This window comes from Chryseolinea soli (genome assembly GCF_003589925.1).
Classification (GTDB): Bacteria; Bacteroidota; Bacteroidia; order Cytophagales; family Cyclobacteriaceae; genus Chryseolinea; species Chryseolinea soli.
Window position 1 is genome coordinate 6,455,301 of record NZ_CP032382.1, and the last position, 230,686, is coordinate 6,685,986.

At 52.0% G+C, this 230,686-nt stretch carries 175 protein-coding genes and 2 tRNA genes (2 of these 177 only partly in view); 79 read left to right on the plus strand and 98 right to left on the minus strand.

What is annotated here, in order from left to right; translation table 11 throughout:
* The 7 genes in view from D4L85_RS26970 to D4L85_RS27000 are tightly spaced (at most 33 nt apart) and all read left to right on the plus strand, a layout consistent with a single transcriptional unit that may run on beyond the window.
* A protein-coding gene (locus D4L85_RS26970; RefSeq protein WP_119757223.1) for a hypothetical protein crosses the window boundary here: on the plus strand, positions 1-1,943 show its 3' portion. The gene continues 1,345 nt to the left of window position 1, outside the view; the window shows 1,943 of its 3,288 coding nt (coding positions 1,346-3,288); the start codon falls outside the window, past its left edge; it ends in the stop codon at positions 1,941-1,943.
* Positions 1,944-1,956: 13 nt separating this feature from the next.
* Positions 1,957-3,957 carry a hypothetical protein gene (locus D4L85_RS26975; RefSeq protein ID WP_119757224.1) on the plus strand — a complete coding sequence of 667 codons (2,001 nt, stop codon included), beginning with the start codon at positions 1,957-1,959 and terminating at the stop codon, positions 3,955-3,957.
* Positions 3,954-5,261, plus strand: a complete 1,308-nt coding sequence (locus D4L85_RS26980; protein WP_160144026.1) for a contractile injection system tape measure protein — start codon at positions 3,954-3,956, stop codon at positions 5,259-5,261. The genes D4L85_RS26975 and D4L85_RS26980 overlap by 4 nt, the downstream gene beginning before the upstream one ends.
* Positions 5,262-5,285: 24 nt before the next feature.
* Positions 5,286-9,818, plus strand: a complete 4,533-nt coding sequence (locus D4L85_RS26985) for an eCIS core domain-containing protein (protein ID WP_228450645.1) — start codon at positions 5,286-5,288, stop codon at positions 9,816-9,818.
* A 33-nt stretch (positions 9,819-9,851) separates the two neighbouring features.
* Positions 9,852-10,379 (plus strand): hypothetical protein, encoded by a 528-nt coding sequence (locus D4L85_RS26990; protein ID WP_160144027.1) that lies wholly within the window; start codon positions 9,852-9,854, stop codon positions 10,377-10,379.
* Positions 10,380-10,385: 6 nt separating this feature from the next.
* Complete coding sequence (locus tag D4L85_RS26995; RefSeq protein WP_119757227.1) at positions 10,386-11,681, plus strand: eCIS core domain-containing protein; 1,296 nt, start codon at positions 10,386-10,388, stop codon at positions 11,679-11,681.
* A 20-nt stretch (positions 11,682-11,701) separates the two neighbouring features.
* Positions 11,702-13,153 carry an ATP-binding protein gene (locus D4L85_RS27000; protein WP_119757228.1) on the plus strand — a complete coding sequence of 484 codons (1,452 nt, stop codon included), beginning with the start codon at positions 11,702-11,704 and terminating at the stop codon, positions 13,151-13,153.
* A gap of 224 nt (positions 13,154-13,377) precedes the next feature.
* Here D4L85_RS27000 and D4L85_RS27005 read toward each other — a convergent pair whose 3' ends face one another.
* The 4 genes from D4L85_RS27005 to D4L85_RS27020 all read right to left on the minus strand — a co-directional run bounded on the left by D4L85_RS27005 (position 13,378) and on the right by D4L85_RS27020 (position 18,132).
* Complete coding sequence (locus tag D4L85_RS27005; RefSeq protein WP_119757229.1) at positions 13,378-16,629, minus strand: TonB-dependent receptor; 3,252 nt, start codon at positions 16,627-16,629, stop codon at positions 13,378-13,380.
* A 79-nt stretch (positions 16,630-16,708) separates the two neighbouring features.
* On the minus strand, positions 16,709-16,990 hold the full coding sequence (locus D4L85_RS27010; RefSeq protein ID WP_119757230.1) for a hypothetical protein: 282 nt from the start codon (positions 16,988-16,990) through the stop codon (positions 16,709-16,711).
* Positions 16,991-17,182: 192 nt separating this feature from the next.
* Entirely contained in the window at positions 17,183-17,656 is a 474-nt protein-coding gene (locus D4L85_RS27015; RefSeq protein WP_119757231.1) for a Clp protease N-terminal domain-containing protein, read from the minus strand.
* 14 nt (positions 17,657-17,670) lie between these two features.
* The gene (locus D4L85_RS27020; RefSeq protein ID WP_119757232.1) at positions 17,671-18,132 is read right to left on the minus strand and encodes a hypothetical protein; all 462 of its coding nucleotides are present in this window, start codon (positions 18,130-18,132) and stop codon (positions 17,671-17,673) included.
* Positions 18,133-18,530: 398 nt separating this feature from the next.
* On the opposite strand from D4L85_RS27020, the gene D4L85_RS27025 reads away from it, so the two are divergent.
* The 3 genes from D4L85_RS27025 to D4L85_RS27035 are packed head-to-tail and all read left to right on the plus strand — an operon-like array spanning position 18,531 to position 24,345.
* Positions 18,531-19,811 (plus strand): Gfo/Idh/MocA family oxidoreductase, encoded by a 1,281-nt coding sequence (locus tag D4L85_RS27025; RefSeq protein WP_119757233.1) that lies wholly within the window; start codon positions 18,531-18,533, stop codon positions 19,809-19,811.
* Between the two features lie 27 nt (positions 19,812-19,838).
* Complete coding sequence (locus D4L85_RS27030; protein WP_119757234.1) at positions 19,839-23,222, plus strand: DUF1080 domain-containing protein; 3,384 nt, start codon at positions 19,839-19,841, stop codon at positions 23,220-23,222.
* Between the two features lie 13 nt (positions 23,223-23,235).
* Complete coding sequence (locus D4L85_RS27035) at positions 23,236-24,345, plus strand: acyltransferase family protein (protein ID WP_119757235.1); 1,110 nt, start codon at positions 23,236-23,238, stop codon at positions 24,343-24,345.
* A gap of 84 nt (positions 24,346-24,429) precedes the next feature.
* On the opposite strand, the gene D4L85_RS27040 is transcribed toward D4L85_RS27035, so the two are convergent.
* Both D4L85_RS27040 and D4L85_RS27045 read right to left on the minus strand, forming a co-directional pair.
* On the minus strand, positions 24,430-26,355 hold the full coding sequence (locus D4L85_RS27040) for an amidohydrolase family protein (protein ID WP_119757236.1): 1,926 nt from the start codon (positions 26,353-26,355) through the stop codon (positions 24,430-24,432).
* Positions 26,355-27,113 carry a DUF4365 domain-containing protein gene (locus D4L85_RS27045; RefSeq protein WP_119757237.1) on the minus strand — a complete coding sequence of 253 codons (759 nt, stop codon included), beginning with the start codon at positions 27,111-27,113 and terminating at the stop codon, positions 26,355-26,357. The genes D4L85_RS27040 and D4L85_RS27045 overlap by 1 nt, the downstream gene beginning before the upstream one ends.
* Positions 27,114-27,191: 78 nt before the next feature.
* Here D4L85_RS27045 and D4L85_RS27050 point away from each other — a divergent pair, with 78 nt between their 5' ends.
* From D4L85_RS27050 to D4L85_RS27060, 3 genes are all read left to right on the plus strand, one after another.
* Positions 27,192-30,062, plus strand: a complete 2,871-nt coding sequence (locus D4L85_RS27050; protein ID WP_119757238.1) for a carboxypeptidase-like regulatory domain-containing protein — start codon at positions 27,192-27,194, stop codon at positions 30,060-30,062.
* Between the two features lie 2 nt (positions 30,063-30,064).
* Complete coding sequence (locus tag D4L85_RS27055) at positions 30,065-34,681, plus strand: MG2 domain-containing protein (protein WP_119757239.1); 4,617 nt, start codon at positions 30,065-30,067, stop codon at positions 34,679-34,681.
* A 176-nt stretch (positions 34,682-34,857) separates the two neighbouring features.
* On the plus strand, positions 34,858-35,427 hold the full coding sequence (locus tag D4L85_RS27060) for a nucleoside monophosphate kinase (protein WP_119757240.1): 570 nt from the start codon (positions 34,858-34,860) through the stop codon (positions 35,425-35,427).
* A gap of 55 nt (positions 35,428-35,482) precedes the next feature.
* Here the strand turns inward: D4L85_RS27060 and D4L85_RS27065 are convergent, their stop codons facing one another.
* Positions 35,483-35,956, minus strand: coding sequence for a hypothetical protein (locus tag D4L85_RS27065; protein ID WP_119757241.1), 474 nt, complete (start codon positions 35,954-35,956; stop codon positions 35,483-35,485).
* Positions 35,957-36,070: 114 nt separating this feature from the next.
* Positions 36,071-36,142 (minus strand) — tRNA-Glu (locus D4L85_RS27070).
* A gap of 205 nt (positions 36,143-36,347) precedes the next feature.
* Between D4L85_RS27070 and gap the strand changes: the two genes are divergently transcribed.
* From gap to D4L85_RS27095, 6 genes are all read left to right on the plus strand, one after another.
* Positions 36,348-37,346: a type I glyceraldehyde-3-phosphate dehydrogenase gene (gene gap / locus D4L85_RS27075; protein ID WP_119757242.1), complete on the plus strand. Its 999-nt coding sequence runs from the start codon at positions 36,348-36,350 to the stop codon at positions 37,344-37,346.
* Positions 37,347-37,503: 157 nt separating this feature from the next.
* Positions 37,504-38,685 carry a DnaJ domain-containing protein gene (locus tag D4L85_RS27080; RefSeq protein ID WP_119757243.1) on the plus strand — a complete coding sequence of 394 codons (1,182 nt, stop codon included), beginning with the start codon at positions 37,504-37,506 and terminating at the stop codon, positions 38,683-38,685.
* 214 nt (positions 38,686-38,899) lie between these two features.
* Complete coding sequence (locus D4L85_RS27085) at positions 38,900-39,328, plus strand: hypothetical protein (protein ID WP_160144028.1); 429 nt, start codon at positions 38,900-38,902, stop codon at positions 39,326-39,328.
* A 90-nt stretch (positions 39,329-39,418) separates the two neighbouring features.
* Positions 39,419-39,895 (plus strand): nuclear transport factor 2 family protein, encoded by a 477-nt coding sequence (locus tag D4L85_RS27090; protein WP_119758964.1) that lies wholly within the window; start codon positions 39,419-39,421, stop codon positions 39,893-39,895.
* Positions 39,896-40,044: 149 nt separating this feature from the next.
* Entirely contained in the window at positions 40,045-40,167 is a 123-nt protein-coding gene (locus tag D4L85_RS34990; RefSeq protein ID WP_257791769.1) for a hypothetical protein, read from the plus strand.
* A gap of 227 nt (positions 40,168-40,394) precedes the next feature.
* A complete protein-coding gene (locus tag D4L85_RS27095; RefSeq protein ID WP_119757245.1) occupies positions 40,395-41,588 on the plus strand; it encodes an aspartate aminotransferase family protein in 1,194 nt (397 codons plus the stop codon).
* 400 nt (positions 41,589-41,988) lie between these two features.
* On the opposite strand, the gene D4L85_RS27100 is transcribed toward D4L85_RS27095, so the two are convergent.
* The 6 genes from D4L85_RS27100 to D4L85_RS27125 form a co-directional block, all read right to left on the minus strand.
* On the minus strand, positions 41,989-42,348 hold the full coding sequence (locus tag D4L85_RS27100) for a VOC family protein (protein ID WP_119757246.1): 360 nt from the start codon (positions 42,346-42,348) through the stop codon (positions 41,989-41,991).
* A 62-nt stretch (positions 42,349-42,410) separates the two neighbouring features.
* Positions 42,411-42,947: an ATP-dependent protease subunit HslV gene (gene hslV / locus D4L85_RS27105; protein WP_073131151.1), complete on the minus strand. Its 537-nt coding sequence runs from the start codon at positions 42,945-42,947 to the stop codon at positions 42,411-42,413.
* A gap of 66 nt (positions 42,948-43,013) precedes the next feature.
* Positions 43,014-44,654, minus strand: coding sequence for a pyruvate dehydrogenase complex dihydrolipoamide acetyltransferase (locus tag D4L85_RS27110; RefSeq protein ID WP_119757247.1), 1,641 nt, complete (start codon positions 44,652-44,654; stop codon positions 43,014-43,016).
* A 92-nt stretch (positions 44,655-44,746) separates the two neighbouring features.
* Positions 44,747-47,731: a PD40 domain-containing protein gene (locus D4L85_RS27115; protein ID WP_119757248.1), complete on the minus strand. Its 2,985-nt coding sequence runs from the start codon at positions 47,729-47,731 to the stop codon at positions 44,747-44,749.
* Between the two features lie 187 nt (positions 47,732-47,918).
* On the minus strand, positions 47,919-48,752 hold the full coding sequence (locus tag D4L85_RS27120) for a DUF4249 family protein (protein ID WP_119757249.1): 834 nt from the start codon (positions 48,750-48,752) through the stop codon (positions 47,919-47,921).
* A 12-nt stretch (positions 48,753-48,764) separates the two neighbouring features.
* Complete coding sequence (locus tag D4L85_RS27125) at positions 48,765-51,122, minus strand: TonB-dependent receptor (RefSeq protein WP_119757250.1); 2,358 nt, start codon at positions 51,120-51,122, stop codon at positions 48,765-48,767.
* Positions 51,123-51,298: 176 nt separating this feature from the next.
* On the opposite strand from D4L85_RS27125, the gene D4L85_RS34995 reads away from it, so the two are divergent.
* Positions 51,299-51,424 carry a hypothetical protein gene (locus D4L85_RS34995; protein ID WP_257791770.1) on the plus strand — a complete coding sequence of 42 codons (126 nt, stop codon included), beginning with the start codon at positions 51,299-51,301 and terminating at the stop codon, positions 51,422-51,424.
* Positions 51,425-51,482: 58 nt separating this feature from the next.
* On the opposite strand, the gene D4L85_RS27130 is transcribed toward D4L85_RS34995, so the two are convergent.
* The 4 genes from D4L85_RS27130 to D4L85_RS34535 all read right to left on the minus strand — a co-directional run bounded on the left by D4L85_RS27130 (position 51,483) and on the right by D4L85_RS34535 (position 53,726).
* On the minus strand, positions 51,483-52,121 hold the full coding sequence (locus D4L85_RS27130; protein ID WP_119757251.1) for an outer membrane beta-barrel protein: 639 nt from the start codon (positions 52,119-52,121) through the stop codon (positions 51,483-51,485).
* Between the two features lie 673 nt (positions 52,122-52,794).
* Complete coding sequence (locus D4L85_RS34530; RefSeq protein WP_160144029.1) at positions 52,795-52,965, minus strand: hypothetical protein; 171 nt, start codon at positions 52,963-52,965, stop codon at positions 52,795-52,797.
* Positions 52,966-52,998: 33 nt separating this feature from the next.
* On the minus strand, positions 52,999-53,292 hold the full coding sequence (locus tag D4L85_RS27135; RefSeq protein WP_228450646.1) for a YtxH domain-containing protein: 294 nt from the start codon (positions 53,290-53,292) through the stop codon (positions 52,999-53,001).
* A 296-nt stretch (positions 53,293-53,588) separates the two neighbouring features.
* Positions 53,589-53,726 carry a hypothetical protein gene (locus tag D4L85_RS34535; protein ID WP_160144030.1) on the minus strand — a complete coding sequence of 46 codons (138 nt, stop codon included), beginning with the start codon at positions 53,724-53,726 and terminating at the stop codon, positions 53,589-53,591.
* A 401-nt stretch (positions 53,727-54,127) separates the two neighbouring features.
* On the opposite strand from D4L85_RS34535, the gene D4L85_RS27140 reads away from it, so the two are divergent.
* The 8 genes from D4L85_RS27140 (at position 54,128) to D4L85_RS27180 (ending at position 63,335) form a co-directional block, all read left to right on the plus strand.
* The gene (locus tag D4L85_RS27140; protein ID WP_119757252.1) at positions 54,128-55,135 is read left to right on the plus strand and encodes an amidohydrolase family protein; all 1,008 of its coding nucleotides are present in this window, start codon (positions 54,128-54,130) and stop codon (positions 55,133-55,135) included.
* The gene (locus D4L85_RS27145) at positions 55,135-55,752 is read left to right on the plus strand and encodes a hypothetical protein (RefSeq protein ID WP_119757253.1); all 618 of its coding nucleotides are present in this window, start codon (positions 55,135-55,137) and stop codon (positions 55,750-55,752) included. Before D4L85_RS27140 ends, D4L85_RS27145 begins: the two co-directional genes overlap by 1 nt.
* A 67-nt stretch (positions 55,753-55,819) precedes the next feature.
* Positions 55,820-56,851, plus strand: a complete 1,032-nt coding sequence (trhO, locus tag D4L85_RS27150; RefSeq protein WP_119757254.1) for an oxygen-dependent tRNA uridine(34) hydroxylase TrhO — start codon at positions 55,820-55,822, stop codon at positions 56,849-56,851.
* 230 nt (positions 56,852-57,081) lie between these two features.
* Positions 57,082-57,618, plus strand: coding sequence for a molybdopterin adenylyltransferase (gene mog, locus D4L85_RS27160; RefSeq protein WP_119757256.1), 537 nt, complete (start codon positions 57,082-57,084; stop codon positions 57,616-57,618).
* A 15-nt stretch (positions 57,619-57,633) separates the two neighbouring features.
* Entirely contained in the window at positions 57,634-58,614 is a 981-nt protein-coding gene (locus D4L85_RS27165; RefSeq protein ID WP_119757257.1) for a M23 family metallopeptidase, read from the plus strand.
* Positions 58,615-58,711: 97 nt separating this feature from the next.
* Positions 58,712-59,662, plus strand: a complete 951-nt coding sequence (locus D4L85_RS27170) for a hypothetical protein (protein ID WP_119757258.1) — start codon at positions 58,712-58,714, stop codon at positions 59,660-59,662.
* A 5-nt stretch (positions 59,663-59,667) separates the two neighbouring features.
* Positions 59,668-62,349, plus strand: coding sequence for a CHAT domain-containing tetratricopeptide repeat protein (locus D4L85_RS27175; protein WP_119757259.1), 2,682 nt, complete (start codon positions 59,668-59,670; stop codon positions 62,347-62,349).
* Between the two features lie 332 nt (positions 62,350-62,681).
* On the plus strand, positions 62,682-63,335 hold the full coding sequence (locus D4L85_RS27180) for a protein-L-isoaspartate(D-aspartate) O-methyltransferase (RefSeq protein WP_119757260.1): 654 nt from the start codon (positions 62,682-62,684) through the stop codon (positions 63,333-63,335).
* A gap of 291 nt (positions 63,336-63,626) precedes the next feature.
* On the opposite strand, the gene thrC is transcribed toward D4L85_RS27180, so the two are convergent.
* The 3 genes from thrC to thrA are packed head-to-tail and all read right to left on the minus strand — an operon-like array spanning position 63,627 to position 68,409.
* Positions 63,627-64,931 carry a threonine synthase gene (gene thrC / locus D4L85_RS27185; protein ID WP_119757261.1) on the minus strand — a complete coding sequence of 435 codons (1,305 nt, stop codon included), beginning with the start codon at positions 64,929-64,931 and terminating at the stop codon, positions 63,627-63,629.
* A gap of 53 nt (positions 64,932-64,984) precedes the next feature.
* The gene (locus D4L85_RS27190; RefSeq protein WP_119757262.1) at positions 64,985-65,914 is read right to left on the minus strand and encodes a homoserine kinase; all 930 of its coding nucleotides are present in this window, start codon (positions 65,912-65,914) and stop codon (positions 64,985-64,987) included.
* Positions 65,915-65,961: 47 nt separating this feature from the next.
* On the minus strand, positions 65,962-68,409 hold the full coding sequence (gene thrA / locus D4L85_RS27195) for a bifunctional aspartate kinase/homoserine dehydrogenase I (RefSeq protein WP_119757263.1): 2,448 nt from the start codon (positions 68,407-68,409) through the stop codon (positions 65,962-65,964).
* A 423-nt stretch (positions 68,410-68,832) separates the two neighbouring features.
* Between thrA and D4L85_RS27205 the strand changes: the two genes are divergently transcribed.
* From D4L85_RS27205 to truB, 10 genes are all read left to right on the plus strand, one after another.
* Positions 68,833-69,360: an acyl-CoA thioesterase gene (locus D4L85_RS27205; RefSeq protein WP_073131180.1), complete on the plus strand. Its 528-nt coding sequence runs from the start codon at positions 68,833-68,835 to the stop codon at positions 69,358-69,360.
* Positions 69,357-69,743 (plus strand): hypothetical protein, encoded by a 387-nt coding sequence (locus D4L85_RS27210; protein ID WP_119757265.1) that lies wholly within the window; start codon positions 69,357-69,359, stop codon positions 69,741-69,743. The genes D4L85_RS27205 and D4L85_RS27210 overlap by 4 nt, the downstream gene beginning before the upstream one ends.
* Positions 69,744-69,898: 155 nt before the next feature.
* Positions 69,899-72,070 carry a sodium-translocating pyrophosphatase gene (locus tag D4L85_RS27215; RefSeq protein ID WP_119757266.1) on the plus strand — a complete coding sequence of 724 codons (2,172 nt, stop codon included), beginning with the start codon at positions 69,899-69,901 and terminating at the stop codon, positions 72,068-72,070.
* A gap of 139 nt (positions 72,071-72,209) precedes the next feature.
* The gene (locus D4L85_RS27220) at positions 72,210-72,623 is read left to right on the plus strand and encodes a DUF2147 domain-containing protein (RefSeq protein WP_119758966.1); all 414 of its coding nucleotides are present in this window, start codon (positions 72,210-72,212) and stop codon (positions 72,621-72,623) included.
* A gap of 64 nt (positions 72,624-72,687) precedes the next feature.
* Positions 72,688-73,251: an RNA polymerase sigma factor gene (locus D4L85_RS27225; protein ID WP_335621952.1), complete on the plus strand. Its 564-nt coding sequence runs from the start codon at positions 72,688-72,690 to the stop codon at positions 73,249-73,251.
* A gap of 5 nt (positions 73,252-73,256) precedes the next feature.
* Positions 73,257-74,105, plus strand: a complete 849-nt coding sequence (locus D4L85_RS27230) for a prolipoprotein diacylglyceryl transferase (RefSeq protein WP_119757268.1) — start codon at positions 73,257-73,259, stop codon at positions 74,103-74,105.
* Positions 74,106-74,261: 156 nt separating this feature from the next.
* Positions 74,262-75,146: a cell division protein FtsX gene (locus D4L85_RS27235; RefSeq protein ID WP_119757269.1), complete on the plus strand. Its 885-nt coding sequence runs from the start codon at positions 74,262-74,264 to the stop codon at positions 75,144-75,146.
* Between the two features lie 16 nt (positions 75,147-75,162).
* On the plus strand, positions 75,163-75,366 hold the full coding sequence (locus D4L85_RS27240) for a DUF3098 domain-containing protein (RefSeq protein WP_119757270.1): 204 nt from the start codon (positions 75,163-75,165) through the stop codon (positions 75,364-75,366).
* A gap of 60 nt (positions 75,367-75,426) precedes the next feature.
* The gene (locus D4L85_RS27245; protein ID WP_119757271.1) at positions 75,427-76,242 is read left to right on the plus strand and encodes an undecaprenyl-diphosphate phosphatase; all 816 of its coding nucleotides are present in this window, start codon (positions 75,427-75,429) and stop codon (positions 76,240-76,242) included.
* Positions 76,243-76,244: 2 nt separating this feature from the next.
* The gene (truB, locus tag D4L85_RS27250) at positions 76,245-76,958 is read left to right on the plus strand and encodes a tRNA pseudouridine(55) synthase TruB (protein ID WP_119757272.1); all 714 of its coding nucleotides are present in this window, start codon (positions 76,245-76,247) and stop codon (positions 76,956-76,958) included.
* 15 nt (positions 76,959-76,973) lie between these two features.
* On the opposite strand, the gene D4L85_RS27255 is transcribed toward truB, so the two are convergent.
* From D4L85_RS27255 to D4L85_RS27265, 3 genes are read right to left on the minus strand one after another with little or no spacing between them, the layout of a single operon-like run.
* Positions 76,974-78,116 (minus strand): DegT/DnrJ/EryC1/StrS family aminotransferase, encoded by a 1,143-nt coding sequence (locus D4L85_RS27255; protein WP_119757273.1) that lies wholly within the window; start codon positions 78,114-78,116, stop codon positions 76,974-76,976.
* A 53-nt stretch (positions 78,117-78,169) separates the two neighbouring features.
* Positions 78,170-79,177 carry a PorP/SprF family type IX secretion system membrane protein gene (locus D4L85_RS27260; protein ID WP_119757274.1) on the minus strand — a complete coding sequence of 336 codons (1,008 nt, stop codon included), beginning with the start codon at positions 79,175-79,177 and terminating at the stop codon, positions 78,170-78,172.
* A gap of 6 nt (positions 79,178-79,183) precedes the next feature.
* The gene (locus tag D4L85_RS27265; RefSeq protein WP_119757275.1) at positions 79,184-85,594 is read right to left on the minus strand and encodes a tandem-95 repeat protein; all 6,411 of its coding nucleotides are present in this window, start codon (positions 85,592-85,594) and stop codon (positions 79,184-79,186) included.
* A gap of 377 nt (positions 85,595-85,971) precedes the next feature.
* Between D4L85_RS27265 and D4L85_RS27270 the strand changes: the two genes are divergently transcribed.
* Positions 85,972-86,679, plus strand: coding sequence for a YebC/PmpR family DNA-binding transcriptional regulator (locus D4L85_RS27270; protein WP_119757276.1), 708 nt, complete (start codon positions 85,972-85,974; stop codon positions 86,677-86,679).
* Positions 86,680-86,700: 21 nt separating this feature from the next.
* Here D4L85_RS27270 and D4L85_RS27275 read toward each other — a convergent pair whose 3' ends face one another.
* Positions 86,701-88,680 (minus strand): LTA synthase family protein, encoded by a 1,980-nt coding sequence (locus D4L85_RS27275; protein WP_119757277.1) that lies wholly within the window; start codon positions 88,678-88,680, stop codon positions 86,701-86,703.
* A 160-nt stretch (positions 88,681-88,840) separates the two neighbouring features.
* Here D4L85_RS27275 and D4L85_RS27280 point away from each other — a divergent pair, with 160 nt between their 5' ends.
* Positions 88,841-89,728 carry an outer membrane beta-barrel protein gene (locus D4L85_RS27280; protein ID WP_160144031.1) on the plus strand — a complete coding sequence of 296 codons (888 nt, stop codon included), beginning with the start codon at positions 88,841-88,843 and terminating at the stop codon, positions 89,726-89,728.
* Positions 89,729-90,029: 301 nt separating this feature from the next.
* Here the strand turns inward: D4L85_RS27280 and D4L85_RS27285 are convergent, their stop codons facing one another.
* From D4L85_RS27285 to D4L85_RS27345, 10 genes are all read right to left on the minus strand, one after another.
* Positions 90,030-90,761: a hypothetical protein gene (locus D4L85_RS27285; protein ID WP_119757279.1), complete on the minus strand. Its 732-nt coding sequence runs from the start codon at positions 90,759-90,761 to the stop codon at positions 90,030-90,032.
* 26 nt (positions 90,762-90,787) lie between these two features.
* Positions 90,788-91,246 (minus strand): hypothetical protein, encoded by a 459-nt coding sequence (locus D4L85_RS27290; protein ID WP_119757280.1) that lies wholly within the window; start codon positions 91,244-91,246, stop codon positions 90,788-90,790.
* Positions 91,247-91,316: 70 nt separating this feature from the next.
* A complete protein-coding gene (locus tag D4L85_RS34540) occupies positions 91,317-91,922 on the minus strand; it encodes a hypothetical protein (protein ID WP_160144032.1) in 606 nt (201 codons plus the stop codon).
* A gap of 375 nt (positions 91,923-92,297) precedes the next feature.
* Positions 92,298-92,879: a hypothetical protein gene (locus tag D4L85_RS27305; RefSeq protein ID WP_160144033.1), complete on the minus strand. Its 582-nt coding sequence runs from the start codon at positions 92,877-92,879 to the stop codon at positions 92,298-92,300.
* 23 nt (positions 92,880-92,902) lie between these two features.
* Positions 92,903-93,337 carry an SRPBCC family protein gene (locus D4L85_RS27310; RefSeq protein WP_119757284.1) on the minus strand — a complete coding sequence of 145 codons (435 nt, stop codon included), beginning with the start codon at positions 93,335-93,337 and terminating at the stop codon, positions 92,903-92,905.
* A 10-nt stretch (positions 93,338-93,347) separates the two neighbouring features.
* Positions 93,348-94,004 carry a suppressor of fused domain protein gene (locus tag D4L85_RS27315; RefSeq protein WP_119757285.1) on the minus strand — a complete coding sequence of 219 codons (657 nt, stop codon included), beginning with the start codon at positions 94,002-94,004 and terminating at the stop codon, positions 93,348-93,350.
* A gap of 143 nt (positions 94,005-94,147) precedes the next feature.
* Positions 94,148-94,909: a hypothetical protein gene (locus D4L85_RS27320; protein WP_119757286.1), complete on the minus strand. Its 762-nt coding sequence runs from the start codon at positions 94,907-94,909 to the stop codon at positions 94,148-94,150.
* 55 nt (positions 94,910-94,964) lie between these two features.
* Positions 94,965-95,366 (minus strand): hypothetical protein, encoded by a 402-nt coding sequence (locus tag D4L85_RS27325; protein ID WP_119757287.1) that lies wholly within the window; start codon positions 95,364-95,366, stop codon positions 94,965-94,967.
* A gap of 427 nt (positions 95,367-95,793) precedes the next feature.
* On the minus strand, positions 95,794-97,347 hold the full coding sequence (locus D4L85_RS27335) for a sensor histidine kinase (RefSeq protein ID WP_119757289.1): 1,554 nt from the start codon (positions 97,345-97,347) through the stop codon (positions 95,794-95,796).
* A gap of 482 nt (positions 97,348-97,829) precedes the next feature.
* Positions 97,830-98,336: a hypothetical protein gene (locus tag D4L85_RS27345; RefSeq protein ID WP_119757291.1), complete on the minus strand. Its 507-nt coding sequence runs from the start codon at positions 98,334-98,336 to the stop codon at positions 97,830-97,832.
* A gap of 282 nt (positions 98,337-98,618) precedes the next feature.
* Between D4L85_RS27345 and D4L85_RS27350 the strand changes: the two genes are divergently transcribed.
* The gene (locus D4L85_RS27350) at positions 98,619-99,314 is read left to right on the plus strand and encodes a DNA-binding domain-containing protein (RefSeq protein WP_119757292.1); all 696 of its coding nucleotides are present in this window, start codon (positions 98,619-98,621) and stop codon (positions 99,312-99,314) included.
* 482 nt (positions 99,315-99,796) lie between these two features.
* On the opposite strand, the gene D4L85_RS27355 is transcribed toward D4L85_RS27350, so the two are convergent.
* Positions 99,797-100,225: a hypothetical protein gene (locus D4L85_RS27355; protein WP_119757293.1), complete on the minus strand. Its 429-nt coding sequence runs from the start codon at positions 100,223-100,225 to the stop codon at positions 99,797-99,799.
* Between the two features lie 593 nt (positions 100,226-100,818).
* Here D4L85_RS27355 and D4L85_RS27360 point away from each other — a divergent pair.
* Together D4L85_RS27360 and D4L85_RS27365 are read left to right on the plus strand one after the other, a co-directional pair.
* On the plus strand, positions 100,819-101,229 hold the full coding sequence (locus D4L85_RS27360; RefSeq protein WP_119757294.1) for a hypothetical protein: 411 nt from the start codon (positions 100,819-100,821) through the stop codon (positions 101,227-101,229).
* 147 nt (positions 101,230-101,376) lie between these two features.
* A complete protein-coding gene (locus D4L85_RS27365; RefSeq protein ID WP_119757295.1) occupies positions 101,377-101,988 on the plus strand; it encodes a PAS domain-containing protein in 612 nt (203 codons plus the stop codon).
* A 58-nt stretch (positions 101,989-102,046) separates the two neighbouring features.
* On the opposite strand, the gene D4L85_RS27370 is transcribed toward D4L85_RS27365, so the two are convergent.
* Positions 102,047-106,144, minus strand: a complete 4,098-nt coding sequence (locus tag D4L85_RS27370) for a YCF48-related protein (protein WP_160144034.1) — start codon at positions 106,142-106,144, stop codon at positions 102,047-102,049.
* Positions 106,145-106,291: 147 nt separating this feature from the next.
* On the opposite strand from D4L85_RS27370, the gene D4L85_RS27375 reads away from it, so the two are divergent.
* Positions 106,292-106,651 (plus strand): VOC family protein, encoded by a 360-nt coding sequence (locus tag D4L85_RS27375; protein ID WP_119757297.1) that lies wholly within the window; start codon positions 106,292-106,294, stop codon positions 106,649-106,651.
* 7 nt (positions 106,652-106,658) lie between these two features.
* On the opposite strand, the gene D4L85_RS27380 is transcribed toward D4L85_RS27375, so the two are convergent.
* On the minus strand, positions 106,659-107,267 hold the full coding sequence (locus D4L85_RS27380) for a hypothetical protein (protein WP_119757298.1): 609 nt from the start codon (positions 107,265-107,267) through the stop codon (positions 106,659-106,661).
* A gap of 220 nt (positions 107,268-107,487) precedes the next feature.
* Here D4L85_RS27380 and leuS point away from each other — a divergent pair, with 220 nt between their 5' ends.
* The gene (gene leuS / locus D4L85_RS27385; protein ID WP_119757299.1) at positions 107,488-110,280 is read left to right on the plus strand and encodes a leucine--tRNA ligase; all 2,793 of its coding nucleotides are present in this window, start codon (positions 107,488-107,490) and stop codon (positions 110,278-110,280) included.
* 44 nt (positions 110,281-110,324) lie between these two features.
* On the opposite strand, the gene D4L85_RS34545 is transcribed toward leuS, so the two are convergent.
* The 5 genes from D4L85_RS34545 to D4L85_RS27410 all read right to left on the minus strand — a co-directional run bounded on the left by D4L85_RS34545 (position 110,325) and on the right by D4L85_RS27410 (position 113,576).
* Complete coding sequence (locus D4L85_RS34545; RefSeq protein WP_160144035.1) at positions 110,325-110,465, minus strand: hypothetical protein; 141 nt, start codon at positions 110,463-110,465, stop codon at positions 110,325-110,327.
* Between the two features lie 329 nt (positions 110,466-110,794).
* Positions 110,795-111,229 (minus strand): carboxymuconolactone decarboxylase family protein, encoded by a 435-nt coding sequence (locus tag D4L85_RS27395; protein WP_119757301.1) that lies wholly within the window; start codon positions 111,227-111,229, stop codon positions 110,795-110,797.
* Between the two features lie 246 nt (positions 111,230-111,475).
* On the minus strand, positions 111,476-112,063 hold the full coding sequence (locus D4L85_RS27400) for a Crp/Fnr family transcriptional regulator (RefSeq protein WP_119757302.1): 588 nt from the start codon (positions 112,061-112,063) through the stop codon (positions 111,476-111,478).
* 196 nt (positions 112,064-112,259) lie between these two features.
* Positions 112,260-112,706, minus strand: coding sequence for a VOC family protein (locus D4L85_RS27405; RefSeq protein WP_119757303.1), 447 nt, complete (start codon positions 112,704-112,706; stop codon positions 112,260-112,262).
* Between the two features lie 87 nt (positions 112,707-112,793).
* Positions 112,794-113,576, minus strand: coding sequence for a helix-turn-helix transcriptional regulator (locus D4L85_RS27410; RefSeq protein WP_119757304.1), 783 nt, complete (start codon positions 113,574-113,576; stop codon positions 112,794-112,796).
* A gap of 103 nt (positions 113,577-113,679) precedes the next feature.
* Between D4L85_RS27410 and D4L85_RS27415 the strand changes: the two genes are divergently transcribed.
* Positions 113,680-115,668: an amidohydrolase family protein gene (locus tag D4L85_RS27415; RefSeq protein WP_119757305.1), complete on the plus strand. Its 1,989-nt coding sequence runs from the start codon at positions 113,680-113,682 to the stop codon at positions 115,666-115,668.
* A gap of 80 nt (positions 115,669-115,748) precedes the next feature.
* Complete coding sequence (locus tag D4L85_RS27420; RefSeq protein WP_119757306.1) at positions 115,749-116,450, plus strand: hypothetical protein; 702 nt, start codon at positions 115,749-115,751, stop codon at positions 116,448-116,450.
* A 31-nt stretch (positions 116,451-116,481) separates the two neighbouring features.
* On the opposite strand, the gene D4L85_RS27425 is transcribed toward D4L85_RS27420, so the two are convergent.
* The 3 genes from D4L85_RS27425 to D4L85_RS27435 form a co-directional block, all read right to left on the minus strand.
* Complete coding sequence (locus D4L85_RS27425) at positions 116,482-116,856, minus strand: VOC family protein (RefSeq protein WP_119757307.1); 375 nt, start codon at positions 116,854-116,856, stop codon at positions 116,482-116,484.
* A 118-nt stretch (positions 116,857-116,974) separates the two neighbouring features.
* Positions 116,975-117,700, minus strand: coding sequence for a hypothetical protein (locus D4L85_RS27430; RefSeq protein ID WP_160144036.1), 726 nt, complete (start codon positions 117,698-117,700; stop codon positions 116,975-116,977).
* Entirely contained in the window at positions 117,655-119,187 is a 1,533-nt protein-coding gene (locus D4L85_RS27435) for a hypothetical protein (RefSeq protein WP_160144037.1), read from the minus strand. The genes D4L85_RS27430 and D4L85_RS27435 overlap by 46 nt, the downstream gene beginning before the upstream one ends.
* A 467-nt stretch (positions 119,188-119,654) precedes the next feature.
* Between D4L85_RS27435 and D4L85_RS27440 the strand changes: the two genes are divergently transcribed.
* The gene (locus tag D4L85_RS27440) at positions 119,655-122,159 is read left to right on the plus strand and encodes an ABC transporter permease (protein ID WP_119757310.1); all 2,505 of its coding nucleotides are present in this window, start codon (positions 119,655-119,657) and stop codon (positions 122,157-122,159) included.
* Between the two features lie 50 nt (positions 122,160-122,209).
* On the opposite strand, the gene D4L85_RS27445 is transcribed toward D4L85_RS27440, so the two are convergent.
* From D4L85_RS27445 to D4L85_RS27460, 4 genes are all read right to left on the minus strand, one after another.
* Positions 122,210-124,837 carry an ABC transporter permease gene (locus D4L85_RS27445; RefSeq protein ID WP_228450647.1) on the minus strand — a complete coding sequence of 876 codons (2,628 nt, stop codon included), beginning with the start codon at positions 124,835-124,837 and terminating at the stop codon, positions 122,210-122,212.
* A complete protein-coding gene (locus D4L85_RS27450) occupies positions 124,834-125,166 on the minus strand; it encodes a PadR family transcriptional regulator (protein WP_119757311.1) in 333 nt (110 codons plus the stop codon). The genes D4L85_RS27445 and D4L85_RS27450 overlap by 4 nt, the downstream gene beginning before the upstream one ends.
* Positions 125,167-125,451: 285 nt before the next feature.
* On the minus strand, positions 125,452-127,938 hold the full coding sequence (locus D4L85_RS27455; protein WP_119757312.1) for a phosphocholine-specific phospholipase C: 2,487 nt from the start codon (positions 127,936-127,938) through the stop codon (positions 125,452-125,454).
* Between the two features lie 207 nt (positions 127,939-128,145).
* Entirely contained in the window at positions 128,146-130,617 is a 2,472-nt protein-coding gene (locus D4L85_RS27460) for a zinc-dependent metalloprotease (protein WP_119757313.1), read from the minus strand.
* Positions 130,618-130,951: 334 nt separating this feature from the next.
* Here D4L85_RS27460 and D4L85_RS27465 point away from each other — a divergent pair, with 334 nt between their 5' ends.
* Positions 130,952-131,410, plus strand: coding sequence for a ferritin-like domain-containing protein (locus D4L85_RS27465; protein ID WP_119757314.1), 459 nt, complete (start codon positions 130,952-130,954; stop codon positions 131,408-131,410).
* A 38-nt stretch (positions 131,411-131,448) separates the two neighbouring features.
* The gene (locus tag D4L85_RS27470; protein ID WP_119757315.1) at positions 131,449-132,018 is read left to right on the plus strand and encodes a DUF4142 domain-containing protein; all 570 of its coding nucleotides are present in this window, start codon (positions 131,449-131,451) and stop codon (positions 132,016-132,018) included.
* Positions 132,019-132,161: 143 nt separating this feature from the next.
* Here the strand turns inward: D4L85_RS27470 and D4L85_RS27475 are convergent, their stop codons facing one another.
* The 4 genes from D4L85_RS27475 to D4L85_RS27490 form a co-directional block, all read right to left on the minus strand.
* A complete protein-coding gene (locus tag D4L85_RS27475) occupies positions 132,162-132,611 on the minus strand; it encodes a DUF1801 domain-containing protein (protein WP_119757316.1) in 450 nt (149 codons plus the stop codon).
* Between the two features lie 147 nt (positions 132,612-132,758).
* A complete protein-coding gene (locus tag D4L85_RS27480; RefSeq protein WP_119757317.1) occupies positions 132,759-133,679 on the minus strand; it encodes a sugar phosphate isomerase/epimerase family protein in 921 nt (306 codons plus the stop codon).
* Between the two features lie 596 nt (positions 133,680-134,275).
* Positions 134,276-135,118, minus strand: coding sequence for an IS3 family transposase (locus D4L85_RS27485; RefSeq protein WP_119754285.1), 843 nt, complete (start codon positions 135,116-135,118; stop codon positions 134,276-134,278).
* A gap of 8 nt (positions 135,119-135,126) precedes the next feature.
* The gene (locus tag D4L85_RS27490; RefSeq protein WP_119754284.1) at positions 135,127-135,516 is read right to left on the minus strand and encodes a hypothetical protein; all 390 of its coding nucleotides are present in this window, start codon (positions 135,514-135,516) and stop codon (positions 135,127-135,129) included.
* A 187-nt stretch (positions 135,517-135,703) separates the two neighbouring features.
* Here D4L85_RS27490 and D4L85_RS27495 point away from each other — a divergent pair, with 187 nt between their 5' ends.
* Positions 135,704-135,898 carry a YwbE family protein gene (locus tag D4L85_RS27495; protein WP_119757318.1) on the plus strand — a complete coding sequence of 65 codons (195 nt, stop codon included), beginning with the start codon at positions 135,704-135,706 and terminating at the stop codon, positions 135,896-135,898.
* Positions 135,899-135,917: 19 nt separating this feature from the next.
* Here the strand turns inward: D4L85_RS27495 and D4L85_RS27500 are convergent, their stop codons facing one another.
* Positions 135,918-138,281 carry an ABC transporter permease gene (locus tag D4L85_RS27500; RefSeq protein ID WP_119757319.1) on the minus strand — a complete coding sequence of 788 codons (2,364 nt, stop codon included), beginning with the start codon at positions 138,279-138,281 and terminating at the stop codon, positions 135,918-135,920.
* 283 nt (positions 138,282-138,564) lie between these two features.
* Between D4L85_RS27500 and D4L85_RS27505 the strand changes: the two genes are divergently transcribed.
* Positions 138,565-139,605, plus strand: a complete 1,041-nt coding sequence (locus D4L85_RS27505) for an MBL fold metallo-hydrolase (RefSeq protein WP_119757320.1) — start codon at positions 138,565-138,567, stop codon at positions 139,603-139,605.
* Positions 139,606-139,641: 36 nt separating this feature from the next.
* On the opposite strand, the gene D4L85_RS27510 is transcribed toward D4L85_RS27505, so the two are convergent.
* The 3 genes from D4L85_RS27510 to D4L85_RS27520 form a co-directional block, all read right to left on the minus strand.
* Positions 139,642-140,169, minus strand: a complete 528-nt coding sequence (locus D4L85_RS27510) for a hypothetical protein (protein ID WP_119757321.1) — start codon at positions 140,167-140,169, stop codon at positions 139,642-139,644.
* 5 nt (positions 140,170-140,174) lie between these two features.
* Positions 140,175-140,960, minus strand: coding sequence for a carboxylesterase family protein (locus tag D4L85_RS27515; RefSeq protein ID WP_228450648.1), 786 nt, complete (start codon positions 140,958-140,960; stop codon positions 140,175-140,177).
* 89 nt (positions 140,961-141,049) lie between these two features.
* Positions 141,050-141,247 carry a cold-shock protein gene (locus tag D4L85_RS27520; RefSeq protein ID WP_073131293.1) on the minus strand — a complete coding sequence of 66 codons (198 nt, stop codon included), beginning with the start codon at positions 141,245-141,247 and terminating at the stop codon, positions 141,050-141,052.
* A 187-nt stretch (positions 141,248-141,434) separates the two neighbouring features.
* Here D4L85_RS27520 and D4L85_RS27525 point away from each other — a divergent pair, with 187 nt between their 5' ends.
* On the plus strand, positions 141,435-141,851 hold the full coding sequence (locus D4L85_RS27525) for a hypothetical protein (protein ID WP_119757322.1): 417 nt from the start codon (positions 141,435-141,437) through the stop codon (positions 141,849-141,851).
* A gap of 62 nt (positions 141,852-141,913) precedes the next feature.
* Here D4L85_RS27525 and D4L85_RS27530 read toward each other — a convergent pair whose 3' ends face one another.
* The 3 genes from D4L85_RS27530 to D4L85_RS27540 form a co-directional block, all read right to left on the minus strand.
* A complete protein-coding gene (locus tag D4L85_RS27530) occupies positions 141,914-142,570 on the minus strand; it encodes an alpha/beta hydrolase family protein (RefSeq protein WP_119757323.1) in 657 nt (218 codons plus the stop codon).
* A gap of 162 nt (positions 142,571-142,732) precedes the next feature.
* Positions 142,733-143,188 (minus strand): PRC-barrel domain-containing protein, encoded by a 456-nt coding sequence (locus D4L85_RS27535; protein ID WP_160144038.1) that lies wholly within the window; start codon positions 143,186-143,188, stop codon positions 142,733-142,735.
* A 134-nt stretch (positions 143,189-143,322) separates the two neighbouring features.
* Positions 143,323-145,617, minus strand: a complete 2,295-nt coding sequence (locus D4L85_RS27540; protein ID WP_119757325.1) for a transglycosylase domain-containing protein — start codon at positions 145,615-145,617, stop codon at positions 143,323-143,325.
* Positions 145,618-145,857: 240 nt separating this feature from the next.
* On the opposite strand from D4L85_RS27540, the gene D4L85_RS27545 reads away from it, so the two are divergent.
* On the plus strand, positions 145,858-146,292 hold the full coding sequence (locus D4L85_RS27545; RefSeq protein ID WP_119757326.1) for a hypothetical protein: 435 nt from the start codon (positions 145,858-145,860) through the stop codon (positions 146,290-146,292).
* 40 nt (positions 146,293-146,332) lie between these two features.
* Here D4L85_RS27545 and D4L85_RS27550 read toward each other — a convergent pair whose 3' ends face one another.
* Both D4L85_RS27550 and D4L85_RS27555 read right to left on the minus strand, forming a co-directional pair.
* Positions 146,333-149,014 (minus strand): ABC transporter permease, encoded by a 2,682-nt coding sequence (locus D4L85_RS27550; protein ID WP_228450649.1) that lies wholly within the window; start codon positions 149,012-149,014, stop codon positions 146,333-146,335.
* Positions 149,011-149,343 carry a PadR family transcriptional regulator gene (locus D4L85_RS27555; protein WP_119757327.1) on the minus strand — a complete coding sequence of 111 codons (333 nt, stop codon included), beginning with the start codon at positions 149,341-149,343 and terminating at the stop codon, positions 149,011-149,013. Before D4L85_RS27555 ends, D4L85_RS27550 begins: the two co-directional genes overlap by 4 nt.
* Positions 149,344-149,529: 186 nt before the next feature.
* On the opposite strand from D4L85_RS27555, the gene D4L85_RS27560 reads away from it, so the two are divergent.
* Positions 149,530-150,045: a VOC family protein gene (locus D4L85_RS27560; protein ID WP_119757328.1), complete on the plus strand. Its 516-nt coding sequence runs from the start codon at positions 149,530-149,532 to the stop codon at positions 150,043-150,045.
* Between the two features lie 42 nt (positions 150,046-150,087).
* Here D4L85_RS27560 and D4L85_RS27565 read toward each other — a convergent pair whose 3' ends face one another.
* The gene (locus D4L85_RS27565) at positions 150,088-151,083 is read right to left on the minus strand and encodes an ABC transporter ATP-binding protein (protein ID WP_119757329.1); all 996 of its coding nucleotides are present in this window, start codon (positions 151,081-151,083) and stop codon (positions 150,088-150,090) included.
* Between the two features lie 57 nt (positions 151,084-151,140).
* Positions 151,141-152,004 carry a zinc-dependent peptidase gene (locus D4L85_RS27570; protein ID WP_119757330.1) on the minus strand — a complete coding sequence of 288 codons (864 nt, stop codon included), beginning with the start codon at positions 152,002-152,004 and terminating at the stop codon, positions 151,141-151,143.
* A 65-nt stretch (positions 152,005-152,069) separates the two neighbouring features.
* On the opposite strand from D4L85_RS27570, the gene D4L85_RS27575 reads away from it, so the two are divergent.
* Positions 152,070-153,710, plus strand: a complete 1,641-nt coding sequence (locus D4L85_RS27575) for an ABC-F family ATP-binding cassette domain-containing protein (protein WP_119758970.1) — start codon at positions 152,070-152,072, stop codon at positions 153,708-153,710.
* A 336-nt stretch (positions 153,711-154,046) separates the two neighbouring features.
* Here the strand turns inward: D4L85_RS27575 and D4L85_RS27580 are convergent, their stop codons facing one another.
* Both D4L85_RS27580 and D4L85_RS27585 read right to left on the minus strand, forming a co-directional pair.
* The gene (locus tag D4L85_RS27580; RefSeq protein ID WP_119757331.1) at positions 154,047-154,775 is read right to left on the minus strand and encodes a DUF4262 domain-containing protein; all 729 of its coding nucleotides are present in this window, start codon (positions 154,773-154,775) and stop codon (positions 154,047-154,049) included.
* Between the two features lie 69 nt (positions 154,776-154,844).
* On the minus strand, positions 154,845-155,546 hold the full coding sequence (locus D4L85_RS27585) for a suppressor of fused domain protein (protein ID WP_119757332.1): 702 nt from the start codon (positions 155,544-155,546) through the stop codon (positions 154,845-154,847).
* A 441-nt stretch (positions 155,547-155,987) separates the two neighbouring features.
* Between D4L85_RS27585 and D4L85_RS27590 the strand changes: the two genes are divergently transcribed.
* Positions 155,988-157,061: a sensor histidine kinase gene (locus tag D4L85_RS27590; protein WP_119757333.1), complete on the plus strand. Its 1,074-nt coding sequence runs from the start codon at positions 155,988-155,990 to the stop codon at positions 157,059-157,061.
* A complete protein-coding gene (locus D4L85_RS27595; protein ID WP_119757334.1) occupies positions 157,018-157,794 on the plus strand; it encodes a LytR/AlgR family response regulator transcription factor in 777 nt (258 codons plus the stop codon). The genes D4L85_RS27590 and D4L85_RS27595 overlap by 44 nt, the downstream gene beginning before the upstream one ends.
* A 65-nt stretch (positions 157,795-157,859) precedes the next feature.
* On the opposite strand, the gene D4L85_RS27600 is transcribed toward D4L85_RS27595, so the two are convergent.
* Positions 157,860-158,276: an OsmC family protein gene (locus D4L85_RS27600; protein WP_119757335.1), complete on the minus strand. Its 417-nt coding sequence runs from the start codon at positions 158,274-158,276 to the stop codon at positions 157,860-157,862.
* A gap of 118 nt (positions 158,277-158,394) precedes the next feature.
* Here D4L85_RS27600 and D4L85_RS27605 point away from each other — a divergent pair, with 118 nt between their 5' ends.
* Positions 158,395-159,360 (plus strand): LysR family transcriptional regulator, encoded by a 966-nt coding sequence (locus D4L85_RS27605; protein ID WP_119757336.1) that lies wholly within the window; start codon positions 158,395-158,397, stop codon positions 159,358-159,360.
* 117 nt (positions 159,361-159,477) lie between these two features.
* On the plus strand, positions 159,478-160,248 hold the full coding sequence (locus tag D4L85_RS27610; RefSeq protein WP_119758971.1) for a carbonic anhydrase family protein: 771 nt from the start codon (positions 159,478-159,480) through the stop codon (positions 160,246-160,248).
* A 140-nt stretch (positions 160,249-160,388) separates the two neighbouring features.
* Here D4L85_RS27610 and D4L85_RS27615 read toward each other — a convergent pair whose 3' ends face one another.
* Entirely contained in the window at positions 160,389-160,979 is a 591-nt protein-coding gene (locus tag D4L85_RS27615; RefSeq protein WP_119757337.1) for a porin family protein, read from the minus strand.
* A 618-nt stretch (positions 160,980-161,597) separates the two neighbouring features.
* Between D4L85_RS27615 and D4L85_RS27625 the strand changes: the two genes are divergently transcribed.
* Positions 161,598-162,335 (plus strand): SDR family NAD(P)-dependent oxidoreductase, encoded by a 738-nt coding sequence (locus tag D4L85_RS27625; RefSeq protein ID WP_119757339.1) that lies wholly within the window; start codon positions 161,598-161,600, stop codon positions 162,333-162,335.
* A 28-nt stretch (positions 162,336-162,363) separates the two neighbouring features.
* Here the strand turns inward: D4L85_RS27625 and D4L85_RS27630 are convergent, their stop codons facing one another.
* On the minus strand, positions 162,364-163,131 hold the full coding sequence (locus D4L85_RS27630) for a DUF2490 domain-containing protein (RefSeq protein WP_160144039.1): 768 nt from the start codon (positions 163,129-163,131) through the stop codon (positions 162,364-162,366).
* Between the two features lie 242 nt (positions 163,132-163,373).
* Positions 163,374-164,321 carry a Kelch repeat-containing protein gene (locus D4L85_RS27635; protein ID WP_119757341.1) on the minus strand — a complete coding sequence of 316 codons (948 nt, stop codon included), beginning with the start codon at positions 164,319-164,321 and terminating at the stop codon, positions 163,374-163,376.
* 339 nt (positions 164,322-164,660) lie between these two features.
* On the opposite strand from D4L85_RS27635, the gene D4L85_RS27640 reads away from it, so the two are divergent.
* The 7 genes from D4L85_RS27640 (at position 164,661) to D4L85_RS27670 (ending at position 178,610) form a co-directional block, all read left to right on the plus strand.
* Entirely contained in the window at positions 164,661-165,665 is a 1,005-nt protein-coding gene (locus D4L85_RS27640) for a hypothetical protein (protein WP_119757342.1), read from the plus strand.
* The gene (locus D4L85_RS27645; RefSeq protein WP_119757343.1) at positions 165,665-166,675 is read left to right on the plus strand and encodes a hypothetical protein; all 1,011 of its coding nucleotides are present in this window, start codon (positions 165,665-165,667) and stop codon (positions 166,673-166,675) included. The genes D4L85_RS27640 and D4L85_RS27645 overlap by 1 nt, the downstream gene beginning before the upstream one ends.
* 221 nt (positions 166,676-166,896) lie before the next feature.
* Positions 166,897-168,540, plus strand: coding sequence for a tetratricopeptide repeat protein (locus D4L85_RS27650; RefSeq protein ID WP_119757344.1), 1,644 nt, complete (start codon positions 166,897-166,899; stop codon positions 168,538-168,540).
* Between the two features lie 161 nt (positions 168,541-168,701).
* Positions 168,702-168,872, plus strand: coding sequence for a hypothetical protein (locus D4L85_RS34550; protein ID WP_160144040.1), 171 nt, complete (start codon positions 168,702-168,704; stop codon positions 168,870-168,872).
* 69 nt (positions 168,873-168,941) lie between these two features.
* Positions 168,942-176,408 carry a S8 family serine peptidase gene (locus tag D4L85_RS27655; RefSeq protein WP_160144041.1) on the plus strand — a complete coding sequence of 2,489 codons (7,467 nt, stop codon included), beginning with the start codon at positions 168,942-168,944 and terminating at the stop codon, positions 176,406-176,408.
* Between the two features lie 89 nt (positions 176,409-176,497).
* Positions 176,498-176,938 carry a hypothetical protein gene (locus D4L85_RS27660; protein ID WP_160144042.1) on the plus strand — a complete coding sequence of 147 codons (441 nt, stop codon included), beginning with the start codon at positions 176,498-176,500 and terminating at the stop codon, positions 176,936-176,938.
* Positions 176,939-177,155: 217 nt separating this feature from the next.
* Positions 177,156-178,610 carry a sensor histidine kinase gene (locus D4L85_RS27670; protein WP_119757348.1) on the plus strand — a complete coding sequence of 485 codons (1,455 nt, stop codon included), beginning with the start codon at positions 177,156-177,158 and terminating at the stop codon, positions 178,608-178,610.
* Between the two features lie 14 nt (positions 178,611-178,624).
* Here D4L85_RS27670 and D4L85_RS27675 read toward each other — a convergent pair whose 3' ends face one another.
* Together D4L85_RS27675 and D4L85_RS27680 are read right to left on the minus strand one after the other, a co-directional pair.
* The gene (locus D4L85_RS27675; protein ID WP_119757349.1) at positions 178,625-179,581 is read right to left on the minus strand and encodes a nitrilase family protein; all 957 of its coding nucleotides are present in this window, start codon (positions 179,579-179,581) and stop codon (positions 178,625-178,627) included.
* A 125-nt stretch (positions 179,582-179,706) separates the two neighbouring features.
* On the minus strand, positions 179,707-181,551 hold the full coding sequence (locus D4L85_RS27680) for a glycoside hydrolase family 9 protein (protein ID WP_119757350.1): 1,845 nt from the start codon (positions 181,549-181,551) through the stop codon (positions 179,707-179,709).
* A gap of 484 nt (positions 181,552-182,035) precedes the next feature.
* On the opposite strand from D4L85_RS27680, the gene D4L85_RS27685 reads away from it, so the two are divergent.
* Genes D4L85_RS27685 through D4L85_RS27705 form a run of 5 tightly spaced genes read left to right on the plus strand, consistent with a single transcriptional unit; the run spans position 182,036 to position 187,606 of the window.
* Positions 182,036-183,265, plus strand: a complete 1,230-nt coding sequence (locus D4L85_RS27685) for an aminotransferase class V-fold PLP-dependent enzyme (protein ID WP_119757351.1) — start codon at positions 182,036-182,038, stop codon at positions 183,263-183,265.
* Between the two features lie 16 nt (positions 183,266-183,281).
* Complete coding sequence (locus D4L85_RS27690) at positions 183,282-184,019, plus strand: carbohydrate-binding family 9-like protein (RefSeq protein WP_119757352.1); 738 nt, start codon at positions 183,282-183,284, stop codon at positions 184,017-184,019.
* Between the two features lie 29 nt (positions 184,020-184,048).
* Positions 184,049-185,794 (plus strand): PQQ-dependent sugar dehydrogenase, encoded by a 1,746-nt coding sequence (locus D4L85_RS27695; RefSeq protein ID WP_119757353.1) that lies wholly within the window; start codon positions 184,049-184,051, stop codon positions 185,792-185,794.
* Positions 185,795-185,841: 47 nt separating this feature from the next.
* Positions 185,842-186,300, plus strand: coding sequence for a RidA family protein (locus D4L85_RS27700; protein WP_119757354.1), 459 nt, complete (start codon positions 185,842-185,844; stop codon positions 186,298-186,300).
* A gap of 55 nt (positions 186,301-186,355) precedes the next feature.
* Complete coding sequence (locus D4L85_RS27705; protein ID WP_119757355.1) at positions 186,356-187,606, plus strand: amidohydrolase/deacetylase family metallohydrolase; 1,251 nt, start codon at positions 186,356-186,358, stop codon at positions 187,604-187,606.
* Positions 187,607-187,773: 167 nt separating this feature from the next.
* On the opposite strand, the gene D4L85_RS27710 is transcribed toward D4L85_RS27705, so the two are convergent.
* Positions 187,774-188,439, minus strand: a complete 666-nt coding sequence (locus D4L85_RS27710) for an NAD-dependent epimerase/dehydratase family protein (RefSeq protein WP_119757356.1) — start codon at positions 188,437-188,439, stop codon at positions 187,774-187,776.
* Between the two features lie 145 nt (positions 188,440-188,584).
* On the opposite strand from D4L85_RS27710, the gene D4L85_RS27715 reads away from it, so the two are divergent.
* Entirely contained in the window at positions 188,585-189,748 is a 1,164-nt protein-coding gene (locus tag D4L85_RS27715; protein ID WP_119757357.1) for an FG-GAP repeat domain-containing protein, read from the plus strand.
* A 71-nt stretch (positions 189,749-189,819) separates the two neighbouring features.
* Here D4L85_RS27715 and D4L85_RS27720 read toward each other — a convergent pair whose 3' ends face one another.
* From D4L85_RS27720 to D4L85_RS27735, 4 genes are all read right to left on the minus strand, one after another.
* The gene (locus D4L85_RS27720; protein ID WP_119757358.1) at positions 189,820-191,607 is read right to left on the minus strand and encodes a DUF885 domain-containing protein; all 1,788 of its coding nucleotides are present in this window, start codon (positions 191,605-191,607) and stop codon (positions 189,820-189,822) included.
* Between the two features lie 183 nt (positions 191,608-191,790).
* Positions 191,791-193,968: a molybdopterin cofactor-binding domain-containing protein gene (locus D4L85_RS27725; protein ID WP_119757359.1), complete on the minus strand. Its 2,178-nt coding sequence runs from the start codon at positions 193,966-193,968 to the stop codon at positions 191,791-191,793.
* An 8-nt stretch (positions 193,969-193,976) separates the two neighbouring features.
* The gene (locus D4L85_RS27730; RefSeq protein ID WP_119757360.1) at positions 193,977-194,438 is read right to left on the minus strand and encodes a (2Fe-2S)-binding protein; all 462 of its coding nucleotides are present in this window, start codon (positions 194,436-194,438) and stop codon (positions 193,977-193,979) included.
* Between the two features lie 361 nt (positions 194,439-194,799).
* Complete coding sequence (locus tag D4L85_RS27735) at positions 194,800-196,548, minus strand: cellulase family glycosylhydrolase (protein WP_119757361.1); 1,749 nt, start codon at positions 196,546-196,548, stop codon at positions 194,800-194,802.
* Positions 196,549-197,095: 547 nt separating this feature from the next.
* On the opposite strand from D4L85_RS27735, the gene D4L85_RS27740 reads away from it, so the two are divergent.
* Together D4L85_RS27740 and D4L85_RS27745 are read left to right on the plus strand one after the other, a co-directional pair.
* A complete protein-coding gene (locus D4L85_RS27740) occupies positions 197,096-198,178 on the plus strand; it encodes a nickel-binding protein (protein ID WP_160144043.1) in 1,083 nt (360 codons plus the stop codon).
* Between the two features lie 123 nt (positions 198,179-198,301).
* Complete coding sequence (locus D4L85_RS27745; protein WP_119757363.1) at positions 198,302-199,705, plus strand: FAD-binding oxidoreductase; 1,404 nt, start codon at positions 198,302-198,304, stop codon at positions 199,703-199,705.
* Positions 199,706-199,762: 57 nt separating this feature from the next.
* Here D4L85_RS27745 and D4L85_RS27750 read toward each other — a convergent pair whose 3' ends face one another.
* From D4L85_RS27750 to D4L85_RS27790, 8 genes are all read right to left on the minus strand, one after another.
* Positions 199,763-200,170, minus strand: coding sequence for an exosortase F system-associated membrane protein (locus D4L85_RS27750; RefSeq protein ID WP_119757364.1), 408 nt, complete (start codon positions 200,168-200,170; stop codon positions 199,763-199,765).
* A complete protein-coding gene (gene xrtF, locus D4L85_RS27755; RefSeq protein WP_119757365.1) occupies positions 200,167-200,709 on the minus strand; it encodes an exosortase family protein XrtF in 543 nt (180 codons plus the stop codon). Before xrtF ends, D4L85_RS27750 begins: the two co-directional genes overlap by 4 nt.
* A 22-nt stretch (positions 200,710-200,731) precedes the next feature.
* On the minus strand, positions 200,732-201,379 hold the full coding sequence (locus D4L85_RS27760) for an acetyltransferase (protein WP_119757366.1): 648 nt from the start codon (positions 201,377-201,379) through the stop codon (positions 200,732-200,734).
* Positions 201,376-201,996 carry an acetyltransferase gene (locus D4L85_RS27765; RefSeq protein WP_119757367.1) on the minus strand — a complete coding sequence of 207 codons (621 nt, stop codon included), beginning with the start codon at positions 201,994-201,996 and terminating at the stop codon, positions 201,376-201,378. Before D4L85_RS27765 ends, D4L85_RS27760 begins: the two co-directional genes overlap by 4 nt.
* Positions 201,983-202,588: a sugar transferase gene (locus D4L85_RS27770; RefSeq protein ID WP_228450650.1), complete on the minus strand. Its 606-nt coding sequence runs from the start codon at positions 202,586-202,588 to the stop codon at positions 201,983-201,985. Before D4L85_RS27770 ends, D4L85_RS27765 begins: the two co-directional genes overlap by 14 nt.
* A 184-nt stretch (positions 202,589-202,772) precedes the next feature.
* Positions 202,773-203,354, minus strand: a complete 582-nt coding sequence (locus tag D4L85_RS27775; RefSeq protein ID WP_119757369.1) for a TetR/AcrR family transcriptional regulator — start codon at positions 203,352-203,354, stop codon at positions 202,773-202,775.
* Between the two features lie 78 nt (positions 203,355-203,432).
* On the minus strand, positions 203,433-204,182 hold the full coding sequence (locus D4L85_RS27780) for a glucose 1-dehydrogenase (RefSeq protein WP_119757370.1): 750 nt from the start codon (positions 204,180-204,182) through the stop codon (positions 203,433-203,435).
* A 344-nt stretch (positions 204,183-204,526) separates the two neighbouring features.
* Complete coding sequence (locus D4L85_RS27790; protein ID WP_119757372.1) at positions 204,527-205,255, minus strand: LytR/AlgR family response regulator transcription factor; 729 nt, start codon at positions 205,253-205,255, stop codon at positions 204,527-204,529.
* A gap of 306 nt (positions 205,256-205,561) precedes the next feature.
* Here D4L85_RS27790 and D4L85_RS27795 point away from each other — a divergent pair, with 306 nt between their 5' ends.
* A complete protein-coding gene (locus tag D4L85_RS27795) occupies positions 205,562-206,884 on the plus strand; it encodes a vanadium-dependent haloperoxidase (protein ID WP_119757373.1) in 1,323 nt (440 codons plus the stop codon).
* 116 nt (positions 206,885-207,000) lie between these two features.
* Here the strand turns inward: D4L85_RS27795 and D4L85_RS27800 are convergent, their stop codons facing one another.
* From D4L85_RS27800 to D4L85_RS27830, 7 genes are all read right to left on the minus strand, one after another.
* On the minus strand, positions 207,001-208,869 hold the full coding sequence (locus tag D4L85_RS27800) for a glycoside hydrolase family 13 protein (RefSeq protein WP_228450651.1): 1,869 nt from the start codon (positions 208,867-208,869) through the stop codon (positions 207,001-207,003).
* A 23-nt stretch (positions 208,870-208,892) separates the two neighbouring features.
* A complete protein-coding gene (locus D4L85_RS27805) occupies positions 208,893-211,721 on the minus strand; it encodes an alpha-amylase family glycosyl hydrolase (RefSeq protein WP_160144044.1) in 2,829 nt (942 codons plus the stop codon).
* 186 nt (positions 211,722-211,907) lie between these two features.
* Positions 211,908-213,527 carry a cadherin repeat domain-containing protein gene (locus D4L85_RS27810; protein WP_160144045.1) on the minus strand — a complete coding sequence of 540 codons (1,620 nt, stop codon included), beginning with the start codon at positions 213,525-213,527 and terminating at the stop codon, positions 211,908-211,910.
* 13 nt (positions 213,528-213,540) lie between these two features.
* Positions 213,541-215,145, minus strand: coding sequence for a RagB/SusD family nutrient uptake outer membrane protein (locus tag D4L85_RS27815; protein ID WP_119757377.1), 1,605 nt, complete (start codon positions 215,143-215,145; stop codon positions 213,541-213,543).
* Between the two features lie 31 nt (positions 215,146-215,176).
* Positions 215,177-218,233 (minus strand): SusC/RagA family TonB-linked outer membrane protein, encoded by a 3,057-nt coding sequence (locus tag D4L85_RS27820; protein WP_119757378.1) that lies wholly within the window; start codon positions 218,231-218,233, stop codon positions 215,177-215,179.
* Positions 218,234-218,595: 362 nt separating this feature from the next.
* Positions 218,596-219,246 (minus strand): hypothetical protein, encoded by a 651-nt coding sequence (locus D4L85_RS27825; RefSeq protein ID WP_119757379.1) that lies wholly within the window; start codon positions 219,244-219,246, stop codon positions 218,596-218,598.
* An 89-nt stretch (positions 219,247-219,335) separates the two neighbouring features.
* Positions 219,336-221,270: a helix-turn-helix domain-containing protein gene (locus D4L85_RS27830; protein ID WP_119757380.1), complete on the minus strand. Its 1,935-nt coding sequence runs from the start codon at positions 221,268-221,270 to the stop codon at positions 219,336-219,338.
* 149 nt (positions 221,271-221,419) lie between these two features.
* Between D4L85_RS27830 and D4L85_RS27835 the strand changes: the two genes are divergently transcribed.
* Entirely contained in the window at positions 221,420-223,792 is a 2,373-nt protein-coding gene (locus tag D4L85_RS27835) for an ABC transporter permease (RefSeq protein WP_119757381.1), read from the plus strand.
* Positions 223,793-224,678: 886 nt separating this feature from the next.
* Here D4L85_RS27835 and D4L85_RS27840 read toward each other — a convergent pair.
* Positions 224,679-224,768, minus strand: a tRNA-Ser gene (locus D4L85_RS27840).
* 94 nt (positions 224,769-224,862) lie between these two features.
* Positions 224,863-226,098: an ABC transporter permease gene (locus D4L85_RS27845; RefSeq protein WP_119757382.1), complete on the minus strand. Its 1,236-nt coding sequence runs from the start codon at positions 226,096-226,098 to the stop codon at positions 224,863-224,865.
* A gap of 161 nt (positions 226,099-226,259) precedes the next feature.
* Between D4L85_RS27845 and D4L85_RS27850 the strand changes: the two genes are divergently transcribed.
* A complete protein-coding gene (locus D4L85_RS27850; protein ID WP_119757383.1) occupies positions 226,260-227,519 on the plus strand; it encodes an asparagine synthetase B in 1,260 nt (419 codons plus the stop codon).
* Positions 227,520-227,785: 266 nt separating this feature from the next.
* Here D4L85_RS27850 and D4L85_RS27855 read toward each other — a convergent pair whose 3' ends face one another.
* The 3 genes from D4L85_RS27855 to lpxK form a co-directional block, all read right to left on the minus strand.
* On the minus strand, positions 227,786-228,388 hold the full coding sequence (locus D4L85_RS27855) for a MiaE family protein (RefSeq protein ID WP_119757384.1): 603 nt from the start codon (positions 228,386-228,388) through the stop codon (positions 227,786-227,788).
* A gap of 30 nt (positions 228,389-228,418) precedes the next feature.
* The gene (locus tag D4L85_RS27860) at positions 228,419-230,290 is read right to left on the minus strand and encodes a putative porin (protein ID WP_160144046.1); all 1,872 of its coding nucleotides are present in this window, start codon (positions 230,288-230,290) and stop codon (positions 228,419-228,421) included.
* Between the two features lie 91 nt (positions 230,291-230,381).
* Positions 230,382-230,686 carry the 3' portion of a tetraacyldisaccharide 4'-kinase gene (gene lpxK / locus D4L85_RS27865; RefSeq protein WP_119757386.1) on the minus strand. Its footprint extends 730 nt past the window's final position, so only the last 305 of its 1,035 coding nucleotides appear in the window; the start codon falls outside the window, past its right edge; it ends in the stop codon at positions 230,382-230,384.

A 230,686-nucleotide genomic window follows, 5' to 3' on the forward strand; every position in this document is an offset into this window, starting at 1 on the left:
GCGACACCAACCTGAAAAAAGAACTGGCGAAGGTTTGGGATGAGACCGCCCTGGAAGATTATTACGACGATGTATTCCTGGCCGCCGAAAAACAATACGACGCCGATCCCGTCTATAACGGACCGCTGTTGAAGCATGGGTTTATAGAAGAAAAGGAACTGCTCCTCGCCCAACCGCGTCAAACGGTTTATCGCTCGGATCTCTACCAGGTAGTGGCCGCCGTGGAAGGCGTGCTCCAGATCGACCGGCTTGAGATCTACAAATGCGGCATGGACAAACCGGAAAAACCCGACTGGTGTCTTTCGTTCGAATGCCGGTGTCTTCCTCAGTTGAAACTGGAATGCTCCGAACTTACGGTCAGCTCGCACGGCGTGGAGATCCCGCTCAAGGCCGAAAAACTCATTGAGTATATCGAATCGCACCCCGAAAGCACCACCAAGTTGAACCGGAAAGGTACCCTCGACCTGCCTGTTCCGCAAGGCCGCATCATTTCCGATCTCACCGACTACACCAGTGTGCAGGAGGATCTTCCCCGCACCTATAAAGTGGGCAACACCGGCATTTCGCGAAAGGAAAGCGAGTTGCGCCAGGGCGAAGTGAAACAACTCAAAGGCTACCTGCTGTTTTATGATCAATTGCTGGCGAATGCGCTCTCGCACCTGGCCAGTGTGAAAAACCTGTTGTCGGTGACCCCGACCAAAACCGACCCTTATCAACCGTTGTTCACCATTCCGTTCATACGGGAAGTTTTGTTGGATTATGCGGTGGATATGTCGTGGGATAATTTTGTGCCGGGCGCCGACGATCCGTATATCAAGATCCTGCAGCAACTGTCGGAAGGAAATCCGACGGCGCGAAACATGTTCCAGGATCAATTGCTGGATCACCTGCTGGCCCGTTTTGGCGAACAGTTCACGGACTATGCGCTCCAGCTTTTCCGCATCGAGCGGCCCCTCGACAACACCAGCGATTGGGAAGCCAATGCCGGTTTGGAGGAAAGCATCAAAGACAAGCAACGTTTCCTTTCGCTCATGCCCTCGCTGGCCGCGTCACGTGCAGAAGGTTTCAATTATCGTTTCAACGCCAAGGAACCGCCGCGCTATTGGAACACCGATGCCGTGGAAGGCGTGAAGAAGCTGGTGTGTGTGAAACTGGGCATCGACGACTTTACGCGCCACACGCTCACCTGCGAACCGGGCTTCGTGGTGGAAGTAGGCCCCCGGACAACGCCCGGCAGCCACACCACCGGGCGCACACGCTACGAGTTCTACATCCGCAAAGACGACCAAAGCACTTCCCGGCTGCTGGTGAGCACCATGGCCTTCAGTTCTTCGCAGGGCGCAGAGAATGCCAGCGCAGACTTTTTGAATATGGCTGTGGACAAAAACAACTACGGCCACGTCGACGGACGGGTGGGCTTCTGGGTTGGCGTGGAGCCCACAGCCCGCACGACCGACAACGCCCTGATGCTGGAGCCAAAGGCCGATCCGGAAGAAATTGAAAAACGCCTGCAATACATCCAGGACCTCGCTTCGCGCAATTGCGAAGAAGATGGCTTCCACCTGTTGGAGCACATCCTGTTGCGCCCCCGCAACGATGCCTATACGCAATTGTTAAAACCGATGCTCTGCTGTCTGGAAAATTTGGAATGGTTGGACCCGTATTCGTTCTGGGTCACGGTGGTCATTCCCGGCTGGAGCGGGCGCTTCAGCGATGAAGCGCGGAGGCAGGCTTTTGTTCAAACCGTGCTGCGTGAAATGCCGGCGCAGTTGGAAGTGCGCTTCTGCAGTGTGACGCGGGAAGGTATGTTCCAGTTTGAAAAAGTGTATCACGAATGGCTCCGCTGTTTGTGTTCCGAGAAACAGGATGGCCTGGCGCAGGCCACCAACGACCTGGTGCAATTGATGAACGGCTGGCAAGAAGATCAAATTATTCAGGGTTAAACTATAACAGACCATGACACAAGAAACCGACACCTGCCTTTCCGGCTACGGCGTAGTTTGTGGTGCCGAAGTTCACGTGGCACCCGACTGTTCTATCGAAGTGGATGAAGGAACGCTCATTTTTACCGGGGGCGCGCTGTATCATTCCCCCAAACAGCACTTCCGCTACTATGTGAAGCCGGCCAACATGAACGCCCAGGTGAAGGCCTACATGATCGCCTACCTGCAACTGAAAGAAACGGCCGACGACACCCTGGAGTTCTGGCAGCTGGCCGATGACACAGCCGATCAGCAAACCATCGACTCGCTCAAGCAACAACACCCGGGCGATGTTCCCAAACACAACCTGATGTGGAACAACGTGCTGGTGGTGCTGGCCTTCAAAGACAATGAAAAACAAACGACCGCCTACTATTGGGTGCTGGTGTCGCGCAATGCGTTGGCCGAGGCCTTCAAGATCGGCGGCGCCTCCCCTGCCGACGGCCAAGGATTGTTCACCCGGCCGCTGACCCGCAAAGAAGTGGACGTGGTCACCGTGGACGAGTTTCTCCGCCCATTGTTGAAACTTCCGGTGCTGTTTGTTCCCCGGTTTGGGTACAAGGGCCTCGCCTACCTGGATATTCCCAAGGGGCTGAAAGATGATAACATCCGAAACCCGTTCTTGCCCGTAACCACCTACGCACAAATCTTTTTCGAATACAAAGCGATCATCGACGACTACCTCCTGGTCTTTCGCGACGCGCTAAAAAATCTTCATCGCGCCTTCGGGCCCGTGCTTTCGCACAAAGGCAAAGACTACCTGGAGCGGTATCGCAAATTTCTTTTGCTGAAAGTAAAAATGTTCTACGAGGAAGGCGAGCACCTCTACAATATTCAATACATCTACGACTGGCTGCGCGACCTCACCACGGCCTACAACGAATTGGTGTCGAAGTTGAATGGGTTCCGAAGCGGATGCCCTTGCAAAAACGATGCGGTCGACCCGGAAGGACCGGCAGGCGAAATACTTTTGCTGGGACCGGTGATGGGAAGCCGGTCGACTTATCAGCCGCTGATCTTTCGCGACCTGGCCTCGGCGGCAGATACGGATCGCACGATCCGTGAAGTACGATGCTTGCATTGGCGTTTGCTCATGATGATCCGCACATTCGATCTACCGTTTCTTCACCTCAACAAAGTGGTGGAAAGCCCTTCGGACGATCAAGGCATCGAAGAGCAACTCGATTCGACGGACTATTGGGAATATTTCAATAGTCAGGACAACACAGCCGGCGACAACAAACTCCCCATCAAGTTCACACCCACGCGCGGCAGCTTGTCGCCCTTGGGCAAACGCGCCATCCCGTATTATTATCCCATCGACAGCAACAGCATCTATTCTGTCCATCAATTCTGGGATTATGAAACGACCGTGCTGCGCCGCATCGATACGCACCTCTCCTACAACGCCTATCCCGGCGATCCCTCAAAAGCATCGACCGACCCGGTGAATGATTGTTACACAACGCGCCTGGAGGTGATCTGGCCACTGGCTTTTGATATTGAACCCTATCCTTTCCTGCGGCCGGAAGGTCACATCGGAAAAATTCTCACTCCGAATGATGTCGATCACACCTTTATCTTCAACACGTATGGATTATTCGAGTACCTCGAAAAATACAACCTGTGCGTCGACGTGATTGCCATTGGGCTGCCCGGCGGAGAAACGTTGCTAGGCCTGGAAAATTTCTGTGGATTAGAACATCGCCCGGCCTTGCCACAAGGGCATACATTGGTTTTATTTTTTGTGAACGCCGTCGAAAGAGACGAGCCCCCGAGCGATGGCTTTCATAACGCGGGCGAACAAATTGAATTGCAGGAGTGCAAGAAAGATACCACGCCGGAAATACCGCCGCTTTGCGTGGTCGCAGATTTTGTGCTGCCCTATCGGTTTATGTGTTGCACCCCACCGGCTGGTGCGCCGGCGGTTTATACCCTGGCCAAAACTCCCCCGCCCGCTCCCGTGAATCCATGAACGAACAAAACCATATTATCGGGCGAATGCGCATCGAGGTGATGGGCGCACGGCGTGCGGCCGTGGCACACTATCAACAAGCGTTGGGATATCAATTGCATACCCAGGGTTTCGCTCAAGAGCTTGAATCGCTATTAAACCAGATCACTTCCGGTGATGAGTATGTGGAGATCCCTCAGCTGAAAATCCAGTTTGATACGTCGGGAGAGAAAGTTTTCCAAAAGGAGTTCTTACAAGCTTTTGGCAAAGCGCTCCAGGAGAAGATCAAGACATCGTCGGGCAGCGCGGTGAAGGTGATGAAGGGCGCAGCGTTTATCGATTACGTGCAGCAATTCTTTCTGCAATACGGGATCTGTCCGCTCCAGCATGGGAAACCGGTGTTGGCGGAATTTCAACAGACCTTGAAAGCCCTTCCAACAAATCCCCAACCCAAACTGGAACGTGTGATCATGACCCTGGGGCGTCGGAATACCACGCTGTGGAAAAGATTGTCCTACCTGCTCGGTGCCGAGGGTATGCGCTCCGTACTGAAGCGCCTGCGCGATGCCAACAAGAAAGAATTTCATGGCTTGGAAGGATTATCTCAAACCGATGATCCTGTATTACAAAAAATATTACGCGAACCTGAATTCGCACCCTACATCCCCGAAGAAGGCGGAATAACACCTCCAACATCCGTCGACGCTATCCCAAGTCAACCCCATACCGGTACCGTTGCCCTGACGGCCGGAAAAACCGCCGCGAAAGAAAATGCACCGCCACAACGCGTGCGCCGCGCAGCGCTTTCGACGCCCGATTTTGAAGCGGAAGTGCGGTCGGGGTTTCAAATTGCAAATGCGGGCACGGTATTGCTATGGGCCGTCTTTGGACAACTGTTGCAAACGACGGGCTATGTGGTTAACAAACAATTTACTGACGACAACGCCCGGCAGCGCGCCATCTGGTTGCTGCATTACATCACTACGGGCAACCTGGAAGGCAGTGAAGACAATCTGCTGCTCAACAAAGTGCTTTGCGCCTGGCCCGAAAACGAACCGGTCGACCCCACCCTGCTCCCCGGCGATGTTGACCGCATTGCCGCCGACCAGATGTTGCATCGCTACCTGGCCCATTGGAAAAAAGGGCGGACGTTTTCTCCAGGCTGGTTCAGGGCCACATTTCTAAATCGCGAAGGAAGACTTTACAAGCGCCCCGATGGCCACTGGCAGTTGGAAGTGGACAAGCGCACAGAAGATATATTGATCGACAAGGTTTCGGTGGTTCGCTACGCGTGGATGCCTTGCCTGTTGTTTGTGCAGTGGTGAGAAAGAACGAACAGACGATGTTTCATGAGCGAATGCAGTACGGCTACAGCGCCCGCTAGGGGCATGAAGGCAGGCAAGCTCTATCGCAGGGAAGAGCCGGGGCACGGGCACGTCCGGAAAAAACAAAGCGCGTTTATCGGCAACGCCCTCCAGCCAAAAGAACAATCGGAAGAAGCGGGCATGCCCGACATTCAATCGCTGTTTGCCCCCGGTCCGCATTTTTTTTCCGGCGCAGCGGTGCAGGCAAAATGCGCTTCCTGCGAGGAAGAGACCACCGTTCAGCGAAGGCCAGACGAAAACGTGTCGCACGCAGAAGCGGATGAACCCGCCGTCCAGACTTTTTTGCAACGTTCTCCTCAAGAAGATATTCAGACCAAATGTGCCGAGTGCGAGAAAGAAGAGCAGGCTGCATCGCCGGGAGAAAAAAGTCAACACGCACCCTGCGAGGAATGCGCATCCGAAGCCGATATCCATCGCGCGCCCCAATCGCCTGCAACGCCATCTCCCGCATTGCTCTCTGCTTCCAGCCCGGCTCATAAAACCGGTGAAGCGCCGGCTTTGTCTGCATCGCCGGCACATCAGACCGCCGTCGTGCAGCCCTCCTTAAAAGTGGGTGCGCCCGACGACGCCTTTGAAAAAGAAGCGGATCAAATGGGCGAGCACGTGATGCGCATGCCGCTCTTGTCGTTTGCCGCCGGCGGTGGTGTGCGCCCCGAAGGCAATGCCGCCATACAACGCATGGAGGAAGAGGGCATGGAAGACGTACAGACCAAGCCCGTGCCCGGTTTGCAGCGCAGTCCCAACGGCGGCATGCAGACCAGCCCCGGATTTAGTGCCCGGCTCAACTCCGCGGGGTCGGGTTCCTCATTGTCGGCACCCGTACAGCAAAACATGGAAAGCGCCTTCCAGGCCGACTTCAGCGGTGTGAAGATTCACACCGGCACCGAAGCATCGACCCTCAGCAGCGAGATCGGCGCGCAGGCGTTCACCCACCAGAACGATATCTACTTCAACGACAACAAATACCAACCCGATTCCAGCGAAGGCCGATTCCTGTTAGCCCATGAGTTGACGCACACCCTGCAGCAAGGCGCTTCGCAGACCGTGCAACGCGACGCCGAGCCCGAACCTCCCAAGGAAGAATCGTGGTGGGACAAACTGAAGAGCGGCGCGGAGACGGTCTTGCAAACGGTGTTACCCGCCCCCATCTGGTCGTTCTATCTAAAAATCAAGAACGGCGGCCTGCTCAATTACGTCAAGGAAACCCTGTTCGATTTGTTTGTGGGCCTGTTCCGCGGGCTGGGATTCTCCGACGCCGAGATCATGGTCATCATCAAAGTCTTTGTGACGCTGAAAGACCAGCTGCCAAAGATCGTCGACGACCTGGGCAAGGGCGATTGCAAGTCGTTGTTTGCCGCACTCGATCTGCTGTCGACGCTGATGTCGGAAATTGCCGGCCGCGTGTGGGACAACCTGATGGAGGCCATCGAACCCATACGCCAATGGCTCATCAAGATCTGGAACACGTACCTCGCGCCCGCCCTCGAAGAGATCAAGGCCTTTGCCGGCGAAGTCTGGGAGAACCTGAAGAAACTCGGCCGCTGGATCTGGGACAAATTCTACGACCTGGTGATCAAACCGTATGTGGACGCCTGGCACTGGATCTGCAAGAAGCTGGGTTTTGGTCAATCGGACGAACCGGGATTTATCGACTGGGTGGGCAAGAAGCTGGGTGAGGCTTGGGATTATATCAAAGAACAACTCCGCCCGGTCATCGAGCCCATTGGCCAAGTGGTGGACTTTGTTAAATCGTTGGTAAACCTGGAGGCCGTACGCAAGTTCCAGGAGGACGCCAAGAAGTGGCTCGACGAAGTGGCCAAGACGGCCACCGCCATGGGCGGCGACGACGATGCCGTGGCCAACAAACAACTCACCTTGCGCGAAGTGTTGTTGCCCGCCCTCAACAACGCCATCGATAAATTGAAAAGCACCATTCGCGCCGCCGGCAGTTGGGTGACCGATCAGGTGAACAACATCGCCGACAAGGTGAACGGCTTCGTTACGGGCATCCAGCAGAATTCATTCCTCAGCCCCCTCTCCTCGCTGGTGAGCTGGATCCCGAAAACCGTCGACAGCCTGCAAGACTGGGCCGTCGACAAAGTGAACGGCATCTTCGATTGGATCGTGACCGGTGTGGACAACCTGCGCACCTTCATCCAACCCGTGCTCGACATGTTGCAGAAGATCGTGGGCGTATTGGGCAACATCGTGGATCACATCTCCGACTTCATCCTGGGGCCGCTCAAGAAAGTGCCCAAGTGCATTGTCGATCCCATTGTGAAATGGTTCACGGAAGTGATCCTGAAAAAGATCCCCATCATCAGCGACTTTCTTGTGCTGGCCGAGAAGTGGGACCAGATCAAGACCGCGGCCCTCACCGTGTTGAAGCAAGTGTTTGTGGACGGCCAGTTCCTGAAAGGCTTGTGGACGTTCTTTAAGAACCTGCTCGACATCATCGGCATCGATCCCAAGCTCATCACCTCCATCATTGCCAAGGCGGCGAAGAATTTCTCTGACATCATCAGCAAGCCCGGTGAATTCCTGAGCAACGTATGGAAGGTGATCAAAGGCGGCTTCAAGCGCTTCTGGGATAAAATAGGCACACACCTCCTCACCGGTGCACTGGAGTGGTTGTTTGGCAAAGTGAAAGGCGCCGTGGCCGTGGCACCGCCGAAGGACTTTACGCTCGGCAGCATCCTGGGCTACATCCTCGACCTGTTTGGCATCAACAAAGAGAACGTGTATAAGCGCATGGAGTTGAACCCGCGCATCGGCAAAAAGCGCGTGGAACGCATACGGCAAATAGAGAATATCCTGACCGATGCGTTGGAATGGATCACCGTGTGGATCAAGGAAGGACCGGAAGGCCTGTTGCGCAAGGCCAAAGAGAAACTGAGTGACATCAAGAACATCGTCATCAACGGTGTGATTGCGTGGGTGACCGCCAAGGTCTCTGCCGAGATCATGAAGCGGCTCGCCACCAGTTCCGACCCGCTGGGCATCGGCGCCACCATCAACACCATCATCGTAGTTTACGATTCCATCCACGCCGGCATCGACTATGCCAATGACATCCTGGACATCATCAACAACGCGATGGATGAATTGGCCGAGATCATCCTGGGCAATACCGACCACGCTTCGGAGTTGCTGGAGGAACTGCTGCACAAGGCCGTACCCGTGGCCGTCGGCTTTGCCGTGCAAGTGATCCTGGGCGATGTGGCCGACAAGATCAAGGAGATCATCACCGACGCCCGCAATGTGGTGGACAGTGCCATCGACAGCCTCATCAACGGCGCGTTGGACGTGATCGACTCCATCATCAACATGGGCAAGGCCGCGGTGGGAAAAGTTTTGGGTTGGTTTGGGTTGACCAAACACTTCACGGCGAAAGATGGCGAAGGACATGATCTTTCTTTCGGCGGCAGCGAGAAGCGCGCCGAACTCATGATCGCGAGCGAGCCCCAACCTTTTGCCACCTGGATCAAAGGCGTGAAGATCGACGACCCCACCTCGAAAGAGGGCAAGGAGCTGACCAAGAAAAAACACGATGCCACCCAAAAAGCCGCCGAGATCCACAAAGCCGAAAAGGACAGCACGCTCGACGACGACGCGAAAGAACAAAAGATAAAACACCTGCTCGACGAGCTGACCGAACTCGTGGGCCCGTTGTTCGAAGGCAAAACCGGAACATACGGCAAGGTGAACTACGGCGGACTACAGGACAGCCGCTATGCGAAGAGCATGCACGCCGAAGGCCTTGCTAAAAAAGGCAAGCCCGCGGGCACCCCGCCCAGCACGAGCAGGAAAGAGTTCAACGTCATCAATCAACGCAGAAGCGGATCGGGCACCGGCTCGTACTACGTGCTGGGTCATTTGCTAAATCAGAAGCTCGGTGGACCGGGTAACACCTTCGACAACCTGACCCCCATTACGCGCAGCGCCAACGGAACGCACGAAAGCCTGGTGGAACACAACATCAAAAACGCCGTCGACAACGGAAACCGCGTGGAATATACGGTTACGCCCACCTATGGACGCGACGTCGAAGCAGCGAAAAACGCGGTGAAGAAGTCCAACATTGGCGACAAAGACAAAGTGAAGGAGATCATCGAGGAAGAACAATATGTACCCACTGGTCTGAATTGCGAAGCCAATCTCCTCAACCCCACGAATGATTCCAAAACGCAGATCATCAGTAAAACGATCCCCAACAACATCGACCAATCGCCCAAGGCCTATGACCTGGTCGGCATCAAACGTGAGGAAGTGTACCTGGACAGCGGCGATACCGACCTCATCCGCTCGATCGACTCCGCTATCACGCAGGGCATGGCCGATAAGATCGTGCGTGCCATGGCCACGGGCATTCGCACCTATAGCGACCTGGAAAACTACAAAGCGGGTCGTGAACAATTTACCGACCGGGAAAAAGGTATTATCCAAAAATTCAATACCTCGGCCTATGAATTTGTGAAGCTCTATAAAGGAAAATAAAATGACTAACAAAACAACGATAACCCCAAGACTATGCGCAACCTTCTTCAAATGATCCTGGCCGTGATGACCCTCGCGGTGCTGGGATGGGCAACGTGGCAAGGCTACGGATTGCTGCAACAACAAAACCTCGGGCTGGACGCCGCCACCCGGTCCATTCTCATCATCGCCGCCGCGGTGGCGCTCGCTTCCGCGTTCATGGTCGCCCTGGCCATCAGCAACGCCGGAGACAAGACCTTGCGGGCACACCAATTTGCAAAACGGTTTGCCTTGTACGAAAAATACAACACCGCCTGGCTGGAGATCCAAAATGATTTCCCGGGCGATCAACCCGTGAAACTCGATGTTCACCTGAAAGAGTTGGAAGCCCTCGTCGTGCTCCTGTCGTCATCAAAAGTGATCAAGGCCTTTTATGAATGCGAAAAGACGCTGGGTTCGGATGGACTCAATACGCCTGCCGCCCACAGCGCCCGGCAGAAACTCCTGTGGGCCATGCGGGAAGACCTCGGGCAACCGGGAGACTTTTTGTTGCAAAAAGAATTGCTGAAAAACACAAACTAAACCACCATGGCTGTTCGAAGATACCTGCGCAAACGCAGACGCAAAGCAGAGGGACGCGCCACACCAACCTTTATCCAGGCGGAAGGCTCCCAACACGACCATGCCGAAGGCAATACCTTTTTCCACCCGGCAGAAGGCATCCAGGCCAAGCTGAACGTGAGCCAACCGGGCGACCCCCAGGAAATGGAAGCCGATCATATGGCCGATAAAGTCGTCCACAAAAGATCCACCGATGCGGCGGTGAGCCGCGTGGCGAAAGACGATGAGAAGATGAGCCGGAGAGGCAAAGAGGAAGACGACAAAATGCACAAAAAGGAAAAGGACGAAGACGAAAAAAAGATCCACAAAAAAGATAAAGACGAAGAGGACAAGAAAATTCACAAAAAGGGAAAAGACGAAGAGGAGCACGTCGCCACCAAACAAGCTTCACCCGGCGCCCACGCCCCCGTAGGCAAACCGGCCATCCCGAAAAGCGGTGGCGAATCGCTGCCACCGTCTACCCAGGCGGAGATGTCGAGCAGTTTTGGGTTTGACTTTAGCAAGGTGCGCATTCATAAGAATGAAGAGGCACACCAGCTCAACGAACAGCTCCAGGCGCAGGCCTTCACACACGGCGGCGATGTGTATTTCAACAAAGACAAATTCAATCCCCACACCGAGGCGGGCAAGTGGCTGCTAGCCCACGAGCTCACCCACGTCGTGCAACAGAAAGGCCCCGACGAGGTGCAGAAAAAAGATGTGTCCAACATCTCCACGCCCGTGCCCGAAGACTTCACCCTGAACCTGGACAAAAAGAAAGAAGTCGAAAGTGCGCAAGGCAAGATCAACGGCGTTACGGTCATCATCAAGCGCGACACCCGCGGCCCTGTCGAAGCGGGCTCGCAGGGCCATACCTCATTCGACATGACACCGTCGCTCCCGAAGCGCACGATCGTAAAAGGTAAAATAGCGACGATAACGGGCGACGCAACGGTTTTGATCACCATCCGCACGCAATATCGTCCTGGGGCCGATACCAAGGTCACGTCGGCGTATGGCCGGGGCACCACGGAGGCCGACAAGGCCGCGGGCAACACGTCGTTGAGATTTCACGAGGGCAGCCATGGGTTGGACTACATGGGGTATGTGCAGAACAATCCCCTGCCAGCGTTCGAAGGCAAAGTGGGCATGACGGTCGCCGAATACAATGACGCCATCCGGAAATTCGACAAAGCGCTCCATGATTATAAAGACGCCATCGAGGCCGCCGACACCGCTGCTGTAGAATGCGTGGGCAAACCGGCATCGTTTTGTAAGCACTAACATCACTCAAAATCGATCGTATGTTTTGGAACAAGAAAGATCAACTCACCCTCACCGCCGAACCCAAACGCAATGGGCACAACGGCCATAGCGAAAGCAACGGTCAAAGCGAGCACCGCGACCCGCCGAAAGGCCAATCGTTCCTTTCGCGCTCCGTGGCCATCCTCACCGACGTGGTGGAAGCCCGGCTCAACCATCACTTCGGAAAAATCGATGCGTTTGTCCAACCGACGTTCGCGATCGTGGATGATGGTTCGTTGTTTGCGCGTTATGTCATCGAGCAAAAGCTGACGGTGGAAGAATACATCACGCTCCTGCTCGCCCTGTCGCCCCACATGCACGCCGACATTTTCACGGCGCTCATCCGCAAGCATCTCCCCAAGGGTGGCGAATTTGCCGAGTTCGGTGGCGTGAAGGGTGTGAACTATCGCGGCATCATCCCCACCGGTGAAACAGCCTTGTTCATCCTGGCCGGCCTCAACATCGACGCGCGCATGCGCTACGCCGGGTGGTTGAAAGGCGACGCACTCGACGCGCCAGGCCAGGGCGCGACACGAAAAACTATTTTCCAAAACGGCGTGGTCACCCTGGAAGAAATGAAAGGGGGTGAACCCGAAATGAGCGGCCGCCTGCTGGTGTCGCCCGAAAAGATCACCGAGTTCCTGACCGAAAAAAAATGGAAGCCCACGTTTGGCAGCAACTTCCCCGCGACGCTGCTGGAAACCAAAATGGAGTGGGACGACGTGGTGCTCTCACCCCAAACCGAGCGCGAGCTGCAAATGATCAAACACTGGCTCGCCTACCACCCCGTGCTGACCGCCGACCGAAACCTGGGCAAGCGCACCAAACCCGGCTACCGCGCCCTCTTCTACGGCCCCCCGGGCACCGGCAAGACGCTGACGGCAAGCCTGCTGGGCAAAGAGTATGGTCTCGACGTGTACCGCATAGACCTGTCGTTAGTCGTCTCCAAGTATATCGGCGAAACCGAAAAGAACCTCCAATTGGTCTTCGACAAAGCCCAGGACTGGATCCTCTTCTTCGACGAAGCCGACGCCCTCTTTGGCAAGCGCACCAACGTGCAATCGGCCCACGACCGGTTTGCCAACCAGGAAGTCTCGTTCCTGCTGCAAAAGATCGAGGAACATCCCGGGCTGGTCATCCTGGCCACGAACTTCCGCAACAACATGGACCAGGCTTTCATCCGCCGGTTTCAGACGGTGGTGCCCTTCAATTTGCCGACCGAACAGGAAAGCACCTTGCTGTGGAACCACACCATGCCGGCGGATATTCCCTATGACACAACCATATCGCTACCGGCCCTGGCCCGCAAATATGAGTTGACAGGAGCATCGATTTTGAACATTGTCCAGGCTGCTTCCATCCGGGCGCTTTCGGAGGATCGTCCGATCTCGGAAGGAGATTTGCTGGAAGCGATACGGAATGAGTATTATAAGAATGGGAAGTCGGTGTGAGGGATCGGGGACATCACGCCGTCAGGTTCCCTCATCCTGGATGCTCTTCCTCCGTATTGTTGTTGCAATGTTGCTCGAATGGTGTTCGAATGTTGCTCGAATCCCCTTGCAATGTTGTTCGAATGGTGCTCGGAATAGGTTCGAGTAAGGCGGCCTGGAGGTAGCTAAAAAACAAAACCCATCGCCAGGTGTGACGATGGGTTTGCCATTTTATTCGGGTCCTTTTAGAAGCTATAACGCACGCCCAATTGTCCCTGCCAGCGCGAGCTGAATTGGTCGATTGAATACGACGACGTGGGCCGTGTGAACGTATACGTCGGTTGCGCGGTGGAGTTGTTGGCGCGGGTCACGCGAAGTCCCATGTCAACAGAAGAGTTCTGTGTGTTCGGTGTGAAGTACACTGTACCCCAGCTCTTGTTGAGCATGTTCGAGAAGTTGATCACGTCGAAGGTGATCTGCAGCGTGTGTGTCTTCTCTCCTACTTTGAAGTTGACGTCCTGCATGAGGCGGAGATCCAACAAATTGTTCCAAGGCGTGCGGGCTGCGTTGCGTTCGGTGAATTCGCCTTTGTGTTTGCTCAGGTAAGGATCTTTGTTGATAAAGTCGGCGAGGTCGGCATATTGCTCTGCGGCGGTCGTGGTCGTACCATCGGCGTTCTTTCTGTCGACGAGGTTGATTTGATCTGCAGAGGCAGGAATGAACATCAGGTCGATTTGCTGGCCGGAGCGGGTCAGGTTGCTGTTCGCAGTGTTCACCCAGGTGAACGGCGAGCCGGACTGATTGGTCGAGATCAGCGAGATGTAGGATGTCAATTTTTCATTCCAGGCTTTTCTATATTGAACCGTGGCCACGATCCGGTGACGGATATCGAAGTTGGAATAAGTCAGCGCAGGGTTGTTAGGATTCAACGCCTGGTTCAACTGCCATCCCGATTCCGGCGAATTGCGGATACCGTTCAGGATGTCTTTCGATTGTCCGTACGTATACGCTGCCATAAAGCCCAGGCCGAAGGCATATTGTTTCGAGAGTTGGGCGGTCAGTGAATAGCGGGAACCTTTCGAGGTGTTCGTGATCAGGTATACGCTGGAGAAAGCATTGCTGACCCGCGCACCCGTGGTGCCGCCGGACAAATACAGGGGCTGTTGCTGATTCACATCGGTCGCCGCATAATATACAGAGTCTTTCAGGTTGATCTGTTTGATCTGCACGTCCTTGATGGTTTTGGTATAGAGACCTTCGAGGGTCAATTTATAACCGTCGCCCAGCACGAAGTCTACCGCCAGGTTGCTTCTCCACATTCTCGGCATTTGGAAATTCTTGTCGATGAGGTCCAACTCGTTCCGGTTGGCCGAGCCATTGGCTGCCGCGAAGTTTTTGAATTGGGTGGGATCGGTCGGGATCGGTGTTCCGGCTTTCGGCGGGTTCAAATCCAAAGCGGCGTAGGTCTGGCCATCGTTCACGTACGCATAACCTAACCAGGCAAAGGGGATCCGGCCGGTGAACAATCCGCTACCGCCACGCAACACCAACGATTTGTCGCCTTTCACATCATAGTTGAATCCGACGCGGGGTGACACGTATACTTGTCCGAAGAACTTGTTGGTATTCGAAGCCACGGGATGGTCATAGGTGTAGGATGTTCCGTAATTGGCGGGAGGATTGGGGAACAAGGCGTGCGAATCGGCAGAAGGCGTGCTGGGCATCACCGTCATGTCGGCGCGCAAGCCGTAGGTCACCACCAATTTGGAGTTCACGGCAAGTTCATCCTGCGCATAAAGGCTGTTCAGGGAGATATTGAACTTGGCGGGTGAATTCGCCATGTTGTTCGCCAGGCTGTTGTCGCCGGGGTTGTAGATGGCGCGCATCCGCGAAGGCTTGTCGGCCAGGAAGTCGGCTAAGCTGGCGTAGTCGAACCGTCCGTTGTAGGAGTTGATGAAGGTGTAGTCGATCTTATAGAATTCGTTGTGCGTACCAAAGGTGAAGGAGTGGTTGCCGGTGAACCAGCGGAAGTTGTCCGTCACTTCGAAGGTCTTTTGGTGCATGTTGAAAACGGCCGCTTCGCGGTTCGTTCCAATCAATGCGTGACCACTGCCAATACCATTGATCTGGATCTGAGGAAAGAGAGCGCCGTTAGGGTTGCGGCTGTCAGTGATATCGGTGTAGCCCAGGATCAAGCTGTTGCTGGTGGCGTTGCCAAAACGGCTTTTCAATTCGGCCACGGTGCTGATGTTGTGATTCTTCTGGATGAAATCGTAGTTACCAAATTGAAATTCGGTCGTCGAACGTTCCAGGTTGCTGGCTTCGGAAATAACCGAGTTGTTGCGGATGGCCAGCGAATGGTTTTTGTTGATGATCCAGTCCAGGCGGTTGAAGAACTTCACGCTTTTGGAATAGATGTTATAGTCTTGTGTCGCACCAGGATCGTAGCCTCCCGTGGGGTTATAAGTCGATACCGGAAGCGTGCTCAGTTTATTGACGATCTGGTTGGCGATGTCCGTGGTCATGAAATAGTTGGGAGCACCGGCAGGGAAAAACAACGGTATCTGGCTGCGGGTAATTTCTTCGTTGGTGAACCAGAACAATTTGTCTTTTACCAACGGAAATCCAACACGGAAACCTGTCTGATAATCGTGATAGGCTTTGCTGATGGAGCCATCGCCTATTTTGTCGTCGCCTTTATATTTCCCAGTGATGGCCGAATTTCTTCCAAAGCCATATACCGAACCCGTCACGTTGTTGCTCCCGCTACGCGACACGGCGTTGATACTTCCACCGGTAAAGTTTCCAAGGGTAACGTCATAAGGTGCCAATTGCACTTGCACTTCCTGGATGGCATCGAGACTGAACGAATTGGTGCGCGTGCTGCTGCCCGGTTGGTTGGCCGTGCCGCTCACGCCGCCTAATGAAGGGCTAAAGCCGATGGCGTCGTTGTTGATGGCGCCGTCGAGCGTGATGTTGTTGTACCGGAAGTTCGTGCCGGCAAATGAGTTGTTGCTGGCTTGGGGTGTGAGGCGTGTAAAATCCGAAAAGCTACGGCTCAGCGTAGGCAGCGATTGGATCTGTTCTTTGCTCACGCTGTTGCTGGCGCCGGTCTTGTTGAGGTCCAGGATGTTTCCTGCGATCACCTGAACTTCTTGCAACTGGGTGGACTCTTCTTTCAATTGAAAGTCAAGCTTAAGGGTTTCGCCAAGTTTAAGGTTGATGTCCGAAAGTTTTTCGACCTGGTAGCCCACAAAAGTAACGGTGGCTTCATAGGGCCCACCCGGATTCAGGTTGCGCAACGCATAGCGTCCGTCAACGTTGGTGGCAACACCATAAACGGTGTTGGTGGGTTTGTACACCAGCTGGATCGTTGCGCCCGGAAGATCGTCGCCCTTGGCGTCGGTGACCTTGCCGCTGACCGAACTGGTGGTCACCTGGGCATGGATAAAGAACGGAATAGATAAAAATAAACAAATCGATAGTATCGTTTTCATAGAAGACGGATTTGAACTAGAATAAAAAGATGTTATTAAGTCGTCTGCAGGAAGGTGCAGGAATTTAGATCATATAATCTTACGCGTCCGAGTTCACGGCCACCTCGGCGGGCGTCGTGCTGTAGCTCCAAAACGCTGTGTACCGGCAGTTCAACTTCGGTTGCCCAGCCCTGCCGGTGCTGATGTGCATCACCCGTGCCCATGGCCTTTTCACCATTTGGACAGCGATCCCGTGTGGCATTTCCACTGCCACATCTGAAAATTCAACCTCGTCCTCTTCGGTACGCTGTTTGAAATCTGCGTTCAGCACACTGGCGTCTACGGCAACGAAGATGATCAGGGCGAACAAGAATGCTTTCATCTTTTCAGAATCTACGATACAAAGGTCACAAAAAAATTAAGGGGGGCCTGATATTCGGTGTTGCTAAATCATTAAACCGGAAACAGGGACTTAACATTAAGGAAACATTGGATCGGGCCTCATTTCGGCGCAGAGGCAGGCAATGATCACGTTTGCGGGAACTTTATGAGGGTAGCCAGGCCGTTTTTTATATCAAAACCATTTTGCAAAGAATCCTTTTTTTGCTTTTAAAAAGCCGGAACTAACCTGGCGTTCGATTTCTTTTCTGGTATCCTCTATCATGTTTTGCTTCTCAAATTCCCGGTACACTAAATTCGAAGGGTCCCTTAAAATCGAAAGTAGCATATGGTGAGGCTCCACCAACTCCTGTTTTAATAGTTTTGCTTCTAAAGGAGCAATTTTCATGATTTTTTCAGATGACTTTGAAAGTCTTATGGTTTTGTCCGCTTGATGGCCTCCTCGTTCATGGTGGTTCTTTGTAAGGGTACTGATCATGTCCTCGATATCCATTCCAACGTTAAGCAGGGCCCTTCTCGTTTGATCATTTACCTTGACAATGCCGAGGAATAAATGCCCAGGAGTGATCTCGGCGGATTCAGCCCTTGTGGCTTCTTTATGTGCGTGAAGTATTACTTCTTCGGATCGCTTTGAAAAATCAAAATCCATGTCGAGCGCAGTTTTTAGGTGTCATATTCACCGTCCCATGGCCAATGAAAGGAGATCGTCGAGCTGGGTTCTAAATCCACGGTTCTAAGTATCCTGTTTGGCACGAGTCCAAAAACGTGTCCGTCAATGATAGTCTTGAAAGGCCTGACGAGGATGTCGGTATAATTCACATCTCCCAGTTCACTTATCAACTCCTCAAGTTTCTTCCGGGTTAAGGAGTCGTTCGTTTCAGAAGTCGTCCCTGCAAACCAATGATTGGTGGTAAGGTAATTGCCGTCTTTATCAAAGATGTACAAAACAACATACTCTCGTCTGACTTTTGTCCAGTCATCCGAAAGGGGAACACCTTTCGGGAAAACAAATGTCTCGTAGCCAAAAAATTGGCGGCCGTCACTCGTCTTTCCAATGTAATGTGTGTGATAGTCCTCTTCTCTTTTGATTGGGATCTTTTTCGGTATTATCAACCAATTCAACATTCTATCTTTTTTAAATTGTGTCCAACGTTTGATTTTGAAAAACCAAACTAACAAACTTATCCAAACCGCGCAACGGTAGATCCCTTATGGAGGACTCTGTCCAATGGTCGATCGGCTCCAAAACTACGATGCCAACGCCCCGATTCTTGCCACGGCACTTTATTAACAAGCTGATACCCATATCACGCATTTCTCTACGCACTTTACGACTAACATTCCCCGGTGCCCAGCCTGCTGACCGTTAGGTTTTTCCGTGTGCCTTCCGCACACCAAATAATAGGGTTGAATTTCTCCCTTTGACTATAAAAATGTTTTTAAAAAACTCGATTAATATACTTATTGCATACCAAGTCTTAAAGAAAGCCTCTAACGCAGGCTCCTAACCCTATACCACTGAAATGAAAAAGAAGAACGTCAGCTTAAAAGAAAGCTCCCGCAGAGACTTCCTGAAAAAATCGGCCCTGGCCCTGGGCGCTTTTGCCATCGTACCCCGTCATGTGCTGGGCAAAGGTTTTATCGCTCCCAGCGACACCCTCACCAAAGGCATCATCGGTGTCGGCGGCATGGGACGCGGCCATATCCCCTATGAAGGCACAAAAGTGATCGCCATGTGCGATGTGGACAAAGTCCATTTGAAGGAAGGCATCGCCCTGGCCGGCGGAAATGTGCGGGGCTATTCCGATTTCAGAGAACTGATCACACAACCCGATATCGACATTGTCCACATCGCCACCCCTCCCCACTGGCACGGCATCATGTCGGTGATGGCCGCGCAGGCCGGGAAGGACGTGTGGTGTGAAAAACCCATGACCCGCACCATTGGCGAAGGAAAACGCGTGGTGGAAGCCATGGAACAATACGGCCGCATGTTCCGGCTCAACACCTGGTTCCGTTTCAAAGACAACTTCTATGGCCTCGGCACGGAAGTGAAACCCCTGAAAAAGGCCGTGGACAGCGGCATCCTGGGCTGGCCCCTCAAAGTCACCATCAGCGGGGTGACCGGCTTTAACTGGAAATTCTATTGGGTGGGCAAAACCAACCTGGAACCCACCCCCGTACCCCAGGAACTGGACTATGACATGTGGCTCGGCCCCGCGCAATACAAACCCTACAACCCCCACCGCGTGCACAGCACTTTTAGAGGCTACTGGGACTACGACGGCGGCGGACTCGGCGACATGGGACAACACTACATCGATCCCGTGCAATACTTCCTGGGCAAAGACAACACCAGCCCCATCCGCGTGGATGTGGACGCCCCCCAGCAACACGACGACGCCGTCGGAACCTGGAGAAGGATCGAGTTTACCTATGCCGACGGTTGCAAGATCATCCTCGACGGCGAAAACAAAGACACGTCCGTGCCCTACATCGAAGGCCCCAAAGGAAAAATTTACCGCGGCTTCCGGTCCGATATTCCCAACATCCTCAAGGTGATCGATACCCTGCCCGACCCCGAACCCCAGGTCGGCCTGTTCTCCGACGCCGTGAAGACCCGGAAGAAATTCGCCCTCAACGAATTGAACGGCCACCGCTCCGCCACCATCGTGAACATGGGCAAGATCGCCCTGCAATTGGGCCGGTCCCTGGACTTCGACCCGGTGAAACAGGAATTCATCAACGATGAAGCGGCAAACCGCCTGATCCATCAACCCATGCGCGGCGCCTGGAAAATCTAGTCATTACGTAAAGAACCTATCGAAAAAATGAAACCAACTACCTTCATACGCATCACCCTGTTCCTGTCCCTGCTCATCCCCCATCTGCTTTGGGCCCAGGACCAGCGTTTGATGAAAACAAAAGTAGCGGATGTACTGGCCCTGCTGCCCGCTGCCGACAATCCCCAGGCCCTTCGCCTGTACAAGGAAATCATAGGCTTTGGCGATGATGGCATCACCGCCCTCACCGAAGGGGTTCAACCCAACGGCAATGCCGCGGGCATCCCTTATCGCTATGGTGTATCCCTCCTCACCCACTATGCCACCTCCAAAGAGGACAAGGCACAAATTGAACGGGCCTACCTGGCCGCGCTGGGAAAGACAAGCGACGTGGAAGTGAAGGCTTACTTCATCGACAACCTGAAACTGGTCGGCTCCAATGCCGCCGTGTCCGTGCTGACGCCCTACATCTCCGACAAAGATCTCTTCAATCAAGCAGTTTCTGCCTTGGCCTCCATCGACACGGACGATGCGCGCAAGGCCATCGCCAACGCACTGACCGGTCAGCCGGCAGCGACACAGATCAAATTGATCAAATCGCTGGGTACGTTTAAGTATAAGCCCGCTTTGCAATCCATCACTACACTTGCCGCCGGCAACGATCCGCTGGTGAGGAAGCAAGCGTTGTGGGCACTGGCCTTGCTGGCCGATGCTACTTCGTCAAACCTCCTGCTGGCAGAAGCTAAAAAAGTCGGCTTCAAATATGAGCCCACGGAAGCCACGGTCGCGTTGGTAGAATACCTGCACCAAGTTACCGTGAATGGGAACAACGCCTTGGCAAAAGAGATCAGCAATGCCCTGCTGGAAAACACCCCGGCACCGGATCAACAACATTTCAGACTTGCCGCATTAAAAGGCCTCACACTGACCGATCCCGATGGTTCCGTAAAACTTCTCATCAAAGACCGCAGCTTGTTTGATGCTGAATATCAAAAAGAGGTCTTGAAAGTCGCCGTCCTTTCGGCCAACCGGCCCGATGCGCTGAAGAGCTGGACAAAGGAATATAAAAAAGCAACGGGTGCGGCACAGGCCGACATCCTGGCGATGTTGTCGAAGGCAAACCGGAACGCCGGCTTTATCGAGAGCACACTCTTGCCCGCGCTTGCTTCTAAAGAACCGCAAACCCGCATGACGGCCGCTGCCGAAATTGCCGTGAGCAAAGACAAAAAATATGTCCCCGCCTTGTTAGACTATCTGCTCCGCTCAACGGATGATGCCGAGCTCGCCGCCGCAAAAGCAGCCGTGCTTCAGTTGGCCGACAAAGAGAGCGGTGCACTGATCGCCCAAAAAATAGAAACCGCCCAGCCAAAGAACAAAGTTGCGCTCATTCAAGCGTTGGGAGCACGACGGGCCACCAACCAATTTGATGTGGTCGCCAAGCTCACCGCTTCCAATGATGCCGCCGTGAAAAGCGCTGCGTTCGAGGCATTACCCGCCGTTTCTGCCGGCAGCAACACACCGGCCTTGCTCACGATGCTTGCAGCCACTGAAAACGAGAAAGAGATAAAGGCCATACAGTCCGCGCTGAGTTCCGGCCTGGATAAAAACTCCATTGCGTTGCTGGACGCCGCCTACGCAAAAGAAAAAACCAAGCTGCTTCCCGTTCTTCCCTATGTAAAAGACAGCGGAGCGTTGGAAAAAGTCGCTGCTTCATTCTATAAAGGTGAAGGAAAAGAAAAGGAAGTTGCCTTTGAAGCACTCGCGAACTGGCAGAACAACGATGCTGCCAGAACATTGCTCAGCATCCGGAAAGATGAAAGTTTAAAGAAATATCATGCCGCCGCATTCGACGCTTTCATCTCTCAAGTGGCTGCCTCTTCCTGGCCCGACGATGAGAAGCTGCTCCTGCTGCGCGAGATCATGCCCCTGGCCGCCAATAAAGACGAGCAAACCTCCGTCATCGAAGCCGCTGGACGTGTGAGAACATTTTTGTCGCTCATGTTCGTGGCCCAATACATCGACGATGCCAACCTCAGCAGCGCCGCCAGCCGCTCGGCCATGCAGATCGCCTTGCCCACTTCCGACGCCAAGCCTGGTCTCACGGGTGTTGAAGTGCGCAACACACTGCAACACATGCTGGACAAACTCACAGGTGCCGACAGTCAATACGAACGCATCGATATCCGCACCTATCTCGAAAAGATGCCTTACACAAAAGGATACGAGTCGATCTTCAACGGCAAGGATCTCTCCGGCTGGCAAGGCCTGGTAGAGAACCCGATCGCACGCGCGAAGATGACCAAAGAAGTGCTGGCCAAAAAACAGCTGGAAGCCAACGCCAAAGTAAAGAACAACTGGAGTGTGAAAGACGGCTGCATCTATTTCCAAGGCGACGGCGCCAACCTTTGCACGGCACGTCCCTATGGCGATTTTGAAATGCTCGTCGACTGGAAGATCTCCAAAAACGGCGACAGCGGAATCTACCTTCGCGGCTCCCCGCAAATCCAGATCTGGGACCTGGCCCGCATCGACGTGGGCGCACAGGTAGGTTCCGGTGGCTTGTATAACAATCAAAAGGAAAGAAGCACCCCGCTCGTCGTGGCCGACAACCCGATCGGTGAATGGAACACCTTCCACATCAAAATGATCGGCGACCGTGTCACGGTACACCTGAACGGCGTGCTGGTAGTCGACAATGTGGTCATGGAGAATTACTGGGATCGCACTCTTCCCATCTTCCCCGAAGAAGCCATCGAACTACAGGCCCACGGCACCGAATTGGCCTTCCGCAACCTGTACGTGAAAGAACTGAACACCAAACCGTATCAACTCACGCAGGAAGAAAAAACACAAGGCTTTGATGTCCTCTTCAACGGCAAGGACCTTGACGGATGGGTAGGCAACAAAACAGACTATGTCGTGGAAGACAACACGATCGCCATCTATCCTACAAACGAAAGCCACGGCAACCTCAACACGGAAAAAGAATACAGCGATTTCATCTTCCGCTTTGAATTTCAGCTCACCCCCGGCGCCAACAACGGACTGGGTATACACGCGCCCCTGGAAGGCGACATAGCCTATGTTGGAAAAGAGATCCAGATCCTGGACAACACCGCGCCGGTATACTCCAAACTGGAAGTATACCAATATCACGGCTCCGTCTACGGTATCATACCGGCAAAACGCGAGTTCTTGAAGCCCCTGGGCGAATGGAACCAGGAAGAAGTGCAGGTGAAAGGCGACTACATCAAAGTGACCCTCAACGGCACGGTGATCGTGGAAGGCGACATGAAGAAAGCTTCCAAGAACGGAACCCTCGATCACAAAGATCACCCGGGCTTGAACCGTCACAACGGTCACATCGCCTTTTTAGGGCACGGCACCGTAGTGAAATTCAAGAACATCCGCATCAAAGACCTGTCTAAATAAACCGATACCCAGCATGGCTTCCATCACCCCAACCCAACGCCTTTATTCCCTCGATGCCCTCCGGGGCTTCGACATGTTCTGGATCATGGGCGGCGAAGAAATTTTTCACGCCCTCTCCAAGATCACCGGCTCACCGGCGATGGAAGCCATTGCTCACCAATTCACCCACCCCGATTGGCACGGGTTCAGGATCTATGACCTCATCTTCCCACTCTTCCTCTTCCTGGCCGGCGTAGCCACCCCCTACTCCATGGCCAAGGAACTGGAGAAGGGCAAGACCCGCCAGCAACTGCTGCTCAAGGTCATCAAACGCGGACTGATCCTCGTCGTGCTCGGCGTTATTCACAACAACGGACTGGAGCTTAAACCCATTGCCGAGATCCGCTTCGGAAGCGTGCTGGGTCGCATCGGCCTCGCCTACATGTTTGCCAACATCATCTTCCTCTACACCAAACAACGCGGACAGATCATCTGGTTTTGGTCGCTGCTCGTAGGCTACTGGTTGTTGCTGCTCTTCAATTCAGCCCCGGGCTTTGCCGCAGGCGATCTCACCATGGAAGGCAACTTCGCCTCCTACCTCGACCGCCTCATCATGCCCGGCAGACTCTACAAAGGCATCCACGATCCCGAGGGATTGGTCTCTACTATCCCTGCGATCAGTACGGCGTTACTGGGAATCTATGCCGGCAATCTTTTGAAGTATGGAGCCCAGACAGCAACGCGAAAGGCGCTGCAGCTGTTGATCATGGGAGTTGCTTCGCTTCTTCTTGCACAGATCTGGAACCTGGTGTTCCCCATCAACAAAAACCTGTGGTCCAGTTCGTTCGTGTTGCACGTCGGTGGATTAAGCTTGATGCTGTTGTCGCTCTTCTATTACATCATCGACATCAAAGGCATAAAAAAATGGGCCTTCTTCTTCAGCATCATCGGCATGAACTCCATTCTTATCTACATGTCGGGAGATTTTATTAACTGGGATTACACCACCCGATCGATCTTTGGATGGCTGCTGCAACTCGCGGGCGACCCTTGGAATCTGCTGGTGTATGCGATTTGTTATCTCGTGGCGGAGTGGGTGTTTTTGTATTTCTTGTATCGGAAGAATGTGTTTCTGAGGGTATAGGTATACGGCAACAGGTGAGCGGCCGTTTTGGACCAATGCATTACGCACAAATTGCCCCGTTTTTCAGAGGAGAAAAACAACACCTTATATGTTGATCGCTCCATACAGTTTATTATATAAAAACTCCCTTGGGTTTACCCTCGCCATAAGGTCAAATTCCTTGTTGGTTAAACTGTCAGCGAGATCTGCCATTAACGTTCTTTCGGATTTATACTTTTGTACCATATAGTAATCCGTCCCAAACAATACTCTCGTCTTTAATCTAGGGTTCAGCAATGTTTGTTTAAGTAAGGGGCGAATGTCCGGGTTGTGTAAAATATAGCTCACATCAGCATAGATATTCGGGAATTGTAGCATCAGGCTGCAAATAACAGAATACCAGTCGCCATATCTCCAGATTTGTGCAAGTCTTCCCGGCCTTGTTTCTCCTTCCTTGTTGCTTAAAAATGACATCCCCATGTTAGGGTTCCTAAGCAGTTCAGAGGCAAAATTATCGTTATCCTTTCTAATAAAACGAATCCATTCATCATCACCTCCAAAATGACCGAAACATAACTTTAAATGGTTGAGATCATGCTTCAGAGGGGTTTTTGAGTTGGTATAACCAAATATTTCACGAATGCGGGGATCTCTTGAATTACTTACCAGTTGACGTAACAATAACTCCTCAAGCAAGCACAAGTAATTTAGCGGATGCGTAAAATTGCTTGTAAATTCCCTGTTGCTTATTTCTTGCATTAATAAGGGCTTATAATAATCTCCACGTACCTGTTCTACAAATACCGGATGCCGATCCCATTCCAATCTTTTAGTCCCCCTGTAGTATAGTACCCCTTTGCTGCAATCTGTCATTATGGGTATTGCATTATCAGCGGCATATTTCCAGAGCGGAAGTAATCTTTCATCAAACGGATAATAACCAAGTGCGGGGGATATCTTAAATCCGCTAAATCGGAACTCCTCAATATACTTTCGGATAAAACAGTCTCGAAGAACCAAAGCACCATCTATTACATCATAGTCAAACTGGTCCGGTTCCGCGGCTATTCTTCTTGGATCGGCAAAGACGAAAGGATAGATTGCATCGCGGAACCTTTCCTTAATCGCAGCCAATTCATCCATTTGCCGGTGATAACTAGCATGGTGTTTTAAGCCGCCCGCCCCCATGTATGCCATATCCATCGGGAGTACCACAAATCCTGTGCCTTCAGGGTATTGGTGTTGCAGGAGACGAAACAGAGTTTCTTGTTTGATATAGGAAAAGCGTCCTAGATAGAGATATCGTTGTATTAGCTCTTTGACTTCCCTTTCTGGCAAGATGGCCAACAGTGACCATAGCTTTTCTAGAACGGCAACTGCCATGTTTCTGATTGATTTGAAGAGGAGCAAAAGAATAATGATTGCTAAAATTTTCCCGGGGCCAGTTTGCGGAATAACTATAAGATGGTGTTCCCAAGACCATTTCCGCAGCTGTTCAAACTCCGGTGTCGAGGGTAACAGAACAAAAAAAATCTGGATAGCAATTAATAGCCCTATATACGGGCCCAATCCAGAACGTTCGATGGGCCGGCGGATTCGGTATATTATTTCGCTTGCCTTCCTATACCACCTTTGATAGTGCCAGCGATATGGATATGCGTAATAAGTCCGAAAAATCATTGTCGAAAGAGAAAACGGAAATAAAAAATACAATGGAAATGGCAATAATGACTTGGCTAAAAAAGGCGGGACATGATCAGCCGTATAGATTTGTGTGTGACAATTGATGATCGGCTTTATTAAATAGGTTAAGTCTGTTACCGACAAATCGTATATATCAGCCAAGGTATCGAGCATCTTGGAAGTATACCGGTCGAGATCAACGGCATGCACGATCCTTGGAATATTAATTTCAATGGTAGGGTTAAACCCTAAAAAGTCGGGTGAATTGAATTGAACAGCGCCGGATTCCGTTGTACTTTCAATCCATCCTTTCTTCCTAAGAAATTTTACGATGTCCTCAACAGTCATTATTTAAAGAATTGCTCGTATAATTTGGGCCATGTATCTCTTAAAAAACGATTTTGTTTGGAGATGGTGATTCTGATGCTACTTCTATTGGACGTCTCTCTTTCTTCTTGCGCAGGTCTGTACCAGTACGCCCTGTGTCTTAACATCAAGTTCATTTCATCCACTTCTACCCAATCATGGGTTGCCTGAGGCAAAATGAATACAACGAGAATCAAAGGTGCGGCCCCATGATCTCTGCGCATGATCAGATCATTATAGGACTTGGCTTCAAGATCAAATTGAATAGTATCCACGGATTCTATGATTCTTTTTGTAGTGGTGCTTTTTAATTGAATGTCAATATAATTTCCCGCTTGTATATATCTTTTTTCTCCGAATGCATTAGTAACAACCAAATCCCTGGAAACACTGTAGTCCACTCCCCCAGTATCAGTTGCTTTGGTCAGTTTGAACCCTTCAACGGAAGCCAGCGTTCCGATATAGTTATTGGACAGGGCTTCTTTAATTTGTTCTTCTGTCATCGAGGTAAGAGGAGAAAAGAAAGAAATGAAGTTAAAGAAAAACTGGCTATAACGAAAAAAGGACAATGCCTGGAGAAAACTTTTTTGAACAGGTATGGTAGCATTTTCCGATACCCAAGCCAAAATGGTGAAATAGGCGAAGCTGATCTTTACGGCGTTACTGCCTCCAAAACTAACCGAAATGGGTATTGTAATAACCAAAGCCAATCCTTGTATCGTTGATTTGAAGCGCTCCACCCCTTCAAAAAAAATCCCACAATCATTTATGGAAAGCCTATACCCACCGCATCCTCATGCTACCTGAACCCAAGTAGCATGATGCGAATCTTTACTATCCTCCTATTTCTAACCTGCGCCGGCTACGCGAAAGCACAATTGCGTACCCTATCAGGAAGGTTGGTTGACTCAAGCGAAAACCCATTGCCCGGCGTCAACATCCTTATCAAAGGAACGGCCATCGGCACCACAACCGATGCTAACGGATACTACTCCATCGATGTACCCGTTGGTGCCACCCTGGTATTCTCCTTTATCGGCATGAAAACCAGCGAAGTGGTCGTCACGGCCGACAATCTCAGTAAGCCCCCACAGCGCATTCCACCGGAACGAAAAAAAACCAGCACACGATCACTTTCCGCCATGCTGTTCAAAGATTCCACACAGATCAATGAACCCGGTGTGGCCGTGCTCACGGATGAAACCCCATCCTATTCCAACCGCGTGTCTATTCAGCCCGACCAGATCAAATCCATCCGGCTCTTCGGAAAGAAATATGCGATCACCACCTTCGAGTCGCAGGGTACCTCGGAGGTTGCCGGTGGGCGTCTCACCTTATCCGTTGGCCTGGAGCGCGTGAACAAGCTCCCTCACCTGCAAACCACCTTTGCACAAGGTCGGCCCGAGAATGGACAAACGATCTGGCGAGGCCCCGACCAACAGGAGATCTTTAGCTGGGGGCCGCTGATGCGAACACTGGAGTTTGATGGCAGCCATTACGCTTTCGATCGTCAGGGGCGTTTGGTCACCGCAGGAACGGGAAACGGAAGTGCCGCACAGGCCTATGATGCTTCCCCTATTTTTCGCACGGGCATGACCACGTCGGCCGAGCTCTTGCTGATGATCCCCGCATTAAAAAAAGGGATGCTTTCGCTGGACCTGGAGAACCGGACGCGGTTGGGTGTTATTCCAAACACCGATTACAAACGTCAGAATATCTCCATTGCGTTAAAACGCTTTCGTCTCACCTCCCGCACCACGATCGACGGGATGGTCACCTACAATCATTCGGCCGGAACGTTGATGAATCGTGGCGCCAACCTGGCCACCGTGATCGGTTCGATCTATCGCACCCCGGCGACGTTCGACAATACGAACGGACACGGCCGGTCGGCCCTGCACACCACCGATGCCTACCAACTTGCCGATGGCACCGCCCGAACACATGCACCGGGGGCGGTTGACAATCCCTACGGACTGCTCAGCACCTTGCCCGACCACGAACAACAAAACCGTTTCTTCTCCACCCTAACCCTGCAAAGCAGCGCCATCCGAAAAATAAATCTTACGAGCAATGCCAGTTTTGAAAAGCAGGCTAACACGATCGTGCATGGATTCCCGGTGGGCTATGCGGCCTACCCGGCGGGAAGACTTACCCACCGTGGCGACGACGAAACCGTGGCAAAAGCCTTCGTGTCTCCGGAATACACGAGTCCCAATTATGCTTTCAAGTTCTCGGCTTCGTATCAGCTCCTTTACACGCAACGTGCACTCCATCGCGAAGACGGGTTCGACTTCAATCATCAGGATATGGACCTCGAAAATGCCACGCGTAGCACACTGCTTCAACGCACGCTCTCGCGGACCCTGCAGGAAATTTCGGTAGGCGGCCAATATCGTTACCATGATTTTTTGTTGATCAAGCTCTCAGAACGGAACTACTTCTCTTCTACGGTGAGCGCCAAAAATTACACCAATCTCTTTCCTATGGCGGCGATCAGCGCCAATCTGGCTTCGCCGATCTACATGGGTGATATCAATAAGCTTGAGCCGTACGTTACCCTATCCCGCGGTTTGCATGAAGCGCCTTTGCTGTACAACAATTGGTCTTATCTCTCCACACGGCAGTCGCTGCAAAATTATAACAGCTTTTTCGAATCTACCGAGCTTTTTTTCCGGCGGGGATTGATTCCCGAAATCGAGCAAAAAATGGAGACCGGACTTTCCATGGTGCTGTTCAATTATTTCAATTTTGACTTTGCCTACTTCAACAATCTCACCAGCAACTTCATCGCACCCCAGTGGGTACAGGGACAATTTTCGCTGCAGAATGTAGCATCCATTCGAAACACCGGTGCAACGGTATCCCTAAGCTACACGAAACCGATGTATTCGTCACAAGAACTGGGATGGGGTTTCAATTTGCGCTGGAGCTCCTATCGCAATGTGACCGAAGCCTTGAATACTCCGGATGCGTTCGTTCCGCTGGCGGGCTTTGCGTCTGTGGCTTCCGTGCTGGCGGCGGGCAAACCCGTTGGGGCGATCTATGGAACAACCTATCAGCGAAACGAAAACGGGCAACTGATCATTGATAGCGAGGGATATCCCGTGATGGATCCTTCCCTCAAAATGATCGGCAATCCCATTCCCGATTGGGTGTCGAGCCTGGGCGCGCACGTGCGCTGGCGGCGCGTAACGCTTTCCGTTTTGGTAGATTACAAAAAAGGCGGCGACGCCTGGAACGGTACCGCCCGCATGCTGGATTACCTCGGGCGATCGACCACCACGGCCGACCAGCGAAACACCAGCCAGTTTGTTTTCGAAGGGGTCGATGAAAATGGTCACACCAACACAAAACCGGTCGATTTTGCCAACCCCAACCAACCCGTGGAAGCCAACCGCTGGGTGCGCCAGGGTTGGGCTGGCGTGGGTGAAGACTACATCGAAAAGACTTCCTGGCTGCGGCTGAATGAAGTAACACTATCCTATTCGACTTTGCGCACGCGAACACGCAGGTTCATTAAGGAAATGAATTTCGCACTGACGGCGAGAAATCTGTTGTTGATCACCCCCTACAAAGGCGTTGATCCGTCGTCGGCTTTATTTGGCTATAGTACCGGGGCGGGGCTCGATCTTTTCAACACCCCGGCCACACGCAGTTACAGTGCATTGATCACTTTAAAATTCTAACCATGAAACGTCTTCTTTATATCGCCCTCGTCCTGCTGGCCGGCGTCGTCTTGCAGGCATCCGACAGTGTTCCATTCCTCGAAAAGTTGAAAGCAAGCCTGCACCGCTTCAACCAACGCTATCCTGAGGAAAAGGTGTATCTCCATCTTGACAAAACATTCTATAAACCGGGTGAAGACATTTGGTTCAACGCCTTTGTGCTGGAAGCCCGCCATAACACGCCAACCCAGATCAGCGATGTGGTGTATGTAGAGCTGATCGATCCCCGCGGCAACTTGGCGTCGCGGCTGGAATTGTTTGTAAAAGATGGAACCAGCCGGGGTGATTTTAAACTCACGGACCAGGCTTCCGGCGGACTGTATACGCTCAAAGCCTATACGCAGTGGATGAAGAACGACGGTGTGGAAAATGTTTTTAGCAAAAAGATCCAGGTCCAAACCGTGATCACACCGCGCCTGTTGTTAAAACTTGATTTCGAGAAAGAAGCCTATGGACCCGGTGATGTCGTGAAGGCAAAACTCACGGCAAAAAATCTAAAGAACGAAACCGTCGCAGCGACCATAAAGTACACGGCCGCGCTCTCCGGCGAACAAGTCTTTTCTTCGGAGCTGCAGGCCAGCGAACAAGGTATCGCCACTCTTACCTTCACACTCCCCGCGGATCTCAAAACGTCCGATGGATTGCTGCAGGCGATCGTCACCGACAACGGTGTGGAAGAGTCCATCTCGCGAGCCATTCCCATCGTGCTCAACCACATCACCCTTCAATTCTTCCCCGAAGGAGGCGATCTTGTCGACGCCGTAACGAACACGGTGGCGTTTAAAGCCGTGAACGAGTTTGGAAAAGGTGCCGATGTTGCCGGGGAGATCCGCGATGAGAATGACCGGTTTGTTTGCCGTTTCGAAAGCTATCACATGGGCATGGGGACATTTTTCTTTCGTCCGGAGGCAGGAAAGCGGTATCACGCGGTGCTGAAAACGCCGGTGGGTATTGCCGCCACCACGCCGCTTCCGGCGTCGCGACCAGAAGGTTTTGCGCTTCACAAGGCCGCTCAAGATCCATCGGAAACCAGCTTTGAGATAACGGCTCCTTTCGCAACCACGGGCTATCTCGTGGGACAAGTACAAGGCGAGATCTACCACGCCGAGATGATCACGTTTCAAAAAGGGAGCAACAACATCCGGGTCAATACAAAATTGTTTCCGGCCGGTGTGGCTGTCTTCACGGTGTTTGATGCACAGGGACTGGAACAATGTGAACGCGTGGTGTTCGTTAATCCCGACCGGCAATTGTCCGTGAAGCTGACGCCTGACAAGAAACACTATCAACCCGGCGAAAAAGTTTCCCTCCACATCGAAACATCCGACGACAAGGGCCATCCCATTCCCGCAAAATTATCACTGGCCGTAGCCGACGACCAACTGATCTCGCTGGCCAACGATAAGCAGGACCATATCCTCTCCTGGTTCCTCCTCTCCTCGGAGGTGAAAGGTGAAATTCAGGAGCCGTCGTTCTATTTCGACAAAGAGGAACCAAAAGCCAGTCAGGCGTTGGATAATTTGCTGATGACACAAGGTTGGCGAAGATTCCGCTGGCACGAGCTGGATACGGAAAAGAACTTAACCTACACACCCGAAAAGGAAGGTCTCCTGTTTGGACAAGTAACCGATGCCAAGAACGGGGGCGTGGACGATGAGGTTACCCTGATAGAACTCAACAACAAACGGCGCATCATCAAGGTCCGGGCCACCGCCAACGGGAATTTCCTGTTCAAAAATACCGATGCCACCACACCGGTACTCTTGCTCACGAACAGCTCCAACCACATCATCCTGCAGAAAGAAAGTACACGTGCTGGCACCGCTTACCTGCCCATCCAGGGTGAAGCGGTCCTAGACGACGCTAAACGAAAGGAGACCATACAAGAGACCGGTATGCCAGCCGTTGTGCCGGCGCAACAAATTGGAAAAAGCGCCGGGTTGGATCTTCGTATGCAGGAAGACGTACAATCGCTGAATGAAGTGGTGGTGGTTGGATACGCTGCTTCCGAGCGAAGAGATCTTACAGGATCCGTTACCTCTGTCCAGACAAACGATTGGATTCCTTTTGTTCCGGTCATCAATATTGAAGGAGCTTTGCAAGGCCGCGTGGCGGGTCTTCAGGTTGTCCGTCAAAATGGGAATGCCGGGGCTTCTTCCAATGTACAATTGAGAGGTATCGGTTCCCTCTCGGGTGGGAACGAACCGCTCTTTGTGATCGATGGCGTGCCCGTGTCCACCAGTCTCAACGGCAATTTCGCTACCAGCGGCCTGGTGAGTCCCGATGACGTGGAGAGCATCACGGTGCTTCATTCGCCGGAGGCTTCTGCGATTTATGGCAGCCGTGCAACGAACGGCGTGATTGTGATCAACACCCGCTCCCGGCTATACTTCGGCAGCTATTCGCAGAAGAAACGACGCCAGCGGTATTCGCACGTGACGGTACAACCCCGGGCCTTTACCGCAACACGCGAATTCTATGTGCCCTTCCATTCAAAGAGAGACCAGACCGACGAGCGCCGGGATTTCCGCACCACCGTGTATTGGAATCCTTCCGTGGTCACGGATGAAAAAGGTCAAGCCACCGTTTCATTTTACAACACCGATGCCGTGAGCAGCTTCCGCATCACGGCCGAAGGAATCTCCGGTCGCGGATTGCTGGGAAGAAAAGAAGAAACCTATTTCACCCAACTCCCCTTTTCGCTCGATGCCAAGCTGCCGGAATTTATCGGGTATGAGGATACGCTCAAGATTCAAGTGCGCATAAAAAATACGACCTCTAAAGTATTGACCGGCGAGCTGGTCCTCGACCTACCCGGCGAATTGATGGCGTCAACACGAATGCTGCCGGTGAATGTTGGGGCGGCAACTACAGAAACGGTGGTGGTGACGCTCATACCGAAAGCTAAAACCGGGCGGTACCCCATCGCCATCCGCCTTATCGCCGCCAGCGGCAGACACGACGAGATCCGACAGACCTTGCAGGTTCACCCGGTAGGATTTCCGGTGCGGCTTGATTTTGGAGCGAAGACGTTGGATACGCTGGTGCGCTTCTCGGTTCACGACATAGAACAAGGATCGCTCCAGGCAACGTTCTCCGCTTTCCCCGATGTGATCAGTGATCTTTTTCACGGGGCCGAATCAATTTTGAGTGAACCGCACGGTTGCTTTGAGCAAGTGTCGTCGAGCACGTTTCCCAATATCCTTGCTTTACAGTTTATGCAGCAATCGGAAAAGATCGATCCGGCAGTGAACACACGGGCCTTGGATTTTATAAAAGACGGATACAAACGGCTCGCGGCCTACGAAATTGCCGGCGGGGGCTTTGAGTGGTTTGGCCACCCGCCCGCACACGAGGCGCTCTCGGCTTATGGGCTTGTTGAATTCTATGAGATGAAAAAAGTGTATCCCAACGTGGATGACGCGATGTTGAAACGCACGCGCGATTGGTTGTTGTCCCGGCGCGACAATAAAGGCGGATTCAAGCAAAACCGGGGCAAGTATGGATTTTCCGCGGCTCCGGCGGAAGTGAACAACGCTTACATCGTATATGCGCTCGCCCTTACCGGCACTACCGACATTCGGAAGGAATATGAAACCGCGCGCGATGAGGCTTGGAAAAGCAAAGATTCCTATCGCATGGCGCTCGTGGCCAATGCAGCATTCGCACTAAGGGCGATGGATGATTATCATCGCTTTGTGAATTACTTCCAGGAGGTGGCGCATACCCGCGGCCTAACCTCTCTCTCAGCGGCTTGTTCCATTACCTACAGCTGGGGAATATCGCTCTCGCAGGAAACCTTGGGTTTCTGGGTGCAGGCCCTGGCAAAAGAAGGTTATTCGCATAACACGATGATGACCGCCTGTATTCAACACATCCTTCAAAATCGGAGCTACGGCGGCTTCGGCTCAACCCAAGCCACCACGGTATGCCTACAAGCCCTGACAACATACGCCAGCGCCATGCGCACCGCACAAGAAGGCGGCGAGATTCAACTGACGGTAAACAACCAACGCGGCGGCCTCGTCGCCTATGAAAAGGACACACAAAAGAAACTCGAACTCCATGATTTCGCTCAGAACCTGACCAGCAATGGCCCACAATCCATCCGCGTTGCCTTTGACAAAACCCAACACCCCATCCCGTTTCACCTTCAATTACAATGGAGCTCGAAAACTCCGGTGTCCAGCGACCTGTGCAAAGTGGGCATCAAAACATCGCTGCTCCAAACGGCGGTGCGCGTGAATGAGACCGTGCGGATGAATGTGACGCTCACCAACAAAACACACGAGGGCCTTCCCATGACCATGGCGGTGGTGGGTATCCCCGGTGGCCTCAGTGCACAACCCTGGCAGTTGAAAGCCCTCCAAGAAAAGGGAGCGTTTGATTTCTATGAGATCATCGGCGACCGCATCGCATTTTACTATCGCGAAATGGGTCCGTCGGCCGTTCAGACCATCGCCCTTGACCTGAAGGCAGAAGTGGCGGGACGCTACACGGGCGCGGCCAACTCGGCTTATCTTTATTACAATAACGAATCGAAAGACTGGAGCAAAGGATTGACGATTGCTATCCGCTGATGCTAGATTGGGTCGGCCGACTGTGGTTTGTCGTTTACTTCGCTTCCGTAACAATGAAGCCCCAAAAAATGGTAGAATGGTTTGATAAAATGTATTGAATCTTGTATTGTTGAAGGAGAGGGAACGAGTCTCGATAGAGAACCGACCCGGCAATCCAAAGGATGTAGCTCCTCGTTATGCGCCTGATCCATCTGCTTTACATTGATCTTCATTTGCCTAAGGGACTTATTTTAAATGCATTTGTTAATTGCGTCCGGTCTCACGTAATCGTATTAGAGGATTCACTCCAAAATCAATTGCGCATCGACTCGGCCCTAACCACGGAAATAAAAAAACACATCGAAAGCAGAAGTATTGTCCCAAGCCATCTCATCGAGCAAATAATTGAACAGCATATTGATCCGACCTCTACGCAAGATACAGTGATAGTAGGCTACCCTAAATCAATTCAACAATTGGAGAGCTTCGAAAAATTTGCCCATGCAAAAGCGTTGCATATTTCAAGATGCTGGCACTTCAAGCATGCAGATTTTGATCTATTCGTGGATAAGGCGAAGCGGGCGTGGCATGCCAAGCACGGCGATGATACACTCGATCATTGGGCCAGCATCAACAGGACGACCAAAGAGGTTGGATCATTGAAATCCACTAACAAATACTTGTGGGCTGTAGTCGAACTGACCTATGAAAACTTCAACCGTGCGGCCTACATTGAAGGAGAGATCGTAAAAAATATCAATGCTTAAGCTCCACAAAAGAACCACACATTTTCATTGAATCTCTTTTCAGTAAAAAGGAATCTCAATAAAAATGACCGATCTTCTGATCCAACACATCAAACTCACCCGGAAATTTAGCTTCTAATTTAACCAACGACGCTTTCAGGTTTTTCAACCGGTCTACCAGCACATCCTTATCATAGATCGTCCCGTTATGCAGCATATCATCCAGGATCACCCAGATAAAATTAACGAGTTCAGGAATGTTCACCTGCTCATGTTCCTTTTCCAAGGTATCCATTGCCGTGAGCACCAATCGCTGCAGCCGCTCGTAGTCCTCTTCCCGGAAGGGCGCAGTGCTCAGCAACAAAAGAGATTCCACACAAGGGTTCTTTTGTTCTAAGCCCGATTCATTCGCCTCAAAGAATTCGTTTCTTAACGCCGTCTCATTGGACAAAAAGTGCGTTCTCATCTCCAGTGGCAGTGAAGACCAATCTTTCGGTTTGGTTTCTTTCAGCCGGGTAGCATATAGATTATTAAACTCCGTTAACGTCATGGGTTTGGATACGATATTGGGAAAGAAACGTAACCACTATTCTATAACGTTTGAGAGGGAACGTTAGCGGCATAAAAAAACCTGGATACTTCCATATCCAGGTTTTGCTTGTAGTAGTCCGTACGGGAATCGAACCCGTGTTACCAGAATGAAAATCTGGTGTCCTAACCCCTAGACGAACGGACCTTGTGGGTTTGTTGTTGTGAGTGTGAATTGACCTCTCGATCTGTGTGTTTCTCTCAACGTTGCCGTTAAGAGGGTGCAAATATAGATTGACGATGTTGATTTGCAAACCTGTGCAGTAAAATTTTTCTAAAACCGTATTTTATTTCGTTGGTTTTAGTGTTCAGGTAATTTATTTTTGGTCTCGAAATTTAAACCAGACAATAAAATGACTAAAGTAGGAATTAACGGATTCGGGCGCATTGGCCGCCTCGCGTTCAGGGCAGCCGTCAATCGCAAGGACATTGAGATCGTTGGCATCAATGACATTGTGGATCCGGAGTACATGGCGTACATGCTGAAGTATGACTCCACGCATGGTAAATTCGACGGTACCGTAGAAGTAAAAGACGGTAACCTGATCGTGAACGGAAAGAAGATCCGCGTAACGGCAGAGAAAGATCCCGCCAACCTCAAATGGTCTGAAGTAGGCGCCGAAATCGTTATAGAATCCACTGGATTGTTCCTCACCCAGGCCGATGGCCAAAAGCATATCACGGCCGGCGCCAAGAAAGTTGTTTTCTCGGCTCCTGCAAAAGATGACACCCCTACCTTTGTGATGGGTGTGAACCACAAGAAACTGACCGCTCAGCATACCATTGTTTCCAATGCTTCCTGCACGACCAACTGTCTGGCCCCCATTGCAAAAGTATTGAACGACAAGTTCGGTATCGCCGAAGGCCTCATGAGCACCGTGCACGCCGTGACGGCTACCCAAAAGACCGTCGATAGCCCTTCCATGAAAGACTGGAGAGGTGGCCGCGGTGCTTACCAAAACATTATCCCCTCCTCTACCGGCGCAGCCAAGGCCGTAGCCCTGGTGATCCCCGAACTGAAAGGCAAGCTCACCGGCATGTCGTTCCGCGTTCCCGTGGCCGACGTATCGGTAGTTGACCTTACGGTGAGACTGGAGAAAGCCGCTTCTTACGAAGACATCAAAAAGGCTATGAAAGACGCCTCCGAAGGCGAACTGAAAGGCATCCTCGGCTACACCGAAGACGATGTGGTATCGCAAGATTTCCTCGGCGACGCCCGCACCTCGATCTTCGATGCCAAAGCCGGTATCGCCCTGAACGATCGCTTTGTGAAAGTGGTATCGTGGTACGACAACGAGTGGGGTTATTCCAACAAGCTGATCGACCTCGTTTCTGAACTGGCCAAAGTTTAAGACCGATTTTCAAATACACGTAAAAGGCCGTCCCCAAAGGGCGGCCTTTTTCTTTGACCAACCGTTAGGTCACGTTGGGGTGGGTGAAAAATAAAGGAAGGCCGGGGTGAAGATTTTTTATCCTGAATTCGTTTATAACAGGGAACATCGACCTCCGGTGAACAATCATTACCAAATACTAGGACTCACCCAAGCCGCGGATGCCGCGCAGATTCGGGCCGCTTATAAACGGCTGGCCATGACCTATCATCCCGACCATAACCCGGGTAATCGCACAGCCGAAGAGCGGTTCAAAGAGATCAACGAAGCCTACCACATCCTCTCCGACCCGCTGAAAAAGTCGCGCTACGATTCGCTGCTGAACTACGCCTTCGACGAACAGCAACGGGCGGATTACCGGCGCGAAGAAAACAAACGCAAATACTACCGGTGGCAACAAGCCCAGCGGAAGTACTATGTCATCGACCGGGAATATTTCAAGATCCAGGCCCTGGCCTTCCTGGTGTTCACCGTCATTGCCGGCTTTTGTTTTGCCCTGCTGCACACGGCAAACTACATGATGGAAGAACGTCGCCTGGAACACAACCTGGCTACCAGCCGGTCGCTCCGGCAAGTCGACACCTTGTTTGCCACCGGCCGGTTCGACGACGCCTTCTCGCTCATTCAAACCCTGGGCGAACAAGATCCCCTCGAATACCGCTTCCACTATGCCCAGGATAGCCTCCTCACCGCCCTGAAAGTCATGGCCGACGAGCGGTTTGCAAACCAGGAGTTCTCCGACGCCGTGGCCCAATACCTGGTGCTCAAAAAACACGAAGACCCCGTACGGACCGAAACCCTGCGCCAAATTTCCATCTGCGAGTTCTACCTGGGAAACTACAAGGAGTCGCTGCTGGCCATGAAGCACCTGCACAACCAGGATCCCCGTAACCTGCAGTTGGTCTACGAGATCGGGTCGCTCTACCTGGAAAAACTGGAAGATCCCCACGAAGCTTTACACTATTTCACCCTGGGCAAAAAATTGTTCGGCGAAAACCTCACGGAGGTCTATGGCCCTTCCTACCAGCTGGTGATGGACCCCACGGAAGTGCCCGACATTTACTTTCACATCTTCCTAAACCGGGGTCGCACCAACCTTGTTTTGGAGAACTATGAAGAAGCCCTGAAGGATTGCGACCTGGCCATCGCGCTGCGACCTGGTCAAGGCACGCCGTATGCCATAAGAGCCCTGGCGGCCGTACGGCTTAAATACTTCGACCGGGCCTGCACGGACCTGGCGCAAGCCCAATCGTTGGGCGTTACCGAAGCGGAGGTCCTGCGGCGTAAATACTGTCGGTAGTTACCCTCGCGGGTAAGTAAAGGCGTTGGTTTAGGTTGAAGAGAGCGGACTGCTAAACGACGAAATCGGGGCTTGGGACCTCGAAAAATGACAACAATCCGGTGCCGGTCGTGTTCTATAATAAATAACTGTTATTTGAGTTTCATCCTGTATTTTTGCCGAAATTACTACAATGACACCGCGCGCGGAGTTTGAAAAAATGACCCCTTCCGTTATGAAGAATACAGAACACCTGGTTTCTGTGAAAAGAAGCTATTTTAATATTTTGGCGCTGTTCCTGGGCGACGAAAAGATCGAGACCCGGTTCCTGCGATGCCTCCTGAAGTGGGGCTTCCAACTGCACCTGAACCCCGAAGACCTCAAACAGGCCGACGTGGACATCTCCAACCTCAAGTTCAACTCCATCGGCGACAAAGTGGAAAAACTGGAGGCCATCTATCACCTGGTCTATATGATCTACCTCGACGAAGTGGTGGAAGACGTGGAACTGGAAGTGGCCACCATCTATGCCGAAGAGCTGGGCTTCAAGGCCAACGTGGTGAGCGAGCTGTTCAAATCCATCGCCACCGAACCCTACGACGAGTCGGGGGAACGAAACGTGCGGCAGGAAGTCATGGATTTCCTGAAGGTATACGAGGGATAAACAAACTTACCTGGTTTTGGATGGATAGTATATGCCGTTCGGCCGGGACGGAGAATTCCTCTTTTTTATCAACCCTAAATGCTACCCGTCTTGAAAAGTATAGCCCTTTGCCTCCTGCTCCTGACCTCCCTGAACCTCCTGGCCCAGGAAACCGAAAAGGACCTGCACCAGTTTATCGACCGCTGGCACGAAGCCGCGAGCAAAGCCAACGCCGCCGTGTTCTTTGAGAGCATCGCCGACCACGGCGTATACATCGGCACCGACGCCAAGGAACGATGGACCAAAGAACAGTTCGAAGCCTTCGCCAAGCCCTACTTCGACAAAGGCAAAGCGTGGGACTTCAAACCCTATGACCGGGACCTCCATGTAACATCTGATGAAAAAACTGCATGGTTTTCTGAACTTTTAACAACTTGGATGGGTGTCTGTCGCGGGTCCGGGGTGCTGCGCAAGACCAAACAAGGCTGGAAAATAGAACAGTACCAGCTTTCGGTCACGGTGCCCAACGACATAATAAAGGATTTTATCACGCTGGTGGATGCGTACAATCAACACAATAAGCCCTAACCCCCCAGCCACCCGCCGCCGCGTCTGCATTTGAAGTATCCCTTCCTTTTATGCTACCGATGTAGGATTTCAGTTAAATTTCTCCAGCAGTCGACGTCAATCCTTACGACTTTTGAATCCACATCAGACCACAACTGCATATGGCTTACATGAGACACATCGATTACAGAGAGGTTGCCAACGCAAGACTTTCTGCCCGGTTGAGACAAGTACTCGTACTCGCGCTCGTAGTCGTTATCGGCTTCCTCGTCTCCGTATCGGTAGTGGTGTAAGTGGTTAACCACGACACGGTATCTTTAAAGATAATGGGTCCCAGGACTCACCCCGCTGTATCTCAACTCCGGCCAGCGGTAAACCTGCGGTAACGCAGCGGCCATCTGGTCGAAGTTGAATACACAAGATTTTGTTCATTTGTGAGAGTTAGTTAATTTAGTTTCTTAGTCCCACCCCCGGTGGGACTTTTTGTTTTACCCCTCCGCCTTTCTTCCTAGTTTTGAGGATGGACTTCAGCCAGAACACTTTCCTCAACCACCTTGCCCAAACCACGGAGGCTCCCTACCTGATCGCCATAGAAAAAGCCGAAGGCATCTACCTGTACTCCCCTGACGGCAAGCGGTACACCGACCTCATCTCCGGCATCGGCGTGAGCAACATCGGCCACCGGCACCCCGCCGTGGTGAAGGCCATTAAGGACCAGGTGGATAAGCACCTCCACGTCATGGTCTATGGCGAGTTCATTCAGTCCACCCCAAACCAGCTGGCGGCAAAGCTGGTCAGCCTGCTCCCAAAAAGTCTGAACTGCTGCTACTTTGTGAACTCCGGCACGGAAGCCAACGAAGGCGCGCTGAAACTGGCCAAGCGCTATACCGGCCGCACCGAGATCGTCTCCTTCCGGAAATCCTACCACGGCAGCACCCACGGCTCCATGAGCGTGTCGGGAAATGAGATCAAGAAACAAGCCTTTCGCCCGCTGTTGCCCGACGTACGCTTTATTGATTTCAACGTCATGGAAGACCTGGCGGCCATCACCGACCGAACGGCGGCCGTGATCGTGGAGACCATCCAGGGCGATGCCGGTGTAAGGATCCCATCCCAAACCTACCTGCAAGCCCTCCGGAAACGCTGCACCGACACCGGCGCCCTGCTCATCCTCGACGAGATCCAATGCGGCATGGGCCGTACGGGACGCCTGTTTGCCTTCGAGCATTACGGCATCGTGCCCGACATTCTCACCACCGCCAAAGCCTTTGGCGGCGGACTCCCCATCGGTGCGTTCGTAGCCGACAAGCCGATCATGCAATGCCTCACCCACAATCCCATGCTCGGGCACATCACCACCTTTGGCGGCAACCCTGTCTGCTGCGCCTCGGCCCTGGCCACCCTGCAGGTGATCGAAGATGAAAAACTGCTGGATACGGTCGAAGAGAAAGGAAAGCAATTTGAGTCCTTGTTACGACATCCCGCCATCAAGGAAATCCGCCGCATCGGATTGATGTTCGCCATTGATTTTGAATCCGCCGAACTTGTGTCGCGCATCGTAGAGGAGGCAAAGAAGCTGGGAATCATTTGCTACTGGTTCCTGAGTCATCCCTACAGCTTTCGCTTAGCTCCCCCGTTGACGATCACCACCGAAGAGATCGAGGCGTCTTGTAATGCGATCATAAAAGCAATCGATGTGGCCTCTGGAAATTAGAAAGCCCAAGGTACCGTGATTTTCGCCACCATTCTATGAATTTGAGGTTCCCCAGCCGATGGCGCACCATGGTCTGTAACCCATGCCCCATTTATAAAATATGCATTTCGGCGTTGCTCCGTTGTGTAAGTTTCTTGTTCGAACCCAACGCGTTCTGCCAATCCCATGCCGCCTGTTGTTGGTGGGACACCAACAACAAAGGGCTAGCACTCACCATTCGACTCGCTTACAATAAAATTGGAGCCCTAACCCTCGAAATTTTCCCAGCCCACAATTATGCCCTCCCCCGCCGTTGTTGGTGTTTTCACGACCAAAAATTTTTCAGCCACCGCTCCCATCATTAGAGTTCGCCCCACCTCTTAGTCCTGTCCTTTCACCAACAACATTTTTCGGTTACCCCTCACGTTCTAGTAACCTTCATCGGCTCAGGCCGCGCATGCCGCGGCTGATAAACCCCCAACTTACCTCCCCCCGGAAGACTCAACTCCACGAGCAGTCCCCACCCTTGGTCGTTAACGCTCCCGCAAGGCACGTTCTTCACCTTCATCTGCTGCACAAAGGCTTCGATGTCGTCTACCATCAAATAGAATTCGTGAACATTGTTTTTCTCCCCTGGATGAACCGCCAGTTCTGACGGCGGCAGTCCGAAGATGAGCCAGCCGTGGCCAACATCAACCGGGGGAAAGCCGAGGTCTTTAAAGAAGAGCTTATCAGCTTCCGGGTCTTTGCTGTAGATGATAATGTGGGCGCCGTTGATCATATCTTTTTTATTAAAGATAGCAACTGTTCAAAGCTTGATCAATACGGGGGCGTAAGGCGCTATTACAACTTTTCGATCACCAAATTGTGATTGGTATAAATACAGATATCCGCGGCAATATTCAGACTTTCCCGCACGATCTCCTCCGCGCTCAAATGCGGCGCATGTTTCCTCAAAGCCAACGCAGCCGATTGGGCATACATCGACCCCGAACCAATGGCGGCAACCTGGTTATCCGGCTCCAGCACATCGCCCGTGCCCGAGAGGATCAGGATCTCATCTTTGCTTGCCGTGATGAGCATCGCCTCGAGGCGGCGCAAGAAGCGATCGGTGCGCCAGTCTTTGGCAAGCTCGATGGCGGCGCGCTTCATATTGCCCCCAAAGGCGCTCAGCTTTTCTTCAAATCGCTCAATGAGCGTGAAGGCATCGGCGGTGGAACCGGCAAAACCTGCGAGGATCTTGCCGTCTTGCAGACGGCGGATTTTCTTGACATTGCTCTTGGCGATGGTGTTACCCATGGTGGCCTGGCCGTCGCCGCCAATGGCGACTTGTCCGTTGTGCAGAACGGCGATGATGGTGGTGGCGTGCATTTTTTCCATTCCGATAAAAACAAAAAGCCCCCGGATTTAACTCCGGGGGTGGTGATAAATTTTTTATGCGATGTCTTAAATAAGAATTCTAACGGGATCTTCCAACAGGCCTTTGAAGGTCTTGAGGAAGGCAGCTCCCACAGCGCCGTCTACGGCCCGGTGGTCGCACGACAGCGTAACCTTCATCACATTGCCCGGCACGACCTGGCCGTTCTTCACGATGGGCGTTTCCTTGATACCGCCGATTGCCATGATGCAGGCGTCGGGCGGGTTGATGATGGCGGTGAAGTCTTCCACGCCAAACATACCCAGGTTGGAAACGGTGAACGTGCTTCCCTCCCATTCGGAAGGTTGAAGTTTCTTATCGTGTGCTTTTTGAGCCAACTCCTTCACTTCTACCGCGATGTGCGACAGGGACTTGTTGTCTGCAAAGCGCACCACCGGCACCAGCAAGCCGTCTTTCACGGCCACGGCCACGCCGATGTGGATGTGACGGTTCTTGCGCATTTTGTCGCCGAGCCAGCTCACGTTCACGTCGGGATGTTGGCGCAACGCGGCGGCTACTGCCTTGATCACCATGTCGTTGAACGATATTTTCACCGGGCTGATCTCGTTGATGCTCTTGCGCGCTTCCACGGCCTTGTCCATGTTGATCTCCATGGTGACGTAGAAGTGCGGGGCGCTGAACTTGCTCTCGGCCAGGCGACGGGCAATGGCCTTGCGCATTTGCGATACCGGCACGTCTTCAAAGCTCTCTTGTCCAACCACTTGGGGAAGAACAATGGGAGCGGCAGCAGCTTGGCCGTTTTTAGCGGGAGCGCCGGTAGTAGCGGGTGCGGCAGCGGGCTTGTAGTTTTCTACGTCGCGTTTCGTGATGCGGCCGTGGTCGCCGGAACCTTCTATTTTACCAATGTCGATGCCTTTATCTTTTGCCAGTTTCTTGGCCAGCGGCGATGCTTTTACACGGCCGTTGGATGAATGGTCGGCGGAAACATCGGCCGTTTGTGCGGCGGGTTCTGCCTTCTTTTCGGCTTGACCGGCCGCAGGAGCACCTGCACCAGCACCCTTGGCTTCGTTGGCTTTCAACAACGTTTTCCAGTCGGCGTCTTTTTCGCCGATCACTGCCAGTACGCCGTTGACGGCCACGGCCTTACCAGCTTCTGCGCCGATGTACAGCAAGGTTCCTGTATTGTAGGATTCGTACTCCATAGTAGCCTTGTCGGTCTCGACTTCGGCCAGGAGCTCGCCCGTTTTTACGGCGTCGCCCACTTTCTTGTGCCAGGCGGCGATGACGCCTTCGGTCATGGTGTCGCTCATCTTGGGCATGAACACGATCTCGGCTTTGATGCCGGAAGTGTCTATGGCTGTGGCGGTTGCTGTAGCAGCCGGGGCCGTTGCAGCCGCGGCGGGAGCCTCGGTCTTGCCACCGGAAGCAGCAGCGTTGGCGGCGCCGGCCAGCAGGGCGGAATAGTCTTCTCCTTTGTTGCCAACAATGGCCAGCACGTCGTTCACTTTCACCGCTTGTCCTTCCTGTACGCCCAGATAGAGTACCGTGCCCGTATTGAAGGATTCATAGTCCATCGTAGCCTTGTCGGTCTCGATCTCGGCCATCAATTCGCCGGATTTTACGGTATCTCCCACTTTCTTATGCCATTTCGCGACCACGCCTTCCGTCATGGTGTCGCTCATTTTCGGCATTCGTATGATTTCTGCCATTGTCGATTGTAGATTTTTAAATTCGTCTAAAAAAGGTTTCGCCTTTATTTGAAAGGTCCAAAAATAGACACTAAAACATCCATTTTCAACTATTAGAAACCGATATTCCCGATCAAAAATTCAACCAATACACCGCTGTTCTGGAACTTGTTGGCGGAGCGGTAGGTGGTGCGGAAGCCGGCTTCGAACTTGGGCAAGAACCGCAGTATGTTGAAATCAAACGTTGTCTCTACCCCCACGGACTGATAGGTGGCATCGGTCTCGCTGTAATACACGATGTTGCTGTTGGGTTTGTAATAGTATTGCCGGCCCTGGCCCTGGCCAAAGTCGCAGAAGAAATTGGCCTTGATCCGTTGAATGTTCAGCAAAGGCCCGAAGGCAATATCGGGATACCACAACGGCAAAGCGTAGTTGACCGACGCGGCCCCAAAGGTTTCATCGTTGGGGTAGCTATACCCGCGGGGACGCGGAATGCGGTTGCGAAAGGAATAAACGTCGGTTTCGATGCTCTGATAACTCTTTTGATAACCCAGGCGGCCATATAAGAAATGGTGCTTAGCCAGACCAGGGAAGTATAAAGTGGACCGCACGGCAAACAGGCTGCCATAAAAGTCTCCGCCGAAAGGCGTGCTGTACAAATCGACATCGACCGTCTGTCCCCACCGGTACAGAAAATCGCGCTGACTCCGCTTCAGGACGTTGGTGAACGAGAGGTTGAGCCGGTTGTAGTACATCGTTCCGTTGTTAAGCTGGTCCTTATACAAGAAAACCAGCGAGTCCGACACGGGTGTAATGCGGTTTGGACCTTGATAGATAATGGTGTTGTCGCGCGAGACCGTATTGACAAAATCGGTGGTTTTTGTAAAGCCGGCGGCATCGCCCAGGGTCAACGTGCGACTGTATTTGGAGCGGGTGAGCAGGAAGGGCAAGCGCAGCCCCACCTCGGCTCCGGTCTCATTCCACGTGAACTTCTGCTTGTCATTGAAGTCCGTCTTTTCCTCCTTGCGGTTTCCGGTTGTAGCATTAACGTCGATGATCGGATATAACCCCTGATAGCTCACGCCCGCATTCCAGTACGAAGTTTTCTCATTGATGTCGTAAAGGTACCCTGCACTGATCGACGTTGTGCTCAGAATATCCTGAGAGGTGATGCCCGCATTGATCTGGGCCAGGTTGTTGGTCACAAACAATCCCCAGCTATAGGGATTGAAGACTCCTTTCAACTTGGAATACTTTTTTACGGGAAGCGGTGTCTGCGAAACCGTGTCCAGCAATCCTCCATGATGCTCCTGGTCGGCCAACGCCTGGTACAACGGCTTCACGGACGGCGGGGCTTGCATGCTGTACGCTTTCCACGATGCCGGATCGAACGGCGTTTTCACTACATCCAACCCATCGCGATTCTGATCGCTGTAGTAAAGCGTTCTCCCGTCCGTCGAAACGGAAGGGTTATACGCCGCATACTTGCTGGACGTTACCTGGTAGCGCGTTTTCGTTTCGATGTCGATCGCATAGATATTGTCGATGCCGCTCACGGGCGAGTTGAACAACACATACTTCCCTTGCATGATGGGCGAGCCCACATTTTCACGGCTCACGGGCAGCAGGTCCGTGCCCATGCCGCTGGCAGGGTCGATCAAGGAAATGGTCTTCCCGGCAGGACTATTTTTCAAGACCACGATGCTTTTGCCATCGGCCGACCACCGGGGCATGGCAAAGAAGTAATTCTCGGGATTGTCCAGTGTCTTCATGACGCGGCCCGAGGCCACATCCAGCAGTACGATGGAATTTTTATAGTCGTTATCGGAGCGGATCGCCACCACGGTCTTGCCGTCGGGAGAGATCGCCGCGCCGGACAGACGCTCGTGTCTCCCGGCCAGTATGCGGCGCTCGCCGATGGCCCCGTCGTATAGTTTTATGAGGGAATAGTTGCGCACGCCCCAGCGTGGATCATAACCGTATTCGCTCCACACGATCTTGCGATCCGCCACCGACAGCATGCCGGCATCGTTGATGAACCCCGGCACAAAAATGCGTTGCTCGTGTCCATCCTTCAGCAACACAAATTCTTCAATGTTGCCAATGCCTCGCTTCATGGCGACGACACCGGCATCGCCGGCCGCTTGTGGATAGAGATAATCGGTGTAAGCCTTAGTGGAACGTGGATTTATTTTTTCGAATGGGGTGAGCTGCAGTTGGTCGAGCTGTTGCTGCCATTCCTTTTTCAGATCGGCGGCCATGTCGCGATAAAGCTCCGTCACATACATGCCGGTCTTGTTGTGGATGGCGTTGGAGAAAGCAAACGGGATGAACGGAACATTCCACGAACGTGCCGTGATCTTTCCCCAAATGTTGGGATCGCCCGTGCGGCGACGAAGGTAGCTGATCATGTGATAGCCCAGCACATAGTGATTGGGAATATTGTTCTTGTACGAACGCAGGTACTGCTTGTGATAATTGAAGGTGCGCCCTTCCATCAGGTTGGTCTTGAACACCAAGCCGAAGTTGGGAATACGTCCCCGGCCGCTGTGCGTGAAGGCGGTTTCTGTCGCCACGGCATCGCCCTCCCAAAACCATTGTGGCGCCGCCACCTGTGCCCAGGCCGCCAATGTGGTGTTGCCAAACAGATAATACATGGCCCGGTTGAAGCCCCGCGTGGCATGCTGATATTGCACCACGTGCCGGTACTCGTGCGACATCAACATGTTGAGCCAGTCATTGGTACCGAGAAAATTATAGTCCTGCGGCGGCATGGTATAGAACTCCGAATGCCGTGGCAGGATGGTCACAAAGCCGTTGGAGATCGCCGATTGGTTCTGTAACACAATGGAGATCTTGCGGGGTGAAGAGCCCATGGTTTTCGACTCCGGGTCGTGAATCCGCTCCAGCGTATTCGCCACCCGCTGTGCCTGCTCATCGAACCCTACCGGATACAGCACCCGGAAATGCGCCGTGTTCACTTGCCGCCATTTAATGCTGGCCGGGTTGGTCTCCAGCACCGAAGCAGGGGTTGTGTATTGTCCATAGAGTTGGCTGCAGCCGAAAGCGATAAATAGGAAAGGCAGAATTCTCTTCATCGGTTATTGTTTTTACAACTTACTGCGAAGGGCATCCCACAGCGCACCAAGCTCTTTAAGGTTTCGTTAAGCTTTTCGCATAACCCTGCGTCCAAATTAATACAATAACGCATGGACGCAAAATAAGAAAGCTTCACCCCACTTAACGGGATGAAGCTTTCTGCCTGATATGAAATGAGACGAACGCCTACTCTTCCACGACAATCGAGGCGGAGTTTATGGCACTGGCCTGGAAGAACCCTAAGGCACCGTTGCTGAGGTTGGTGCGCGAGTTGGCCGGGGGTTGGCTGAACAGACCGCCGTCGTTGTTGAGTAATTTCTGCAAGTCGTCGTAGAAAACATAGCCGGTACGGCTCAAGCTATAGGCCTCGACCGTTGCCTTGTCGCCAGGCGCATAGAAGATGGGTGAGGAAATGCCGTCGATGTTTTCGCCCAGGGCTTCGTCGTCGGTGTAATAAATGTCTGTCTCGACGTAGTACGTGAGCGAATCGTTGCGATAGAATTTGAAAAGATAATAGTCCTTGCTAGGGTGAGGTTCCTTGGCATAGATGAGTACCTCGCGGAATTTGCCCTGGGTCTTGGGATCTTTCTCTTCGTCGTCGTCCACGCGGTAAGCCATCGAGTCGATCGTCGTCACGGGGTACAGGTGGTCGTCGGCTTCATAAACATCGCCGTCGATGTCCACGCGCAGGTGATAGTCCTTGCCGATCGTACCCACAAAAGGTGTCTGCGGCAGATAGTAACCGATGCTGTCGGCTTTGTTGTTGGGATTGTGAATGAACATGATCTCCATGCCGTCGTTGTCTTTCACCGACACGATGGCGTTGGTGATCTTCGGCAGGGCACCGGTTTGATAAAAGTCGACCGAACGCGACAGCTTCACATACTGATGTCCGGCGCGGTTGGTCACCTGTCCTTCGACGATGACGCGCTTGTCGCTTTCGTTGAGGTTGAGATGAATGGGTTTGTCGCACGAGACAAACACGACGGCAAAGAGGAGAGCGATGAATATATTTTTCATACAAGTAATGTCTTAGAATTTAATGTTATAGGTAACCGAAGGAAGTATGGGAAAAAGATATACCATACGGGTCTCTTTGGTGTAGCCATCGCCCGTGATGTCGCCGTCTTTGTTTTGGGTCACACGGGTGTAGACGGTGAAAGGATTCTGGCGGTTGTAGGCATTATAGATGGCAAACACCCAGGTACCTTTCCACTTGCGCGTTTCGTTTTTCTTGGGTGAATATGTGGCCGACAGGTCCAGGCGGTGGAAGGCGGGCAACCGGTAGCCGTTGCGTTCGGTCACGATATCGGGGTTGTAGGTTCCATATTGATATTTGCCCTCCGGTATGGTGATGGGCCGGCCGGTGCTGTAGGTGAAGGTTGCGCCAAACGTCCAGCGGTCGCTGTAGTCGTAGGCACCTTGAAGATTCACCACGTTGCGGCGGTCGTAGTTGGCGGGGAACTCCACGCCCTGGTTCACGCCGGGTATTTTGCGCATGGTCTTCGACCACGTATAGCTTGCCGATCCGGTGAACCTCCCCTCCTTTTTGTTCAACATCAACTCCAAACCATACGACCAGGATTTCCCTTGACGGAATTCGGTCGACAGGTTTTTATTGAAGAAGATGTCGGCATTGTCGGCAAAATCCGTCACGTCCTTCATCTTCTTATAGTACGCCTCCGCAGAAAACTCAAGCATATTGTCTTTGAAGTTCTGGAAGTATCCGGCCGCCACCTGGTCGGCAATCTGCGGGTTCAGGTAATAGCCGCTGGGATTCCAGGTGTTGAAGGGAACGGGCACCGTGCCGGAGGCAATGAGGTGCGTGTTCTGCACCATACGGTTATAGGAAACCTTGATCGACTGCCCGTCCTGCAACATGTAGCGGGCGGCCAGACGCGGCTCGAGGTTCACGAAAGTCTTTACGCTTTTCCAAGCTTTGTAATGCAACGTATCGACCGGGTCGGGTTGTGTGCGGTTTTGCGGATCGTTGTAAAGATAAACATCGGACGGGCCCATGTTTTGGAAGATCGACAAACGCAAACCGTAGTCGAGTGTAACGCGGTCGCTAACGCGCTGCTGGTTGCTCACATAGATACCGTGATCCAGCGCATACATGTGGTCCAGGCTGAGTTCCTCGAACATGGAAGCCTCCGAATTAGGCACGATCTTGCCGGGCGAGAACCGTCTGCCGGTGATGTGATAGCCGAACGTGAGGTCGTTGTTGGTGTTGATAAAATAGGACAGGTCTTCCTTGACGCTCAACTCCTCCAGGTTCGAGGTCCATTTCAAGCCTTGCACCGGGTCCTTCAGTTCCAGTTTGTAGTCAAAGTTACTGAGGATGACAGACGTATTGGAGAACAGCCGCTCGTTGAACAGGTGGTTCCACCGGAAGGTAGCCGTGCGGTTGCCCCACGCAAAACCGAATTGGTTGGCGAAGTTGAACACGTCGCGGCCGTTGTAGAAAGCCAGGAAGAAGCGGTTGTTGTTATTATACTTCCAGTTCACCTTGGCGTTGATGTCATAAAAGTGAACCAGGTTGTCGTTGTTGGCTGCTCTCAGAAACAAGTCTACATACGACCGGCGGGCCGACACGATGAACGAGGCTTTGTCTTTCACCAACGGTCCCTCTACCATTAAACGGCTCGCCATAGTGCCGATGCCTGCCGTGACGCCCAGCTTCTTGTTGTTCCCATCCTTGGTGCGCACCTCCAGGATCGATGAAAGCCGGCCGCCGAAACGCGACGGGATACCGCCTTTATAAAGCTCAGAGTCCTTGATCACATCGGCGTTGAACACGGAGAACAGCCCGAACAAGTGAGAAGGATCGTAAATGGGTGCCTCGTCGATGAGGATCAGGTTCTGGTCGGCGCTGCCCCCACGCACATAAAAGGTCGATGTACCCTCGCCGGCCGAGATCACACCGGGCAGCATCTGGATGTTTTTGATAATATCTACTTCGCCAAACAAGGCGGGCAGCTTGCGTACGCGGTTCATGTCCAGCGTGTTCTTGCTCATTTGCAGCGACACCACATTCTCGTCAACACGCTTGTCGGTGACAGTGACCTCCTGCATCACCGTAGTCTCGCTCAACATGTCCACATTGCGTTCCACATCACCCTGAAGATCGACGGTGACGATTTGGGGGGCGTAGCCCACATAGCTGAATTGGATTTCGTAGGTACCTTTAGGAAGGGTCAGGGAATAAAAACCGTACGGGTTGGTCACGGTGCCTGCGCTCATTTTCGGGATGTAGACCGTAACACCGATAAGTTCCTCACCATTAGAGACATCGCGTACATAACCATTGAGGGTAACTTTTTCCTGGCCGAGGGCCACAACGCTGATGAGAAAGAAAACGGCAAAACTTAAACTAAAACTTCTAATCATTGGGTAATTGGGTTGGTTTTGTGTTTCAGACAACCGACCCCTTCCTTACCCCTATCGGAAAAGAAAATAAATTGGATCGTCCCCGAAGCAGCACCTCTTCTGACGGATATGCGCACAAATAGTTACTTTTGAGGCGCATTAATTACAATCTTGTCACAAAATCACCCAAAAATTTAATGTTTCGAAAGTTAAGAGAACTTTACCGGGAGTATAAACCGTATGTGCGGGTCGATCTCATTATGTATGGTGTGCTGATCCTGGCGATCATCTTGTACTTTATCTTTGCCAGTGCTTTTGGATAATGATCTACCCGGATCCTCGCTCAACTTCAAGCCTCTTATTTAACAATACCTTCCCACTTTATCGAAGTGGATAGTTCACCCCCACCAACAACGCGAGCGAACTGTGTTTCGCATACCTCGCATACGGATCGAAGACGACGCTGTGGGTATCCACCGTTCCCCAATTTCCCTGGGCACTGATCTTGATAGAGACAACATTCGTCATGGGTATATACAGGGCAGCGAAACCCGCGAGACCAAAATCGAGTGGATTGCCATTGTTCAGGTTGACATTGGTATAGGGGCCGGGGCGGTGCGTGGACGCGATGATGAGGCGCTCGCTAACCCGGTAGGAAACATACAGCCCCGCGCCGATCTGGTATTTGATGATGTCCCCAAAACGATGCGACAACTGCAGCGGAAGTGTGAGGTAAGCATAATTCAACCGCGTCTTCGAACTGGCATCCACCGAGACCGCACCCTTCTGCTCGTAGTACAAGCCCGTGGTAATGTGATAAAACGTTGAAAGCCGATAGTTCAACCCCAAGCCCGCGTTCACCGACAAGCGCTTGCCGGAAAACTGATCCGGACCGCGACTTCCCGTTCTCACATACGACAGCGACGGTCCCGCCACCGCCTCCAACTCCAGGCGTTGCGACAAGCCCTTAAAAAAGGAGAACGCAAACACCATCGTAAAAAAAACACATCGAGTTTTCATAGGGCAGCTTCATTTTTCAATCGATCACCCAAAAGAGAAAAGCGCGTGACCATTTGGTCGCGGCTACTCGTGCAAACGAATCCTCCTGAAAAATAATACTTGTCCCGATAGCATTTTCGCAAAAATCACCCCAGCTGGGGAGTGCGTAATCAATAAAAAAGCCGTCATAAAAAGTCCACACCCTTCGGACATAAATCTTCAAAATTGCATCTTGTCACTACGTCACGCCACGCCCCACTTGTTGGTGTCCCACCAACAAGTTTTTCGGACACAAGGTCACAAATCCACCCCTGGTCGTTACGTCCCCCAACCCCAAGCATCCCCCTCTTGAACCACACGCTCAATCACGACCAACAATACATTTCACAAAAAAATCACAAAAAAAAGAGCCGTCATCAAGGCGGAGATGACGGCTCGTAACCGAAGGGAAAATTTTTGTTGGATGCTTAAAAGCAGATCGCTCTACTTTGCGCACCGCGCTTCTTCACATGCTTGAAAGATATTTTCGTATACCTTTCCCACGTTCCCTCCGAGTTTCTTTTACAAGAGAGGATATTCAAAATCGTTCAGACGTCTTGCGTTGGCCGCCAGCACACTAGGTGAGGGAAAGCAAGGCATACGTCAATAACAGTCCGGCTGCAATTCTTAGTAGTGTTTTCATCGTCCCGGGTCATTAAAAGGTTCTTAATATCTTCATCAGATCAATGATCTCCTGCCGGCTCTTCCCGACACGGTGCATCAATTCTTCATCTTTTTTTGCGTTGGCACTGATCTGTGTTGCCGGCTGTGCGGCTAACGTGCCGGACAGAGATGGCTTAAAAGCATTCTTCAACAATCGCTTCATAGAGAGGGTAGGATTTGGAGCGTGAGAAAATATTTAGAGTTTGATATTTTCTTTTAAAGAATCGATGGCCGTCTTGCCGTTGCCGGCATAGCGTTCTATTTTTTTGTTGTAGCCTTTACGCAGGCTGTCCAGGTAGTCGGTGGCCATGTCGAGAGCTTCCTGGCTATATTTTTTTGTTTTTTTCTTCAACTGTTTGCGTGTAGCGCTTCCGCTGCTGGGGGCAACCAGCAAGCCCGTGGCGGTGCCAATGGCCGTTCCCAGCAGGAACGCGCCCACTACTTTCATGGTGGTATTGAGGGTGATTCCGTTTTGATGTATCAGTTTCATGGCAATAATGCTTTTGTTCAATACTTTCTGCCGGAGAGAACACAAATAATAATGCCAAGCCGTTGCGGTTTTTCATAAACAACTTATCATCAATATTTTATAGTGAATTAAAGCAGGTTTACAGGAGGTATCCCACGGGAAAAAATTCCACAGATTGTTGATTATCCTTGCAGAATTGCTCAAAACCTTACACACATCCGCAAACAAAAAAGCCCCGCCGATGAGGACGAGGCTTGGCCAGTTTCTCTTTTTATCAGGCGCTTCCTTTCGGTGAGCGCCGACCCTTACGTACCAACTTACCGGGAGTTGGAACGTTCGAAGGGACTCTCATCGCCTTTCTGTTTTGGAAAAAGGATCTTACTCAGTTTGTAAGCGATAACGATGAATACACCGTAGGTAAGCACCGCGCAAAAGACAATCAGAAGTGGGTTCATGGAATAGGGGTTCTTATGCTTATGCGATAACGAAAATTGATGCCAGCGGAAAAACCGATCGCCGTTAACAAATCAAAAAGTAATCTTTAAGCAAATAAATATGCCCTCCCTGTCTATGCCAGAGTGGTTTTTGGGAGCTGCTGCTTTTTTTGATGAAAGAAAAACCCGCGCGTTGGCCTGCGTTGAAAAACCCAATTCGAGAAATTTGATACCTTTTCAGCAGGCCATTCTTCCCAGTACGGGAGCATCCAACCAAGATCAACCCTGCCTAAGCCGCTTCGACCAACCCAATTCAACTCGTGAACCGAGTATCCGACGGGTTGGCCGGTCCTGAGTCGCTGCGCTTTCCCATTTGACTACAGTCAAAATTCTTCGATATTTCGAAATTCATTAACCTTTCCATGCTGAAAATCGACAGTCACACGCACATCCTTCCCAAAAAGCTACCGAACTGGAGTGACAAGTTTGGCTATGGTGACTTTATCTACGTGCAGCATCACAAACGCGGCTTTGCCAAAATGATGCGGGGCAACCAGTTTTTCCGGGAGATCAAGGAGAACGCCTGGAACCCTGAGCTGCGCATCCGCGAGTACGAGAAGTTTCACACCCAGGTGCAAGTGGTCTGTACCATACCCGTCATGTTTTCCTATTGGGCCAAGCCCTTCGACGGGCTGGAGGTCTCGCGCTTCCTGAACGACCACCTGGCCGAATTAATAGTGAAGCATCCCAAAAACTATTTGGGCCTGGCCACCATCCCCATGCAGGACACCGAGCTGGCCATCCAGGAACTGGAGCGGAGCAAAAACATCGGCTTGAGTGGCGTGCAGATCGGGTCCAACATCAACGACCTCAATCTGAATGAAGAACGTTTCTTTCCCATCTTCGAAGCCTGCGAAAAACTCGGTATGGCCCTGCTGATCCACCCCTGGAACATCATGGGCGAAAAGAACATCCAGCGCTACTGGTTGCCCTGGCTGGTGGGCATGCCGGCCGAAACCTCGCGGGCCATCTGCTCGATGATCTTTGGCGGAATTTTTGAAAGACTACCAAAGCTGCGCGTTAATTTCGCACATGCCGGCGGCTCCTTTTTGTCGACGCTGGGACGGATCCAACACGGCTTTGATTGCCGTCCCGACCTGGTGGCCATCGACAACAACGTGCCCCCAAAAAGCTACCTGGGCAAATTCTGGGTCGACAGCGTGACACACGATCCGCTCATGCTCGAATATGTGCTGAAACTGCAAGGCTCGAAACGGATCACCCTGGGCTCGGACTATCCCTTTCCTTTGGGCGACCTGGAAATTGGAAAGTTCATAGAAGAAATGAAACTTGACCCCGGAATAACTGAAGACATTTTTAACCGGGCCGCACTGGAGTGGCTCGATTTGCCAAAAGAAAGATTTATCTGATGCGTTACACCCTCCTACTCCTATTGACCGCCCTCGCCTTCCAAACCAGTTTCGCACAGAGCAAAGTGGACGAATACCTGATGCAGCAAGAGCAACTGAAAAAGACCCTGCTCCTGCGGGAACTCGACAGCGGTGTTTATTTCATGGACGACGGCGACTACGTGGCGGCCGACGTCAAATTTCAGTACGTGCTCGACCACATCAAGAGTGTACCCTCCGACCTCACGTTCTTCTTTGGAAAGAATTCATTCTTTCTCGGCAAGTACAAACAGAGCATCGACTGGCTGAACAAATACATTCAACTGAAAGGCACCAATGGCCAGTATTCCCAGGAAGCTGTGCAATGGCAGAAAAAAGCGGAAACCGAATACGTCAAGCAAAAAACGCAAGACCCCAAAGTAGTGGGCAACATTCTTTCCACAAACTACGACATCGACTGTGGCCCCGGGGGGAAAGTTACCTGCCCGGTTTGCAAGGGCGAACATGTGGTGGTGAAGAAGGCCGCCTTTGGCAACACCTATAAAACGTGCGCCTACTGTGACGAGCATGGGTGGCTCACCTGTGCCGAATACAACCTGCTGCTCCGCGGACAGCTCAAACCCAAAAATACGGAGTAAACCGCGTTTTCCGCTTTGACGGAGAAGCGTTACCTTTGCCGCCGATTAACCTGCAATTAATCGCATCATGGCATTGTATAACCGCGTAAACGGCCGCGTCCTCAAGGAGAAAATGCGCGCCGAGACCCAGAAACGGGTCACCATTTCTTTCTATAAATACCACCACATTTCCGACCCCGCCGTCTTCCGCGACCAGCTTTACCTGGGCCTGGAAGCCATGGAAGTACTGGGCAGGATCTACGTGGCCTCCGAAGGCATCAATGCCCAGATCAGTGTCCCCGAGGAAAAGGCAGAAGCGTTCCGCGCCTATCTCTACAGCATCCCTTTCCTGGACAACGTCCGCCTGAACATCGCCGTGCAAGACGACGGCAAATCGTTCTTCAAGCTCAAGATCCTCGTCCGCAAAAAGATCGTAGCCGACGGCCTCGACGACAGCACCTTCGACGCCTCCAAGACGGGTGTCCACGTCAATGCCAAAGAGTTCAACGCACTGGCCGAAGATCCCAACACCATCATCGTGGACATGCGCAACCACTACGAAAGCGAAGTGGGCCACTTCAAGAACGCCATCCTTCCCGACGTCGATACATTCCGGGAAGAACTGCAATTGGTAGAAGATCTCATGAAAGAGCAGAAGGACAAAAACCTGCTCATGTACTGCACCGGCGGCATCCGCTGCGAGAAGGCCAGCGCCTGGATGAAACACCAGGGCTTCAAAAATATTTTCCAGCTCAACGGCGGCATCATTGAATACACCCGCCAGGTGAAACAGGAAGGCATCGAAAACAAATTCATCGGCAAGAATTTCGTCTTCGACGAACGCCTCGGCGAGCGCATCACCGACGACATCATCGCCGTCTGCCACCAATGCGGCCAACCCTGCGACGACCACGTCAACTGCAAAAACGACGGCTGCCACCTCCTTTTCATCCAATGCAAAGCCTGCGCAGAAAAATACAACCAATGCTGCAGCGAGGAATGCCAACACATCCTCACCCTCCCCGAGGAAGCCCAAAAAGAAATCCGCAAAGGCGTGAACAAAGGACGCCAGGTCTTCAAAAAAGGACGCTCGGAAAATATCCTGTATAAACCAGAATAGAAACTTCGCTAAGCGTATCACGTCATAGCAAAGTCTCCCGCCTCGGGGACTTTGCTATTTTTAAATGTGCCGTGGTTGCTAAATAGGCCAGATTGAATGCGGCGGGGAATCTCCGAGCAATCCAAGTCCCCGAGGCGGGAGACTTGGATTGGGGCATGTCTGACCTCCTTGGGGTACTCACCACCCACGACCGCCATCAGTCTTGAATTTTTCTGTATTTTACCCCCCCAATGAAACCCAACCCCATCGCCCGCATCGGCATTATCAACGTCTCGGACCGTGCCAGCCAAGGCATCTACGAAGACATCCCCGGCAAGGCCATCGTTGAAACCCTCACCGAATACCTGACCAGTCCCTGGGAAAAAGAATACGCCGTAGTGCCTGACGAACAGGACATTATCGAGCAAACCCTCATCGACATGGCCGATGTGAAGGAATGCTGTCTCATTATTACATCCGGGGGAACAGGACCCGCGCTGCGCGACGTGACTCCGGAGGCCACGGAAGCCGTCTGCAACAAGCTTATGCCTGGCTTTGGGGAGCTGATGCGAGCAAAAAGTCTTACATACGTGCCAACGGCCATTCTTTCGCGCCAGACCGCCGGCATCAGGAACCGAACTTTAATTGTAAATTTGCCAGGGAAGCCAAAAGCCATCCGGCAATGCCTGGAGGCCGTCTTTCCGGCGATACCGTATTGCATCGACCTGCTGGAGGGACCATTCATCGAGTGTAATGATCAGATAATTAGGGTATTTAGACCCCACTAATTAAATTACGACTTTATGGCACGCATCAAATACTACTACGACACGGAAACGTGTAAATATGAGCGGGTAAAGACCCGCACCAGCGATGTTGTTTTAAATGCCTTGGGACTGCTGTCCCTGACGGTTGCCATGGCCGTAGGTCTGCTCATCCTCTACAGCAACTATTTCGAATCTCCCAAAGAGCTCATCCTCCAAAACGAAGTGAAGGAGCTCGAATTCTACTACGAAAAAATGACCAAGGACGTAGAGTCCCTCAGCGCCATCCTCGACAACGTGGAGCACCGCGACGATAACATCTACCGGGTGGTACTGGGTGCCGAGCCCATCGAAAAATCCATCCGCCATGCCGGCGTCGGTGGTGTCGATCGCTACGCTGAATTGAAAGAAAAAGACTTTTCGCGCAAAGAGATTGTCCTGAGCCTGAACCAAAAAGTAGACCTGCTCCGCCGCAAGCTCTACATCGAATCCAAGTCCCAGGACGAAGTAGTGTCCCTGGCCGAGAAGAAAGAAAAACTCTACGCCGCCATCCCCGCCATCCAGCCCATTTCGAACAAACAGCTCGTAGCGATCGCTTCCGGTTTCGGATGGCGCACGCACCCCATCTACAAGGTAAAGAAAATGCACACCGGTATCGACTTTGCTGCCTCGATCGGTACTCCCATTTATGCTACGGCCGATGGCACCGTGGCCGTGGCCGAAGTGAAGTTTAGCGGCTATGGCAAGATGGTGGAAATCGACCACGGCTTTGGCTACCGGACCCGGTATGCGCACATGCACGATTTCAAAGTGCACCTCGGCCAAAGCGTGAAGCGTGGCGACCTCATTGGCTTTGTAGGCAACACAGGTCTGTCTACGGCGCCGCACTTACACTATGAAGTGTTCATCAAAGGCGCCCAGGTGGATCCGGTGCACTACTTCTACAACGATCTTTCTGCCGCCGAATACGAAAAAGTGTTGGAGCTTTCTTCGATCGAAAACCAGTCGCTGGGCATGTAACCATATTTCTGTCGCCTGACAAAGGAAACCCGGTGTGTCGCACATGCCGGGTTTTCTGTTTTTTAGCCTACCTTCGTTGAATCGTAATTCTTGTCTCATGTCCAGGCTGTTTACCCGATCGCTCACGCCCCTCTTTGTTTTCTTTTTTTTATCCCACGCATGGTCGCAAGGCTGTAGCGATGCCGGCTTTTGCACCATGGGGGCGATGAAACCCGACCAACCCTACAGCAAAAAGATCGCGCTGAAGCTGCGGTCGATGGAGATCAACTTCTACCGGGGCACCACCACACTCACACCCATCGTTTACGTGGCCACAGCCGATCTCAATTTCAGCCTCAATACAAAAACATCCTTCCAGGTGAAGCTCCCCTACCAGGCCGTGAAAGGCAGGCTGGCCACCACGCAGGGCTTGGGCGATATTTCACTTTGCCTGACGCGCAATATTTTTACGTCCGAAAAGTACGACATCAACTTTTCCGTTGGCGGCAAGCTCCCCACCAATAACTCCAACAAGCACGACAACGAAGGCAACCCGTTGCCCATGTACTACCAAACCAGCTTGGGCACCTACGATTTCATCACAGGCATTTCCTTCATCAGCCGGAAATGGCTCTTTGCCACGGGGGTTCAGATCCCGTTCAACCGGAACGGCAACCAGTTTCTCTGGTCCAACTGGAACCCCGACAGTTCCCCCGATGAATTAGCCTACGTACATGAATATTCGCCGGCCAAGGAACTGCGCCGTGGCACCGACGTGATGCTGCGCATTGAGCGAAGCTTCCGGTTCTCGCGACTGAACTTCACGGCGGGCCTGCTGCCCATCTACCGGATCTATCACGACGAATTCACAGACGCCACCGGCCAACGCGTCCGCCCCGATGGCGGCATGGGATTGGCCTTGTCTGCCACGGGCACGGCAGGCTACAGTTTCAATGTGCGCTCGGGCATCAAGCTGTTGGTAGCGCACAAGATCGTTAACCGCGAATACAGAGGAGACGGTCTCACCCGCGAGTTTGTGACTACGTTCGGCTACTACTATCGCTTCTGATCGCCATGAAAAAATACTTATTGCTGCTTATCTTCTTCGGTACCGGGTCGTTTGCCGTGGCGCAGAAACTGAAGACCATCGATTCGCTTTTCTTTGACTCGCGCTATGACCAGGCATTGCCGGTGATCGAAGCCAGTTTAAAAACGGCGCGCACGGCCGAGGAACGTTCCATCCTCGAAAACAAGAAAGCGGAAGCGCTGATCCGCGGCGGAAAATTCGCGGAAGCGGAAAAACAATTGAAATTCCTTGCCGCGCAACCCGCGTCGGCCTATCAGCAGGCCATTACACAAACGAACTACGGCTTACTGTACCTGTACCAGGGTCGAAACGATCTCTCGCTGGAGGCCCTTCAAAATGCGTTACAGGACTTTGAGAAAGACCACAAGGAAAACACGCTCGATGCCGCATTGGCGTTATCGCATTTGGGCAACCTGTATCGCACCACGGGCAAATACGCCCAAGCCGAAGAACACCTGGCCCGCGCGTTGGCCATCCGCCAAAGCTACCTGCGCGAAGACAGCGAATGGATTGCCGCCTCTTACAATGACCTGGGACTGATCTACAGCATTACCGATCCGGACAAAGCTTTATCCTACTACGAAAAGGCATTGACCATTTATCAGAAGCTCCACGGCAAGGACCATCCCAAGATCGCCCTCACCAACACGAACACGGGTTTCGTCTACCGGCAAATGGAATTGTATGGCGATGCCGTGAACAACCTGGAGTCGGCCTTGAAGACCTGGGAAAAGATCTATCCTCAACCCCACCCTACCAAAGCCTTTGTGTTGTTCAGCCTTGGCGAAACGTATTTGAAAATGGGCGATCGCAAAGCGGCCCAGGGATACTACGATCGCGCCCTGGCCATGTACGAGAGCAGCTATGGCAAAAAGCACCCCGAGCGCGCCTCTGTGCTCAACGCCATGGGCAACCTGAAACTGACCGACGGCAAATTCAACGAAGCGCTGGCCGACTACCAGCAGGCCATGCAAGCCAACGTCCGCGGCTTCGAAAGCAGTGACCTCCACCAGAATCCGCCGCTGAAAGATTTCTACAACGGCAACACGCTGCTGTATTCGCTCATCGACAAGGCCCAGGCCCTGGAGGCACGCTACTATGGAAAAACACTAAAGCTCACGGAGATGGAGCTGGCCGTAGAAACCCTCCAACGGGCCGACTCCCTCATCGACCGGCTGCGGCAACAGATCACCAACGAGAGCGACAAGATCGCCCTGGGTGCCGTGGCGAACGATATCTATGCCGCCGGGGTGCGCATTGCGCAGGAAACCAGTGTGATTGCCTTGCACAAAAAGAAATGGCAGGCCCTGTCGTTCTATTTTGCCGAGAAGAGCAAGTCGGCCGTGTTGCTGGAGGCCATCTCGGATGTGAACGCCAAATCGTTTGCCGGCATACCCGGGGCGTTGCTGGAGGAAGAAAAGAGCCTGAAGTCGGCCATCGCGCTCACAGCCCAGCAACTGGCTCAGAAGCCCTCCGAATCGGAAGAGCGTTACTTGCGCGAAACCGCGTTCAACCTGAACCGCAGCTACCAGGCGTTCACCAAACAGCTCGAAGCCAAATTCCCGGAGTATTACAACTTGAAATTCAATACTGCGTCGCCCTCCATCACCGAGTTGCAATCGCGCATGGACCCGCACACGGCGATCCTGAGCTATTTTACGGACGACAAGAATCACCACCTCTACATTTTCCTGGTCACGCAAAAGCAGTTCAGCATTATAGACCACGCGGTGCCCAAAGAATTTGACAAGTACATTACCGGGCTGCGCAACAGTTTATTCTTTAACGAGATCGAAACCTACAAGACGGCAGCGCACGCGTTGTCCGCCCTGCTCATTCCGTCGCGCATTCCCACCGGCATCACCGACCTCGTGGTGCTTCCCACGGGGCGGCTAGGCATCATTCCCTTCGAAACGCTGGTGACCACAAAAATAAAGCCTACCGATACCTACGCCACGCTCCCCTACCTGTTGAAGCGTTACGCCGTGCGATATGAATTTTCGGCTTCCCTTATTTTACAGAAGGCCGCCATGAAGCCGCCGGCCGAAGCTTCCATCTTTTTATGTGCGCCGGTCACCTTCAATCCGCAAGATCACCTGGCCGAACTTCCCGGAACGGAATCGGAAGTGAACGCGATCTCAAAATTGTTTGGCTCGCGCAACTTCAGGAATGCCGTCTACACGCGCGATCAGGCCGATGAAAAGGTCGCCAAGTCGGACGCGTTGAAAAATTACAGCTACCTGCATTTCGCAACCCATGGGATAGTGGACGAAAACAACCCAGAGCTCTCCCGCATCTTCCTGCGCTCGGCCACGGGCACAGAGGACGGTAATCTTTTTACGGGCGAGATCTACAACCTGCAATTGAACGCCAACCTGGTGACGCTCTCGGCGTGTCAGACCGGGCTTGGAAAAATTTCAAAAGGCGAAGGCGTGATCGGATTGTCACGGGCGCTGGTGTATGCCGGCGCAAAAAATATCATGGTATCGTTTTGGAGCGTGGCCGATGAATCGACGGCCGAACTGATGCAGGATTTTTACAAAACCTTGTTGGAACACCCCGGCACAAACTTCAGCCAAAACCTGCGACAAGCGAAGTTGGATTTGCTGAAAACAGGCAAGTTTGAGTCCCCTTATTATTGGGCTCCTTTTATCTTGATCGGGTACTGATTTTGGGGATTTTTTATTCTGCCCGTACAGTAGTTTGTGCGGTTAACACAACTACTGTATGGTGCAGATAAAACACATGTGAACGCTATGGCAAAAAGGCTTTTCACTGTGTGGAGAGAAGGATAAAGTAAGGGCATAAGTTCGACTTTTCCTAAAGAATTTTTGAAACTTTGTTAACCCTGAAAAAATGGCTTTTTTGCGGGGCAAAATTTGAAGGAGCATGACATTTCTTCATTTCGGAAACGCTTCTTTTTTTAGTTAATTTACTGATTTACAGTGGTTTGAATTGTTATCCACAATCCATCCACAATCTGATTTTTTTTTGAGAAGGTATGTACGAAGACAACTACAGGCAGCGGGGATTGCGTCAAAAACTGGTCAAAAAACTGGCCGAAAAAGGCATCAAAGATGAGGCAGTTTTGGCGGCCATAAACCGCGTTCCGAGACACGTTTTTTTTGAGAATGCACTGCTCGATCACGCCTACCAGGACAAGGCATTTCCCATCGGCGAAGGTCAAACCATTTCACAACCCTACACGGTCGCTTTCCAAACCGAAAAGCTCGACATCAAGCCCGGCGACAAGGTGCTGGAGATCGGCACAGGGTCGGGCTACCAGGCTTGCGTTTTGCTGGAACTGAAAGCAAAAGTATACACGATCGAATACAACCGGAAGCTCTACGACACCGTCCGCGAGATGCTTCCATCGCTCGGATATAAACCTTACTTTTTTTATGGAGATGGCTCAAAAGGCCTTCCGCAAAAAGCACCCTTCAACAAAATCATCGTGACCGCTGGCGCCCCCGTTGTGCCGGCCGCGTTGACCGAGCAACTCGCCGAGGATGGGATATTGGTTATTCCGGTGGGCGATCGTGAAAAGCAGGTGATGCTTCGCATTCAAAAAAAGAACGGCAAGCTGGTGAAGGAAGAGTATGCCAATTTTGCTTTCGTGCCGTTGCTCGGCGAGCAGGGGTGGAAAGAGAAATGAAAGAGATGCTCCGAAATAAGTGAGCAGGTTGGAGCGATCAAAATGCGAGTACGCTCAGCGATGTAGAAAAAAGAGCACGACTGAATCGAGAATAATAAAACGAGAGTGGCTGAAAGAAGGATGGCAGACAGTTGACAAAAGGAGTAATCGCCTAAATTTTGCATCCACCAATCTTAACAGCCCCAAGCCCGTAGGGCTTTGTGTGCCGCATTTGGGGAGTCACATTTGGACGCTACGACTTGGAACGGACATAGTGCTTGACCAACTCCTTCAAAAAGAAAAATCAGATCGCTAAAACTTCGTTAAAAGAAAATCCTTGAACGCGGCAAACTCCTTCGTTGCAGGGATGGTTTTCTTTTTTCCCTGCATGAACTTCTGCAACGCCGGCGGGATTTCAATGTTGCGGCCTAAGGTGTCCTCCACCACTTCTTTGAATTTTGCCGGATGCGCTGTTTCCAAGAAGATGCCTGTCACGTTCTCTTTCGTCTCCTGCACATATTTCTTTAATCCCAGATAACCGATCGCGCCGTGAGGATCCATAATGTAGTCCTGGCCCGCGAAGACCGCGCGCATGGCCTGTTGTGTTTCTTCATCGGTGAAGGCATAGCCGCGAATGTCTTTGGAAAGGGCCTCGAAGTTCTTTCCAAACAACTCCAGCATGCGCACAAAGTTGCTGGGATTGCCTACGTCCATCGCGTTGCTGATGGTTTGCTTCGACGGGCGTGGACGAAACGTTTGCGTTTTCAAATACTCCGGCACCACGTCGTTGCTGTTGGTGGCGGCAATGAAGCGGTGTATCGGCAGGCCCATACGCTGTGCGAGCAACCCACCGGTGATGTTCCCAAAGTTTCCGCTGGGAATGGAATAGACCACGGGCTTTTTCAGCGACTGTACTTTCGCAAAGGAATAAAAGTAATAGAACGACTGCGGAATGAGTCGCGCGATGTTGATGGAGTTGGCCGAGGTGAGGAAGAATTTCTTTTTCAGATCGGCATCCAAAAACGCTTGCTTCACCAGGTGCTGGCAATCGTCGAACGTACCTTCTACTTCCAGGGCGGTGATGTTCTGCTCCAGGGTAGTGAATTGTTTTTCCTGGATCTCGCTCACTTTGCCGGACGGATACAAGACCACCACGCGCGTGCCGGGCACACCCAGGAAGCCATTGGCCACAGCGCTGCCGGTGTCGCCCGAGGTGGCGGCCAGGATCACGATCTCCTGGTGTTGCTGCTTTGCAAAATAGCCCAGCAACTGCGACATGAAACGCGCACCAAAATCTTTGAAAGCCAGCGTAGGGCCATGAAATAATTCCAGCGAATAGATCCCCTCCTCTACTTTCACCACGGGCGCATCAAATTGCAACGTGTGTTTTATGATACGCTGCAGTTCCTCCTTCGGAATATCATCACCAATGATGGCTTGTGCCACGGTAAAGGCCATGTCTTCGAACGACATCCCCGGAAGGGCATCAAAAAATGCTTTCGGCAACGCGGGGATATGCTCGGGCATATACAGTCCGTTGTCGGGTGCGAGGCCTTGCGTGACGGCCTGGCGGAGGTCTACTTTCAGGGAAGGGTTATTGGTGCTGTAAAATTTCATTCCTGTGTTTTAATGTTTACGAATGTTCCCATTCGAAGAGATTGGATTTCTTTCTAGGCGACGACGCGGGCGCCCGCATCGTTGATCTTCGAAACGAAGACGTCGCTCTTCAATTTCATGGACTCGAACTGTTGTTGCAGTGCCTTGCCTACGCGTTCGGCGATGCTGTACTCTGTGCTCAGCGAGAAGATCGTAGGTCCGGAGCCGGAAATACCACAGCCCAACGCGCCATTTCTCAACGACTCCGCTTTGATATTCTCAAAGCCCGGGATGAGCGCAGAACGAATGGGTTCGGCCACTACGTCGTGCAGCGAGCGCATGATCAATCCATAGTCGGGTTTCATCAGACCCACTACGAGGCCTGCAATGTTGCCCCATTGGGTGATGGCGTCCTTCATGGGAATGGAAGCTTTGAGTACTCTTCGCGAGTCTTCGGTCTTCAATTCAAGGTGGGGATGTACCAGTGTGCAGTAGAGGTTGGGTGGTGTGGGGATCTTGGCCACGTCCAGGGGGGCGTAACCACGGATCAACACAAAGCCGCCTAACAACGAAGGTGCCACATTGTCGGCGTGAGCCGAGCCACAGGCGATGCGTTCGGCTTCCATGGCAAAGGGCAGCAGTTGCTCGCGCGAAAGCGGGTTGTCGTACAGGTGGTTGATGGCCACCAACGCTGCCGCGGAACTCGCTGCGCTGGAGCCCATCCCGCTGCCCAGCGGCAACTTCTTGTGCAGCACGATCTCCGCGCCCTGCTCGCTGCCAATCGACTCCAGGAAGGCTTCTACGGCCACGCCCGCGGTGTTGCTGCTGGCGTGCAGGGGAAGTCTGCCCCCATCGCCGGTGATCTGTTTAATGACCACACCCGGCGTCGACGTGAGCGTGATGATCACTTCATCGGCGGGTGCTTCGACGGCAAAACCGAAAATGTCGAACCCGCACGATACGTTGGCGACGGTGGCGGGGGCTAATGCTTTTATGGATTTCATGGGTTGATCGGGGTCTTAAAGTTTGTTTGTGGTTAGCATGGCGATGGCTATTTGGCGTAGTGACCTATGCGGATCACATCGGCAAAAACTCCTGCCGCTGTCACCTCCGCGCCGGCGCCGGGGCCACGGATCACCATGGGGCGATCGTGGTAGCGTTCCGTCGTCAGCAGGATGATGTTGTCGCTGCCCGACAAAGAATAGAACGGATGTTTGCCCTCTACAGATCCCAGTTGGATCTTCACCACGCCGTTGTCCAGCACGGCCATGTAGCGCAACTTCTGATTTTTATCGGCCGCTTTTTTGCGCAGTGCTTCAAATTCAGCGTCGTGCTTTTCGAGGCGTTTCATGAACTCGTCGATCGAGATATCGCCCTGGCACGATTCGGGCACGAGGTTCTCCACTTTGATGTCGTTAAGTTCCATGCTCAGACCGGTTTCGCGCGAGAGGATGAGGATCTTGCGGGCCACGTCCATGCCGTTGAGGTCGTCGCGCGGGTCGGGTTCGGTGTAGCCTTTGGCTTTCGCTTCTTTCACTACGTCGCTGAATTTTGTTCCTTCCTCGAACGAGCTGAAGATATAGTTCAGCGTTCCACTCAACACGGCTTCAATGCGCAACACTTTGTCGCCGCTCAGGAGCAAGTCGTTCATGGTGTTGATCACCGGCAACCCGGCGCCGACGTTCGTTTCATAGAGAAATTTCGCACCGCGCTGAAATGCCGTCGCCTTCAATTTCTGGTATTCCTCCATCGAAGAAGAATTGGCTTTTTTATTCGGTGTCACGATGGAAATGTTCGCGGACAGGATGGCTTCATAAAAAGCGGTCACATCCGGGCTTGAGGTACAGTCCACAAAAATGCTGTTGGGCAGGTTCAGCGAAAGCATCTTGTCATAGAACGCTTGCATGCTCATGTGCTCTCCTTCTTTCACCAGCCTGTCTACGGCAGTGGTCAGCGTGAGGCCTTCTTCTTCAAAAAGCATCTTGCGGCTGTTGGCCACGGCGACCACATTCACCTCCAGCCGGTTCTCTTTGGCCAGCTTGGCAAATTGTTCGTTGATCATGGCCAGCAACGCTTTCCCGATCAACCCGGTGCCTACCAGGTACACGTTCAAGAGTTTGCGATCGGACAAGAAGAACGCTTCGTGCAAGGCATTCAGGGCCTTGGCAGCATCCACCTGCGGGATCACGGCCGAGATGTTACGCTCTGACGATCCCTGTGCGATAGCCACCACGTTCACACCGTTTTTCCCCAACGCACTGAACATACGCCCGCTGGTGCCGGGGCTATGCTTCATACCATCGCCCACGACGGCCACGATGGACAGATCGGTCTCCACGGGGATCTCGTCGATCTCTTCGTTGCGGATCTCGTATTGAAATTCTTTTTCGATGGCCACCTTGGCACGGTGGGCATATTCATTTTCCACCGCAAAGCAGATCGAGTGTTCCGACGACGCCTGGCTGATGAGGATCACGTTCACGTTCTCACGGGCCAGCGTCGCGAACAAGCGCATGGAGGCGCCCACGACACCCAGGAGTCCGCTGCCCTGCAAGCTGAGCAGGCTCACGCCGTTCATGGACGAGATGCCTTTGATCATTTTGCCGTTCTTCGACTCGGCGTGGATCACGGTGCCTTCGAAAGTAGGGTTGAAAGTGTTCTTTATCCAGATGGGGATCTTGTTCACCATAGCGGGTTGCATCGTGGCGGGGAAGATCACTTTAGCGCCGAAGTGTGAAAGCTCCATCGCCTCTTCGTAGCTCATCTGGGGCACGGTGAAGGCTTTCTTCACCTTGCGGGGATCGGCCGTCATCATGCCGTCGACGTCGGTCCATATTTCCAGGTCGGTGGCGTGCAGGGCGCCGGCAAAGATGGCGGCGGTGTAGTCGGAACCGCTGCGGCCCAGGGTCGTGGTCTCGCCACTTTCGGAGGTGGCTACAAAGCCGGTGATGATCTGGACGTCCTGGTGGTGTTTGAAGTATTCGGTGATCAGCTTGTTGGTTGTTTCAAAGTCAACCTTCGCATAGCCGAAGTGGCTGTCGGTGCGGATCACTTTACGGGCATCAAGGAATTCGGCGGCGTGGCCGCGGTCTTTGAAGGCCTCGGCAATGATGTAGGCCGACAGGCGTTCACCAAAACTCATCACATAGTCTAACGTGCGCGGTGTACGCTCTTTCACGAGGTAGACGCCGTGGAGCACGTCCTCCAGTTCGTTCATCATAAACTTGACCTGGGCGAGGATGCCGCTTTGACGCTGGATGTTGATGAGCTCGCGGACCGCTTCGAGGTGTCGTTTCTCCAGTTCGGCCAGCTTGGTTTTGTATTCCAGGTTGCCTTGCAGCGCGAGGTGACTCACTTGAATGAGATTGTCGGTGACTCCACCAAATGCCGAGAACACCACGGCAATGTCGCCCTTGAGGAGCGGTTTGACGATTTCGATAACCGACTGTATCCGGGCAGGAGTGGCAACCGATGAGCCACCGAATTTCAGGACCTTCATGTAAAAATTATGGTTTGAGATGATGATTTCAACTAGACTACTACGGTGACCAGTTCATCCAACTCCTGGAGGTGGACACTAATCGGCATGGCTGGGGTATGGAATCACGTACGGGTCACCCCGTAATGATGGTAATGGTAGAAATGGTAATGATGGAAGGGCAAGCCGTAGCAGCCTTTGTGATAAAGGAACCGCTGAAGGATATGGTGAAAGTCGCTTGCATTTTTTTGACGGACCGAAATAATGAAATGATCCACTTGATTGCAAAGTATTTTTTATGATTTTTGCACGAACTAACGGTTAGTAGTGCGTTGGCAACGTTTGAAATGAATTTCCGAAAACGTGCCGGCGGGTGTTCAAGCCTCAAAGTCTGCGCATCCCACCACTTCATCCGGTTTTTTGTTTCATTGCTTATCCTGATCCATGTCCCGCAAGAAAAAATTTCCCCGTGAGTCCTTCGTCAGCATGACGGAGCTTGTTTTGCCCAACGATACCAATACCTTGAACAACCTGATGGGTGGAAGACTCATGCACTGGATGGACATTGTGTCGGCCATTTCCGCACAGAAGCACTCCAACAGCACGGTGGTCACTGCCTCGGTGGACAACATTTCGTTCAAGCATCCCATTCGTCTGGGCAATGTCGTCACCTTGAAAGCCAAGGTGACGCGGGCCTTTAACTCTTCCATGGAGGTGCGCATCGACGTGGAGGCCGAGGATGTTCCCAACGCCCACAAGTTCGAGAGCAACGCCGCTTACTTCACTTTTGTGGCCCTCGATCCGCAGGGAAAAACGAGAGATGTTCCCGAAGTGGAGCCCGAAAACGACGAGGAACGCGCCTTATATGACGGAGCCCTTCGCCGCCGCCAGCTGCGCCTCATCCTGTCCGGCAGAATGAAACCATCCGAAGCCAAAGAACTCAAGTCCATTTTTGATATCAGCGAATCATGACCACCCCGTCGTCTGCTCTCGAAAGCCTTTACCAGGAAGAGCTCTACAGCCTGCCCAGTCCCGTTTTGTTCATCCTGAACCAACCGTGGGAAACCATCGCCGACCCCGACAAGACCGTGCTCACCAAAATGATCGGCGCCCTTCGCCTCTCCCTGGCGTCGGTGCGCATCATCACGCGCTCGGAATTCACCCTGGCCGACATCGCCGCCTATGCGCCCACGAAAGTGATCGCCTTGGGTGCCACCTTCAAAGCATCATCCGAACTCTATAAGTGCCTGTCCCTGGAAGGTGTCTCCGTTGTCGCCGGCGACGCCTTGCCCGTGCTGGACGATGTTAAAAAGAAGAACCTGTGGCTGGCCTTGCGACAGATGTTTGGCGTGTGACGGTGTGTGTTTGTACTTTTTTACATTAAGATACCGCAACGGGTACTGGACTTTTGCGGGTTTGCGTCCTTCTCCTATATTTGCGGTTCTTTAAAAATGTCATGGCGCCTAACCGCTTGATTTTTACGAAGTAAACTACATCCTAAATTATAAACATGAACAGTATTCTATATCTCATCCCGGCCTTTGGAGTTGTTGGGCTCATCGTTATGGCCATTAAGTCCGCTTGGGTCACCAAGCAGGACCCAGGAACCGCCACCATGCAGGAACTGGCTGGCTACATCGCCGACGGTGCCATGGCCTTTCTGCGGGCCGAGTGGAAGATCCTGGGCTACTTTGCCGTTATCGCCGCCATTCTTTTGGGATGGTCCGGAACGTTGGTAGCGGACTCTTCGCCGCTTATTGCCGTTTCGTTCCTGATCGGTGCCGTGCTTTCCGCCTTCGCGGGATACATCGGCATGAAGATCGCCACCAAAGCCAACGTACGCACTACGCAGGCCGCCCGCACCAGCTTGGCACAAGCCTTGAAAGTATCGTTCACCGGCGGCTCGGTGATGGGTATCGGGGTAGCCGGATTGGCCATCCTTGGCTTGGGAAGCTTGTTCATTGTTCTCTTCCAGATCTTTGTGCCGGAAGGCGCCGCCATCAACGGCATTGAAATGAAACGCGCCATCGAAGTCCTCGCGGGCTTCTCGTTGGGTGCTGAATCCATTGCCTTGTTCGCCCGCGTAGGCGGCGGTATCTATACAAAAGCAGCCGACGTTGGCGCTGACCTCGTGGGTAAAGTAGAAGCCGGTATCCCGGAAGACGATGTTCGCAACCCCGCCACCATCGCCGACAACGTAGGCGACAACGTAGGGGACGTAGCCGGTATGGGTGCCGACTTGTTCGGTTCCTATGTGGCCACCATCCTCGCCACCATGGTGTTAGGCCAGGAGATCGATGCCTCGGCCGATAAGTTCGGCGGCCTCTCTCCCATCCTGTTGCCCATGATGATCGCCGGTCTCGGCCTCATCTTCTCCATCGTGGCCACGTGGTTTGTGCGCATCAAACAAGAAACCGACAGCGTACAAAACGCCTTGAACATCGGCAACTGGTCTTCTATCATCCTGACGGCCATTGCTTCTTATTTTGCTGTCCACTATCTGCTCCCAGAAACACTGGTTCACCGCGGCACGGCGTTCACCTCCAACGATGTGTTCATGGCCATTATCGTCGGCCTCGTGGTTGGGACCTTGATGAGTCTCATCACTGAATATTATACCGCCATGGGCAAGCGCCCTGTGCTTTCCATTATCCGTCAATCCGGAACCGGTCATGCCACCAACATCATCGGTGGTCTTTCCGTGGGTATGGAATCTACCGTGTTGCCGATCATTGTTTTGGCAGCGGGTATCATCGTCTCTTTTGAATTTGCAGGCTTGTACGGTGTGTCCATCGCCGCCGCCGGCATGATGGCGACCACGGCCATGCAGTTGGCCATCGACGCCTTCGGTCCCATCGCCGACAACGCGGGTGGTATTGCTGAAATGAGCCAGCTTCCCGAAGAAGTACGTCACCGTACGGACAACCTCGATGCGGTTGGAAACACGACAGCCGCCACCGGAAAAGGTTTCGCCATCGCTTCTGCGGCATTGACATCATTGGCATTGTTCGCTGCCTTCGTAGGGATCTCCGGCATCACTGCGATCGACATTTACAAAGCTCCCGTGCTGGCCGGTTTGTTCATCGGCGGCATGATCCCGTTCATCTTCTCTTCGCTGGCCATTGCGGCCGTTGGTCGTGCAGCGATGGACATGGTGAACGAAGTGCGCAGACAATTCCGCGAAATTCCGGGTATCATGGAATATAAGTCCAAGCCCGAATATGAAAAATGTGTGGCCATCTCCACCAAAGCATCCATCCGCGAAATGATCGCTCCCGGCGCCATTGCCTTATTGGTACCCGTGATCGTAGGATTTACCTTCGGTCCTGAAGTGCTGGGCGGTGTGTTGGCTGGTGTAACGGTTTCCGGTGTGCTGATGGGTATGTTCCAATCCAACGCCGGTGGCGCATGGGACAATGCCAAGAAATCTTTTGAGAAAGGTGTGGAGATCAACGGCCAGGTCTACTACAAGAAGTCTGAGCCTCACAAAGCCTCTGTCACGGGCGACACGGTGGGCGATCCTTTCAAGGATACTTCCGGCCCTTCGATGAACATTCTTATCAAACTGACCTCTATCGTCGCGCTGATCATTGCGCCTCATATTTCGCACCACGATCACGCTGCTGCGAAGGCCGTGGAGACAAAGCCTGTGGTGGAGAAAGTCACTACGGTAGCCCCTTAAGCTTCGTACAACGCCTCAATGGAAAGCCCCGGTTGTACCGGGGCTTTTTTTATAGCCCCGTTGGCCCCCTTCTAAGGGGGATGGTGATTTTCATTAGTGCTTGGTTATTGCTATTTTTTAGCTGGAAATGATTTTTAGCATGAAAATGATCTTACCGTTGATGCTGGTTGCCATAGTCGGCCAGGCACAGTCTATTGTTGGAAAGTGGAAAACGATTGATGAAAACACAGGGGAAGCGAAGTCGGTAGTGGATATCTTTGAACGCGGAGGCAAGTTCTATGGGAAGATCGTGAGACTCTTTTCGGAGAGCGACCCCGATCCCGTGTGTGACAAGTGTGATGAGGAAGACCCGCGGTTTCGTAAAAAGATCATCGGCATGGAGATCCTTCTGGATTTGGAGCGCCATGGCGAGGAGTTTTCGGAAGGGACTGTTTTGGACCCTGAAGAGGGAAAAGTTTACCGGTGTAAGCTTTGGTTGGAAGGCAAAGACCTGAAAATCAGGGGATACTGGGGACCGTTTTATCGAACGCAAACCTGGGTGAAAGCGTCGTGAAAAAGCAAAAAGTCAGCCAATTCAACAAAAAAGAACATAGAGAGGGTTACTAAGGCGTTAAAACATGGTATACAGGTCGAACTCCAACATGAACGAGAAAGAGATCTTTGAGCGCATTTGCAAAGGCGATGAGAAGGCTCTTGAGTTCCTGTATCAGAAATATTACCGGATGATGACCAAGCTGGTGATCTCCAACAGCGGCACGGAGGAGGAGGCCCGCGACATTTATCAGGACGCACTCGTTGTGTTTTGGCAAAAAGCCACCTCGGGCAACCTGGTGTTGACCTCGAAAATGAGCACCTACATCTACAGCATCTGTCAGAACCTGTGGAGAAAAGAGCTCGATCGAAAAAAACGCCTTTCCAATGAAGAAAAGGACGGCTCTGTTACGTTGGATACAGATACGGCCGAACGTGAAAAGATCATTGCCAAGTGCATTGACCAATTGGGCGAAACCTGCAAGAAGGTGTTGATGTTCTACTACTTTGAGGAGATGTCGATGCAGGATATCGCAGACAAACTTGGCTTCGCCAACACCGACACCGCGAAGACAAAAAAGTATAAGTGTAAAAAGAAATTAGATGACCTCGTCAAAGCCCAGTATTCTGAGCATGACTTTTTAGATTAGGACTTATGGTATCAGAAAAAGATTTTGAAACGCTGGATCACTACGTAGGCAACCGCCTGAACGCGCAAGAGAAAGCCGCCTTTGAGCAGCAACTGGCCAACAACGCCGAGCTGCAACAAGCGCTGGCCGTTCAGGAGCAGATTGCCGGTGGCCTGCGCAAGGCACGTGCCGCGGAGTTGAAGCAGATGTTGAAGAATGTGCCGGTTTCTACCCTACCCACCCAGCCCTCATTGCTGGGCCGCATCGGCCTCTGGGCTGCGGCCGCCGGTGTGGCGGGCAGCGGTCTGTACTTCTACTTCAACCAGGACGACGCAAAGGCCGTACCGGCCACCTCGCCCACCACAGAGATAAAGCAAGATGTTACAGCGGTAGAACCGACGCCCCAGGAGGAGGCCGTTCAGGTTCCTGCTGAAACACACTCCGACGCCTTGAAAAAGACGGAACCCGTAGCCCCGAAAACGGCCACCGATAAAACGGAAGAAAAAGCGGCAGAACGCAACGCGATCGAAGTGTACGATCCAGGTGCTGACACCGAAAACAACAACGCTTCCACCACGACGGAAGAAGCACCCCGTACATCAACAAGTTCTAGGATCGTGGCCGAAACGGATGCCACCAATAAGAAATACAACTTTCACTACCAGTTCAAGGAAGGTAAGCTGTTCCTCTATGGAACCTTTGAAAAGAATCTCTACGAGATCATGGAGTTCTTCGCCGACAACAAGCGGACGATGTTCCTCTACTACAAAGACAACTACTACCTGCTGAACGATGAAAACGATAAGATCAAATCGCTCACACCCATCAAGGACCCTGCCTTGGTGAAACGATTGAATGCTTCGAGAGGTCATTAAACAAATTTTAGACCCTCTCCAATCCCATAGCCCCGCCCCGTGCGGGGCTTTTTATTTTCAGTTCACATGCTCAAAAACCCGTTCATCCGGCCCGCCCGTTAACCGCTCCCGGAGCCTCGGTTGATTCGAGATTTTCTTCTACCTTTGCTCCTTCGCATGGAGAAAACGAAACACAAAAAGAAATTGGGAGGCTACCCCGCCGTGGGCGTGGTGATCAGCATCACGCTGGCCTTGCTCGTGACCGGCGTGTTCGGCATCCTGGTGATGTACTCGCAGGAACTGGAAGACCAGATCCGCCAGAACATCCGCATGCAGGTTTACCTGAAGTCCAACCTCACGGAGACCCAACGCCTCCAGATCGAAAACAAGCTCCTGTCGCAGCCCTACGTGGACAAAGAACACAGCCGGGGCGTGGAATATGTCTCTAAAGACGAGGCCGCCAAGAAATTCATTGCCGAAACCGGTGAGGACTTCATAAAATTCATTGGCGAGAATCCCTTGCGCGATGCCTACCTGGTGAGCATCGACCGGAACTATCACTCCCTGGTGGAGATGGAGAAGATCAAGAGCGACATCAAGAAAATGAACGGCGTGTTCCAGGTGTTCTATGTAGAAGCCCTGATCGACTCCGTGAACAGCAACGTGACCAAGATCGGGCTGATCCTGATCGGGCTCATTGCCGTCCTGCTGGTCACCGTGGTGTTGCTCATCAATAACACCTTGCGCATCGCCTTATTTTCACAGCGCTTCCTCATTCGTAGCATGCAATTGGTGGGCGCCAAAAAGTGGTTCATCCTCCGCCCGTTTCTCGTGCGGGCCGCCGGCTATGGATTATTGGCCGGGTTGATTGCCGCCCTGTTGTTGTGGAGCCTCTCCAACTATGCCCAATCCAAGATTGCCGATTTGTCTATTCTTCACAGTCAAAATTCATTTCTCACGCTGCTGGGCTTCTTGCTGGTGCTGGGCATGATCGTGGCCGTGTGCAGCACGTTCTTCTCGATCCGCCGTTACCTGAGAATGTCTTTGGACCAACTATACTGAAAAACTGAAACCACCCATGGAAAGCAAACTTCCTTTTGGAAAAAAGAATTACCAACTCATGATCGCCGGCGTGTTCGCGCTGGTCATCGGTTTTATCGTCATGAGCATCGACAAACAACAACACGGCTTTGGCTTCATGGGCCTCACGCTGGGTCCCATCATTGTGATGGCCGGGTTTGCCATCGAGATCTGGGCCATCCTTCACCGGCCTACAAAATAGTTTCGAAAGGCCCCTCGCCCATCCTAAACTAAAAAAGCAACCCTCCAACCCGTCGCTGCTATGTCCATTTTTCACGCCATTCTGCTGGCCATCATTGAAGGGCTCACAGAGTTTTTACCCGTTTCCTCCACCGGCCACATGATCATCGGCTCCTCGCTGATGGGCATTGCCTCCGATCCGTTCACGAAGATGTTTACGGTAGCCATCCAACTCGGTGCCATTCTTTCGGTGCTCGTTTTGTATTGGAGAAGATTCTTTCCGAAGGGAAAGACCCTGAAAGAATTGCTGCCCTTTTATCTCAAGCTGCTCGTCGCCTTTATTCCCGCCGGTGTATTGGGATTGCTGCTCAATGACTATATCGACGCGCTGCTTGAACGCGTTGACGTGGTGGGTTATATGCTCGTCATAGGAGGCGTTTTCTTTCTTTTTGTCGACAACATATTCCGCGAAAGCGAAAATGCGCCCGACCGGGAGATCACATTTCCCACGGCTTGGAAAATCGGTTTCTTTCAGATCATTTCCCTGGTGCCGGGTGTCTCGCGTTCGGCGGCTACGATCATTGGTGGATTAGCCCAAAAATTGAATAAGAAATCGGCAGCCGAGTTCTCGTTCTTTCTCGCTGTGCCCACCATGTTTGCTGCAACCGGGTACAAAATTCTAAAATTCTATACGGCCGGCGGAGTCTTTGGCTCCCATGAGATCACACTGCTGGCCGTGGGTAACATCGTGGCCTTTATCGTGGCGATCCTGGCCATCAAATCGTTTGTCACCTTCCTGACGCGCCATGGCTTCAAGCTCTTTGGATACTATCGCATTGCGGTAGGCACGCTCATCCTGATCCTGTATTACCTCGGGGTTGGTCTCACCATCGTCTGATCATGGATACGCAAGCCGCCGACCCGGGTCGCATTCTGCTGGTGAACAAGCCGCTGAAGTGGACTTCGTTCGATGTCGTGAACAAGCTGCGTTATAAGCTCAAAATAAAAAAGATCGGACACGCCGGCACGCTGGATCCCCTGGCCACAGGATTGCTCATCATTTGTGTGGGCAAAATGACCAAGCGCATCGAAGAGTTCATGGGACAGGAGAAGGAATATACCGGCGCCTTCGTCATCGGGCAAACTACACCTTCCTATGACCTGGAAACGGAAGTATCGGAACAAAAAGACATCGACGGCATCACGACAGAAATGATCCATGCCGCTGCCCAATCCCTTACCGGTGTCTTACAACAATTGCCTCCTCAACATTCTGCTATCCGCGTAGGCGGAAAAAGAGCCTATGAATTTGCCCGTGCCGGGAAGTCCATCGAGTTGACACCGCGTGAAGTGGAGATCCGTGAATTTGAGATCACGGGTATACAGCTACCGGAAGTTCATTTCAGGATTGTGTGCACAAAGGGCACGTATATTCGCAGCATGGCCCGCGATTTTGGCGACGCACTGCACGTGGGTGCTTACCTCTCGGCCCTTTGCCGCACGCGTATTGGCGAGTTCAGGCTTGCGGATGCTGTAGCGATCGAGGATGTGGAACCGATACCTCCCAAAGACGACGCTTCAAGCGATACCCAGGCTACCCATCAACCCGATTGAGCACGCGTTTCTGCGCTACGCTTTCTGTAATTTCTTTTTTATGATCTCTGCCACCAGGCTCCGGTCGGCTGCAGGCAAATTGGACCCGGACGGCAAGCATAGACCCAGATCGAAAAGCCTGTCGGACACCCCGTTGACGTAGGATGGTGCGTCTTTGAACACCGGTTGTGCATGCATCGGCTTCCACAAGGGGCGACTTTCGATGTTGGAGGCTTCCAATGCCAGGCGGATATCTTCGCGCGTAACGCCATGGGTACCCGCCGGATCGATGAGTACGGTGGTGAGCCAGCGGTTGCTGAAACTGTGTTCCGGCTCCGGCAGAAAGTATAGTCCTGGAAGTGATCCCAGTTCGCGGGTGTAGAATTCAAAATTTGCTCGCCGTTGGCGTACGCGTTCATCCAAAACCAACATCTGGCCGCGGCCGATGCCTGCACAAATGTTGCTGAGGCGATAGTTATATCCGATCTCGCTGTGTTGATAGTGCGGTGCAGGATCGCGCGCCTGTGTGGACAGGAAACGGGCCTTTTTTATCCAGGCTTCGTTTTCAGACACTAACGCACCTCCACCCGAAGTGGTGATGATCTTGTTTCCGTTGAACGAATAGATCCCCAGATCACCAAACGTGCCCAGGGGTTTGCCTTTGTAAGTAGCACCCAAAGCTTCTGCTGCATCTTCGATCACGGGAATTTCGTGGCGCCGGGCCACCGCCATGATGTCTTCAATGCGCGCCGGTGTGCCATAGAGATGCACCGCGATGATGGCCTTGGGTTTCCTGCCGGTTTTGCGACGCCGGTCGGCAATGGCTTCCTCCAGTAACGCCGGGTCCATGTTCCAGGTCGATGTCTCGGAATCCACAAACACGGGCGTGGCGCCTTGATAGGCAATGGGGTTACACGACCCGGAAAAAGTGAAGCTAGAACAGATCACTTCGTCGCCGGGGTTTACGTCGAGCATGATGAGCGCCAGGTGAATGGCGGCCGTGCCGGAACTGAGGGCTGCGCAGTGGGGGATTTTGTTGTACGTGGCCAGGGCCTCTTCAAATGCATGGATATGGGGACCAACGGGCGAGACCCAGTTGGTCTCAAAAGCCTCTGTTACAAACCTGGCTTCCTCTCCTCCCATGTGGGGAGAAGAAAGCCACACTTTATCTCTTGTCATACGGGGCGTAAATATACGTGTTCCACCTTAAAACCCCAGGGTCGCAAGTTGAATCACCAAATTTGCTGGCTGAGTCGCTTCGTGTTGTTCAACCGCAAGGCCAGCACGAGTTCGTGGCTTCCGCTGCTGAACTGTTGCATGCCTCCCGACGATACTTCGTAGGAATAGGAAGCCCCGATCTTTTCATTGAGGTTGAAACCAACAGTGCCCACAATGCTCTTCACGTCGCGATAGGTAACACCAAACCACAGTTTCTGTTCCAGGTAGATCTTGACATTGTAGTCAATCAAAAACTTGTTGTCTTGTTGCATCAACAGCAACACACTCGGCTTGATGTCGACGGCTGGGCTGACGGGTAACGACACGCCGGCTTGCAGCGAGCCCTTGTAGAACGAATCGCTAAACGCGGCCTCCGAGGTCTTGAGAACCGAATTCACCAGCGGCAAGTACGACACACCAAAATAATAGCGCGGCGAATATAACATGATGCCTGCCCGCACATTGAGATTGGTGTGGTTCGCGCCGTTGGCCACCAGGTCCTGGTAAAACTGGTCGGGTTGTGCGTTGATGCCCAGGTATAATTTACTCACGTCGATCTTCGTGTTGTCGATGAGCACGCTCAGGCCGGCGGACAGCATGACCTTCTTCGCTACCGGGTAGTGAAACGCATAGGTGACCCCGCCTCCAAGGCGTTTCATCACACCGATGTTCTCGTTGAACACATTTATACCCAGCGCCTGAATGCTCTTCTTAATGCCGGGCGCGTCCTCGTTCTTCTTTTCCGGATCGACGGTTCCCGTGCGGGTCGAGTTCATGTTCAGGTCCAGCGGTTCCTTGAGGCGGATCGTATAGGCGAGGTTGATAAACTTCGGCGCATTTTTCCCAAAGCCGGCCCACTGATAGCGATAGCCGAGCTTCAAGTCCTGGTATCCTTCCACGCCCGCAAAGGCGGGGTTGAACATGGACATAAATTGAAATCCCTGGCTGCTGTTGGGCACGTACTGTGCCACGGCAGTGGAAATCGTCAGACACAAAAGCACGATCGATAAAAATCTTCCCATTCCTTCTTAGCGTAAAATGGTTACGGTTCCTTTATAGCGGACCTTGTTGTATTTCAAATCAATGGTATAGAAGTAGGTATCCACCGGCAATACCTCGCCGTTGTAGGTTCCATTCCAGTGGGTGTCAAATCCCTGGCTACGAAACAATAGCGTGCCCCGTTTGTTATATACGCTCACCTCGGCATCCTGGTATTGGTCGGTGCCGTTGACGGAAGAGATGATCCACGTTTCATTGGCCTGGTCGCCATTGGGTGTGAAAGCCGTGGGAATATCAAGGTCCTTAAAGGTATAGATCAGGGTGATGACACGATCCTTCGTTTCGCTGAAGCTTTTGCCGTCGCTTAACGTGACATATACCGTGCGCGAATCCAGGATAATATCTATCGCATTGATGTAGTTGTATTGGACAGAGCGTATGGCGTCCCTGTACTCTTTCGCAGTTGCCTTCCCGGTGAGACTTAGCACCCCGGCATCGGGATTGAACGTGCCCTTGATGTTGGCGGTGTTGGTGAAGAGCAGCATTTCATTCAGGAGCCGGTAATTCTCCTGGCGGAATCCAATCTCTGCGCCGGTGAGATCGTCCTTGTCGGGATCGTAGGCGTCGAATTGGGGTGAGAAGGCCACCGGTACTTCGCTGCCGAGTTCGTATTTTAAGGTGTCGCTTTCTATGAACGTGATGATGGGCGCATCGTTCACCGGCGTCACGTTGATGGCCACATACGTACCAGCCAGGCTATACAAAAATCCGTCGCTGGCCATCCACCGTAGGGTGTCGGCGCCGGTGGAATCTTGTTGCGGTGTATATTTCAAAGTTGATAACAGACCGGCCGAGATCTTGTCGCCTTGCGATACCGTTGTGTTGTTCACCGTCAGGTGGCCGCGTTGGGGAAGTTGCGTGATCTGGATCTCGACAATGGGATTGCCGTCGGCATCCGAAAAGGCTGCGGCATATTGGGCGATCGTGAAGGGATAGGTCGTATCCTCCTGAGTGGTCACGGCAAAGGGTTTTACCACCGGGCGTGAATTCACCACCAGCTTGTAGGCCTGGTCCACCAGCGTTGGCGATCCATCCTTAGCCTGCAGCTTAACGTCCACCGGGCCCGAGGCCGTCAGTGGCGGCGTGCCGGCCAGCTTTCCTTTTCCATTTGCCGTCACCGTGAACGTGAGCCACGATGGTTTCGTGGGCGCGGTCAGCGTAATGGCGTCGCCCTCCACGTCGGTCACTTCCACGAGGTATTCATAGGGCTTGCCGGCCTCTACCAACACAATGGGTTGTGACGTGAACACGGGCAGGTCATTCACGGGCGTGATGGCCAGGTTAAAGACTTTCGTAACAAAGTTGACGTTCGGTGCCGGTGTGCCGGGTCCATCGTCTTCTACACGAACCGTAATTTGGGCCGTGCCGTTGGCATTGGCTTTTGTTTTTACTTTTAACGATCCCGTGGCTTGAGGGCTGGTGTAGACCACTTCAAAGGTTTCGAACAACTCGGGTTTATTGGTGGACGCCGTCACCGTCAGGGTCTGGTTCTCTCCTCCCCCGGTCGAGATGCCCGCAAGCGGAATGATCTGCAGGTCGGCATCTTCCAGAATGGGTCCATAGGCGATGGGATTGAGCGTTGGCGCATCGTTTATCGGCGTGACGGTGATGGTGAACGTAGTTGAATACTCCGCAAAATCCGTATCCAGCACCTTCACGGTAATGGTGGCCACGCCAAAAGCATCTGCCACCGGTTTGAATGCAACGCTTGCCGAGGTCGCGGTTCCGTTATAGGTGAAGGTGGGTTGAGGTATCAACGCCGTATTGTCCGAGACCACCGTCAGCGAAAGCTGCTGGCTGGCTTCGAGCGGACCGGCGGAGATGTTTTGAATCGTAAATACTTGCGCCGGGGAGTCCTCCACCACGGTGATATTGTTGAGCGGGTCGAAGGTCGGCGGATCGTTCACGGGCGTCACGGTCACCTGCAGCGGGAAGATGTTGCTGTTGGCTGTGCCGTCGTTCACGCGCACATTGACCGCCAATGTTCCGGAGAAATTTGCCGCAGGGGTTATGGTGTTGTCCGGCGCCGCCGCATAGTTGGTGCCGGCGAGCACGGTCAGCGTAAAGTCATCGGGATAGTTACTGTCGGCGTCAGTCACTTTGAGATCGGCGAGCGTGATGATACGCGTGGCATCTTCGGCGATGGTCACCGGATTTTGACCGGTGATGGTCGGGGCATCCGCATCGTCGGTCACGGTGATCTTCAACGGGAAAACAGCGCTGGTCGCCGCACCATCCGACACCTGTATATTCACCGTCAGCACGCCATTGAAATCCACCGCCGGGGTGATCTTCGGACCGGCCGATACCGTATAATTGGCACCTGCCTGGGCGATCATCGTGAAGCCGGTGGAATAGGTATTGTCTACATCGGAAACCAACAGGTTTGCAAAGTCTAATATCAGGGGAGTGTCTTCTATCGTAAACAAAGGCACCTGGCCGGTGATGGTCGGCGGATCGTTCACGGGTTTTACGGTTACAGAAGCATTGAAGGTGGCACTGGACAACGAACCGTCGCTTACGGTTACCGGCACAGTGAGTACGCCATTGAAATTCAACGCCGGCGTTATTTGATTCGTTGACGAGAGGGTATAATTGGTCCCCGCTCCTACCGAGAGCACAAAGCCTGAAGCATTGTCGGGATCTGAGATGTTAAAGTTTGCCACCACCAGTGTCAGTGGGGTGTCTTCGTTCGTGGAAAGTGTTCCCTGGCTGTTGATCACCGGCGGATCGTTGACGGGGTTCACGGTGACCTGCAGATTGAACGGCGCACTGTCCACTGTGCCATCGTTCACCTTGATCTTTACCGTAAGGGTACCGTTGAAGTTCAACGAGGGCGTCACCGTATTTCCGGAGAATGTGTAACCCGTTCCCGCCAGTACGGTCAGGGTCATGTCCGCAGCGGTATTGTCCGGGTCGGTCACGGTGACATTGGCGAGCACGATGGTGATGGGATTGTCTTCATTGACCGCTAAAGCTTGCTGCCCGGTGATCACCGGCGGATCGTTCGTGGCATTCACCGAGATCTGCAAATTGAAGAATGGGCTGTTCACCGTACCGTCGTTCACAAAAACCTGGACCTGCAACGTGCCACTGAAGTTTGGCGCCGGTGTCACCACGTTTCCGGAAACAGAATAATTCGATCCCGACAACACAAAAAGCTGGAAGTCGTTGGGATAGGTGTTGTCAGGGTCCAACACCGTGAGCTGCGAAAGCGTCAAGGGGAGGGATTGACTTTCCGTGATCGTCAAAGGCACCTGGCCCGTGATCTGCGGCGCATCGTTTACCGGCGTCACGGTGATAGTGGCGTTGAAGACCGCGCTCGCATTTGCCCCGTCGCTGACGGTGACGGGCACGGTCAGCGGGCCATTATAATTTGCCGCGGGAGAAACCGTTGTGCCGGATACTGTATAGTTTGATCCTGCCCCCACGTTGAGTAAAAACCCCGCAGTGTTGTCCTGGTCCGTGAACGTGAATTGCGACAATTGCAGCGTAATGGAGCCATCTTCGGCCACCGAAATCGGAGATTGCCCGGTGATGACGGGCGGGTCGTTGACGGGTGTTACCGTGATCTTCAACGGGAACACGGCGCTACTGGCCGTGCCATCGCTCACCTGCACATTGACCGTTAGGATGCCATTAAAATTCGCGACGGGCGTCACCGTAGTTCCCGACAAGGCATAGTTGGCGCCGGTCTGAGCGGTGAGTGTAAACCCTGAAGCGTTATCCGGATCCGTCACCACGAGGTTTGCCAAGACAATTGTGTAGGACGTTTCTTCCGGTATGGAGAGCGCTACCTGGCCGGTGATTACCGGCGCATCGTTCACGGGGGTGACCGTTACCTGCAAAGGAAATGATGCACTGGTCGCGGTGCCGTCGCTCACGTGCACGTTCACCGAAAGGGTTCCGTTAAAATTCAACGCGGGCGTAATGGTGTTCCCGGAAAACGTATAGTTCGTACCGGCTTCCACCACCAAGGTGAATGTAGCATTGTCAGGGTCCGACACAACCACATTGGCCAAGGCGATAAGCTTTGGCGTGTCTTCAACGGTGGACACAGCCACCTGGCCGGTAATGACGGGAGCATCGTTTACGGGGGTAACCGTAACAGACACCCCAAACGAAGGGCTATCCGCGTCGCCGTCGTTTACCTTCACGTTAACGGTGAGGGTACCGGTAAAATTCAAAACGGGAGTAATAGTGTTCCCGGAGAACGTATAGTTGGTGCCGGGCAACACCGTGAGCGTAAATCCGCCGGGATAGGTATCGTCCGGGTCGGTGATGAGCACGTCGGTGACCTGCATCAGCCTGCTTTGGTCTTCCGCCATGGAGACCAGATTCTGACCGGAGATTACCGGGGGATCATTCACCGGCAGAACGGTCACTTGCAAAGGAAAGATCGCGCTGCTGGCGGCGCCATCATTCACGCTGACATTCACCGAAAGGTTGCCGGTGAATCCAGCCGCAGGCGTTATCGTAGTGCCGGCAACGGTGTAGTTCGTTCCGGCCGCTACGGACAAGCTGAATCCCGTGGGATATGAATTGTCTACATCGGTAACCAGCAGGTCATTAAACTGAATGGTCCGGGCTTGATTTTCATTGGTCGTTACGGCGTTTTGTCCCGTAATGCTCGGCGCATCGTTCACGGGCGTTACGGTAACCGATACTCCAAAAGTATTACTGTCCGCATCGCCATCGTTTACTTTTACATTGACCGTAAGGGGGCCATTGAAATTCAGCACGGGTTTGATCACGTTGCCTGAGAATGTGTAGTTAGTTCCGGGAAGCACGGTGAGGGTGAAGCCACCGGGATACGTGTCGTCCAGGTCCAGGATGAGTACGTCGGTCACCACCATGGTGCGCGTCTGTTCTTCCGCTATGGTGACGGCATTCTGCCCGATGATCACCGGCGGATCGTTGATCGGCCCGACGGTCACATTGAGGTCGAATACATTGCTGGAGGCACTGCCATCGCTAACCTGAACTTTTACAATAAGTGTCCCAGAGAAACCCAACGCCGGCGTTACCAGATTCCCCACCGCCAGATAGTTGGCGCCGGGCAGCACCGAAGTGGTGAAGCCGGCAGGATAAGAATCGTCGGGGTCGGATATGATCAGGTCCGTGGTTGCTACGGTGAACGGAATGTTCTCCAAGGTGGAGACGGGATTCTGACCGGTGATGACAGGGGTATCGTTGACAGGGGTTACGTTGATCTTCAACGGATACGAGGTGCTGACGTTGACGCCATCGCTCACTTGAATGTTTACGGTCAGCATCCCCGTAAAATTCAGGTTTGGCGTAACGACATCGCCACTGGCCGTGTAGTCGCTGCCTGGTGAAATGATGACCGAGAAATCGGCAGTAACATTGTCGGGGTCGGAAATGGTGAGGTCGCTGATCTGCACAGTGACCGATGTTTCTTCCGCGGTGGTGATCACGTTCTGTCCGGTGATGTCGGGCGGATCATTCATGGCGTTCACCAGCACGTTCAGGTTGAAGGGGGCGCTTTCGTTGGTCCCATCGTTCACTTCCACGCTCACGGGCAAGGGGCCGCTAAAATTGAGTACGGGTGTGATCGTTGTGCCATTCACAGCGTAGTTGGAACCCGCGTTTACGATCAATGAAAAATCTGCCGGGTAAGTATTGTCGGGGTCTGCCACCAGCAGGTTGGCAAGGTCGATGTTGAGGGGTTGATCCTCGTTTACCGGCACAGGATCAGGCGTTTGCCCGGTGATGGTGGGGGGATCGTTCACAGCGTTCACCACCACATTCAGGTTGAAAGGAGCGCTTTCGTTGGTGCCGTCGTTCACTTCCACGCTCACGGGCAAGGGGCCGCTAAAATTGAGCACGGGAGTGATCGTTGTGCCGTTGACGGAGTAGTTGGAACCGGCATTTACGATCAATGAAAAATCAGCCGGATAAGTATTGTCGGGGTCTGCCACCAGCAGGTTGGCGAGGTCGATGCTGAGGGGTTGATCCTCGTTTACCGGCACAGGATCAGGAGTTTGCCCGGTGATACTTGGGGGATCGTTCACAGCGTTCACCACGACGTTCAGGTTGAAAGGAGCGCTTTCGTTGGTCCCGTCGTTCACCTCCACGCTCACCGGCAAAGGGCCATTGAAATTGAGATCAGGAGTGATCGTGGTACCGCTGACAGAGTAGTTGGAGCCTACATTTACGGTCAGCGAGAAATCATCCGGATACGTATTGTCGGCGTCGTCCACCATCAGGTTGGAGAGGTCGATGTTGAGGGGCTGATCCTCATCAACCGGCACAGGATCAGGGTTTTGCCCGGTGATGACCGGAACGATTTGGCCGTAGTTGAGCCCGGTTAGGGCGCAAAATAGAAGAGAAAGTAATATTTGGCGTCGAAAACGCATATTCGCAAACTATAGACCGACAAAAATAAAGAAATTTCTGAACTGTATGCTCCCTGAAGTTTAAAGGTAACTTTTCTATTTTCGCCACTAGCACACTAAAAAACAGCGTTTTAGCCATTCTCCTGGTTATTTGGGAGGATTGGGTACAGACAAGATGCTGATAATGTAGGATATGTGCTAGAAATTGGGATTTTCTTTATAATGAACGATGCTGCACAACGTATCCGTCACCGCGATAGACGGCTTTGCATAGACCTTTACTTACCGGCTTCAAGTGCAAAAGATTCTTGGTCATAAATTCGCATAACTCTTTCCGCATGGCTTGCCTAATTCCCGATCTCCTCTAATTTTGCCACACTCAAAAAACGAATAATCTCATGGGCCGCGTATTTGAAAAACGAAAACACAAGATGTTCGCACGCTTTGACCGCATGGCCAAAGCCTTTTCGCGCATCGGCAAAGACATTGCTATCGCCGTAAAACAAGGCGGTCCCCTGCCCGAGAACAACCCCAAACTGCGGATGTGCATTCAAAACGCCCGGGGCGTGAACATGCCCAAAGACCGCGTGGAAGCGGCCATCCGCCGGGCGTCTTCAAAAGAGGAAAAAGACTTCCAGGAAGTGGTATACGAAGGATATGCACCACACGGTGTGCCCATCGTGGTGGAATGTGCTACCGATAATCCCACACGCACCGTAGCCAACATACGCCTCGCCTTCAGCAAGAACGGGGGCGCCATGGGCAACTCTGGTTCGGTAGCCTTCATGTTCGAACGCAAAGGCGTTTTCAAGTTCGAACCCTCCAAACTCAACCTCGACGAATACGAACTCGACCTCATCGACGCCGGTGCCGAGGACATCGAGCGTGGGGATGAAGACACGATCGTCTACACCAAATTCACCGAGTTTGGTCACATGGCTAAATTTCTCGAATCCAAAGGCCTGGAAGCCAAAAGCTCCGAGCTTCAATACGTGCCCACCACCACCAAGGAACTGCCCGAAGACCAACAGGACGAAGTACTCAAATGCGTGGAAGCCCTGGAAGCCGACGATGACGTGCAAAACGTCTATCACAACCTGGCCTGATCCAGCCGGATCTGCAAGAGACTATTGTTTTGAATTGGGCAACGCTTTCACGCTAAGGCTATCGCCGATCATGCGGTTATTGTACTGCTGCAGGATTGCTTTCATCTTGGTTTCCAATGAATCCTGAACGGGAAGCTTTTGATCGATCAGATTCGTCTTCAACATTTTATCGGCTTTGAAATCAAAAAGTCCCACGGACTTGTTGCCATCGTATTGCAACAGGTGGTCGCCCTCTACGAGTTGATAGACGTTGTCCTTATAGTTGAACGAAAAAGGCTCCGCCGTGTCTTGGAAAGCGTCGCGTCCGAAGGCTACATAAGGCTGGTCATAATGCAGATATCCCAACACCGTCGGCATGATGTCGATCTGTTGCACGATGTGTTGTTGATCGTAGGCCGCCAGCGAGTTGTCGGGTTTGAAGAAAATGACAGGGATCTTGTAGAAGCCCAGGTCGGTGCGGCCATCGGGAAACTCGATCTCGGATGAGGTGTGATCGGCGGTGATGACAAAGAGCGTGTTCTTATACCACGGCATCGCCGACGCCTTGCTGAAGAATTTCTTCAACGCAAAGTCGGTATACTGGATGCATTTGTGGATCACCATCGGCCCGCCTTTGAAAACACCTTCGTATGCCTCGGGGACCTTGAACGGGTGGTGCGACGACACCGTGAACAACGACGTCATGAACGGCTGCCGGAATCCGTTCATCTTGTCGGCATAGAACTCCAGAAATTTGTCGTCCCAAATGCCCCAGATGCCATCGTAGTCCGCGTCGTTGTTGTATTCGGTCTTTCCATAGTAGTCCTCCACCCCAGCCACGTTCATGAAGGCCTGAAAGCCCATGGAACCATTCGGCGCGCCGTGAAAAAACGCGGTGTAATACTGCTTCTCCTTCAGCAGCGATGCCAGGCTGTTGATCCTGTTCCCCGAATAGGGCGAAAGAAAATAAGGCACGCCCAACGAAGGGATGCTGGCCACCACCGACGGCAGTCCGTCGATGGACTTGCGCCCGTTGGCAAACGAATATTCATAGGTGCGGCTGTGCTGGATGAGCGAGTCGAGAAACGGGGTGTAGCCCTTGTACTGCCCACCCTCCTTGTCTTTGTTGAAGAAGCCGAAGAATTCCTTGGAGAAACTCTCCAGGATGATCACCACCACGTTGTCGGGGCGAAAGGCCGTCGTGTCGTGGGGATGATGTACGGGTGTGTAAAGATTGGCTAGTTCATGATCCGAAAAATAATGGAGGGGCACGAGCTTTGTTTTACCCAGCGTTCGCATGAGCGCAAACGGCGTGTTGAGCACGATGCTGATGTCGCGGGGGTCTTTCACGTACTCGCCGGCATTGCTCAGCGTGATGGGGCGCGTGCTCTCACCAAAGCCGCCGCGAATGCCGCCGACCACGCCCAAAGCGATCAACGGGATGGCGAGGGTTCCCAGCGTGTAATAAGCAACCCGGTTCTTCAGTTGAGGGCCGGTGATCTTTACCCGGTTGTAGAGAAACACCATCAGCGCCAACAGGGCCACCAGGAACAACGTGGCATACCAATAGTCGATGACAAACCGCATCCACAAACCCGCCAGGTTGGTCTCGTTGTCGAATTGACGAAACACGTCGGCGGTGGTGCGACGCAAGGTGAAGCGGTAGTAGATGAAGTCGGCCACGTTCATGGCCAGCGCCACACCGTTGGTGATGAAGAAGATATATTTCAGGGTCTGCTGATAATAGCGGTTGAAACGCCAATCTACCGGCAGGATCATGAGCAGGATGAAGAGTAGGTTGAGATAGAGTGCCGTGACCAGGTCAAACCGCAGACCGCCCCACATGAGCCGCGTGAAATTGGCGATGGTCATGTCGGGAAAGAAATTTATATTGAATAAGTAAAAGCACACCCGGCAGACGGTGAGCAGGAACATGACCAAAAGCAGGCGAAGGGCAAACGCTGTGTACAGGTTGGTCCGCCAGCGATAGCCGGCAAAGAAGTTCTGGGCGGGTAGTTTCATTCAGTCTCGACAGGCAAAATAACAGTTGCGAAGTAATGCAAAATTTAAAGAATTTTAACGCCGAAATAACAGCCTTAAAAACCAACGAACGGCAGGATTAGCCGCAATTAAGGCTCAAATGCTTACTTTAAGGACATTTTTTAATCACCAAAGGCCCATAATGAGCAAGGTTTGTATCGTTACTCTATTGGTTTTCAGCAGCATGTCCGTGTGGGCGCAACAATATTCCATGTCCCTGGGTGTTTTCACTGGCACGTCCGTTTCTTTTACCAACGACGAGGGTATCAACAAAGATCCGCGCTACAAAGGCCGTTACGAGTTGAAGTTCGCTCCCATCGGTGTCAATTTCGGGATGGACTATGAACGGTTTGGCTTTATGATCAGTCCAGGGCTGATCAATGTTGGGCAAAATTTTTATGTCGTCAACACGGTTGGCGGGCAGGATGGCCTGCGCAAGATCAACGTAAAGTACCTGAACATCCCTGCAACGATCAAAGTGCACATGCTCAATTTGTCTTTCTTCAAGTTCAGCGCGGTGGCGTCGATCAGTGCGGCGTACCTGCTGGATGGAAAAGATGTGGTATCGCACAACGCTACTAAACTTACTTTCTCACCCGACGTCTACCCTATCCTGCCCCCGGACTATGAAGTGCAGTATGATGGCGTGAAGGTGCCGGCGGTCGACAACTATGTGATCAATTCAAAACAAGATTACCGGCCGATGCAGGTTTTTGTTGCTGCGGGTTTTCGTTCCGATTGGGATGTGTCGGATCATTGGCGTGTCTCGTTTGACTTTCGGGTGAATTATGGGTTGTTTGATCCGCGGAGTGATGCCTATATCGCGAAGCTCAATAGCAACTCTACCTTATATGATTTGCCGGGGAGCCGGCGGGATATGTTTGCGCAGCTGACATTTGGCATCTCGCGGTATCTTGATTTTGAGAAAGGGGATGTGGAGAGGGCTAAGAATTTGAAGGGAAATCACAAATTGTATAAGCCTAAGAAGTATCCGGGGCAGAAGATTCGGAGTTCGCGGCCGAAAGGATAGTTAGTTTTTTTTGAGTTCAGTTGTTTGATTGGTGAGGCCGGTCATTGGATTGCATTTGATATGCTATTCTGGGGGTGAACGGTTTGTGAGATAGGATGTTTTTTTTGAACACGCTCTATTGTATTTCATAGCCCCGCTCAGGGGCCGCGGGGGCCCCGCATGTTTCACCAGGGCTTAACTCTATCCGCGCAGGCCATTGCCAGGCCAAAGATAGGCTTAGGCCCTGGTGAAACATGCTGGAAGAGGTGTGGGTTTGGGGTGCGGAATGGTGGGTGATTTGGGTATTGTATCATTTATATCGTTACTCGCGGCCTTTAAATCTTTCCTCCAAATGTTTATCCTTATCAAATTTCTTTGTCTCAATGTCGACGAGGATGTCCTCAAGAGAGTATTTTAGCTTTTTAACCATTGGTCGTGCGTCATGGACTAATGAGTAGATGTTTAATTTCTTGTCTGCCGCTAGATAATTTCCATCTTCTAAATCGTAGAACGCGAAGAAAGTCTGGTGGTTGAAGTCGATGTCGAATAGGTCGTCTGGGTTCAATTTACTTTTAACGTTGTCATCTAACGCAGCGTAAAACAGGTCTACTTCTGAGGGTTGGAACTCAATAGTGGTTTGTTCTATATTTTGACTTTGAATCCTTTTTAGATCAAACTCCTCGACTTCGTAGTTTGAATTTTCTATTCTTAGTCCGGCTAAAAAGTTATCATGGATTATGAACTCCACAGCCGTGTAGTCATTCAGTGTTCTTGAAAAGATCCTTTGTCCGGAGATTTTAAAGTTCTTGCCTCTTTTCTTAAAGTCATCCAGTGAGGTTCCGGGATAGCCAGTCGTAATAAATTTGAATCCGGGAAACAAAACCCAATCAGCCAAACCCAACAGGTTTGTCTTTTGTCTCTGTTCTTTTAGCCCTTGATGATCATCCGGCAAATTATTGATCAATGCGTCGAGCAATAGGGTCCACTCTTGTCTTTGAACCTTAAATTTGTAAGGCGGAAAAATATACCCGAGCATTTTTTGAAATCTTGTCATAGAGAATTAAATAAAATGCTCCTTTATTATTCCGTACCCGAATTCAGCAGTTGCTTACTCGGGTCGATTATCATTTTATTTTCGATCTCAATCCCTTCGATTTTGAAATTCTGTAGCTCCGGCTCCTTGGTGTCGAAATCGTAGATGTATATAAATCGCAAACTGTCGCAGTTGAGAATGTACTCATAAATGTAGGCTGTCTTGCTGGCCCCGTTGATTGACATGGTGAAGAAATCAACAAATTTCCCTCTCTTGTTTCCGAAGTCGCAGTGTTTGGTCAACGTGTCGATAAAGGGTTTGACTTGTTGTTTGGGGAAATATTTCTCTGGGAATCTGTCGGTGATGTCGGGCTTAGTCAGGTTATTCATTATGAATTCAGAGTCTGCCTTTGCTTTGTCCATCTTTTCCAATTTATCCTTTACGTTGCAACCCGTTAGTAGCCCAAGCGCGGTTGTAAGAAAAATAATAACTTGTAAGCCTTTCATATTTAGTTAGTTATTTATTATACCGCCTCGCCCCAATCGTGCGACAAATCAGCCTCTTGGCAGCACCAGCTTATTCATCCTTGCACGTTGTCAAGTATTTTGTGTATTCTTCTATAAATTGGTCGCGTTGTTTTTTATAGTCGTTCACACTTTCAAAATTCCGGTATTCGGGCTTCATGTTGTTAAAGTAAAAATAAACGGTTACATCGTTTCCTGGAAACATAACGAATATCCCCAATGTGCTACCGGTTTCGATTGATCCCCTGCTGAGTCCATAAACTTTGTAACCATTAAATTCGAGTTCGATCAGGTCTTTCGTTTCCATACCTGTCGATTGTGAGTTTACATATTTTAAGTTGTCAATTAAATTTTGTCGATCCTTCTGGTAAGACTTTTCTTCTGAGAGTTCTACTTTCAAATTTACAAATGGAGCGCTCTTCCCGTTATTGTACAAAATCCTATAACCGTCAATTCTGGTAACTTCAACTTCTCCATGATCTGTTTTTAACGCTCGTACTTTTTCAGAAGTTTCAGGAAGTCTATCAGGATCAAGAGGGGTCAGATTGGTTGGCGATTTAAATGAAATATAGCATTGTCCGATTTCATTTTCGGCTGCAAAACCAAATAGTGAGGCTGTCAGCAGGATAATCGAGAGCAAATTCAATTTTGATTTCATTTACGTTATCGTTGTGTTTTATAGTCACTGTTTTTACCGCGACCTCTCATCATCTTGATCAACTGATTCGATGAGTCAGTTCAACAGAAACATTGTGACTACAGCTAAAATACCGATGAGGAGCAGCGGAGCAAGACAAAATGCACAGACTCGAGATAGCACTTTGATCTTCTTCTCGGACGCTCCTTTTAACGTCTTCCGGAAAATTCCTCGCGAAATACGAAAGATCAATACTCCGAAAATGATCAGGAGAAATAATACTAGCAAGATACCGGAGAAATCAATTCCCATTAAGAACAAAAGCATTTCCCATATTTTTAGCTTTACAAATCAACATCAACTATAATATCACTTATTTGCCTTCAAATTCCCTTATCAACCTAACATTTTTCCCTTCGTTAATTCTTGTCGCAGAATGTCTTTAAAAAGCCTTTTATCGTTCGTTAAAAGGTCTGTCCAGTTCTCAGTAATTATTCCGTCAACGAGTTCATCGATGCTATGTACGGGCAAAAAGCGCCTTTTAAAGATTGCCGTGATTCCGATGATCGGACTCATCGTTAACGTGAACGCTGTGCCTACCAGTACACCCACTGGTAACCCTAAAAATATAAAAACCGTTTCTAATGTAGTCAAGAAGACGACAATCCACATAACAATCACCAGCAAAACGTAGGCGGCCATCACATAATGGAATGCCTTGTGCCTTTTGAGTTCGGGAATTCTCAATCCGATATCTTCAAGTTCATACCATTCGCCAGGCACACATGGCTTTCCAAGTAACTCTTTCAATTCAGAAGCCCTTGAAATCTCTTTGTCTTTTGACTTAAAAAAGGCCTTCAGTCGTTCGAAAATTATCCTATCCATGGAGTTCCTGAACTCCATTGCTGAGCTTGAAATCTCCTCGATTTGTCTTTCAATTTCCTTTTGCATTGTACTTACGCCATCTTCGCGATTCATTGCACACGTTGCGGGTTGCCTTTCTATCGACTTTCCACATTTTCTTTTATCGCTAGCATTGTCGTTTTCCAATAAAATTCCAGGTGTTTTTGAATGGTCTCGGTCGGAAAGTTTTCTATGCTTAAAGCCAATGTGGTGTGATTCCCAATGGGCGTTAAAATGAATTCAAGAATTGAGTAGTTTTCTTGCTTATCGGGAAGTCGAGAAACGGAACTCAGGTGGCTATAACTCAGTCTTCTCTCCTTTTCGTATTTCAGAACCCTGCCTTTATTCTCAAATTTTACGTGATGGAATCCCCGGATAAGAATCGGCGCTTCGATTTTCCAATCTGTATGCACTTCTATCCCCATGTCAGCCTCCCCCATCCACTTTGTCATTCGGTCTGGGTCTATCAAAGCCGACCATACTTCTGCGGGTTCGGAATTTATGGTGACCGTCGTAGAAAATTTATCTGGCATACGCTCGCCTCTATTTCAGCACCGACGCTCTATTCAGATCACTATAAGGATAATGCCCCTTCGCTTTTAGCTTCTCTATTAGCTTGGCGCTTCCGTTCTCCATGGCAAAGTCCATCTCGTCTTTAAAGATCTCCATGACGAGTAACAGGCCGTGTGTACGGTCGCCGATCTTAAATTCTTGTTCGTTGGGTTTGTAGTCATCAAATAGCAGGCAATAATTTGGTTGCCCTTCTTCTCCCGGCAGTTCCGCGGTTTCCTTGGGCTGTAGTTTGGCTTGGGATGCGTAGTTGGCGATGGCGGTTAGGATGCCATTCAGTCGCCCCTGGATTCTGTTGAAGGGGGTGTCGGCGCTACTGGAGTCATAGGCTTCCTTTGTGAAGGAGACCAGCTCGTAGGTTCCCAGTTTGTTTGGAATTGGTCCGGAACCGTCGGGTTTAATTAACTCCATGGTCGCAAAACCTGTCCCGGGTATTCCGTTTATGAAGTAATACATGTCAAGCGTTCCGCCTACTTCAAAAGGAATGATGGCATGTCCGACCATGTCGTGCATTTTACCCAGGACGTTTTCGAGTCCTTTTTGCTTGTCGTCGTAGTAGGTATTCCATTCTTCTTCTGTGAATTCCTTCGGTGTTTCTTTTTTGCCAAATAGTTTTGAGAAAAATCCCATATTGTCTCCGGTTTTGTTTGTGCAACTTGTCGTTAATAGAAATGCTAATAGTACAATTATCTTTCTTGCCATGCTCGTTCTAAAAAATGAATCCCAAAACATTATTTTACACATTGGTTGTTACGAAGTGCCCCCGCGATATTTTATTTAAATCTTACCTCGTCCGTCGTTGTCGACAGATACTTCATATTCTTCTGGAACATTTTTTTTGGAGACGGATTTAAGAAGTTAATCCAGTCGTTATCGGTCTTGTCCTGATACCTGGTCAACAGGGCCAAGGCATAGGTTGCCACTTCCTCTGGAATGTATCCGCGTTTCTGCGTCTGCCAACCGTGATGTGAAGCTCCTTGCCACTGATCGAATGTGAAGATGGAATTGCATGTAAAAACTCCAAATCCTAAAGCGATACAGTTTAAGTCGGTTAATTCTTCGTCATTTTCTTCAAGTCTTCCTTCTCCAAGAAGAAGCAGGTGGGATAGTTCGTGTGAAAGGGTCGCAATCAGGTTCGTGGGATTTTTTAAAACATCCAATTCAATTCCGATGGAGTACTTTCTGTGTCCTTCTTCAGAATAGGTTCCAAGCGCATTTTTACTTCTCTGTCTAAATCCGGTTACACCCTGGGTTGTCACAATCCCTTCGGCCAGCTCGAGGGGCTTGTCGTTGAAATAGTGCAAGTCAATTTGAACATCTTTTATGCTCATATAGTCGCAGATTATTTTTGTCAGATCCTCTGCGTTCTTTTCTGTTCCTTTAAAGTCAATTGGGAAAAATTCTTTTGTCGGCACAATCATCCTCAGATGCTTGAGATGGTCTCGTGTATACTGTTCTTCAAACCAGAGAAATGCTTCTTCGATCCAAGTTTTGTCTTCGGGGGTAACGGTCGGTTTGGGTTTTCCAAATAGCATATACGCAGTGGCGGGTTTCGGAAGGGTTAGCAGTGAGCAGTGTGGGGCAATTAATTTAGTTCCATACTTTCCACCAAGGTTTTTTCTCTTGTATTATCTCCTTGTTATCGTAAGTTTCTCCATCGTCGCCTTGAACTTTGGCTTTTAAATATCCGGCGATGTCGATCATTTTATTTATTATTTCTTGATCCGGGTTCTTAACGGTTACTTCACCATTTCTAAAGTCGAACCATGCGTAATTACCCTTCCGTCCGCTTTTAGAGTAAGAAGTCCAGACTGCAAGTCCATCGTTTTCATAGCTTACTTCCTCTTCGTTGCCGGTCTTAGCTGCTGCGTAGCGCTCTAATCGCATCTCTTCATCACGCTTAACATAGTCAATCCATTCGGTCAACTTGATTTCGTTTGATTCGTCATCGGACTGATCTTCTTTTCTTGTAATGTGAATTTCGTAGCCCATTGTTAGAAACTAAATTTCCCAAATAGCCTCATCGATGTTTCGATGGCCAAATTGATCAGATTTGCAAACATTTCAAAAGCCGGTAAATGAAGTTTTTCAGAATTGACGTTCTGCAGCGTCTTGGTTGCTTGCGTGCGCAAACTTCGGTCTGAGCGTTTGGCGGGATAGTGCGTCCTGGCGGGCGCGTTTTTGGGCATTTCATAGCACCGCTCAGGGGCCGCGGGGGCCCCGCATGTTCCACCAGGGCTTAACCCTATCCGCACATGCCCCTGCCAGGCCAAAGATAGGCTTAGGCCCTGGTGGAACATGCTGGAGGAGGTGTGGGTGTGAGGCCTGGGTGTGGAATGGTGGGGTGCCCACCTATTTTACCCGTCAAGTAAAATGACTCGCCTCAGCTATTGGACAGGAAACTACTGGCTACTGACTACTAAATTCTGGCTCCTGGCTCCTGGATTCTGGCTCCTAACTCCGGTCCCCTGACATTCGGGATCTCGATCGTAAATTCCGTCCCCTCCCCTAACCGCGACTGCACCTGTATCGTCCCGTCCAATTTTTCCAGCGCCCCTTTCACAATGTACAGGCCCAATCCTGAACCCTTGCTATCGGCATTGGCGCGGAAAAACATCTTAAAGATCTTATCGACGTATTCTTCAGCAATACCCACTCCGTTGTCGGTGAAGCGGATGAGCGCGGTTTCTTCGTTGGCGATGATGTCGATCTTTAGGAAAGAGTTGCCGCGGCCGGTGTTGCGGTAGCGGACGGCGTTGGCGATGATGTTGTTGAAGACCATCAGGAGGCGGCTGTAGTCGGAATAGAACGGGGCCATCACCTGGATGTTTTTGATGCTTTGCACTTGCTCGGCGCCTTCCATGAATTTCAGGGATTCGATGGACTCTTCCAGGAGTTCGTGGAAGTCGATGCGCTTGGGCATGATCTCCATGCGCGAGTTGCGCGAGTAGTGGATGATGTCGGAGATGAAATGATCGAGCTTGTTCACGCTGCGCTCGATGAGGGCGAGGTATTGCTCGGTGTTGGCTTTGTCGGGGTCGCGCTTGATCATGTTCAGCAGGCCCTTCACCGACATGAGCGGTGCGCGCAGGTCGTGCGAGGCGCTGTAGACAAAGCGGTCGAGTTCGGAATTGATCTTGATCAGTTCCTCATTCTGTTTTTTCAAGAGGTCCTCGGCACGCGTTTGGTTCGTGATGTCCCGGGCAAATACCGTCAGGCCTGTTACTTCTCCATTCTCCACGATCGGGTATGTTTTAATTTCGTAGGTCCTCCATTCCTTGTCGTCTACCGGGTAGGTGTCGTAGTATTTTCCCGGTCTTCCCTTCAACCCGCTCTCGTAGCGTAGCCTCCACGTTTCGCGGAGGTCCGGCATCGTGTCGGGCAGCAAGGTCAGAATGTTGGCGCCTTTCAGCAACTTAACGCCGAAGGCCATTTTATATTTTCTATAGAACTCTTTATTAAAATCGATCAGCTCGTAGTCGGCGTTGATCAGCCAAATGCTGTCTTCGATGGTGTTGAGGATCGAGCGGAGATTGGCTTCGTTGCCGATAATTTTGCGTTGGTAGGCTTTGCGAACCGTGATGTCGCGACTGAAAACCGAAATGACTTGCGAGCCATCGGGGCGTGCGCTGGATTTGAAATGGATCTCCCAGTAGTAGTTGCGGCCGTCGATCTCGAAGACGTCTTCTACTTTGATGGGCGTGCCGCTGAGGGCGATCATGCAGCGCTCCTTCCACTCGTGGGTGAGTCGTGCATTTTTGGGTTCCATGGCGTTCAGCAGCGAACTTCCTTTTTTGAGTTCGATGCCATAGGTTTCGAAGAAGATCCAATAGAAACCTGAATTCAGGCTGATCACCTTGAACTCTTCATCGATCAATAGGATGTTTGCATCTGCATCTTCAATGATGGATGTAAACATGTCCTGCCACACACTCACGTCGCTCTGCTCCAACTGCGTCATCCGTCCTGTCATTTTTGGTGATTGATTTGAACCGTCACAAAATAGGTGACTGCTCTAGGCGCGTACACGCACCGGTTGTGGGACGAGACTGGGTTTGGGAGGAAAAATGCGATTCAAGGCGTTTCTAAGCCAATTCATAAGCAATTTGAGAATTTAAGACACTGTCCACTGGGGCTCCAACTCAGTAACAATGGCTATACAACGCTGAATGTCTGGATTTGGATGCTCGTTTGCAAAAAAAACTTTGCTGTCGTGTGCGCGAACGACGTAATGTATGGAGGAGAAACACTGCCTGGGCCTGGGAACTAAATCCCGTGGTGTAATTTCCACTATCTTAAACCGTTTGTGCGTCTTCACCAACACGGTGTGCCGATGAACCGGCAAGGTGTGTCGATGAAGTTTGCTTGTAAGATTTTCGATATAGTTTCTTCGGACCTAACTGGTGTTTGCCTCGCTTCTTCTTTCTACGAAGTGTGTTGTTGGATTTGGGATGGCTATTTATGGCTGGGTTTGGATGCGGCATCCGGTTTCTCCTTGTCCTTCATGATACTGCCGATGGTGATCAACCCGGTGATGATGGAGAGGTACAATCTCCAATTCCACATACCCTGATGGCTGATGTGTTCGTAGTCTGCGGCGGGCTGTGCTGAATTTATCTCCGGGTTTTCAGGAAGGTAGTAAACCGAGTCGGTGATCAATTCCTCGGCGGATTTGCCGAGTGCGCCGATCGTTCCTTTGTAAGATTTGCCATCGACCGTAAACGTATAGGGAATGATGGTCGCCATGCTTTTGGTTTCCGTCATTTTTGATTTCGTGGTCATCACGGCGTATTTCTCCGACAGTATTAGTGCGGTCTTGGCCCCCTTGCCTTGGATCATTTTCTGATAGCCTTCCAGTTTGTCGTTGAACGTGGTCTTTGCTTGAAAATGCGCATAGACGAGGTAAATGGTGATGGATAAAAAGGCGGCGAAGTAGATCTTCTTTTTTGTTGACTCGGTCATTAGGATGCGCTAGGTTAAGGACATTCTAAAAACAAAGATATGGCCTGGCAGCAATATTGATTCTTGCTGTTTACGCAAAAATCTTACACTGACTTTACATCAGGCGCGCTCGACTCTAGGTTTTTGGAACACGCTCCATATAGCCAGCCCCCGTTACCGACGAAATATCGTCGGCCCAACGATATTTCGTCGGCTACCCTCCTCCTGCCCTTTGATTCCAGCCTGGGTTGGCCTGTTTATGCTGGCACTCCTTTTGGCAATGCCCTGGCATAAATAAACAATATGATTCGTTATTCATTAGTTGAAAACAACCTGACACCGGATCCGGACGATCACGTGGCAGGAGTGCAGCCCATCGGCACCAAAACGATGGAACAAGTGGTTGACATGATGATCAGCCGCGGCTCTACGGTAACCAAGGCGGAAGCGCTTTCGGTTTTTGAGGAACTTACATTGGCCATGGTACAAGTGGTACGCGACGGCTACAATGTGGTGACCCCTTTGTTCAATGCATCGGTTTCCATCGTGGGTGTGTTCACCAACGCCAACGATGTCTTCAACCCGTCGCGTCACGAGTTGAAGGTGCGCATCAAACCCGGCTTACGCATGAAAGAGGCGGTAAACAAAATGAAAGTAGAAAAGGTAGCGACCGTCAAACCGATGCCGGTTTTGCAATCGTTCAAAGACATTACTTCGGCCACCGAAAGTGATGTGCTGACTCCCGGTGGCGTTGGTCAAATCATGGGAACAAACCTGAAGTTCAACAGCGCTGAAGCCACACAAGGCGTTTTCTTCACGGGCTCCAACGGCACGACCATCAAAGCCGAAACCATCGTAAGCAACATGCCTTCCGAAGTCATCTTTGTGATACCCGCAACGCTCACCGCAGGCACCTATTCCATCTCTGTGCGCAGCGTGCTCAAAAACACGAAGGACCTTCGCGAAGGCTTCCTCATCGACGATGTGACGGTTAAGTAAACACACCTTCACTGCGCCTTCTCGCAAGCCAGTCCGGGCCCGGATTGGCTTTTTTTTGTGCGCTATTTTAAAATTCCCCGGCTTGTTTCAGGAAAGAAATCCGCCCGGAAAAAATCAAAAAGCCCTACCGGGAAAATTCAATTTCCCTTACTGAATCCGGCCGACGTACAGGACTTGTACGTCACACGTACAGGCAGTGTACGCCCCACGTACAAGCCTTGTACGTCGGACTTCCAGGCAAGGCTTTTCTGAGGCTTGCCTTAAGGCAAAAGTCATTTATTCTTACAGGTGAGTTGCGGTGAGGCGGTTGAAACTAAGAACACAGGGCGGGCTTGGCATTAAGAACTTGTCGTTCCTGATGAGAACCAGATTCAACCTTTTCTCCTTTCCGCCTCGTTGACGCAGCAACAAAGGTCGAAAAGGAGAAGGGTTAGCAGTACAGACAACATTTTAAAAATAAATCGCTTTAAAAGAAAGAAGCCTTAGCTATACGCTTCCCAGGTTGTTTCCGCATTTGCGATTACCTGAATGGAACCGTTCGAACTCAATTGCACATTTTTTAACGTATACAATCCTGGTTTATGCTCCGATGGAACGGTAAGCTTCTCAAGGACAACGTCGTCTGGAATATCACCTCCATCTCCCGGTGTTATGGTTCCCAGAACTTCGAGGGTTTGCAGGGGACAAAAATATAACACCATTTTGCCATACGCGGCTTCCAGCCGAACGGGCGACATGCTTGCCGTTATGGTTTCACCATGGGTTAATTGTTTTTCTTTCATTTTCTCCCGCAACACATGCGGTTGCGCTGAAGCCGTTGCGAATACTTCCTTGGATTCGGATACCTCCGGTTGGCCACCGCCTTTATCACCGGAAAATTTGGCGAAAAAGTAAAATTTTTTCCTTTCCATGACCGATAATTTTTTAAGTTTTAATAATTCAGATGCACGCAAAAATCAACTCCCGCTCAAAACTCAAAGATCAAGTCGTGAACAGCCCGAACGAGCTACATAATTTTATCAAATAACAACTGCAGATAACGTCTGTTTTAAAAACGTATTCCACGTTCAGGAAGTGCGCAACGATGCGCATTTTTAGTTAGGTTATTTTTCCATGGCCTGTCCTGCGATTTTGCGTATGCGCATTCCATATTCTTTGCGGGAATGACGAGCCCTTGACGTTTCATTTTTTGCGGATGCATTCCTGCGGGCGTTAAATTTAATACTGCACTTGGCGGCCCCCTTCGGAAGCCTCAGGGCGGGCTATCCACTACAAGTCCGGCTGCGCACAAGCCACCGCACTTCGGGCTTTCCGTTCCTATCCCTGGCCGATGCACGTCAGGAGAACCGTCACCCACGAAAAAAAACCGTTGCTGATTTCAAACGATAAGCTGATTCTTCTTGGATAATTTTATTGTCGCGTTCAACCCGCTCTATTGGCGCGATCACACCGGTTCTCATTTAGGGTACGTCGCTAGGTTTGTAAAAACTAAAATCGTATGGTTATGCAAAAAATTGTTCTTCCGAAAGACCTTCACTTGTTTGGCAATAGAGTTCACACCTTTCCGGTTGGGATCAAAGAAAGTTTCGATGCCCTGATCGCGATGCTTCCTGAAGGGCTGGAGCGTCCCTACTACGGGGTGAGTTGGATGGAGGCCGGGGTGGTGATCTATTACACGATGGCGGCGGAGAAATTTTCGGGTGAGGCGAAGCTCTATTCGTGCGAAACGAATCTGAATATTGAAAAGGGGGAATATCTTGCGGTTACGGTTCGCGACTGGATGAGCAAGACTGATTCGATCAAAGATGTGTTCGATGGGTTGATGAAAGACAAGCGTGTGGCCACAGGGGCACCGTGTGTGGAGTGGTACAAATCGGATGAGGAGATGGTGTGTATGATGAAATCAAACGCGTGATGGGAATTCGCGTTTCCCGGCCATCACCTCCAAAATCTATTCCCTTATTCATGCCATCATCCCTCCGCTTCTCCCGGCGCCTGCAATCCTGGTTTTTTTCCGTTATCTTAGTTTAAATCATTTTTGGATTGTTATCCGCACCCGGTCATGGAGTTTAAAAAGGATCTTGCGCTGGAAAAGCTGCTGAAGGTGGCCCCGATCAGCATCAACATTATCGATATTTCTACCCGGGAATTGATCTGCACCAGCAGTTGGGTAAAGGATCACATCGGGTACACGCAGGAGGAATACATGGCGCTAAGTCATGATCTGTTTGAAAAAATAATCCATCCCGAAGACAGAATAACGCAGTTGAAGACGTACGCTGCTTTGGTCGAAAACCCGTTGGCACTTTTCAAAGAATGCAGGATCAGGATCCGAAAAAAGGGTGGCGATTATCTTCACGCGATCGTGCGGTTGTCTGTCCTGGAAATTGATGCAAACCAAAAAGCAAAAACGCTTCTGAATACGGCAGTTGATATTACCGAACTCGTTGAGTTGCGACAACGTCTCGCCGAGGAGCTAAGCAAGATGGAAATCATTTCCTTTAAGAACAGCCACGAATTGCGGGGGCCTGTCGCCACGATCCTCGGCCTTGTTCAACTGATGAGCCATGAAAGTGCGATCGGCATCCAATCGCAGGAGATCATCGAAATGTTGAAGGCGACCGTGACGAAACTGGACGCTGTGATTGGGCAGATCAATGATCATACTTACTAGCGCGGTCTGGGAAGCCATCTATTGAACGAGAGATCGGCTATTCCCGAAATCGACGCATTTATCGCTTCACTATTCGTGTGACCGTTTTTTCGCCGCCGTGACCAACGATTACCATGTACAATCCCGGTTTGAGTGAGGACACATCTATCAGCGCCTTGCCTGTGGCCGTGCCCTGGAGCAGCGGTTGTCCCACCACGCTACATACCTGATACGTAAAGGGCGTAGATGCACCACTAACATTGACGGTGACCGTTGCCGATGCAGGGTTGGGATAGAGCGATACCAGATCCTGCACAGTCTCCTCCACGGCCGTTACCGTTGACGTCTTAAACGACGTTTCCGGTGTGGAGATCGATCGCGTGCCGTCACTCACGGTGATGCGGCAGTAGTAGCGCGTATCTGGATCGAGGTCCTGCAGGTTATAGACAAGGGATTGATTCAATACACCGGCATACTGTCCCAAGCTATAGGTGTGGTCGTAGAGGCTCGCCGCGCGGCCAATCTGTAGCGTAACGGTGGTCTGTGGCAATGACATGTAAGACCGTATTTTTGAATGTATCGTTGCTCCGGACAACGTCACGTCTGTTACCGACACGCCGTCGAGGCTTAGTGCATCATTGTAGCTTATGGTCGACGTGAGGATCGTGCCGTACGCGCCGGCGATATAAATGTCTGTCCCTTGCACTTCAATCGATTGTGAGTAGCTACTGGGAACGGGAATGTTGGTCCAGGTGGCGCCGCCATCTTTTGTCACTTGCAGGATGCCATAATCATCCAAAATGTAGCCATAGTCTTTCGATATAAAATAAACGTCAACATAGTCGCCATAGGCAGTATTCAGTTTTTGCCAGGTCGTGCCGCCGTTCGCTGTTTTGTATACGGTGTTTTGTTCACCCACATAGTAGCCCGTAAGCTCGTCCACAAAATGAAGGGCGTTAATGTTATCGTCCTGTTGCTTTGAGATCGTCCAGGTCTCCCCTCCGTCTATGGTTTTGTATATCGACACTAAAGCGTAGTAGGCCGTGGAGCGTGCGTATCCCACGTTGGCATTTAAAAATTGCAAATCGAGCAGGCCCACGGAGGCCACTGTTCTCCAGGTGGCGCCTCCGTCGGTGGTCTTCTGGGTTATGGTGCCCCCCCAGCTTATAAACCCTGTGTTCTCATCCGTAAATTTCACGGTCGACAAATCGCTGGACAGGTAGGTATTGTAATAAACCTGTGTCCAGGAATTGCCGCCGTCGGTGGTTTTCATGACGCGGTTGGCGTAATAGCCCGCGGAAGCAAAACCCAGGTTGTCGTTCAGAAAGTTAAAACGGGCCGTTCGTTGTCCGCTTATCGGCGAGTTTATGCGCTGCCAATCTTTTTTGTTGACGGTTTTGATCAGCTGGCCGCCGGCGATGGCGTAGCCGGTTTGGTCGCTGGTGAAGTCGATCTGCGTTATGTCGTTATAGGTTAATGCATAGGGTGTCCAGCTTTTTCCGCCGTCGACGGTCTTCAGTATGCGTCCGCGCATGCCTGTTGCAAACCCACGGTCGAGGTCGAGGAAGAAAATGCCGTAGATATCGTAGGCATAGATCCGGCCGCTATCTCCAATCCATTGCCAGGTAGCGCCGCCATCGGTCGTCTTGTGCATGGCGCCATCGTCGCCCCCAATGAAACCGACCGTCGGGCTGATAAATTGCAGGGCGTAGGCGGCGTCGAGCGAGGCGGTCAGCTGGGTCCACGTTTCGCCTGCATTGGTTGTCTTGAAGACGTAGCTGTGCTCGCGCGTTGCGTACCCCACGTTATCGTCTGCGAACTTGATCCGGAAAAAGTCCGAGGGGATCGTATTCGAAGTAAGCGTTGCATACCAGGTAACACCGCCGTCCTTTGTTTTTTTGATGGTGCCATTGTTACAGGCCACATGACCTACTTTGCCGCTGGTAAAGAAAGCGTCTTTCACCGTCACGGTATAGTATTCATTGGCATTGGTAGGCACGGGGTGGCTCACCCAAGTTTTGCCGCCGTCATTCGAGGCAAACAGCGTCTTGTCGCTGGTTACGCGTAGGGTGTCATCGCTTACAACGGTAATGCTGTTGAGATTTTCGGTGGTATTTATCTTCAACGCATTCCAGCCGACGCCAAGGTGCGTCGATTTGTAGATCTGTCCCCCATCGCCCACCACATAGCCGATCAGGTTTTTGAATACCATCCGTCTGCCCTTCACTTTTTTAGAATAAATTTCCCATGTTTCACCTGCGTCGGTCGTGCGGAGCAAACCGCTACTATTCGTGATAAATCCGACCTTTTCGTTTGCGAACTGAATGTCAAGACCAGTCGCTCCTGTGGGGAGTGGATTGAGCCATGTCCAGGGTGAGTTTGTATCGGATAGTCGCACACCATCATCGACGTAAACACTTTTCGTCGCCTGGCACCCGAAATCATTTCCTACCAGTACTGAATACCACCCGGCATGTGTCACGGTAATGGTTGGCGTAGATTCACCGGTGCTCCATACCTGATGGGTGAATGTGCCGGGATCCAACAGCGCCGATCCGCCGGCAAGGGGAATGGTGTCGGCCAGGTTGATGGCAGGAAGGGATGCCACGTTGATTTGAACGGAGTCTTTGGAAATGCAGCCGTCGGGGTTTGTAGCCGTCAATTTGTACTTTCCACTGATCTTTATCTCGATGCTTTTACTGGTTTCCGTGGTGCTCCATTGATAGGCCGCGAAGCCATCGTCGGCTACCAGTTTGTAGTCGGGGCACACCATTCGGTCTGTGCCGAGGTCAAACGGTGTTTGCGCCTTGACGGTGATGTCTTGTGAGATGGTGGTTGACTTTCCCTTGTAGTACACGGTGAGCTTGACAGTATAGGTTCCCTCCTTCGTATAGGTGATCGGCGGTGGCTGCAATGCATCGGAGGTGACGCCATTGCCAAACGACCACTCGGCCGATTCGACCTGGTGCAGGTTGGTGATATGAAAGGTTATCGGCGCGTTTTGGCAGTGGCCTTCCGCTACGAAACTCGTTTTGTAAAGATAACTCTGAATCAAACTCGGCATGAAGACTGCAAAACAGCTCGCGCCATTGAGGTATAGGCCTTTCTCTTTGAACAACACGTCATTGGCTGGAGCATTGGGGTTATCGATCACGGCCAGGTAGTCGGCTGTGCTGCCGCCTCCGCCTTTGGTGGCGTAGATCCGTCCGTCGAGCCCGAGTTGAAGCGAGTACATCACATTGTAGATCGTGCCGGTTTTCACTGCGGTCCGCGAATTTTGAATATCGTCGTAGGTGGGCAGGGAAACGTCGTATTGGTACACCGTGTACGGGCCCTCTACGTAAACCCGGGTGCCATCGCTGGAAAATTCAGGCCCGATCATGCCGCCACTGATGTCTTGCAACGAAAATAGCATCTGGTTTGTCAGAACGCCTGTCGCCGCATCAAAGTCCGCGATCATCATGTCCTGCCGGTTGTCGATTGGGTAGGTCAGGGCAAGCTTCTTACCATCGGGAGAAAACTTCATTTGCCCGAGCGACAGCCCAATGGTTGGCCCGATGTGCTGCTGGAACACGGAGGCCGAAGGTCCTGCGTCGGTAACTAACAGGGCGTAGAACAAGTCTGAATTGTGTTGGTGGGTCATCACCCAAATGTCTTTGCCATTTTCATGAAGCACGGCGCTCAGTTCGTCGTTCGTTTTCACGATCAGCCTTACACCCTTCGTCACCACATCGCCGAGGCCGCCGGCCAGGCTTATATCGACTACGCTATAATACAATCCGGAAGTGGTCTGCCCGTTATAGGGATCGGTAGTAAAAATATAATAGATGGTGGCACTGCCAGGCTTGGGGACAACGATGGATTTTTGAAGCTTGGTGACCGATGTGGCAGGCAACAGGTCGGTGCCGTTGGGCATGAGCTGGTGATTTTTGTTCCACACAGAAAAGCCATCGGTATAAAAAAGCAATGCACCATTTTCATCACAAATCATGCCCTTGCTCAGGGTAGAGATCAATCCTAAGCCGCTTTTCAGCACAGGCGCACCCGTGGCAAAGTCAAGCTCGTAGTTTGAAAGGGAAAAGATATTGGCTTGTTTTTGAGCCCATGAAGGGGTGGCAAAACATAACAAGGCAATCACCAAAACGGTGAATTTGGGCATTTGATGGCTGATCATCATACAACAGCGGTTACAGTCTCTATTCGGAACCACAATGATAAGAAAATTACGACGAAAGTCTTGGCGGTCGACACTCCGTTCCAAGTTCCAAATCATTTGCCCCCTCCGGTAGCGCATTCTTTTTAGCTTTGGAAAATATCACAAAACATGACGTCACTTAACTTAATTGTTATCAAAACTGACAACCTGCAAGGACAAGCTGAGTTCTACACAGCGCTGGGAATACAATTTGATTATCACAAACACGGCAATGGCCCAAATCATTATGCGAGCGTTGCTCATCGTCCAACACTTGAAATATATCCCTTGCCAAAAAATACGACTACGCCCGATAATACAACCCGTTTAGGATTCATGGTCGAACGATTGGATGTGCTGATCGCGGATCTCAAATCGCGGGGCGTCGCGATCGTGTCTGAACCGTCGGTCAGCGAGTGGGGTTACGGGGCGATTGTTCAGGATCTGGATGGTCGAAAGATCGAGTTAACCGAGCGAAGGCAAGTTTGAACAAGCCTCACCTCAATTTAACGCTAAGCCCCAAAAACATCGCCGTGGTTCGCTGGGTGGTTGCTGTGGTGTCGCCGTTGGCTTGGACCTTTTTTAAGCCCCAGTTTTTATTGATCCCGGCTTTGATGGCCACGGTCTTGGTGAGGGGTATGTAGACCGAAGCACTGCCGGCAACGCCAAGATCAGTTGTTATCGTTGTGTTTTTTTCTGTGACCAGTAGCGGATCGCCGCCCTGAATGTATCGATATTTAGAGCCATCATAATGGTATACCAGCATGGCGGTGTACATGCCCAAACCCAATTGCACCTGCACCTTCTTTCCATAGCGCTGCGACCATTGGAAGGGTATGCTCAAGGTCTTGAGCTGAAGAGGAACGTCGCCACTGGTTTGGTGGTAGTATAGCCCGGAGGTGAGAAAGGAATGTTTCAGGATCTGATAATTGAATCCGGCACCGAAATATAGGCGGGCATATTTGAAATGGGGGACGCCTGTGCTTGCGCTGTACTTGCCGGGCCAGGCTGCGCCACCTATGCCTTCGACCTCGATGATTTTTTGTGAAATGCCCTGATAAGCGGGTACAAGCATCAGCAACGTGAGCAGCATCCGGTTCTTCATAACGGCCAACAAAGGGTTAGTTTAGGTTACATCCAGTCCTGGTGAATGGCTCGCGCGGTTCGCTGTGCCATGCCACTATGAACAGGCACTAAAGATAGTTGCTGCCCGCAACGCCCCAAAATCCGGCCCGGAAATTCGCGGCTTTATCGCTTAACTTATCGGGGTGCGGCACGTTCTTTTTTCCTTAAATCCTTATTTTTGGGCCTTTAACAACAACCTGATGGCCGAATACAGCAAAGACGAGATCAAGCGCATCGAAGAAAAGTGGCGGGTGAAATGGCAGCAAAGTGGCGTCTACGAAACTGATAATCACTCAGATAAGCCAAAATACTACGTACTGGACATGTTTCCCTATCCCTCCGGGGCGGGGCTACATGTGGGGCACCCGCTGGGCTACATCGCCTCCGATATCGTGACACGCTATAAGCGCCTGAAGGGGTTTAATGTGCTCCATCCCATGGGCTTTGATGCCTTTGGGCTCCCTGCCGAGCAATATGCCATCCAAACCGGCCAGCATCCGCGCGTGACCACCGAAAAGAACATGGCCACCTATATCGCCCAACTGAGCAAGATCGGTTTTGCCTTTGACTGGGATCGCAAAGTGGTGACCAGCGACCCCTACTACTACAAATGGACGCAGTGGATCTTCATGCAGTTGTTCAACGCCTGGTATGACCGGACCGCGAACAACAAGGTGGGCAAAGCCCGCCCCATGAAAGAGCTGGTGGCCGAACTGGAAAAGAACGGCAACCAGAACATTGTCGCCGCCTGCGATGACGAAACGCCCGCGATCACCGCGGCGCAGTGGACGGCGTTCAACGAAATTGAAAAAGAAAACTTCCTCCAAAAATACCGCATCGCCTACCTGGCCGAAACCATGGTGAACTGGTGCGCTGCCCTGGGCACCGTGTTGTCGAACGACGAAGTGAAAGACGGCGTGAGCGAACGCGGGGGCTACCCGGTGGAACGCATCAAGATGTTGCAATGGAACATGCGCATTTCGGCCTACGCCGAACGGCTGCTGACGGGCCTGGACACCATCGACTGGCCCGAGCCGGTCAAGGAAATGCAACGCAATTGGATTGGCAAGTCGGTAGGCTGTGAACTCGATTTCAAGCTGGCCTCGGGCGATGATTCCATTCGCGTGTTCACGACGCGCATCGATACGATCTACGGCGTGACGTTCATGGTGCTTGCGCCCGAACACGAACTCGTAGAGAAGATCACCACACCCGCACAACGCAACGAAGTGACCCACTATGTGGAGGTGGCCAAGAACCGCAGCGAGCGCGAGCGGATGAGCGAAGTGAAGCGCATCAGTGGCGCCTTCACGGGAGCGTACGTCATCAACCCGTTCAACCACGAGAAGGTGCCCGTCTGGATCGCCGACTACGTGTTGGCCGGCTATGGCACCGGCGCGGTGATGGCCGTACCCAGCAGCGACACGCGTGACTATGCTTTTGCAAAACATTTTAACCTTCCCATCGTCGACGTGCTGGAAGGTCCTACGAGCGACATTACCAAAGACAACTTCGAGCCCAAGTCGGGCAAGATGATAAACTCCGGCATGCTCAATGGCCTGCCCTGGCAGGAAGCCATTGAAAAGGCGCTGCAACACGTGGAGACCTTGGGCATCGGTACACGCAAAGTGAACTACCGCATGCGCGACGCCATCTTTGGCCGCCAGCGCTATTGGGGCGAGCCCTTCCCGGTGTATTTCGACAAAGGCATTCCCAAGCTGGTGAGCGAAAAAGATCTGCCCGTGACGTTGCCAGAGATCGATGCCTACAAACCCACCGAAACCGGCGAACCTCCCCTGGGCCGCGCCAAAGGCTGGAACTACAACGGTCATCCTTACGAACTCACCACCATGCCCGGCTGGGCGGGGTCGAGCTGGTACTGGTTCCGCTACATGGACCCGGAGAACGATAAGGCCTTCGCCAGCAAAGAAGCGCTCGATTATTGGAAAGATGTCGATTTGTATATCGGCGGTTCAGAGCACGCCACCGGCCACTTGTTGTACTCACGCTTCTGGTGCAAGGTGATGAAAGACCTGGGCTATGTATCGCCGGAGGAACCATTTAAAAAGCTGATCAACCAAGGCCATATTCAAGGTATTTCCAAACTCGCTTACCGGATCAACGGTACGAATAAGTTTGTATCCTATAACCTGCGGAAGCAATACGAAGTAACGCCGCTGCACGTGGACATCACCTTCGTGGATGGCGACGTGCTGGACGTGGAGAAGTTCAGGATGTGGAGAGACGATCTGAAAGACATCGAGCTGATCCTGGAAGACGGCAAATACATCTGCGGCTCGGAAGTCGACAAGATGTCGAAGCGCTACTACAATGTAGTGAACCCCGACGACATCGTGGAAAGCTATGGCGCCGACACGTTGCGCATGTACGAGATGTTCCTCGGTCCGCTGGAGCTGTCGAAGCCCTGGAACACCAACGGCATCGACGGCGTGTTCAAATTCCTGCGCCGGTTCTGGAACCTGTTCCACGACAACCAGGGCAACTTCAACGTGAGCAGCGAAGCACCCACGCCCGAAGAATTGAAAGTGCTGCACAAAACACTGAAGAAGATCGCTTACGACATTGAGCATTTTTCGTTCAACACGTCGGTAAGCGAGTTTATGATCTGCTGCAACGAGTTGAGTAGCCTGAAGAGTAATAAGCGCGCCATACTGGAGCCGTTGTTGATTACACTTGCACCGTTTGCTCCCCACATCGCCGACGAACTTTGGGAAAAACTGGGCTACAAAGAATCGATCCTTTACGCCACGTTCCCGCAATACAACGAGGAATATCTGACAGAGAGCTCGTTTGAATATCCGATCTCCATCAATGGAAAAGTGCGGATGAAGATGAACTTTGCGCTGGATATGCCGAAGGATGATATCGAGAAGCTGGTGATGGCTTCGGAGGTGGTGCAGAAATGGACAGAGGGGAAAGCACCGAAGAAGGTGATTGTTGTGCCGGGGCGGATTGTGAATGTGGTGATTTAATTGGCATTGGCGCATTTGAACTCTGGTGGCGGTGAAGGGCTGGTTCAAAAAACTTGTTGGTGGGACACCAACAAGTGGGTGATGTTGCTCGATTTGAAATTCTGATTTGCTTGGGTGTTGGGGCGCAATGTCTTGTTGGTGGAGAGCATCAGCAAGGATGGCGCATGGCGAAAGTTCGGGCGCATTTTGAATTGTAGTTGCTTTGGAGCGATTAGTCCAAAAGCTTGTTGGTGAAGAACACCAACAAGGGCGATGGTGATTGGTTCAAAAACTTGTTGGTGAAGAACACCAACAAGGGCGATGGGCCTCTATCTCCCACCCTTCAAATTAAGTCATGGCCCGTTCACCTTCCTATTGACGCTCACCCATCGAACCACTGGCTCCAAATGATGCTCCGCGTCAATGAGTTTCCCACCAAACCCACTTGTTGGTGTCTCACCAACAAGTTTTTTTGACCCGACGCACAAACAAAACCAGCGTCCCAATGCGCCCCTCACCATTGGCTCCTGACCATTCAACTCGGCCACAAATTCGTCGTTACCCCAATCCGGTTCCAAGCATTCATCGTGACGATCGCCATCATGGCTTGCGTTACGTATTTTTCTCCCAGCAATTTCACTGCCCGATCGTAGACCTCGTCCGATACGCGGTTGGTGATAAACGTTACTTGTTCGGTGAGGGCGAGAATGGCTTGTTCGTCTTCGGTGAAGAAGGGGGTTTCATTCCATGAGGTGAGGTTATAGAGGCGTCGCTCGGTTTCGCCGTTGGCGCGGGCTTCCTCGGTATGTTTGTCGACGCAATACGAACAGCCGTTGAGCTGGGAGGTGCGGATTTTGATGAGGTCTTTGTGGCGCACGGATAACTGGGTGGTGCTGAGGTACTTTTCAAGGGCCAGCATGGGTTTGAGCGCATCGGGATCGACGTCCTGGAATTTTCTTCTGGGTTTCATAAAAGTGACTTTGTTGTTTTTTGTTGGAACAAAGTAACGGGGCGGGGGACCAGAAATAACTTAATCTAGTTCAAGAACGATTCGATCAGGAGCAAGAATTCAGGAGCCAGAAGCCAGGAGCCAGAATTTAATACTCGGTATTCAGTAGACAGTAGCCAGTAGTCAGTAGCCAATAGTTTGGTATCGAGAAACATTTTCCTTACACCGACTACTGACTACTGACTACTGGCTACTGGCTACTTTTTTTCATTCCTTTCTTTTTGCTCTGATCTTGCTGAGGAATTCGGGGGTGAAGCCTAGGTAAGAGGCTAGCATGTATTGAGGGACGCGTTGTACGAATTCGGGGAACATGCGGCTGAATTGGCCGTAGCGCTCCTCCCCTGACTGGTTGTAGATGAAGTGAATGCGGGTAAGCGCCGCCGAGTAGGCCCGCTCTGCGATGAGGCGGAAATAGCGTTCCAATGTGGGGGCCTTTGCCAGCAATTCTTCCAGCTCCGTTTTGGTGATGACCAGGAGCTGTGATGGCTCTACGGCCTGGATGGTGAAGGTGGATGGCTTTTGCATTTCGAAGCTCATGTAGTCGGTCATCCACCAGTTGTCGATGGCAAATTGGATGATCTGTTCGTTGCCTTCGTCGGTGTGGATGAAGAGGCGGAGGCAGCCCTTGACGACGAAATATTTTTCGTGGCAAACTTCGCCGGCGCGGGCTAATATCGTTTTGTTGGGGATGGTTTTGGGATGGATGAGCGTGGATAAGGTTTCGATGTTCGCGTCGGTCAGGGGGGCGAATTTTCGGATGTGTTGGATGAGGGGGTCCAGGGGAGTGATGTCCATGATCTGTGCTTGAAGTTTTAACCGCTCAGCTTCGCTGAAGCTCCTGTCTTCGCTAAAGCTACGACGGGCAAGTCGGCGAGCAAGGAAAGGCGCTAAGACCTCTCCTTCGCTAAAGCTACGACGGGCAAGTCGGCGGGCAGGCAGCAAAGTTAACGCAAAGTTGGCTTTGCGCCTTCGACATGGCTTTTTGTCCAGGCTACTTTTTGGGGATTTTGAGCATGCGGGCTTGCATTTCGTCGACCGACAATTCTTCCAGCACTTGGGCGAGCCACCAGGTATTTCCCTGGGGGTCTTTGATGCCCCCTTCGCGATAGCCGTAGAAACGGTCGGCGGGTTCCATTAAGGGGGTGGCGCCGGCGGCGAGGGCCTTTTGGAAGATGTCGTCTACGTGGCTTACAAAAACGTAGTTGGCTCCGGGAGTCGCGGGCCATTCGGGTCGGGCACGGCCCATCATGATGACCGTTTCGCCCAGGCTCACTTCGCCGTGTTGAACAAAACCATTCTCTTGTTTTAGTTCTTCTTTGATGCGGGCGCCAAAGACGGTCTGCAAAAATTGTGCTTCCACCTCTACGCTTTCCACCATCAGGTAAGGGCAGACGTTGCTATAGCCTGCAGGTGCAGGGGTTTCTTCTTTCTTTTCCATAATCGTGTGATTTAAGTATGGAAGCAAAGTAAAAGCATGGAGCAATGGAGAAATTGTACAAACCGGACATAGCGGAAAAATCGCTGGTCAGGCGCTCAACTTTATAAAGTTGTCGGCGGTGTGGTGATCGTTGAGGTTGAAGTATTGTTTTGGACTGAGGCCGGAGAATTCTTTGAAGTCCCGTATGAAATGTGATTGGTCGTAGTATCCGGCTTGCAACGCCAACGCGGTGAGGTTGTCGAGGTCGTTGCCTTTTCGCAGCGACAGGCTGGAGTGGAAACGGATGAGTCTTGAGAACGCTTTGGGTGACGTGCCGACGGCGCTCCTGAATTTGCGATCGAAGTGACGCCCCGATAAGCCGAGGTCGCTCGCGAGGGCGTCGACGGTGGTGGCTCCTTTGTAGCGGACGATGTGCTGAATGCATTGAAACAATCCGTTGGCTTCCTGCTGCCGCGATTTTAATTTCCGGAGCAAGTAGCGCGACAACGCGACGATGCGGGCGTCGCGGTGTTGGGCATTCGCGATCTCGTCTTTTAACAACGTCCCTTCGTTTCCCAGGAAATCGGCGATCGCAACCGTGGTGTTGGTTACGGCTTGTGGCGATTCGTGGAAGAGGAACGGGAGAGCATAAGGATATAAGAACGCACCCATCATGCCCAATTTACCGGGCATGGCGAAGTCGCGGTGATGATGGGTGATGCCGCTCACCAGTCCTGCATTGTAGTGATAAAAAAACACCAGGCCGGGAGCGCTTTCGGCAAAGAGCCTGTAAGTGACGGGCGCCACGGGAACATCGTCGGATTCGATGCTCCAAAAATAGCGGACCACGTCCGAAAGAGCAGGCGGCGGCAAGGTTTCCTGGTAGCGCATAAAACGAAGATACAAATTCGTCTTCACTGCCCCTAATCACGGCAATCCGTTAGGACTCCGTTGGATCTTTCTTTTTATCTTTCGTATCAAACCCAACCGCTTTATGAAATATCTATTCCTGCTCGTTGTGTTCAACCTTTGTTTGGTTTGCCACACGCACGCTCAATCCGACACGCTGCAATGGACCATCCAGATGGGTGGACAAACGTCCGGTCTTTTCAAGTATCTCAAAAATGCTGACGGTTCCTACACCGAATGGTTCCGATTCAACGATCGCGGCCGGGGCGACAGCACGGTGGTGCACTACCGCCTCAACGACCACAGCTATATGACCTGGATGGACGCCAAAGGTGTGGACTACTTTAAGAAGCCCATCTTCGAAACGTTCAGCATCCAAAGCGGCATCGCCTCCTGGGAGAATCCAGTAGAAAAAGAACAACGGAAAATAGAGGGCGACATGGTGTACATTCCCTTAAAAGCCCGTGGCGGGATTTCCTACGCCAACTTCTTCCAGACCCCGGACCACGCCGTGAACCTGCTGCCCTCGGGCCGTCAGAAACTAACGGAGCTGCAGGAATACACTTTGAAAGACGGCCGGAAGATCAGCCTCGTATCCTTATCAGGAACCGGCCTCACACCACAATATGTTTGGCTCGACAGCCAGCACAATTTCTTCGCGCTTCCCAGCGATTGGTTTGCCATCCTTCCCAAAGGCGACGAAGGCCTCAATCCAGAACTGCTCGCCATCCAGAAAGGAGTGGAACAAAATTATTATAAAGAGCTGAAAACAAAGTTCGCCAAAAAAGTAACGAGTGGCCTGGCCGTTACCCACGCTACGCTGTTTAACCCGAAAAGCGGTACCGCTCAACCTAATTCAACCATCCTGATCGAAAACGGCACCATCACCCAGGTCGGTCCCGACAAAAGTGTGACCGTGCCCCAAGGCTTTCAGGTCGTGGACGCCCAGGGAAAATTTGTGATGCCCGGACTTTGGGACATGCACGTACACTACGGCCAGGGCACTGACGGCCTGCTGCACCTGGGCAACGGCATCACCAACGTGCGCGACATGGGCAACAGCGAGAGCATGCTGGATGAGAAAAAACAAATTGACGATGGCCTGGTGCTCGGCCCCCGCATACAAGCCATGTGCGGCTTCATCGACGGTGCCGGCCCTTACGCCGGGCCCACCGGCGCGCGGATCAATAGCGTGGACGAAGGCATTGCCGCCGTAAAGAAATACAAGACGATGGGCTACACGCAGATCAAGCTCTACAGCTCGATAAAACCCGAGTGGGTAAAGCCCATCGCGGCCGAAGCCCACCGGAACGGTATGCGCGTGAGTGGCCACATACCCGCGCACATGCTGGCCAGCGAAGCCATCGACGCAGGATACGACGAGATCCAGCACATGAACATGGTGTTCCTCAACTTCCTGGGCAAAGACCTGGATACGCGCACGCCCGTACGCTTTCATGCCGTGGCACAAAACGCCGCGATGCTCGATCTGAACAGCGCACCGGTGAAAGCATTTATCAAACAGCTGGTGGCCAAGAAAACCGTTATCGATCCCACCATCAGCTTCTTTGAAACGATGTTCATTCCAACAAAAGGAAAGCCTGTGCCCACGATGGCGCCGGTTGTCGATCGCTTACCGCTCGATCTGCAGCGCGAGTATAAATCCGGCGGCGCCCTCGAAGTTCCTGCCGGCAGGGAAGAAACGTATGCCAAGTCCTTTCAAAACATGCTCAAGATGGTGAAAGTGCTTCACAACAACGGCGTGGTGATCGTGCCCGGCACCGACGATGTGCCTGGATTTGTGCTGCACAAGGAACTTGAAAACTATGTGCGCGCAGGCATCCCCAACGCCGCGGTGTTGAAGATCGCCACCCTGCAATCGGCCACGGTGGCCGGCAAGGAAAAGACCTATGGCACGCTTGAACCCGGCAAAGCCGCCGACATCATTTTGATCGACGGCAATCCGCTGAACAACATCAGCGACATCCGCAAAGTGGAGACGGTGATCAAAGGGCAAGAGATCTATCAGACAAAGGACTTGCTCAACGCTGTTTCTATACGATACTTTAAGTGAGCCTGTGATGACCAGGACGGCCCGAACGCCGTTTTGGTCGCCATGGGATATCCGTTATCTTTGGATAAATCTAGATCTTTATGCGTTATCCGTTAACCGTTGTACTGTTGGTTACCCTATCGCTTATCGCCAAGGGACAATATTCCGACACGGAAGAAACAGACCCCGAAGAAATCGACATCGAAGAAACCGACACAAGACCTGTTTTCACTCCGGGGCTATACCTCAGCTTTTATAATTTCATTGAAAACGATCCGGTTCCGCCGGAAGATATCATCACGGACATACCCCGGCAGCGCGATTTTTACATTCAATTGTTTAGAGCAAATGCGATCGATGTGGCCTTGAGCGACACGATGCTTCATCTCCATCCGGACGACGTTTGGGGATACACCGACGGTCGTGGCATTTTTATAAACCGAAGCAAATTCCCACCGACCTTCCTGGTCGGGCCGGATGTGAGTGAAAATCCCTTTGCACAGATCAATATCATGGGGACGCTCTGTCTGGTATACTACATAAAGACCCACTCTTCTTCGGCGTTGACAGGGAATCGCGTGATGGTGCGTGCCAACGACGTCCGGCAGAGTGCCGCAAAATTTATTCTGAACACCAAAGACGGGTCGTTCTACAACGCCAACTTATTCCAGCTCGAAAAAATGATCGCAGATGACCCGGCGCTACTGAAAGAGTTTCACGCTTACCGGGGAAAGAAGAGCATCAAATTCTATGTCTTTCTTAAAAAATATAACGAGAACCATCCTGCTGCGCTCGGGTATTGAACGGGTTTCAATAAAATCTTCCGGGGCGGACTCACTCACCTTGTTGATACACGCCGAACACATTCCCGTACGGATCGCTAAAGCGCGCCGTGATCTCTGGTGCATCGCCTCCAATGGGCTGCACAATTGCCCCACCGTTGGCCAGGATGAGTTCGATGGTGGCGTGAATGTCATCGACCATGATGTAGGTGAGCACCCCCACGGTGGTTGACGGTGGCCGGTTGAGTACCCAAGCACCACTCACCTCTCCCACCCCATCGTCGAAGGCGGTGACGCCGTCGCTGCGGTGGCGGATGTTCCAACCGAAGGCGGCTTTGTAGAAGTCGGCCGATTTTTTGATGTCGGCAGCCGGGATTTGGAGGTAGCAGATCTTGCCGTTGCCGAGGGTGGGTTCTTTGGCATTCATGCTATGAAGATAAGGATTTTCTACGGTTCGTCTGCTGTTGCCGCCGCGTTGTTACTGGATGTTCAGGGTATGAACCAGTATTTTCCGGTTTCTGCTGGTCTTCTTCTCTGTATGCAACTCAATGGCCAAACGATCGAAAAACATAGCCAACTCCCAAGCTGACGCGCAGGCCGTCAGGTTGGATGGTGGCGGGCTTTTTGCCGCTGCCGTCGGGAATTTGGCTATCCTTTCCGTCTGTAGTGGTGAGCTTGCCGGCGTTGTGAAACTCATAGCCTGCGTCGAGTTTGAGGAACAACCGCTTCAGCGTTCGTTGTGCTGAAAGAAAAGGCTGACAAGCGACGTTGGTGGAATGCATGGGCGTAGCGTCCGCGACCGTCTGATTGCCGACCGAGAGTTCTTGTTTCAGATCGAGTTTATTGGAATAGACAGCGCCTTTCAACCCCAGAAAAAAACAGGTTCCGTAGTTGGGAAAAATGCGGATGCCCCCTTGAAGACTCACAACGTTCATGTGTACCACCTGATCGAAGTTGTAATACCCTGAATAATCGCTGTACGACAGCCTGCCCCCTGTAGAGGTATGGCCCCAGCCGCCACCGAAAAATCCTCTGTTCCGGATGTACAGCAGATCGACGCCATAGCTGAGATACCCGGGGAAGGTTTCCACAATGCGGCTGGCAAACTGCTGTCGACCCATCATCACGTTTTGGAAACCTTTCAGGTCGTGCATCGAAAACGTGGCATAACCGGCATGCACAGTGCCCACCAATTGCTGTGCTTTGCTACGGGTGGGCAGCAGGCCTAAGGATAGTAATAAGACAAGGGCAACAGCGTTCCGTTGGTGCATATAATTTTATTATTGACAATCGTGTATCCCCAGGAAGAATACGACATTACGGCGAATGACGTCACCTCCTCGCCGGTGGCGGCGTTGAAGAGGCGATATTTATAATCGTTGAAACCGAGCAGGTCGCTCACTTTGTCGTAAACGAGGTTATCTCCGCGTAAGGGAAGCGTTGCGACAATTTTCCCGGACGCGAGTTCGATCATGTCAACGCCTTGGATCCTTTGGAGCATGACGTGACGATCGTCCCGAAAGACAGCCCTATAGAAAGGTTCGACGGCGAGTATGGAATTAAATTGCGTTCCGTCCCAACGCCAAAGTTTGCCATCACCGGCCAGGTGGTTACCGCTCGGGGAAATGTAGTAGGGATTGTCTGTCGCATTAGACAACAGTACCGTCTTGCCTGGCATGGCCATCGCAACGCTTATTGCTCCGCGTCGAAGGGTAATCACGTTGTTGTCGGCAACCTGGATGGAATTGAGCGGCGGGGGGGCAATGGCATCGATGTCGTAAACAGCAATCTCCGAAAAGTCGAGCGGGTTGAGCTGTATAAACTGGCGTCCCTGACTCACGTAGAGGTACGCTCCGTTGTCCGATAAGGCAAAGGCACCGTCCGTAAGATCATACGTTTGTTCAACCTGCAGCGATGTACCGTCGATGCGGGATAATGTATTTCGGCTATTGGCCAAATAGGTCATGATAAAATACTTTCCGAGCGAGGAATTATAGACAATCGGTCCATTGAACGGTGGGAACGTTGACGTTGGCGTTACACTCACGCTTTCCACAAGGGGATTACCACCTTTCGCTTTGATGGTAAGAAAAATCGATGATGGTTCAGGAAAAATAAACGAAGGCATTTGAACCGCGGTCGTGTCGTTGATGTCCGTCGTCGATTTATAGCCATAGCCCAGTTCGTACGATTGGAAGTTTTTATAGAATGGCACCTTGTGCCAGGTCAATTTCACATGCTGCAGGTCTTGCCATTCGAATGCAAGGCCAGGCGAGTAATCAAAATCGAATACCTGCTGGCTGGACGGGCCAATCTTATTATCGAGCGTCTTTACCTTCATTACATATTGTACTTTCCCTCCCAGGTAGGTACTATCATTGAGTAATGTGCGATTCTTGTTCGTGACCTCTTGGCTCCAGACGTCGAAATAACCGTTGTCACCATTCCACATTTGCTTGACCAGCACATAACTTTGAAAGTTGAAGGCCTTGTATCGCGACCATTGGATGGCGAGCGTTCCGTCGCGGGCTTCCACCGCTACAATGGGCACCGCCTGAGCTGGCGTTCTTTCCATCACGGCCACGCGATTCATTTTGACCACAAGCAACTCGACGCCCAATTGATCGGCGAGACTGCCGCTATTGGCTTCAAGGAAGTATTCGAGGCGGAGTTGATGAAAACCGTCCGCATAACTGCCCGCGTAAAGCGAAATGAAGTCCCCATAGCCGTGGATTTCACCCAGCTTGGTGTTGTCCATGTACACAGCGATGTTCTGTACCGTTCTGTTACTGATTTTTTCCAGATAGCCAACGCGTGTATCAGGACCGAGCCAAAATGTATCTGCAAATGAAGCAAAACCCGTCTCGATCCCACTTCCGTCGGGCTCGGGCAGGCTTTTAAAATAAGTATGGTTACTTTCAAACTCACATGAACCCAATGCTGCGCAAAGCAACAATAGAATCCATAAAAACGGAGGGTAATGGAAGGGGGCTATCTTCATGAATGGGGCGAATAAATAACGGCAAGCACGTACGACCAAACTATTTTATCGATAACGAACAGCCCTTTGACTTAGACATTCAAATTACGCCGGCAAAATAGGGAAAACCGTGACGATCTCCAACAGCGCTCCATAGGGCCTAAGCGGTCTGAAATATAAATCCTTGGAAATATTGCTTAACTTCATTTTGATTTTTCCCTCACGTTCAACGCAATGCTGTAGCCATGCTAAAAAACTACCTTCTCGTCGCCCTGCGCAATCTTTTGCGGAACAAAATTTTCTCACTGATCAACATTTTTGGGTTAGCCGTGGGGTTGGCGGCTTGCTTTCTGATCTATCAATATGTGCAGTTCGAAGAAAGCTATGATACCTTCCACACGAAACGCGAACGGCTGTACCGGGTGCCCATGCAGTTTTACAACGGCACAGACCCTGTAGGCGCTTTAGCAACCAACGCCCCGGCACTGGGACCGGCGTTGAAAGCTGAGTTTCCGGAAGTAGCCGACTATGCCCGGTTGGTGAAGACATCGCTGTTCACGTCGTCACTGACGTCATACTTTGCGAATTCGCTGGAGTTTTCGCGCACGACCACCGATGGCAGCCTGGTGGCCTTTAATGAGGAGCACGTGTATTTTGCTGATCCGCCGTTCCTGACCATGTTCTCCTTTCCGCTAAAAGCCGGATCTTCGGCGGATGCCCTCGCAGAACCCAACACAGTGGTGATCACCGAACAAATGGCCCGGAAATATTTCGGCGACGAGCCGGCGTTGGGAAAAGTGTTGAGGCTGAACCGGGAGATGGTCCTGAAAGTGAGTGGCGTGCTGAAAGACATTCCCGAAAACTCACACCTGCAATTCGACATCCTCATCTCCTTCCCCACCCTCATGAAAAGTTTTGGCGACGGTCATACGCTTTGGGTATGGTCTGTCTTCTACAACTACATTCTGCTGACGCCCGGCGCCAATCCGCAAGCGCTGGAAGCCAAGCTCCCGGCATTCCAGAAGAAATACCTGGGCGACACTTTCGACCGGGGCGACCAGCACATGAAATTCTTTCTTCAACCCATTGCCGACATCCACCTCCATTCCCAGTTCGACAGCGAGCAGTCCGCCAACGGCAGTCAGCGCATGGTGTATTTTCTTTCCATCCTTGCCGTTTTCATCCTGGTGGTGGCTTGGATCAACTACATCAACCTTTCGACAGCCAAGGCGTTGGAACGCGCCAAAGAAGTGGGCTTGCGAAAAGTTGTTGGCGCGCAGCGGATACAGCTGATGCTGCAATTTTTTATGGATGCCCTGCTGGTCAATTTTCTTGCGCTGATCATTGCCGCAACGCTCGTAGTATTTTGCTGGTCATGGTTTGAGACGCTGGTCGGCAAATCGATGAGCGACGTTTTGTATCGCAACGGCATCATCAGCCCGCGCCAGATGCTGATCATTGCCGCCATGTTCTTTTCGGGTGTGGTGTTGGTAGGGGCTTATCCCGCCCTGGTCCTCTCCTCTTTTCAGCCCGTGCAAGTGTTGAAAGGAAAGTTTCTCAAGTCGACCGCGGGAACGTTGCTGCGCAAAGGGATGATCGCATTTCAATATGCGCTATCGGTATTGCTCATCGCTGGGGCGATTACGATCTACCAGCAATTATCGTTCATGCAATCCCAAGACCCGGGATATGCCAAAGATCAACTGCTGGTGTTGGAAGCGCCCGCTGTATACGACTCCACCGCCGACGACCGGATCGCTTTTTTCAAGAACAGCATCGCACAACTCGCCGGTGTCCGCAACATGACCGCTTCGGCCGACGTTCCCGGTCAACCCATCACGGAAGGTTCGGGCGTCCAGCGGGTGAATGCCGCTGAGCAAGAACACTTCGGATCATCCATCATGAGCATCGACACGGCATTCTTCTCCACCTACGACATCAAATTATTGGCGGGGCGCCTCTTCACGGACCGCGAACGCATGACCTTCCGCTTGAAAGATAAAGACGAGGCTATACGCATCGTCGTGAACAAAGAATTTATTCGCCGCATGGGCATCCAAAATCCCAAAGATGCGCTTCATGAAAAAATCATCTTCGACTGGGGACCGGACGGACGCCGGGCGGAGATCATCGGCGTCACGGCCGACTTTCATCAAATGTCGCTGAAAGAAGATTACTCCGCCATCTTCTACATCCTCCCCGAATGGTCGGCCTGGAAATACTTCTCCATAAACCTACAGTCCCCTGACCTGGAAAGCTCTATAGACGCCATCCACAAGCAATACACCAAAGCGTTCCCCGATCATCCCTTCAGCTACTTCTTCCTCGACGATTTCTTCGACCGCCAATACCACGCCGACCGCCAATTCGAAAACATCTTCGGCGTTTTCACCGCCCTGGCCATCGTGGTGACCTGCCTGGGCTTGTTGGGGCTTTCGGTTTTCTCTGTAGCCCAACGCACAAAAGAGATGGGCATCCGCAAAGTATTGGGCGCATCGGCAACCAGGATCCTGCTCCTGTTTACAAAAGATTTTGTCATGATCCTTGTGCTCTCCTGGTGCATTTCCGCACCCGTGATCTATTTTGCCGGCAACGCCTGGTTAGAAACTTTTTCGTTCCGCATTTCCTTGAACTGGATGATGTTCGTCTTACCGGTAGCATTGCTGATTGGGCTTACGCTACTCACCATCGGGGTGATCAGTTTAAAGGCCGCCGTAGAGAATCCCGTGAAGGCTCTGCGACACGAATGACCACGTCATATCCGCCGGCAGAAACTTTTCAAACCTACGCCCGCAGTTTGTTATTCGTTTTTGAGAACTTCGGACGGATTGGCGCGGGCTACTTTTAACGTTTGGGAGCCGATCATGAGCAGCGCTATCAACGTGACCGATGCCAGACTAATCGCCAGTTCAGCATATCCCAATGCCGGGTGATACACAAAGTTGACCAGAATCACCTTGTCAAAAAGGAAATAGGTAAACGGCAGGGCCACTGCGGCGGCCAGCATCAACAGGAAGAAAAATCCCTTGCTTAATAAATAGATCAACCGGCCCTCGCTGGCCCCCAACACTTTGCGGATGCTGATTTCTTTCAAACGCGTTTCTGTGGTGAACACAACCATACCGAACAGCCCCAGCGAAGCAATGCATACCGCTAAGAACGCTATTGCACCGATCACTTTGATCATGGTGGCAAACATGCGGTAGGCGTCTTCGATCTGGTCGTCGTAGAATTTCGCATCCAGGGGATGCACTTTGTCGACCTTTTTCCAAGCGGCTTCAATGCGGGCGCGTGTGGCGGGCCAGTCTTTCGTGGTCACCTTGGCGTTGATGTAGCCCCAGGGCTCATGGGCACTGTAGCGCAGGGCCATCGGCTCGATCGAATTTTCCACGGTGCCGTAGTGAAAGTCTTTCACTACTCCGACAATGGTCAGTTTCTTCTTGTCTATCGTAACTACTTCCCCTAAAGCCTTGGTGGGGTCCTCAGGCGAAATGCTGAAGCGCCTTAAAAGCTGCTCGTTTACCACCACTTCGCTTTCTTCGGCACCTTCCGGCAAGGCCTTTAGATTTTTTCCCGCCAGAAATTTATGCCCGTGCAGGGGCAGGTATTGCTCGTCTACAAAGTTAAGCCACACGACAATAGAGTCGTTGAGGTCCTTATACTTCATCTGGGAACCTTGCAGACTGCCGAGACTCGTCACAATCCGCGACACCGATATCGCTCCAACCTCGGGTACCTCCGCCAATTCTTTTTTTATTAATTCTTCTTTGTTCTGCTGCAGGCGGATATTCAATATATGCGCCGTGTTAAAACCCAGGTCGAAGGTGAGAAAACTTTTATACTGATTGTATCCGATCAGCGTGGTCGTAATAAAAATCAATGAAAAACAATACTGCACGACGATCAATGCTTTTCGCAGATTCACATGTCTGAAGATCCTCAACGCAGACGTACCTTTCAATACCTGTATGGCGTTGATCCGCGAGAAGAATACCGCCGGTAACAGGCCTGAGCCAAAGCCCACAACAATGGCCATCAATACAAAGTAAAACATCATACGCGGCGTGAGCTCCAACGACACCAGGTCCGATAAAAATCTATCCAACGAAAGAAACTGTACCCGCAGGAACAAGAACAGCAAAAAAGCGATCAGCAAAGCCATCAATGCGATGATCGTAGACTCCACGATGAATTGCCATCCCACCTGGTATTTCAACGCCCCCATCACTTTCCGGATACCCACTTCGCGCGTGCGGCGCATCGACCTGGCGATGGACAAGTTGGTGTAATTAAAACCTGCTGAAAGGATGATGATGAATGCCAGGCCCTCGAAAAAATACAGGGCCATCGGACGCATCACCGGCCCGATCTGGTTGCCCAGAGCCTTCCCTAAGACAATGTTCTTCAAAGGCTGCAATTCCAAAGAAATCGTACGGCGGTCGAGATGAGCGTTTTCCGCAGCGCTTAGCTTATCCAGGTTGGCTTGCAATGTGGCGGGATCGGAGCCTTCGGGGAGAAGCACGTAGACACATATGGACCAAATGTGGTTCCAGTTGTTAAAAACGTCGTCGGCTTCACGGTGTTCTTTCGCAGATGAAAAGGAAACCAATGCGTCGAACCGGAGATGCGAATTTTTCGGGACGTCTTTGACCACCCCCGTCACCACATAGTTTGTTGTGTCGAACAACACGGACTTTCCCAACACGTTTACCTCGCCAAATAACGTCTTGCACATTTTCTCCGAAAGGACCAGGGAGTAAGGTTCCTTCAGGGCCGTGGCCGGGTTGCCTTGCAGCAGTGGAAACGAAAAGATGTTAAAAAAATGTTCGTCAGCCCACACCGCCGACACCGGAATGACGGACTCCCCTATCTTGGCGTCGCCGCTAAACCCATTTCGCACCAGTGTAAGGTCTTCAATACCGGAAAGGGAAGTATCAATTTTTCTTCCAGCAACAAGCGAGGTTGTTGCAAGATCCATCGATGGTTCGCCCTGCCGCTGGTCGTGCGTGATCACCCTGTAAACACGATCTTTCTTTTCATGAAATTCATCGAACGACAAAAGTTCCGACACCAACGCAATCACCAACAATCCCACCGACATGCTGACGGCCAGGCCAGCAATGTTGATGAACGAAAACAATTTATGACGCATCAAACTGCGGCCCGAGGTTTTAACGTAGCTTCCAATCATGATCCAATGGAGTAAGAGGTTGACAAATTCCGGTTTGCGTATTGTATACAATCGAAAAAACTTAAGTACATCCACAACGTAGATCCACCTCGCCCGTCGTGCGCCTTTGGTGGTTAGGTTTCGTTCAAAATATTCGTTCAGGTCGCCTTCCAGGTCTTCGGCCAGCGCGGGCTTGCAGTACCAATGCAACAAGCGTTGCGCCCAACGGGGTGGGTGGATGTGGTTCGTGTGCTTCATGCTTTCTTCAGGATGAGATCGGGAATACGGTTCCACAGTTGGTCGCGAACTTCTTTGGCTCGGATCAGCGCCGCCTTGCCGCCGTTGGTCACGGTGTAGTATCGCTTTCGCTTCCCACCCCGCGTGCTGGTGGCTTCGCCCAAGGTGCTTTTCACAAGGCCCTTGTCCTCCAACCGGTTCAACACGGCATGTACAACGCCCAGTTTGGCTGAACGTCCTGCGTGTTTCTCCAATTCGTCGCAGATGGCCACGCTATAGGCATCGTTCACCAATGTCGCGATGGTGAGCAATACCAATTCCTCAAACTCTCCCAGGTTTGTTCCTTTCATGTTTGATGATTAATTACGTAAATGTATGTAAAATAGTTTTAGTTTTGCAAGCCGGGACTTTTTTATAAGGATAAAAATAGATGCGGTCGCGGCGTAGTGCCACGCTTTCTGTTTACAAGAATGGTGGAGTGTTATTGTATTGGGGAGAAATAGCTGTACACCGATTCGAACGGTGTGACATAATCGGTTTTAGCCAAGCATAAACTACCCAGGTAGAAGCGGTGGGATTCGAACCCATTCGACTATGGTTTTGCCATTAAACTAACAGCCGTTGCAAGATACGGATTATCGTCCGATGACGGGGTCGGTGAATCCTTCGACGCCGGTCTCCACGCGGCCGGCAAAACGACGTTCGAACGTAGCAGCTTCCCTTACGATCACACTGAAGTCGTGCCAACCGTGGGTCTTCTCAAGCTCGAGCATCACCGTGGCCTTCCCTCCTGCCGGCACGGTCTTGGCCTGGGAGCCGTAGGCATACGACTGGTCTTTTATTTCGACTGTGTAAGCGCTCTTTGGATTTTTGTTCACCAGCATGACCTCCACGTTGCCGGTAAAGTCTTTTCCTTTCTTCGCATATTCCACCACGATTTCCAGGGCGGGATCTTGCGCATCGCCGGCAAACAGTCTGTAGAAGCCATTCGGGCCGTATACCTGGAGATGGTAATGCCCCTTATCGAAATCTGTGAGCGCAAAAGTGTCCGCCACGCTCTTCCCTGCGGCCACCGCGTAGTCGCGGACTTGAAAGGCTTTGCCTTTGGAATAGACGTGGAAGGGCGCGCCGGCGGTGGCTTCTCCGAATTTTTCCTTCCGCGATTCCAGCGTGATGCCAAAACTCTTTTTATCGACGCTGATCTTGCCCTGGGCATAAAGCTGGTAAGGTAACGCCCGCGATATGCGCATGCCCTTTTCCTGTTGGGGCATGTAGGGAGTAGCAACGTTCTGATTTATTTTTTCAATCTCTTCAGCGTTCAGTTTCTGGTATCCGGTGGGAAGGCCTTTGAATTGTGCTTTGTGGATGCCTTCCAAAAAAGATTCTTTGTCCACAAAAGGTGGCAAGGTAACATTCTCTCCATTGTAGGGTGTGAACACCGAACTTAAGTCGCCGCACACGGCCCGGCGCCAGGCGCTGATGTTGGTCTCGCTGATTTTCTTTCCGGTCTTATGCGACAGGAATTTTTCCAGGAATTGCAAGATCGACGTGTGATCGAACACCTGCGAGCACACCGCTCCTCCCCGGCTCCACGGCGAAGCAATCACCAGGGGCACGCGGAATCCGAGGCCAATGGAACTCTCGCGACTTTCATCGGCGGGTCTGTGTTTCAATTCCTGGGTCATGGTCACGTACTCGGTCGTAGCATCGATGCCGGGTGACATCTTTCCCGTGTTGAGCTTGGTGGGGTGCGGCGGCACGAAGGGTGGCACGTGATCAAAGTATCCGTCGTTCTCGTCGTAGCACAAAATGAAAATGGTCTTCTTCCATACTTCCGGATTCTTGGTGAGGATGTCGATCGACTCCGACAGGTACCAGGAACCATACCAGGGCGCTCCCGGGTGATCCGAAAAATTCTCCGGCGCGACCAGCCACGACACGGTGGGCAGCGTTCCATTTTTTACGTCTTCACGGAATTGGTACAACACATCACCTTTTGGCACCAGCATTTCGCGGACCTCGTTGCCATCGGCGTATTTTATTTTTTCGAGGGTGTGATAGTCGGGATCGCCCGTGTTCGTAGTGAAGGCTTTGCGATGGAGGCTTTTTTCGCGTTCTGGAATTTTGGCAAAGGCTTCGGGCGTCAAGGTCTTCTGATCTTCCTGGTAGCGTGCCAGCCTTTGTTTTCCATCGGTGATCCTTTCGGAAAGTTTTTTCGCTTCGTCTCCGGAGAGACCCGCTAGTTTCTTTTCTGTGTCGGCAATGTCGTGCGTGATTTTTTCGATGGCGTCGGGGAGATTCTTGATGTAGGCGGGTGAGAATTTTACGTGGTATTGGGTGAAGCATTCGATGGGGCTGTCGCCGAAATTCCCGAGCCACGCATCTTCCTCGCCTTCAAAACCGACGCCTACACTTATTTCGTTCTGGTAGATCTTCCACGACACGCCGTTGGCTTCGAGGCGCTCGGGAAAGGTGGCCCAACTGGCCGGCAGATCATAGTCAAGCTCTTCGTTGCGCACGCGCGCAAAGGCTTGCGCATGTTCGCGGATCGTCCCTGTCCAAAGGTAGAGCCGGTTTGGGGTGGTGCCGGTGAGCGATGAACAGAAATTCTGATCGCAGATCGTGAAGGCATCGGCCAAGGCATAGTAGAATGGGATATCATCGCGGGTATAGTGGCCCATGGTGAGGGGCATGTCGGCGTATTCTTTGTGACCCGAGGGTTTGGCCTGAAGCCATTGGTCGTATTTGCCGCCGTTGCGCGCATCTACCTGGTTGGTCCAGCTGTGGGGCAGTGACCCCATCCAGGTTGACTTGGTATCTTTTATGTTGAGACGGAAAGGTGCGTAGGTTTCGTCGGCGGCGTTGGTCTGGAGCCATACTTTGTTGCCGTTGGGCAGGCGGATCGTCCGGGGATCTTCGAAACCCCGCACGCCCTGCAGGGCGCCATAGCAATGATCGAAAGAGCGGTTCTCCTGCATGAGGATCACCACGTGCTCGGCGTCGAGATAGGTTGTGCCGGGCGCGGGGTCGATGGCAAAAGCTTTTTGGATCGAAGGCGGTAATGTTCCGGCGACGGCCGAGAGCATGGCTACTTTTTTGAGAAAGTCACGACGGGTTTCCATGATAAGGTCTGTTGGTGCATAAAAATAATGGAATCCTCCGGATGACAACCATGCCGGTTGCGGAATTAAAGATAGTTTAACGTTTAATGATTAGCCTGCGTTAGGCTGGTCATGTTTAACAGCCTCCTTCGCTGAAGCTCCCGTCTTCGCTAAAGCTACGGCGGGCCCTCCTTCGCTTAAGCTACGGCGGGCAAGCAAGAAGAGGGATCAGCGTTTGTCGGCTAGGGCTATGGTGATTTTGTTGTCGATGTAGCGCAGGTGGTAGATGCTCATGACGTCTTTTATTTTGAGCATTCCCTTTTTGATGTGCTGCTGGATCTCGCCGAGTTTGATGAGGATGATGGGCGCCACATCGCGATACTCCCGGTCGGAGCGCGTGGAAGTGGCCAAGTCCAACAACCGGTCTATATATGAGCGCTGAAGGTTGCGGCGGTAGAGGCTGATGCTTTCGTAGGTGGTCAGCTCGGTCCACATGCCTTCGTCGAGGTCGTCGAGGAAATCGATGAGTTGGTATGCGCGGGGGCCGTAGGTCGCCTGGGAGGTCACGATTTTTGAGAGGTTCGTGCTGCTGAGCAAGCCGGACAACACCATGTCTTGCGAGCGGCTGACGATGGTGGTGGGCGATTGTCCCGTGCGCGTGAGGATGGCCGTGTCTAACAACCAGGTGGGCGTTTTAAAAACCTGGCGCGCCAGGAAATCCATAGCATCGCGTTGCATTTCCACGGGCACCGTCTCGTAGACCGGCCCGGGTTGGTCCATGGATTTCAGGGTTTCGTATTCACCACCGATGTAGGTCATGGCGTGGCCCAGGTAATAATCGAACTGGTTGGTCAGGGCGGTATACATGCGTTGGAGACTGCGGTAGCCTTCGTGGGGTTGATAGGTCCATTGGATGAGGTTGGGCACTACACGCTGCAAATTGCGGATGCCGTATTCGCCGGCTTTCATGGCGTTGTCGCCCACGTCTTCGGTTTGCGAACGCGGATCGCCCGTGGCGAATTCTGAACCGAACCGAAGCTTGTCGTTGCGCAGTCTTTCGTTGGCCCACGTATTCAGGATGGGCAGTTCCTCTTCGGCAGACTTGGTTTGGGGAAACCAACGGTAGCCCCACTCGATGGCCCACAGGTCGTATACGCCAATGCGCGAGATCAGGCCCCGCTCCCCTACGCTATCCTGGGGCTGCGCCACATAGTTGAAGCGCGCATAGTCCATGATCGAGGGTGTGTGTCCGTTGGCTGCCAGCCACTCACGGTCGCGAAGTTTCTCCACGGGCACGGAAGCACTGGCTCCAAAATTATGGGTGAGCCCCAGCGAGTGGCCCACTTCGTGCGAGGCGACCGAGCGGATCAGTTGTCCCATGAGGTCGTCGTCGAACTTCATCTTTTGTGCGCGTGGGTCGTTGGGTCCGCATTGGATCATGTACCACTCCTGCAAAATAGACATCAGGTTGTGATACCAGTTGATGTGACTTTCCAGGATCTCGCCACTGCGGGGGTCGGTGATGATCGGCCCCGCGGCATTGGCAAACGACGAAGGCTTATACACGATAGCCGAGTGCCGCGAATCTTCCAGGCTCCAGTTGGGATTGTCTTTTGGACTGGGTGCTTCCAGGGCAATGATGGCATTTTTAAATCCGGCTTTTTCAAATGCCGGCCGCCAGTCGTTCACCCCTTTGATGAGATAGGGCACCCACACTTTTGGTGTAGCCGGGTCGATATAATAGATGATAGGCTTTTGAGGTTCCACCAGTTGACCATCCATGTATTTCTGTACGTCTTCCGGTTTGGGTTCCAGCCGCCAGCGCTTGATGTAGTTCACCACCTTTACGCCTTGCGGGTTGGCGTCATAGTCGGTATAGCGCTCGGAGAAGTAGCCGATGCGGCGGTCGGAGAAGCGTTTGCGCATGGGCTTCCGGGGCAACAGCACGACCGAGGTATTCAACTCGAGCGTGAAGTTGTTGTCCGTAGCGTTGTTCACATACGTTTTTATCGTGCGGATCTCCAGGTTCAGGGGAAACGCATTCACGTCTTTGATATAGCTCGTGTTGGTTTGCAGGCTGCCCACCCGCATGGTCTTCTTGGCGGCGGAGTTAAAAAAGAAAATATCGTTATCTCCGTTGATGTAGTCCGTCACATCGATCAAACTGCTTCGGTTGCCCGGACCATAGGCACCGATACCAAACGCGGCCACCAGCGGCTGCAGATTGGAGCGCACCACGGCATTGTACATGGCGTCGGTACTATCGCCTGCGTTTTCTTCGAAGGTGATGCGGCGCAGAAACAGCTTATGACTCGGTCCTTTCTCAAAACGGATCACGGTGTTGTTCACCTGGTCGCCTGCGTAGCCGGTGTATTCAGGACGAATCCCCGCGGCACCTTGTGCGATGCGACAGACGATGAGCAAGTCACGCCCCAACAGGCTGTCAGGAATTTCGAAATAATAGTTGTTGTCGGTTTTGTGAACGGTGAAAATGCCTTTGCGTGTCTCCGTGTTGGCTTTCACAATGTTGCCGTAGCTGCGCGGTGACGACGACTGATCGTTGGCGGCAGGCACCGAGACCGGCGACTCTTTCTTGGTGGTGTCCTGGGGTGGCACGATGGTGGTAGTTCCCACCGGGGACTGGGCGTAAGCATTAACGGTGGCGCATACCATCAAAAGGAAACAAAAACGAATACCCATAAGCAATGCAATACGTCTCGAAAAATGGATTCAATCTTCAACAAGCGTGGCGTAACCAACCCTAAGATAACTCCATTAGGTAGCAAAGAGTTTTCCGCCTGACCTCCCATATCCTACGCATAACGAATATAAGACCAACCGGTCACTCGAAAAGGCTCCGGCGTTAGGGAATGCCCTACCCAGGCCCGCGATCTTTTTCCCCAACGATGCGGTCACAAATCCTTAAAAGCTGCTTAAGGCTCGCGGAAGGCGCACTTCTGCCGCGTGGCATGATTTTTACAATTTCTCGTCCAGAACAGACCGGTGTCCTCAAACAAAAATATAGACAACTATTATGAAAACGAGAGAAACGACCATTGAAGTATTGAACGATCTCATCCGGATCAATAACGACCGTATCGCCGGCTATCAGAAAGCCTCCAGTAACACGGAGATCACCGAAGCCGATCTAAAAACGCTCTTTCACCGCATGGCCCAGGAAAGTCGCGACTACACGGAAGAGCTTGCTGCGGAAGTGATTTCCCTCGGCGGCAGACCTGCTTCCGACACCACCACGGCCGGCAAGATCTACAGGACTTGGATGGACGTTAAAGCCACCTTCAGTGGAAAAGATGTTCACGCCACCCTCGCCTCTTGCGAATTTGGTGAAGACGCCGCCCAACGCGCCTACCACGACGCCATGGACGCCGACCTCGAACCGTCGGTGCTCGGCTTCGTCGCCCGCCAGAAAGCCCTGCTCAAGGGCTCGCACGATCTGGTCAAACGCTACCGCGATCAATTTGCTGAAGTATAAAAACAAGGTCATCCTTTTTTCACGCAAAAACATCCGCCATGAAACGCACAACCCTCCATTTCTTTGCCATCCTGACACTTGGAATCGCCTTGACAGGCTGCGGCCCTAAAAAAGAAGCCGACAGCAGCGAGACCGCCAAAGCAGAGAACGAAGAAAAATTCGATACCAAGGCTTCCGAAAAAGACGCCGACTTCGTGGCCAATGCCGTGGCTGGAAATTATGCCGAGATCAAAATGGCTGAACTCGCCAAGACGCGCTCCGCCAACACCGAAGTGCAAGCCCTCGCTGCCATGCTGGTGGACGATCACACCAAGGTGCTTACCGAACTCAAAGAGTTCGCCACGCAACGCGGCATCTCCATCCCGCTGGAGGAAAAAGACGACGCCAAAGAAAAAGTGAACGACCTCTCGAAACAAGACGCGAAGGACTTCGATAAACAATGGTGCAAGACTTTGGTTGAAAAACACGAAAAGACCATCCAGGATTTCGAGTCGACCTACGACAAAACGGAAGACACTACTTTAAAAGAATGGATCAACCAAACGCTTCCCAGCCTGAAGACCCATTTAGACAAATTGAATACTTGTGAAAAAAATCTGAAGTCGTAAAAAAATTAAGCCGGCGCAACAGTTTGGAAGACGAACTTCCCTCTCAAGGCGCAGACTTTGTTATAGTTGGTAAATCTGGATCGCCCCACCACTTGGGGCTTTCCTTTTTTTTACACAGCTCCTGTGGCGCCTGTATGAACAGCCTATTTTTTGCCGGCGCGCTTAATCTTAGAGATCACCTGACCGATCGATTTTGTTGGCTTCTCCATGTCCTGAAGAGCAAAGTCGACAGATGATTTTATCAGGTCCTTGATTTTTGCATTTCTGTAATCTTTTGGCGTCTCCACGGGAACATGCCGGATCAGATTCCCTGTACCCTTTAACAGTTTGTGAGGATCCTTGATCAGTGTCCCCTTGCTAAAACCTAAGTTCATGTGATTCGTGTAGATGGGCAACATACAAAACGCATCGGATAGCTTGTCTGAAATAGAGAAAACGGTGGTCAGTGCGTGGGTATGATAAAGTAGTTCGTTGCTGTCGGGATAAATTTCGAGCACGTATTCGCGAAGGTCCTTGAACAGATCGATGAGCTTCTGTTCTTTAAACTCCAGAAGATAAAGAAAGTCAGGATGTATCTTACGAACTTTATTCATTTCATTTTGCGGCTGCTATCGCCACCTAACGGATAAACTTGCACAGTACCCTTTAAAGATAACCGTGCAGTTAAAATAGCAATAGATAAGTTACAAAAAAAGGGACCTTATCCTGCCGGATAAGGTCCCTTTGTCACGAGCTTCTCTTTACAGGGTGCCGTTTTTGATCAACTCCCGTTTCACGTATGCAATGCTCTGCCCCACGCTTTCAAACGGATCGGCCTTCAGGTTATTCCCCTGCTCAACAAACACGTGTTTCACCCCGGCAAGCCGGGCGTCCGGCAATATGCTTTTGAAATCGATCGTGCCGTTGCCCATCTCCGTGTGAAGGTCGCGATCCACTTTGTCCATGTCTTTCAAATGCCAGGCCACAAAGCGTCCCGGGTATTTCAAAAACCAGTCGTGTGGCTTCAGCGGCGAACTGTGCGACACCCAGTACAGATCCAATTCCAGTTTCACCAGCGCTGCATCGGTCTCCTCCAAAATAATGTTATAACCCATCTGCCCATCGTGATCGATGAATTCAAAATTGTGATTGTGATAGGCTACCTGCAGGTTTGCCTTCTTGGTTCGCTCGCCGATCTCGTTCAGCGTCTGTGCCACTTTCTTAAAGCCGTCGATGCTGTAGAACTGCGGATCGAGCCAGGGCCACACGATGGTCTCCTGCTTCAACACGCTGGCCGCTTCAATGCATTGGTCCACATAGCGCTTCAGGTCATCGTTGGTCACACCGGGCAGGATGAACTTATCGAGATCATAGTGGCCGCTGGACGTGGTCAGGTTGCTGTCGTCCAGGATCTGTTTGAATTCTTTTGGCGTATAGCCCAGGTACTGGTGGTTCTTTCCCCAGTTGTAGCCATAGGTCTCCACCTCCTCATAGCCCAGGCCGGACACTTTGCGCAGGGTGCCTTTCACATCCTGCCCCATCGGGTCGCGCAGAGTATAAAGCTGCAAGCCGATCTTGTAGCGGGTGGCACGCGGCACGGCGTGGAGCAAGGTGTTGGAACCCAGGAGCGCTCCCGTGGTGAGTAAACTGGTTTGCTGGAGAAATTGTCGTCTGTTGATCATGCTTGTGCGAAGGGGTTAAGGGTTATAAACGAACCTGACCCCGGGTACGAAGGGCATTAGTGATACGTTTAATTGTCTAAGATAACGGAATTAAGTTTTACGGCGGCAAATATTTCGGAGGAGTGGCTCGGGAACTGTGTAGTAAAATATGTTTGACTACATCTTCGGTACGAAAGGCGATCGCAGGACGGAGAGAATACCTGAGAGACTTGTGTGACGCGTTGTGACCGGTTGCGTCTTGGTGCGAAGGGCGATGACGGGGCATGCGTTTCGTGCCAGAAAATATGAAGCCAGATCCAATAGTTCATGTGGCACGTTTTAATATGGACTTATTCCCCAGGCTAAAGCCTGGGGTTATTCAAACACAGGAGATTGTAAGGGCAAGTCCGTACATGCATTTCAGTAACCCCAGGCTTTAGCCTGGGGTTAACGCTCCAACCGCTTCATTGCGCCAAAGATGCACCCTCTGGATGTCTCGTCCTAAAATAAGTTTACAGATTTAACATCATTACTATTGTCGTGTTTTGATGTTGGAATGTGGATAACTCCACAAGAATACCTTTCAAAGTAATGTACTTTTGAGAGTTATCCATATTTCAACATCTTGAATGGATAATTTCAGGAGTCTGGTAGCCACAGCTCATATGAGGGCGTTCTTCATTATATAGCCTAACTACCAAATCCATTGTCATCTTGGCCTGATTCAAATTGTGAACGGAGTATTCGTTAAGGTACTCTTCTTTTAATATACCATTCACACGCTCAGCCAAAGCATTTTCATAGGGGTCTCCATTCTCTGTCATACTAATTTGAATCAGGCTATCCCGAAGCAACTGCGTGTATTGGCGACAGCAGTATTGCAGACCCCTGTCAGAGTGATGGATTAGGCTGATGGGCTTCGTCTGGATTGTACGTAGAGCCATTTTTAATGCTTGGACAGTTCCAGTAGCTTCCAGTGTCTTGGCTACATGATAGCCAATAATTTTTCGCGAATAGGCATCCGTAATCAAACTGATATAAACGTATCCACTATTAATTTTCCAATAAGTTATATCACTTACCCAAAGTTGGTTTACGCGATCTGGAATGCATTGCTTAATTAAATTAGGGTATTTATGGAAGTGGTGCTGGGAGTTTGTCGTAAATACCTTTCTCTTTTTCCGGACAACCAATAAGTTGTTGATTTCTAGCAACTTAAAAAATGCATCACGGCCCATTTTGATTTGGTGCTCGTGCAAAAAAGACTGTATCATTCGATAAATTTTTCTTCCTCCCATGCGAGGATGTCGGTCCCTAATTTTATATACCTGGCTCAATACAACTTTGAGCGTAGTCTGCTGAGAGTTTTGATGTTTGAAATGTTGATAATAAGCCTGAGAAGTTATACCAAGTAATCGACATAGCCGGATCAGGGCGATGTGTTTGTAACGCAACTTCATTTGATGGATTACTTGGTATCGGACTTTTTTTGGATGTCAATTTTGAGATCCTTCTCCGCTATCTGAATCATCCGTCTGTAAGCTTCTTCTTTTAGTCGGCTATCCTCCAGCTGCTTTTCCAGTTCTTTAATCCTGGCTGTTAGCGCCTGATCTGAGTCTTTTTTGCCCTTCTTCTTACTACCCATAGGTCGCAAATTTAAGGGTTTCCTTGGAACACGTTTTTTCTCGAGACCAAGCTGACGCATCCACCTCAATAACCGACCCTGATTTCTACTGCCCTTATCTATGAACTGACGCCAAAATTCATCTTTGCATCCACCTCTTGAATGATACAATTCGATTAGCCGCTTCTTTTCTTCGTCGCTTAAACGGGTCCACTTTCTCTTTTTAGTTCTCATTGCAGGTTTACTGGTTTAGTGTAAACCTATTTCAGGACAAGACAGGAAGCTCGCACGTTCATGGCGCAGCCTCACAAGGCCTCCTCGAAGTGATGCTTCGGGGGCAGTCACTCGACAGATTGGGCGCCACAGCGCCATTGATAAAATTAAAACCAGATTGTTATTTTTGATCCACAATTCGCTTCCCATGAACGGAACCCTCCGCGCTAACATCACCCCAGGCCAACGCGTGGCCATCGTCCAGAAAAAAGACCAGCGCTCCGGCACGCTGACCGAAGGCGTCGTAAAGGACATCCTCACCAACTCCCCTACCCACCCCCACGGCATTAAAGTACGGCTGGACAACGGTATCGTTGGACGCGTAAAAAAGATTTTGTCCTGACAAGCGCCGTTTCGGGAATCTATTCGTTGCGCAAAGAATTTACCGGATTGCTTCTCGCGGCCCGCATGGCCTGGGTGCTCACAATGAGCAAGGCAAAGATCAGGGCCAACACACCGGTGAAAGGGAACACCCACCACGGGATCTCTATGCGGTATTGATACCGCTCCAGATAGCTGTTCAACAACCACCACGCCAGCGGCGCCGAAAACACAAACGCGATGATCACCAACTTTGAAAAATCCCGCGACATGAGTCCCACCAGACTCGACACGGAAGCACCCAGCACCTTGCGGATGCCGATCTCTTTCGTGCGCTGCTCGGCGGTGAAAGCGGCCAATCCAAAAAGTCCGAGACCGGTGATGACGACCGCTAACGAAGCGAAAAGGCTCGCCAGCCGGCTGATCATGTTGATGTTGGTGAACTTCTTTTGGAATTCCACATCCACGAACGTGTATTCAAACGGATAGGCGGGGTTGTATTTTTTGAACACGGCCTCCACGCGGGCCAGCGATTCTTTTATGTCTTTCGTTTCGTCCAGCCGTATGGAAACGGCGCTGATCCAGTCCGGTTGGAGCACGATGAACATGGGTCCGATCTGCCGGTCAGGCGATCCCATCAGTACGTTGTCGACAATGCCGATCAGCTCTTTTTTCTTACCCCAAAGGTCGAGTTTGGTGCCGATGGGGTCCTTCAGTTGCATGATGTCCATAGCAGCTTTATTCACGAGGATGGCCGCAGTGTCGCTCTTGAAATCTTCCGAGAAGTCGCGTCCTTCCAGCAATTTGATGCCCATGGTTTTAACGTAGTCGTATTCGGTGGCAATGGTGGCAAAGATCACCCGGCGGTCGGGCGCTTCACCGGGCCAGTTCAAGAAATTGTTGGAATAGATCTGGGTGATGGGGCTGTTGGATTTTGTTACCGCCTTCACGGCGCCGGACTGCAACAGCTCTTGTTTGATGGTTTTATAATTTTTGCCGATGTCGGTGGTGTAGTCCACCGTGATGAGGCCTTTTTGGCTGTAGCCGATGTCGCGGCTTTTTACGTGCTGGATCTGTTTATAGATCACCAGCGTGCCGATGATGAGGAAGATGGAGAACACAAACTGGAGGATCACCAACACCTTGCGCGGTGTGCTAGCACCCCGGCCCACCTGCACTTTGCCCTTCAACACCTTTACCGGCTGAAACGACGACAGGTAAAACGCCGGGTAGCTTCCGGAAACCAGGCCGGTAAACAAAACAAGGCTGAGGCTATACACCCAGAACTGTGGCGACTCGTAGGCGATGCGCAAATGTTTTCCCACCAGGTCATTGTAGAAGGGCAACAGCAACTCCGCCAGCAACACGGCGATGACAAACGCCAGGAAGGCAATGAACAACGACTCGCCCAGAAATTGAAAGATGATCTCAAACTGCCGCGAGCCCACGCTTTTGCGGATGCCCACCTCCCGTGCGCGCCGTTCGGAGCGCGCCGTGGCCAGGTTCATAAAATTGATGCAGGCGATCACCAGGATGAACACGGCGATCACGGTGAACATCTGCACGTATTCGATCATGCCGCCGTTCTCTTTTCCATTCTCAAAGTTGGAGTGCAGGCGCCAGCGCGCGAGCGGGTGCAGATAAAATTCGCGCAGGTCTTGCGTCTCGCCGTGTTTGGTGAGCATGTCGACGATGGCCTTTTCCGTGGCCACCTCGTTCTCGGCTTTGTCGAGCTCCACAAAGACCTGGAAGGAATAGTTGCCCCAGTTGTTTTTGTTGTCTTTGACCCATTGATGGGTCTCGTTGTATTTCCACGGCAACAGGAAATCGAATTGGAAGGTAGAGTTTTCGGGCACGTTCTTCACCACACCGGTCACTTTCAGGTCTTCTTCATCGTCGACGCGGATCACCTGGTTGATGGGGTCGGCATCGCCAAATAACGCCTTGGCTGTTGCTTCGCTGATCACGATGGCGTGCGCATCGGCGAGCACTTGTTTGGCGTCGCCTTTCAGAAGGGGAAATTCGAACATGGTCAGAAATTCCTCGCTCGCATAATAGCCTTGCTTCACCAGGCGGGTTTCCCCCACGGTGAGCATGTGTTCGCCGCCCCAGTCGGTGATGACGGAATTGACAATGTGGCTGTCGCCGGTCTTCATGCCCTCATAGGTCGGCAGGGGAACCGACGTCCAGGAATTGATCCTTCCATCGAAGGTGGCGTTGATCCACACCTGGAACAGGCGATCGGTCTTGGGATGGAAACGATCGAACGAAAGTTCATCGAACACCCAAAGCAGGATGAGGATGCTGCAGGTGATGCCAATGGAAAGGCCCGCGATGTTGATGAAGGAATAGACCCGATTTTTCATCAGGTTGCGGAAAGTGACCAGGACGTAATTTTTGAGCATGACCGTTGGTTTTGGATGGAGTACTGCGAAAAATGGAAATGGTTTCACCCCAAGGGGTCTAAATACTACCCATATCCCGTCTTTTTCTTTGAGACGCCAGCCAAAGGATTGCGTTACAGACGCCGGGGTTGCATGGCCTCCCACATAATTTCTCCGGACACCCTCAAAATATTATCGGTACCTTATGCGACTTATCCCGTAGGTCACGACCGGTTTGAACGGTGAGCAGGATTAGGATGGTGTGGACACCGGTCGTGGCCTTTAGCATTTTATCTCTTTCGCTATGCATCAAAAGCCCTTTGGCAAATTACCCTCCGGCCCGCGGCAGGCGCGCATCGTCAAGTCTCCCCAATACAAGGGCGACAGCTTTCAGAACATCCTCGAGACGCCCATGCTGGCCGACGACATTTCCTATTTCCGGATGTTCAAGGAATATTTTTTCCACGACGACGAGCGCCGCCCCACCCAGATCCTCCCTTCCGTGCGCACGGACCTGAAAGCCCTTCCCGATGGCGAGCCGACCCTGGTTTGGTTTGGACACTCCTCCTACTTCCTCCGCATCGAAGGCAAAAACATCCTGGTCGACCCCGTCTTCAGCGACCGCCCCTCGCCCGTACAATTTGCCGGCACAAAGGCGTACCCCATCCAAACCCCCTATTCGCTCGACGATCTCCCCGACCTCGACGCCGTCATCCTCACCCACGACCACTATGATCACCTGGACTATAGCAGCATCCTCAAACTAAAGCGCCACACCAAAAAATTCTACGCCGCATTAGGCGTCGGCGCGCACCTCTCCTATTGGGGTGTGCCCGAGAGCCACATCCAGGAGTTCGACTGGTGGGAAAGCGCCGAGATCTTTCCGGGCATGCAGCTCACAGCCACACCCGCACGGCATTTTTCGGGGCGTGGCTTCACGCGCTACAAAACGTTGTGGGTATCCTTCGTGCTTCAAACCGCCACCCACCGCATCTTCATCGGTGGAGACTCGGGCTACGACGAGACCTTCAAAAAAATCGGACAGACCTTTGGCCCTTTCGACCTGGCTTTGCTGGAGTGCGGGCAATATGACCGCAAGTGGCCCCTCATCCACATGGCGCCCGAGCAAACCGTACAGGCCGCGGTCGACCTGCAAGCGCGCGTGCTCATGCCCGTGCACTGGGGAAAGTTCACGCTTTCCGTCCATCCCTGGCGCGATCCTATCCGCCGGGCCACAAAACAAGCCGCGATCTCGGGACAGCGACTAACGACCCCGCTTATCGGCGAAGCGATCAGACTCAATAGCTACTTGCCCAACACCGCGTGGTGGGAACAGGTGGGCTAGTGTTTATAGGCACTTTTTGATCTGTGAAGGGACGGATTAATAATGCTTTCCCGAAGGCACCAGGTCCTTTATGGCTTTCAATAGCGGCAGGAGCTTGGGGTTCGGGTACTCGTCATCAAAAGTGTGCGTGTAGGCCTGTTGTTGTGTCGTCGTGATCTCGAGCGTGCCTTGGAGCGCTGCGTCGGAAGCCCTTTGCATTCCCGCTGACGGGAGATCGGGGATACTCTTCAAGGGCACATGCTTCAAAGTCTTCAACACATTGCGCCACTCCCCGGCTTTCAATTTTCTTCCGGATTGCTTCACCTTTTCGTCGGCGCGGAAATCCTCCACGCGCATCACCACGCTATCGGGCGTAACGCGAATACGCTCTTCGTATCCGCGGGTGGACTTTGCGAAGACAATTTGTTTTACACTCTCCTTTTGCTGGGCACTAACCCAACCGTTAGTCATCACCATCATCGCGCAAAGCAGGAAAGCCTTAAAGCGTACAGGCTGAAAAGCTCCTTCCGCCGGCAAGCCAAGCACCATGAAGGTATGGGGCGGTTGTTTTCGCATCATCATCATAAGTTCTATCGGTTGTGAAAAAACAGCCATGGTAGCAGATCGGTATCTGCGAATGCGTTGATCCAACTATCATGCCCGACTTCCGGGTATTCGGTATACTTTACTTCGCCATTCAGTTCTTTCAAGCGGTCGCGCATCCGCCGGGAATTTTCGACCCCGATGACGTCATCTTTCTCGCCGTGGAAAAGCCAAAAAGGAACACGTGCTGCCTCTTTTGAGTATGCCCGCACGTCGCCGCCGCCGCAGATGGCAATGGCGCCGGCAAAGATCCGAGGGTGACGATACACGGCCTCCAGGGTACCCATGCCGCCCATAGACAGACCGATAATGTAAACCCTTCTTCGGTCCACGCCCTCATTTTCCTTCATGTTTTCCAAAAGTTCCATCACCGTTTTCAGCGAGCGGGTGATCGTGTAGGCTTTGTAATTGAAATCCAGGTCGAACGGGCGCTGGTCACGTTGGAATTTGACCGAGGCCCAATAGTCGTTCTCCGGGCATTGGGGCACCACCACAAAGCAGGGAAACGTGCGCCGGTTCTCCGGTTTCAGAAACAGGCTTCCGCCCCATTGAAGCTGCTTTTCGTTGTCGGTTCCCCGCTCGCCGGCGCCGTGCAGCAGCAGTACAAGCGGATATTTTTTGAGCGGATCATAGCCTTCCGGATACAAGATGCGGTAGGGCATGGTCAGACCCGCCGTGCCCGTAAAGGTGTACTTCCGATAAAGCGAAGAGTCCTGTGCGATCGCCATAGACATCACGGTGGAAAGCAGAAAGAGTGTGCCAAGTGACTTCATGGTGTTGTTGGGGCCAGAAATTAGCTAAAGTATTAAAAACAAAAAAGCCAGGCGGTTGGCCTGGCTTTTTGTACTGCAATGATGTCTTATTAATTGGCTAAACGTACGTTAACCGCATTCAAGCCTTTTTTGCCTTCTTTGAGTTCAAAAGTGACTTCATCATTTTCGTGAATCTGATCGACAAGAAGTCCTGAGATGTGTACAAAATACTCTTGTCCTGTTGCTGTTTCCTTGATGAATCCGAATCCTTTGGATTCATTAAAGAATTTTACTGTTCCTTCTTTCATTATTAATAATTATAAAAACTTAGGGCAAAGATAAGGGAATATTTCCAAGTTATCCGCATGGCCTCCTTCCCAACCAAAGAAAATTCTCAACGACAGGCCTATTTCCGGTTTTCAGAGAATCGCAAAATAGTTTGCACAACAATGAAACTAATCACCGCAACTTTGCGTAAAGTACATAGAGCGAATTATGTATAACTTACTGATAAACAACGAGAAACAAACAAAATTTCCCTGGAGAAGCCTTCTCCGGAAGGGTGTGTTGTCTGGCGGAAGAATGCAGAATTTAAATACTGAAAAGCCTGCAGAAGGAGATATGTCTATGGAATGGAACACCGTTTATTTAAGAGGAAAGTCAAATTTCGAAAACGAGGTACGGCACAATCTGGAGCACAATGGCTTCAGGTTCATGCCCGGTTTCTCGCACGAAAAAGGATTGACCCTCTATTGGATCGAGGACAAAAGGTGCCTCCGCGAATTTAAAAAAGCGATCGGTAGCAAGACCGTGTTTAAGTACAGACTGCGATTTTATAACAGCATCGAAGAGTTTGTAGAGTCAAAACACAACGTCTCAACCCTGCGCCTGCCCTCAAAGAGCAGCATTTAAATGTTTTTGGCCCCCCGGCCCGATACCCGTCATTATTTTCAGGCGTTAGCAGCAATCGATTCCTACTTCTTTTTCTTCAGCCAGGTATCCGTCGCCTCCACCAATTCCTCCAAAAATTCCTTTTTCCCTTTTTTGAATGAATGGTCGGCACCGTCAAAAGTCACCAGCGTGGCCGTTGGCAGCTTGCTGCAAACCTCTGTGATGAGGTCTATGGCGGCGAGGGCGTCTCTGGTGCCCTGCAAAAACAGCATGGGGACCTTCACGTTGGCCAGGTGCTCTGCCCGCTCCGTTGAGGGCGCACCGGGCGCGTGAAGGGGAAATCCGTAGAAAACGATGCCTTTCACAAAACCTTTGTCGTTCGCGGATAAATAACGCGCCGACATCCGGCCTCCAAACGATTTACCGGCGGCATAGAGCGGAACCCCGGCAGGCGCCAGGCTTTTCGCACGCTCCAACGCAGCCCCTACCGTCTTTTCCGCGACAGCGGGCACATCGGGTCTTTTTTTCTTATTCTCCACAAATGGAAAATTGTAACGAAAAGTGCCAATGCCGTGGTCGGCAAGCTGCGTGGCCAACTTCTCCATGAAGCTGTGGGTCATGCCCGCACCGGCGCCGTGGGCTAATGCCAGGATAGCCTTGGGGTTGTCGGGGAGACACAGGATGGCCGAAACTTCGCCGATGCTGTCGGATACCGGGAACTTGATGGTTTGATTTTTCATTCGTGCTCGGATAAGGAATACTAAAATACGGGGAACACGAAGATATAGAAATTAGTACGTCATTGCGAGGGAGCAAGGCCCTGCCTTTTCCTTACCTTAACCTATCCCGGAAAAAGCGCGAACCTGCTCCGATCGCAATGACGTTCTAACGGAGGGCAGCAACTAAGGCTGAATCGCTGCGCCCCAATAGTTGTTTACATCGTTAAAATAAGAATGATCGTTCGTGGCGGGCCAATGCGTCTTGTCAAAGCCCGGCATGTCGGCAAAGCTGGCGCGGTCGCGATCAAGGATAAAACACTCCTTGTCCGGATCCAGATACAGCTTGCTGAACGGTATGGCAAACAGCTTTCCACCCAATCCGAGGAAGGCCCCGAATTCGAGCACGGTATAATCGATTCCCCCGCTCACAATGTTGATCATGAGGTTGTCGATCTTGCCAAGGCGTTCGCCCTTTGTGTTCTCAACCGGATCACCGATAATGCTGGTGGCCGTTAACCGGCGCACCGGTGTGTTGGCCGCAGGTCCCTCGTGATTACGTCCGGTCACGTTGTCGACTTCATAATCTTTTCCATGCACATTCATAAAACCTCCTGCTTTTGGTTGAACATCGTTTTCCATAGAAGTGCGCATAAAAATCATGCAAAGTAAAAGTGCCATCCCCAGGCTGCGATAAGCTTCATTCGAAGACAAACTGTGGAATTTGTCCGCCACTGGGGTCTTATGTAAACAGTCGGGCAGACGTTCTGTTTTAATTATTTTTTAAAACGGGTATGCTTCACACCCTTTTTTGTCTTGAAGAGCCGTTGGAAGAAATTGCGGTCGGAGCGCGACATACTGCAATCCAGTTTGCCCGCCAATTCGGGCGAGAGCGCCGGAAAGTGCGCGCCGGTGATGGCCCGGAGTTCGGGATCTTTATTCATGCGCTGCAACATGCCGGCCACGATGGGCAACGCCGTAGCGGAACCCTGTCCCATGGACGTGCTCCGGAAGTGAATGGCCGGATCGTCAGCGCCCACCCAGCAGCCGATCACCAATTTTGGGGTGATGCCGATAAACCAGCCATCGGCGTTGGATTGCGTGGTGCCGGTTTTGCCGGCCACATCGTTGTTGAGTCCATATTTAGAACGCAGACCCGAGCCCGTGCCCTCGTTCACCACCCGCTTCAACATGTGTAGCATGATGTCGGCCGTTTCTTTTGACAGGGCGCGTTCGGATTTGTTGTTTTTGCCAAACGAATCGAGACGTTTGCCCTGGTTGGTGGTGATGGCCGTGATGTAGACCGGCTTCCGGTAATTTCCTCCATTGGCAAAAACGCTATAAGCGCCCACCATTTCCATCATGGAAATAGACGGCGTGCCGAGCGCAATAGACGGCACGGCCGGCAGGTCGCTGTGAATACCCATGCGGCGGGCGATGGCAATGGCATTGGGAATGCCCGCCTTTTCCAGCAGCTTCACCGACACGGTGTTCACGGAACCGGCCAGGCCTCCCTCCATGGAATATTTCTGATCGTACGTTTCGGTGTTGGAATTTTCAGGCGTCCATCCTTCCATGTTGGTGTATTCCGTCCGGCGCGCCGAGATGTAGTCGCAAGGACTCACGCCTTGCTCGATGGCAGCGGCGTACACCACGGGTTTGAAAGTTGATCCCACTTGTCGCCGCGTGCTCTCGCGAACGTGGTCGTATTGGAAAAATTCGTGATCGATCCCTCCTACCCAGGCTTTCACGGCGCCCGTGCGCGGGTCGGTGGCGAGCAAGCCGGCTTGCAGAAATTGAAGGTGGTGAAGCAGCGAATCGTAGGCGCTCATTTTCATTTCGCGCTCGCCCTGCCAGGTAAAGACCTTTCGCATGCCGCTCTTCTTCAGGTCGGCCATGATCTCTTTTTCGGATCGGCCTTCGGCGGATTCGGCAAGGTATTGAGGAAGGGACTTCAGTTTGGAGGCAGCCGCATTCTTGATACTGCGCTTGTCCACCTGGGACGCGAACCGGGTTTGCAACACTTTCATGTGCGACTGCATGGCGGCCTCGGCATAGCCCTGCAGGCGTGAGTCGATGGTGGTGTATATTTTCAGCCCATCGGTATACAAATTATAGGGTGTGCCGTCCGGCTTTTTATGATCCTGGCACCAGGCCAGCAATTCGGCTTTGAGGTAGGCGCGAAAATAGGGCGCGAGACCGGAGTTGTGCGTGATCTTTTGATAGCGCAGCTTCAGGGGAAGCGCCTGCAGGGAGTCGGCTTCCGCTTTGGTGAGGTATTCGTATTTCTCCATTTGTGCCAGCACGACGTCTCTTCGCAGTTTGGCACGTTCGGGGAACAGTCGCGGGTTGTAGGTGTGTGTAGCTTTGAGCATCCCGACGAGCACGGCGGCCTGGTCGGTGGTGAGCTTGTTCACCGGCGTGGAGTAAAAGCGCTCGGCCGCGGTCTTGATGCCATAGACGTTGTCGCCAAAAGGAATGGTGTTGAGATAGAGCACGATGATGTCGTCTTTCGAATAGACGCTCTCCAGCCGACGGGCGATGATCATTTCCTGGATCTTGTTCACCGCCAAAGAGAACATCACATGCGGCTGACGGGGATACAAGTTCTTGGCCAATTGCTGCGTCAGGGTGCTCCCTCCCCCCGCCGACTCACTTTGAAAAAAGATGCCTTTGATCAGCACGCGGAACATGCTCCGGGTGTCGATCCCCGAATGTTTGTAGAAGCGCGCGTCCTCGGTAGCAATCAGGGCGTTTTTGAGTCGTTTCGGGATGGCTGAGCCGGGCACGGTGGAACGTTCCTGGAGATAATAGCGGCCCAGCAAAACACTGTCGGCGCTATACACCTCGGTGGCCACCTGGTGGCGGATGTCGCGCAACTCGTCGCGGCCGGGCACGTGGCCAAAGACACCAACCCAAACCATCGCCACAAACAATAGGGCCAGTATGCAAAGTCCGGCAAAGAAAAATAATATAGAACGAATGATCCGCTGGTGACGGAGCGATTGCTGGAAAAGGCGGTTCAGGATCGCTTTGCAGCGTTCTAAAAGTTCAAAAAATGATTCATTCATAAGAGGGTCCGCAAAACTAACGACAACGGCGCGACAAAAAGCATGCGCGGTTTCTTTTTCTCCGCTCAATGGTAGAAACCGGCCGTATTATGTTGATTCGGGCCTTTGAAAATATGATACGAGAAGTCCTGACGAGACACGGGTGTGTAGATTTTCCACGATCCTCATCGGGCACGGTTTCCGACCATTGGTGCCCTGCAACCGGGATTTCACTTTGAGCGTCAAAAAAGAAAAATCGCCATGAGCCAATCGAAAGTCATTCGCATCAGCCTGACCGGCGTCGCTGTTTTGTTGTTGTTGGTCGGGATCGAAAGTGGAACCGTCGGGCGACATCTGGTCCAGATCATCCCGATCATCAGCGTGATCCCGGTAGTCACGGGCGAAAATGAGTATGGGAAGGCAGCCGCGATCGGAGTTCTGCTTTTTTGGCTGATCACCATGCTGCTCATCTGGCTGCATATCCTCAACATTGCCCACGCGCTGACAGGCACTTTTACAACCATCGAGATCATCCTCGCGGTGCTCATCGCGGCAATGTCCCTGCTGGGAATTTATAAGGCCGCCGGCCACGGCTTTCGCACTTCTTATTTCCTTTTCTTTATCTTTTTTACGAGCCTATTCTTCGCCTACGGCTTTGCATCGCTGAGTTACGGTAGATTTTTCTTTATCCCTTGACGGCAGAAAGATTGGATCTCAGATCTGAACTGCATTTCATCTACTCGCTCTTCAGTACCTCCGCCGGATTGCTCCTCGCTGCCTTTATCGTCTGCGACCCAATCATTATGAAAGCGATCAGCAATACCACCAGCAACCCAACGAACAACTCGGCAATTTGCACGGGTGTATGATAGGGAAAATTCGTAAGGACGACCTTCTCGAAAAAGACGTACGTTGCCGGCAGGGCAATGAGCGCCGCCGTCGCCAGGAGCAATAGGAAATCGCGGCTCAGCAAGAATACAAGGCTGCCCGAGGTGGCGCCCATGATCTTTCGGATGCTGATCTCTTTTAGTCTGGTCTCGGTGGTGAACACCACCATTCCGAACAATCCCATCGATGCGATCGAAATGGCAAGGAACGAAAGGAAGCCAATGATCTTCACCATGGCGGAAAATTCACTGTAAGCTGCTTCTATGGCTTTGTCATAAAATTCGGCCTGAAAGGGATGAATACGGTCGGTCTTCTTCCATACGGACTCGATCTTCGCCAGGGTCCCCACCATGTCGGTGCTTTGGATTTTGGCATTAATGACGGCCCGGTCGCCGGGTGTCCAAAACATGAAGGCTACCGGCTCGATGAGGTTCTCGACCCTGCCGTAGTGAAAGTCTTTCATCACTCCAACAATGGTCATCTTACGTCCATGTACCTGGAAACTATTGAAGGTGATCTCCTCCCCGATGGCTTTCTCAGGGTCGCCGGCACCGATGTTAAGTCGTTTTAACACTTGCTCGTTAACGATCACTTCCGTGGCAGCGTTCGCCGTGGTGGGTCGCGCCTTAAAATTTCCGCCTGCTGCGAGCTTGTGCTCATGCAACGGCAAATAGTTTTCGTCGACGTGGTTGGTCAAGACCAGCACGGAGTCGCGCGAATCTTCGGATTTCATATAACCTCCCCAGGCATTCCCGATACTGGTGATGATCAACGAACGGGAGAGCGCCGTTACTTCAGGCATCTCGCCCAGTTCCTTGAGAAGGACATCAGGATTATTGCCCTGCATATTAATGTTCAGGATGTTCTCTGTTTTGAAGCCCAGGTCGAATGCTAATATGTTTTTATACTGCACATAGCCGACCGCGGTTGCGGTTATAAAGATCAGTGTGACCGTGTATTGAATCACCACCAGCGTGCGTTTGACCATGACGTGTTGAAATACTTTCACCGACGACACATTCCTGAGTGCATTGATCGCGCTGACTTTCGAGAAGAACAGAGCAGGCATGAAGCCGGCCACCATACCTACTGCAATCGAAAAGACGATAAAGGCGACGACCATGGACGGTGTGAGCTCCAGTTTCACCATGTGTTGCATCTCGGGCGCTATGTTTATCAGCTGTGGCCGCAACAGGAGAAATATCGCGTATGAAAGAAGAAGGGCAGCCAGGGAGATGATAATCGCCTCCGCGAGGAATTGATACCGTATCTGGCTTTTTCCCGCGCCGATCGCTTTGCGAAGACCGACTTCCTTAAAGCGGCGCATGGCACGTGCCATCGACAGATTGGAATAGTTAAAACACGCACACAATATCACAACGAACGCAAGGCCCCCGAGTATCCAAACCACAACGGGAGGCATGTGCGGGCCGGTAGGGCCCATGGGGCGACGGAGCTCCTCTCCGACCACAATCTCATCTAAAGGAAGAAGCTCGAGTTGAATCTTTGTGCGCTCCTCCGCTCGATTCTCCTCTCTGGCAATGGCATCGAGCTGCGACTGGATGGAGACCTTATCGGCATTTTCGGGTAGAAGGAGATACACGTAGTTCGAATACATATTTTCCCACGCCTCAAAACGCTGATCGTTTTTATTGATTTTCTCCGCCGTGGCGAACGAGACGAGTGCTTCGAAGTGGATATGCGAAAAGAAGGGAACGTCCTTCATGACACCGGTCACCTGGTAATCCAGTGTATCGAACTTGATCGCCTTGCCAAGCGCCGATCCGTTGCCGAAGAGTTTCTTCGCGGCGGTCTCCGTGAGAACGATCGAGTAAGGATCGTTGAGCGCCGTTGCGGGATTGCCCTCCAGCATCGGAAACGTGAATATCCTGAACAATGATGGCTCGGCCCAGAAGCCCTTGATGGGAACCACGTTGTCGCCAACTTTCGCGTCCTGCGAAAAATCACTGCGCAGAATCGCCACTTCTTCGACGCCGGTCATTTTCTCCCGGATAAGCTTTCCGGTCTTTATGGAAGTGGTTCCAAACTTCCCGTTTTGGACACCATTAGAAGCCACGGCATTGGTGATGCGATAGATCCTATCGCCATTCTCGTGAAACTTGTCGTATGAATACAGGTCGAGTACGAACGCAATCAGCAGTAACCCGACAGACATACTGACGGCCAGGCCAACGATATTGATGAACGAGAACAACTTGTTGCGCATGAGGTTGCGTCCTGATGTTTTGATGTAGCTTCCGATCATAATCCAGTTGATGAAGAGCTTTATAAATTTTGGCGCACGCACCGTATAGGGTCTAAAGAACTTGAATGCATCGATGATGTAAATGAGCTTCGCGCGGCGTGAACCGATCGATTCAACGTTCCGCTCGAAATATTCATGGAGGTCTCCCAGGAGATCCTCCGCGAGCTGGGGCTTGCAATACCATTCAACGAATCGCTGCGCCCACCGGGGCGGTTGAGGGTGGTTATCCCGATCGCTATCGTGAGTAGGCTGCCGGACGCTCATGCTTTTTTCCAGACTAATGAAGGAATTCTATCCCAGAGTTGATCGCGCATCGACTTGGCTCGCACCAACGCTGCCTTGCCTGGGATCGTAAGCTGATAAAATCGCTTGCGTTTACCGCCACGCGTTTTGGTCGACTCCCCCAACTGGCTTTCCACAAAGCCTTTCTCTTCCAGGCGATGGAGCACGGCGTGTACTACGCCCAGCTTCACGGAACGGCCGGTGTGTTGGACGAGTTCGTCGCAGATCGCTACGCTGTAGGCCTCCTCCATCAGTGCGGCGATGGTCAGCAGCATCAGTTCTTCGAATTCTCCGAGGTTTGTGCCTTTCACGTTGTTAATTACGTAAATGTATGTATAATTGATTCATTATACATACAAAATGTGAGTAAATATAAAGCTCCCATCCCATCCATGCTGATGAATAGTCGCAAACCGCCTTCCATTAGACGCAGATAACCCTATGCCCGAAACTTGCTGGTGTTAATTTTGCTCACCGCTATTTTAAAACAAACAACCATGAGCAACATCAATGACACTCTCGCCAAACTTGAATTCGCGCAAATCGGATGGGTCGTTCCCGATATCAACGCTACTGCAAAATTCCTTGAGAAATCTTTGGGCATTGTCTTTCCGAAGCCCGAACGGTACAGTGCAGAGGACCTGAACATAAAATATTATGGCAAGGTTGTACCCAGCGATGGATTGACGACGCAAACGTACAACGGCAGTGCATTCATCGAACTCATTCAGCCCCTGTCAGGTCAAAGTTTGTTCCATGATTACCTGGCAAAATATCCTGCCGGTGGAGTACAGCACCTAGCCTTCCGGTTGCCCGTTAGCGGTTTCGATCGGGTTGTTGACGACCTTACCAAACAAGGATATGCCATTATCGGCGAAGTGGATCATCCCATTGCGCGAATGAAATTCTTCGACACCTACCAAACGACGGGAGTGGCAACGGAGATCATGGGCATTACACCGGAGGGATGGACGGCTATCAAAAGCATGGAGAAAGCAGCATCCGGGAAATAGAAAAAGCAACCTAATTTCTGATCAACCTGGCATCCCGCGTCGTCAGCGCGTTGGATTCGGTTGAGCGGGAACGACAAAGACCTTTTCGCCGCGTCGAAAATCGCTGTCTGCCGACGCCTTCACGATCAGGACATTTTCTGCAATGGTCAGAGCATTTTCCGCAAGGGCCACGACGATCTCACGGTGGCTTCCAAAAAATCGGATTGCTTTGACGGTGCCGCTCCAGCCCGTGTTGTCCGTCCGGGAAAGGCAAAGGTCCTCCGGGCGGGCGATCGGCGCAGGGGCCTGCCCCACTCCTCCCGACAGCCGGTTGGATTGGGATGGCGTCAACAGGTTGAAGGTTCCGAACAGGCCGGCAGCATAGGCATTCACGGGCCGGCGGTAGATGTTTTGAGGAGAATCTTTCTGGACGATCTGTCCGTCTTTCAGAATGATGATCTGGTCGGCCCACGGCAGCGTGTCGGCCGGATCGTGCGACACGAGCATGCAGGTGATGTTGAGGCGGTGGCCGATGTCGTCGATGACCGATTTCAGGATGTTTTTGTGCACCATGTCGAGATTGGTGAACGGCTCGTCCAGCAGCAACAATTGCGGCGAGCCGATCAGCAGTTTGGCCAAGGCCACGCGCTGGCGTTCGCCACCCGACAGGTGATCGGTTTTGCGCGAAAGAACATGGGTGATCTCACAAACGTCATACAACGTATGGGCCACCGTGTCAGGGATCTTGTTCGCATACTGCAACACCTGCTCGATGCGCAAGGACTTGGGCAACTCGAAATGTTGTGACAAATACCCGATCGCCGGATGACCCGGCACGAGCTTTTCGCCGGCGCCCAACACGCGCTCGCCGTGAAAAAAGACTTCGCCCTCGTCGGGTTGGTTCAAGCCGGCAATCGCTTTGAGGAGCGAGCTTTTTCCGGAGCCCGTTTCGCCGGCAATGGCAATCTTCTGAAGTTTCGCCTGCGAAAAGCTGACGTCGTTCAACGCAAAGCCTTCTTCTTTTCGGATGCGAAGACCGGATACTTTTAAGAATGTCATCAGTGTTTCTTAGGGCTTAAATTTCCGGATAGTATTTTTTACAGCGTGGTTCACTCGTTATGCTCCACAACATTTTTTGAACTTTTTCCCCTGACCACACGGACACGGATCGTTGCGTTCGAGGGTATCCTTTACCGGCACCGGGCGGTTCGCCGCGATGTCCTGGTGAAAAGCTTGCGCGAGCAGCGCATAGAGGTCGGGATGATTCTTTTTTAACAACTCGGGGCGTTCGAAGAAATATTCACCCACCACGGCCAGGAACTCGCTCTCGTTGGTGGCACCATACACGTCGATGTCGCTCTTGCCCTTCAGAATATCTTTGATGGACGCATGGATGAGGTCCAGCCACGGCCGCGCATAAGCCTTGTTGTTGAGGATCGTAGGGATGCCATCGATGTTGCCGTCTTCCTTGTCGAGCAGGTGGATGAATTCGTGGATGCCCACGTTGTGTTTGTCCGACTTGTTGCTGAACCCCTCGTGCAGGGCCGGCTTGGACAGGATCATTTTGCCCTGCAGGTTGCCGCTGCCCACCATGCCCAGGATGGCTTCGTCCTTGCTGCCGATGTCGTAGTCGCGGTCGAAGTGGCCGGGGTAAAGCAATACTTCGTCTAAAAAAGTATAGTCCCACTCCGGGAAGCCGAACACGGGGATGGCGGCGCTGCTGGCGACCAGGAGTTTGTCGGTGATGTCGACGGTGGTCTCAATGCCGGTGACGCGGACGTTGGCCAGGAAGCGCATGACATCGATTTCGAAGCGCTTTTTCTCGTCCGCCGGAAGGCTGCGGTAAAACCCGACCTTCTCCTCCAAAACCAACCTCCAGGACGGGGGAAAATCGCCGGTCACCTTTTTCTTGCGGTGTTGGCCGGTATAAAAGATGGAAAAGACGACGATAAAAGCAATGATGAGCAAAAAGGGGATCATACCACGGGCGCCCAATTTTAAGGGATGGCAATTTAATAATATATTTGCCCCCTTATTTCAAAATCATGATTTCAGTTGACGCGGTCAGTGTAGAGTTTAACGGTTCGGCCCTTTTTAGCAACATCACCTTTAACATCAACGAAAACGATCGCATTGCCCTCATGGGCAAGAACGGCGCGGGCAAATCCACACTGCTCAAGATCATTGCCGGCGTGAACAAACCCACGCGGGGAAAAGTATCGGCCCCCAAAGACGCCATCATCGCCTACCTGCCCCAGCACCTGCTGACGGAAGATAAAGACACCGTGTTCCAGGAAGCCTCCAAGGCCTTCTCGAAGATCCTGGACATGAAAAAAACGATGGACGAGCTGAACCATCAACTCGAAACGCGCACGGACTATGAGTCGGACGAATATTCGAAAATCATCGAACAAGTTTCGGAGCTAAGCGAGAAATATTACTCCATCGAAGAGATCAACTTCGACGCCGAAGTGGAAAAGACCCTGTTGGGTCTGGGCTTTCTCCGCTCGGATTTTGAGCGCCCCACCAGCGAGTTCAGCGGCGGCTGGCGCATGCGCATCGAATTGGCCAAGATCCTGCTTCAAAAGCCCGACCTGATCCTGCTCGATGAGCCCACCAACCACATGGACATCGAGTCGATCCAATGGCTGGAGGAATTCCTGATCAACAATGCCAAGGCCGTGATCGTGATCAGCCACGACAAAACCTTTGTCGACAACCTGACCAACCGCACCATCGAAGTAACGATGGGCCGCATCTACGACTACAAGACCAACTACACGCACTACCTGCAACTGCGCAAGGAACGCCGCGAACAACAACAAAAACAATTTGACGACCAGGCCAAACAAATTGCCGACATCCAGCAATTTATCGACCGGTTCAAGGGCACGTATTCCAAAACGTTGCAAGTACAATCGCGCGTGAAGATGCTGGAGAAAATCGAGATCGTGGAAGTAGACGAAGTGGACAGCTCGGCCTTGAACCTGAAGTTCCCCCCTGCCCCCCGCTCCGGAAACTATCCCGTGATCATCGAGGGGATGACCAAAAAATATGGAGACCACGTGGTGTTCAACGACGCCAACGTGACCATTGCCCGCGGTGAGCGCGTGGCGCTGGTGGGGAAGAACGGCGAGGGGAAGTCTACGCTGGTGAAGGCTATCATGGGGGAAATTGATTTTGAAGGGAAGATGCAGTTGGGGCATAACAGTATGATCGGATACTTTGCTCAGAACCAGGCTGCGTTGTTGGAGGAAGATATTACGGTGTTTGATACGATTGACCAGATTGCTCAGGGCGATGTGCGTTCCAAGATAAAAGACATTTTGGGTGCTTTTATGTTTGGCGGTGAGACGATCGAGAAGAAGGTGAAAGTGCTTTCCGGTGGGGAGCGTACGCGCTTAGCGATGATCAAGCTGCTGTTGCAGCCGGTGAACTTGTTGATTTTGGATGAGCCTACCAACCACTTGGATATAAAGACAAAGGACATTCTGAAAGAAGCGCTTATTGCCTTCGACGGCACGCTCATTCTAGTATCTCACGATCGTGATTTTCTGGACGGCCTCGCGACGAAGGTGTTTGAATTTGGTAACAAGCGCATCAAGGAACACTTCGAGGACATCAATGGGTTCTTGCGAAATAAGAAGATGGAGAACTTACGGGAGATTGAGCGGAATAATAAATAGGATATTGTTCAGGGCTAAAGCCTTTATGAATTTTTGGAGTAGACCCTAGCCTTAAGGTTAGGGTTCTTTATTTTATGCGATTCAATACCCCCAGTCCGCCGCCCTTGTTGGTGTTCTTCACCAACAAGCGACGAAGGGGAATGCATTGTTGTTGTTGGCGAAATATCAGCAAGGGCACACATTAAGGGTACGTCGCCGAAAATGTTGTTGGTGAAGAACACCAACAACGGCGGCAAATAAGAAGATGGAGAACTCACGGGAGATCGAGCGGACTAACGCGAAGTAATAAGGTAATTTCGCCTTCCGTGTTCCCCAACTCCAAATTCCCCACAGTGTTCACACCCAATCCTTCCAAGTAAGGTCAACACGGTCTCTATAAAATCCCTTGCCAACCTCCAGGTAAACTGCGGGTTCCAGAGACTTATCGATGCCAATAAGTATGGCCAGGGGCAATACACGCATATCTTCTTTTGGCATATCCGAGGGGTCGTCCGAAAATATTTCCCAACCGTCTTCATCCCATCGCATTACTTCAGTAGCCTTTTCTCCAAACAACACGCTCAAGTCGGTCACTACGGTTGCGTTGCGGGGCGCTGCATAATTCCATTCGCGGACCAACCATTGCCAAACCGGTTGTGAGGCCACGTCAAATGCGGTTGACATGTCGGGAATGTCAAGCGTATGATGCTCTTCATCCGGCAAAATTTGCAAGACTTGAATTCCATCCTGCTTATAAAAATCAAACACGCCCAAGGCCGTTATTTTGCTCCAGGATTCGTGAGTTATTGAAAGTGAAAATGAGCCCAGTGAATCCACGCTTAAGCGTAAAGTTTGCCAATCCGCGCCGTTCCTAAGCGCTTCAACCATTCGTGCGATTATCGCCGTTACTTCATTTTTGGAATAAAATTCCCCGCCGGCTAAAATAAGCTCGACACCAAAGGTCTCACTACATCCAATTGTATACGCAAACCTTGGTATCTGACCACCGGCCACTAAAGTCACATGATTCCCATGGTTTTTTATATTCGATCGAATCGTCTTAAAAAAATCTAGTTTATCTGTCATTCAACTTTTCATACGTTAATATGCGCAACTGCAGCATGTTCGCTTTTCTTCATAGTTTACTAAAACATTCTAAGAGCGTCCCTTTGTCCAACGTTTTAGTTTATCAAAACCCGAATCCTTTTTACAATAGTTAACCCGGTTAAAATCAATTATCTCTTCGGTATTGTTTTTAATTAGAAACTGAATGAATTCATTGTAGCCATTTTGAATTTTAAATTCAAGTTCCTCTTTATACAAAGGGAACAGCCCGTAAATATTGATTACCCCATAGGGCGATTCTATTTTTTGAAAGTCTTCAGGAAACGTCATGGTCGGTAAAACCAGGCAACCACAATACTTTGTATCCTTGGAATAAGGGTCCATATTTTCTTCAGCCTGTATGGAGTGACCGGTACCAATCCAGGTATCATAGAAGTGCGGAAATTTTGCCGACTGCTTTATCATGGACATGATCCAATCATACTTTGTATTACTGGGATACATTTTCCCAAAATCGACTCCTTTTGGGATTAACGTCATTAATTCGGCAAATCGGTATGCGTCGGAATTTTTAGCTATCTCACTTACATTCATTGAAATGGAACTCATACCCGATGTCAGCAGTAGTTCAAATGGAGCGTTTTCAGGTCTGATATGATAGACGTCTAAATGGATGTCCAACGTTGGGATTTCATGAAAAACATGAATGTCAGCTCCTTTAAAATAGGTATCAATATGTTTGTCAACCAATTCGTAGTGGTCAATAAACTGTTCCTTTTCTCGAAAATCCATATATGCTAGTTGCCGCTCCTAAAGTAGCGCCTAAACCGGAAAATCAGAAACGCACGTGACAAAATGGTTCACCACCTCGAATCATAGCCCCAAGCCCCCAAGCCCTTGTTGGTGTTCTTCACCAACAAGCGATGCGTGGGAATGCATTGCTGTAGGAGAAATGCCGACAAGGGCGCACATTATAGGGAGGAGCGTCCCCAAAATGTTGTTGGTGAAGAACACCAACAACGGCGGCATGTTGCTGGTAAAGGACACTAGCAACGGCGGCAGTAGTTTCTGGGCTATGGAATTAAGATGCTTCAACTGCGAATTTGTCCGTTTGGGGTATTAAGCCTTTTCGTTCGCGATCGTTTGCTGGCATTTTTGAACCTTTCGCTGTAAGAAGGGTATTGGAAAAAGGGTATCTTTCAACGGCGCGACAGTCATTCAACTACGGGAAAGATGGGACATCAGCCGACGTTTAAAAGTTTGATCCGGATAAACCTGCTGGCCACGGGGGTGATCTGCTCGGTGTGTCTTGTTTTCCTGCTCATAGCCAAAGTGGAGATCGTGCGAGCCTTGTTTGTTTCGGTGATGGGGGCCATCATCATGCTGGCGATCGGCATCGGCGATATTTATATTTTGGGTTTCAAGCCGGCCGGCGATGCGTATGTGAGGTTGAGCCCCAGGCAAAGAAAACTGCGTTATCTGATCTCCTATTCCATCAGTCCTTTTATTTATTTGTTCATTTGGATCCTCTTTGAGCCCGTCGTGAGCGATGAAGGGCATCATTGGACGGATCGTTCTTTTATGGCCGTCATTGTTCTCTCCAGTTGGTTGATGAATACGTTTGTCATCCTGCTTTACAATTATAATTTTCTCCAACAAGCCAAGATCCAGTCCGAGTTTGAGAACCTGGAATTAAAAGCCATCATCAGTGAGACGGCAAACCAGGTATTGAAACAACAGATCCACCCGCATTTTCTTTTCAATGTTTTGAATACGGTTAAAACCTTGTACAAACAGGATATCAAACAAGGGGAAACTTACTTGGTGCATTTGGCCAACTTTCTAAGGGCATCGCTTTCCAATCCTGCCGCCCGGATCGTCAGGCTTGAGGACGAGCTTCAGCTTTGCTGGGATTATATCGAAATGCAGCGTGTGCGTTTTGGAAAAGCGCTGACCTACCAGGCCGATTTACCTTTAGCCGTCACACAACAAAAATTTGTTCCGCATTTTTCACTGCAGGCCTTGCTGGAGAATGCCATCAAACACAATGATCTTACGGAAGAATCGCCGTTGAACATACAGGTCGTGGTGGAGGGAGATCATATCAAGGTCATCAACAATCTTCAGCCCCGTCGGTTCACCGAACCGTCCACGGGGCAGGGCTTGCCCAATCTGGCGGAGCGCTACAGGCTGTTGAGCGGAGATGAGATTCATATTACGCAAACCGAAACGTGTTTTGCGGTAAGGATAAAACTATTAGACGATGAAGGTAGTAATCATAGAGGACGAGCGGCTCACCGCGGATGATCTTGCCGAGACCATCCAGCAGTTCGACACGGGCATAGAGATCTCGGCAAAACTGCTTTCGGTGAAGGATGCCGTCCGGTATTTCCAAAAGCATGAAGAACCCGACCTGATCTTCAGCGACATCCAGTTGGGCGACGGGCTGAGTTTTGAGATCTTCAAAGCCACGAAGATCAGCGTGCCGGTCATTTTCTGTACGGCCTATGACGAATATGCGCTCACGGCCTTTGGCGCAAACGGCATCGACTACCTATTGAAGCCGTTCACTTCGGCTTCGGTGGCTGCGGCGCTGGAGAAGTTTTATAGGATCACAAAATCCACGAAGGGACCTGAGGCGCTGCCGTTGGAAAAGATCATGAAGTTGTTCGAGACGCGGGCCATGGAAAACACTTCCGCGATCCTGGTGCACTACAAGGAAAAGATCCTTCCCATCAAACTCCAGGACACCGCTGTGTTCTACCTGGAGGGCGACGTGGTTCACCTGGTCACGTTCGACCGCAAAGTCTACTTCCCCGGCAAAACCCTGGAAGAGTTGGAGAAGGTCGCCGGAAGGAATTTCTATCGTGCCAACCGCCAGATCCTGGTCAACCGCGAGGCGATCCTTGACGTATCCAATCACTTGGGACGAAAGCTTTGGGTGAACGTGTCTGTTCCGCTGAAAGAAAGCGTCACCGTCAGCAAGGAGAAGACTCCCCACTTCCTGAAATGGCTCTCCGGCGACAACACCCGGTCTTAGCACATCACGATAAAGAAGCCGCTTCCGATACGAAAGCGGCTTCTTCACGAGACAACGATTATTCGTTATTTCAATTCGACAGATAATGTGATCATCGCATTCAGCGCTTTTGAGATCGGGCAAATGCGTTTTGCGTTTTGTGCAATTTCCTCGAACGTGGCAGCGTCGATCTTATCTACTTTGCCGGTCAGTTTTAGATTGATCTGGGTGATGCTTCCGTCTTCGAATACTACTTGTGCTTCAGTATCCAGTTGCGTGGCTTTGAAGCCGGCGGCGTCCAGGAGAAAGCTCAGTTGCATGGTGAAACATCCGGCGTGGGCTGCCCCGATCAATTCTTCAGGATTGGTGCCTACACCATTTTCGAACCGGGTCTTGTAGGAGTATTGCGCTTTGTTCAATACGGTGCTATCGGTGGTCAGACTTCCCAGACCGTCTTTGCCAGTACCTTGCCATTGTGCTTGAGCTTTGCGTGTAAATTTCATAAGGATTTTAGTTTTTTGTTTTGTGATGTTTTACGTCGTTGATGGCTCAAAGGTGGCGGCTTGCGCATGATAAATCAAATTAATAATTTTATGGTATCATAAATAAAATTTATAAGACATGACCTTGCAGCAACTTCGATACATTGTCACGTTGGACCAGGAAAGGCACTTTGCGCGGGCGGCCGAACTGTGTGCCGTCACCCAGCCGGGATTGACCATCCAGTTGAAGAATCTCGAAACGGAGATCGGGGTAAAGATCTTCGACCGGTCGCGCGTGCCCCTCACCCCTACTCCTACCGGGGAAGAGATCATCGAGAAGGCGAAAAAAGTGCTGCGGGAAATTGATAGCATTCAGAACCTGGTGGTCAACAAAAAGAATGACCTGCAGGGCACACTCAACGTGGGCATCATCCCAACCCTATCGCCTTATCTGGTGCCGCTGTTTATTCGCCAGTTGGAGCGGGCTATGCCCAAAATGAAGTTTGCCATCCGGGAGGCCTCCACCTACGAGCTCATGCAAAGCCTGGAAACCGGCCGGATCGATGTGGCGATCATGTCCACGCCAACGGGCAATGCGAACCTCAAGGAATTTCCTTTGTTCCAGGAGCCGTTTGTCGCCTACCTCTACCCGCAACACCCCGGGTTGAAAGAGAAAAGTTATCACCTGCGCGAACAGGATAAATTAGAGTTACTCCTTCTTCAGGAAGAATATTGTTTTAATGCACAACTCCTCGACATCTGCAGCCGGGGAAAGAAGAAGGTGCAGGAGCAGTCATTGTACGAGATCAATTCGATCGAGACGTTAAAGAACCTGGTCCGCGCTTCACTGGGTTTTGCTATTGTGCCCTGGTTGTCGGTGCGGCATGAATTGCAGGAAGGCTTTTGCAAGACCTTCAAAGAGCCTGTGCCTGTCCGGGAGATCAGCCTGGTGGTGAGTGATTCGTTTACGCGCAAACTCTTGCTGGAGAAAATGAGCGAGGTGATCTGGAATTGTTTACCCGAGGCCTTGAAGGAAAATCGGAAATACAAACGGATCAAATGGAATGACTCGCCTTATTTCATGAAGATTCTGGAAAGGCACTAGACGAGATCCGTTTCAATGGCTTCTTATTTACAGTACATTTTTCACAAGGATAGTGAGAGGGTTGTATCTGTGACCATGAATTTCAATCTTTGTGACTATTATTCTCAAACCAAAACAATGAAAAGTAATTTTCTTTCGATCTGCACGGCTGCCGTGGTCATGGCCTCCATGCTTTTTTCCTGCAATAGTGGTTCAGCCGATAAAAACAACAATGCCGGAGCAAACGACTCTACGCAAACTACCGCCATTCCTGCACCCCGAAAAGAACGGGTTTTAACAGCGGAAGAGCAGGCGGCTTTAACCCCCGATGATGTTATTAAAAGTTTGAAGGAAGGCAACGAACGTTTTGTAACCAGCAATGTCACCGCCAGGGATCATTCTGCCATGGTACGGGATGCGGCCCAAGGACAATTTCCCAAAGCTGTAATTCTTTCCTGCATCGACAGCAGGATACCTGTAGAGGACGTCTTTGACAAGGGTATCGGTGATCTTTTTGTCGGAAGAGTAGCCGGCAATTTTGTGAACACCGATCTGTTGGGTAGTATGGAATTTGGCTGCAAGGTCTCCGGCGCCAAGCTCATTCTTGTTTTAGGACACGAATCCTGTGGCGCCATCAAGTCGGCTATTGACGATGTGAAGCTGGGGAATATAACTTCGATGCTGGCAAACATCAGGCCGGCGGTCATTGCCTCCCAAGACTTTTCGGGTGAAAAATCTTCAAAGAATGAGGCGTTTGTAAACTACGTTCTGAAAAATAATGTCATCCATACGATAAAGAATATTAAAGACAAGAGCCCGATCTTAAAAGAAATGGCGGATAAAGGAGAGATCAAGATCGTAGGAGCGTACTACAATATTCAGACCGGCGCAGTAACTTTCATGGAGTAACCCGCAAAACTTTCTCCGCTTGTTGTAAAAAGAAGAGGGTGCCTTTTGGGACACCCTCCTTTTTTTTGATTGAACTGTGTGATTCCGCTAGGACTTATCCCAACTCGCTTACCTTATTGGTTCATCCAGCGTTGAATCCATCAGAATACATAAAATACGCTTGCCTGCACTGTGCTATTCTTGAAATCGGTTTTTACGACCGTCGACTGAAAGTCGCCGACGCCCGATAGCCCCGCGACATACCTCGCCCCGATGCCCAAGCCATTCCTCGCCTGAAAACCCAACCCTGCCGCTACGCCGAAGTCCAGTTTCTTTGCAAACTGACCGTCTACCAACGTCTTGTCAAGATCTTCTTTCATGAGCGCACCTACCTGTGGACCGGCTTCAAAATAGATCCCGGAATTCGTACGATATTTCAAAAGTATCGGCACAGTCATGTAATACAGTTTTATACTCTCGTTATCATTGACTCCTTTCAATTTTGCCCCCTGTAACGAAAACAAGAACTCTTCCTCGATCGACAGGTGTTCGTTCAATTTAAAGTTGACCAGGCCGCCTGCGTGGAATCCCACCAAGCCGTCGGTTTCAAAATCAGCGTTTGTGAAATTGCTGTAGTTTGCTCCGGCCTTGACCCCAAAGCTCAAGCGCTTAAAAAGATTCTTCGTAAAACTCTGACTGAAACAATTGACAGAAGAAACCAGGATAATAGAAAAGATGATGAGTTTTTTCATGTTGATTTTTTAAAGGTTATGTGATAAAATGGTTAAGTGTCGTTGATCCGTTTCAGACAAGCCATCCGTTGCTTGCCGGGGTCAAAGTTGGGCGCTTTGGGAACGATCGGGAAGTGAAGAATAACCGAAACGGACAAAATCAGCGTGTAACCGGAAAATCCGGATTTGAAAAGGAATGGTTGGAGATGCCTGTTTTGATGAACCTTTTATCGCGTATGCTGTCCGTATTACCTGTGATGATAGGGACGTTTAGCAAGTGTGTTTTGAGAAATGCTAAAGGAAGCGTATTCAATCCGTTGCGCTTCAGATTCTCTTAGAAAGACTACCGGATTCGACCTCTAAAAGTCTGGGACCTTGAATGCCTTTATGCATGGCTTTCTGTTTCGATAATTGTCATTGGAAATACCTCTAGATACTCAATCATTTTACGCCCGTTTCAGCAAGTCAATTGTCCGGTTCGGATCAAAAGATCTCCCTCCTGTGGCTCCCTTCGATGAGCTTTGATCAAAAATTAAGATCAGTCGAAAATTTGATAACGCGAAAAGAAAAGAAAGCGCCTTCCAGTGTAGCGCAGACAGCGATTCGGATTATCACTTCCAAATTTCTAAACTATAAACCATGTTTGACCTCTCTGATAAAGTGGTATTGATTACGGGAGCCGGCCAAAACGTCGGGTCGGGCATTGCCCGGATATTGGCAAAACACGGGGCAACGATCATTGCCAGCGATGTGAACAAAAAGAAAGCTGACCGGGTATGCGAAGCCGTCTTCAGAGCCGGTGGCATCGGTATCTCAACAGCATTTGATATCACCGATCATGATGCTGTAACAACCTCCTTAAGGGAGGTCACCGAAAAAACCGGTGATATCGATATTCTGATCAACAACGCCGGCACCGTTGGCCCCCAGGAGTTGTCGGCCATGACTTCGTTCTCATCGATAAGGGAAGATCACTGGTCAAAGGTGATCGAAGTCAATCTCTCTGGATTTTTAAATTGTTGTCAAGCCGTGCTGGGACCTATGTCCAGCAAACAGTGGGGCCGGATTATCACCGTCGCTTCCAGCCTGACGGGTTTCGAAACGGGAGGCTCGCTTTATGCCGCCGGGAAATCGGGAGCGATTGGATTCGTGGGGCAACTGGCAAAGGAGACTTTTACTTCGGGCATCACATGCAATGCGATTTCCCTGGAATGGAAGCAGCAGCAGGTTTCCGGTCATGTTCCTTATTTAAACGACAGGTCTCCTGTGCCCCGCATTGGAACACCGGATGATGTTGGGTATTTGAGTCTTTATTTGTCCACGGAGGCGGCTTCGTGGATCTCCGGTCGAACGATTCCGCTCGAAATTGTCTATTGAAAAACCCGAAGAGCCAAAGATCCCTACTTTAACCCTGCGGCGATTTCGGATGCTGTTCTTGCTTTCTGAATTGGCTGATCAAATTGTCGAAGGAGAGCACGACGAACAGGGTGTTGACGTAGTCGAACTCATTACCGGAATTGCGTTGCTGGATCACGAACAGATAGGCGGGTGTGATCTTGATGTTTTTGGTGATCCCGTAGCTGAACCCGGCGTAGAGGCGGTTCTGGTCAAAGACATTGGGGTTGTGACGCACGGCCTTGCCGAATTGCAACATCACCTCGTCATACACAATGAGGCTTAGATTTTTGCCTTTGAGCCAGGAGGCTTTGATGGGTTTCTCCAGGCGGGCCATATAGCGGAAACGCCAGTTGGGCTGGTAATCTCCGGTGTTGGTGAGATCGCGCACGCGATATTCCATGGAGTAGCGGTTGCTGTAATTAAAGAAGCGGAATTTCTGTTCGTGCTCGAGGCGCACCGTGTAGCGGAATTCTTTTACCGGCGGGCGCTCCAAATCGGAGGGCTTGGTATAGAGCGTATACGTTTCGAAATAGCCGAACGGCGAAAGGGATACTTTCAGGTTATCGCTGACCCGGTAGTTGAACCAAAGCCAGTAGCTGTTGTATTGCGGTGCCTGAAAAATATTCGACGACTCATCTGCGCTCTGGCTGCGGTGCTGGAGCCATACTTCGGTTCTCAGGCGATCGGTGATCTTATCGCCCAGCGCGATCCTTCCCCAAAAGACATTGTGGTGATAGATGGTTTGCGAATAGCCTGTGGCGATACAGAGGGTCAAAAGAACGAGTGTTGTCACTCGCGAGGTGGTGGTCACGGAATGTCAAGCCTGTTTGTGGTCGCCAAAGTAATGGTTTTAGAGACGATTAACAAAGCGCTATGGCAACATGGTCTTTCCTCGTCCCTCGCTGGGGCAGGTATCGTCGTTCATCCAAAAGCTGAAAATTTTTTACTATTTTCCTCGACTGTTTCAAAGCGCTTTCGCGTCAAGCCGTTGCGTCGCTTGTAAGGTCAATCGCTTGTCTACGGGATAAATTCCCACACTTCCTTACTCTTCACCGTGAAGAAACCGCCAACCATAAATATCCTGGAGCCTATCGTGAAGGTAGCGGGATACATGTAGTTTGGGGATGGAAAGACGCTATCGGTGTTCCACTCGTCTGCCGACGGATCGTATTTAAAAAGTGCAGCTCCCGAGTTGACCGCGGCGCCTACATAACCCGTCGTGGAATTAGAGAACAGGTAAGACGGGGCTGCCTGCGCGTTGGGGAAATCCTTTTTCTGTGTCCATTTGTCGCGAGCAGGATCGTATTCATAAAAATCAGTTAGATAAGGTGGTGCGCCCTGGCCCGAAAAGCCCACGCCCATATACCCTTTTTCTCCGATGTTCATGGCAATGGCGGCGATCCGGGCGTCACCGGGAAAGTCAGCTTTTGGAGTCCATGAATTGTTGACTGGATCGAACATCCACAGGTCCTTTTTGAGTACGTTGTGGTTTTCGGGGTCGTAGCTGCTTCCCGTGCCAAAATAGCCCTTTCCTCCTACCGCGAAAGCTGCGATGTTCGGTCTGACGTTGGTGGACAAACTTGACTTATACTCCCACGAATCGGCTTGCGCGTCGTATTCAAAGACTGCGCTGGAATAGGTCATCATGTAGCCCTTGTTGTTGATGGTGACCGCAGCTACTGCTGGTCCGCCGTAGGGAAAATCTTTTTTCTGTATCCAGGAATCTTTTTCGGGATCGTATTCCCAGACGTCAGCAGGAAAGGGATTTGAGTCGGTAGTGCCCATGCCGATGTAGCCTTTTCCATTGATGACAAACGAGAAGCTCCCGTTACGCGCTTCTCCCGGGAAATCATTGAGCCGTTTCCAGGTGCCTTTTTTGTCACGTGGCGGGGTGTCGTCCGAATCTCCACAATTGAAAAGAACGAACGAAAGGGCGATAACAACGAGGGCATAGTACTTTTTCATAGGGCCGGGTTTATACTAAAGTAGGCAGCGAATCTTGATTTTCTATAGTTCTTCGAAAATTCCTACGCGGGACAGGCCTCGATGGGCGTCGGTGTTTCATCGCGATCGAGTATGAATTGGGCACAAATAACAAAGCCCGAGCACCGAATTGAACCCACCCCCTGCTACCGGGGATAACCTTTTTTCAGGTTTCGACGATCCCGGTGGCCATGGTTCAATCAAAAACAGCACATTCCATCATTTTTTTCTCAAATCTTACAACCGCATGTCTATGCGACATTTCGCCGGACGGCGCCCAAGGCTGTCGTCTATTTTTGTTATGCTTTAATCTAAAATCACATGATCGTTTTTGGTCACAACTCCTTCTTGCTCAATTCTTGCAAGCCTTCGCAGTTGGGTTTGCCCCCCGAACTTGACAAGCAATACACCATCGAACGCCGGCAGCGGTATTTTCATCTTTTCTGGATCCCCTTTTTCGGGATCGGAAAAATATGGGCGCTGCGAAAAGCCGGCGACGGCAATTTGTATCAACCCACGGCCGAGCTGGAGAACGTTTTGAACGCGTTGCCCATCCAGGAGAAAACGCCGTGGTATACGTTTGCCTTGTTCTTTCTGGCCCTGGGCGGCGGGATTCTCTTTTTTGTTTACGAAAAAGTCGATCGCTATCAATCACAACGAAACTATGAGCGTTACGAAGCCGAGAAAAAAGCCCGCTACGCCAACGCCGTTGCTTCACCGCAGACCTTCCAATACTACGACATGCGCGAGAATCCGGGCAGCAATCCCTTTTATCTTAAAGTGCTCGGCAGCGACCAGAACTCCATTCTCTTTTTATACCGGAACGACCAGGATTTCAAATACGACAACTACGAATTGAAGACGTTGGAATTGTTTGCTTCCGACACCTTGCATCGCTCCGACACCGTGCGGGTGAAGAAGGCCGACATGCTGAAAACATTTTCGGCTGCGAATGGTGAAGGCTTCGAGATCATTCCCGGCAAAGGAAAAGCCGTGCTCAACGAGTTGCAGGAATTCCCGAACCCCGTGCTCAAAACGGTGAGCTCGGCTTACCAGGAAGGAAAATTTTTGGCGGTGATGCAAAACATCGGCGAACGCGGGATCTATCAAGGCATCAAAGTGAACTCGACAAACGTTGCCTTCCTGGATGATGTCGCGTTTCCGCAGGAGGTGAAGGCGAGGGAATATATCGTCCTCACCGGAACCTATACCGGCGAAGAGCCTAAGTTATCTGCCAACGTGAACTTCAAAACCACCAATGCCGATTCGGTGAAATTCGACTTCCATATATACGGTTCCAGTGTCAGTCTTAACCCCTCCAGATAATGAGCTTAGGCAGGATCATTTTCACATCGCTGAGCGTTCTTATACCCGTAACGTTCTATGCGATCATTCCCGTTGATGTTTACGAACGTCACGATATGTTTTACAGCTTTGCGGCAGGCTTCTTGTTTTTTGGAGCGCTGTTTCTGGCCCTCGGCGATTTCCAATCGCTCTACGATCTGACCTCAAAACCTGAACCCGGCGAAGAGGTTCCGGCCCTGCGCAAACTTTCGCCCTTTGCCGTGTTGCCGGCTTTTGTGCTGGTGTTTGTGCTGGTCTTTCACCAATCGTCGCGAAAGGAAGACGAGTTGGCAGCGTATGGCAAGCTCACCAAAGGCAAAATCGTTGGCGGCAAAGCCACCACCACCACCCGGCGCTTCCAAAGCAACACTACGTATAGCATCGACGTGATGTATGTGGACAGCCTGGACCGTCAACATAAGTTTGAAGAAAGTGTGAGCGGGTCCGATTTCAACGATCTGTATGAAGGTGCCATCGTCGACGTGGTCTATTCCAAACAACACCCGGCGTTGGCCAAGGTGGTGACGGATGTGAGTGCGCTAAAAGCATTTGTCAATGTCCCTTCAGACACTCTCACGATCGGTCACCTTACGGCCATCCTGGAGGGCAGCGTACCGCGGGACTCCATGGTCCAATATTTGAACTCGATCAACTACGAATGGACAGGCGAAGCCAGTGGCTATTTTTTCGCGAACGAAAAACGGAAGATCGCCATCAAGCTTTTTGAAGACAACAGCGAACTGGCGTATGTGGAGGAGTTCAACATGATGACAGCAGCGTCCGATACCGACTTCGAAAGAAACCTGACCAAAAACGGTTTCAAGAAAAAGGCCTCTTCGGCAAACGGCGAGACACAAGAGTTTTATTATACCGACCGGTACATCGTCTCGAAAGAGCGCAAGGTGAGCGACAACAAGAGTTCCAACGGCATGCCCACCTTCGAGGCCTACTGGATCTATCACGTGATCAGGAATGACCAGGAAGGAAGTTGATCTTTAAGGCAACGCGCCCTTAACAACACAATCGATTTTCACAAAGCAGTCGCAAGACTGCTTTTATTCTTTCGGGTGTATTACAACATTGACGCACGGCATGTCCGAATGCGGGCGAAGGGCTGTAAAAAAAATCCATTGCATCAACTTTGCGCCCTTTGCGCCTTTGCGGTTTAAAATATTTTCGCAAATTGACCCCACTAAACCTCACTCGACCCTCCATGTTGCGCCCGGCTTGCGTCTTTCTCCTCCTCTGGATGGCCTTCACCGCCTGGGCCACCTCCCCTGCTGACAGCCTGCGCCGAGCTTTACAAAACGCCGTCACCGACACAGATCGCTTGAAGATCACCACCGCCCTAGCGGACAAACTCTACAATTCCGATCCCCTCCAGGCCCTCGAATACGCGGAAGAATCGATTCAATTAGCAAAGAAACTGAACTCCGATTCATCGCTGGTGAGTGCATACTCCTCTCTGGCCAAGACGTTTTTGCACCTGGGAAATTATTCGCGGGCGCTGGAGACCTACCAAACGGTGATCCAACTGGCAGAGAAAATGGGCGACCGCTACTGGCAAGCCGTGGCCGATGGCAACACCGGTAGCATTTATTATTATCAACGCGACCACACCAATGCCCTGAAATACTACCTGCGGGCACTCGATCACTATGCCGCCATGCATGTGGCAAACAACAGCAAACGGACGTTGCGCAAAGCAAACCTGCTGAACAACATCGGCATCGTCTACGATGAGACCAAAGACTATGACAAGGCCACACGCTATTATGATGAAGCGCTGGCGTTGGCCCGGGAAATAAAAGACTATGAGATCATGGCCGACGTGCTGAACAACCAGGGCACACAGGCACGCGATCAAGGCGACAACAAGCTCGCCTTTCAACGCTACAACGAGGCCCTCGAGGTTCGAAAAGCAAACCACGACCTGCTGGGCATGGCACGCTCCAGCCACAACCTGGGAAATTTTTATCTCGACCACATGAACGACGATGTCATTGCCGAACGGTATTTGAAGGACGCCATCTCCATAGGTCAACGTATTTCGGCATGGCAGACGGTGAGCTCGGCATCGGGACTGCTGTATAGTTTGTATAAAGACCAGAACCGTTACAAAGAAGCATTGGAAGCGTTGGAGCTGAGCAGCCGCATGAGCGACAGCCTCTTCAATGAGCAAAGCACGCGCAAGATCGCGCAGTTGGAAATGCAGTTTGAGTTCGATCGCAAGCAAAGTCAGTTGCAGGCAGAGCAAAAAGAGAAGGAGCTTTATTTTTGGTCGGGCGCTGCCGTACTGGTGTTGCTGCTGGTAATCGTGTCGCTGCTCTTTGTGTTGCAACGCAACAAAACCCGGCGCTCGGAACTGGAGCAGGCGCACCTGAAGCTGGAGAAGATCAACCTGCAAAACGACCTGGTGCTGAAAGACAAAGAACTGGCCACGAACATTATGTACCTGCTCAACAAGAACGAGCTGATCAACACCATCTCCGAAAAGGTGTTGGACATCAAGCAGCAGGTAGGCCCGGAATTGCAGGGGCCGTTGCAAAAGGTGGTGCTCGACCTGCAGTCAAACCTGCAGCCCGAACTGTGGCAGGAGTTTGAAGTGCGGTTCCAGCAGGTGCACGAGCATTTCTACAAAAGCCTGCACGAAAAATTTCCCGACCTCACCCCCCACGAAGTGCGCCTTTGCGCCTTTCTGAAACTGAACATGACCACCAAGGAGATCTCCTCCATCACCCACCAGAACGCCAAATCCATCGACGTGGCCCGCACGCGGTTGCGCAAAAAACTGAACCTGACGGGCACCGAACACAACTTGGTGACCTTCCTGTCCCAGATCGACAAGGCCGGGTGACCTCCTGCGCCTACCCTCAAAATTTTCCTGATTTCGATGTTGTAGTGATTTTGTTAGGATGAAAAAAGCCCGCCTGTAGTGATTTTGTAGCGATTGGTCTTCATTTTCTTTTGAAACGGTTGTTCGTACTTGCTCCTACCTAAACCAACGCCCCCGGACCGATGACCAAACGGAGCAAGACCAAAATCCCCGAAGAGCCCAATCCCACCCCGGGCTCGGACGAAGAGATGATCCAAAACCTCATCAAACAGCGCAAGCTGCAGCAGGACGCGCTCACCAAGATCATGAACGCCATGGACCGGCTCACCGGCGGGGACAAAAAGAAACGCTAGAGACTCATTAACCTATAACTCATTAACCTAAACTCCTAACCTAAACCTATGACGAATTATTTACGAACCATGAAGAGAAGGATTCTCCTGTTGGGAATGCTCCTGTTCTGTACTACCGCAGGGTGGTCGCAGGTGTACCAGCAAAGTATCCGCCAGGGCATGGTGAAGGTCAAGCTCACCCCCGAGATGGCCTCCACCCTAAGCCAGTCGCGCCTGCGGCCGGGCACCACCCTGAGCACAGGCATTCAACCGCTTGACGTCGCGGCACAACGCACCGGCGCAAAGAATATGTACCGGTTGTTTCCCTACAATGCAAAGATCGAAGCAAAGCTGCACAAACACGGGCTGGACCTGTGGTATGTGGTGGAGATCGACGAAAAATCCGATCCCAAGGACGCCGTGTCCATCTACAAAAAGGTGAGCGGTGTCGCGCTGGCGGAAGTGGACCATCAAAAAGTGGTGAGTCCTTTCCAGGTGCAGGAAGCGAAAGGCAACCCGGTGGCCCCGATGGAAGCCATGCCGTTTAACGATCCTTACCTGCCCTCGCAGTGGCATTATCACAATACAGGCCAAGGCGGGTATAGCGTGGGTTGTGATGTGAACCTGTTTGAAGCGTGGAAGGTCACGGCCGGCAAACGCGACGTGATCGTGTCCATTCACGACCAGGGCGTCGACATTGCGCACAAAGATTTGGCAGACAACATCTGGACCAACATCGCCGAAGCCAATGGTGCACCCAACGTGGACGATGATGGCAACGGATACATCGACGACGTCCACGGCTGGAACTTTGACACCAACACGGGCCAGATCGATGCACAACTCCACGGCACGCACGTGGCCGGTACGATCGCGGCGGTGAACAACAACGGCTTCGCGGTTTCCGGCGTGGCCGGTGGAACAGGAAATAAAGACGGCGCGCTGGTCATGTCACTGCAAACCTTAGGCGGTGGCAGCTTTGAGAGCTCCTATGTATATGCTGCTTCCAATGGCGCGGTGATCTCGCAAAACAGCTGGGGTTATACCAACCCGGATTCATACGACCAGTCGGTGCTTGATGCCATTGATTATTTTATCGCGGAAGCCGGTAACTATCCGGGCAGCCCGATGAAAGGGGGCATCGTGATCTTTGCTTCAGGCAATAGCAACACCGATCAACCTTTTTATCCTGCTTATCATCCCAGCACGCTGGCCGTGAATTCCATCGGTCCCGATTTTAAGCGTGCTTACTATTCCAACTACGGAACTTGGACGGATGTTACGTCCACCGGTGGTAACACCGATCTCGGTGGGACGAGCGGTGTCTTGAGTACGCTGCCCAACAACAAGGTCGGCTATCTGCAAGGCACTTCGATGGCTTGTCCGCACGTGTCGGGTATCGCCGCCCTGGCGCTGGCCAACCGCACGCACCAGATGACACCCGGGGAGCTGCGCAACAAGATCGTGACCGGCGTGGTAGACATCGACAGCTACAATCCCGATTTCGCGGGGCTGCTTGGTGCAGGGCTTACCGACGCAAAGCTGATCATACAAAACGACGCCAAGATCGCCCCGGCAGCAATTGGCGACTTGAAGATCGCCTCGATGTCCCAGGAGTCGGCCATTCTTTCGTGGTCTGTTCCGGCCGACGAAGACGATGGACGGCCCGTGAGCTACACGGTCTACTATCAGACTACTCCGTTCATTTCGGGCAACCTAAGCCAGGCCGACAAGGTTTCGATGAACAGCAAACATGCTGTGGGCGAACCGGTGACGTTGGAAGTCACAGACCTAACCGGTCTGACTACCTACTACTTCGCCGTGGTTGCCATCGACCGTTGGGGCAATGCCTCTGCCCTTTCGAACGTCGCGACAAGTACCACCAACGATGGGCCTACCATCGCCGTTGACGACAATAGCAAGGCGATCAGCCTTTCCATCGACGCCAGCACGGGCGCGACAGCGACGCATGGACTTCAGCTTTTTAACAACGGCGAAGGTTTTCTGCGTTGGTCGGGCATCACGCGGAGCAAAGAACATAACACCACCTTTCTTGCCACCGGTTTGAATTATCCCGTGGTCTCGAAAGTAAAAGCGGCCAGCTCGGCCACACTGGTCCGTCGCGCAGCCCATAACACATCGGCCCAGCGGAACAAAGTTTCGACGATGGCCTTTGAAGGTGCCGAGATCAACTACGGTTGGGGCTGGCCCATCTACATGATCGGCGAGACCGACACGACGCTGACCAATTCGGCAGCCACGAAATTCCAGGCGACGGACGATGCCGGGTTCAACCTGACCCACGTGCAGATGTGGCTGCGGCAAAATTCCAAGAATGGTCCGATCATCATCGAGATCTACAAAGGCGAATCGCCGACAAAAAAGAACCTGGTGCTGGCGCAGGAATACAACGTGCCCCCTTCGGAATATGACTACAATCAAGTGATCCAACTCACGGAGCAGATCTTCTTCGAAAAAGGCGAAACGTTCTGGATCGCTTTTCATGTACCCTCGGGCATTCTTTACCCGTTGGGTCTGGCCGAAGCGCAGAACACTTTGTACGCTGCCAATTGTTTGATCTCCTTTGACCTGGGCGCAACCTGGGCATCACTGCCCCAGACCTTGCACGACGAGCGCTATGTGTGGGCGACGGTGGCCACCTCCTATAGCGAAGACCTGGGCAAATACTTAACCCTTGAACCCGCCGAAGGCGAATTGGAAGGCCACACGTCTTCCGACGTATTGCTGACGGCCGATGGATCGAAACTGATGAACGGCAGCTACACCGCCAACGTCATTCTCCAATCCAACGACAGCAAAACAAAAGAGCTGCGCATCCCGGTCGACCTCACGGTTACCGGACAGGCACCGGTGCTGCAATCGACCGATGTGCTTGACTTTGGAAGCGTGTTCTATGGCAAGACGAAAGAATTGACGCTGACCATCAGCAACGCCGGCTATGGCAACTTTGAAGGACCAACCGCAACCTTGTCTGATCCACAATTCGAGATCGTGGGCGGCGCGCCGTGGCAAATTGCTGCACGCGACCAAGTCGATCTGTTGATCCGCTTCACACCGACGGGACCGGGCAACGTGAATGCCACGCTCAACCTGACCTCGGGCGACTTCGCCTATACGGTCGTATTGTTTGGTGTGGGCACGGAAGCGAGCAAGATCAAGATCACTCCCGTTACCCAGACGATCGACAACCTCGCACTTGGCGACCAAGCGAAAGCCACCGTGAATGTGGAGAACACCGGCAAGTTCGCGTTGAAATATTTCATTCCTGGATTTGATAGCAAAGGCGTGGGTGCTAACTGGCCCGACGCCTATCATACCTACGGCTACGCGAAGCACAACAGTGTGAACGATCCGAATCCCATCGCCTATACCTGGACGGATATTTCGGCCACGGGTACGGAGATCTCGTCCTATTTCAAGAGCATCTATAACCAACACTATGAAGTGGGACTGGATTTCGATTTCCCGTTCTATGCTGAGAAGACCAACAAGGTGTACATCACCTCTATGGGTATGATCACCTTGGACAACACGGTGAACGTCGTGAATACGCCGCGCCTGCGCGATTCGTATGGCCCCATTGGCATGATTTGCGCCACCGGCCTGCATTTCACGTATCAGAATTCCGGAAAGATATTTTTTCAAAAGCAGTCCGACCGTCTCATCGTGCAATATGATCACGTGAACGAAGGCGAGATGTATCCGCCTTTGACGTTCCAGATCGTGTTGTTTGACAACGGCAACATCCGGATGTACTACAACGACGTGAGCGACGATCCCGACTACATGCGCCCCACCACCGCGCTTGTGGAAGACCGTGCGAAAGAAGACGGCATTTTGTTCGTCGACTGGGAGACCAACTTTACGTGGCAGGACGGCATGGCGTTCGGTTTGGATTATCCCGGACCCAGCATTATTTCCAGTGTCGAAAATGGCTCGGGCATCGTCATGCCCGGTCAGTCGCAAGATGTGGTCCTTACGTTGGATACCAAAGACCTCTATGAAGGTGCCATCGACAAGAACGTTACCTTCATCAATAACGATCCATTCAACAGCGCCGTGACGGCCAACGTGAAGCTGAACATCACCTCGGGAGGCAAAGCAAAACCCACGCTGTCCACCACATCGATTGCGTTTGGCAGCGTCTTTGCAGGAGCGATCAAATCGCAGCAGTTTGTGGTACGCAACGACGGCACGGCCGACCTGCAGATCACCAATGCCGCCACGCAACTCGGCCGGTACACGCTGACGGGTGCATCCGCAATAACCTTGACCCCGAAACATGCGACCGTCTATACCGTGACGATTCCCACGGGAACGCTTCGCAGTTCACTAACGGATAAGGTGATCATTACCTATGCCGATGGCAGCAAGAGCCTGGTTTCCGTTACGGGCAGTGTTGTTGCCGCGCCGGCGATCACGGTAGATCTTACGGCCGTTGACGAAACGCTGACCCATGGGGAAACAAAAACACTTCCGTTCTCCATCAAAAACACCGGCGCCGCGGCACTTGAACTGGCCGTGAGCGGTTCGGAATGGGCCATCACCGACATCGCCGATGTTGCCGTGACGACCCTGAGCATCCCCGACAATACCTATACGTGGAGAAGCTCGAAAGACGACACCGGCCCTGCATACCAATGGGTCGACCTCGTTGGAAAAGGTGAGTTCATTGACCCGAACGAAGCCATGGACCCGGACGATGAATCGAAATACTGGACCAAGGTTGATCTGGGTTGGTCTTTCAAATTCTATGGCGTGGACTATACGTCGCTTTATATCGGCGTGAACGGTGTCATCAGCTTTGACGCTGATCAACCCTGGGCATTCTGGTCGCAGAGCCTGCCCACGGCTGACGCGCCAAACAACATTATTGCTCCCCTCTGGGTACCCGGTGGCTTCGACACGTATTATAATCCGGAAACGTCGGGCATTTTCTACAAAGTGTATGACGATAAGATCATCATCTCCTTCGAGCGCATGGTGAATGCTTTCGGCATGGGCGATCCTATTTCCGTGCAAGCAATCTTGTACAAGAACGGAAGCATCAAATATCAATACCACAACACCGGTCAGCCCGAGCTGGTATCGCAATTCGGTGTGGTGGGTGTAGAGAACAAAACCGGCACCGAAGGCGTCGAGGTCTCCGCCTATCACAACCTGGAGATCCCCGAGGAAGGCCTGGCGTATGTGTTGACTCCCGCTACGAAGCGCACGCTCCCCGCGGGCAAAACGCTGAGCGGCACGCTGACGCTGGACGCCACCAATTTGTATGCCGGCGAATACAAGACTTCCCTGCACATCAACTCCAACGCGCCAAATCGCGAGAGCCTGGACAAGCCCGTGACCCTTACCGTGCTGGGGCAAGCCACATTCGTTGCCGATGAAGTAATCGACTTCGGCGAAGTGATGGCCTACACCACCACCTACGGCGACGGATCGACCGGCCCGATGGGTTATCAAAAAGAATTCACCGTGAGCAACACCGGCACGGCCAACCTAATCCTGACTGGCCTCGCCCTGGAAAGCGGCGACGGCACCATGGCACTGGAAGTGCTCGTGAACGGTATGTGGGGCCCCGAGTGGACGCCGATTGAATGGCTGAATACCTTGCCTATTCTGTTGCCTGAGCAAACTGCGCATCTGCGCGTTGACATCGCTCCCGATGGCACCGTGGCAACCCTCGCCGACAATGTGGTGATCACCACAGAAACCGACGTCTATAAAATTCCGGTGACGGGAACGGTGATCCTTCCCCCCGTGCTGGATCTCAACAAGGCACCCGTGAAAGTTTCATTCAACTTGCCTACAGAGACCGTGGAGCGCACCGTCACCCTCGGCAACCCGGGCGGAAAATCGGATCTGAAATATGAACTGAGCATCGACTACAAACGCGCGCCACAAACCGCGGCAACGGCAACCAACGAGACGATAACGTTAAGTGCAAAAGCTGCCGTGTTGTCGAAGGAAAGCGCACCGTCGGAGGTTACACCGTTGGATGAGCCCGGAGACTTTAACCGCGTTCTCAAATATGAGGAAGCCGAAAAAGCCGATGGCTATCTCGGGTTTAGCGGCGCGGAGGAATTCACGTCTTCGACACGCTTTAATGGCGGCGACAAAGGCTTTAACCTCACCCACGTGCAAACCTATTTCCGTCCCACGGAACTGACGACCGGCACGATCGAGGTAGAGATCCGTGCAGGTGGCACTACCGTGGTGAACGCGGTCTCCTTGCTGAAGATGAGCACCACCTTCAACGCACCGCCTCCGGGCGCCGGCCAATGGATCACCATTGCCCTCGACAAAGCGCAGCGGATCCTTCCCAACGAAGACTTCTATGTGCTGCTGACGTTCCCGATGGAATTGCAACATCCGCAAGGCTATGTGAAGAACTCGGAAACGTCGGAAAACCGCTTTATGTTTTTGAGCGAAGGCATCTGGGCCGACGTTCAAACCTATCCCTATGCCGACTTCCATGATTTTGGATGGTTAGTGCGTGCGGCCGAAACCACCTATGAGTCGTCGGCCTGGGTATTTATCGAAAATGAAACGTCGGGCACCCTGGCGGCAGACAATAGCCACCCCGTGAACCTGAAGTTTATTGGCGGGCCCGCCGTGGAAGGCGATCAGAAAGCAGACCTCGTGGTGCGTTCCAACGATCCGTATAAATCCCTGGTCACCGTTCCCTTGCAATTGCACATGAATCAGGCACCGCTCTTTACCGGCTTGCCAACGGTAATCACGTCCATTGCCGAAATGGAGACACTGGACATGACGCTGTCAGTGAAGGATCCCGAGAACAACACGTTTACCGTAACGGCCGGCGCTACTTACCCGAGACTGACCTATTCGATCACGGACAATGTATTGACCCTTCAATACAAACCGGACTACACCGATGCCGGCACGCATGAATTTGTGTTCGAAGCCAAAGACGAATTTGGCGCCAGCCGCACAGTGACGGTCAATGTCATGGTGGATAACACCAACCGCGCACCGAAGTTTGCCGGCACCACACACGACCTGAGCTACAACGGCAAGGGCGCGTTCGACGAACAAAACCTGGCCACCTTCTTTACCGATCCCGATGGCGACGCGCTCACGTTCACCGTGTCGACCGGCGATGAGGCCATCGCCAACGTGTTTGCTGCCGACGACAAATTTATTGTGAAGCCCATGGCCGTTGGCGAAACCAAACTCGCCTTTGCCATCACCGACAGCAACGGTGCCGTGTTGAAAGACACGCTCACCGTGACGGTGAACAACATCCTGGGCCTGGAGCAACCGGTGAACCAGGGCCTGAAGGTGTATCCCAACCCCGTGCAACACACAGCCCACGTATTGCTGAGCAGCGAATGGCATGGCAATCTGGTGCTGGAAGTGATGGATGCGAGCGGAAAGCTCTTCCTGCTAAAACAAACCGAAGCTGTTGCAGACGGTCTGTTGCTGGATGTGTCGTCGCTGCAAAAAGGATTTTACTTGTTGCGCGTGACCGCCAAAGACAAACACGGCGTAGTGAAGCTTATTAAAGATTAAACCAAACCGGAGCCTAAACCCCACCTACCCGGCCGGCGCTTGCTCAGGCGCCGGCTCGGGTTAACGGGCGGTCCCTAACCTCTACGAACATGAAGAAGATCTTAAGTACAATATTTCCCGCAGGGCTGATGGTGATGCTCATCGCTTGCCACAGCGACGAAGCGGAAAGCGCCTACGAAAAAAACGTGAATGCGATCACCTCCGTGGCCTGGACGCATCCCAGCGTGACCAACAGCGCCGACGGCGACCTGTCGGCCAACTATGCTGACTTTGCCATCCTGTTCACGAAGCAGGAAGCGAATGGGTTTGCCGGTACGTTCGTTGTTTCCAATGGGGGCTATGCCTTTACGGAGGTGACGGGCCGCTGGAAATTCAACGACGCCCTGACGGAGCTGCAGTTCGATTCCGGCAAGACCATGACCTTCACGGTAGACGAAAATCACTTGTCGCTCGATTTCACCGTGGCTCCTCCGACTGGGGGGAGAACGGATGGCTTGAGTGGCCATTTTGTGTTTGCCTTCACGAAATAAACCAGCCAACCGTTGTTGTATGTATCCTTAAACCAGGGGGCGGCGTTTGTCGCTTCCTGGTTTTGTGTTTTTTGAACCGGCACGTCGGTTTAGGATGGCCAGGCGAACTTCCGTGCAGGGGTATGCAAACGCCAGCATTTTTTCAGCTATTTTTGATTTGAATCGCCCAAGGACCGGATCCGGAAGGATGCCGAACGTTTGAAGTAACGCGGTAACCATGTCACCACTCGCCTTCATTAAGAACATCGCTTGGTATGGCACCTCGCCCCGCTTCCCCCATTGGAAGAACCGGACGATCATCAATACCAATGGCATGGCTTTCATCCTGGCCGCCGTGGCCGGATTGCTCACGGTCGCCACCATCCTGACCCATCCCTTCGAGCGGGCATTCCTGGTCCTGATCTTTATGACCCTGTTCAATGTCTGTCTCCCCTGGATCAACAAAGCGGGGCACTATACACTCAGCCGGCACCTGCTCACGCTCAATGCCATCGTTGGAGCCCTGACGATTACCCTTCTCCGCAAACTCACGCCAGCCGGCGAAGACGCGATGGGACTCTTCTATCAACCGCGCGCCGCCATGTTGGTCATGGCGATCATCCCGTTTGTGGTCTTCCACTTCAGCGAGCGACGCCACCTGATCATCAATTTGCTGATCGGCTTTCTGGGGCTGGTGCTCTTTGATCCCATACACATTTTTTTTGGTGTAGGCTACTACCAACTCGGTCATCCCGAACCCGACTACTACTTCACCAACGTGATCTATCTCTGTCTCTATTTTTTTGTTGTGATCGGCGTCGGTTTCCTGAAGCGGATGATGGAGACCTATGAGCGCCGGAACGAAGAGCTGATCGAAAAATTGAACGCCGCCAAGCGTCAGGCCGAAGCACAAAACGAGCAACTGGAAAGTAAAAGCTACATCCTTAGTCAGCTGCTCGATAAGAAAGACAACGACCTCACTGACATCACCGAAGAATTGGCCCGCTACAACCAGGAGCTGATGCAATACTCTTACACCATCTCTCACAACCTCCGCGGTCCCGTGGCCAGCATGCTCGGGCTGCTGGAGCTCCAAAAGCTCAACACCGGCGACCTGGACACGCGCGAACTGCTGGACCACATGGAGAAATCCGTTCTCAACCTCGACCACATCATCCGCGACCTGAACCGCATCGTGGACGAGCGGCAAAATAAATTTCACGTGCGCGAAGATGTGAACCTGGAAACGGAAACCAACCTGATCATGGCGTTATTGGACGACCACATTCATGACTACGGCGTGACTATACGCAAAGACTTCAGTCGTATGCCCGCCGTCTTTGCCGTACAGGCCCGGATCAACTACATCCTCCTCAGTCTGATCTCGAATGCCATTCAATACCGGTCGCCGGACCGTGCCCCGGAGATCTGGCTAAGTTCGTATCCGGAAAAAGACTGTGCTGTAATAGAAGTGCGCGACAATGGTGTGGGCATCAATATGAAGCGTTATCAGGAAAGGTTGTTCAAACCTTTTCAACGTTTTCATCCGCATGCTTCCGGAAAAGGACTGAGTTTATACCTGGCAAAACTTCAAATAGAAAAAATGAACGGGAGGATCACCGTGGAGAGCTCGCGCGATATCGGCACTTCTTTTAAGGTTTATTTACAAAATACTCCGAAGGAAGACCGGTAGAATAGCGCTGCGTATTATTTCTTCTCCGGCTTCAACCACACCACACGCTGCAAGGGTGTATGTTCCATTCCGATCACGTCGCGATAAAGATCAGGTCGTCGGGCTTGGATGTAGCGATAGCCTCCGGCTTGTGTAAGTTTTTCCGGGGTCAACGTTGCCGTCACCACTTCATCGCCTAGCGTTCGGCATTCGGTGAGGATATCTCCAAACGGGTCGAGGATCATGGAGCAGCCGTTCTTTAGCTGGTCGTCGTCCATGCCGATGGGGTTGGCAAACACGGCATAGACCGCGTTGTCGTAGGCCCGTGCGGGGAGCCATTTCATAAGCCATCCCCTGCCCTTCATGCCATCGAACTCCAGGCGCAAGGACGTGGGATCTTTTTCGCGGTTCTTCCAAAGGGCCGGATCGACAAAGCCCGCGCCGGGTCGTGTTGAGGGGGTGCACATGGTGACATGGGGCATAAAAATAACCTGTGCACCTAAAAGCGTGGTGGCCCTCACATTCTCGACGATGTTGTTATCATAACAAATGAGCACACCAAATTTCCATCCTTCCCATTCAAACACGGTATAGGCTTCACCGGGCAACAAGTTGGGATTGATGAACGGATGCAACTTCCAATGCTTGGCGACCAGGCCATTCTTGTCCACACAGACATAGGCTTTGTGAAGTTGGTCGTCTTCATCTTTTTCAAACAAGCCCGCGAGCACTGCGATATCGTATTTTTTGGCAATCCCCTGCAGCCGGTCAATGGAAGGCCCCTGCGGTATATACTCAGCCAAATCCAACATCTGCTGTCGCGACAAGTGCCGGGCGAATGTATAGCCCGTCACGGAGCATTCATGAAACGCCACCATACGCGCCCCCTGTGCCACGGCCTTGGCACACAGCCGGTCGATCGTCGCCAGATTATACTCCTTGTCCCCACTCCGATTTTCAAACTGAGCCGTAGCAATTTTTATATCTTCCATGATCCATTATATTTTATACTCTCACAAACCGTCGCATCGCTTTTATGTCGCCGTTGTTGGAGTTTCTTCTCCAACAACAGCAGCTTCGTCAGGTCATTCCCAACACCAGCATTAACATCCCTCTCCTACCGCACCGCCGTGCTCACCAAATACCACGCCCCATGCGGCAGCCACTGTTCCGCCCAACGCCAATCATCGTCTTTACCGGTCTTCAGATAGCTCAGATCATAATCAATACCATCCTCATCCTCGAATCCACCCGTAATGCCATTGCAGATGCCGCCCGGTGCATTCGTGTATTGATACGTACCGAAGAACATATACGCAATGTTGTTCCGCCCGGTTCCATGCAACATGCTGGCATCATACGGATTTAACCCCAGGATCCAATTGAGTTGATTCCAGGCGTAGGTCTGCAGTTGATTGTAGAAAGCAGCGTCGTCTTTAAAGTAAGGTGCTGCCAGGCGGGCTGCCGTCGCCAGCGAGCCGAGGCGTGCATTTTCACCTTGCCACCAGGGCGCAGCTTCCGTGTCGTGGGGAAAGAAGAACGTCGTGCGCTTCACGCCGTCTTTGTTTTGCACGAGTTGACGGGCATAGCCAAACGGGTTGTTGATCTCACGGGTAACTTCCAACTCGAACGCGAGCGACTTCCGTACCGTCTCCAACACCTTCTTCCGCGTTGCTTCATCGGCTACGGGAAGATAGTTCACCAGCGACACCACGGGCAACCCGGCGTCGGCCGCGTGAAAGAAGGGGCGAACGCCATCGTCGGCGCGCCAATAGTTTTTATAGGTGCCGGTGGTAGTGAGGCGATCCATGAGATTTTTCGCGCGTTTGTCGGCAGCCTGTTTATAGACCGGTTTCTTCGTAACCTTATAGAGTTCAGTAGCGCCCATCAGGGCACAATAGTCGTCAAGAATGTTCTCTTTACCATCGTTTGTATACGCCACATTGTTCTTCTCGAGGAAAGCAAACGCATCTTCCGCAGCTTTCAAATAGTCGGCCGATGTAAAATCGCCCGACACCGGGTATGTGCTGGCCATGGCCAGCGCGGCAATGGACACACCGGCGCCGGCCCGATAGCTCACTTCGTAGGTCGCCTGGTTTTGAACGCTCTCGATGTTGCCATAGTTGGTCTTGTCTTTTGTCTCGATGGTTTTGATGGCGTAGCCTTTGTGATCCTTGCCGATCTTGCGGTCTTCCGGTTTCTTCTCGGGACCGGGACCGGACACCGAACGATAGAAAGATCCATTCGGATTTTTAACCCGCACCAGGTAATCGGCGCCAAACATGGCTTCGTCCAGGGTCTTGCGTTTGTATTGTTTGAAAGCCACATCGTTGCGGGCGTCCATCAGGGCATAGGTCCTGAACAGGCTCCACACGGTGAGCGAGATCTGTTGCGGGTTGAAGTAGGTGGAGAACGACAGGTGTGACAGGTGCTTGCCATAATCGCCCGTGGCATCATACCAGCCGCCGTGAGCGTCAACATGTGTGTCCGTGTCTTCGAGTTTCACATTGCTGTCGGCTTTGTCGAGCAAGCCCGAGGCGCGCTGTCCTTTGAAATAATACACGACGTTCGACAGGGTGTTCCGCTCCAACAGGTCTTTTTGGATGACAAACGGAAACGATTGGATGGTGCCGCCGTTGGTGGCGCACTCGATGATGTAGGTGCCCTCTTTTGTCACCGCGTCGAAGTCAACGGTCCAGAAGTGCCAGTCCTTCCATTTTTTCACGGGGCCGGTCTTTGTGGCGTTGCCGGAAAACACCGGGGTGTTGGTGGTGTAATCTTTTATGGAGAAGGTGGTCACTTCATCGGAGGCTTTGCCTTGTATGACGGCGTGCTTCGGCCCCGTGGCTTCGTAGCCGAGGTGGTTGATGAGCACTCTTGCTTTTTGGGCCAAGGTGGTTTGTGTGATGAGCGCGAAGAGGCTCACTAAAATCAGGTGCACAAGGCGGGAAGATCTTTTCATAAGTAGGGATTGAATTTCGGATATAACATTATTCATGTTTCAGGCGAATTCAAATAGCGGGGAGAATAATTTTTTTGAAGAAGATGGATGTGCGGTTAAAACTTGGTTCCAGTTCGTTTATGTGCGCGTGTGTAAGAAATACATTTAAACATTCTCTATTGCTAAAGCCTTTGGCGAGCAGGCTTCACCTTCGCTAAAGCTCCTGTCTTCGCTAAAGACACGACGGGTAAGTCAAAGATTGTCGACACTTTCATATCCTTGTGCCCCGACTTTTGTCGATACAGTTTTCCTTACCACTGTTCGGTGTGTGCGTGTGCGCATTTTTTTAAATCGATTGGAAAATTGTTTTCCTACCGCACAAAAAATATTCGGGCGCTTCGGCACAGTTATGTGGGACAATTCCACAGCAGAATATTTATATTCGTCGTGACAGTGGGATACCGCTGTTTTTGGTTCATCGACAAATCCTAACCACTAAACCTATATGTTAAATCGCAGACAACTTATCCAACGCCTCTCCGGCTTTCCCCTGCTGGGCGGGCTGTTTGCTGCCACATCCCTACCCACGCTCACGGTTGCCGGCACACCCAAACAGGCACCCAAGCGCGACCTTTATAAAGAGCTCGGCATACGCACCTTTATTAACGCCGCCGGCACGCTCACCTTCATGACCGGTTCACTCATGCACGACGAAGTGCTGGACACCATCACGGGCAGCGCCAAGGACTTCTGTATGCTGGACGAAGTGCAGGACAAAGTAGGCGAACGCATCGCCAAGCTGGTACACTCCGAAGCCGCTGTAGTCACCTCGGGAGCCTTCTCGGGCATGACCCTGGGGTTGGCGGGTATCCTCACCGGTATGGATCAAAAGAAAGTACCGCAGCTTCCCCACCTGGAATACACCGGGATGAAATCGGAAGTGATCTGCCAAAAGGCACACGATATCGGATATAATCAAGCCTTGACCAATACGGGTTGTAAGATCGTGCAAGTAGAGACCGCCGAAGACGTGGCCAAGGCCGTGAACGAACGCACCGCCGTGATGCACTTCCTCAACATCGAAGCCGACAAAGGCAAGATCATGCACGAAGAATGGGTAGCCCTCGGAAAGAAGTTTGGCGTCCCCACATCCATCGACATCGCAGCCGACGTGCCGCCGGTGAGCAACCTCTGGCGCTTCAACGATATGGGTTTCGACTTCGTGGTCGTCTCCGGTGGAAAGGCCATGCGCGGCCCTCAGAGTGCGGGCATCCTCATGGGGAAGAAAGATCTTATTGCCGCCGCCCGCCTGCACATGGCTCCCCGCGGTTCGACCATCGGTCGCGGCATGAAAGTAAATAAAGAAGAGATCCTGGGCATGTATGTGGCCTTGGAGAAGTATGTGAACGCCGATCACGACAAAGAATGGAAGGAATGGGAAACGGCAATTGCTGTTATCCAGAATGCCGTGAAGCCGCTCAACGGTGTGACCACCGAAATACATGTGCCCCCGCTGGGCAACCATACCCCTACCCTACGCATCGCGTGGGACAAAGAGAAAGTGAAGACCACCGACAAAGATCTGAAGGAAGCCTTGCGCGGCGGCACCCCTTCGATCGAAGTGGGCAACGCCGGCGAGAATGCCATCAATGTGACGGTGTTCATGCTGAAGCCCGGCCAGGAAAAGATCGTGGCCACCCGTCTGAAGGAAGAATTATCAAAAGCTTCTGCATAGCGAACGACGGCACACTATGATGAACAGGCTTCTCCTTTTTGTATTGCTTGTCGGTTGTCATCGTGTGGTCTTCGCGTTTCGCCCCGTCGCCGATTCGGCAACGATCGTGGTGAAGAAGACTGCCGATTTCAAGGTCAATGGTGAAGGCACGGCGCCCGCCTGGGCCAATGCCGCGTGGATACCCGTGACCGTTCAGGAATCCCCCTCCGGCAAATCCATGCCCACGCGGGCCAAAGTGTTGTATTCGGATAAAGGCGTGTATTTTCTGTTTGTCAGCGAAGATCAAAAACTCACGACCACGCTGACGGAAGACTTTGTTGGTTTGTGGAAGGAAGATGTGGTGGAAGTGTTCCTCTGGCCCGATCAAAGCATGCCGGTTTATTTTGAATACGAGCTTTCTCCCATGAACTATGAGTTGCCCATCCTGGTGCCCAATTTCAAAGGACGCGCCATGGGATGGCAGCCGTGGCATTATGCCGATGAACGCAAAACCCAACACGCCACCAGTGCGCAGGGCGGTGAGAAAAAAAGCGGCGCGTCCGTCAAAAGCTGGACGGCCGAGATCTTCATACCCTTCCGGTTGTTGGGCCCGCTCGTGAGCGGCACTCCAAAGCCTGGCGATCGTTGGCGCGCGAACCTTTATCGCATCGACTACGACAACGGAGCCACCTACTACGCCTGGCGCCACACCAGCATGGTGAAGGGCTCCAACTTTCACGAATACGACCGATTTGGTACCCTCTTATTTGAATAACCATCCCAGACCAAACCTCTACCCCCTGCATGATCCTGACGTTAACCCGCAGCCGGCCTTTCAAAGTGATCTTACTCCTGTTTGTCGTTTTCACGCTCACGCGTTGTAAAGACAAACTTCCCCCCGGCGATCCCGGCAACGGAGGCCTCTTGCTCCCGCGCGGATTCGAAGCCGTGGTGGTGGTCGATAGCTTAAGAGGCCGCGCCCGTCAGCTCGCCGTGAATGACAACGGCGACATCTATGTGAAGTCGCGCTTCTCCAAACCCGACGCCCGCAACGTCGTCCTGCGCGACACGAACGGCGACGGCAAAGCCGACAGCATCAAAGAGTTCGGGAGCTATGAAAAAGAAAGGACGTATGGCACCGCCATGCGCGTCCACAAGGGTTATCTCTATCTCAGTTCAGAACTCACTGTGTATCGCTACAAGTTGACGCCGGGTAAGATGGTCCCCGAAGACTCCATCGAGACCATTGTGATCGATGATCACGAACACGGCTCGCACGAACACATCGCCAAACCCATTTGCTTTGACAACAACGGTCACCTGTATGTGCCCTTCGGCGCGCCTTCTAACTCCTGCCAGATCATGAACCGGACGCCACAAAATCCCGGTCAAGATCCTTGCCCGCAACTGGATCTACACGGCGGTGTGTGGCGCTTTGATGAGAACAAACCGCGCCAGACACAAAAAGACGGCATCAAGTTCGCGACCGGCATCCGCAGCGTTGTGGCCATGGAATGGAACCCGATGGACGACAATCTTTACCTCGTCATGCACGGCCGCGACGACTTGTTGAGACTCTGGCCCAACCTCTTCTCACCCTGGCAAAGCGCCGTCTTGCCGGCGGAAGAGTTCCTGAAAGTGACCGAGGGCGCTGACTTCGGATGGCCGTATTGCTATTATGATCAATTGAAAGAAAAGAAAGTGCTGTCCCCGGAGTACGGTGGCAACGGCGACTCGGTCGGACGCTGCGATCAGTTCCAAAAACCACTCATGGGTTTTCCCGGGCACTGGGCTCCGAATGATCTGTATTTTTACAAAGGCGATCAGTATCCTGAACGATATAAGCAAGGCGCATTCATCGCCTTTCACGGATCTACCAATCGCGCACCCTATCCGCAGTCCGGTTACATCATTGTGTTTGTGCCGTTCAAAGACAACAAACCGACCGGTCAGTGGGAAGTGTTTGCTGATGGCTTTGCCGGCGTAGATCCCGTCGTGGATGTGAGCGATGCGGTCTATCGTCCCATGGGCATTGCTGAAGGTCCCGACGGCTCGTTGTATATTTCCGATACGGAGAAAGGAAAGATCTGGAGGATCATGTACAAGGGCGACAAAGCCAAGTTTGGCGCCGAAGACCTGGCGGATATGGAGAAACGCAAACAAGCCACCAACGTTCGCAACCCTGATCCGATCAACGACAACCTCGACAAAGGGAAGGCCGTGGGTGGACAAAAAATTTACGAGACCTATTGCGCCACGTGTCACCAGAAGAACGGCAAGGGGGCCTCCGGAAGATTCCCGCCGCTGATCAACACCGAGTGGGTGAACGGTGACAAAAAACGATTGATTGGCATCGTGCTGAATGGCATGGAAGGCAACCTTGAAGTGAATGGAGAAACCTTCGTCAACGCCATGCCCCAGCACAGCTTCCTTAGCGACGAAGACGTGGCCAAGACGCTGACCTACATTCGCCAGAATTTCGGCAACAAGGCCAGCGCCGTGGAAACCGACGAAGTGACCGCCGTTCGCAAAAAGCTTCCGAAGAAATAGAAAATAGTTTTTTTAATTTATGATTTAACCTTTAAACAATACCCAAAATGAAAGAACAAAGAAGATCGACCCTCAAAAAATTGTTTGCTTCCGCAGCCGGCCTTGTCGGGCTTGGCATCGCCTCCGCTAAAGCCGACGCAACGCCAGAAAAAGAAGTGTTCAACGTGGTGAAAGACGACCAGGATGTACCGCTCTTCTCCGGTTCCACCAAGTTCAACAACCTGGTATTCATCGCCGGCAAAGGCGCCCACTTCGAAGGCGACATCACGGCCCATACCAAACACGTATTGGACGAGTTGGAGAAAGAACTCGAAAAGGCTGGATCGTCCATGAAGAAAGTGCTGAAATGCAGCGTATTCCTTCACGACCTCAACGACTACAAAGCGATGAACGAAGCCTACAAAGGCCGCTTTGGCGATAAGCCCCCGGTGCGTACAACGGTAGCTGTATACGGCGGAGTTCCCGGCGACTCGCTGGTGGAAATTGACTGCATCGCTTATATCTAAATCTTATCCTCCGGAGGAAGTTTTATTACTACGAAACCTAAACATTCAAACAGACATGCTTCGAAAATATATTCTATCCCTTTTAACCGTGCTTTGTTTCGCCGTGTCGTTACAAGCACAAGACTATACCCTATTGATCAAAGGCGGGCATGTCATTGATCCGAAGAACAATATCGACGACATCATGGACGTGGCCATCAAGGATGACAAGATCGCCCTGGTGGCCAAGAACATCGACGCCAAAAAAGCGGCGCAGGTGGTCGACGCCAAAGGCATGTATGTCACGCCGGGCGTTATCGATATTCACTCACACAACTTCTTCGGCACCCAGGAAAATCATTACCTGGGCGACGGATTCGAAGCGCTTCCTCCGGATGGCTTTACCTTCCGGGCCGGTGTGACCACGGTGGTGGATTGCGGCGGTGCCGGATGGAAAACATTCGACACCTTTAAGGCAAACGTCATCGCCCATTCGAAGACCCGTGTGCTTTCCTTCCTCAACATTGTGGGTGAAGGTATGCGCGGCGGCCCTTACGAACAAAACCTCAACGACATGGACGCCAAGCTGACGGCCATGGTGGTGAAACAACACCGCGAGATCGTCGGCATTAAAGTCGCGCACTATACCGGTGCGGAGTGGGATCCGGTGGATCGCGCCGTAGAAGCCGGCAAAAGTGCCAACGTGCCGGTGATCGTGGACTTCGGTGGACACATTCCCAACCTGAGCATCCAGGAACTCTTCACCAAGCACCTCCGCCCCGGCGACATCTTCACACACACCTTCGCGCGCCTGGCAGGACGCCAGCCGATCGTGGGTCCTGATGGAAAAATTCTTCCCTTCGTCGTGGAAGCCCAACGCAACGGCATTGTGTTTGACGTGGGACACGGCGGCGGAAGCTTCACGTTCGTGCAAGCCATACCCGCATTGAAGAGCGGTTTCTTTCCCAACACCATCAGCACCGACCTGCATACCGGTAGCATGAACGCCGGGATGAAAGACCAACTCAACGTGATGTCCAAATTCCTCAGCATGGGCATGCCGCTGCAGCAAGTGATCAAAGCCTCGACCTGGAGCCCCGCCCAAGTGATCCATCGCGACGACCTCGGTCACCTCACCGCCGGTGCCGGCGCGGATGTCGCGGTCTTTAGTGTGTTGACGGGAAAATTCGGATTCATCGACTCCAGTGGCGCCAAATTCCAGGGTACGCAGAAATTTGATTGTGAGCTTACGCTGCGCGATGGCAAAGTCGTGTGGGATTTGAATGGTATCTCCAGACCGGCGTGGGACGCGCCGGAGAAAAAGTAAAAAATACATTTAACCTCAGAGACGCAAAGGCGCAAAGAAAGACGCGGAGGTAGCTTGGCGTTTAACTTTGCGCCTTTGCGTCTTTCTATGCTCGCCGACTTGCCCATTGTAGCTTTAGCGAAGACGGGAGCTTAGCGAAGGTGAGGACGGCTTAAATGGTATTTACGCTACGCATGGGCAAGCGCTACAATATCGGGCACCTCCAATATCTTCTTATCCGTGCCAACCGTCACCGTACGGATCATCGCCTTTCCCACCTCCGCCAGCGTGCAGAAATATTTCGGAAAGAGCTTACGGCTCACGGGAAACATCCAGTTCACATATTTATAAAACGATAGCACATTCTTCAACCCCGGCGTAGGCAACATAAATCCCGGCCGGAACGCAATGGCTTGTTTGAAGGGCAGCTTGAACAGGTCGTTTTCCGTTTTTCCTTTCACACGCGCCCACATTCCCTTGCTCTCGGTGGAGTCGGTGCCAGCCCCGGAGACATAGCAAAACGTCATGCCGGGATTTTGTTTGGACAATATCGTCGCCAAGTGCAGCGTGAGCGTGTAGGTCATTTTTGTATACTCCGGTTCCTTCATCCCCACCGACGAAACTCCCAGGCAAAAAAAGCAGGCGTTGTAGCCCGCGAGCTGGCTTTGGATGGGCGTGAGATCAAAAAAATCGGCGTGGACGATCTCCTTTAGCTTAGGATGGGTCACACCGCTGGGCTTGCGGGTGATCACCAGCACGGCTTCCACGGCGCTATCTTGCAAACATTCGTGCAACACGCCCTCTCCTACCATGCCGGTAACGCCGGTGACGATCGCTCTTACAGTGGTCTTCATTTTGTTTTTGTCTTTAGGAATATTGATTTACTTAAAAATTATCGCTTGATCAAGCCTCCTCCCCTTAGGAGATATCATCGCCGTACAGACTCTTGCAAGTGCCTTTACTTAGCGGTAAATTAGGAAACAACCAACCCCCACCGCTATGCCAGTATATTTCTATGTACTTTTTGCAATAGGGCTTTTCACCAGCGACGAGCCTCCCTTTCAACCCCAGGTGGTCGACGATTCCATATCCATCGGCTATGGCCTGGCTATCGGGGATGTAGACGGAGACGGAAAGCCGGATATTTTATTGGCCGACAAAAAACAATTTGTCTGGTATCGCAACGGCGACTGGAAGCGCTTCCTGATGGCCGAAAACCTCACCGCCTCCGACAACGTCTGCATCGCCGCCCGCGACATCGACCGCGACGGCAAAGTGGAAGTGGCCGTCGGTGCCCAATGGAATCCCTCGGAGACGGCCGATACCGTGAAGTCAGGCGCCGTTTTCTACCTTTCCCGTCCCAACGATCCAACCCAGCCCTGGAAAGCCACGGCGCTTCACCACGAGCCCACCGTGCACCGCATGCGTTGGGTCAAGGTCGGCCCTACGCAGTTCCACCTCGTGGTCGTGCCGCTTCATGGCCGGGGAAACGCTAATGGCGCGGGAGATGGTGTGAAGGTCCTGGCCTACATTCCCCCCACGAAGCAACTCGACGACGCCACAAAATGGAAGTATGCCCTGATCGACCGCTCCATGCACCTCACCCACAACCTCGACGTGATCCCGGAGCGAAAAAATGAGTCCATCTACATCGGCGGGAAAGAAGGGATCAAAGCCTTTTACTACGACGGCAAAACCTGGAAACCCGGTCCCGTAGTTGTTGGAGACAAAAGTTTTGGCGAAGTACGCCGGACAACCTCCGGAAACGAAACCCTTGTCGCCGCTGTGGAGCCGATGCACGGAACGGACCTCACGCTCTATGCATCTTCGGGAAAAACAAATACCTTCTCGCGAAACGTGTTAACCACAGGACTCAACCAAGGCCATGCGCTGGCCGTGGGCGATCTTATGGGCCTGGGCAATAGCCAGGTAGTGGTGGGCTGGCGTGAGCCGGATGCCGATAAAAAAACGGGTATCAAAATGTTCATTCCCGCCAACAGCACCTACACCCAATGGAACGCCGTCGCCATCGACGACAATGAAATGGCCTGCGAAGATCTACAGGTGGCCGATTTGAATGGCGACGACAAAAAGGAAATCATCGCCGCCGGAAGAGCGTCGCACAACCTGAAGATCTATTGGAATCATTCACCCGCAAAATAAAAGCGTTCCAGGTTAGCGGGTAACCTGGAACGCTTTCTATGTTTCGACAAAATGTTTGTCTGCGCTTGGGCTTATGCCGGTTTTTTCAGCGAGGCAATCCAGCGATCGATCTTTCCTTCCAACACATTGAGCGGTATGCCACCCGAGTCCAATACCTGGTTGTGGAATTCGGAGATGTTGAATTTGTCGCCGAGTTCTTTCTCCGCCTTGGCGCGCAACTCGCGAATTTTCAACTGGCCGATCTTGTAAGACAACGCCTGGCCGGGGATGGCCATGTAGCGCTCGATCTCGGCCACGATAGACTGTTCCGTTCTTGCTTCATGATCTTTCGAGTATTGAATGGCTTGTTCGCGTGTCCAGCCTTGCGTATGAATGCCGGCATCGACCACGAGGCGGATGGCGCGGTGCATCTCGGCACTCAACATGCCGAAGTATTGATACGGATCGGTGTACAATCCCAATTCCTTACCCAGCGATTCTGAATACAATCCCCAACCTTCGGCATAGGCGCTGTAGTTGGTGATGGTCCTGAATTTCGGGAGCGTTGTATTTTCCATCTGCAACGCGATCTGGTAGTGGTGGCCGGGAATGGCTTCGTGCAGGAACAAGTCTTCGTCGGAAAGGATGTTGTATTTCTTTACGTCGGGAATGGGTACATAAAACACACCGGGACGACTGCCGTCCTTGGAGCCGGGGTTATACTCGGCACTGGCCGATGCCTCGCGGAACGCTTCCGTGCGCCGTACCTCGAAAGGTGTCTTCGGTGCCTTGGAGAACAGTTTGACGAGGTTGGGCTTCATGCGCTCGTGGATTTCGTTGAAGTGGGCGATCACTTGCTCGGGCTTGGTGAACGGTGTCAGTTCCTTTTTTGTGCGCAGGCTCAGGAAGAAGGCTTTGAGATCGCCTTTGAATCCTACTTGCTCTTTCACGGCTTCCATTTCTTTGGTGATCCGGTCCACTTCGCTTTTACCGAGGGCAAAGATCTCGTCGGCAGGTTTTGTGGTCGTGGTGTAGAGTCGGATCAGGTAGTTGTAGTAATCTTTTCCGCCGGGAATTGCATCGATACCCGATTTGTCGGTGGCCGCTTTGAGGTAATCGGTTTCCAGGAATTGTTTGATCTTATGATGGGCCGGAATGATGTGCTTTTCGATCATCTCGGTGTAGGCCTTTGTGAGACGGGCTTTATCGTCGGCCGAAAAATCGGCGGGCATGTTTTTGATCGGTGTGTAGAACAAGTGGTCTTTCACCGGGCCATGGTCCATCGAAGCAAACTGAGGAATGGTTTTCTGCACCAGCACTTTCGGAAGCACATAACCTTCTGCAATGCCTTTCTTCATGTTCACTAATGCGGTGTCGCACCAGGCTTCGTATTTATGCAAACGCGAGAGCCAGTTGTCATAGTCTTGCACCGTCTTGAACGGATGGATGCTGGCGCCGCTGGCCATTTGTCCCACGAACAAGTGCATGGCCGAGAACTGATTCACCGGCATGAGATAGTCCTTGAACTTGAGGCCGTCCAACGCGATGTCGCACTCCCACAGCAACACGTCGTAATTCATTTGGTCGTCTTCCGACAGGCTGGCGCGATCATAGGCGGTGACACGGTCGCGATAGCGTGTGTAGAGTTCTTTCACCTGGTTGCGATAGTCGGCCGTCAGCGTGTTGGGCAACAAACTATCGTACCGGTTGTCGCCGATAACGGTAGCGTTGAGGGGAGAAAATTTCAGGTAGTCTTCATAGAAATCGCTCACCAGGGTGTCGAGCGTGGGCTTGATCGCCGCTACTTCCGATTTCGGGACCTTGTTACAGGCCGCCATGAACAACAGCATCGGGAGGCTTAGCAAAACGAGTTTTCGCATAGTGTTGAGGTTTAGGTTTTGGATGGGGTTGAGTTATTTAACGTGTCGTTCTCAAAGTAAAGAAAGATTTTCACAGACGCGAAATCTTTTCGTCACTATAAAGTTTCGCTCCGGGGTTAACACGCCAAAACGGAAAAAGCCGGTTGTTCACCGGCTTTTCTCCTGTTTTATGTTCGGATCATTTCATAAACGCTCACCCAAACTCACCCCTTTCAGTTCCTCCTGTTTGGTGAACGGCTGGTTATACAACCGTTTGCCCAAGGCTTTGAACAGGGCGTTGGCCACGGCTCCCCCAGTGGGTGGCAGTGCGGGTTCGCCAAGACCGGTGGGATCGATGCCGTTGTTCACAAAATGAACGTCGACGGCCGGCACTTCCTTCATGCGGATAAGGCGGTAGTTGTTAAAGTTCTTTTGCTCTGCGGCCCCGTCCTTAAATGTGAGGCTTCCAAACAGGGCATGACCCAATCCATCCGTTACACCACCCCGCACCTGCTGGTTGGCGCCGCTGATGTTTACCACCACGCCACAATCGGCCGCGGCATGGATCTTTTCCAGCACGGGCTTTCCTTTTTTCATCTCGATCTCGGCCACCTGGGCCACATAAGAGCGATGCGAGAAATAAACGCTGAATCCCTGCGACACCCCTTTCTTTTTGCCCCACTGCGATTTCTCCACCACCAGGTCGATCACGCCCTTCATGCGGTCGATGTCGTACTTGATGGCGCCCACGGGTGTGGTCTTTGCTTTGGCCAGCAGGTCAAGCCGGAAGGCAACAGGATCTTTGCCCGCGGCCATGGCCACTTCGTCGATGAACGCCTGCTCGGCAAACGCCAGGAAGTTGGTGATCGGCGCGCGCCATGCACCGGTGGTGATGGGCGATTTATGTTCTATGGATTCGATGAGCAAATTATCTACAGCGCCCGACGGAAAATTATCTTCACGCGTGCAGTTGCCGGCATTGATGCCCACGCCTCTCAGCTTGTAGCCCACGAGGTTGCCCTTCGCATCCAAGGCTGCCGAAAAGCGATAGCGCACGGCCGGTCGATAGCTGCCACCGGTCATGTCGTCTTCGCGTGTCCAGATCACTTTCACGGGCGCCTTGATGAGGCTCGATAGCTCGGCGGCTTCCAGCACATAGTCAGCTTTTAATCTCCGGCCAAATCCACCACCCAGACGCGTCAACTCCAGGGTGATCTGTTCCGGTGGTATGTTGAGCAACTTGGCGGTCTCGTTGCGCGCCATATCGGGTGTTTGCGACGGCCCCACCAGTTCAACACCATCGGGGCGCACATGCGCAAAGAAGTTCATGGGCTCCAGCGGACTGTGCGACAGGAATGGACATTGATATTCCTTGGTGATCACTTTCGCTGCCGTTTTGAATGCAGCATCCGCGTCGCCATCCTTGCGCTTTACCGACACCACGTTGGGGTCGTTGCTGTCTAACAATTTTTTGAAGAGCTGATCGTGATCGGTGGTGCTCTCCAAGGCTGCTGCACCATCGGGTTCGTATTCGACCTTCAACGCCTTGCGTGCTTTATTCACTTGCCAGGTGGATTTACCCACCACGGCCACATTGTTCTTGAACGTGACCACATCCACAATTCCGGGCATGGCTTTGGCCGCTGCGGCATCGACGGATTTTATTTTTGTACCAAAAGCAGGTGGACGCTGGAGCATGGCAAAGAGCATACCTTCGCGATAAAAATCCAGGCCATACAACGGCTTGCCCGTGATCATCTGTTTGTTGTCGACATTGCGCACAGCCGTGCCGATCAACTTGAAGTCCTTTTTATCCTTCAGCTTTACTTCGGCCGGCACAGCGATAGCCGAAGCGTCGGTGGCCAGTTCGCCATAGGTGGCCTGGCGTCCACTTTCCTTGTGATAGACGACACCTTTCTCGGCCGTCAACGACGACGACGGAACATTCCATCGCTTGGCCGCAGCCTCCAGGAGCATGTAGCGCGCGGTGGCGCCGGCCTTGCGCAGGCGTTCCCAACTGTGGGGAATGGCGCCGCTGCCGCCGGTGACCTGGCGTTCATATTTTTTTGTATCGAGCATGGCCTGCTGCACGCGCACTTTCGTCCAGTCGGCGTCCAGTTCTTCGGCGACGACCATGGGGAACGATGTTTTGATATTTTGCCCCAGCTCGGGGTTGGGCGAGAATATGGTGATCACATCTTCGGGTGAGATCGACAGGTAGCTGTTGAATGAAATATCGCTGCCGGCTACCGTGCCGCCGTGGATCACATTCATGATCTTCGCTTCGGCGCTTTCCCAATGAAAGCCCAGCACGAGGCCACCGCCGGCCGCTGCGGCCAGCTTCAGAAAATCACGTCGACTTGTTTTTGGTATGGAGGTCATGGCGTGGATTATTTAAGTTTGGTAGAGGCCAGGGCAACTGCTTCGCGGATGCGATGATACGTGCCACAACGGCAAATGTTGCCATGCATGGCGTTCTCGATCTGCTCATTGCTAGGCTTAGGATTCTGCGCCAGCAACGCGGCCGCCGTCATGATCTGGCCCGCCTGGCAATAGCCGCACTGGGCCACATCCACCTCATCCCAGGCCAACTGCACCGGATGATCGCCCAATTCGGAAAGTCCCTCGATGGTCGTGACCTTCTTCGCGCCCACCGCCGAAACCGGGAGCGAGCACGAGCGCATGGCCTTGCCATCCACGTGCACCGTACAGGCACCACACTGTGCGATGCCGCAACCGAACTTCGTACCCACCAACCCCAGGTGATCGCGCAACACCCACAAAAGCGGGGTGTCCGCCTCCACGTCGGCTTCGAGGGTCCGTCCGTTGATTTGTAACTTGTAGTTTGCCATGGTGTGATTGTTTTTTTTGGTAAGGTAAGATAGGAAAAACCCCGGCTTTTCGGGGAACGGATTGTGGCCACTGGTCGATGTAGGAGGTGAATGGCGACCCCCGTCGTGTCGCAGGCACAAACTTTCTAAAAACCTACGCTCGTACTTCAAGACACCCCGAATTCCGAGAGCAATGAATCCGGATGTACTTCGCACAGCATAAAACGAACCCCGGCAAACACCGAATGCGTCACACCCCATTCAAACGCATCACCCCACGGATTCAGTGCGCTCTCCACGGGTTCCTTGAAAATGTACGAAGCCGTGTGCCTGCGGAATGACGCGCTTTGCAGAACGCACAGAAGAACTTCCCTATTTATTTTTATTTAAAGGTTATAGCCTTAAACGTATACCCCCCCGCAACAGCCTTCACCCGGATAACATTCTCCCCCTTCTTCAACACCAGGTCCTTCACATCAATCGCCTGCCACTTCCCCGCCGTAGCTTGCACCGGGAGCTCCTTCTTGTAGGCAACACCATTGACGATCACACTGATCTTTCCCCCGCCCTCTTCCGAAGCCACCACGAAAGAAGTGGCTTGCGCACCTGCGCGTGTAGCCTTCACGGTATATTGCAGCCATTCGTCTGTCTCAATATGATCGACAAAATAGTTGCCTGCCGAACCCGGTTCCAAAGTGATGTCCACGCCGTCGTTGCGATAGGTGTGGCCGCGGTTGCCATCGGTGTGTTTGCCGCCGGTAGATACCCAGTAGTTTGCCGAATCCTTATCGAAGTAGGCAAAGCGGTTTCTGCCGAGGTCATAGTCCACAGCCTTTAAGGTGGTGCCCGCCTTGACCGTGAAGGGTTTGAACGGTTTGGTGGCGTCCGTGTGCGGCTGGCGGAACATGGCGTCGATCACGTCGGGATGGTAGATGGTGTTTTCGAGTTTTATGTTGTTGGCCAGTTCGGTCAATCCCTTCGATGCTTCCTCCGGTGAGGGTTGCGGTCCGCGTTTGGCCCAGAAGTCGATGATCTTTTGATAGTCGGCAGGCACCTTCACTTCGAGGGGATTGTTGGCGCCCAGCTTTTTGAGGGGCCACCAGGTCCAGCCGATGTCATTGGATTCCATCAGGTGGATGGCGTCGCGGAACCACACGTTGGAGTTCTCTCCCGTTTCGCCAAGCCAGACGGGCGTTTGATATTGTTCGCGAAAGTCCAGCATGCGCGAAATGGAAGCCTGGTCGTTATAGTTCCAATATTTGTGAAAGCTGATGAGCATGTTCTTGTCCCACGGCGGCAGGATGCCGTTGTAGTTGTTGCCCCAGCAATTGCCTTCGATGACGACGATGTGATTTTTATCCACCTCGCGAATGGCATTGGTAATGTCCATCATCAATTTTTTGAGCGGCACGTTGGTGGTCTCTCCACAGCCGTTTTTGTCTTCCGCTTTTTCAAATCCCCAGTTGGGTTCGTTGATGATGTCGTAGGCGGCGATCCAGGGTTCGTTGGCGTAGCGCTCGGCCAGCTTGCGCCAGAGGGCGATCATCTTTTGCTGATTGGCTTCGCTCTGCCACAACGACGGCTTGGTCGGGTCGCGGTCGGAAATGTTGTTGTCGTTGCCCTGGCCCCCAGGGGCACCGTGGAGGTCCAGGATGAGATAGATCTTGTTGGCCTTGCACCATTCCAGCAGGTTGTCGGTCATGGCGAAGCCTTGCTCCAGCCAGGTCTGCTGGCCCGGTGTGGGCTCTTCTTCAATGGGAAGTGTGTAGAGGTTGTAGTGCATAGGCAGGCGCACCATGTTGAAGCCCCAGGCTTTCAACGAGTCGATGTCGACCTTGCGGGTGTTGTTGGCCAGCCAGGCTTTGTAGAAGGCATCGGTTTGTTCCTTCCCTGCCAACTCGTTCAGCTTGGCGCGAACCACGCGTTGTTGTTGGCCGATTCCCTGCACCCGAAGCATGTAGCCCTCTTGCAGCATCCAGCCGCCCAGACCCATACCACGGAAGATTATTTTTTCGCCTTTGGCGTTGACGATGTATTTGCCTTCGGTTTTGAGAAAGCCCTGGCCGTGAAGGGTTAGGGTGAACGTTAGTAAGAGTACGAATAAGGATACGATGCGTTTTTGAAAAGTCATTTCGTTTGGGTTGTATGCGTTCAGGCCGGGACAACACCACGCCTAGTGCGCGGCGAGTTTAGGCTGGAAAGTAAATGTAGGAATTTATTTGGGTTGTCTTTTCAAGGAAGTACTTCGTACGGTCGACGAAGTGCGTTGTTCCGCAGGCACGCGCTTCCTCTGGCTTCACACGTTTTCAAGGAACCCCGTGGAGAGCAACATTGGATCCGTGTGGTGATGCATTTGAATGGGGTGTGACGCATTCGGTGTTTGCCGGGTTTCGTTTTATTCCGTGCGCAGTATCGCCTCGTTCACTGCTCTCGGAATTCGAGGTGTCTTGAACTACTGGCGGAGGTTTTAGAAAGCTTGTAGCAGCGACACGACGTGCGACATGACGTTGGTCCCTTTTTATCTGGCTGGAATCCGGTACTACCCCAAAAAATATATGCCCCTCTGCTACCAAAAGCCCCGCCGAAACCGTAACTTCCTTTTACAGATCACCCCCCTATCCTGAAACAAAGCCCGGTTTTAAGGTATTGCCTTTATTGAGAATACTATGCCGCTTTACATGGATTTCCACAAGAACGTAGTGGCCACTTTCGATGAAGTGGTATTGGCCCATTTGGCCGACCTGGAAGTGCAGGAGAAGCATCACGTGAAGTATCACAAGTTCTGGATCAACCCGAAAGAGGGCACGATCTACTGTCTCATCGAAGCGCCCGATCGCCACGCGTGCGAGGCCGTGCACAAAGAATCGCACGGACACCTGGCCTGCTCCATCGTAGAGGTCGATCCCGATTTCTTTAAATTGGTTATGGGCGACGGACACCAGGTCGACAATGGCCCCATGCATCACTCCGACGGCTCGCTGGATCTGGGGTACCGGAATATTCTTGCGGTGTCGCTGTGGCATGACCAGGGTGCGCATCCGACGGAGGCGCGCAAACTCGCCTTGGAAAAAATCGCCGCCTTTCATGGACGCGTCATCAAGTGGGCGTCGAACGATCATCTCATCGGCGTGTTCAACGATTCGGTGAACGCCGTGCGCTGTGCCAAAAAGATAAAGCTGGAATTGCTGATCCATCAAAGCCAGGCCGCCGCACAGGCAAATGCCCCTGTACATTTCAAGATCGGCCTGAGCGCGGGGCAACCCATGACAGAAACCTCAGAATTATTCGAAGAAGCCGTGAATCTGGCCTTGCGCTTGTGCACGGTGGCCCGCGATGAAGAGATCTTGGTATCGTCGCTGGTAAAACAGCTTTGCCTGGAGGAAGAACTGGTGGAAAACGACCGGGCCGATGCCGTGAAGTTGCTCAACAACAAGGAAGAAGGATTTATCCTGGAGCTGCTCCGGATCACCGAATCGCGCCTGGCCGACGAGCGATTCACGATCGACACCCTGAGCCGCGACATCGGCATGAGCCGCCCGCAGTTGTACAGGAAAGTTACCGCCCTGATCGGCCGTCCGCCCAACGACCTGTTGCGCGAGTTGCGCATGGAAAAGGCGATGTCGCTCATCAAACAAAAAGCCGGCAACATCTCGGAGATCGCTTTGGAGGTGGGCTATAACAACGCCTCCTATTTTGCCAAGTGCTTCCATGAAAAATTTGGTTGCAACCCTTCGTCCTTCGCGGAAAACCATAAGGGTTGAGATCCATGATCAGATAATGTTGGAGAATGAATAGGTATTGGTGGATTACCTCCCCTGAGGTTGCCTCCTTTGTTCGGCCATTTCAAATACGAATGTGAAGTTCAACCCTAACAAAAATCCTCTATGATCACAACACTAGAAAACGAGACCAGAACCCTTGATGAACAGGCCCTGTCGACCTTGCGCACCCAATTGCGCGGCCTGATCATCACCCGCAACGACGCCTCCTACGACACGGACCGGAAAGTGTACAACGGCATGATCGACAAACGCCCGCTGCTCATTGTGAAATGCCGCGACGTGGCCGATGTGATGGCTACTGTGAATTTTGCACGCGATCAAAAACTGGTGTTGGCCGTGCGGGGCGGTGGCCACAATGGCGGCGGCCTCGGCATCTGTGACAACGGCGTGGTGCTCGACCTCTCCCTCATGAAAAGTATCCGCGTAGACCCGGGCAACAAGACCGTGCGTGTGGACGGCGGCTGCACGCTGGCCGACATGGATCATGCTACCCATGCGTTTGGGTTGGCCGTTCCATGCGGGGTGAACGGCACCACCGGCATTGGCGGACTGGCGCTCGGCGGCGGCCTGGGATACCTGACCCGGCGCTATGGCCTCACGATCGACAACATCCTGGAAGTCGACATGGTGCTGGCCGATGGCTCGTTTGTCACGGCAAATGCAAAACAAAATGAAGATCTGTATTGGGCTGTTCGCGGCGGCGGCGGAAACTTTGGTATCGTCACCTCCTTCCTGTTCAAGGCCCACCCCGTGAGCACCGTCTATGGCGGGCCCATGCTGTGGCATTTGGAAGACGCCAAGGAGATGATGAAATGGTTTGATGATCTCATGCGGAAAGCACCCGATGACCTCTATGGGTTCTTTGCCTTCCTGGTAGTGCCCCCGGTGGCACCATTCCCGCCGGAACTGCAGTCCAAGAACATGTGTGGCATTGTTTGGTGTTACACCGGCGCACTGGAGGATGCTGAGAATGCATTCAAGCCCATCCGCGCCTTCAAAAAACCTGCCCTCGATTTTGCGGGCCCGATTCCTCACCCGGTGCTCCAAAGCTTGTTCGACGCTTTATACCCGGCCGGCATGCAGTGGTACTGGAAAGGCGACCACGTGAACACGTTGCCCGACAAGGCCATCGACATTCACCTGAAATATGGCTCGAACCTGCCCAGCATGTTCTCGACCATGCACCTGTACCCCACCAACGGCGCCGCCGCCAAAGTAGGAAATAAGGATACGGCCTGGAACTACCGCGACAGCACCTACACCATGGTGATTGCCGGCATCGATCCGGATCCAGTCAAAAAAGATGTCATCACCGATTGGGCGCGGCACTACTGGGAAGATCTTCATCCCCACAGCGCCGGTGGTTCCTACATCAACTTCATGATGGAAGAAGGCCAGGATCGCATCAAGGCCACCTATGGCGACAACTACGACAGGCTGGTGACAGTGAAGAAAAAATACGACCCAAAAAACCTGTTTAGTGTCAACCAGAATATAAAGCCGTGAGGCATTCCTAAACATCTCCTGCGTCCCGCCATCGCACAACGCGCCGGGCGCAGGAGATTATTTTTTTACGCCGGGAGCCGCAAATTTCTGGTAATAAAATGCCGGGATCAGCAACATGAGCAAGGTGGGATTTAACACGAGCCGGTGCAGGAAGGAGATCAGCGGCCCGTTGTAGGAAGGAAAATACACTTTCAATACGAAATACGGCAAGAGGAAAAACACCAGTCCCGTCAACTGTACGTAGACGGAGAAGATCACGTATTTGCGTTCTTCGAACAAGGCATAGATCAATCCGATGGTCAACGCATCGTTCAGAAAAAAGCGAAGGGTGCGGTTGAACAGGAAGTGACTTAGTTTTGAATCGCCAAAGCCCACCCACGCGGCCACGTCCACGCGTTGCAAAAGAAACACGGCAATCAATCCCGCGACACTGAAGACACCCCAGGCGATGCGATAGCCCTTCATGCTTTTTGCCGTTTAACCCCGGAATATTTTCGCACCCACCAGATCCACAAGACGAATACGACGACATAAAGAAATGCCGTGAACAAATATTTATGGGTGAAGTACATCGCGTTAGGCATATAGATCGCCACCCAAAACAACAAAATGAGGCGCCCGAGATTGGCCACGTGCAGAATGGCAAGTCCAAGGGGCGCAAACCACCACAACGGTCGGCTTATGGGCCCGAACGCAAACAGGAAAGCCAGAAAAATGATAGCGACGTTGATGCCGTTACATCCCTCGTAGACGGCCAGGATATTACGGTCCTCGAACACGATGTTTGTGATGGGCGATTTCGTCTCGTCATGAATCTGCGTGGGCCAGCCGCACACATTCAATATCCCTGATGTCTGGCGAGTGGCTTCGCGTGTGGCCCCGTCTACCTGGGGGCGATAGCTCGAGACATAGGCACCATACAGCAAATTGACGACGACGTAGATGCCTACAAACTTGAGGAGAAAAAATATGGTCGGTTTGAATTCGTGCAATGACATGGACATGCGTTCTGTTTTTTTTACTTCCCTATCCGGTTGGCGATGACGAACGCACGATCACTTTTGCAGGCACCCCTACGGCCGTAACTCCCGGACCAATGTCCCGGATGACCGCGGCGCCCATGCCGATCTTGCTCCTGTCGCCGATGTGCACCCGGTTCTTGATGTTGGCTCCCGCACCGACGAGCACTGCTTCGCCAATGGTGACCTGGCCGGCAATGTTCACGCCGGGCATGATGGAAGAACAATCGCCGATCCGCGAGTCGTGGCCCACGGTGCAGTTGAGGTTTAGCAACACGTGTTTGCCCAATACGATGTCGTTGGTGAGCACGCTGCCAGCACAGAGGATGCTCCCCACGCCGATTTGTATGGCATATTCATCCTGGAGGATGACCGAAGGATGCTTCAATACAGGAAAGACGACCCGTGCCGGATCGATCCGCTGGGCCACGGCGGCCTTGCTGACCGGGTCGCCCAACGCCAAAATTAAATGTATCGGATCGTGGAAGGCTTCCAGCACCTCCACACTGCCCAGCACGCGAAGATCGTTTATCGCGGTGCGGGGTGCGATGGCGTCGTCGAGGAAACCGATGGGCTTGAAGCCTCCCGCCGCACGGGCCAGCGACAGCACTTCCCTGCCCAATCCTCCTGCGCCATAGATCAAGAGCGGTATCATAGGGGTGGCGTATTATATTTGATGACCCGGGCGGGATTTCCTACCACCACGGCATAGTCCGGCACATCCCTGACCACTACGGCGCCTGCCCCCACCGTTGCCCAGGCGCCAACTCTTTTGCCGGGAATAATGGTTGCCCCGGCTCCGACAAAGGCTCCCTGGCCCACCTGCACCGTGCCACACAAGATGACGCCCGGCGCCAGGTGCACAAAGTCGGACAACACACAATCGTGGTCCACCTGCGCGCCTGTGTTCACAATGACATGCTCGCCAACGCGCGCCTGTGCCTGTACGATCGCTCCATGCAGGATCATGCTGCCCGCACCCACCTCAGCAAACGGCGACATGACCACCGACGGGTGGACAGTGCTCGTAAACCGGTGGATGGTACCACTCACCACCCGTTTGCGCACGGCATTGTCGCCGATGGCCACGATGGCGTGGGCGTCGGCACGGAATGACCGGTCGTAGACGCCGCGCTGTGGCACGCCAAACAAGGTTCCCGAAAACTTGGGATCGAACAGGGCGATCACGTTGGCCCCTTGCGCCAGGAGACTGTCGAGCACCACGCGGGCATGCTCGCCACCTCCCTGAAGAATTACATCATTGGTTCCCACGAAATTTTTCCATTGTTACAGATGTCTCACTACTGATGCCTTCGGCCTTGAACACTTTGAGGACCGTTAAAAATAAGATTTTCAAATCTAATCCCAACGAAATATGCTCCACATACCATACATCATAGGCAAACTTCTTGGGCCACGACACCGTATTGCGCCCATTCACCTGCGCCCACCCCGTGATGCCAGGCTTCACGTCGTGGCGGCGCGCCTGCTCGGCGCTGTACAGCGGCAAATATTCCACCAGCAGCGGCCGGGGTCCCACAAAGGACATATCGCCTTTCAAAACGTTGAACAACTGCGGCAACTCGTCGAGGGAAGTTTTCCGGATGAACTTCCCGATCGCCGTGAGACGCTTTTCATCGGGGAGCAAATGGCCGTGTGCGTCGCGCTCGTCGGTCATGGTTTTGAATTTCACCACGGTGAAGATCCTGCCGTTCTTGCCGGGACGGGGTTGCGTGAACCAGATCTTGCCGCGGTTGGCGATGAGCAACATGACGATGCAAATCAAAAGTATGGGTGAGGCCACTACTAAGATGATGAAGGAGCAAAAGTGATCGAAAAAAGGTTTGACTACGTGGGTGTACAAGGATACTGAAGTTAACGGCCTAAAATTAAGGAATTTTGGGCAATCGGACGGATGAGCCGGCAACGTGCTGGGGGACATGGAGATGAGGAGGACGACTATACTTCATGAGACTACTTCTCAATAGTGACATACGTAACACCACAGGGAAAAGATCAAGCAGCGTGCGGGATAATCAATGGCGGGATCAATCCAGCACCGACAGTGACGTGTTAATGATATCGTTAAAAAAAGCCTTGTCTGTCGTTGACTTTGCCGACACGCGTATGCCCTTGATGGTGTTCAGGAAAAAACGGGTAAGCGCTTTTGCATCCTGCTTACCGCTGATCTCGCCGCTTTCCTGTCCCTTGCGGATGGCGCGGTGAAAAGCCTCTTCGACCTGTTTGTCGTTTTTGCAAACAATATCTTTCACTTTTGCATCGTGTGGCGCTACCTCTACTTCGGCATTGACCATGAAACAACCCTTGTGCTGTTTGTCTTTCAACAGGTTGCCGGTGATCAATTGCAAAAGCTGTTTGATGGCCTCTTTGGCCGATTCGGTATTGGCGACGATATCATCCACCTGACTACCCCCGGTATTCTGGTAGAATTCCAGCGCCTTCAGGTATAAAGTGTGTTTATCGACATACGTATCATACAGGCTCGACCGGCTTATGCCCAGTGCATCCACCAGGTCCTGCATGGAAGTGCCATTGTAACCTTTCAGCCAGAAAAGACGCACGGCCTTCGCCAATACTTCGCTTTCATCAAAATCTTTACTTCGTGCCATAACACAAAAAGCTTTGCCTGTTCAAGGCAAAGCTATTCATTTTTCAATAACGGTAGGTACGCAGCTACGGGTATCTGCTTACCGCATGCCGCCGCTGGCAATGATCGTTTCGCCTGTCAACCAGCGTGAGTCATCCGATGCCAGAAATACGGCAATGGGTGCGATGTCGTCGGGCTGACCGATACGGCCGAGGGGCGTTTGGGTTACGGCGTTCTTCTGGAAATCGCTGCCGATAAACCCTGCGGAGTGTGTTCCTTCTGTTTCAACGATACCCGGATTAATGGCATTGACCCGGATCTTCTTTGCCCCCAGCTCCTTGGATAAAACCTGGGTGATGGAATCCACGGCGCCTTTGGTACCCGTATAGATCGAGCTGCCAGGCGGTGTGATGCGGGTCACGGTCGAGCTGATGTTGATGATGCTTCCACCCTTGTCGCCAAAGCTCTTTACCGCGCCCTTGGTGACGAGCAACAGTCCCAGCACATTGGTGTTGAACTGGCGGTTGAATTCTTCGACGGTGAGGTCTTCGATCAGGCCAAACTGATAAATGCCGGCATTGTTGACCAATACATCAACACCACCAAAGGCCTTCTGCGCTTCGGTGAAGATGCGGTCTACATCTCCCGGTTTCGATACGTCGCCTTGTACGGCCAGTGCCTTGCCACCCTGGCTTACGATATCGGCCACTACTTTTTCGGCGCCCGCTTGGGCCGATGCATAATTGACAACAACCGCTGCCCCTTCGGCGGCGAGACCCTTGGCTATTTCAGCGCCAATTCCTTTTGATGCTCCCGTAACTACGGCTACTTTGTTCGCTAGTTTTTTCATGTTTTTGTGGTTTGATCCGTTTATTTTGGAATAAGTGTTCCAGAATGAAACGATAATCCGGAATATTCGTTCCAGAATTATAAAATATTTAGGAAGCCGCCGTAAAAAATTGATCGTTAAGGAATTTCAAGTGTGCACCCGCTAGGATCGTAGGAAAGCCGGTGGTACGCTGGCACGTGGGAATGGACTTGGAAAGGATAGTCCGTCCAAAAGTATCGTGCGTATATTCGATAGCGCCCTTGCACACGTTCGGTACGGGGGCCGCTGAAATAAACTTTTTGCCACCGAGAAGCCTTTTATTCTTTCCCGTGTCCATCGGTTGTAAGTTTTTCGCGGAACCTTCTCTATGCCTCCAACTTAAGCACCCTTCCCACCTCATGCTTGTACATCCTACTGATCGGCAGTTTTTTCTTAGCAACCTCTACCATTTCGCTGTTGTAGGATTCGATTTTGTTCAAAGCGATGATGAACGAGCGGTGAATGCGAATGAAGGCTTGCGGCGGCAAGGTTTCCTCTAGCGACGAAATGGATTTCCGGGTGATGATGTTTTTGGTTTGGGTGACCACACGGATGTAGTCTTTCAGGCTTTCGATGTATAAAATATCAGCCAGGCTGACCTTGATCATTTTTCGATCGGCGCGAAAATAGAGATGCGGGTCGGTGGTTTCTTTTTCGGTGAAGAGGTTTTGCGTTGGTGTGGTGGAGAGATCGGTTTCCATGACCTTGTTCACGGTTTTGATGAAGCGGTCGAATGAAATAGGTTTAAGCAAGTAGTCCATGGCGTTCTCTTCAAAACCTTCCACGACAAATTTGTGAACAGCCGTGGTGAAGATGATCTTCGGTGGATCCGTCAGTGTTTTAATAAAGTCCGCGCCCAGCCATTGCGGCATTTGTATGTCGAGAAAAAGGAGGTCTATGGCGTGGTGTTGCAGGGCGGAAAGGGCTTCTACTGCCGTGTTACAGGCTGCGGCCAGTTGAAGCTGCGGCACACGATCGATGTATTGCTCCAGGACGGAAAGGGCAAGTGGTTCGTCATCCACCGCCAGGCAAATAATTTTTTTTGGCTGTCGCATAGAGAGAGGGGCTTAGGATGTGGGTATACTTAAATATAAGCATAACCCCTGTCAACTTCAGGACGCGGGTCGGCCGGATAACGAAGTTTGTAGACCAATGGCATTCGTCGCAAAATGCAAGAGGGCTTGAGATTTCCAGCGGGCCAATGACCATACGAAACCAGTAGGCGTAGCCGCTTCCAGCACAAAGTTCCCATCGCCAGGCGGCATCTGCCGCTGAAAGCGTGCCTTCCGGCTCAAATATGGGTATCGGTTCCCAGGGGATAGTAACTTCCTTCATCATTCATTTCCCCCAAAAAACCGCCTATGAAAAAGTATCTCTCCCTTTCTCTGATGGTTTGTCTCTTGGCTTTTTCCGCGTGCTGGGAGCACGGGAAACAACCCGTAGCAAAAAAGTATCCGTCCACCGTAGCCACCACCTGGATCAATCTGCAACAGAAATTAACGAAGACCACCGCGGGTTACAGTCCGGGCGTGACCGGGCGTGCGTTTGCCTATACCGGACTTTCGCTTTATGAATCCATCGTGCCGGGCATGCCGGGCTATCGATCGATGGTGCCCTTGATGGGCGGGCCCACGATCAGTGTGCCGGCCAATTGCCAGTCGTTCTATTGGCCGGCCAGTGCAAACGCCGCGATGGCCAGCATGATCCGGAATCTATTCGAAAGCACGTCGGCCGCCAACAAGGTCTCGATCGATTCGTTGGAAGCCGCATTCAACACCGAGTTTCACGGCGAGGTGCATGGCTCCGTGCTGCAAAACTCGGCCGACTTCGGCCGGAGTGTGGCAGAGGCCATCTTCGAATGGTCAAAGTCCGACGGCAGTCATGAAGCCTACAAGCCTCAGCCCAACACCTATGTTCCTCCGGTCGGCCCCGGCCTTTGGATCCCCACTCCTCCTGCGTTTGCGCCAGCAGCGTCGCCCTATGTGGGAAATGACCGGTCGTTCACACCCGGCATAGCCGCCCAGACGCAGCCCACCACCTTCCCACTGCCACCGTATTCTGAAGTGCCCGGTTCCAATTTCCGCGATATGGTGGTCTTCTCTTATAACCTTTCGCAATCGCTCACTCCCGCAGACATCATCACAGCGAAGTTCTGGGCCGACATCCCGGGCAACTATAACGGCACGGCCCACTTCACGAATATCGCCACACAACTCATCATCGTAAAAAAACTAAAGCTCGACGAAGCCGCCCTGGTCTATGCGAAGCATGGCATTGCCCTTCGGGATGCTATCATTTCCACTTTCAAAACGAAATATCGTTATAATGTGATCCGGCCCATCTCCTACATTCGCAACGTCATGGGGTTCACCAACTGGAACACCGTAGTCCCAACGCCGCCACATCCGGAGTTCAGTTCAGCGCACGCGGTTATCGGCAAAGCATCGTCGGTGGTGCTGGAGAGTTTCTTCGGCAAGAAGTGCGCCTTCGTTGACCGTACACACGAGGCCCTCTATGGCGCGCGATCCTACAACACCCTGGCCGAGTATGCAGAAGAGGGCGCATGGTCGCGCGTGCTCGCTGGAATTCACTACAACAAGACGGCGGCCAACAGTCTCATCCAAGGCCAAGCCGTTGGGGACATGGTCAATAGCCTGCCGTTTAAAGTGGGTCACGATCGTTAGGATTCGCATCCCAAAAAAAACTTTGCGTTGACTTTGCGTCTCAGCGCCTTTGCGGCAAAATTTGAACCGCAAAGGCGCAGCGACGCAAGGAAAGGCGCAAAGTATTAAGGCATGGCTTACTCGTTGCGCTGTTTCGTGAGTTCAACAATCGTCATCGTCATCGCAGGAAGGGTTAGCGTGCCGTTGGAGGTCTTGCCGGTGAGCACGTCTTTGCTGCCCTGGAAGTCTTTTGTTCGCTCCGCATAGTCCGACAGTTGTATGCTTTTATCGGTGCCGTTCAGGTTGACGGCGCACAGGATGGTTTGATCGTTGTCGTAGCGGAAATAGACATAGACGTTGTCTTTGGGAACGTATTGCGTGAGCTTCCCACTTTTGATGGCCGACGAAGATTTTCGATAGTTGGCGAGCGCTTTCACGTAGGCCTGGGTCTCTCTTTCCTGGGGCGTGAGGTTCTCTTGCGTGAAGGCATTTTTCTTGTCGCCTTTCCAGCCGCCGGGGAAGTCGAGGCGCACCCAGCCATCGCGGGGATAGGTTGCCCCTTTCATGAGCACTTCGTCGCCGTAGTAGAATTGGGGAATGCCGCGGGTGGTGAGGAGCCAGCCGATGCCGATCCTGAACTTGGCCACGTCTTCCTTCACTTGCGTGTAGAAGCGGTTCATGTCGTGGTTGTCGAGGAAGGTCACCAGTTTCATCGGGTCTTTGTACACGAAGTCGTGAGTGAGCATCGTGTAGTACTTGTTGAGCCCATCGTTGGGATTGTCCAGCGCGGCAGCGATGTTGAAAGCCGTTTGGAAATCGGTGACACCCGGGAGGTTGCTCTTGAAGGGGACGATGAGATTGTTCTCCATGAAGTAGGATTGATTCAGCGGACTTCCCACCCAGGTCTCGCCAAACAGATGCAGCTTGGGATATTCCTCAAGGAGTGCTGCATTGCAGCGGTTCATGAACTCCAGTCCATTGTAGATGTACGTGTCGATGCGCCAGGCGTCCACCCCAAATTCTTCCACACTCCACAGCGCATTTTGGATGAGGTAGTTGGCCATGTAAGGATTCTCGTGGTTGAGATCGGGCATCATGGGAGTGAACCATCCGTCGGCCATCCGTTTGCGGTCGGTCTCTGTGCCGTGGGGGTCCATCCAGGCGCCGTCGCGGTAGTTGGTGTTGGTGTAGGCCGGCCATTCGTGGAGCCAGTCTTTCATGGGTTTGTCCTGGACCGTGAAGTGGTACAGACCGGCGTGATTGTAGACGGCATCCTGAACGAGGCGCATGCCGCGTTTGTGCAGTTCGTCGCTCAGCTTTTTATAGGCGTCGCTCCCCCCAAATCTAGGATCGATCTCGTAATGATTGGTCATCGCATAGCCGTGCTCGGTGCGGTTGGGCATGTCGTTCTCGATGACGGGCGTCATCCAAAGCGCGGTCACGCCGAGGCCCTGGAGATAGTCTAGGTGATCGATGACCCCTTGAAGGTCGCCGCCGTGGCGGTGATAGATCGAATCGCGGTTCAGAGTCTGATCGCGCATACCCGCCACATGGTCGTTGGTGACGTCGCCATTGCTGAAGCGGTCGGGCATGAGCAGGTAGATGAAATCGCCGGCATCAATGCCTTGCGCAAAAGCTTTACCCTTGCCGGCCCGCCGGGGCTGAAGCGCCCAGGTCACGGATTTGGTTTTCCCTTTGCGGACAAAATCGATGGAAACATTTCCGGGTTTTGTGCCGGGCGCCACCGTGAGATCGAGCGCATAGTAGTGGGCATTTTCAAGCCGGTCGATCTTGTCAAGCGTGACACCGGGATAGTTGATCCGCACATCGGCCTGGTTAAAATCCGCCTGGGTGCTCCTGACCAGCAACTGGACTTTGTTCCATTTCATGTCCACCCACCAATGCGGCGGATACACGTCGGGAGACTGCGCTTTGGCATGCAGGAAACACAAGGCAAAGCAAACCGGCAAAACTATTTTCATGAACGCGGGTGTCGTTGGTTTCATGGTGTGGGGATAAAGTGAGGTGGTCAATTTTTGATGATGGTGGTGGTGTACTGGGTCGTTCCCTTTCCAATCTTTAAAATGTATAAGCCGGGAGCAAAGGACGTGGCATCCCAATGGTTCCGGTCTACTTTGTGCAGGGACATCGGTTGTCCCAACGTGTTGAAAGCACGAACGTCGAGGTCGCTTTTATCGGCCGCGTCGATCTGCAACACACCGCTGGATGGATTGGGATAGACCGTATAGGAAAATTTCGGACGCTCCTCCTCTACCCCGGTAATGGTTTTCAAGGCCACATCGGTGTAGAGCCTGTACTCACCCGGTTGCAGCGTCATGCTCACGGACGTGGTGGTCACAGATAACGGCGTTGCTTTGACATAGTCATACCATGTGCCGGCATGCAGAAACGTTACGGTGACGTTTTGTGGCGTCACATCAAAATTCCCTACGATCTGCACATTCATCTGGCTGGCATCCGAAGGCGTCGCGGTGTAGGGATTGTTCAGTAACGTGATCTGTTTTAGCAATTGATTCCCCGTGGTGATGGTGGCGTCACCCTTCGTGAAAACGCTATACGTGTTTCGAAGCCGGATGAGGTCGGCCACGTGATCGTGCAAAGCCGCGCGCTCGGGCACGGTTTGATAGTTCCACAACACAGGCTTGGCCGTTACGCGGCAATCGGTGCTGATGGTGCCATCGGTGCAGCGGTTGATGCTTTGATCATATCCCAGCTCTTCAAATTCCCACAGCATCTTCGGCCCCGGCAGCGTGTAGAAAAAGGTAGCGGCAGCTTTCATGCGATTCAATGCGGTGGCCAGTGTCTTCACCGAATACGTGCCGGATGAATTTCCATAATTCAGCGCCTTATACATCATGCGTTCCTCGTCATGACTCTCCATATAGGACACCAGTCGCGGATCGGTCCAACTGCGAGTCTTGTAATACCCCCACGAAATATCCGAGCCGGTGCCAAAGCCCATGGCCGTCTGCGTGTAGGCGTAGTTCTCATTTCCCCACAGCATGAGGCCGTCGGCAGCAAGAACTGTTTCCTCTGAGTTGTCGGCAAAATGTTCCAGGATGAGATAGGCATCGGGTGTGTGCGAGCGGACGCGGGCCGCCATACGTTTCAGGATGTCGATGCGCGATTGGTCATACGCGGACCAGGCCGCCACATCGCTGCCGGAATTTTTCTGTGTAAATCCTTTCGACAAGTCATAGCGAAATCCATCAACTTTATATTCGTTCAGCCAATGATAGTTTATGGTGTCGACGTATTGCTGCGTGTATTTGCTTTCGTGGTTCATGTCAAAGAAAACGCTATACGGGTGGGTAGCCGTCACGTTAAACCACTTGTTGGTGGGATTGGGTTTCATGGCGGTGAAATCAAAATCCATCATCACATAGGCATTGGGGAGGTCCTGATGGTTCAATACCATGTCCATGATCACGGCGATGCCGTTCAGATGGCAGATGTCTATAAATTCTTTGAACTTATTTTTGCTGCCATAATATTTATCGGGGGCAAACATGAACGTGGGGTTGTAGCCCCAACTGTCGTTGCCGTTGAATTCGGTGATGGGCATCAGCTCGATGGCGTTGATGCCGAGTTTCTTAAAATAGCCGATCGTGTCCATGAGGCTCTGGTAGGTCCGGGCATTGTCGCCAAAGAAGTCGCGGATGTGCAACTCATAGATGACGAGATTTTCAGGGGCCGGCTTATGATAATCCGAGGCTGTCCAAGCAAAGGGTGTTTGTGCCGTCTGCAACACGGCCACGCGGTTGAAATACCATTGCGTGTTGAGGGCTTGCGAAGGATAAGACTTTAAACTGGGATAGGTTGTCGCCGGAATATATTGGTCATCCGGGTCCAGCACTTTGTCGGCAAATGGGTCGGCGATCTTTATGGATTCATCCACCAGGTATTGGAAGCCATACTCCTCTCCGGCTACGAGTCCGCTCAGGGTGAGCCAAAAATGCTCGCCATCTTTTTTCATTTTATAGTCCTCGTCGATGGCCCAGTCGTTAAAGTCGCCGAGCACATACACAGAAGTCTTGCCCGGTGCCAGCAAGCTGAGTGTCGCCTGGCTTGGGTCGCCGCTGTTATAATTTATACCGTCGACAATGCCTGCGGGGCGCGGCGCATTTGCAGTGGCGGTGCGAACATAATAGGCAAAGGTGCTGGTCTTGGTGTCCGTGCCATTGTTGGCCGATCCTTCCACCGTGACCGAGCCTTCCGTTTCGGTTACCGTGTGTGTATAGTTCAATGTTGTGTTTTGAACGATGCTGGCTTTTGAAACACCACCCACTTTTATTTCGAGATCGGCTGTGGCCGATGCCTTTAGGGTCATGGGGATCTGATCACCCGTGTTCACAAAAAAGGTGGATTGAGTTGGGGTTGTGAACTTGACAGAGAAGCCGGTGGTGATGGTGATGTATTTATCGACATCCGTCTGCTTGTTCTCGCTCCAGTCGCGGCTTTTTAACTTCAAGCCGATTTGCGTGATCGCAGAGGCGGGTTTGTTGAAGAACGTCGTCGGTGTGAAGGTGATCGTGTATTTGTCGGGGTTGGTTGTTAGCCGGTAGCACTTCGCGGCATCTTGCCCGGGCGATGTGGCGGGATTAACGTTGGTGGGTGCGTCGACGGAATTGCCGCCGGCGTCTTTGAGCCACGTCCAGATGTAAACGGGGTTGGTGTCGTTGTTCCACGCGAACTTATCAAGGCTGGTGCCGGAGACGTCGACGGTGATGGTGACCGGTTGGTCGGCAACGGGGAACGCCGGGACGGTGGTTACGATTTGGGCATGGGAGAATTGTGTGATGTAAATGAGAAAGAGTGGTATAAGTATCCGTTTCATCCCGTTGTGATTTGTGAGTGTTTTTGCTTGCGAACAAATGTGTTTACGTACGTCGGTGTGTACCCTCCGAATTCGTGTTGGTGAAGAACACCAACGTGGGCGATATGGGTGGTAAAAAAAGCTGGCGGGTGAGAACATCCAGCAGCCAGCGCTGGATGTGTCTCCCCTACCAACTTTTCGCAAACATCATTTCTTTGTGATCGTGTACGTATATCCTGTCGGGGCAAGGTTGAGTTCGATGAGGTAGGTTCCGTCACCGGGTGACTTTATGTTTCCTCCACCATATTCCAACCATCCGTCGGCATTGCTGTCGCCAAAATTGATGTCCCAGCTGTTGTTGGCTCTGAACTTCAGTTCATGCGTACCGCCGGTGAGCACAATGTTGTCGATGGACAGGGTGTAGGTTCCCATACCGCCGGTGAGCGTCAACACGCCCGGGTCGGGGTCGTTGGCAGGCCATCCGCCGGGAGTGGCATCGCCCACTACTGCCCACGTGGTGAGGGTCGTCGTATATTTCAAGGTGAGGAAGTCGGCAGTGATGCGATAGAATCCATCGGTCGGCACCTGGATGTTGTTGCCTCCATCCTGTACGAGGTTACCGTCCGTGCTCTTGCCCCACGCGCCAGCCCAATCCTGAACCTGCAGGAACTTGAATCCACCGTTGGTGTCGGTATGCTTCAGGTAGGCATACATTTCAAATTTGCCATCTGCCGTTTTCATAAACTGAACGGACGCACCGGGATTCCAACCGGCCGACGAGGCATCGCCGACGAGGTATAATTTATCGGGATACGGGTAGCGCACGAGCGTGATCGTGTACTTCAACGTGGCATCGTTAAACGTTATCTTATAAAATGCATCTGCGCCGTCCCACACAAAATTAGGGCCGTATTCGGCTGCTGTTCCCTCTTTGTCAGAGTCGCCATAGTTCTTTCCTTTGAAATAAGGGCTCTCGGAGAATTTGAATTCGTCGTTGGGCTTCAGTCGCACTTCGGCAAGCTCCCAGCTGTTGTCGGCTTTCAATTGGAACTTGCTTTCGTCGCCTTCAAAATTATTGAAGTTGCCCAACACATAAAGGCCCGAGAGGTTGGTCTTGAAATTCACAGCAGGCTTCACGGAATACGCGAGGGTCTGGTCGTTGAACGTGATGTTGACAAGGCCCGAGAATTTACAATCCGTGTTGCCATTACCACCTTCGGCGTGGTTGGAGTTCATCAAACCATCACAACCGGGATCGCCCCAATCTTCGTCGGTCCAGTCCGGTGTGTTTTTCAGTTTCCAGGCTTTGCCTTGCAGATCGACGTTCTTGATCTCCCAGGTAAAGTCGCTGATCAGCGTCAACTCTGCAGCACCCCAACCGTTGAATTCACCGGCGATATACATTTTCGTGTTCTTGGCCGGGTATAAGGTTTGGGAAACACTGAAAGGCACCGATTTTTCAATCGTCAGGTTGCGGGAATTTACACCGGTGATTTCCATGGTATAGGCACCCAGTGGCAGCGCAGCTGAATTGAAGTCGCTTGACTTGGCCACGAGGGAATCCTTTGTCCCGCTAAGGGCTTTTGTCATCGTATACAAAGTCGTGCCGGCTTCGTCTTTCAACGTCAGCGTTCCGGAGGTCAGCGGGGCGCCGCTCACCAAGACGGCCTTCAAATCAAACGTGCCGATCTTCACGCTAACGGTTGGGCTGGAGCTGAAGACCGTTGGAGGAAAGCTGAGCTGTCCTTCCACGTCCTCCACCTTATCCTGGCAGGAATAGAGCGCGGCGGCAAAAATGAGCGAAAAATATAGAAATAGCTTTTTCATGTTTATGTCAGTTTTAGTAACCGTCATTCTGTTTTAATTTCGTATTGGCCGTCAAGGCTGCCGAGGGAATAGGGAACACGTTGCGGAACGCTTGGGTTTGCTTTCCGGCAGCGCTTTCGCCGCCTTTCCAAGGCCAGATGGCACGCGGGTCGCTGTTATCGCTCACCGTCAGCAAGCCAAAGCGAACCAGGTCGGTTCTTCTGTGACACTCCCAACTGAGCTCACGACCGCGCTCGTCGATGATGAAACTGAGCGTGAGATCGGAAGCCTGGAGGTTTCCATTCGTATTGCCATAGGCGCGGACGCGCAGTTGGTTGACGTAACCCAAAGCTGTGCCGGCATCGCCACCGGAACCGCCTCTCAAAACGGCTTCAGCGTACATGAGATAAACATCGCCCAAACGGAACATCGGGAAATCAGTGTCGGCAAACGTGGTGTTGCTGCCCGGGGCTCCCGTAGAGCTCACGTTCTGGAATTTCGGATGTGCATAGCCCTGATTGAAACTCGTGTTCGGTGTCGAGGGTATGTCTTTCGATTGGCCATCGGTGTAGAAGTTGCCACGACCGTCAGCAGGTGCAAACAAATTCACAATGTTCGCCGTAACGCGAAGACCGGCCCAGCCGCCATCGATGCCATAGTCAGAAGGTTTCATTTTGTCGCCTCCCACAGCCGCGTGGGCCAGGAAGGTTGTACCGCCATAGGTCTTCGTATAGGTTCCATCAAACGCCACCGGGAAAATGATCTCGGGTGACTTGTGATTGTCGGCCAGGAAGAGATTGCCATATACCGGGTCGAGCGTGTAGGCGTTGGACGCAATGATCTTGTTCAAATACGTCAACGACTCGGTATACTTCTCTGCACCAATGTAGGTCTCGGCGTTGAGATACAATTTTGCCAACAGCATCCAGGCAGAAGCCTGGTCGACGCGGGCATATTCCATGGTCTTGGGTTTGCCCAGGTCAGGTTCCACGGCGAGCAGTTCACTTTCGATGTAGTTGAACACATCTTGCTTGCCGCCTGCCGGCTGCCCGGGAGCATCCGTGCCGATGGGGTTTGTTTCAGGCACCAGCGGAATGCTGCCGAACATGTCGAGGCCATGCCAGTAGCTCAGTGCACGGAGGAAACGCACCTCGGCGCGGTATTGTTTGATGTCCGCCTTCATGGCATCGGTAACGCCACGTGTAGCCAGCAAATCATCGGTGGTCTGACGCAGAAATTCGTTGGCCATCGACACCTGGAAATAGACGCGGTTGAACATGGCATTGATAAATTCGCTTTGCGAGGTCCAGTTCTGGAAGTGCAGGGTTTGGATGGTACCGTCGTTCCAGCCGATCACAGCTTCATCGGTGGGAAGCTCTTGCAAGTTGAAGTACATGCGGATGTATTGCGAGAACCCGCCATCGATGCCGCTGATGTCGGAGTTACCATCACCGGACGATTGACCACCAATGGCCAAGCCGGCATATACTTTGGCGAGCGATTGCTTGTAGGCCGCAGGGTCGGTAAAAACCACATCCCCTACCGCCGCATTCTTGGGCGTTACGTCCAGGTCGGTGCAGCCAAACACCCCGCCTAAAAGGACGATGAACGCTATTCGTAGTATCTTTTTATTTTCCATATAGAATAATGTCAGTTGTTATGAATAAGGATTAGAGTCCGATGTGCACACCAAAGACGAACGTTCTGGCTCTGGGATACAGGTTGTTGTCGATACCCGAAACCGAAACTTCAGGATCGAGACCGCTGTACTTGGTGATCACAAACGCATTCTGCACCGTGGCATACACGCGTATATTGGCTTTGGAGATCTGCTTCACCGAATAACCCAACGTGAGGTTGTCCATGCGCAGGAAGGAGGCGTTCTCTACATAAAAATCAGAGAAGTACTGCGGCGTGTAATAATTGGCCCGCAGCGAATTCGTGATCAGGTTAAGAGGACGGAACGCATCGCCGGCACGCTGGAAGGTAGAGTTGGACGCTACGTTGTTGTAAACATAGTTTCCAAGATTCGCCCGCAACGTGAAGCTGAGGTCGAAGTTCTTGTAGTTCAACTGCGACGTGAGGCCCATCAGCACTCTCGGTGCCGGGCGGTGGAACGGGCGGAGATCTTTTTCATTGATGATGCCATCGTTGTTCTGATCTACATACATGTTGGTCTTGTCTTCGGCGCCGAGATTGTCGTTCACCGGCTTGCCATCCGGGCCCGTCTTATGTTCAAATACATAGAAGGCATTCACCGGCTGGCCTACGCGCAGGATCTCGACCTTGTTTCCAACACCACCCGAAATGTTATCGCCGGCGGCATAGCCCGGGAAATCAGGATCGTTGTTGCCATCCAGTTGCGTGATCTTGTTGGTGTTGTAGGCAGCGTTGAAGCCCACGTTCCAGGTGAGGTTTGTCGTGGAGATGGCCACAGCATCGAGGGTGAGTTCGATACCTTTGTTTTGCACTTTACCGATGTTGGTCAGGATGGTGTTCGTGAGGTTGGCACCGGGTGCCACTGCGCGGGTGAACAACAGTTTGTCTGTATTCTTTTGATACACTTCGATGGATCCCGAAAGTCTGCCTTGCAACACACCAAAGTCCAAACCGATGTTGGAGGAAGCCGTTTGTTCCCACTGCAGGTTCGTGTCATAACCCGAAGGACGGATGGTGGTGTAATAGGCACTACCAAACTGATAATTCGCTTGCGGATCGCTTGGCGTGTAAGTGCCCAGGTAGCGGAAATTCCCAATGTCCTGGTTACCGGTGATACCGTATCCCGCGCGCAATTTCAGGTCGCTGAAGATGTTCTGGTTTTGCATGAAGTTCTCGTTCGCAATTCTCCAGCCCACAGCAGCCGAAGGGAACGTTCCCCATTTGTTGTTGGGACCAAAACGTGTAGACCCGTCCCGGCGAAGGTTCACGGTCAACAGGAATCGCTCATCATACGCATAGTTCACCCGCCCAAAGAACGAGATGAGCCGGTTCTCACCCAGCGATGGGATGGCCGTTGTGCTCAGGGGATCGAAAGGTATGGTCTTGCGTGCTACACCAGGGTTGTTGTAGCCATAGATGTTCGTGCTCAACTGGGTAGCCGTGTAGCCGTGATTCTCTGCATAGAAGCTTTGCCACGAATAACCACCCGTGACATCCACTTTACTTTTTATGGACTTGAGGTCGCGCGTGTAGTTGATGTAGCCTTCAAACAACATGCTGTTCTTGTAGGGATTCTGGATCACTACTTTGCCGGTGTCAGGACTGTTCTCTGCTTTGAGTGTACTCGGCAGGAATTGCTTGCGCTGACCGCGGGTCACATCATAACCCAGGTTGACGTTGAAACGCAAACCGGGAACAACCTTCACTTTATAGTCCAACTGAAGATTGCCCAAGCTGCGCAACACCGAGCCCACATCCTGGCTCTGCATGAGGCTGGACACGGGGTTGTTGGGTGAGTTCACTTTGGGCACGCGTTTGCCGCCGATGGAATCGTAGTATTCATAGTAACCACCAAAAGGGCTCTTGGCATCATACACCGGGTGCGAGGGATCGTAAGAAATTGCGGCACCGATGACATCGGCTGAATAAAAGTCTTCCGTCACAGCACCTTTCACGTTCACATCGATCTTCAACGCGTCGTCCAGGGCGAGTTGAGAGAAGTTCACGCCGATGTTGGTCTTTTTGGTGTAGGAGGTCTTGATGATACCATCTTGTTGGAGATGGCCGAGTGAAATGCGGTAGTTCGTTTTGTCGGTACCACCCGACAACGAGAGGTTATGGCTCTGCCCTACCGCCGTTTGAAAGATCTGGTTTTGCCAGTTGGTGTCATAGGCGCGGTCGGCCACATCGGCCGCCTCGGGATTGCCCATGTACTTCAGGTTTTGCGGTGCGTAATACGTCACAATGGAACGGAACTGGTCAGCGTTGAAGACGTCGTATTTCTTGGCCACGGTTCCCACCGATACAAACCCGTCATAGCTCAATGTCGGAGTGCCACTCTTGCCACGCTTGGTCGTGATCAGAATAACGCCGTTGGCAGCACGCGATCCGTAGATGGCTGCCGCAGAAGCATCCTTCAACACGGTGAACGTCTCGATGTCGTTGGTGTTGATAAAGTTGAGCGGGTTGCGGCCGGCGGCGGTTCCATCCGAGACCACGGGAATGCCGTCTACAACATAGAGGGGTTCGTTGCTAGCGTTGATCGACGTACCACCCCGGATGCGGATGCTCGAGCCCGATCCTGGCTGGCCATCCGACGGCGAGATCTGAACACCGGCCACTTTGCCGGTCATCAGCATGTCGGGTGAAACGATGGCTCCTTTATTAAAAGACTTGGAATCCACCGTGGCTACCACACCGGTCACATCCTTCTTTTCCTGCTGGCCATAGCCCACCACCACAACTTCCGAAAGCGAGGTGACATCGACCTGGAGCGTGAGGTTGACCGCCGACTGGCTTCCGACGATCACTTCCTGCGATTTGTAGCCGATAAAGGAGAAAATGAGCGTTGCGTTATCGGTAACGCTGATAGAATACTGGCCATTGGAGTCGGTGACCGTTCCGTTGGAGGTTCCCTTTTCCAGGATGTTCACCCCCGGCAAGGAAGCACCGTCCTCGGCGGAAGTGACCTTACCTGTTACGACCTTGCTTTGTGCCCACGTCAATGTGCTGGTAAGGAGCAACATCGCCGTCATCCACGTAAATCGTGTTGTAAACAGTTCTCTCATAGATTTAGATTAGGTTAAGTTTTTTTGTTTGCGGTTCCCGAAAAGGATCCGGGGTTCGACAGTCTGGAGCCTGGCCGCACCCGTTTGAATTCTCTTAGGAAACGATTGCAACGTACCACTCGCGGGAGCGAGTGTCGGCCCACTTTGAGCAAAAATGGAAGGAGGATACAACGGAGGGGGTGCCGCTTTCCTAAAGTACTGATAATCAAATTATTGAACGAGATGTGAGCAGGTTCCATTTCCTAAAGTGGAACCTGATTTTGGGAGGGTGATTGGCGTGAAAACGGGAAAGTGGTACGTGGTTCCGGAATCGATCCCGCAAGTTTAGAACAACAAAGTTTAGCAGCCAGCCACGGACTCCCCTACTCACTCGCTTTGCTTTCCAAGATCAGGTTCCCATCATTATCATACACCTTGGTCCGCACCAGCTTTCCTTTGAAATATTCATTATACATCCCAACGACTATTTTCTGCTTTTGCGAGTCGGATTTCGGTGTCCCATAGTCAAGGACCCTCATATTGTATTCCATCACCAGGGCCGTGTCCATAAAAACCTCAACATGCTGGATGAACTGTTGATCTATCATTTTTGAGGTGCATTTTTTCTCGAGGTAGTAGGTTTCTGCCTGGCCCTCATAGTACCGTACCTTTGACAAGGTGTTCCCTTGTCTATCGTTTTCCGTACTGTCTTTTACGCGATAATTAGTCGTGATTTGACCCTTTGGCCGGGTCAGGGTCACCCAGATTCCAATCTCAACAAAATTAAAGACCTCCGGATTTTCAGTTTTTAAAATTCGCAGTGTTCCCTTCAGCATCCCATGCCACAAGTTCTTGTCCATCGGGTCGTACAACTCGATGTTTTTCGTTATCTCTCCCGTTCGATTGATCTCGTTCTTTTCATCCGGTGTCAGCATTCTCGCATAAATAGCATGTTGTGGATCCTGATATTTCCTGGTCATCGCGCAAGCGCCAGCGAACAGAGCCACAAATAAAATGACCGAATAATTCTTCATAACGATTACATCGCAATATCGCAGCCAATTAAAAAACTAACCCCCAACAAATTCCTTCCTCATCCACCCCTCGTTTTAACCCCAACTCCCTATTCCTTCAACGTATTAAAAAACGCACTCGGCGTTTGGCTCGTGATTTTCTTAAAAGAACGATTAAAGGCAGTCTTCGAATTGAATCCCACATCCAGCGCGATCCCCAGGAGGGTATAATTCTTGTATTGCGGATCCTCCACCCTACGTTTGAATTCATCGATACGGTAGGTATTTATATAATCGAAGAAATTCATACCAAAACCACTGTTGATCACTTTAGAAAGAATATGCGGCTGAAGCTTAAGACGCGAAGCGAGCTCAACAAGGGATAACTTCGGGTTGGTGTAAGGTTGATATTTTTCCATGTAGATGGTAACCTTCTCTTTCAGCATGTCAAGGTTTTCCATGGACACTTCCTCTTTCTCCTTACCGATGTGATTGAGGTAGTCAGCCACCTGGTGATCGAGTTCCACTTTGGTAAGTTCGTCGACTTGCGAAAGGGTTTGCGGCAAACGGAAAATGTCGGGTTCGTGGATGACGAAGTAGCCGAGGAAAAAGGTGATCACCGAAAAGGTCATCCAGAGTGTATCGATGCTGATGTCAATGACATTTGATATTTCCCATCCGAACATCCAGGCCAGCACCGCCACCACAAAAGTGACAAACCAAACGACCAAACAGGCCGCCTGGATGAAAAGCACGGTGTTGAGGTATTGCAGGTTCTGTTCGTAAGAGTTGCTGTTCTGGTAGTTCACCTTATAAAAATTGATGGCCCCCAGGCATTTCACCCAATAATAAATATTCAACCCCAGGGCTACCGACGACATGCAAAAACGGATGATCCGCAACTCGGACTCCGGCTCGATGAGCTTGGCCTGGAAGGCGGGCTGGTCCATCAGGAAATAGACCATGTAGACAAAAAACTGGACAAACACCGGCACGTAAAAGACCAACCGAAGCTGGTTTCGCGACTGGAACAACAGGCGCTGGATATAGGCATAGAACAGCGGTGCGTAGACAAACAAAATAAAATCCGGTATCAACTGCAGCTTCGGCAGCGTGTGCTCCACTTCCGGGTAGCCCGACACCACTTTAATCAGGAGAATGGCCGACGTGAAGCCGATCAGCAGGATGAGCCAGCGGTTAGCCTCCCGGTTGTATTCCTGGATGGTGGGGATGGTGACGATGAGCAGCAACCCCTGGAACACGGAAAACAACAGCAGCAGATCGTATATGGAATAGAGCTGAAGCCCGCCGGAAATATCTTCCCAGCCTGCAATCTCCACCCTAATCTTGCCGGTAGCCGAGCGGCGGTTGGTGGACCGGTTGGCCATGGTGCGCCCCCCCGAGCTGCTCTCGGCCGATTTCCAGGTGCCGCGGGTGAACTTGTAGTCGATGCGTTCGCCGTTAAAATAAATGAGCACCTGGTAGCTGCCGTCGATCTGTTTGCGGAGTTTGTAGTTCTTGTCGCCGGGGTTCCAGTTATTGAAGTTTCCCGTCACGTAAAGCGAGGCATCAAAAGGAGTGCTCTCGGGCACCTTGTCGACAATGAGGGTGTATTCGGGTTGCTTCTCCCACCCTTCTATGACCACGCGCACCAAGTGCGGATTGTCTTCCAACTGCCGGTTGTAGACGCGGTTGGGCAGGATCTTGCCGTCGGCATAGCCCTCCACAATTTGCCATCCGCCCTGTGTGAATTTGTATTCAAAACTGGTAAGCGTGTCCGGGAGATCGAAATAGTAGACACCGTCGGGGCGCCGGGTGAGCTTGAAATTTTCCTCGCCGGGACTCCAGTTGTTAAAAGTGCCGGAAATGAAAAGGCTGGAATCTTTCAGAATAAATTTGGGGTGCTTTATGACCTCTATGCGGATTTGCGCGCGCACATGAAAGGAAATCAACACCAGCAAAAGCACAGGCAGGCAACGCCACAAAGGGCGGTCTATTCTGCTCACGAGGTTGGTAGACGCCGGCATTTTTCCGATTAAAAACATTTCCCGAACAGCGAATATACAAGGTTTGGGGGATTAGGCGGGGGAACGCATTGAAATTAATAGCAACCGCTTTTCAGTGGCTTTTCGTTTTTCTCAGTGCAACATTCTGGTACCTTTGAGCGTCTTAGCAACACAAAACCGGCCTGCTTATGTTCCGCAACTATTTCAAAGTCGCCATCCGAAATCTACTCCGCCAGAAAGGCTTTTCGTTCATTAACATCTTCGGCCTGGCGCTGGGGATTACGTGTACGGCGCTCATCGGGATGTGGGTCAATGACGAGTTGAGTTATGACCGGTTCCACAACGACTATGAACGGCTATACCGGATCACGGCAACCCTGCCCGAGATGAAAGTGCATGCCGCCGTAACCCCTGCCCCGCTGGCACAGGCAATAAAGAACGAGATCCCCGAGGTGGAAGATGTGGTGCGCATCTCCAGCGTGAATCGCGAATTGATCCAGGTGGGCGACATCAAGTTCGAAGAGGATGGTCTCGTCTTTGCCGATTCGAATTTCTTCAAGATGTTCAGCTTTCCCTTGATCAAGGGCGACCGCGAAAAAGCATTGCTCAATCCGGAAGGCATTGTGATCTCCGAAAAAATGGCCCTCAAATATTTCGGCACCACCGACGTGCTCGAAAAAACCATCCGCAAAGACAACAAAGACGACTTCACGGTAACGGCCGTTATGGCCAACATCCCCGACAACTCGCACCTGCATGTTGATTTTGTCCTGCCCATGCGCTTCCTGGCCCGCACAAACGACGACCTCAAAAAGAACATTTGGGACAACTACAACTGGTATACCTACTTTAAGCTGAGCAGCAAAGCCCCGCAGTCGAAGGCGGCCATCGAGGACCTGGAGAAAAAGATGCAAGCCGTCTATAAGAAAAACGAATCGGTACTCAAAGTAAGCTTCGTGTTGCAACCCCTGGCGAAGATCCATCTCTATTCCAATTTCCTGGCCGACCTTGCCGGTCATGGCAACGCACAGAACGTATACATTTTTATGGTGGTGGCCGTCTTTATCCTGGTGGTGGCGTGTCTGAATTTTATGAACCTCGCCACAGCACGTGCCGCCCGGCGGGCAAAAGAAGTTGGGCTGCGCAAAGTGGTGGGCGCCATCAGGCCTCACCTCGTGGGACAGTTCCTCGCCGAGTCGTTGATCGTCGCTTTGCTTTCACTGGTGCTGGCCTTGCTCCTCATCTATCTCGCACTCCCCTATTTCAATACGCTGGGTGGAAAAAATCTGGCCCTTGACTTTACGAACGTGAGACTCATCACAGGCCTGTTGGGTATCACGGTCATCACCGGGTTGTTGGCGGGAAGTTACCCGGCACTCTACCTCTCGGGATTTCTTCCGGCCACCGTGTTGAAAGGAAATTTCAACGGTGGCGGCTCCGGAAGTTTGTTCCGGAACACGATGGTAGTGATCCAGTTTGCCGTATCGATCTCGCTGATCGTCGGCACCGCGATCGTCTATCGCCAACTGAAATACATCCAACACATGAACCTGGGCTACGACAAGGAAAACCTGCTGTATGTGCCCATGACCGGCGAGATGTGGGGCAAATACGAAACGATGCGCACCAAGCTCGCCAGCAACCGGCTGACCAGCCAATATTCGTTTATCTCCGGACTGCCTACGTCTTCTTCCGGCGCCACGGTCAGCGTGGAGTGGAAAGGAAAGGACCCGAACTCGCAACCCCTGTTCTACAACACGGCCATCGACGAAAATTTCGAGGAGGTTTTTAAGGCTACCTTCCTGGAAGGACATGGCTATACTGAAAATGCCAAAGCCGATTCCACGAGTATCGTCGTGAACGAAGCGGCACTAAAAACGATGGACATGACGCTGGAGTCCGCCGTCGGAACCAGGATCACGGTGTGGAATAGAGAGCTGACGATCATTGGAGTGGTCAAGGATTTCAACTTCAAACCCGTTCAGGAGCCCATCGGTCCGATGTTCCTGAATCGCAATACCTGGGGCGGATATGCCATCGTCCGCACGCTCCCCGGGGAAACGGACAATACCATCAAGGTGCTGGAGCAAATGTGCAAAGAGATCAATCCAAGCTATCCCTTCAACTACAATTTTGTGGACCAGGATATCGCCAAATTATACACATCCGAGCAACGGTTGGGCAACCTGTTCAACGTCTTTGCCGTGCTGGCCATTGTGATCTCTTGTCTGGGATTGTACGGCTTATCAGCCTATCTCGCCGAGCGGCGCACACGCGAGTTGGGAATACGCAAAGTGCTTGGCGCTTCCGGGTTCCAACTGGTTTACCTGCTGTCGGCTACCTTCACCCGCCCCATTCTCATCGCCACGGCCATCGCGGTGCCGCTGGCCTGGTACGGCATGAGCCAATGGCTTGACGGCTTCGCTTATCACGTTGCCATCGACTGGACGATCTTCCTCATCGCCTTCGTGTCGGCGCTGATCATCGCCTGGCTGACGGTGAGCTTTGAATCGATCAAAGCAGCGACAACAAATCCAGTGACGTCGTTGCGATCGGAATAGAGTTTTTAGGATTGCGGCGTGGAAAAAACTTTTACCGCAAAGGATTTTGATGTGCGCTTATTTTGTCGTGAGACCAACGCCGTACCTGTAAAGAGGAGAGCGAGAAAAACGCGTTAGCCGACGAAAGCATGTCGGTATTAGAATTTAAAAATCCTTCTCACCAACTTGACCAGCGCGTATGCGCCTACCATTAACCACGCAGCTATTAGAATGATTTTGATAATTTCCTCCATCACTTAAAATCCCCTTCGTCCCCTTTTGAATCGATCGTTTGGTATGTTTATGCTATCATAAAACGATCGGACTGCCGCTGTCCGTATAACAGCACCGATGGTTGTGTAGTTTTTGGCGTTGTTGAGATCCATTTTCAGTAACTGTTATTCGTTCAACGATTCTTGCAAAATGTAGTTGAGATGCTGTCCATCCCCTTCTGTATGCCGGGCGATCCGGGTCGGCTTTTTTTGATAGCCGTCGATCCACTCATAAACTTCAACCATCGTACGCCTTCTTTGTTCCGGTCAAATCACTTTCTCCAAAAAAAGAACACACCAATGGCAATCCCCATGATCAGGGTTCCAAATACAGCAAATACAATAAGCGTCAGAGCATTTTTCATAAACGGGGATTTAGAAAACGATATATAAAAAGGGCCTCTCGTTCTACGAGAAATTATTTACCCTCAATTCAAAATTTCCTGCGCAGCGCTCTAGCAGCAGCCCTGCGAAGATTGAAGATACAAAAAACCAGTTATTATCTCTTTTTAACTTTTTGCACCTGCCCAACAAAATTTAGAACAACGGATCGTGACGCGTGCTCCATCTCCTGATGGCGTGTCGAGAAAATCAGGTAAGCCCTTGGACTCCAAGGGCTTATTTTTTGATTTCTGTGGCAGAGAGAGAGGGATTCGAACCCTCGATGCGGTTGCCCGCATAACGGTTTTCGAGACCGTCTCATTCGACCACTCTGACATCTCTCTGTGTGGTCTGACCCGCCAGCCGGCGGATGAGGGTGCAAAAATAAAAACTCCCGCAGGCTTTGCGAGGATTTTCTAAAAAACCTTCGCTTAATTTTTACTCGAAGCGCAGCGACTCGATGGGATCGAGGCGTGAGGCCCGCTTTGCAGGGTAGTAGCCGGAGATAACGCCGACAAAGATACAAACGCCCAGCCCCCACAGCATCGTCATCCACGGCATCACAAACGTGTTGATGCCCATGAGCTTGGCCAGCAGGTTGCCGATGAGGATGCCAAGGATAACCCCCGAAATACCGCCCAGCAGACACACCACGATGCCCTCGATGAGAAACTGCTGTCGTATCCGCAAAGGTGTGGCGCCCAGGGCTTTGCGGACACCCACTTCGCGCGTGCGCTCAGTCACCGACACGAGCATGATGTTCATCAGGGCAATGCAGGCGCCCAACAGGGTGATGAAGCTGATGCCAAAGCCGCCCATGCGCAAGCCGCCGATGATGCTTTCCATTTCCTGGGCCAGGGTTTCGCTTTTCTCGAGGTCAAACGAGTTGGGCTGTCCCACCTGGTCGCGGCGGATAGCGCGCATGATGCCGGTGGCCTCGCCCATGGCGTATTCCATCTGGGATGGATCGGAAATACCGATGGTCATGTCATACCACAGGCCGCGGCCTTTGGCCATCTGATTACCCTTGATAATGGGCATGAGCACCATATTATCGTAGTTATTCTCGGAGAGCTCACCCTTTTCCTTCATCAGGCCGATAACACGGAATTGCACACCGGAAATGGAGATCTCCGTGCCGATGGGCTCTTCTCTTTTTCCATAAAGGGAGGTGAACACTTTGTGGCCAATGATGGCCACTTGGGTTCCGTATTCCATTTCAAGTTTCGAGAAATTACGGCCTTGCTCGATCTCCAGGCCCTTTATGGGCAGAAAATCGGCATTAACCCCCTGAACCTGGACGTTGGGGTTGGTCTTTTTGGAAAGATGCTTCACTTCGGCGAGCTCGGTCACGAATGCCGAGAGGCTGATGGTGGAGGGCACTTTATATTGGTCGATAAAGCGAAACGCTTCGCTCATGCGGATCTGGGGGTATGTTTTTTCCTTGAGGCCCTGGCGATTGGAGTTCCGGTTGGTCTTGGAATGGATGTCGAACGTGTTCACGCCCAGGGAGGCCAGGCTTTCGTTGACGGAATATTCGATGCCGTCGATGGCCGTGAGGATGCCCACCAGTGACATGATGCCGATGGCCACGATGAGGGCCGTGAGGACCGAGCGCAGCAGGTTGGCTTGGATGGAGCGAAGCCCCTCTTTTATATTTTCAATCAGGTTCATGAAACTGTCTACAATTGTGTTGTGTTACAATACGTTGATAAAGTACCCCCCAATGTTACAGCCGGAAGCCGATTTTTTAGGGTGAGGCCCTATTTTTGTGCTATTCCGTCAAAAATGTCGAAGCAGCGAAGTAAATTTAAGTTCTATAACGGGGTTTGAGTATGAAGCGTAGCGTGTTTTTCCTGTTTTTTTTGGCGGCCTACATCACGGCCCACAGCAATTCCATTTTCATTCCCATGGATGAAAAACAGTCCAACCACCTGAAGGCCTATGGCATTGCCTATTGGATCTTGCGCAGCGACATGCAGGTGGACTGGTTGCTGAACTACCGCGGCGGCAGTTTCATGTGCGACTATCACCCCGCCATCCAAAACGAGTTGATGGTGCGCGGCGTAAGCTTCGAGATCATCTCCGACGCCCAGACCAACCAGATCATCTCCGAGATCGCCAGCCCGGCCATGAACTATGACCTCATGAAGCTGGAGAAATATCCCCGGATCGCCGTCTACTCCCCCAAGACCAAACAACCCTGGGACGACGCCGTGACCCTGGTGCTGACCTACGCTGAAATTCCCTACGACATTGTTTTTGACGACGAGGTGATGAATGGTATGCTAACCAAATACGACTGGCTGCACTTACATCACGAAGATTTCACGGGTCAGTACGGCAAGTTCTATGTGCAATACAGCAACATGCCCTGGTACATCGAACAGCAAAAAGAAGCCGAAGACCTCGCGCGAAAATTTGGCTTCCACAAAGTGTCGCAGCTGAAGCTGGCGGTGGTGAAAAAGATCAAAGAGTTTGTGACCTCGGGAGGATTCTTGTTTGCCATGTGCTCCGCCACAGATACATACGACATTGCCCTGGCCGCCGAAGGCCTTGACATCTGCGACCGCATGTACGACGGCGACCCCGCCGATCCCACAGCGCAGGATAAATTGAAATACGAGAACACCTTTGCCTTTACCAATTTTCGTTTAGAGCGCAACCCGCTCCAATATGAATTTTCGGACATCGACAACCAACCCAACGAGCGGGGTCTGCGCCAGGACAACGACTACTTCTCGTTGTTCGAGTTCTCAGCCAAATGGGACCCGATCCCCACGATGCTCACCCAAAATCACACCCGCGTGATCAACGGTTTCTTTGGCCAAAGCACAGGATTCAAGGAGAACCTGATCAAACCCGACGTGGTGATCATGGGCGAAAACAAATCAATCAAGGAAGCCAAATACATCCACGGTGTCCTCGGCAAAGGCTTCTGGACCTTCTACGGCGGACACGATCCGGAAGACTATCAACACCAGGTGGGCGAAGAACCGACCGACCTGAATCAACATCCCAATTCGCCAGGCTACCGTTTGATCTTGAACAACGTGTTGTTCCCGGCGGCGAAGAAGAAGAAACAAAAAACCTGAGAGACATCATGTCGCAGGCACGCGTTTTCTAAATACCTACGCCCGCAGTTCAAGACATCCCGAATTTCGAGTGCAGAGAAACTGGATGTACTCCGCACTAGCTAAAACGAACCCCGGCAAACACCGAGAAGCTCGTTGCCCACTTTCAATGCAATCACCACACAGATCCAGTGCGCTCTCCACGGGATTCCTTGGGCCTCATACGAAGATCGAGGAAACGCGTGTCTGCGGAATGACGTGCTCTCTTGCGCGCGAAGTACTTAACGCTAATGAATCCTATCCCCTCTCACGCCCAGTCCTCGCATAATCTCCGCCTCCGCTTCCAACCACTCGCGCCAGCGATGCATGACTACATCTTCCGGAAGGTATTCCTTCGCTAAATGCAAAAAGGTTTTATAGTGACCCGCCTCTGAGATCATCAGTTCATGATAGAACTCCGAAAGCTCTGGATCGGGAATGTGTTTCCATAGCACTTTAAACCGCTCGCAGCTGCGGGCTTCGATAAGTGCGTTGAGCAGTAATTTCTCCACCAACTGTTGTTCGCGGCTGCCTCCTTTTTTGACGAGCTTGAAGAGGGCCTCCACATATTCGTCTTTGCGCGACGGCCCCAGCGTGTAGCCGCGCTTCTTCAATTCGGCCAACACCCGCTCAAAGTGACTCCACTCTTCGGCAACGATGGGCGCCAGCACCTCCACGAGTTTTTCGCGATCGGGATGCAGGATGATGAGCGAGATGCAGGAAGACGCTGCCTTCTGTTCACAGTACGCATGATCCACCAGGATGTCGCGAATGTGCTCTTGCGCGATATCGATCCACCGCGGGTCGGTGGGGAGTTCAAGTCCTAGTGTGAATTTATCTTTGCTTTCCACGATTCTTTTAATTTACAACTTCCCTGCGACTTAATCATAGAACGACCAGTCGAATCCAAAATCAAGGATCGGGCGTTGGCCGGGGTATTGTGGCGTGGCCATATAGCCCTCCTTCGTGAACGCCTGGATCAGGTTGTTGTACTTCAGGAAGATGCGGCCGCGTTTGATGCGTGCGCTAAAGAACAGGTCGATCAGCGGAAAACTGGGGGACGTGAAGGATTGCTGCGTGTAGAATTGCTGGGTGGGTACCCAATAGCTATTGGCAAAGTAGTCGGACTGAAAATGAAAATCGATCCCGCCGTGCATGTCGAGGTTGCCGTTGAAGAAAATGTTTTCGTACGACAATTGGGAGTTGACAAACACCGCCGGCAATTGAATCGCATTGTCCGCATTCTTAAGGACGCGGGTGTACATGAACTGTGCATTGAAATGAATGTGGCGGGCCATCACCAACGACACCTTTACTTCGGGCGACACAATGACCTGGCCGTCGGAGGTTTGAAAGGGTTGAACCACCTGAACAGTGTCTTTGACGGCGTCGGGGACTTCTTTAAAATAGACATAGTTGTTCAGCGTGGTAAACGTGAGCCCCGGCGAGAGTTCGAACGACGGCGATTTGTAATGAATATAGCCATTCACCTGGGTCATGTTCGTGCTGTTGAAATCGTTGGTCCACACATTGTACATGCCCACATAAGATTGCGTGAGATACGAGGGCGAGTACTGCATTTGTTTTAGCGAAGCTTCAAACCACCTGCTCTTAAGGGTACCTTCGATGCGGTAGTTACCATTCTGCTGCACTTCCACCCAGCCCCCGAGCTCACCAATAGAATCCAGTGCCAACTGCATCCTTCCGCCGATATAGCTCTCTGCGGCCGTATAACTGTTTTGGATGTAAGTGCCCCCCCGGTTTGTGTACGACACATTCCGCAGGGCGTAATACCCATTATAAAAAAGCTTTAACAAATTACCCTTGATACCCAACTCATTTCGCAAAGCCTTGAACTTCGCATAGTCGTTCGTCGAGTCATTCACGATGTTGACAAAACTGCCGTAATAACCTTTCGGCTCCGAGGCCACGACGTCCACAAAATTATTCCCTTGCCGGTAGCGATCGAAGATGTGATAGACCTGCAGGGCCGATCCCACTTTATATTGGTGGTAGAGGTGAACGTTCATGCGCAGGTCTTCGCTGATGGCTTCATGCAGGCTGGGTTGCGCGTCGGTGGAGAAATAGTCTTTATACGTAAAATTTTCGCCTTGCAGAATGCCGCCGTATTCTGCGGCATCGTGTTTGGAGCGTTGAAAGTTGAAGAACAGCCGGTAACTACTGTCTGGCGTTTCATAGGTTGTATAGAGATCGTAGTAGGTAGCCTTCACGTTGCGGTCGCCTTTGCTGGCGCGCTGGACCTGCTTGTCGATGAGCAAGGCCCGGTAGTTAAACCCGATATTCCAATTGGGTTTGATGTTGCGGCTAAAGGTGATCTTCGTCGTGGAGCGCCCCTTTCCGCCAAGGTTCACCCGCATGTTAGAGTAGGGCGACTTGGTGTCGAAGTAGCGGATCTTTTCAGCGTCCCAATACACATCGTAGGCGGTAAACCCCGAGGTAGCCCCGATCATGGTGGGGGGCTTGAAGTAGATCGACTTCATCGCCGTAGCGATGTTGCCAAGATCCTGGTAGAAGTAATGATTCTGCTGCATGTACGTCCACCGGTGAAAATTGCGGATGGCCGTGTCGATGGTGGAGAACACCGTGCGGTTATAGAAGAAGTCCTGCTCATAGTAATAGCGCGACGTCTTCGGGCCATAGACCTGCTTGGTGGTGTCGTCGATGATGCGCGACCCCCTGCGGCGCGTGGGGGCCTGGTCCTGGGCCGCTGCTTGAAAGACGATAGCAGCCAAAAAAAGCAAGGTCAGTATTGGGCGAAAAAAATGCACGGGCAAAAATAACCGTTGCGATGTGTGGATAGCGGGATTCAGGAAATTTTTTATCTCAGGCACGCTTCAAATGATTTAGCACGATCTCATCAAAATCCTGTCCATTTTTGATGAATTCCACTTCGATGGGCAAATAAAACAGCGGAATTTTTTCGATCGCCTCCCGAAAGGCCGGCGATACGAGCTTGACCTTGTCCTTTTCGGTGGTGAGAAAACTTGCCTGGGGATGCGCTTTTAGGGCACCGGCGAAGTCCTCCAGGTCAGACGCCCGGTAGGTATGATGGTCTGTGAAATCGAAATGCTTTACCAGGTTAAAGGTTTGTTTTAAATAGTGAACCAGGGGCTTTGCGTTGGCAATGC

What these genes read in the sequence shown, in the direction of transcription:
- D4L85_RS26975 (WP_119757224.1), top strand. Translation starts at nt 1,957, where the DNA reads ATGACACAAGAAACCGACACCTGCCTTTCCGGCTACGGCGTAGTTTGT.
- D4L85_RS26980 (WP_160144026.1), top strand. Translation starts at nt 3,954, where the DNA reads ATGAACGAACAAAACCATATTATCGGGCGAATGCGCATCGAGGTGATG.
- D4L85_RS26985 (WP_228450645.1), top strand. Translation starts at nt 5,286, where the DNA reads ATGAGCGAATGCAGTACGGCTACAGCGCCCGCTAGGGGCATGAAGGCA.
- D4L85_RS26990 (WP_160144027.1), top strand. Translation starts at nt 9,852, where the DNA reads ATGCGCAACCTTCTTCAAATGATCCTGGCCGTGATGACCCTCGCGGTG.
- D4L85_RS26995 (WP_119757227.1), top strand. Translation starts at nt 10,386, where the DNA reads ATGGCTGTTCGAAGATACCTGCGCAAACGCAGACGCAAAGCAGAGGGA.
- D4L85_RS27000 (WP_119757228.1), top strand. Translation starts at nt 11,702, where the DNA reads ATGTTTTGGAACAAGAAAGATCAACTCACCCTCACCGCCGAACCCAAA.
- D4L85_RS27005 (WP_119757229.1), bottom strand. Translation starts at nt 16,629, where the DNA reads ATGAAAACGATACTATCGATTTGTTTATTTTTATCTATTCCGTTCTTT.
- D4L85_RS27010 (WP_119757230.1), bottom strand. Translation starts at nt 16,990, where the DNA reads ATGAAAGCATTCTTGTTCGCCCTGATCATCTTCGTTGCCGTAGACGCC.
- D4L85_RS27015 (WP_119757231.1), bottom strand. Translation starts at nt 17,656, where the DNA reads ATGGATTTTGATTTTTCAAAGCGATCCGAAGAAGTAATACTTCACGCA.
- D4L85_RS27020 (WP_119757232.1), bottom strand. Translation starts at nt 18,132, where the DNA reads ATGTTGAATTGGTTGATAATACCGAAAAAGATCCCAATCAAAAGAGAA.
- D4L85_RS27025 (WP_119757233.1), top strand. Translation starts at nt 18,531, where the DNA reads ATGAAAAAGAAGAACGTCAGCTTAAAAGAAAGCTCCCGCAGAGACTTC.
- D4L85_RS27030 (WP_119757234.1), top strand. Translation starts at nt 19,839, where the DNA reads ATGAAACCAACTACCTTCATACGCATCACCCTGTTCCTGTCCCTGCTC.
- D4L85_RS27035 (WP_119757235.1), top strand. Translation starts at nt 23,236, where the DNA reads ATGGCTTCCATCACCCCAACCCAACGCCTTTATTCCCTCGATGCCCTC.
- D4L85_RS27040 (WP_119757236.1), bottom strand. Translation starts at nt 26,355, where the DNA reads ATGACTGTTGAGGACATCGTAAAATTTCTTAGGAAGAAAGGATGGATT.
- D4L85_RS27050 (WP_119757238.1), top strand. Translation starts at nt 27,192, where the DNA reads ATGATGCGAATCTTTACTATCCTCCTATTTCTAACCTGCGCCGGCTAC.
- D4L85_RS27055 (WP_119757239.1), top strand. Translation starts at nt 30,065, where the DNA reads ATGAAACGTCTTCTTTATATCGCCCTCGTCCTGCTGGCCGGCGTCGTC.
- D4L85_RS27060 (WP_119757240.1), top strand. Translation starts at nt 34,858, where the DNA reads ATGCGCCTGATCCATCTGCTTTACATTGATCTTCATTTGCCTAAGGGA.
- D4L85_RS27065 (WP_119757241.1), bottom strand. Translation starts at nt 35,956, where the DNA reads ATGACGTTAACGGAGTTTAATAATCTATATGCTACCCGGCTGAAAGAA.
- gap (WP_119757242.1), top strand. Translation starts at nt 36,348, where the DNA reads ATGACTAAAGTAGGAATTAACGGATTCGGGCGCATTGGCCGCCTCGCG.
- D4L85_RS27085 (WP_160144028.1), top strand. Translation starts at nt 38,900, where the DNA reads ATGAAGAATACAGAACACCTGGTTTCTGTGAAAAGAAGCTATTTTAAT.
- D4L85_RS34990 (WP_257791769.1), top strand. Translation starts at nt 40,045, where the DNA reads ATGAGACACATCGATTACAGAGAGGTTGCCAACGCAAGACTTTCTGCC.
- D4L85_RS27095 (WP_119757245.1), top strand. Translation starts at nt 40,395, where the DNA reads ATGGACTTCAGCCAGAACACTTTCCTCAACCACCTTGCCCAAACCACG.
- D4L85_RS27100 (WP_119757246.1), bottom strand. Translation starts at nt 42,348, where the DNA reads ATGATCAACGGCGCCCACATTATCATCTACAGCAAAGACCCGGAAGCT.
- hslV (WP_073131151.1), bottom strand. Translation starts at nt 42,947, where the DNA reads ATGGAAAAAATGCACGCCACCACCATCATCGCCGTTCTGCACAACGGA.
- D4L85_RS27110 (WP_119757247.1), bottom strand. Translation starts at nt 44,654, where the DNA reads ATGGCAGAAATCATACGAATGCCGAAAATGAGCGACACCATGACGGAA.
- D4L85_RS27115 (WP_119757248.1), bottom strand. Translation starts at nt 47,731, where the DNA reads ATGAAGAGAATTCTGCCTTTCCTATTTATCGCTTTCGGCTGCAGCCAA.
- D4L85_RS27120 (WP_119757249.1), bottom strand. Translation starts at nt 48,752, where the DNA reads ATGAAAAATATATTCATCGCTCTCCTCTTTGCCGTCGTGTTTGTCTCG.
- D4L85_RS27125 (WP_119757250.1), bottom strand. Translation starts at nt 51,122, where the DNA reads ATGATTAGAAGTTTTAGTTTAAGTTTTGCCGTTTTCTTTCTCATCAGC.
- D4L85_RS34995 (WP_257791770.1), top strand. Translation starts at nt 51,299, where the DNA reads ATGTTTCGAAAGTTAAGAGAACTTTACCGGGAGTATAAACCGTATGTG.
- D4L85_RS27130 (WP_119757251.1), bottom strand. Translation starts at nt 52,121, where the DNA reads ATGAAAACTCGATGTGTTTTTTTTACGATGGTGTTTGCGTTCTCCTTT.
- D4L85_RS34530 (WP_160144029.1), bottom strand. Translation starts at nt 52,965, where the DNA reads ATGAAGCGATTGTTGAAGAATGCTTTTAAGCCATCTCTGTCCGGCACG.
- D4L85_RS27135 (WP_228450646.1), bottom strand. Translation starts at nt 53,292, where the DNA reads ATGAAACTGATACATCAAAACGGAATCACCCTCAATACCACCATGAAA.
- D4L85_RS34535 (WP_160144030.1), bottom strand. Translation starts at nt 53,726, where the DNA reads ATGAACCCACTTCTGATTGTCTTTTGCGCGGTGCTTACCTACGGTGTA.
- D4L85_RS27140 (WP_119757252.1), top strand. Translation starts at nt 54,128, where the DNA reads ATGCTGAAAATCGACAGTCACACGCACATCCTTCCCAAAAAGCTACCG.
- D4L85_RS27145 (WP_119757253.1), top strand. Translation starts at nt 55,135, where the DNA reads ATGCGTTACACCCTCCTACTCCTATTGACCGCCCTCGCCTTCCAAACC.
- trhO (WP_119757254.1), top strand. Translation starts at nt 55,820, where the DNA reads ATGGCATTGTATAACCGCGTAAACGGCCGCGTCCTCAAGGAGAAAATG.
- mog (WP_119757256.1), top strand. Translation starts at nt 57,082, where the DNA reads ATGAAACCCAACCCCATCGCCCGCATCGGCATTATCAACGTCTCGGAC.
- D4L85_RS27165 (WP_119757257.1), top strand. Translation starts at nt 57,634, where the DNA reads ATGGCACGCATCAAATACTACTACGACACGGAAACGTGTAAATATGAG.
- D4L85_RS27170 (WP_119757258.1), top strand. Translation starts at nt 58,712, where the DNA reads ATGTCCAGGCTGTTTACCCGATCGCTCACGCCCCTCTTTGTTTTCTTT.
- D4L85_RS27175 (WP_119757259.1), top strand. Translation starts at nt 59,668, where the DNA reads ATGAAAAAATACTTATTGCTGCTTATCTTCTTCGGTACCGGGTCGTTT.
- D4L85_RS27180 (WP_119757260.1), top strand. Translation starts at nt 62,682, where the DNA reads ATGTACGAAGACAACTACAGGCAGCGGGGATTGCGTCAAAAACTGGTC.
- thrC (WP_119757261.1), bottom strand. Translation starts at nt 64,931, where the DNA reads ATGAAATTTTACAGCACCAATAACCCTTCCCTGAAAGTAGACCTCCGC.
- D4L85_RS27190 (WP_119757262.1), bottom strand. Translation starts at nt 65,914, where the DNA reads ATGAAATCCATAAAAGCATTAGCCCCCGCCACCGTCGCCAACGTATCG.
- thrA (WP_119757263.1), bottom strand. Translation starts at nt 68,409, where the DNA reads ATGAAGGTCCTGAAATTCGGTGGCTCATCGGTTGCCACTCCTGCCCGG.
- D4L85_RS27205 (WP_073131180.1), top strand. Translation starts at nt 68,833, where the DNA reads ATGTCCCGCAAGAAAAAATTTCCCCGTGAGTCCTTCGTCAGCATGACG.
- D4L85_RS27210 (WP_119757265.1), top strand. Translation starts at nt 69,357, where the DNA reads ATGACCACCCCGTCGTCTGCTCTCGAAAGCCTTTACCAGGAAGAGCTC.
- D4L85_RS27215 (WP_119757266.1), top strand. Translation starts at nt 69,899, where the DNA reads ATGAACAGTATTCTATATCTCATCCCGGCCTTTGGAGTTGTTGGGCTC.
- D4L85_RS27220 (WP_119758966.1), top strand. Translation starts at nt 72,210, where the DNA reads ATGAAAATGATCTTACCGTTGATGCTGGTTGCCATAGTCGGCCAGGCA.
- D4L85_RS27225 (WP_335621952.1), top strand. Translation starts at nt 72,688, where the DNA reads ATGGTATACAGGTCGAACTCCAACATGAACGAGAAAGAGATCTTTGAG.
- D4L85_RS27230 (WP_119757268.1), top strand. Translation starts at nt 73,257, where the DNA reads ATGGTATCAGAAAAAGATTTTGAAACGCTGGATCACTACGTAGGCAAC.
- D4L85_RS27235 (WP_119757269.1), top strand. Translation starts at nt 74,262, where the DNA reads ATGGAGAAAACGAAACACAAAAAGAAATTGGGAGGCTACCCCGCCGTG.
- D4L85_RS27240 (WP_119757270.1), top strand. Translation starts at nt 75,163, where the DNA reads ATGGAAAGCAAACTTCCTTTTGGAAAAAAGAATTACCAACTCATGATC.
- D4L85_RS27245 (WP_119757271.1), top strand. Translation starts at nt 75,427, where the DNA reads ATGTCCATTTTTCACGCCATTCTGCTGGCCATCATTGAAGGGCTCACA.
- truB (WP_119757272.1), top strand. Translation starts at nt 76,245, where the DNA reads ATGGATACGCAAGCCGCCGACCCGGGTCGCATTCTGCTGGTGAACAAG.
- D4L85_RS27255 (WP_119757273.1), bottom strand. Translation starts at nt 78,116, where the DNA reads ATGACAAGAGATAAAGTGTGGCTTTCTTCTCCCCACATGGGAGGAGAG.
- D4L85_RS27260 (WP_119757274.1), bottom strand. Translation starts at nt 79,177, where the DNA reads ATGGGAAGATTTTTATCGATCGTGCTTTTGTGTCTGACGATTTCCACT.
- D4L85_RS27265 (WP_119757275.1), bottom strand. Translation starts at nt 85,594, where the DNA reads ATGCGTTTTCGACGCCAAATATTACTTTCTCTTCTATTTTGCGCCCTA.
- D4L85_RS27270 (WP_119757276.1), top strand. Translation starts at nt 85,972, where the DNA reads ATGGGCCGCGTATTTGAAAAACGAAAACACAAGATGTTCGCACGCTTT.
- D4L85_RS27275 (WP_119757277.1), bottom strand. Translation starts at nt 88,680, where the DNA reads ATGAAACTACCCGCCCAGAACTTCTTTGCCGGCTATCGCTGGCGGACC.
- D4L85_RS27280 (WP_160144031.1), top strand. Translation starts at nt 88,841, where the DNA reads ATGAGCAAGGTTTGTATCGTTACTCTATTGGTTTTCAGCAGCATGTCC.
- D4L85_RS27285 (WP_119757279.1), bottom strand. Translation starts at nt 90,761, where the DNA reads ATGACAAGATTTCAAAAAATGCTCGGGTATATTTTTCCGCCTTACAAA.
- D4L85_RS27290 (WP_119757280.1), bottom strand. Translation starts at nt 91,246, where the DNA reads ATGAAAGGCTTACAAGTTATTATTTTTCTTACAACCGCGCTTGGGCTA.
- D4L85_RS34540 (WP_160144032.1), bottom strand. Translation starts at nt 91,922, where the DNA reads ATGAAATCAAAATTGAATTTGCTCTCGATTATCCTGCTGACAGCCTCA.
- D4L85_RS27305 (WP_160144033.1), bottom strand. Translation starts at nt 92,879, where the DNA reads ATGAATCGCGAAGATGGCGTAAGTACAATGCAAAAGGAAATTGAAAGA.
- D4L85_RS27310 (WP_119757284.1), bottom strand. Translation starts at nt 93,337, where the DNA reads ATGCCAGATAAATTTTCTACGACGGTCACCATAAATTCCGAACCCGCA.
- D4L85_RS27315 (WP_119757285.1), bottom strand. Translation starts at nt 94,004, where the DNA reads ATGGGATTTTTCTCAAAACTATTTGGCAAAAAAGAAACACCGAAGGAA.
- D4L85_RS27320 (WP_119757286.1), bottom strand. Translation starts at nt 94,909, where the DNA reads ATGCTATTTGGAAAACCCAAACCGACCGTTACCCCCGAAGACAAAACT.
- D4L85_RS27325 (WP_119757287.1), bottom strand. Translation starts at nt 95,366, where the DNA reads ATGGGCTACGAAATTCACATTACAAGAAAAGAAGATCAGTCCGATGAC.
- D4L85_RS27335 (WP_119757289.1), bottom strand. Translation starts at nt 97,347, where the DNA reads ATGACAGGACGGATGACGCAGTTGGAGCAGAGCGACGTGAGTGTGTGG.
- D4L85_RS27345 (WP_119757291.1), bottom strand. Translation starts at nt 98,336, where the DNA reads ATGACCGAGTCAACAAAAAAGAAGATCTACTTCGCCGCCTTTTTATCC.
- D4L85_RS27350 (WP_119757292.1), top strand. Translation starts at nt 98,619, where the DNA reads ATGATTCGTTATTCATTAGTTGAAAACAACCTGACACCGGATCCGGAC.
- D4L85_RS27355 (WP_119757293.1), bottom strand. Translation starts at nt 100,225, where the DNA reads ATGGAAAGGAAAAAATTTTACTTTTTCGCCAAATTTTCCGGTGATAAA.
- D4L85_RS27360 (WP_119757294.1), top strand. Translation starts at nt 100,819, where the DNA reads ATGCAAAAAATTGTTCTTCCGAAAGACCTTCACTTGTTTGGCAATAGA.
- D4L85_RS27365 (WP_119757295.1), top strand. Translation starts at nt 101,377, where the DNA reads ATGGAGTTTAAAAAGGATCTTGCGCTGGAAAAGCTGCTGAAGGTGGCC.
- D4L85_RS27370 (WP_160144034.1), bottom strand. Translation starts at nt 106,144, where the DNA reads ATGATGATCAGCCATCAAATGCCCAAATTCACCGTTTTGGTGATTGCC.
- D4L85_RS27375 (WP_119757297.1), top strand. Translation starts at nt 106,292, where the DNA reads ATGACGTCACTTAACTTAATTGTTATCAAAACTGACAACCTGCAAGGA.
- D4L85_RS27380 (WP_119757298.1), bottom strand. Translation starts at nt 107,267, where the DNA reads ATGAAGAACCGGATGCTGCTCACGTTGCTGATGCTTGTACCCGCTTAT.
- leuS (WP_119757299.1), top strand. Translation starts at nt 107,488, where the DNA reads ATGGCCGAATACAGCAAAGACGAGATCAAGCGCATCGAAGAAAAGTGG.
- D4L85_RS34545 (WP_160144035.1), bottom strand. Translation starts at nt 110,465, where the DNA reads ATGCGCCCGAACTTTCGCCATGCGCCATCCTTGCTGATGCTCTCCACC.
- D4L85_RS27395 (WP_119757301.1), bottom strand. Translation starts at nt 111,229, where the DNA reads ATGAAACCCAGAAGAAAATTCCAGGACGTCGATCCCGATGCGCTCAAA.
- D4L85_RS27400 (WP_119757302.1), bottom strand. Translation starts at nt 112,063, where the DNA reads ATGGACATCACTCCCCTGGACCCCCTCATCCAACACATCCGAAAATTC.
- D4L85_RS27405 (WP_119757303.1), bottom strand. Translation starts at nt 112,706, where the DNA reads ATGGAAAAGAAAGAAGAAACCCCTGCACCTGCAGGCTATAGCAACGTC.
- D4L85_RS27410 (WP_119757304.1), bottom strand. Translation starts at nt 113,576, where the DNA reads ATGCGCTACCAGGAAACCTTGCCGCCGCCTGCTCTTTCGGACGTGGTC.
- D4L85_RS27415 (WP_119757305.1), top strand. Translation starts at nt 113,680, where the DNA reads ATGAAATATCTATTCCTGCTCGTTGTGTTCAACCTTTGTTTGGTTTGC.
- D4L85_RS27420 (WP_119757306.1), top strand. Translation starts at nt 115,749, where the DNA reads ATGCGTTATCCGTTAACCGTTGTACTGTTGGTTACCCTATCGCTTATC.
- D4L85_RS27425 (WP_119757307.1), bottom strand. Translation starts at nt 116,856, where the DNA reads ATGAATGCCAAAGAACCCACCCTCGGCAACGGCAAGATCTGCTACCTC.
- D4L85_RS27430 (WP_160144036.1), bottom strand. Translation starts at nt 117,700, where the DNA reads ATGCACCAACGGAACGCTGTTGCCCTTGTCTTATTACTATCCTTAGGC.
- D4L85_RS27435 (WP_160144037.1), bottom strand. Translation starts at nt 119,187, where the DNA reads ATGGACAACACCAAGCTGGGTGAAATCCACGGCTATGGGGACTTCATT.
- D4L85_RS27440 (WP_119757310.1), top strand. Translation starts at nt 119,655, where the DNA reads ATGCTAAAAAACTACCTTCTCGTCGCCCTGCGCAATCTTTTGCGGAAC.
- D4L85_RS27445 (WP_228450647.1), bottom strand. Translation starts at nt 124,837, where the DNA reads ATGAAGCACACGAACCACATCCACCCACCCCGTTGGGCGCAACGCTTG.
- D4L85_RS27450 (WP_119757311.1), bottom strand. Translation starts at nt 125,166, where the DNA reads ATGAAAGGAACAAACCTGGGAGAGTTTGAGGAATTGGTATTGCTCACC.
- D4L85_RS27455 (WP_119757312.1), bottom strand. Translation starts at nt 127,938, where the DNA reads ATGGAAACCCGTCGTGACTTTCTCAAAAAAGTAGCCATGCTCTCGGCC.
- D4L85_RS27460 (WP_119757313.1), bottom strand. Translation starts at nt 130,617, where the DNA reads ATGGGTATTCGTTTTTGTTTCCTTTTGATGGTATGCGCCACCGTTAAT.
- D4L85_RS27465 (WP_119757314.1), top strand. Translation starts at nt 130,952, where the DNA reads ATGAAAACGAGAGAAACGACCATTGAAGTATTGAACGATCTCATCCGG.
- D4L85_RS27470 (WP_119757315.1), top strand. Translation starts at nt 131,449, where the DNA reads ATGAAACGCACAACCCTCCATTTCTTTGCCATCCTGACACTTGGAATC.
- D4L85_RS27475 (WP_119757316.1), bottom strand. Translation starts at nt 132,611, where the DNA reads ATGAATAAAGTTCGTAAGATACATCCTGACTTTCTTTATCTTCTGGAG.
- D4L85_RS27480 (WP_119757317.1), bottom strand. Translation starts at nt 133,679, where the DNA reads ATGATCAACAGACGACAATTTCTCCAGCAAACCAGTTTACTCACCACG.
- D4L85_RS27485 (WP_119754285.1), bottom strand. Translation starts at nt 135,118, where the DNA reads ATGAAGTTGCGTTACAAACACATCGCCCTGATCCGGCTATGTCGATTA.
- D4L85_RS27490 (WP_119754284.1), bottom strand. Translation starts at nt 135,516, where the DNA reads ATGAGAACTAAAAAGAGAAAGTGGACCCGTTTAAGCGACGAAGAAAAG.
- D4L85_RS27495 (WP_119757318.1), top strand. Translation starts at nt 135,704, where the DNA reads ATGAACGGAACCCTCCGCGCTAACATCACCCCAGGCCAACGCGTGGCC.
- D4L85_RS27500 (WP_119757319.1), bottom strand. Translation starts at nt 138,281, where the DNA reads ATGCTCAAAAATTACGTCCTGGTCACTTTCCGCAACCTGATGAAAAAT.
- D4L85_RS27505 (WP_119757320.1), top strand. Translation starts at nt 138,565, where the DNA reads ATGCATCAAAAGCCCTTTGGCAAATTACCCTCCGGCCCGCGGCAGGCG.
- D4L85_RS27510 (WP_119757321.1), bottom strand. Translation starts at nt 140,169, where the DNA reads ATGATGATGATGCGAAAACAACCGCCCCATACCTTCATGGTGCTTGGC.
- D4L85_RS27515 (WP_228450648.1), bottom strand. Translation starts at nt 140,960, where the DNA reads ATGAAGTCACTTGGCACACTCTTTCTGCTTTCCACCGTGATGTCTATG.
- D4L85_RS27520 (WP_073131293.1), bottom strand. Translation starts at nt 141,247, where the DNA reads ATGAAAGAAGGAACAGTAAAATTCTTTAATGAATCCAAAGGATTCGGA.
- D4L85_RS27525 (WP_119757322.1), top strand. Translation starts at nt 141,435, where the DNA reads ATGTATAACTTACTGATAAACAACGAGAAACAAACAAAATTTCCCTGG.
- D4L85_RS27530 (WP_119757323.1), bottom strand. Translation starts at nt 142,570, where the DNA reads ATGAAAAATCAAACCATCAAGTTCCCGGTATCCGACAGCATCGGCGAA.
- D4L85_RS27535 (WP_160144038.1), bottom strand. Translation starts at nt 143,188, where the DNA reads ATGGAAAACGATGTTCAACCAAAAGCAGGAGGTTTTATGAATGTGCAT.
- D4L85_RS27540 (WP_119757325.1), bottom strand. Translation starts at nt 145,617, where the DNA reads ATGAATGAATCATTTTTTGAACTTTTAGAACGCTGCAAAGCGATCCTG.
- D4L85_RS27545 (WP_119757326.1), top strand. Translation starts at nt 145,858, where the DNA reads ATGAGCCAATCGAAAGTCATTCGCATCAGCCTGACCGGCGTCGCTGTT.
- D4L85_RS27550 (WP_228450649.1), bottom strand. Translation starts at nt 149,014, where the DNA reads ATGAGCGTCCGGCAGCCTACTCACGATAGCGATCGGGATAACCACCCT.
- D4L85_RS27560 (WP_119757328.1), top strand. Translation starts at nt 149,530, where the DNA reads ATGAGCAACATCAATGACACTCTCGCCAAACTTGAATTCGCGCAAATC.
- D4L85_RS27565 (WP_119757329.1), bottom strand. Translation starts at nt 151,083, where the DNA reads ATGACATTCTTAAAAGTATCCGGTCTTCGCATCCGAAAAGAAGAAGGC.
- D4L85_RS27570 (WP_119757330.1), bottom strand. Translation starts at nt 152,004, where the DNA reads ATGATCCCCTTTTTGCTCATCATTGCTTTTATCGTCGTCTTTTCCATC.
- D4L85_RS27575 (WP_119758970.1), top strand. Translation starts at nt 152,070, where the DNA reads ATGATTTCAGTTGACGCGGTCAGTGTAGAGTTTAACGGTTCGGCCCTT.
- D4L85_RS27580 (WP_119757331.1), bottom strand. Translation starts at nt 154,775, where the DNA reads ATGACAGATAAACTAGATTTTTTTAAGACGATTCGATCGAATATAAAA.
- D4L85_RS27585 (WP_119757332.1), bottom strand. Translation starts at nt 155,546, where the DNA reads ATGGATTTTCGAGAAAAGGAACAGTTTATTGACCACTACGAATTGGTT.
- D4L85_RS27590 (WP_119757333.1), top strand. Translation starts at nt 155,988, where the DNA reads ATGGGACATCAGCCGACGTTTAAAAGTTTGATCCGGATAAACCTGCTG.
- D4L85_RS27595 (WP_119757334.1), top strand. Translation starts at nt 157,018, where the DNA reads ATGAAGGTAGTAATCATAGAGGACGAGCGGCTCACCGCGGATGATCTT.
- D4L85_RS27600 (WP_119757335.1), bottom strand. Translation starts at nt 158,276, where the DNA reads ATGAAATTTACACGCAAAGCTCAAGCACAATGGCAAGGTACTGGCAAA.
- D4L85_RS27605 (WP_119757336.1), top strand. Translation starts at nt 158,395, where the DNA reads ATGACCTTGCAGCAACTTCGATACATTGTCACGTTGGACCAGGAAAGG.
- D4L85_RS27610 (WP_119758971.1), top strand. Translation starts at nt 159,478, where the DNA reads ATGAAAAGTAATTTTCTTTCGATCTGCACGGCTGCCGTGGTCATGGCC.
- D4L85_RS27615 (WP_119757337.1), bottom strand. Translation starts at nt 160,979, where the DNA reads ATGAAAAAACTCATCATCTTTTCTATTATCCTGGTTTCTTCTGTCAAT.
- D4L85_RS27625 (WP_119757339.1), top strand. Translation starts at nt 161,598, where the DNA reads ATGTTTGACCTCTCTGATAAAGTGGTATTGATTACGGGAGCCGGCCAA.
- D4L85_RS27635 (WP_119757341.1), bottom strand. Translation starts at nt 164,321, where the DNA reads ATGAAAAAGTACTATGCCCTCGTTGTTATCGCCCTTTCGTTCGTTCTT.
- D4L85_RS27640 (WP_119757342.1), top strand. Translation starts at nt 164,661, where the DNA reads ATGATCGTTTTTGGTCACAACTCCTTCTTGCTCAATTCTTGCAAGCCT.
- D4L85_RS27645 (WP_119757343.1), top strand. Translation starts at nt 165,665, where the DNA reads ATGAGCTTAGGCAGGATCATTTTCACATCGCTGAGCGTTCTTATACCC.
- D4L85_RS27650 (WP_119757344.1), top strand. Translation starts at nt 166,897, where the DNA reads ATGTTGCGCCCGGCTTGCGTCTTTCTCCTCCTCTGGATGGCCTTCACC.
- D4L85_RS34550 (WP_160144040.1), top strand. Translation starts at nt 168,702, where the DNA reads ATGACCAAACGGAGCAAGACCAAAATCCCCGAAGAGCCCAATCCCACC.
- D4L85_RS27655 (WP_160144041.1), top strand. Translation starts at nt 168,942, where the DNA reads ATGAAGAGAAGGATTCTCCTGTTGGGAATGCTCCTGTTCTGTACTACC.
- D4L85_RS27660 (WP_160144042.1), top strand. Translation starts at nt 176,498, where the DNA reads ATGAAGAAGATCTTAAGTACAATATTTCCCGCAGGGCTGATGGTGATG.
- D4L85_RS27670 (WP_119757348.1), top strand. Translation starts at nt 177,156, where the DNA reads ATGTCACCACTCGCCTTCATTAAGAACATCGCTTGGTATGGCACCTCG.
- D4L85_RS27675 (WP_119757349.1), bottom strand. Translation starts at nt 179,581, where the DNA reads ATGGAAGATATAAAAATTGCTACGGCTCAGTTTGAAAATCGGAGTGGG.
- D4L85_RS27680 (WP_119757350.1), bottom strand. Translation starts at nt 181,551, where the DNA reads ATGAAAAGATCTTCCCGCCTTGTGCACCTGATTTTAGTGAGCCTCTTC.
- D4L85_RS27685 (WP_119757351.1), top strand. Translation starts at nt 182,036, where the DNA reads ATGTTAAATCGCAGACAACTTATCCAACGCCTCTCCGGCTTTCCCCTG.
- D4L85_RS27690 (WP_119757352.1), top strand. Translation starts at nt 183,282, where the DNA reads ATGATGAACAGGCTTCTCCTTTTTGTATTGCTTGTCGGTTGTCATCGT.
- D4L85_RS27695 (WP_119757353.1), top strand. Translation starts at nt 184,049, where the DNA reads ATGATCCTGACGTTAACCCGCAGCCGGCCTTTCAAAGTGATCTTACTC.
- D4L85_RS27700 (WP_119757354.1), top strand. Translation starts at nt 185,842, where the DNA reads ATGAAAGAACAAAGAAGATCGACCCTCAAAAAATTGTTTGCTTCCGCA.
- D4L85_RS27705 (WP_119757355.1), top strand. Translation starts at nt 186,356, where the DNA reads ATGCTTCGAAAATATATTCTATCCCTTTTAACCGTGCTTTGTTTCGCC.
- D4L85_RS27710 (WP_119757356.1), bottom strand. Translation starts at nt 188,439, where the DNA reads ATGAAGACCACTGTAAGAGCGATCGTCACCGGCGTTACCGGCATGGTA.
- D4L85_RS27715 (WP_119757357.1), top strand. Translation starts at nt 188,585, where the DNA reads ATGCCAGTATATTTCTATGTACTTTTTGCAATAGGGCTTTTCACCAGC.
- D4L85_RS27720 (WP_119757358.1), bottom strand. Translation starts at nt 191,607, where the DNA reads ATGCGAAAACTCGTTTTGCTAAGCCTCCCGATGCTGTTGTTCATGGCG.
- D4L85_RS27725 (WP_119757359.1), bottom strand. Translation starts at nt 193,968, where the DNA reads ATGACCTCCATACCAAAAACAAGTCGACGTGATTTTCTGAAGCTGGCC.
- D4L85_RS27730 (WP_119757360.1), bottom strand. Translation starts at nt 194,438, where the DNA reads ATGGCAAACTACAAGTTACAAATCAACGGACGGACCCTCGAAGCCGAC.
- D4L85_RS27735 (WP_119757361.1), bottom strand. Translation starts at nt 196,548, where the DNA reads ATGACTTTTCAAAAACGCATCGTATCCTTATTCGTACTCTTACTAACG.
- D4L85_RS27740 (WP_160144043.1), top strand. Translation starts at nt 197,096, where the DNA reads ATGGATTTCCACAAGAACGTAGTGGCCACTTTCGATGAAGTGGTATTG.
- D4L85_RS27745 (WP_119757363.1), top strand. Translation starts at nt 198,302, where the DNA reads ATGATCACAACACTAGAAAACGAGACCAGAACCCTTGATGAACAGGCC.
- D4L85_RS27750 (WP_119757364.1), bottom strand. Translation starts at nt 200,170, where the DNA reads ATGAAGGGCTATCGCATCGCCTGGGGTGTCTTCAGTGTCGCGGGATTG.
- xrtF (WP_119757365.1), bottom strand. Translation starts at nt 200,709, where the DNA reads ATGTCCATGTCATTGCACGAATTCAAACCGACCATATTTTTTCTCCTC.
- D4L85_RS27760 (WP_119757366.1), bottom strand. Translation starts at nt 201,379, where the DNA reads ATGATACCGCTCTTGATCTATGGCGCAGGAGGATTGGGCAGGGAAGTG.
- D4L85_RS27775 (WP_119757369.1), bottom strand. Translation starts at nt 203,354, where the DNA reads ATGGCACGAAGTAAAGATTTTGATGAAAGCGAAGTATTGGCGAAGGCC.
- D4L85_RS27780 (WP_119757370.1), bottom strand. Translation starts at nt 204,182, where the DNA reads ATGAAAAAACTAGCGAACAAAGTAGCCGTAGTTACGGGAGCATCAAAA.
- D4L85_RS27790 (WP_119757372.1), bottom strand. Translation starts at nt 205,255, where the DNA reads ATGCGACAGCCAAAAAAAATTATTTGCCTGGCGGTGGATGACGAACCA.
- D4L85_RS27795 (WP_119757373.1), top strand. Translation starts at nt 205,562, where the DNA reads ATGAAAAAGTATCTCTCCCTTTCTCTGATGGTTTGTCTCTTGGCTTTT.
- D4L85_RS27800 (WP_228450651.1), bottom strand. Translation starts at nt 208,869, where the DNA reads ATGAAACCAACGACACCCGCGTTCATGAAAATAGTTTTGCCGGTTTGC.
- D4L85_RS27805 (WP_160144044.1), bottom strand. Translation starts at nt 211,721, where the DNA reads ATGAAACGGATACTTATACCACTCTTTCTCATTTACATCACACAATTC.
- D4L85_RS27810 (WP_160144045.1), bottom strand. Translation starts at nt 213,527, where the DNA reads ATGAAAAAGCTATTTCTATATTTTTCGCTCATTTTTGCCGCCGCGCTC.
- D4L85_RS27815 (WP_119757377.1), bottom strand. Translation starts at nt 215,145, where the DNA reads ATGGAAAATAAAAAGATACTACGAATAGCGTTCATCGTCCTTTTAGGC.
- D4L85_RS27820 (WP_119757378.1), bottom strand. Translation starts at nt 218,233, where the DNA reads ATGAGAGAACTGTTTACAACACGATTTACGTGGATGACGGCGATGTTG.
- D4L85_RS27825 (WP_119757379.1), bottom strand. Translation starts at nt 219,246, where the DNA reads ATGAAGAATTATTCGGTCATTTTATTTGTGGCTCTGTTCGCTGGCGCT.
- D4L85_RS27830 (WP_119757380.1), bottom strand. Translation starts at nt 221,270, where the DNA reads ATGTTTTTAATCGGAAAAATGCCGGCGTCTACCAACCTCGTGAGCAGA.
- D4L85_RS27835 (WP_119757381.1), top strand. Translation starts at nt 221,420, where the DNA reads ATGTTCCGCAACTATTTCAAAGTCGCCATCCGAAATCTACTCCGCCAG.
- D4L85_RS27845 (WP_119757382.1), bottom strand. Translation starts at nt 226,098, where the DNA reads ATGAACCTGATTGAAAATATAAAAGAGGGGCTTCGCTCCATCCAAGCC.
- D4L85_RS27850 (WP_119757383.1), top strand. Translation starts at nt 226,260, where the DNA reads ATGAAGCGTAGCGTGTTTTTCCTGTTTTTTTTGGCGGCCTACATCACG.